Origin of the sequence: Variovorax sp. LjRoot175 (assembly GCF_964253805.1) — a bacterium.
Taxonomy (GTDB): domain Bacteria; phylum Pseudomonadota; class Gammaproteobacteria; order Burkholderiales; family Burkholderiaceae_C; genus Variovorax.
The window spans coordinates 1,147,301-1,355,000 of record NZ_CAXURY020000001.1 but is presented as its reverse complement, the minus strand read 5'-3'; the positions used below and the strand labels follow the sequence as shown (position 1 = coordinate 1,355,000).

203 protein-coding genes, 5 tRNA genes and 2 pseudogenes (2 of these 210 cut by a window edge) are annotated in these 207,700 nt (G+C 67.5%); 96 read left to right on the top strand and 114 right to left on the bottom strand.

Going from position 1 to position 207,700, the window contains the following annotated elements:
• The 3 genes in view from ACSQ89_RS06815 to yaaA are tightly spaced (at most 43 nt apart) and all read right to left on the bottom strand, a layout consistent with a single transcriptional unit that may run on beyond the window.
• Positions 1-517: the 5' portion of an alpha/beta fold hydrolase gene (locus ACSQ89_RS06815; protein ID WP_093108905.1), read on the bottom strand. The gene continues 377 nt to the left of window position 1, outside the view; only the first 517 of its 894 coding nucleotides appear in the window; the start codon lies at positions 515-517; its stop codon lies off the left edge, out of view.
• A 43-nt stretch (positions 518-560) separates the two neighbouring features.
• Entirely contained in the window at positions 561-1,406 is an 846-nt protein-coding gene (locus ACSQ89_RS06810) for a 2OG-Fe(II) oxygenase (protein ID WP_093108906.1), read from the bottom strand.
• Positions 1,403-2,188 (bottom strand): peroxide stress protein YaaA, encoded by a 786-nt coding sequence (gene yaaA / locus ACSQ89_RS06805; protein WP_093108907.1) that lies wholly within the window; start codon positions 2,186-2,188, stop codon positions 1,403-1,405. The genes ACSQ89_RS06810 and yaaA overlap by 4 nt, the downstream gene beginning before the upstream one ends.
• An 86-nt stretch (positions 2,189-2,274) precedes the next feature.
• Here yaaA and ACSQ89_RS06800 point away from each other — a divergent pair, with 86 nt between their 5' ends.
• The 3 genes from ACSQ89_RS06800 (at position 2,275) to galU (ending at position 7,197) form a co-directional block, all read left to right on the top strand.
• Entirely contained in the window at positions 2,275-3,252 is a 978-nt protein-coding gene (locus ACSQ89_RS06800) for an MBL fold metallo-hydrolase (RefSeq protein ID WP_436293830.1), read from the top strand.
• A gap of 90 nt (positions 3,253-3,342) precedes the next feature.
• A complete protein-coding gene (locus ACSQ89_RS06795) occupies positions 3,343-6,213 on the top strand; it encodes a valine--tRNA ligase (RefSeq protein ID WP_436296149.1) in 2,871 nt (956 codons plus the stop codon).
• Positions 6,214-6,306: 93 nt separating this feature from the next.
• On the top strand, positions 6,307-7,197 hold the full coding sequence (galU, locus tag ACSQ89_RS06790) for a UTP--glucose-1-phosphate uridylyltransferase GalU (protein WP_093108910.1): 891 nt from the start codon (positions 6,307-6,309) through the stop codon (positions 7,195-7,197).
• Here galU and ACSQ89_RS06785 read toward each other — a convergent pair.
• Genes ACSQ89_RS06785 through cysM form a run of 4 tightly spaced genes read right to left on the bottom strand, consistent with a single transcriptional unit; the run spans position 7,178 to position 10,025 of the window.
• Complete coding sequence (locus ACSQ89_RS06785) at positions 7,178-8,293, bottom strand: SGNH/GDSL hydrolase family protein (RefSeq protein WP_436293832.1); 1,116 nt, start codon at positions 8,291-8,293, stop codon at positions 7,178-7,180. The genes galU and ACSQ89_RS06785 overlap by 20 nt on opposite strands.
• A gap of 10 nt (positions 8,294-8,303) precedes the next feature.
• A complete protein-coding gene (locus ACSQ89_RS06780) occupies positions 8,304-8,531 on the bottom strand; it encodes a sulfurtransferase TusA family protein (RefSeq protein ID WP_093108912.1) in 228 nt (75 codons plus the stop codon).
• 41 nt (positions 8,532-8,572) lie between these two features.
• Positions 8,573-9,115 (bottom strand): NUDIX hydrolase, encoded by a 543-nt coding sequence (locus ACSQ89_RS06775; RefSeq protein WP_093108913.1) that lies wholly within the window; start codon positions 9,113-9,115, stop codon positions 8,573-8,575.
• A 7-nt stretch (positions 9,116-9,122) separates the two neighbouring features.
• Positions 9,123-10,025, bottom strand: a complete 903-nt coding sequence (gene cysM / locus ACSQ89_RS06770; protein WP_093108914.1) for a cysteine synthase CysM — start codon at positions 10,023-10,025, stop codon at positions 9,123-9,125.
• A 41-nt stretch (positions 10,026-10,066) separates the two neighbouring features.
• Between cysM and ACSQ89_RS06765 the strand changes: the two genes are divergently transcribed.
• Positions 10,067-10,151: transfer RNA gene (locus ACSQ89_RS06765), tRNA-Leu, on the top strand.
• Between the two features lie 12 nt (positions 10,152-10,163).
• Positions 10,164-10,499 carry a hypothetical protein gene (locus tag ACSQ89_RS06760; RefSeq protein ID WP_139191719.1) on the top strand — a complete coding sequence of 112 codons (336 nt, stop codon included), beginning with the start codon at positions 10,164-10,166 and terminating at the stop codon, positions 10,497-10,499.
• 173 nt (positions 10,500-10,672) lie between these two features.
• Here ACSQ89_RS06760 and ACSQ89_RS06755 read toward each other — a convergent pair whose 3' ends face one another.
• The 6 genes from ACSQ89_RS06755 to ACSQ89_RS06730 form a co-directional block, all read right to left on the bottom strand.
• On the bottom strand, positions 10,673-11,038 hold the full coding sequence (locus tag ACSQ89_RS06755) for a hypothetical protein (protein WP_436293833.1): 366 nt from the start codon (positions 11,036-11,038) through the stop codon (positions 10,673-10,675).
• Positions 11,039-11,160: 122 nt separating this feature from the next.
• Entirely contained in the window at positions 11,161-11,631 is a 471-nt protein-coding gene (locus ACSQ89_RS06750) for a group II truncated hemoglobin (RefSeq protein ID WP_093108916.1), read from the bottom strand.
• Positions 11,632-11,650: 19 nt separating this feature from the next.
• On the bottom strand, positions 11,651-12,016 hold the full coding sequence (locus ACSQ89_RS06745; RefSeq protein WP_436293834.1) for a response regulator transcription factor: 366 nt from the start codon (positions 12,014-12,016) through the stop codon (positions 11,651-11,653).
• Between the two features lie 14 nt (positions 12,017-12,030).
• A complete protein-coding gene (locus ACSQ89_RS06740; RefSeq protein WP_436293835.1) occupies positions 12,031-12,915 on the bottom strand; it encodes a S1C family serine protease in 885 nt (294 codons plus the stop codon).
• Between the two features lie 74 nt (positions 12,916-12,989).
• A complete protein-coding gene (locus ACSQ89_RS06735) occupies positions 12,990-14,243 on the bottom strand; it encodes a cation:proton antiporter (RefSeq protein WP_093108918.1) in 1,254 nt (417 codons plus the stop codon).
• 19 nt (positions 14,244-14,262) lie between these two features.
• A complete protein-coding gene (locus ACSQ89_RS06730) occupies positions 14,263-15,186 on the bottom strand; it encodes an SDR family oxidoreductase (protein ID WP_436293836.1) in 924 nt (307 codons plus the stop codon).
• A gap of 39 nt (positions 15,187-15,225) precedes the next feature.
• On the opposite strand from ACSQ89_RS06730, the gene ACSQ89_RS06725 reads away from it, so the two are divergent.
• Positions 15,226-16,290, top strand: coding sequence for a CDP-6-deoxy-delta-3,4-glucoseen reductase (locus ACSQ89_RS06725; protein ID WP_093108920.1), 1,065 nt, complete (start codon positions 15,226-15,228; stop codon positions 16,288-16,290).
• 11 nt (positions 16,291-16,301) lie between these two features.
• Here ACSQ89_RS06725 and ACSQ89_RS06720 read toward each other — a convergent pair whose 3' ends face one another.
• The 7 genes from ACSQ89_RS06720 to ACSQ89_RS06690 form a co-directional block, all read right to left on the bottom strand.
• Positions 16,302-17,873 (bottom strand): gamma-glutamyltransferase family protein, encoded by a 1,572-nt coding sequence (locus tag ACSQ89_RS06720; protein WP_436296616.1) that lies wholly within the window; start codon positions 17,871-17,873, stop codon positions 16,302-16,304.
• Between the two features lie 61 nt (positions 17,874-17,934).
• Complete coding sequence (locus tag ACSQ89_RS06715; protein ID WP_436293837.1) at positions 17,935-18,906, bottom strand: ABC transporter ATP-binding protein; 972 nt, start codon at positions 18,904-18,906, stop codon at positions 17,935-17,937.
• Between the two features lie 14 nt (positions 18,907-18,920).
• Positions 18,921-19,862 carry an ABC transporter ATP-binding protein gene (locus ACSQ89_RS06710; RefSeq protein WP_436293838.1) on the bottom strand — a complete coding sequence of 314 codons (942 nt, stop codon included), beginning with the start codon at positions 19,860-19,862 and terminating at the stop codon, positions 18,921-18,923.
• 26 nt (positions 19,863-19,888) lie between these two features.
• Positions 19,889-20,791: an ABC transporter permease gene (locus ACSQ89_RS06705; RefSeq protein WP_436293839.1), complete on the bottom strand. Its 903-nt coding sequence runs from the start codon at positions 20,789-20,791 to the stop codon at positions 19,889-19,891.
• Complete coding sequence (locus tag ACSQ89_RS06700) at positions 20,781-21,773, bottom strand: ABC transporter permease (RefSeq protein WP_436293840.1); 993 nt, start codon at positions 21,771-21,773, stop codon at positions 20,781-20,783. Before ACSQ89_RS06700 ends, ACSQ89_RS06705 begins: the two co-directional genes overlap by 11 nt.
• Before the next feature lie 7 nt (positions 21,774-21,780).
• Positions 21,781-23,406, bottom strand: coding sequence for an ABC transporter substrate-binding protein (locus ACSQ89_RS06695; RefSeq protein WP_436293841.1), 1,626 nt, complete (start codon positions 23,404-23,406; stop codon positions 21,781-21,783).
• 55 nt (positions 23,407-23,461) lie between these two features.
• Complete coding sequence (locus tag ACSQ89_RS06690) at positions 23,462-24,136, bottom strand: GntR family transcriptional regulator (RefSeq protein WP_093109078.1); 675 nt, start codon at positions 24,134-24,136, stop codon at positions 23,462-23,464.
• A gap of 189 nt (positions 24,137-24,325) precedes the next feature.
• On the opposite strand from ACSQ89_RS06690, the gene ACSQ89_RS06685 reads away from it, so the two are divergent.
• Complete coding sequence (locus ACSQ89_RS06685) at positions 24,326-25,300, top strand: Bug family tripartite tricarboxylate transporter substrate binding protein (protein WP_436293939.1); 975 nt, start codon at positions 24,326-24,328, stop codon at positions 25,298-25,300.
• A gap of 2 nt (positions 25,301-25,302) precedes the next feature.
• Here ACSQ89_RS06685 and ACSQ89_RS06680 read toward each other — a convergent pair whose 3' ends face one another.
• The 8 genes from ACSQ89_RS06680 to ACSQ89_RS06645 all read right to left on the bottom strand — a co-directional run bounded on the left by ACSQ89_RS06680 (position 25,303) and on the right by ACSQ89_RS06645 (position 34,343).
• Positions 25,303-26,019 carry an ABC transporter ATP-binding protein gene (locus ACSQ89_RS06680; RefSeq protein WP_093108925.1) on the bottom strand — a complete coding sequence of 239 codons (717 nt, stop codon included), beginning with the start codon at positions 26,017-26,019 and terminating at the stop codon, positions 25,303-25,305.
• Position 26,020: 1 nt separating this feature from the next.
• Positions 26,021-26,791 carry an ABC transporter ATP-binding protein gene (locus tag ACSQ89_RS06675; RefSeq protein WP_093108926.1) on the bottom strand — a complete coding sequence of 257 codons (771 nt, stop codon included), beginning with the start codon at positions 26,789-26,791 and terminating at the stop codon, positions 26,021-26,023.
• 17 nt (positions 26,792-26,808) lie between these two features.
• Entirely contained in the window at positions 26,809-27,996 is a 1,188-nt protein-coding gene (locus ACSQ89_RS06670) for a branched-chain amino acid ABC transporter permease (protein WP_436293842.1), read from the bottom strand.
• A 13-nt stretch (positions 27,997-28,009) separates the two neighbouring features.
• Positions 28,010-28,939, bottom strand: a complete 930-nt coding sequence (locus tag ACSQ89_RS06665; protein WP_093108928.1) for a branched-chain amino acid ABC transporter permease — start codon at positions 28,937-28,939, stop codon at positions 28,010-28,012.
• A gap of 246 nt (positions 28,940-29,185) precedes the next feature.
• Positions 29,186-30,478, bottom strand: coding sequence for a replication-associated recombination protein A (locus ACSQ89_RS06660; RefSeq protein WP_436293843.1), 1,293 nt, complete (start codon positions 30,476-30,478; stop codon positions 29,186-29,188).
• Between the two features lie 19 nt (positions 30,479-30,497).
• The gene (lolA, locus tag ACSQ89_RS06655) at positions 30,498-31,130 is read right to left on the bottom strand and encodes an outer membrane lipoprotein chaperone LolA (protein WP_436293844.1); all 633 of its coding nucleotides are present in this window, start codon (positions 31,128-31,130) and stop codon (positions 30,498-30,500) included.
• 20 nt (positions 31,131-31,150) lie between these two features.
• Positions 31,151-33,538 (bottom strand): DNA translocase FtsK, encoded by a 2,388-nt coding sequence (locus ACSQ89_RS06650; protein ID WP_436293845.1) that lies wholly within the window; start codon positions 33,536-33,538, stop codon positions 31,151-31,153.
• Positions 33,539-33,668: 130 nt separating this feature from the next.
• Positions 33,669-34,343: a Crp/Fnr family transcriptional regulator gene (locus ACSQ89_RS06645; protein WP_093108931.1), complete on the bottom strand. Its 675-nt coding sequence runs from the start codon at positions 34,341-34,343 to the stop codon at positions 33,669-33,671.
• A 164-nt stretch (positions 34,344-34,507) separates the two neighbouring features.
• Here ACSQ89_RS06645 and trxB point away from each other — a divergent pair, with 164 nt between their 5' ends.
• From trxB to rpmG, 3 genes are all read left to right on the top strand, one after another.
• Positions 34,508-35,470 carry a thioredoxin-disulfide reductase gene (gene trxB / locus ACSQ89_RS06640; protein ID WP_436293846.1) on the top strand — a complete coding sequence of 321 codons (963 nt, stop codon included), beginning with the start codon at positions 34,508-34,510 and terminating at the stop codon, positions 35,468-35,470.
• A 180-nt stretch (positions 35,471-35,650) separates the two neighbouring features.
• Positions 35,651-35,884 carry a 50S ribosomal protein L28 gene (rpmB, locus tag ACSQ89_RS06635; RefSeq protein WP_007830293.1) on the top strand — a complete coding sequence of 78 codons (234 nt, stop codon included), beginning with the start codon at positions 35,651-35,653 and terminating at the stop codon, positions 35,882-35,884.
• Between the two features lie 11 nt (positions 35,885-35,895).
• Positions 35,896-36,069 carry a 50S ribosomal protein L33 gene (gene rpmG, locus ACSQ89_RS06630; RefSeq protein WP_007830291.1) on the top strand — a complete coding sequence of 58 codons (174 nt, stop codon included), beginning with the start codon at positions 35,896-35,898 and terminating at the stop codon, positions 36,067-36,069.
• A gap of 107 nt (positions 36,070-36,176) precedes the next feature.
• Here rpmG and ACSQ89_RS06625 read toward each other — a convergent pair whose 3' ends face one another.
• The 3 genes from ACSQ89_RS06625 to ACSQ89_RS06615 all read right to left on the bottom strand — a co-directional run bounded on the left by ACSQ89_RS06625 (position 36,177) and on the right by ACSQ89_RS06615 (position 40,662).
• Positions 36,177-37,391 (bottom strand): DesA family fatty acid desaturase, encoded by a 1,215-nt coding sequence (locus tag ACSQ89_RS06625; RefSeq protein ID WP_093108933.1) that lies wholly within the window; start codon positions 37,389-37,391, stop codon positions 36,177-36,179.
• Between the two features lie 131 nt (positions 37,392-37,522).
• Positions 37,523-38,794 carry an RsmB/NOP family class I SAM-dependent RNA methyltransferase gene (locus ACSQ89_RS06620; protein WP_436293847.1) on the bottom strand — a complete coding sequence of 424 codons (1,272 nt, stop codon included), beginning with the start codon at positions 38,792-38,794 and terminating at the stop codon, positions 37,523-37,525.
• 11 nt (positions 38,795-38,805) lie between these two features.
• Entirely contained in the window at positions 38,806-40,662 is a 1,857-nt protein-coding gene (locus tag ACSQ89_RS06615; RefSeq protein WP_436293848.1) for a M48 family metalloprotease, read from the bottom strand.
• Positions 40,663-40,697: 35 nt separating this feature from the next.
• Between ACSQ89_RS06615 and ACSQ89_RS06610 the strand changes: the two genes are divergently transcribed.
• Positions 40,698-40,934, top strand: a complete 237-nt coding sequence (locus ACSQ89_RS06610; protein ID WP_436293849.1) for a DUF1653 domain-containing protein — start codon at positions 40,698-40,700, stop codon at positions 40,932-40,934.
• Positions 40,935-40,953: 19 nt separating this feature from the next.
• On the opposite strand, the gene ACSQ89_RS06605 is transcribed toward ACSQ89_RS06610, so the two are convergent.
• Together ACSQ89_RS06605 and purN are read right to left on the bottom strand one after the other, a co-directional pair.
• Positions 40,954-41,292, bottom strand: coding sequence for an I78 family peptidase inhibitor (locus tag ACSQ89_RS06605; protein WP_170855666.1), 339 nt, complete (start codon positions 41,290-41,292; stop codon positions 40,954-40,956).
• Positions 41,293-41,326: 34 nt separating this feature from the next.
• Positions 41,327-41,911: a phosphoribosylglycinamide formyltransferase gene (gene purN, locus ACSQ89_RS06600; RefSeq protein WP_436293850.1), complete on the bottom strand. Its 585-nt coding sequence runs from the start codon at positions 41,909-41,911 to the stop codon at positions 41,327-41,329.
• Positions 41,912-42,054: 143 nt separating this feature from the next.
• Between purN and ACSQ89_RS06595 the strand changes: the two genes are divergently transcribed.
• The 3 genes from ACSQ89_RS06595 (at position 42,055) to ACSQ89_RS06585 (ending at position 45,840) form a co-directional block, all read left to right on the top strand.
• Positions 42,055-43,236, top strand: coding sequence for an acyl-CoA dehydrogenase family protein (locus tag ACSQ89_RS06595; RefSeq protein ID WP_093108938.1), 1,182 nt, complete (start codon positions 42,055-42,057; stop codon positions 43,234-43,236).
• 24 nt (positions 43,237-43,260) lie between these two features.
• On the top strand, positions 43,261-44,376 hold the full coding sequence (locus ACSQ89_RS06590) for an acyl-CoA dehydrogenase family protein (RefSeq protein WP_436293851.1): 1,116 nt from the start codon (positions 43,261-43,263) through the stop codon (positions 44,374-44,376).
• A gap of 84 nt (positions 44,377-44,460) precedes the next feature.
• On the top strand, positions 44,461-45,840 hold the full coding sequence (locus ACSQ89_RS06585) for an alpha/beta fold hydrolase (RefSeq protein ID WP_436293852.1): 1,380 nt from the start codon (positions 44,461-44,463) through the stop codon (positions 45,838-45,840).
• A gap of 21 nt (positions 45,841-45,861) precedes the next feature.
• On the opposite strand, the gene ACSQ89_RS06580 is transcribed toward ACSQ89_RS06585, so the two are convergent.
• Positions 45,862-46,419, bottom strand: coding sequence for an HNH endonuclease (locus tag ACSQ89_RS06580; RefSeq protein WP_093108941.1), 558 nt, complete (start codon positions 46,417-46,419; stop codon positions 45,862-45,864).
• A gap of 165 nt (positions 46,420-46,584) precedes the next feature.
• Between ACSQ89_RS06580 and ACSQ89_RS06575 the strand changes: the two genes are divergently transcribed.
• The 10 genes from ACSQ89_RS06575 (at position 46,585) to ACSQ89_RS06530 (ending at position 58,390) form a co-directional block, all read left to right on the top strand.
• Positions 46,585-47,622: a bifunctional riboflavin kinase/FAD synthetase gene (locus tag ACSQ89_RS06575; protein ID WP_436293853.1), complete on the top strand. Its 1,038-nt coding sequence runs from the start codon at positions 46,585-46,587 to the stop codon at positions 47,620-47,622.
• A 115-nt stretch (positions 47,623-47,737) separates the two neighbouring features.
• The gene (gene ileS / locus ACSQ89_RS06570; protein WP_436293854.1) at positions 47,738-50,575 is read left to right on the top strand and encodes an isoleucine--tRNA ligase; all 2,838 of its coding nucleotides are present in this window, start codon (positions 47,738-47,740) and stop codon (positions 50,573-50,575) included.
• On the top strand, positions 50,575-51,075 hold the full coding sequence (gene lspA / locus ACSQ89_RS06565; RefSeq protein WP_170855667.1) for a signal peptidase II: 501 nt from the start codon (positions 50,575-50,577) through the stop codon (positions 51,073-51,075). The genes ileS and lspA overlap by 1 nt, the downstream gene beginning before the upstream one ends.
• 106 nt (positions 51,076-51,181) lie before the next feature.
• Positions 51,182-52,177, top strand: a complete 996-nt coding sequence (locus ACSQ89_RS06560; RefSeq protein ID WP_436293855.1) for a LacI family DNA-binding transcriptional regulator — start codon at positions 51,182-51,184, stop codon at positions 52,175-52,177.
• A 32-nt stretch (positions 52,178-52,209) separates the two neighbouring features.
• Positions 52,210-53,220: an ABC transporter substrate-binding protein gene (locus ACSQ89_RS06555; RefSeq protein ID WP_436293856.1), complete on the top strand. Its 1,011-nt coding sequence runs from the start codon at positions 52,210-52,212 to the stop codon at positions 53,218-53,220.
• Positions 53,217-54,023, top strand: a complete 807-nt coding sequence (locus ACSQ89_RS06550; protein WP_093109081.1) for an ABC transporter permease — start codon at positions 53,217-53,219, stop codon at positions 54,021-54,023. The genes ACSQ89_RS06555 and ACSQ89_RS06550 overlap by 4 nt, the downstream gene beginning before the upstream one ends.
• Positions 54,024-54,030: 7 nt before the next feature.
• Entirely contained in the window at positions 54,031-54,828 is a 798-nt protein-coding gene (locus ACSQ89_RS06545; protein ID WP_093108947.1) for an ABC transporter permease, read from the top strand.
• A complete protein-coding gene (locus tag ACSQ89_RS06540) occupies positions 54,818-55,876 on the top strand; it encodes an ABC transporter ATP-binding protein (protein ID WP_436293857.1) in 1,059 nt (352 codons plus the stop codon). The genes ACSQ89_RS06545 and ACSQ89_RS06540 overlap by 11 nt, the downstream gene beginning before the upstream one ends.
• Entirely contained in the window at positions 55,873-56,694 is an 822-nt protein-coding gene (locus tag ACSQ89_RS06535) for a phosphodiesterase (RefSeq protein WP_436293858.1), read from the top strand. Before ACSQ89_RS06540 ends, ACSQ89_RS06535 begins: the two co-directional genes overlap by 4 nt.
• Positions 56,695-56,731: 37 nt before the next feature.
• The gene (locus tag ACSQ89_RS06530; RefSeq protein WP_436293859.1) at positions 56,732-58,390 is read left to right on the top strand and encodes a Na/Pi cotransporter family protein; all 1,659 of its coding nucleotides are present in this window, start codon (positions 56,732-56,734) and stop codon (positions 58,388-58,390) included.
• Positions 58,391-58,393: 3 nt separating this feature from the next.
• Here the strand turns inward: ACSQ89_RS06530 and ACSQ89_RS06525 are convergent, their stop codons facing one another.
• The gene (locus ACSQ89_RS06525) at positions 58,394-59,377 is read right to left on the bottom strand and encodes a quinone oxidoreductase family protein (RefSeq protein ID WP_093108951.1); all 984 of its coding nucleotides are present in this window, start codon (positions 59,375-59,377) and stop codon (positions 58,394-58,396) included.
• 96 nt (positions 59,378-59,473) lie between these two features.
• Between ACSQ89_RS06525 and lplT the strand changes: the two genes are divergently transcribed.
• Entirely contained in the window at positions 59,474-60,733 is a 1,260-nt protein-coding gene (gene lplT, locus ACSQ89_RS06520; protein ID WP_436293860.1) for a lysophospholipid transporter LplT, read from the top strand.
• Between the two features lies 1 nt (position 60,734).
• On the opposite strand, the gene ACSQ89_RS06515 is transcribed toward lplT, so the two are convergent.
• On the bottom strand, positions 60,735-61,976 hold the full coding sequence (locus ACSQ89_RS06515) for a glycosyltransferase family 4 protein (protein ID WP_436296148.1): 1,242 nt from the start codon (positions 61,974-61,976) through the stop codon (positions 60,735-60,737).
• Positions 61,977-62,102: 126 nt separating this feature from the next.
• Here ACSQ89_RS06515 and ACSQ89_RS06510 point away from each other — a divergent pair, with 126 nt between their 5' ends.
• Positions 62,103-62,696: a hypothetical protein gene (locus ACSQ89_RS06510; RefSeq protein WP_436293862.1), complete on the top strand. Its 594-nt coding sequence runs from the start codon at positions 62,103-62,105 to the stop codon at positions 62,694-62,696.
• Positions 62,697-62,719: 23 nt separating this feature from the next.
• On the opposite strand, the gene ACSQ89_RS06505 is transcribed toward ACSQ89_RS06510, so the two are convergent.
• Positions 62,720-64,378: an aminotransferase class III-fold pyridoxal phosphate-dependent enzyme gene (locus ACSQ89_RS06505; protein ID WP_436293863.1), complete on the bottom strand. Its 1,659-nt coding sequence runs from the start codon at positions 64,376-64,378 to the stop codon at positions 62,720-62,722.
• A 53-nt stretch (positions 64,379-64,431) separates the two neighbouring features.
• Here ACSQ89_RS06505 and asd point away from each other — a divergent pair, with 53 nt between their 5' ends.
• Positions 64,432-65,298 (top strand): archaetidylserine decarboxylase, encoded by an 867-nt coding sequence (gene asd / locus ACSQ89_RS06500; protein WP_436293864.1) that lies wholly within the window; start codon positions 64,432-64,434, stop codon positions 65,296-65,298.
• Here the strand turns inward: asd and ACSQ89_RS06495 are convergent.
• Positions 65,290-66,234, bottom strand: coding sequence for a LysR family transcriptional regulator (locus ACSQ89_RS06495; RefSeq protein ID WP_436293865.1), 945 nt, complete (start codon positions 66,232-66,234; stop codon positions 65,290-65,292). The two genes, asd and ACSQ89_RS06495, sit on opposite strands and share 9 nt — an antisense overlap.
• A 56-nt stretch (positions 66,235-66,290) precedes the next feature.
• Between ACSQ89_RS06495 and ACSQ89_RS06490 the strand changes: the two genes are divergently transcribed.
• Genes ACSQ89_RS06490 through ACSQ89_RS06480 form a run of 3 tightly spaced genes read left to right on the top strand, consistent with a single transcriptional unit; the run spans position 66,291 to position 70,211 of the window.
• Complete coding sequence (locus ACSQ89_RS06490; protein ID WP_436293866.1) at positions 66,291-67,703, top strand: amidase; 1,413 nt, start codon at positions 66,291-66,293, stop codon at positions 67,701-67,703.
• A gap of 59 nt (positions 67,704-67,762) precedes the next feature.
• Positions 67,763-68,746, top strand: a complete 984-nt coding sequence (locus tag ACSQ89_RS06485; RefSeq protein ID WP_436296147.1) for a tripartite tricarboxylate transporter substrate-binding protein — start codon at positions 67,763-67,765, stop codon at positions 68,744-68,746.
• A 1-nt stretch (position 68,747) separates the two neighbouring features.
• Entirely contained in the window at positions 68,748-70,211 is a 1,464-nt protein-coding gene (locus ACSQ89_RS06480) for a DHA2 family efflux MFS transporter permease subunit (RefSeq protein ID WP_436293868.1), read from the top strand.
• Positions 70,212-70,233: 22 nt separating this feature from the next.
• On the opposite strand, the gene ACSQ89_RS06475 is transcribed toward ACSQ89_RS06480, so the two are convergent.
• The 11 genes from ACSQ89_RS06475 to ACSQ89_RS06425 form a co-directional block, all read right to left on the bottom strand.
• On the bottom strand, positions 70,234-71,025 hold the full coding sequence (locus ACSQ89_RS06475; RefSeq protein WP_093108957.1) for an SDR family oxidoreductase: 792 nt from the start codon (positions 71,023-71,025) through the stop codon (positions 70,234-70,236).
• A 19-nt stretch (positions 71,026-71,044) separates the two neighbouring features.
• A complete protein-coding gene (locus tag ACSQ89_RS06470; protein WP_093108958.1) occupies positions 71,045-71,968 on the bottom strand; it encodes a DMT family transporter in 924 nt (307 codons plus the stop codon).
• A 5-nt stretch (positions 71,969-71,973) separates the two neighbouring features.
• Positions 71,974-73,587: a gamma-glutamyltransferase family protein gene (locus ACSQ89_RS06465; protein WP_436293869.1), complete on the bottom strand. Its 1,614-nt coding sequence runs from the start codon at positions 73,585-73,587 to the stop codon at positions 71,974-71,976.
• A gap of 3 nt (positions 73,588-73,590) precedes the next feature.
• Positions 73,591-74,562 (bottom strand): Bug family tripartite tricarboxylate transporter substrate binding protein, encoded by a 972-nt coding sequence (locus tag ACSQ89_RS06460; RefSeq protein WP_436293870.1) that lies wholly within the window; start codon positions 74,560-74,562, stop codon positions 73,591-73,593.
• Between the two features lie 85 nt (positions 74,563-74,647).
• The gene (locus tag ACSQ89_RS06455; RefSeq protein WP_093108961.1) at positions 74,648-76,162 is read right to left on the bottom strand and encodes a tripartite tricarboxylate transporter permease; all 1,515 of its coding nucleotides are present in this window, start codon (positions 76,160-76,162) and stop codon (positions 74,648-74,650) included.
• A gap of 13 nt (positions 76,163-76,175) precedes the next feature.
• Complete coding sequence (locus tag ACSQ89_RS06450; RefSeq protein WP_436293871.1) at positions 76,176-76,664, bottom strand: tripartite tricarboxylate transporter TctB family protein; 489 nt, start codon at positions 76,662-76,664, stop codon at positions 76,176-76,178.
• 118 nt (positions 76,665-76,782) lie between these two features.
• The gene (locus tag ACSQ89_RS06445) at positions 76,783-78,570 is read right to left on the bottom strand and encodes a GspE/PulE family protein (RefSeq protein WP_093108963.1); all 1,788 of its coding nucleotides are present in this window, start codon (positions 78,568-78,570) and stop codon (positions 76,783-76,785) included.
• A gap of 2 nt (positions 78,571-78,572) precedes the next feature.
• Positions 78,573-79,334 carry a spermidine synthase gene (locus ACSQ89_RS06440; RefSeq protein ID WP_093108964.1) on the bottom strand — a complete coding sequence of 254 codons (762 nt, stop codon included), beginning with the start codon at positions 79,332-79,334 and terminating at the stop codon, positions 78,573-78,575.
• Positions 79,334-79,855: a DNA-deoxyinosine glycosylase gene (locus tag ACSQ89_RS06435; protein ID WP_436293872.1), complete on the bottom strand. Its 522-nt coding sequence runs from the start codon at positions 79,853-79,855 to the stop codon at positions 79,334-79,336. The genes ACSQ89_RS06440 and ACSQ89_RS06435 overlap by 1 nt, the downstream gene beginning before the upstream one ends.
• Positions 79,856-79,919: 64 nt before the next feature.
• A complete protein-coding gene (locus ACSQ89_RS06430; protein WP_093108966.1) occupies positions 79,920-80,294 on the bottom strand; it encodes a hypothetical protein in 375 nt (124 codons plus the stop codon).
• 124 nt (positions 80,295-80,418) lie between these two features.
• Positions 80,419-81,279 carry a TatD family hydrolase gene (locus tag ACSQ89_RS06425; protein ID WP_436293873.1) on the bottom strand — a complete coding sequence of 287 codons (861 nt, stop codon included), beginning with the start codon at positions 81,277-81,279 and terminating at the stop codon, positions 80,419-80,421.
• Positions 81,280-81,368: 89 nt separating this feature from the next.
• On the opposite strand from ACSQ89_RS06425, the gene ACSQ89_RS06420 reads away from it, so the two are divergent.
• From ACSQ89_RS06420 to ACSQ89_RS06400, 5 genes are read left to right on the top strand one after another with little or no spacing between them, the layout of a single operon-like run.
• Positions 81,369-82,349, top strand: a complete 981-nt coding sequence (locus tag ACSQ89_RS06420; protein ID WP_093108968.1) for a S1C family serine protease — start codon at positions 81,369-81,371, stop codon at positions 82,347-82,349.
• Positions 82,350-82,383: 34 nt separating this feature from the next.
• Positions 82,384-83,400, top strand: a complete 1,017-nt coding sequence (locus ACSQ89_RS06415; protein WP_093108969.1) for an AAA family ATPase — start codon at positions 82,384-82,386, stop codon at positions 83,398-83,400.
• Positions 83,381-84,376, top strand: coding sequence for a DUF58 domain-containing protein (locus ACSQ89_RS06410; RefSeq protein WP_093108970.1), 996 nt, complete (start codon positions 83,381-83,383; stop codon positions 84,374-84,376). The genes ACSQ89_RS06415 and ACSQ89_RS06410 overlap by 20 nt, the downstream gene beginning before the upstream one ends.
• The gene (locus tag ACSQ89_RS06405) at positions 84,373-85,416 is read left to right on the top strand and encodes a VWA domain-containing protein (protein ID WP_436293874.1); all 1,044 of its coding nucleotides are present in this window, start codon (positions 84,373-84,375) and stop codon (positions 85,414-85,416) included. Before ACSQ89_RS06410 ends, ACSQ89_RS06405 begins: the two co-directional genes overlap by 4 nt.
• Before the next feature lie 12 nt (positions 85,417-85,428).
• On the top strand, positions 85,429-86,187 hold the full coding sequence (locus ACSQ89_RS06400; RefSeq protein WP_436293875.1) for an SDR family NAD(P)-dependent oxidoreductase: 759 nt from the start codon (positions 85,429-85,431) through the stop codon (positions 86,185-86,187).
• Positions 86,188-86,214: 27 nt separating this feature from the next.
• On the opposite strand, the gene ACSQ89_RS06395 is transcribed toward ACSQ89_RS06400, so the two are convergent.
• Entirely contained in the window at positions 86,215-87,183 is a 969-nt protein-coding gene (locus tag ACSQ89_RS06395; RefSeq protein WP_436293876.1) for a LysR family transcriptional regulator, read from the bottom strand.
• Between the two features lie 201 nt (positions 87,184-87,384).
• Here ACSQ89_RS06395 and ACSQ89_RS06390 point away from each other — a divergent pair, with 201 nt between their 5' ends.
• The 3 genes from ACSQ89_RS06390 to ACSQ89_RS06380 all read left to right on the top strand — a co-directional run bounded on the left by ACSQ89_RS06390 (position 87,385) and on the right by ACSQ89_RS06380 (position 89,864).
• The gene (locus ACSQ89_RS06390) at positions 87,385-88,215 is read left to right on the top strand and encodes an alpha/beta fold hydrolase (RefSeq protein WP_436293877.1); all 831 of its coding nucleotides are present in this window, start codon (positions 87,385-87,387) and stop codon (positions 88,213-88,215) included.
• Between the two features lie 35 nt (positions 88,216-88,250).
• Positions 88,251-88,610: a hypothetical protein gene (locus tag ACSQ89_RS06385; RefSeq protein WP_436293878.1), complete on the top strand. Its 360-nt coding sequence runs from the start codon at positions 88,251-88,253 to the stop codon at positions 88,608-88,610.
• A 201-nt stretch (positions 88,611-88,811) separates the two neighbouring features.
• On the top strand, positions 88,812-89,864 hold the full coding sequence (locus tag ACSQ89_RS06380) for an ABC transporter substrate-binding protein (RefSeq protein ID WP_244503940.1): 1,053 nt from the start codon (positions 88,812-88,814) through the stop codon (positions 89,862-89,864).
• Positions 89,865-89,889: 25 nt separating this feature from the next.
• Here the strand turns inward: ACSQ89_RS06380 and ACSQ89_RS06375 are convergent, their stop codons facing one another.
• From ACSQ89_RS06375 to ACSQ89_RS06340, 8 genes are all read right to left on the bottom strand, one after another.
• Positions 89,890-91,359 carry an N-acyl-D-amino-acid deacylase family protein gene (locus ACSQ89_RS06375; RefSeq protein WP_436293879.1) on the bottom strand — a complete coding sequence of 490 codons (1,470 nt, stop codon included), beginning with the start codon at positions 91,357-91,359 and terminating at the stop codon, positions 89,890-89,892.
• Positions 91,352-92,251 (bottom strand): MurR/RpiR family transcriptional regulator, encoded by a 900-nt coding sequence (locus ACSQ89_RS06370; protein ID WP_093109083.1) that lies wholly within the window; start codon positions 92,249-92,251, stop codon positions 91,352-91,354. Before ACSQ89_RS06370 ends, ACSQ89_RS06375 begins: the two co-directional genes overlap by 8 nt.
• 11 nt (positions 92,252-92,262) lie before the next feature.
• Positions 92,263-93,561, bottom strand: a complete 1,299-nt coding sequence (locus ACSQ89_RS06365) for an amino acid deaminase (RefSeq protein ID WP_436293880.1) — start codon at positions 93,559-93,561, stop codon at positions 92,263-92,265.
• Entirely contained in the window at positions 93,558-94,529 is a 972-nt protein-coding gene (locus tag ACSQ89_RS06360; protein WP_436293940.1) for an ABC transporter ATP-binding protein, read from the bottom strand. The genes ACSQ89_RS06365 and ACSQ89_RS06360 overlap by 4 nt, the downstream gene beginning before the upstream one ends.
• 127 nt (positions 94,530-94,656) lie before the next feature.
• Positions 94,657-95,691 (bottom strand): ABC transporter ATP-binding protein, encoded by a 1,035-nt coding sequence (locus ACSQ89_RS06355; RefSeq protein ID WP_436293881.1) that lies wholly within the window; start codon positions 95,689-95,691, stop codon positions 94,657-94,659.
• A complete protein-coding gene (locus ACSQ89_RS06350) occupies positions 95,691-96,530 on the bottom strand; it encodes an ABC transporter permease (RefSeq protein ID WP_093108980.1) in 840 nt (279 codons plus the stop codon). Before ACSQ89_RS06350 ends, ACSQ89_RS06355 begins: the two co-directional genes overlap by 1 nt.
• Positions 96,531-96,533: 3 nt before the next feature.
• On the bottom strand, positions 96,534-97,475 hold the full coding sequence (locus ACSQ89_RS06345; RefSeq protein WP_093108981.1) for an ABC transporter permease: 942 nt from the start codon (positions 97,473-97,475) through the stop codon (positions 96,534-96,536).
• Positions 97,476-97,563: 88 nt separating this feature from the next.
• The gene (locus ACSQ89_RS06340) at positions 97,564-99,108 is read right to left on the bottom strand and encodes an ABC transporter substrate-binding protein (RefSeq protein WP_436293882.1); all 1,545 of its coding nucleotides are present in this window, start codon (positions 99,106-99,108) and stop codon (positions 97,564-97,566) included.
• 154 nt (positions 99,109-99,262) lie between these two features.
• Between ACSQ89_RS06340 and ACSQ89_RS06335 the strand changes: the two genes are divergently transcribed.
• On the top strand, positions 99,263-99,649 hold the full coding sequence (locus ACSQ89_RS06335; RefSeq protein WP_436293883.1) for a RidA family protein: 387 nt from the start codon (positions 99,263-99,265) through the stop codon (positions 99,647-99,649).
• A gap of 16 nt (positions 99,650-99,665) precedes the next feature.
• Here ACSQ89_RS06335 and ACSQ89_RS06330 read toward each other — a convergent pair whose 3' ends face one another.
• The 3 genes from ACSQ89_RS06330 to ACSQ89_RS06320 all read right to left on the bottom strand — a co-directional run bounded on the left by ACSQ89_RS06330 (position 99,666) and on the right by ACSQ89_RS06320 (position 102,337).
• On the bottom strand, positions 99,666-100,256 hold the full coding sequence (locus ACSQ89_RS06330) for an ATP-dependent Clp protease proteolytic subunit (RefSeq protein ID WP_436293884.1): 591 nt from the start codon (positions 100,254-100,256) through the stop codon (positions 99,666-99,668).
• Between the two features lie 70 nt (positions 100,257-100,326).
• Positions 100,327-101,088 carry a lipoprotein-releasing ABC transporter ATP-binding protein LolD gene (lolD, locus tag ACSQ89_RS06325; RefSeq protein ID WP_436293885.1) on the bottom strand — a complete coding sequence of 254 codons (762 nt, stop codon included), beginning with the start codon at positions 101,086-101,088 and terminating at the stop codon, positions 100,327-100,329.
• Entirely contained in the window at positions 101,081-102,337 is a 1,257-nt protein-coding gene (locus tag ACSQ89_RS06320) for a lipoprotein-releasing ABC transporter permease subunit (protein WP_093108986.1), read from the bottom strand. The genes lolD and ACSQ89_RS06320 overlap by 8 nt, the downstream gene beginning before the upstream one ends.
• A 122-nt stretch (positions 102,338-102,459) precedes the next feature.
• Between ACSQ89_RS06320 and ACSQ89_RS06315 the strand changes: the two genes are divergently transcribed.
• The 4 genes from ACSQ89_RS06315 to ACSQ89_RS06300 are packed head-to-tail and all read left to right on the top strand — an operon-like array spanning position 102,460 to position 106,632.
• Complete coding sequence (locus ACSQ89_RS06315) at positions 102,460-103,422, top strand: hypothetical protein (protein ID WP_436293886.1); 963 nt, start codon at positions 102,460-102,462, stop codon at positions 103,420-103,422.
• Complete coding sequence (gene recJ, locus ACSQ89_RS06310) at positions 103,422-105,131, top strand: single-stranded-DNA-specific exonuclease RecJ (RefSeq protein WP_436296146.1); 1,710 nt, start codon at positions 103,422-103,424, stop codon at positions 105,129-105,131. Before ACSQ89_RS06315 ends, recJ begins: the two co-directional genes overlap by 1 nt.
• Before the next feature lie 2 nt (positions 105,132-105,133).
• Positions 105,134-106,015 carry an NUDIX hydrolase gene (locus ACSQ89_RS06305; RefSeq protein WP_436293887.1) on the top strand — a complete coding sequence of 294 codons (882 nt, stop codon included), beginning with the start codon at positions 105,134-105,136 and terminating at the stop codon, positions 106,013-106,015.
• An 11-nt stretch (positions 106,016-106,026) separates the two neighbouring features.
• A complete protein-coding gene (locus ACSQ89_RS06300) occupies positions 106,027-106,632 on the top strand; it encodes a hypothetical protein (protein ID WP_436293888.1) in 606 nt (201 codons plus the stop codon).
• Here ACSQ89_RS06300 and ACSQ89_RS06295 read toward each other — a convergent pair.
• From ACSQ89_RS06295 to ACSQ89_RS06280, 4 genes are all read right to left on the bottom strand, one after another.
• A complete protein-coding gene (locus tag ACSQ89_RS06295) occupies positions 106,608-107,639 on the bottom strand; it encodes a GSU2403 family nucleotidyltransferase fold protein (protein ID WP_436293889.1) in 1,032 nt (343 codons plus the stop codon). The genes ACSQ89_RS06300 and ACSQ89_RS06295 overlap by 25 nt on opposite strands.
• Before the next feature lie 134 nt (positions 107,640-107,773).
• The gene (locus ACSQ89_RS06290; RefSeq protein ID WP_436293890.1) at positions 107,774-108,442 is read right to left on the bottom strand and encodes a hypothetical protein; all 669 of its coding nucleotides are present in this window, start codon (positions 108,440-108,442) and stop codon (positions 107,774-107,776) included.
• Between the two features lie 40 nt (positions 108,443-108,482).
• The gene (locus ACSQ89_RS06285) at positions 108,483-109,496 is read right to left on the bottom strand and encodes a response regulator (protein WP_436293891.1); all 1,014 of its coding nucleotides are present in this window, start codon (positions 109,494-109,496) and stop codon (positions 108,483-108,485) included.
• A complete protein-coding gene (locus ACSQ89_RS06280) occupies positions 109,493-113,026 on the bottom strand; it encodes a hybrid sensor histidine kinase/response regulator (protein WP_244503942.1) in 3,534 nt (1,177 codons plus the stop codon). Before ACSQ89_RS06280 ends, ACSQ89_RS06285 begins: the two co-directional genes overlap by 4 nt.
• A 54-nt stretch (positions 113,027-113,080) precedes the next feature.
• Here ACSQ89_RS06280 and ACSQ89_RS06275 point away from each other — a divergent pair, with 54 nt between their 5' ends.
• From ACSQ89_RS06275 to ureC, 4 genes are all read left to right on the top strand, one after another.
• Complete coding sequence (locus ACSQ89_RS06275) at positions 113,081-113,383, top strand: urease subunit gamma (RefSeq protein ID WP_093108993.1); 303 nt, start codon at positions 113,081-113,083, stop codon at positions 113,381-113,383.
• 19 nt (positions 113,384-113,402) lie between these two features.
• Complete coding sequence (locus tag ACSQ89_RS06270; RefSeq protein WP_436293892.1) at positions 113,403-113,999, top strand: HupE/UreJ family protein; 597 nt, start codon at positions 113,403-113,405, stop codon at positions 113,997-113,999.
• An 88-nt stretch (positions 114,000-114,087) separates the two neighbouring features.
• The gene (locus ACSQ89_RS06265) at positions 114,088-114,393 is read left to right on the top strand and encodes an urease subunit beta (protein WP_093108995.1); all 306 of its coding nucleotides are present in this window, start codon (positions 114,088-114,090) and stop codon (positions 114,391-114,393) included.
• 2 nt (positions 114,394-114,395) lie between these two features.
• Positions 114,396-116,114, top strand: a complete 1,719-nt coding sequence (gene ureC / locus ACSQ89_RS06260; RefSeq protein WP_436293893.1) for an urease subunit alpha — start codon at positions 114,396-114,398, stop codon at positions 116,112-116,114.
• A gap of 6 nt (positions 116,115-116,120) precedes the next feature.
• Here ureC and ACSQ89_RS06255 read toward each other — a convergent pair whose 3' ends face one another.
• Positions 116,121-116,513: a type II toxin-antitoxin system death-on-curing family toxin gene (locus ACSQ89_RS06255; RefSeq protein WP_436293894.1), complete on the bottom strand. Its 393-nt coding sequence runs from the start codon at positions 116,511-116,513 to the stop codon at positions 116,121-116,123.
• Positions 116,510-116,734, bottom strand: a complete 225-nt coding sequence (locus ACSQ89_RS06250) for an AbrB/MazE/SpoVT family DNA-binding domain-containing protein (RefSeq protein WP_093108998.1) — start codon at positions 116,732-116,734, stop codon at positions 116,510-116,512. The genes ACSQ89_RS06255 and ACSQ89_RS06250 overlap by 4 nt, the downstream gene beginning before the upstream one ends.
• Before the next feature lie 75 nt (positions 116,735-116,809).
• Here ACSQ89_RS06250 and ureE point away from each other — a divergent pair, with 75 nt between their 5' ends.
• The 5 genes from ureE (at position 116,810) to ACSQ89_RS06225 (ending at position 119,883) form a co-directional block, all read left to right on the top strand.
• A complete protein-coding gene (ureE, locus tag ACSQ89_RS06245) occupies positions 116,810-117,382 on the top strand; it encodes an urease accessory protein UreE (RefSeq protein WP_436293895.1) in 573 nt (190 codons plus the stop codon).
• The gene (locus tag ACSQ89_RS06240) at positions 117,382-118,071 is read left to right on the top strand and encodes an urease accessory protein UreF (RefSeq protein ID WP_093109000.1); all 690 of its coding nucleotides are present in this window, start codon (positions 117,382-117,384) and stop codon (positions 118,069-118,071) included. The genes ureE and ACSQ89_RS06240 overlap by 1 nt, the downstream gene beginning before the upstream one ends.
• Positions 118,072-118,077: 6 nt before the next feature.
• The gene (gene ureG / locus ACSQ89_RS06235) at positions 118,078-118,728 is read left to right on the top strand and encodes an urease accessory protein UreG (protein ID WP_093109001.1); all 651 of its coding nucleotides are present in this window, start codon (positions 118,078-118,080) and stop codon (positions 118,726-118,728) included.
• A 151-nt stretch (positions 118,729-118,879) separates the two neighbouring features.
• A complete protein-coding gene (locus ACSQ89_RS06230) occupies positions 118,880-119,149 on the top strand; it encodes a hypothetical protein (protein ID WP_093109002.1) in 270 nt (89 codons plus the stop codon).
• A gap of 41 nt (positions 119,150-119,190) precedes the next feature.
• Entirely contained in the window at positions 119,191-119,883 is a 693-nt protein-coding gene (locus ACSQ89_RS06225) for an aspartate/glutamate racemase family protein (protein ID WP_436293896.1), read from the top strand.
• A gap of 1 nt (position 119,884) precedes the next feature.
• Here the strand turns inward: ACSQ89_RS06225 and ACSQ89_RS06220 are convergent, their stop codons facing one another.
• From ACSQ89_RS06220 to ACSQ89_RS06210, 3 genes are read right to left on the bottom strand one after another with little or no spacing between them, the layout of a single operon-like run.
• Positions 119,885-121,855: an acetyl-CoA carboxylase biotin carboxylase subunit gene (locus ACSQ89_RS06220; RefSeq protein ID WP_436296145.1), complete on the bottom strand. Its 1,971-nt coding sequence runs from the start codon at positions 121,853-121,855 to the stop codon at positions 119,885-119,887.
• A gap of 3 nt (positions 121,856-121,858) precedes the next feature.
• Positions 121,859-123,478, bottom strand: coding sequence for an acyl-CoA carboxylase subunit beta (locus ACSQ89_RS06215; protein WP_436293898.1), 1,620 nt, complete (start codon positions 123,476-123,478; stop codon positions 121,859-121,861).
• 18 nt (positions 123,479-123,496) lie between these two features.
• Positions 123,497-124,672 carry an acyl-CoA dehydrogenase family protein gene (locus tag ACSQ89_RS06210; RefSeq protein ID WP_436293899.1) on the bottom strand — a complete coding sequence of 392 codons (1,176 nt, stop codon included), beginning with the start codon at positions 124,670-124,672 and terminating at the stop codon, positions 123,497-123,499.
• Positions 124,673-124,802: 130 nt separating this feature from the next.
• Between ACSQ89_RS06210 and ACSQ89_RS06205 the strand changes: the two genes are divergently transcribed.
• The 3 genes from ACSQ89_RS06205 to ACSQ89_RS06195 are packed head-to-tail and all read left to right on the top strand — an operon-like array spanning position 124,803 to position 128,246.
• Positions 124,803-126,593 carry an acyclic terpene utilization AtuA family protein gene (locus ACSQ89_RS06205; protein WP_436293900.1) on the top strand — a complete coding sequence of 597 codons (1,791 nt, stop codon included), beginning with the start codon at positions 124,803-124,805 and terminating at the stop codon, positions 126,591-126,593.
• Positions 126,594-127,433: a GNAT family N-acetyltransferase gene (locus ACSQ89_RS06200; RefSeq protein WP_436293901.1), complete on the top strand. Its 840-nt coding sequence runs from the start codon at positions 126,594-126,596 to the stop codon at positions 127,431-127,433.
• A 33-nt stretch (positions 127,434-127,466) separates the two neighbouring features.
• The gene (locus ACSQ89_RS06195) at positions 127,467-128,246 is read left to right on the top strand and encodes a plasmid replication/partition related protein (protein WP_093109008.1); all 780 of its coding nucleotides are present in this window, start codon (positions 127,467-127,469) and stop codon (positions 128,244-128,246) included.
• A gap of 65 nt (positions 128,247-128,311) precedes the next feature.
• Here ACSQ89_RS06195 and ACSQ89_RS06190 read toward each other — a convergent pair whose 3' ends face one another.
• Positions 128,312-130,141 carry a pectate lyase gene (locus ACSQ89_RS06190; RefSeq protein ID WP_436296144.1) on the bottom strand — a complete coding sequence of 610 codons (1,830 nt, stop codon included), beginning with the start codon at positions 130,139-130,141 and terminating at the stop codon, positions 128,312-128,314.
• A gap of 545 nt (positions 130,142-130,686) precedes the next feature.
• Here ACSQ89_RS06190 and ACSQ89_RS06185 point away from each other — a divergent pair.
• A pseudogene (locus ACSQ89_RS06185) lies at positions 130,687-131,597 on the top strand (tannase/feruloyl esterase family alpha/beta hydrolase); the annotation flags it as partial.
• Between the two features lie 22 nt (positions 131,598-131,619).
• Here ACSQ89_RS06185 and ACSQ89_RS06180 read toward each other — a convergent pair.
• The 7 genes from ACSQ89_RS06180 to ACSQ89_RS06150 form a co-directional block, all read right to left on the bottom strand.
• Positions 131,620-131,704: transfer RNA gene (locus ACSQ89_RS06180), tRNA-Ser, on the bottom strand.
• Positions 131,705-131,743: 39 nt separating this feature from the next.
• A complete protein-coding gene (locus ACSQ89_RS06175; protein ID WP_170855670.1) occupies positions 131,744-132,304 on the bottom strand; it encodes a TetR/AcrR family transcriptional regulator in 561 nt (186 codons plus the stop codon).
• A 112-nt stretch (positions 132,305-132,416) separates the two neighbouring features.
• A complete protein-coding gene (gene hemW / locus ACSQ89_RS06170) occupies positions 132,417-133,595 on the bottom strand; it encodes a radical SAM family heme chaperone HemW (RefSeq protein WP_436293941.1) in 1,179 nt (392 codons plus the stop codon).
• Between the two features lie 77 nt (positions 133,596-133,672).
• Positions 133,673-134,272, bottom strand: a complete 600-nt coding sequence (gene rdgB / locus ACSQ89_RS06165; RefSeq protein ID WP_436293903.1) for an RdgB/HAM1 family non-canonical purine NTP pyrophosphatase — start codon at positions 134,270-134,272, stop codon at positions 133,673-133,675.
• Positions 134,269-135,000, bottom strand: coding sequence for a ribonuclease PH (gene rph / locus ACSQ89_RS06160; RefSeq protein ID WP_093109012.1), 732 nt, complete (start codon positions 134,998-135,000; stop codon positions 134,269-134,271). Before rph ends, rdgB begins: the two co-directional genes overlap by 4 nt.
• Positions 135,001-135,027: 27 nt before the next feature.
• Positions 135,028-135,933, bottom strand: coding sequence for a PP2C family protein-serine/threonine phosphatase (locus ACSQ89_RS06155; protein ID WP_093109013.1), 906 nt, complete (start codon positions 135,931-135,933; stop codon positions 135,028-135,030).
• Positions 135,930-136,937: a serine/threonine protein kinase gene (locus ACSQ89_RS06150; RefSeq protein WP_093109014.1), complete on the bottom strand. Its 1,008-nt coding sequence runs from the start codon at positions 136,935-136,937 to the stop codon at positions 135,930-135,932. The genes ACSQ89_RS06155 and ACSQ89_RS06150 overlap by 4 nt, the downstream gene beginning before the upstream one ends.
• 91 nt (positions 136,938-137,028) lie before the next feature.
• Here ACSQ89_RS06150 and ACSQ89_RS06145 point away from each other — a divergent pair, with 91 nt between their 5' ends.
• The 4 genes from ACSQ89_RS06145 (at position 137,029) to ACSQ89_RS06130 (ending at position 141,164) form a co-directional block, all read left to right on the top strand.
• A complete protein-coding gene (locus ACSQ89_RS06145; RefSeq protein WP_093109015.1) occupies positions 137,029-137,946 on the top strand; it encodes a YicC/YloC family endoribonuclease in 918 nt (305 codons plus the stop codon).
• A 15-nt stretch (positions 137,947-137,961) separates the two neighbouring features.
• The gene (gene gmk, locus ACSQ89_RS06140) at positions 137,962-138,582 is read left to right on the top strand and encodes a guanylate kinase (protein WP_436293904.1); all 621 of its coding nucleotides are present in this window, start codon (positions 137,962-137,964) and stop codon (positions 138,580-138,582) included.
• 30 nt (positions 138,583-138,612) lie between these two features.
• Entirely contained in the window at positions 138,613-138,816 is a 204-nt protein-coding gene (rpoZ, locus tag ACSQ89_RS06135) for a DNA-directed RNA polymerase subunit omega (protein ID WP_093109017.1), read from the top strand.
• A gap of 92 nt (positions 138,817-138,908) precedes the next feature.
• Positions 138,909-141,164, top strand: coding sequence for a RelA/SpoT family protein (locus ACSQ89_RS06130; RefSeq protein ID WP_436293905.1), 2,256 nt, complete (start codon positions 138,909-138,911; stop codon positions 141,162-141,164).
• On the opposite strand, the gene greB is transcribed toward ACSQ89_RS06130, so the two are convergent.
• Both greB and ACSQ89_RS06120 read right to left on the bottom strand, forming a co-directional pair.
• Complete coding sequence (gene greB / locus ACSQ89_RS06125) at positions 141,161-141,730, bottom strand: transcription elongation factor GreB (RefSeq protein WP_093109019.1); 570 nt, start codon at positions 141,728-141,730, stop codon at positions 141,161-141,163. The genes ACSQ89_RS06130 and greB overlap by 4 nt on opposite strands.
• Positions 141,731-141,786: 56 nt before the next feature.
• A tRNA-Arg gene (locus tag ACSQ89_RS06120) sits at positions 141,787-141,863 on the bottom strand.
• Positions 141,864-142,116: 253 nt separating this feature from the next.
• On the opposite strand from ACSQ89_RS06120, the gene ACSQ89_RS06115 reads away from it, so the two are divergent.
• The gene (locus ACSQ89_RS06115) at positions 142,117-142,395 is read left to right on the top strand and encodes a hypothetical protein (RefSeq protein WP_093109020.1); all 279 of its coding nucleotides are present in this window, start codon (positions 142,117-142,119) and stop codon (positions 142,393-142,395) included.
• 36 nt (positions 142,396-142,431) lie between these two features.
• Here ACSQ89_RS06115 and ACSQ89_RS06110 read toward each other — a convergent pair.
• Positions 142,432-142,508, bottom strand: a tRNA-Ile gene (locus ACSQ89_RS06110).
• 34 nt (positions 142,509-142,542) lie between these two features.
• A complete protein-coding gene (gene hrcA, locus ACSQ89_RS06105) occupies positions 142,543-143,547 on the bottom strand; it encodes a heat-inducible transcriptional repressor HrcA (RefSeq protein WP_093109021.1) in 1,005 nt (334 codons plus the stop codon).
• Positions 143,548-143,575: 28 nt separating this feature from the next.
• On the opposite strand from hrcA, the gene ACSQ89_RS06100 reads away from it, so the two are divergent.
• Genes ACSQ89_RS06100 through rapZ form a run of 3 tightly spaced genes read left to right on the top strand, consistent with a single transcriptional unit; the run spans position 143,576 to position 147,028 of the window.
• Positions 143,576-144,472: an NAD kinase gene (locus ACSQ89_RS06100; protein WP_093109022.1), complete on the top strand. Its 897-nt coding sequence runs from the start codon at positions 143,576-143,578 to the stop codon at positions 144,470-144,472.
• Between the two features lies 1 nt (position 144,473).
• Entirely contained in the window at positions 144,474-146,156 is a 1,683-nt protein-coding gene (gene recN / locus ACSQ89_RS06095; protein WP_436293906.1) for a DNA repair protein RecN, read from the top strand.
• Positions 146,153-147,028, top strand: coding sequence for an RNase adapter RapZ (rapZ, locus tag ACSQ89_RS06090; protein WP_093109024.1), 876 nt, complete (start codon positions 146,153-146,155; stop codon positions 147,026-147,028). Before recN ends, rapZ begins: the two co-directional genes overlap by 4 nt.
• Before the next feature lie 13 nt (positions 147,029-147,041).
• On the opposite strand, the gene mutY is transcribed toward rapZ, so the two are convergent.
• The 3 genes from mutY to mutM all read right to left on the bottom strand — a co-directional run bounded on the left by mutY (position 147,042) and on the right by mutM (position 150,947).
• On the bottom strand, positions 147,042-148,073 hold the full coding sequence (gene mutY / locus ACSQ89_RS06085) for an A/G-specific adenine glycosylase (protein WP_436293942.1): 1,032 nt from the start codon (positions 148,071-148,073) through the stop codon (positions 147,042-147,044).
• A gap of 25 nt (positions 148,074-148,098) precedes the next feature.
• Entirely contained in the window at positions 148,099-150,060 is a 1,962-nt protein-coding gene (locus ACSQ89_RS06080) for a dynamin family protein (RefSeq protein ID WP_093109026.1), read from the bottom strand.
• Between the two features lie 71 nt (positions 150,061-150,131).
• Positions 150,132-150,947 (bottom strand): bifunctional DNA-formamidopyrimidine glycosylase/DNA-(apurinic or apyrimidinic site) lyase, encoded by an 816-nt coding sequence (gene mutM, locus ACSQ89_RS06075; protein ID WP_093109027.1) that lies wholly within the window; start codon positions 150,945-150,947, stop codon positions 150,132-150,134.
• An 81-nt stretch (positions 150,948-151,028) separates the two neighbouring features.
• On the opposite strand from mutM, the gene ACSQ89_RS06070 reads away from it, so the two are divergent.
• The 8 genes from ACSQ89_RS06070 (at position 151,029) to ACSQ89_RS06035 (ending at position 157,157) form a co-directional block, all read left to right on the top strand.
• Positions 151,029-152,852, top strand: coding sequence for a tetratricopeptide repeat protein (locus tag ACSQ89_RS06070; RefSeq protein WP_436293907.1), 1,824 nt, complete (start codon positions 151,029-151,031; stop codon positions 152,850-152,852).
• A complete protein-coding gene (locus tag ACSQ89_RS06065; protein ID WP_436293908.1) occupies positions 152,849-153,340 on the top strand; it encodes a lipoprotein insertase outer membrane protein LolB in 492 nt (163 codons plus the stop codon). The genes ACSQ89_RS06070 and ACSQ89_RS06065 overlap by 4 nt, the downstream gene beginning before the upstream one ends.
• Positions 153,337-154,197, top strand: a complete 861-nt coding sequence (ispE, locus tag ACSQ89_RS06060) for a 4-(cytidine 5'-diphospho)-2-C-methyl-D-erythritol kinase (RefSeq protein ID WP_436296143.1) — start codon at positions 153,337-153,339, stop codon at positions 154,195-154,197. The genes ACSQ89_RS06065 and ispE overlap by 4 nt, the downstream gene beginning before the upstream one ends.
• Positions 154,198-154,265: 68 nt before the next feature.
• A tRNA-Gln gene (locus ACSQ89_RS06055) sits at positions 154,266-154,342 on the top strand.
• Positions 154,343-154,420: 78 nt separating this feature from the next.
• Positions 154,421-155,395: a ribose-phosphate pyrophosphokinase gene (locus ACSQ89_RS06050; RefSeq protein ID WP_093109088.1), complete on the top strand. Its 975-nt coding sequence runs from the start codon at positions 154,421-154,423 to the stop codon at positions 155,393-155,395.
• A gap of 96 nt (positions 155,396-155,491) precedes the next feature.
• Positions 155,492-156,154 (top strand): 50S ribosomal protein L25/general stress protein Ctc, encoded by a 663-nt coding sequence (locus ACSQ89_RS06045; protein ID WP_093109031.1) that lies wholly within the window; start codon positions 155,492-155,494, stop codon positions 156,152-156,154.
• A 78-nt stretch (positions 156,155-156,232) separates the two neighbouring features.
• The gene (pth, locus tag ACSQ89_RS06040) at positions 156,233-156,865 is read left to right on the top strand and encodes an aminoacyl-tRNA hydrolase (RefSeq protein ID WP_436293910.1); all 633 of its coding nucleotides are present in this window, start codon (positions 156,233-156,235) and stop codon (positions 156,863-156,865) included.
• Between the two features lie 31 nt (positions 156,866-156,896).
• Positions 156,897-157,157, top strand: coding sequence for a hypothetical protein (locus tag ACSQ89_RS06035; RefSeq protein WP_093109033.1), 261 nt, complete (start codon positions 156,897-156,899; stop codon positions 157,155-157,157).
• Positions 157,158-157,345: 188 nt separating this feature from the next.
• On the opposite strand, the gene ACSQ89_RS06030 is transcribed toward ACSQ89_RS06035, so the two are convergent.
• A complete protein-coding gene (locus ACSQ89_RS06030) occupies positions 157,346-157,606 on the bottom strand; it encodes a YfhL family 4Fe-4S dicluster ferredoxin (protein ID WP_093109034.1) in 261 nt (86 codons plus the stop codon).
• Positions 157,607-157,749: 143 nt separating this feature from the next.
• Here ACSQ89_RS06030 and ACSQ89_RS06025 point away from each other — a divergent pair, with 143 nt between their 5' ends.
• From ACSQ89_RS06025 to ACSQ89_RS06000, 6 genes are all read left to right on the top strand, one after another.
• Positions 157,750-158,700: an ABC transporter permease gene (locus ACSQ89_RS06025; protein ID WP_436293911.1), complete on the top strand. Its 951-nt coding sequence runs from the start codon at positions 157,750-157,752 to the stop codon at positions 158,698-158,700.
• Positions 158,697-159,578 (top strand): ABC transporter permease, encoded by an 882-nt coding sequence (locus ACSQ89_RS06020; protein WP_436293912.1) that lies wholly within the window; start codon positions 158,697-158,699, stop codon positions 159,576-159,578. Before ACSQ89_RS06025 ends, ACSQ89_RS06020 begins: the two co-directional genes overlap by 4 nt.
• Positions 159,579-159,588: 10 nt before the next feature.
• Positions 159,589-160,575 (top strand): ABC transporter ATP-binding protein, encoded by a 987-nt coding sequence (locus ACSQ89_RS06015; RefSeq protein ID WP_436293913.1) that lies wholly within the window; start codon positions 159,589-159,591, stop codon positions 160,573-160,575.
• Entirely contained in the window at positions 160,572-161,375 is an 804-nt protein-coding gene (locus ACSQ89_RS06010; protein ID WP_436293914.1) for an ATP-binding cassette domain-containing protein, read from the top strand. The genes ACSQ89_RS06015 and ACSQ89_RS06010 overlap by 4 nt, the downstream gene beginning before the upstream one ends.
• 84 nt (positions 161,376-161,459) lie before the next feature.
• Positions 161,460-162,950, top strand: coding sequence for an ABC transporter substrate-binding protein (locus ACSQ89_RS06005; protein ID WP_093109039.1), 1,491 nt, complete (start codon positions 161,460-161,462; stop codon positions 162,948-162,950).
• Positions 162,951-163,005: 55 nt separating this feature from the next.
• The gene (locus tag ACSQ89_RS06000; RefSeq protein WP_436293915.1) at positions 163,006-164,412 is read left to right on the top strand and encodes an amidase; all 1,407 of its coding nucleotides are present in this window, start codon (positions 163,006-163,008) and stop codon (positions 164,410-164,412) included.
• 23 nt (positions 164,413-164,435) lie between these two features.
• On the opposite strand, the gene ACSQ89_RS05995 is transcribed toward ACSQ89_RS06000, so the two are convergent.
• On the bottom strand, positions 164,436-165,302 hold the full coding sequence (locus ACSQ89_RS05995) for a LysR family transcriptional regulator (protein WP_436296142.1): 867 nt from the start codon (positions 165,300-165,302) through the stop codon (positions 164,436-164,438).
• 108 nt (positions 165,303-165,410) lie between these two features.
• Here ACSQ89_RS05995 and ACSQ89_RS05990 point away from each other — a divergent pair, with 108 nt between their 5' ends.
• Both ACSQ89_RS05990 and ACSQ89_RS05985 read left to right on the top strand, forming a co-directional pair.
• Positions 165,411-165,809: a tautomerase family protein gene (locus ACSQ89_RS05990; protein ID WP_436293917.1), complete on the top strand. Its 399-nt coding sequence runs from the start codon at positions 165,411-165,413 to the stop codon at positions 165,807-165,809.
• 103 nt (positions 165,810-165,912) lie between these two features.
• Positions 165,913-167,271, top strand: coding sequence for a tetratricopeptide repeat protein (locus ACSQ89_RS05985; protein WP_436293918.1), 1,359 nt, complete (start codon positions 165,913-165,915; stop codon positions 167,269-167,271).
• A gap of 27 nt (positions 167,272-167,298) precedes the next feature.
• Here ACSQ89_RS05985 and ACSQ89_RS05980 read toward each other — a convergent pair whose 3' ends face one another.
• Complete coding sequence (locus tag ACSQ89_RS05980; protein ID WP_093109043.1) at positions 167,299-167,664, bottom strand: SPW repeat protein; 366 nt, start codon at positions 167,662-167,664, stop codon at positions 167,299-167,301.
• 112 nt (positions 167,665-167,776) lie between these two features.
• On the opposite strand from ACSQ89_RS05980, the gene ACSQ89_RS05975 reads away from it, so the two are divergent.
• The gene (locus ACSQ89_RS05975) at positions 167,777-170,827 is read left to right on the top strand and encodes a transglycosylase domain-containing protein (protein WP_436293919.1); all 3,051 of its coding nucleotides are present in this window, start codon (positions 167,777-167,779) and stop codon (positions 170,825-170,827) included.
• Here ACSQ89_RS05975 and ACSQ89_RS05970 read toward each other — a convergent pair.
• Positions 170,822-171,493 carry a histidine phosphatase family protein gene (locus tag ACSQ89_RS05970; protein ID WP_436293920.1) on the bottom strand — a complete coding sequence of 224 codons (672 nt, stop codon included), beginning with the start codon at positions 171,491-171,493 and terminating at the stop codon, positions 170,822-170,824. The genes ACSQ89_RS05975 and ACSQ89_RS05970 overlap by 6 nt on opposite strands.
• 71 nt (positions 171,494-171,564) lie before the next feature.
• On the opposite strand from ACSQ89_RS05970, the gene ACSQ89_RS05965 reads away from it, so the two are divergent.
• Complete coding sequence (locus ACSQ89_RS05965) at positions 171,565-172,278, top strand: alpha/beta fold hydrolase (RefSeq protein WP_436293921.1); 714 nt, start codon at positions 171,565-171,567, stop codon at positions 172,276-172,278.
• Here the strand turns inward: ACSQ89_RS05965 and pcp are convergent.
• The 8 genes from pcp to ACSQ89_RS05925 are packed head-to-tail and all read right to left on the bottom strand — an operon-like array spanning position 172,275 to position 179,539.
• On the bottom strand, positions 172,275-172,916 hold the full coding sequence (gene pcp / locus ACSQ89_RS05960; RefSeq protein ID WP_436293943.1) for a pyroglutamyl-peptidase I: 642 nt from the start codon (positions 172,914-172,916) through the stop codon (positions 172,275-172,277). The two genes, ACSQ89_RS05965 and pcp, sit on opposite strands and share 4 nt — an antisense overlap.
• Before the next feature lie 20 nt (positions 172,917-172,936).
• Positions 172,937-173,677 (bottom strand): 5-oxoprolinase subunit PxpA, encoded by a 741-nt coding sequence (pxpA, locus tag ACSQ89_RS05955; protein ID WP_093109092.1) that lies wholly within the window; start codon positions 173,675-173,677, stop codon positions 172,937-172,939.
• A gap of 24 nt (positions 173,678-173,701) precedes the next feature.
• On the bottom strand, positions 173,702-174,769 hold the full coding sequence (locus ACSQ89_RS05950) for a biotin-dependent carboxyltransferase family protein (RefSeq protein WP_436293922.1): 1,068 nt from the start codon (positions 174,767-174,769) through the stop codon (positions 173,702-173,704).
• Complete coding sequence (pxpB, locus tag ACSQ89_RS05945; RefSeq protein WP_093109047.1) at positions 174,769-175,422, bottom strand: 5-oxoprolinase subunit PxpB; 654 nt, start codon at positions 175,420-175,422, stop codon at positions 174,769-174,771. Before pxpB ends, ACSQ89_RS05950 begins: the two co-directional genes overlap by 1 nt.
• Positions 175,419-175,922 carry a pantetheine-phosphate adenylyltransferase gene (gene coaD, locus ACSQ89_RS05940; protein ID WP_093109048.1) on the bottom strand — a complete coding sequence of 168 codons (504 nt, stop codon included), beginning with the start codon at positions 175,920-175,922 and terminating at the stop codon, positions 175,419-175,421. The genes pxpB and coaD overlap by 4 nt, the downstream gene beginning before the upstream one ends.
• Before the next feature lie 44 nt (positions 175,923-175,966).
• Complete coding sequence (locus ACSQ89_RS05935; RefSeq protein ID WP_436293923.1) at positions 175,967-176,608, bottom strand: RsmD family RNA methyltransferase; 642 nt, start codon at positions 176,606-176,608, stop codon at positions 175,967-175,969.
• A 40-nt stretch (positions 176,609-176,648) separates the two neighbouring features.
• Complete coding sequence (locus ACSQ89_RS05930) at positions 176,649-178,085, bottom strand: M16 family metallopeptidase (RefSeq protein WP_436293924.1); 1,437 nt, start codon at positions 178,083-178,085, stop codon at positions 176,649-176,651.
• A gap of 14 nt (positions 178,086-178,099) precedes the next feature.
• Positions 178,100-179,539 (bottom strand): M16 family metallopeptidase, encoded by a 1,440-nt coding sequence (locus tag ACSQ89_RS05925; RefSeq protein ID WP_093109050.1) that lies wholly within the window; start codon positions 179,537-179,539, stop codon positions 178,100-178,102.
• Between the two features lie 30 nt (positions 179,540-179,569).
• Here ACSQ89_RS05925 and ftsY point away from each other — a divergent pair, with 30 nt between their 5' ends.
• From ftsY to rpoH, 3 genes are all read left to right on the top strand, one after another.
• Positions 179,570-180,688: a signal recognition particle-docking protein FtsY gene (gene ftsY / locus ACSQ89_RS05920; protein ID WP_093109051.1), complete on the top strand. Its 1,119-nt coding sequence runs from the start codon at positions 179,570-179,572 to the stop codon at positions 180,686-180,688.
• Between the two features lie 61 nt (positions 180,689-180,749).
• Positions 180,750-181,211 carry a DUF962 domain-containing protein gene (locus tag ACSQ89_RS05915; RefSeq protein ID WP_093109052.1) on the top strand — a complete coding sequence of 154 codons (462 nt, stop codon included), beginning with the start codon at positions 180,750-180,752 and terminating at the stop codon, positions 181,209-181,211.
• Positions 181,212-181,379: 168 nt separating this feature from the next.
• Complete coding sequence (rpoH, locus tag ACSQ89_RS05910) at positions 181,380-182,321, top strand: RNA polymerase sigma factor RpoH (protein ID WP_093109053.1); 942 nt, start codon at positions 181,380-181,382, stop codon at positions 182,319-182,321.
• 66 nt (positions 182,322-182,387) lie between these two features.
• On the opposite strand, the gene ACSQ89_RS05905 is transcribed toward rpoH, so the two are convergent.
• From ACSQ89_RS05905 to ACSQ89_RS05885, 5 genes are read right to left on the bottom strand one after another with little or no spacing between them, the layout of a single operon-like run.
• Positions 182,388-182,993, bottom strand: coding sequence for an SCO family protein (locus ACSQ89_RS05905; protein WP_093109094.1), 606 nt, complete (start codon positions 182,991-182,993; stop codon positions 182,388-182,390).
• Positions 182,994-183,001: 8 nt separating this feature from the next.
• Positions 183,002-183,907 carry a heme o synthase gene (gene cyoE, locus ACSQ89_RS05900; RefSeq protein WP_436293925.1) on the bottom strand — a complete coding sequence of 302 codons (906 nt, stop codon included), beginning with the start codon at positions 183,905-183,907 and terminating at the stop codon, positions 183,002-183,004.
• A complete protein-coding gene (locus tag ACSQ89_RS05895; protein WP_436293945.1) occupies positions 183,904-185,094 on the bottom strand; it encodes a COX15/CtaA family protein in 1,191 nt (396 codons plus the stop codon). The genes cyoE and ACSQ89_RS05895 overlap by 4 nt, the downstream gene beginning before the upstream one ends.
• A 6-nt stretch (positions 185,095-185,100) precedes the next feature.
• Positions 185,101-185,826: an SCO family protein gene (locus ACSQ89_RS05890; RefSeq protein ID WP_436293926.1), complete on the bottom strand. Its 726-nt coding sequence runs from the start codon at positions 185,824-185,826 to the stop codon at positions 185,101-185,103.
• On the bottom strand, positions 185,768-186,490 hold the full coding sequence (locus tag ACSQ89_RS05885) for an SURF1 family protein (protein WP_436293927.1): 723 nt from the start codon (positions 186,488-186,490) through the stop codon (positions 185,768-185,770). The genes ACSQ89_RS05890 and ACSQ89_RS05885 overlap by 59 nt, the downstream gene beginning before the upstream one ends.
• A 99-nt stretch (positions 186,491-186,589) precedes the next feature.
• Between ACSQ89_RS05885 and ACSQ89_RS05880 the strand changes: the two genes are divergently transcribed.
• Complete coding sequence (locus tag ACSQ89_RS05880) at positions 186,590-186,820, top strand: twin transmembrane helix small protein (protein ID WP_093109057.1); 231 nt, start codon at positions 186,590-186,592, stop codon at positions 186,818-186,820.
• A gap of 71 nt (positions 186,821-186,891) precedes the next feature.
• On the opposite strand, the gene ACSQ89_RS05875 is transcribed toward ACSQ89_RS05880, so the two are convergent.
• The 8 genes from ACSQ89_RS05875 to ACSQ89_RS05840 form a co-directional block, all read right to left on the bottom strand.
• Positions 186,892-187,773: a cytochrome c oxidase subunit 3 gene (locus ACSQ89_RS05875; RefSeq protein WP_093109058.1), complete on the bottom strand. Its 882-nt coding sequence runs from the start codon at positions 187,771-187,773 to the stop codon at positions 186,892-186,894.
• A 55-nt stretch (positions 187,774-187,828) separates the two neighbouring features.
• On the bottom strand, positions 187,829-188,038 hold the full coding sequence (locus ACSQ89_RS05870; protein ID WP_436293928.1) for a DUF2970 domain-containing protein: 210 nt from the start codon (positions 188,036-188,038) through the stop codon (positions 187,829-187,831).
• Positions 188,035-188,661: a cytochrome c oxidase assembly protein gene (locus tag ACSQ89_RS05865; protein WP_093109060.1), complete on the bottom strand. Its 627-nt coding sequence runs from the start codon at positions 188,659-188,661 to the stop codon at positions 188,035-188,037. Before ACSQ89_RS05865 ends, ACSQ89_RS05870 begins: the two co-directional genes overlap by 4 nt.
• Before the next feature lie 2 nt (positions 188,662-188,663).
• Positions 188,664-188,774, bottom strand: coding sequence for a cytochrome oxidase small assembly protein (locus ACSQ89_RS05860; protein ID WP_212733682.1), 111 nt, complete (start codon positions 188,772-188,774; stop codon positions 188,664-188,666).
• 13 nt (positions 188,775-188,787) lie between these two features.
• On the bottom strand, positions 188,788-190,419 hold the full coding sequence (gene ctaD / locus ACSQ89_RS05855; RefSeq protein WP_436293929.1) for a cytochrome c oxidase subunit I: 1,632 nt from the start codon (positions 190,417-190,419) through the stop codon (positions 188,788-188,790).
• A 49-nt stretch (positions 190,420-190,468) separates the two neighbouring features.
• Positions 190,469-191,647: a cytochrome c oxidase subunit II gene (gene coxB, locus ACSQ89_RS05850; protein ID WP_436293930.1), complete on the bottom strand. Its 1,179-nt coding sequence runs from the start codon at positions 191,645-191,647 to the stop codon at positions 190,469-190,471.
• Between the two features lie 63 nt (positions 191,648-191,710).
• The gene (locus tag ACSQ89_RS05845) at positions 191,711-192,187 is read right to left on the bottom strand and encodes a DUF2244 domain-containing protein (protein WP_436293931.1); all 477 of its coding nucleotides are present in this window, start codon (positions 192,185-192,187) and stop codon (positions 191,711-191,713) included.
• Positions 192,188-192,310: 123 nt separating this feature from the next.
• Positions 192,311-193,225 carry a biotin synthase gene (locus ACSQ89_RS05840; protein ID WP_436293932.1) on the bottom strand — a complete coding sequence of 305 codons (915 nt, stop codon included), beginning with the start codon at positions 193,223-193,225 and terminating at the stop codon, positions 192,311-192,313.
• 22 nt (positions 193,226-193,247) lie between these two features.
• Between ACSQ89_RS05840 and ACSQ89_RS05835 the strand changes: the two are divergent.
• Both ACSQ89_RS05835 and trmL read left to right on the top strand, forming a co-directional pair.
• Positions 193,248-193,969, top strand: a pseudogene (locus ACSQ89_RS05835) (ComF family protein).
• Positions 193,970-194,063: 94 nt separating this feature from the next.
• Positions 194,064-194,525, top strand: a complete 462-nt coding sequence (trmL, locus tag ACSQ89_RS05830) for a tRNA (uridine(34)/cytosine(34)/5-carboxymethylaminomethyluridine(34)-2'-O)-methyltransferase TrmL (RefSeq protein ID WP_093109064.1) — start codon at positions 194,064-194,066, stop codon at positions 194,523-194,525.
• A gap of 20 nt (positions 194,526-194,545) precedes the next feature.
• Here trmL and ACSQ89_RS05825 read toward each other — a convergent pair whose 3' ends face one another.
• From ACSQ89_RS05825 to ACSQ89_RS05815, 3 genes are all read right to left on the bottom strand, one after another.
• Positions 194,546-195,442, bottom strand: coding sequence for a LysR family transcriptional regulator (locus tag ACSQ89_RS05825; protein WP_436296141.1), 897 nt, complete (start codon positions 195,440-195,442; stop codon positions 194,546-194,548).
• A gap of 58 nt (positions 195,443-195,500) precedes the next feature.
• Complete coding sequence (locus ACSQ89_RS05820) at positions 195,501-195,959, bottom strand: MaoC family dehydratase (protein ID WP_170855672.1); 459 nt, start codon at positions 195,957-195,959, stop codon at positions 195,501-195,503.
• 159 nt (positions 195,960-196,118) lie between these two features.
• Positions 196,119-196,739, bottom strand: coding sequence for a ParA family protein (locus ACSQ89_RS05815; protein WP_093109067.1), 621 nt, complete (start codon positions 196,737-196,739; stop codon positions 196,119-196,121).
• Between the two features lie 70 nt (positions 196,740-196,809).
• On the opposite strand from ACSQ89_RS05815, the gene ACSQ89_RS05810 reads away from it, so the two are divergent.
• Both ACSQ89_RS05810 and kefC read left to right on the top strand, forming a co-directional pair.
• On the top strand, positions 196,810-197,451 hold the full coding sequence (locus ACSQ89_RS05810; protein ID WP_093109068.1) for an NAD(P)H-dependent oxidoreductase: 642 nt from the start codon (positions 196,810-196,812) through the stop codon (positions 197,449-197,451).
• A 2-nt stretch (positions 197,452-197,453) separates the two neighbouring features.
• Positions 197,454-199,304 carry a glutathione-regulated potassium-efflux system protein KefC gene (gene kefC, locus ACSQ89_RS05805; protein ID WP_436293934.1) on the top strand — a complete coding sequence of 617 codons (1,851 nt, stop codon included), beginning with the start codon at positions 197,454-197,456 and terminating at the stop codon, positions 199,302-199,304.
• A gap of 6 nt (positions 199,305-199,310) precedes the next feature.
• On the opposite strand, the gene ACSQ89_RS05800 is transcribed toward kefC, so the two are convergent.
• Positions 199,311-200,177, bottom strand: a complete 867-nt coding sequence (locus tag ACSQ89_RS05800; RefSeq protein ID WP_436293935.1) for an amidohydrolase family protein — start codon at positions 200,175-200,177, stop codon at positions 199,311-199,313.
• Between the two features lie 103 nt (positions 200,178-200,280).
• Here ACSQ89_RS05800 and ACSQ89_RS05795 point away from each other — a divergent pair, with 103 nt between their 5' ends.
• The 6 genes in view from ACSQ89_RS05795 to ACSQ89_RS05770 are tightly spaced (at most 26 nt apart) and all read left to right on the top strand, a layout consistent with a single transcriptional unit that may run on beyond the window.
• Positions 200,281-201,057, top strand: a complete 777-nt coding sequence (locus tag ACSQ89_RS05795; protein ID WP_436293936.1) for a crotonase/enoyl-CoA hydratase family protein — start codon at positions 200,281-200,283, stop codon at positions 201,055-201,057.
• Positions 201,054-202,919: a feruloyl-CoA synthase gene (locus ACSQ89_RS05790; RefSeq protein WP_436296140.1), complete on the top strand. Its 1,866-nt coding sequence runs from the start codon at positions 201,054-201,056 to the stop codon at positions 202,917-202,919. The genes ACSQ89_RS05795 and ACSQ89_RS05790 overlap by 4 nt, the downstream gene beginning before the upstream one ends.
• Positions 202,916-203,680, top strand: coding sequence for an SDR family NAD(P)-dependent oxidoreductase (locus ACSQ89_RS05785; RefSeq protein WP_093109073.1), 765 nt, complete (start codon positions 202,916-202,918; stop codon positions 203,678-203,680). Before ACSQ89_RS05790 ends, ACSQ89_RS05785 begins: the two co-directional genes overlap by 4 nt.
• A gap of 26 nt (positions 203,681-203,706) precedes the next feature.
• Positions 203,707-204,699 (top strand): Bug family tripartite tricarboxylate transporter substrate binding protein, encoded by a 993-nt coding sequence (locus ACSQ89_RS05780; RefSeq protein WP_436296139.1) that lies wholly within the window; start codon positions 203,707-203,709, stop codon positions 204,697-204,699.
• A gap of 2 nt (positions 204,700-204,701) precedes the next feature.
• Positions 204,702-206,402 carry a tannase/feruloyl esterase family alpha/beta hydrolase gene (locus ACSQ89_RS05775; RefSeq protein WP_436295700.1) on the top strand — a complete coding sequence of 567 codons (1,701 nt, stop codon included), beginning with the start codon at positions 204,702-204,704 and terminating at the stop codon, positions 206,400-206,402.
• Positions 206,402-207,700, top strand: the 5' portion of a protein-coding gene (locus ACSQ89_RS05770; protein ID WP_436295701.1) for an acyl-CoA dehydrogenase family protein. The gene runs 423 nt beyond the window's last position; 1,299 of the gene's 1,722 nt are visible here — the first part of the coding sequence; the start codon lies at positions 206,402-206,404; the stop codon falls past the right edge of the window. The genes ACSQ89_RS05775 and ACSQ89_RS05770 overlap by 1 nt, the downstream gene beginning before the upstream one ends.

Below are 207,700 nucleotides of genomic sequence, written 5' to 3'. Positions count from 1 at the left end.
CCAGTGCGGCCTCGGTTCGGCTGGCCGGACGCCGCATGAGTGCAGCCGCCACATCGGGCCGCGGACCCGGCAGATTGCGTGCGCCGCTCGAACTCATGATGCTGACCAGGCTGGTCATGCGCTGCGGCGCGGAGGCCGCCAGCCGCTGGGCAATCATCCCGCCCATCGACGCCCCCACCACGTGGGCGCGGCGGATGCCCAGCGCATCGAGCACGCCCAGCCCATCGTTCGCCATGTCCTGCAAGGTGTAGGCAGAGTGCACCGGCAGGCCGATGCGCTGCCGCACGCTCTGCCAGACCAGGTTGCCGGTGCCTGCCTCATCGAAGGTCTGGCTCAGGCCGATGTCTCGGTTGTCGTAGCGCACGACCCGGAAGCCGGCATCGGCCAGCGCCTGCACGAAGGCGTCCGGCCAGGCGATGAGCTGCATGCCCAAGCCCATGATCAGAAGAATCACCGGGCGTCCAGCGCCGCCGCTGTCTTCGACCTCGATCTGGATGCCGTTGGCTGTCAGTTTCATAACGTCGTCGACAACCCGCAGGAGCGCCGCGGGCTCTGGTGAGCTAGATGAATTCGCGCTCTCGCAACCATTTGGTCGCGACCCACTTCTCGCCCGCGAGCACCGGGGCCCCGCCATGCAGCGTACGCGTCGCAGGATCGGGGCGCTCGTAGCTGAAGAAGACGCCGGTGCCGCGCTTGGGCGCGACTTCGAGCCCGACGTCCGGAAAGGTGGTGGCGCCGCCCAGTTCAGGCTCCTGCAGGTACATCACGAGCGTCGCGACGCGCTGGCCACCACGCCGCAGGATGGTCGGCGTGCCGGGCTCCGCGGGATCGAAGTAGTCGTAGTGCGGCCGGTATTGCGCGCCGGGGCTGTAGCGCAGGATCTGCAAGCCCTCGCCGAACTCGAGCGGCCAGTTGAGCAACTTCGCGATGCGCTGCTCGAGCCGAGCGACGAAAACGTTCTCGCCGCGCTCGAAGAACATGCCGTCGCTGGTGCGATCGACGTTGAGCGCCTCGCCGCCGGTCTGGGTCTCGACGGTGAGGGAACGCGCGAGCCGCAGCCGCGCGGCCGCGATGAGGCCCTCGCATTCCTCGTCGGAGACCAGGTCACCGAACACCACCACGCGCGGATGGAGCATGGTCTGGAGCACCTGGACACGGCGATCGCCGGTGTCGATATACAGCGGCGAGGTCGACAGGTCCGGCCCCGGCATCGCGGTGCGCGGCGGCGCGACGGCCGCCGCGCCTGCAGCCTGCGCCTCGACCTCGGCCAGCGCGGCGTCCGCCACCTCGCTATGCCAGCCGGCATCGCGCATTGAAGCCCGCAGGCTGGGTACCGAATGCCCCGCGGCGAGCTGCGCGACGACCCACTCGCGCAGCTCGGGACTGATCGCCTGCCCAAGACTCATGCCGCTTTCCTCCTGAATACGAAGCGCTCGGGCAGCGATACCCCGGCGTCGAAGGCATAGCCCTCGAGATCGAACTTCTCCAGCACCTTGGGCGTGGCCGCCCTGTGCAGCACGGCCCAGCGCGCCATCAGGCCGCGGGCGCGCTTGGCGAAGAAGCTGATGACCTTGTACTTGCCGTTCTTCCACTCCTCGAACACGCACTCGATCACCCGAGCCCTCAGCACCTTCTGGTCGACCGACCTGAAGTACTCCTGCGAAGCCAGGTTGATCACGACCGGCGTGCGGTCCGCCTGGAGGCGCTCGTTCAAGTAGCCGGCGATGCGCGAGTTCCAGAAAGCATAGAGGTCCTTGCCATGGCCATTGGCCAGTTGCGTGCCCATCTCGAGCCGGTAGGGCTGCAGCCGATCCAGAGGCCGGAGCACGCCGTAGAGGCCGCTCAGGATGCACACATGATCCTGCGCCCAGGCGAGCTGCTCTGTGCTGAGGGTCTTGGCGTCGAGCCCGCCATAGACATCGCCGTCGAAAGCCAGCGCGGCCTGCTTCGCGTTCTTCTCCGTCCCCTTGGAAGCCCAGGCCGCATAGCGAGCCACGTTGAGCGCAGACAGCTTGTCCGACAGGTGCATGAGTTCGGCGATCTGCTGCGGCGACTTCTGCCGCAGGAGCTTGATCAGCTCGGCGGCCGGGCCGCGCGGCCCTTCGAAACGAGGCTGAGTGGCGGGCAGCGCATCGGGTACCGGGGTGTCGTAGTCGAGCGACTTGGCAGGCGAGATCAAAAACAGCATCTCCGAATTATCTTCGGGCCCGGACGGACTGCTCTCGAAGCGGTAGAGTCCGCCCTGCTTCCAACCCCACTCCCAGGAGATCTGCGATGAAGGCTGCCTCCCTTCTGCGAACCAGCGCTTTCGTTCTTGTCGCCGCCTGCGCGGCCACCGCACTGTGGACACCCACCGCGACGTATGCGGCGGCACCCCTTGCCAAGGAAACCGCGCCGGCCTTCTACCGGCTGATGGTCGGCGACTTCGAGGTCACGGCCCTGTCCGACGGAACGGTGGCGTTGCCGGTGGACCAGCTGCTGACGCGCACTACGCCCGAGCAGGTGAAGAAGACGCTGGCCAGGTCTTATCTCCAGAGCCCGCTCGAAACCTCGGTGAACGGCTATCTGATCAACACCGGCGAGAAGCTGGTGCTGATCGACACCGGCGCCGGCGGCCTGTTCGGTCCGACGCTGGGCCGCCTCGCGGCCAGCCTCAAGGCGGCGGGCTACCAGCCCGAGCAGGTGGACGAGATCTACATCACCCACCTGCATCCGGACCACGTGGGCGGCCTGGCAGCAGGCGACAAGCCAGCCTTTCCCAATGCCACGGTGCGAGCCGACCAGCGCGACGCCGATTTCTGGCTCAGCCAGGCGAACATGGACAAGGCGCCGGCCGACTCGAAGGGCTTCTTCCAGGGCGCGGTGGCTTCGCTCAATCCCTACATCGCAGCCGGCAAGTTCAAGCCCTTCGACGGCGACACCGATCTGGTGCCCGGCATCAAGGCCAAGGCGGCACGTGGACACACGCCGGGCCACAGCATCTTCGTCGCCGAAAGCAAGGGCCAGAAGATGGTGTTCTGGGGCGACCTGATGCACGTGGCCGCCGTCCAGTTCGAGAATCCATCCATCACCATCCAGTTCGACACCGACTCCCGGCCGGCGGCCGTGCAGCGCAGAAGGGCCTATACAGAAGCTGCCATGCAGGGTTACCTGGTGGGAGGCGCGCACATCTCCTTCCCCGGCGTCGGCCGGCTGCGCTCGCAGGGCAGCGGCTACGTCTGGCTGCCGGTGAACTACGTGCCCACGCGTTGAACACGGCGCGCGCCGCAGTCGAATAAAATCCTTCGCTCATCCACCCCCACCAGCGGCATCCTGCGGGATGCCGCTCGTCTTTGCACCGCCATGAGCGACACCTTGTCCCAACCCGGCCTCGAGAGCCTTTCCAAATCCTTCGAACCTGCCGCCCTCGAGGCGCACTGGGGTCCCGAGTGGGAGCGGCGCGGCTACGCGGTCGCGGGCTTTCGCGGCACCGGGCAACCAAAGGACGACGTGCCCTCCTTTGCGATCCAGCTGCCGCCGCCGAACGTGACCGGCACGCTGCACATGGGCCATGCGTTCAACCAGACGATCATGGACAGCCTCGCGCGCTACCACCGCATGAAGGGCGACAACACGCTGTGGGTGCCAGGCACCGACCACGCGGGCATCGCGACCCAGATCGTGGTCGAGCGCCAGCTGCAGGAACAGAAGATCAGCCGCCACGACCTGGGCCGCAAGAACTTCGTCGCCCGCGTGTGGGAGTGGAAAGAGCAGTCGGGCAACACCATCACCAACCAGATGCGCCGCATGGGCGACACGGTCGATTGGAGCCGCGAGTACTTCACGATGGACGAGAAGCTCTCGAAGGTCGTCACGCAAACCTTCGTGCAGCTCTATGAAGAAGGCCTGGTCTATCGCGGCAAGCGGCTGGTGAACTGGGACCCTGTGCTCAAGACCGCGGTGAGCGACCTCGAGGTCGAGAGCGAAGAGGAAGACGGCTTCCTCTGGCATATCGCCTATCCGCTCGAAGACGGCTCGGGCTCACTCACCGTGGCGACCACGCGGCCCGAGACCATGCTCGGCGACGTCGCCGTGATGGTCCATCCCGAGGACGAACGCTACAAGCAACTGATCGGCCGGCGCGTCAAGCTGCCGCTGGTGGACCGCCTGATCCCGGTGATCGCCGACGACTACGTCGACAAGGAATTCGGCACCGGCGTGGTCAAGGTCACGCCCGCGCACGACCACAACGACTACGCCGTGGGCCAGCGCCACGGCCTGCCGACCATCGGCGTGCTGACGCTGGACGCCACGATCAACGACAACGCGCCCGAAAAGTACTGCGGGCTCGATCGCTTCGTGGCGCGCAAGGCGGTGGTGGCCGACCTCGAGGCGCTCGGCCTCCTGATCGAAACCAAGAAGCACAAGCTCATGGTGCCGCGTTGCGCACGCACGGGTGCCGTGGTCGAGCCGATGCTGACCGACCAGTGGTTTGTCGCGATGACCAAGCCCGACGCCGGCGGTCAGTCGATCGCGCAGAAAGCCATCGACGCGGTGCGCTCGGGCGAAGTGAGCTTCGTGCCCGAGAACTGGGTCAACACCTACAACCATTGGATGGAGAATATCCAGGACTGGACCATCTCGCGCCAGCTCTGGTGGGGACACCAGATCCCGGCCTGGTACGACGAAGAGGGCCGGGTCTACGTGGCCCACGACGAGGCCGAGGCGCAAGCCAAGGCGCCGGGCAAGAAGCTCGTGCGCGACGAAGACGTGCTCGACACCTGGTATTCGTCGGCCCTGGTGCCCTTCTCCTCGCTCGGCTGGCCCGAAAAAACGCAGGACTACGACCTCTACCTGCCTTCGAGCGTGCTGGTCACGGGCTACGACATCATCTTCTTCTGGGTCGCCCGGATGATCATGATGACCAAGCACTTCACCGGCCGGGTGCCTTTCAAGCACGTCTACATCCACGGCCTGGTGCGTGACTCGCACGGCCACAAGATGAGCAAGTCCGAGGGCAACGTGCTCGACCCGGTCGACCTGATCGACGGCATCGCGCTGCCCGAACTGCTGGACAAGCGCACGCAGGGCCTGCGCCGGCCCGAGACCGCACCCGCTGTGCGCAAGAACACGCAAAAGGAATTCCCGGACGGCATCCCGGCCTTCGGCGCCGATGCGCTGCGCTTCACCTTCGCGTCGCTCGCCTCGTTGGGCCGCAACATCAATTTCGACCCCAAGCGCTGCGAGGGCTACCGCAACTTCTGCAACAAGCTCTGGAACGCGACGCGCTTCGTGCTGATGAATTGCGAAGGCCAGGACTGCGGCCTGCGCGAGCACACCAAGGAAGAATGCGCCGTCGGCGGCCCGGCCCACGGCTACCTCCGATTCAGCCAGGCCGACCGCTGGATCAGCTCGCAGCTGCAGCGTGTCGAGGCCGAGGTGGCCAAGGGCTTCGAAGACTATCGGCTCGACAACGTCGCCAACGCGATCTACCAGTTCGCATGGGACGAGTTCTGCGACTGGTACCTCGAGATCGCCAAGGTGCAGATCCAGCAGGGCGACGATGCGCAGAAGCGCGCCACGCGCCGCACGCTGATCCGCACGCTCGAAACGCTGCTGCGCCTGGCGCACCCGGTCATTCCCTTCATCACCGAGGAGCTCTGGCAGAAGGTGGCCCCAGTGGCCGGCCGCGGAGGCGAATCGGTCATGATCGCGGCCTATCCGAAGAGCCAGCCCGAGAAGATCGACGAAGCGGCCGAGGCCCACGTCGCGCGGCTCAAGTCGCTGGTCGATGCATGCCGCACGCTGCGCGGCGAGATGAACGTGTCGCCCGCCACCCGGCTGCCGCTCTACGCCGTGGCCGACGATGCGACAAGCAGCGCCTTCCTGCGCGATACCGCACCGGTGCTGCAGGCGCTGGCCAAGCTCAAGGAAGTGAAGGTCTTCGACGACGCGGCCGACTGGGCAGCGGCCGCCGAAGCGGCGCCGGTGGCGGTGGTCGGCGGCGTACGCATCTGCCTGCACATGGAAATCGACAAGGCCGCGGAGAAGGCGCGCATCGGCAAGGAGATCGCGCGCATCGAAGGCGAGATCGCCAAGGTCAACGCGAAGCTCAGCAACGAAGCCTTCGTCGCCAAGGCGCCGCCCGCGGTGATCGAGCAGGAGCGCAAGCGGCTCGCGGACTTCAGCGCCACGCTCGAACGGCTGCGCGACCAGCTTGTGCGCCTCGGCTGACAGACGCTCGACATCGGAGAGCTTTAGTATTCGGGTTCGGCGCCGAGGCGCCGCCCTCCTCCGATCCATCTTCCCCGATCAGACGCAAAGCCCATGTCCACTTCACCAGCGCGCATTCGCAAGGCCGTGTTTCCCGTCGCAGGCTTCGGCACCCGTTTTCTGCCAGCCACCAAGGCGCAGCCCAAGGAAATGCTGCCGGTGGTGGACAAGCCGCTGATCCAGTACGCGGTGGAAGAAGCCTACGCCGCCGGCATTCGCGACATGATCTTCGTCACCGGGCGCAACAAGCGCGCGATCGAGGATCACTACGACACCGCCTACGAGCTCGAAAGCCAACTCGAGGCCAGCAACAAGCTCGCGCTGCTCAAGATTGCACGTTCGGTGATGCCGGACGACATGACATGCTCCTATGTGCGCCAGCCCCGCATGCTGGGTCTGGGGCACGCCGTGCTGTGCGCCGAACACCTGGTCGGCGACGAACCCTTCGCAGTGCTGCTGGCCGATGACCTGATGGTCGGCCCCGAGAACGGCGAGCCCGTGCTGGCGCAGATGACGCGCGCCTTCGGCAGGCTCGGCGGCTCGTTGCTGGCGGTGCAGGAAGTGCCGCTCGAACACGTCAAGCGCTACGGTATCGTGGCCGGCGACACGGTCGAGGAAGGCTTGGTCAAGGTCAACCGCATGGTCGAGAAACCGCAGCCGGAGGACGCGCCCTCGCGCCTCGGCGTGGCGGGCCGCTACATCCTGACGCCGGGCGTGTTCGAGGAGATCCGCAACCAGCCCAAGGGCGCCGGCGGCGAGATCCAACTGACCGACGGCATCGCCGCGCTCATGAAGAAGGAATCGGTCTACGCCTATGCCTACCAGGGTGTGCGCTACGACTGCGGCAGCAAGGAAGGCTTCCTGCAGGCCACCGTCGAGCTCGCGCTCGCGCACCCGGAAGTCGGCGGCGAATTCCGCGCCTACCTCAAGAGCCTGGAGCTCTAGGCGGATTCGTCAGCGCCAGCGGCTCGAGGAAGCTGGCCAGCTCCTCGTCGGCTATCGGCGTCAGCGGCAGACCGAAAACGTCCTGCAGGCGCGCCACGAGGGCTTGCGCCCACAAGGCGTTCCACACCAGCCCCGAATGGCGATCTGCCAGCAGGGCGTTGCGGGGATCATCGCCAATCGTGTTCGTCACGTGCAGCGTCGAACCGATCGCCACCGTCTTGTAGTCCGGCTTGCCATCGGCGCTGCGTGATCCCCAGTGGGCCTGGAACCACGCGAGATCGTCGAAATAAGCCAGGCGCGGGTCGCTGTCGGCCAGCCGGCGGATGGCGGCATTGAAGCCGTCGAGCGCAGTCCCGATGTTCGTGGTTTCGGCTGCCGACTGCCATCGATCGAAGTTGGCGGGATCGTCCGCTTCGTTGCCGATGCCCACCAGCAGGATGCGCGTCGAAGGGTGCGAAGCATGGATCAACGCGACCGCCGCGCCGATCTCGTCGGCGCAATAGGCCGTGGCGGCACGCAGTTCAGGCGCGGACGGGTCGCGCGCCTGGAGATCCAGCAGGCCGCCCCAGTTGTTGAGGCCGATGCGGATCACCACCACGCCGCGCATCCAGCGCTCGGGCTCCTCGTCCATCAGTGCGACGAGGCGTGGCGCCTGGCGAAACCGGCCGCCCATGAGGTTCTTGCAGGCCGCCCCGGAGTTCGCGAAGTTGTAGAAATAGTCCTCCTTCTTCGGCGCCCGGCCGCCGCGCAGGCCCAGCCACTCGCGCGCCTGGGCCACGACGCCGGGCCGGCCCCAGAGAACCCACGGCCCGAGGTCCAGCTGCTGCCCGCGCAGGCGCGCGAGCACCTCGGTCCACTGGAAGGTGCGCGAACGCCATGCGCCGCCGCGCTCGGTCGTATCAGCGGGAAACCAGGCATGGTCCTGGTAGGAGTGGCTGTTCGAATCGCCCAGCACCGCGAGCGGGATCGCCTCGGAAGACAGGGGACGATGCGGGGGATCGGGCGGCATGCCGTCGCTCCAGAGGGTCAACGTGAGCAGCGCGGCCGCGACGAGCAGCGCAAGCGCCAGGACGGCAATGCGGGCGCTGCGCTTCACGGCGGCACCGTCAGCGGCGGCGCAGCACGTGGATGAAATCGGTGCCGACGGTCTGCTGCTCGACCAGGTCGTTGCCGGTCTGGCGCGCAAAAGCCTGGAAATCGCGCACCGAGCCCGGATCCGTGGACACCACCTTCAGCAACTGGCCGCTCTGCATCTCGTTGAGCGATTTCTTGGCCTTCAGGATGGGCAGCGGACAGTTGAGTCCGCGGGTGTCGATTTCTTTGTGGATGTCCATCGCCTTGTCCTGTCCTTGAAGCTGCGTCGATTCTAGGCAGCTCATTCGGCCACGGGGGTTGCCGGCCGCGGCCAGTCCATGAACTGGGGTTCGTGTCCGCGCGTGCGCAGCCAGTCGGCCAGCGCGTAGCCGGTGCCGGCCGGCCAGCACTTGAGGGTGCCGAGTTCGTAGAGCCGGTAATCGACCAGTTCCGGCGACAGGCGCACCTCGCCATCGGCCACCGCGTGGTAGGCAATGATCACCTGATTCATGCGCTGGAAGTCGTACACGCCGACCAGGTTCAGCGCGCTGGCGTCGAGGTTCGTCTCTTCCTTGATCTCGCGCGCGATGCCCTCCTGCGGCGTCTCGCCGGCCTCCATGAAGCCTGTGATCAGCGCATACATCTTGTGCGGCCACGCGGCATTGCGCGCCAGCAGCACCTGGCCGCGGTACTCGATGATCGCGGCCAGCACCGGCGTCGGGTTGTTCCAGTGGGTCCAGCCGCAGGACGGGCAGCGCAGGCGCGACTTCGGCCCGCCGTCCTCGGCCAGTTCGATGTGCGCCAGCGGCGTGGCGCAGGCCGGGCAGAACTTGTGCTCGGACATGGCGCGTTCAGGCGGGAAACACGCCGGTGGAGAGGTAGCGGTCGCCGCGGTCGCAGACCACGAAGACGATGGTCGCGTTCTCGACCGTCCTGGCGATCTCCAGCGCCACCCACAGCGCCCCGGCGGACGAAATGCCCGCGAAGATGCCCTCCTCGCGCGCGAGCCGGCGGCACATCTCCTCGGCATTGTCCTGGCTCACGTGGACCAGCTGGTCGACGCGGCTGGGCTCGTAGATCTTGGGCAGGTACTCCTCCGGCCACTTGCGGATGCCCGGGATGCGCGAGCCTTCCTCGGGCTGCGCGCCGATGATGCGTACTTCGCGGTTCTTCTCCTTCAGGAAGTGCGAGACGCCGGTGATGGTGCCGGTAGTCCCCATCGCACTCACGAAGTGCGTGATGCGTCCGCCCGTGTCGGCCCAGACCTCGGGGCCCGTGGTCTCGTAGTGGATGCGCGGGTTGTCGGGGTTGGCGAACTGGTCGAGCACGCGGCCCTTGCCCTGCGCCACCATCTGCTCAGCCAGGTCGCGCGCGTATTCCATGCCGCCGCTCTTCGGCGTCAGAACGAGTTCGGCGCCGAAGGCCTTCATGGTCTGCGCGCGTTCGACCGACAGGTCCTCCGGCATGATCAGCACCATGCGGTAGCCCTTGATGGCCGCCGCCATCGCGAGCGCGATGCCGGTGTTGCCCGAGGTCGCCTCGATCAGCGTGTCGCCGGGCTTGATCTCGCCGCGCTCCTCGGCCCGCTTGATCATCGAAAGCGCCGGCCGGTCCTTGACCGAGCCGGCCGGGTTGTTGCCTTCGAGCTTGGCCAGGATCACGTTGCCGCGCTTCGCGTTGGCGGCCGCGTCGATGCGCTGCAGCGCGACCAGCGGCGTCTTGCCGATCGCGTCTTCAATCGTCGGATATTGCATGGAAGGCACTGTGCCATAATTTTGAGCTGCCTTCCTTCCGTGCCCGGGTGGTGAAATTGGTAGACGCAGGGGACTCAAAATCCCCCACCGAAAGGTGTGCCGGTTCGATTCCGGCCCCGGGCACCATGGCTTCTCGCCATGCATCTCATTCGTGGACCCGGCAGAGACATTCGCGCACGCGTGTCAGCCGCAGCCGACGCCCGCAGACCGGATGAATCCGGACAAGACATCCGCACCGGGGCCGACGAGGCGGTCAGCCGCGGGCTGCTGGCTTCCAGGGCCGTGAACGCCTATACCTTCAAGCATTGGAGGCGCGCCATGGACAAGATCATTCTGGATTCGGCAGGAGTGGGTTGGGGCTACGAATGCCTCGGGCTGAATGGCTCGAGGATCTTCACCAACAGCCAGGCCGAAGCCCACTTCTGGCATTCGCTCGGTTATGTGGTGCTTCACTATTCGCATTGGGCGACGTGAGCCATCGCATCGGGAATGCATAAAGAGAAAGCCATGCTCATCGTCATGACAAGAATCCCTTCCGTGCAGGATCCTCGCATCGTGATTGCGTGCATCCGCGCATGCGTCTGGGCCGGCGTCGAGGGCCGGCCGTTCTGCATGCTGCGGTGAATCGGCGCTTGCCTCTTCCGACTTCAATCGTCCCGATCGTCCCAATCCCGACGGTGGTGATGACGGTACCCGTGGCGGTAGCCGGGGCCGTAGTACACCGGCGCGGGCGGCCCGTAATACACGGGTGCGGGACGGTAGTACGCAGGCGGGGGCGGACGGTAATACACAGGCGGCGCGGGCTGGTAATAGACCGGTGCGGGGCGCGAATAGACGGGGGCGGGTTCGTAGTAAACCGGACCAGGTTCGGCCACGCCGATGGCCAAGCCTGGTGCATTGACACCCACTGACCAGCTCACACCCGCATTGGCCGAAGCTGCGGCGAAGAGCGCCGCGGCTGCCACGGCACCGGCCGCGGCGTACTTGAAGAAGACAGAACGGTTGAGGTTCACAAGGACTCCTGAGGACGGGCGAATACCGCCCATGTCCACCAACCAACGCGCCAACCGCAGCGGAAGTGGACTGTCCCGACGGTGAAGATCGTTGCCAAACGTCACAGCAGGGATTGCGGCGCTCAGCCCGTGTACGGGCCTTTGACTTCGCCCCAGCCCCATTTCGGCATCGGCGCATGCGCATCGACCGTGGCGCCCGGTTGCGAATTGATGACGGCCAGGCGCGAGCCCCATTCCAGGTAGCCGACCAGCGCGGATCGGAATTCGGGGTCGTCGGGCATGCCCAGTTCGTCGGCCGTTTCCAGCAGCAGGCTCACCCAGCGGCGCCGCTGGGCCTGCGTGAGATGGCGGCCCAAGTGCTGCCGGATCATGTGCGGATGGCCTCCGTGCCGTTCGGAATACGAGGTCGGCCCGCCGAGCACCTCCGCCAGGAAGGCCGCGACATGCGAAGGATGGTCCGCCCCCATGTGCGCGAACACAGGTCCGAGCAGTTCGTCGCCACGCACCTGCTCGTAGAAGCGCGTCGTCAGGCGGTTCAGGGCATCGATGCCGCCGAGCCATTCGTAGAGGCTTGGAATTCCTTGATCCGGCATGTCCGTGTTCCGAAAAAATTCAAAGATGAATGACGCCGAGCCGGGCCGCCTGCGTGACGGCGTCGGTGCGGCCCGTGGCATCGAGCTTGTCGATCAGCGAACCGACATGGAATTTTGCCGTGTGCACCGAGATGCCCAGACGCCGCGCGATGGCCTTGTTGGAGGCGCCTTCAGCCACCAGGGCCAGCACCTCGAGTTCGCGCGGGGTCAACACCGAATCCACTGCCTCGTCGTGCTCCACCGCCTCGGAAGGATGGACCAGTACGACATCGGCGGCCTCTCCGCGCTCGGCCAGGCGCAGGTCCGGCGCGGCTGCCAGGGCGGCAGCGAGCCGTTGCGCCAACTCGGCGTCGTCGATCTCGATCGCGACCACGATCGGTTTCATCGCGCGGCTTTCGTTCAATCGGCTGGCCTTTCGCCCACGGTGAGTTGGACTTCGACCGGCTCGCCCGCGCGCTGGAGCGACAGCGTGAGGACCGAGCCTACGCTCGCTGGACCGAGTGCGCGCAGCAGCAGTTGCACGCTGCGGATAGGCTCGCCGTTCACGGCCACGATGATGTCGCCCTGATGGATGCCGGCCGCCGCACCGGGCCCCTGCTCCGCCACGCCCATGACCATCGCGCCGACGCTGGCGTGACTCACCTTCACCGGCTGCAGGCTCAGGCCAAGATAGCCGCGCGGCATGCGGCCATGGGCCGCGAGCTGCGCAGCCACGCGCTCGATGGTCGGCGCTGGAATGACCAGCACGCGCCGCCGCGGGCCGAACACCGACATGCCGATGACGCCGCCCTTCGCATTGAGCACCACGCCGCCTTCGGCGCTGGGCCGCAAGCGCAGGTCGAGCTCGATCCTGGCGTCGATCTCGCCGCCACGCAGGCTGCGCCAGCCCGGGCCGGCCAGCGAGACGATGCCACTCGCGCAAAGCGGCACGCCTTCACGCGAACCGATTGCGAGCACGAACTCGCCGGCGCGCGTCGTTGAATTGTCGAGCATCAACTGCGGAGCTTCCGCACCTTCGAAGCGAAGCAGCGCGATGTCGGTGGTGGGGTCGCGGCCGGCCACCTTGGCGGCGACGGTCGTGCCGCCGGGCAGCGTGATCTCAACCTCCTCGTCTTCGGGCAGCGCTTCTTCCGAGGAGACGATGCATCCGGGTCGCCAGACGAAACCGCTGGCGCGCGTGCGCCGCGTGTGCACGGCGACCACGCTGCGCGCTGCGTCGGCGACCATGTCGGCCATCGCCGCAGACAGTTGTTCGAGGGGCGGCAAGGAAACAGTGTTCGACATGAAGATCTCCGAAGACGCTTGCATTGTCGAAATCCCTGCACCGCGCGCCTACTGCCCGGTTGGGCAGGCAGCGGCTAGATCGTTGCTTCGACAGCCGAGGCGCGCCGCTCCCGCGTCACCCAATTGAACAGCGGGGTCGCCATCAGCGTGGTGATGATCGCCATCAGCACCAGGATCGAGAACAGCCCCGGCAGGATCACGCCGGCATGCAGCCCGATGTTGATGATGATGAGTTCCATCAGCCCGCGCGCGTTCATCAGCGAACCGATCGCGAGCGCATCGCGCTGGCTTTCGCCCGACATGCGCGCCGCGGCCCAGCAGGCGATGCCCTTGCCGCAGAACGATGCGGCGAGGATCGCGATCGCGCCGAGCATGATGCCGGGCTCGAACAGCACCGCCAGCCGCGTGTTGAGCCCCGAGTAGGTGAAGAACATCGGCAACAGGAAGATCACGACGAAGGGCTGCAATTGCGCGCGCAGCTTTTCGGTGAGCGCGCCGCGCGGCAGCACCGCGCCCAGCAGGAAGCCGCCGAAAACCGCGTGGATGCCGATGGCGTCCATCGCGAAGGCGCTCAGGCAGAAGAGCACCAGCACGATGGCCAGCAGCGACGAACTCAGCGGCGCATCGGGCCGCACATGCGCAGCCAGGCGCTTGAGCAGGCGCGAGCCGATGAACACCATGAAGAGCGCATAGGCCACGCCGCCGCCGATCGCCGCATAGGCGCCGCCCCAGGAACCGCCGAAGCTCGCCAGCACCACGGCCAGGATGCACCAGGCCGCCGCATCGTCGACCGCGCCGGCGGTAAGTGCGAGCGTACCCAGCGAGGTGCCGGCCAGGCCGCGCTCGTGGATGATGCGCGCCAGCATCGGAAAGGCCGTGATCGCGATCGCGGCGCCGAGGAACAGCGAGGCCTCGAGCGGCTTGGCGCGCGCCGAGAACAACCCGGGGATGTCGTGCAGCCACGGCACCAGCGCAAAAGCCAGCACGAAGGGCACGAGGATGCCGGCCGCCGACACCGAGGCGGCGCTCCTGAAGCGGCTCTTGAAGTGATCGGCGCGGAACTCGGTACCGACCAGGAACATGTACATGCCCACGCCCAGCTGGCCGCCCACGTAGAGCATGCTCAGTGTTTCCTTGGGAAACAGCGCGCGCTGCGCCTCGGGGAAGAAGAGCCCGAACAGCGAGGGGCCGAGCATCACGCCCGCGATCATCTCGCCCACCACCTGCGGCTGGCCGATCTTCTGAGCCAGGCGGCCCACGAGCTGGCAGACTGTGATGATGACGGCGACCTGCAGGAAGAAGTAGACGGAGAGCTGGGTGGTCGGCATGGAATCCCTCGGAAACGGGTCAGGAGGCGAGCCCCGTGGCCACGGTCGGATGACGAAGCCGCACGCGCAACTCGCGCTTCAGCCGCGTATTGTCCATCCGCCGAGACTCGCCCATGAAACTGAGCAGCGACGACGGCAATTGCGCCTGGGCCTCGTCGCGCGCGATGCGCGGCGGGCGCGGCATGCCGTACAGGTCGGCGGCCAGGTCGATGTAGTCGCCCATCTTGATCTCGCTGTCGTCGCTCACGTGGAACACACGCTGCGGCCCGCCGCGCCACAGTGCCGCCACGCAGGCACGCGCCAGGTCGTCGGCATGGATGTGATTGGTGTAGACGTCGTCCTCTGCACGCAGCACCGGCGTGCCTTTTTGCAGCCGCTCGCGCGGCGTGCCGCCTTCGCGATCGGGCGCATAGATGCCGGGTATGCGCAGGATGCGCACGGCGACACCCGCGCGGCCGAGCCAGCGCACGCTGCGCTCGGCATCGACGCGGCGATGCGCACGCGGCGTGTCGGGCTTCACGGTTTGCGTCTCGCCGATGCGTGCGCCGCCGCAGTCGCCGTAGACGCCGCTGGTCGAGCCGTAGACCAGTGCGGCCGGCAGCGAGCGCAGCCGCAACGCTTGCACGAGCGCGGTGGTGCGCGCGTCGCGCCACCATTGCGCCCCCTCCACGCGCGCCGGCGGCGCGAGATGCAGCACGCGCGTGGCCAGGCCCGAGAGCCGGCGCAGCGTTGCGGGTGCATCGAGATCGGCCACGATTGGTCTGATGCCGGCCTCGCGCAACAGCGCCACGCGCCCGGGCGAAGAGGTCAGCGCGATCAGCTGCACGCGGCCGCGCAACGCGCGTGCCGCCCTGAGCCCGACATCGCCGCATCCGATCACGAGCACACGCTCGCGCCGGAAGCGCGAGGGCGCGGCGCCAAGAGGGCTGTTGATTGAGGGCAAAATCCAGTTCCTTTTTTGAATCAGAGTCGAAGAATACCCATGACCAGCGCAGCGCCGAACGAGGCGGGTTTTCACATCACGGTGGAGCCGAGTGGACGTCATTTCACCGCGCATGCCGATGAAACCATCCTTGCGGCCGGCATTCGCCAGGGCATCGGGCTGCCCTACGGCTGCAAGGACGGCGCCTGCGGCTCGTGCAAGTGCAGGAAGCTCTCGGGCAAGGTCAGCGTGGGCCCGCACCAGAGCAAGGCGCTCAGCGCCGAGGAAGAGTTGGCCGGCTTCGTGCTGACCTGCTGCGCGCATGCGCAGAGCGACGTGGTGCTCGAATCGCGCCAGGTCACCGATGCCAATGCCTTCCCGATCCGCAAGATGCCGGCGCGCGTGCTCGCGCTTTCGAAGAAATCGCATGACGTGGTGATGCTGCGCCTGCAACTGCCGGCCGGCGAGCCCCTGCAGTTCCACGCCGGGCAGTACATCGAATTCATCCTGCGCGACGGCACGCGGCGCAGCTACTCGATGGCCAATGCGCCGCACACCCTGGGCGAGCCGGGCACTGGCATCGAGCTGCATATCCGGCATCTGCCGGGCGGCAAGTTCACCGACCATGTGTTCGGTGCGATGAAGGAAAAAGAAATTCTTCGCATCGAGGGGCCGTACGGCAGCTTCTTCCTGCGCGAAGACTCGGACAAGCCGATGGTGCTGCTCGCCTCGGGGACCGGCTTCGCCCCGATCAAGGCACTGCTCGAGCACATGAAGTTCAAGGCCATCGACCGGCCCGCGACGCTGTACTGGGGCGGGCGGCGGCCGGAAGACCTTTACATGGACGACTGGGTGCGCTCGCATCTGGAGCAGATGCCGAACCTGCGTTACGTGCCGGTGATCTCGAATGCGGTGCCGGAAGACAACTGGCGCGGGCGGACCGGTTTTGTGCACCGGGCGGTGATGGAGGATTTCGCCGATCTTTCGGGGTACCAGGTGTACGCCTGCGGAGCGCCGATCGTGGTCGACTCGGCCAAGCGGGACTATGTGGCCGAGCGCGGCTTGCCCGAGGACGAGTTCTTTGCGGATGCGTTCACGACGGAGGCGGACAAGGCGGTGCCTTGAGTGCGCCTGCTCTACCAGCCTGACGCGGCACCGTCGCTGCGCGGATCGGTGCCGCCTTCGTAGCTGCCGTCGGCATGCAGCACGACAGCGCCCGCATGTCCCATGATTTCGTCATAGGCCGGCACGATGTCCACCTCGTGCCCCAGAGCGCGCAGGACCTCCACCGTGGCCGGCGGAAAGCGCGATTCCAGCTTGAGCGAATCGCTGGCCTGTCCCCACGTGCGGCCCAGGAGCCAGCGCGGCGCGTCGATGGCCTGCTGCGGGTTCATGCCGAAGTGCACGATGCGGCTGAAGACCGCACTTTGCGACTGCGGCTGGCCATCGCCGCCCATGTTGCCGTAAACGATGGTGCGGCCGTCATCGAGCTTCGCCAGCGCCGGGTTGAGCGTATGGAAGGGTTTGCGCCCCGGCATCAGCGGGTTGAGCGCCTGCGGCTCCAGCGAGAAGCTGCAGCCGCGGTTCTGCCAGTTCACGCCCGATTCCGAGAGCACCACGCCACTGCCGAACTCATGGTAGATGCTCTGGATGAAGCTCACCGCCACGCCCGCACGATCGACCACCCCCATCCAGACCGTATCGCCCGGGCCCTGTCCGCCGTCCCACGAAGCGACATGGTCGAGGGAGATTCGCGCTGCCATGGCGTCGAGCGCATCCGGCCGAAGCCATTGCCGCGGATCGTCCCGCATCCAGGCAGGATCGGTGATGCGCTTGTCGCGGATGGCAAAGGCCTGCTTGGTCGCTTCCACGCAGGCGTGCACATAGGAGGCGCAGAGCGGATCCATGCGCCCCGCGTCGAAGATGCGATCGAGCTGCCCCAGGATCAGCAGCGACACGAGCCCCTGCGTGGGCGGCGGCATGTTGTAGAGGGTGCCGGACGAATGCGCCATGGTCAGCGGCGTCTTCCAGACAGCGTGGTGACGCTCCAGGTCGCCCAGTGCCACCGGGCTTCCTATGGCGGCCAGGTCGCGCGCCATGATTCGCGCGAGGTCGCCGCGATAGAAATCCGACAGGCCGGCACGCGCGAGCTGCTCCAGCGCGGCGGCAAGCCGCGGTTGCACGAAGCGCGTACCCGCAAGTGGCGCTGCGCCGCCGGGCAGAAAGGTTTCTGCAAAACCGGGGATGCCGCGCAGTTCGTCCTGCCGGCTCTCGGTGCAGAGAGACTGGCTGCGCGTGACGGGGATGCCGTCGCGCGCGTGGAAGATGGCGTCGGCCAGCAGCCGCGCGAGCGGCATGCGGCCTCCCAGGACCTCGCGCGACCAGGCATGCGCCGCCTCCCAGCCGGAAACGGTACCAGCCACCGTATTGGCCGCCATGCCGCCTCGAAACGGAATGCTCGCGAATCCCTGCACTCGGTAAGCCTCCGGCGTTGCCGCGCCGGCCGCCGCACCGCAGGCCTCCAGCCCGAGCGGCACCTCGCCAGGACGGGCGATCAGCCAGAAGCCGTCGCCGCCGATGCTGTTCATGTGCGGATAGACCACCACGATCGTGGCTGCCGCGGCGATCATCGCCTCGACCGCATTGCCGCCTTCGCGCAGCACGGCCACCGCGCTTTGAGCGGCCAGCGCGTTGGGTGCAGTCACCATGCCACGCATGCCGCGCGCCGGATTCGGGATGTGCGTCAACTTCTTTCTCCTTTGCCCTCGTTCATGCGGCGAGCGGATGCAGGCAGGCCACGTGGCGCCGGCCGTCCAGCAGCGTCTGCGCCGGATCGATGCGCGAACAGTCGTCGCGAACATGCAGGCAGCGCGTGCGGAAGCGGCAGCCCGAAGGCAGATCGGCAGCGCTCGGAATCTCGCCCTGCAAGCTGGCGGCCAGCGGGGCGCCGAAGCGCGGAAAGGCCTGCATCAGCGCTTGCGTGTAGGGGTGCCGGGGCGACTGCAGGATCTCGCGCGTCGGTCCCATTTCGACGATGCGGCCGAGATACATCACCGCCACCTTTTCGCACAGATAGGAGGCCACGCCGAGGTCATGCGTGACGAAGAGCAGGGCAAGCCCGTTCTCGCGCTGCAGATCCCGCAGCAGATTGAGCAACTGCGCCTGGACCGAGACATCGAGGCCCGCCACCGATTCGTCCGCAACGATCACCCTCGGCTCGCCGGCCAGTGCGCGAGCCACTGCCACGCGCCGCACCTGGCCTCCGGAAAGCTCCGAGGGGTAGCGAAGGCGTGTCGCGCGCGGCAGGCCGACCTGGTCGAGCAGTTCGTCGACGCGCCCCGGGATCTCGCGCTCGTCGCGCAAGCGGTGCAGGCGCACAGGCTCGGCCAGCAGCGCCGCCACGGTCGCACGCGGGTTCAGCGAACCGCGCGCGTCCTGATAGATGTAGGCCACGTCGCGCGCAAAGCGCCGCCGCTGCGACGCGTCGAGGGCCGACAGCTCCGTCGCACCGGCCAGCACGCGGCCGTTGGTGGCTGCCTCCAGGCCGAGCATGACGCGAACGAGGGTCGATTTTCCCGAACCACTCTCGCCCACCAGGGCTACCGATTCGCCGGGACGCAGGATCAGGCGGATGCCGTCGAGCGCCTTGAGCTGCCGGTGGCCGCCGTCGATGGGAAAGGACTTCTCGACATCGAGCAGCGAGAAGAGCGGCAAGTCCTGGGTCTTGGAAGCTTGTTGCATGCGTCTGTGTTCCCTCAGGCGTGCCAGCATGCGATGGAGGACGCTCCGCGCTCGACGCGCGGAGGTCGCCCAACACCGCACTCGGTCGTGGCGAGCTTGCAGCGCGGTGCGAAGCGGCATCCGCCCGGCATGGCCGACAGCGGAGGAACCACGCCCGGGATCGGCTCCAGCCGCTGGGCGCCGAACTCGATGGCGCTGGCGCGCAGGCCGCGCGTGTAGGGATGCTGCGGGTGATTCAGCACCTCGGCAGCCGGCCCCTCTTCCACGATCTGTCCGGCATACATGACGGCCACGCGATCGGCCACCTGGGCGGCGAGCGCCAGGTCGTGCAGCACGAAGATCGCCGAGGCGCCGAGCGCGCGCACGCGCTCGAGGATGAGCACCATGATCTGGGCCTGGATGGTCACGTCCAGCGCGCTGGTGGGCTCGTCGGCAATCAGCAGTTCAGGCTCGCAGGCCAGCGCAATGGCGATCATCACGCGCTGCTGCATTCCTCCCGAGAGCTCGTGCGGGAAAGCCGCGAGCCGCGCCTGCGGATCGGCGATGCCCACGCTCTCCAGCAACTCGATGGCGCGCGCTCGGCAAGCAGCGCGCGAGAGGCGGCGGTGCCGGCGCAGCGGCTCCGAGAGATGGGCCAGCACGGTGAAGCAGGGGTTGAGCGCAGCCGACGCGTCCTGAAAGATCAGGCCGATGCGCCTGCCGCGCAGCGCGCGCAGTTCGCCCTCGGGCGCGCTCGCCACATCGATGTCGCCCACCATCAGGCGGCCTTCGAGGCCGACCTCGGGCGGCCGCAGCAGTCCCAGTGCAGCAAAGGCCAGCGTCGACTTGCCGGCGCCGGATTCGCCGATCAGCGCCAGCGTCTGGCCGGCCGGCAGTTGGATCGTCACGTCGTCGAGCACCGCCACGCCGCGGCGACGCAGCGTGAAGTGCTCGACCGAGAGCAGGTTCGCGGTCATGGGGCCTTGTTCTTGCAGCGTGCGCATCAGTGCTGACCGCGCGTGCCGGGATCGAGCGCGTCGCGCACGCCCTCTGCCAGCAGATTCAGTCCCACCAGCAGGATGGCCAGCGCGATGCCGGGCATGCCCGACATCCACGGCGCCATGCTGATGAAGCCGCGCCCCTCGGCGATCATCAGGCCCCAGTCGGGCGTCGGCGGCACCACGCCCAGCCCGAGAAAGGACAGACCGGATCCAAGCAGGATCGCGATGGACACGCGCATGCCCGCCTGGATCAGGATCGGCGACACGATGTTGGGCAGGACATGGCGCAGCACGACCTCTCTTTCCGGCACGCCCATCAATCGCGCGGCTTCCACATAGGGGCGCGATTTCACCTGCAGCACGTCGGCACGCACCATGCGCGCGAACGGTCCGACGAAGGACAGCGCGAGCGCGTAGATCACATTGACCATCCCCAAGCCGAGAACCGCCATGAAGGCCATGGCCATGATGAGTTCCGGGAAGGCGAGCAGGCCATCCACCAGCCGCATGATGGCCCACTCGGAGCGCCCACCGCGCAGGCCCGCAAGCACACCCAGCGGCACGCCGACCAGCAGCCCGAGCACGACCGAGGCGAATCCGATCCACAGCGCCGAGCGCGCTCCGTAGAACACGCGCGACAGGATGTCCTGGCCGAACGAGTCGGTCCCCATCCAATGCGCCGCGGAAGGACCTTGCATGGCATCCATGACGTTCTGCTCCGTCGGGGCATAGGGCGCCAGCAGGGGTGCGAATACCGCCACGAGCACGAAGGCCAGGACGATCGCCCCGCCGGCCATCGCCTTGCGCTGCGCGCGCACGAGCCGCCATGTGCGCAGAACCCCGCCGGCGGGCAGCTCGGCAGAAGATGGGGCGGCCAGGCCGACGGATGCGGGATCAGCGGCCATGTCTGCGCAGCCTCGGGTCGAGAATCGAATAGGTCCGGTCGACGATGAGATTGACCAGGATGAAGAGCAGCGCGGTGATCATGATCCCGGCCTGCACCACGATGTATTCGCGCGTCTGCACGGCATTGGTGATCATCATTCCCAGTCCGGGCAGCGTGAACACCACCTCGGTCATCACGGCGCCGCGCAGCATGCCGCCGAGCTGCAGGCCGATCACGGTGACCAGCGGCATCAGCACGTTGCGCATGCCGTGCACCCAGATCACCCGCCACTCCGGTTCGCCGCGCGCACGCGCCGCAGCCATGTAGGGCTGTTCCAGCACTTCGAGCAGACTCGAACGCGTGACGGCCGCGATCAGCCCGACATACCACGCGCCCAAGGTCAGCGATGGCAGCGCCAGGTGCCAGAGGCCCTGGCCGAAGTCCTCCCATGGCGCGACAAAGCCCATGGTCGGGAACCAGCCGAGCGACACGCCGAAGATCCAGATCAGCACGACGCCGAGGTAGAAGCTCGGGAACGCGTTGCCTCCGATGGCCACGGCGCTCGCCGCGAGATCGATCCAGCTGTTGCGGCGCACCGCGGCCAGGACGCCGAGCGGAATGCCCACGGCCAGCGCGATCAGCAGAGAGAAGCCTGCCAGCGTCAGCGTCACGGGCAGCGCCTGCAGCACCGCCTGTTCGAAGATGTCCTGCCGGCTCACGTAGGAAACGCCCCAGTCGCCCTGAACGAAGCGGCCGAGCCACTGCAGGTACTGCACGACGAGCGGCTGATCCAGCCCCAGGTCGCGGTAGAGCTTGTCGTAGGACTCGCGCGAGAAGTCCGAGCCCAGCATCACGGTGACCGGATCTCCGGGCGAGAACTTCAGGAACAGGAAGCTCACGATGGAGACGACCCACAGCACCAGTGCTGTCTGCGCGGTGCTGCCCAGCGCGCGGCCGACAGCGGCCGCGCCGGAGGGCCGCGCTTGCATTGCGGCGGCCATTGCCGCCTCAGGCCAGCGAGACCGTGTGCAGATTGAGCAGGTCGGCCGGGATGTACTCGAAGCCCTGCACCTTCTTGCTCATGATCTTGAACACCTTCATGTGCGCCAGCACCGCCAGCGGCGCATCGGCCATCAGCACGTCCTCGGCTTCGATGTAGAGCTTGCGGCGGGCTGCCGTGTCCGTGATCTCGGAGGCCGCGGCGGCCGCCTTGTCGAAGGCGGGATTGCTGTAGCCGACGAAGTTCCAGGGCTTGCCGGTCGACCATTCGGGCGTGATGGTTTCGTCCGGATCCAGGTCGGCAATCCAGGCTTCGTCATACATGTCGAAGTCGCCGGCGTTGCGCCGCTGCGCCCAGACGGCCCGGTCGACCAGTTCGATCTTGGGCTTGATGCCGATCTGCGCCAGCATCGGCGTCACCAGCTGCGCGTTGCGGGTTCCCATGCCGCCCGAGCCGGTGAAGCCTTCGGTGACGATGAACACCGGGTTGACCTCCCCTTGGTTCCTGGCCCTGGCGCGGAAGGCCTTGGCCTTTGCCAGATCAAAGTACTGGCCACGCCCGCTCTTGCCGATGTTCGGGTCGTAGAAGCCCGTCATCGGCGGCGAAATGCAGGTGGCGGCCGGGATGGCTTCGCCGAAGTAGCTCTGCTGCACGATCACCTTGCGGTCGATCGCAAAGGCCACCGCCTGGCGCAGCGCGATGTCGTCGAAGGGCGCGCGCTTGTTGTTCATGCCGATGAAGGCGTAGTTGCCTTCCACCTGTCCGTAGACCGAGAGGTTGGGGTTCTTGCGCAGTTGCGGAATGAACTGGAATGGACACACCGACAGCCCATCCACCTGGCCCGACATCATCGCGGCAACGCCGGCGCTGGGCTCCTTGATCAGGCGAAGCACCACCTTGTCGAGATGCGGCAGGCCCGCTTCGAAGTACTCCGGATTGCGCACCAGTTCGATCGTGTCGTTCTCCTTCCAGCTGGCGAACTTGAATGGCCCGGTGCCCACGGGATTGCGGCCGAAGGCCTTGCCGTGCTGCTCCACCGCCCGCTTGCTGACGATGGTGCCGGCGCGTCCGGTGCTGCCGGTCAGCGCCACCGGCAAGAACGCGAAGGGCTTCGTGAAGCGCAGGCGCAGCGTCAGGGGGTCGATCACGTCGATGCCGGCGAGCTGGGCAAACTTCCATGCGTGGGGCGACTTCACCTCCGGATCGGCCACGCGCTCCAGGCTCCACTTGACGGCCGCCGCATCGCAGACGTCGCCGTTGTGGAACTTGACGCCGGCACGCAGCTTGAAGACGTGGGTCTTCTCGTCGACCATGTCCCACTTCTGCGCCAGGTCGGGCGCGAAGCTGACGTTCTTGCCGTCGTAGGCCACCTTGAGGATGCCGTTGTAGACGTTGTTGATCACCTTGATCGATCCGCCCGACATCGTGAAGTGCGGGTCGAGCGTGTCGATGGCATCCAGCCAGGCCAGCGTGATCGTGCCGCCCTTCTTCGGTGCGGCCTGGGCCGCTCCCATGCCCGCGGCAGAAGCGGCAAGCAATCCCACGCCGGCACCGGCGGACTTCAGAAGGTTGCGGCGGCTGAAGCCGGCGGCGAGGGTGGCGGCGAGCGCGGCCTTGTGATCGATTTCAGACATGTTCATGCTCCGGAGGAAAGTAGATTGAAAAGGGACGGACTCAGGTCTCCGGTCGTTATGTGTCGCGTGCCTGCGGCACGAACTTCATGAGGTCCGGCACGGTGGCCAGCACGTGTTCGCGCATCGTCGTTTCGCAGACCTGCGGGTCACCGCTGTGCAGCGCATCGATCAGGTCCTGATGGTCGGCTCGCGCACTCAGCGGGCGATCCACCTGCAATGCCCACAGCCGCATGTGCGGCTCGACCAGCGAATGGAGACCGGCGATCTGCCGTATCAGCCGTGGCAGTCCGCTCCTGGCGCACAGCGTTTCGTGGAATGCCCGATGTGCGCTCGTCCAATCGGGCTGGACGCCGCTTTGGTCGTCGATGCGGTCCAGCATGTTTTCCAGTTCGCGGATGGTCGTCGCAGTGATGTTCGGCAAGGCGATGCGCATCGCCAGCCCTTCCAGCACGGCCCGCATCTCGAAGATCTCCTTCATGTCGGCGATGTCCAGCTTGTTGACCGTCACGCCGCGGTTGGGCCGGATCGTCACCAGCCCTTCCGTCGCCAGCCGCCGGAAAGCCTCGCGCACCGGCATGCGGCTGGTGCCGATCTCCGCCGCGATGGCCTCGGGCGCCAGGCGGTCGCCGGCGCGATAGCGGCCCATGCGAATGGCGGCGTGAATGTGCCGGTACGCCTCTTCCTCGGCCGTCACCGCCTGCAAGCCGGTGTAGATGGCGGAGGGTTCCATGAGGAGGCCGCTCATGGCCCGGCGTGCACGCACCCCGGATGCGCGCATGGCAAACTGGATAAGTGGATACAGTGATTCATTGATCCGGTCCTACGCAATTTGCGGACCAACGTCGATGGGGCTTTCGGACCGGCCCTCGCGCCCACTTTGGGGCGAACGATGAAGCGCCCCATGAAACAATCCAGCCCCATGAACAAGCGCCACATCCTGTGCCTGCTGGCCGCCACGACGCTGGCCGCCGGAGCACCCATCGCCAACGCCCAGAGCGGCAAGACGATCCGCCTCGTCGTCCCCTACGCCGCCGGCGGCCCGATCGACGTCACGGCCCGCGTGCTGGCCGAAAGAGTCAAGGACTCTCTGGGCACCGTCATCATCGACAACAAGCCCGGCGCCGGCGGCAACATCGGCGCCGACGCGGTGGCCAAGGCTGCGCCCGATGGCCTCACGATCGGCATCGCCGCGACCGCGACCCACGCGGTCAATCCGTGGCTCTACAGCAAGATGCCCTTCAACGCGGCCGCCGACTTCGCGCCGATCACGCAGATGGTTCGCGTGCCCAACGTGCTGGTGATGAATGCCGAGACCGCGCAGCGCCTGAAGATCAATACGCTGGCCGACCTGATCGCCTATGCCAAGGCCAACCCGGCCAAGCTCAACTACGGCAGCGGCGGCAACGGCAGCGCGGGCCACCTGGCGAGTGAGATGTTCAAGAAGGAGGCCGGCATCTTCGCCGTGCACATCCCCTACAACGGCGGCAACCCGGCGCAGCTCGCGCTGTTGTCGGGACAGGTCGATTTCAACTTCGACAACCTCGCGACCGCGGCGCCGAATATCCGATCAGGCAAGCTCAAGGCGATCGCGGTGACGACGGCCGAGCGCAGCAGCGCGCTGCCCGAGGTGCCGACGGTGGCCGCCACGCTCAAGGGCTTCGCCATCGACACCTGGTGGGGCCTGGTGGCGCCGGCCGGCACGCCGGCCGACGTGGTCACCAAGCTCAATCAGGCCTTCGTCGCTGCGCTCAACACGCCGGAGACGAAGACCCGCTTCGCGTCGCTGCTGGCCGAGCCGGTCGCCAACACGCCGGAGCAGTTCGGCGCCTTCATGAAGAGCGAGCTCGCGAAATACGAGAAGGTGGTGAAAGCCACCGGCGCCAAGGTCGACTAGCGCTATTCGCCGAGGTAAGCAGCGCGCACCTTCGGGTCGCTCAGCATCACCTTGGCATCCCCGCTCATCGTGATGAGGCCCGACTCCATGACATAGCCGCGATCGGCCAGCCCGAGCGCGCGGCTCGCGTTCTGCTCGACCAGGAGCACGGTGACACCCTGGTCGTAGACCTGCTTCACCACCTCGAAGATCTTGTCGACCATGATCGGCGACAGGCCCATCGACGGCTCGTCGAGCAGGAGCACCTTGGGACGCGCCATCAGCGCGCGGCCCATCGCGAGCATCTGCTGCTCGCCGCCGGACATGGTGCCGGCCAGCTGCATCGCGCGCTCCTTCAGCCGCGGGAAGGTCGCGAAGACGCGGTCCATGTCCTTCGCGATCTCGGCCTTGTCCTTGCGGATGTAGGCGCCGATCTGCAGGTTCTCGGTGATGGTCATGCGCGTGAACACGCCGCGCCCCTCGGGCACCATGACCAGCCCCTCGCCCACCAGGTCCCAGGCGCCGCGGCCCTTGATGCTCTTGCCGAGGAATTCGATGTCGCCGCCGCCATACGGCAGCGTCCCGGTGATGGCCTTCATGGTGGTGGTCTTGCCGGCGCCGTTGGAGCCGATCAGCGAGACCAGCTCGCCTTCGCGCACCTCGAAGTCGATGCCCTTCACGGCCTGGATGCCGCCGTACGCGACCTTCAGGCCGCTCACTTTCAGAAGTGTCTGTGCCATTTCAGTGTCCTCCCGTGCCGAGGTAGGCCTCGATCACTTTTTCGTTGCGCTGCACGTCCGCAGGCGTGCCCTCGGCGATCTGCTTGCCATAGTCGAGCACCGTCACACGGTCGCACAAGCCCATCACAAGCTTGACGTCGTGCTCGATCAGGAGGATGGTGCGGTCGTCCTTGCGGATGCGGTCGATCAGTTCGCGCAGCAGCACTTTCTCGGTGGCATTCATGCCGGCAGCGGGCTCGTCGAGCGCGATCAGCTGCGGGTCGGTCGCCAGCGCGCGGGCGATCTCGAGCCGGCGCTGGTCGCCGTAGCTCAACGTGCGCGCCTTGTAGTCGGCGAACTTGCCGATGCCCACGTAGTCGAGCAGCTGGTGAGCGCGCTCGGCGATCGCCGCTTCCTCGGCCTTGAAGCCGCCTGTTCGGAAGATGGCACCCATCACGCCCGAATGGGTGCGGATGTGGCGGCCCACCATCACGTTCTCGAGCGCGGTCATTTCCGCGAAGAGCCGGATGTTCTGGAAGGTACGCGCGATGCCGGCCTTGGCAACCTCGTGCACCGCCGTCGGCCGATAAGGCTTGCCGGCCAGTTCGAAAGTCCCGCTGTCGGGCGAGTACAGGCCCGTGATGACGTTGAAGAAGGTGGTCTTGCCGGCGCCGTTGGGGCCGATCAGTCCATAGACCTGGCCGCGCATGATCTTGATGCCGACATCGGACAGGGCCTGCAGGCCGCCGAAACGCTTGGAGATGCCCTGAACATTGAGGACGGTGTCAGTCATTGTTGTGCTCCCCTCGCTCACGGATTGATCGACATGGGACGCGAGGCGGCACCGGGGACCTCATCGGCCGGGGTGTCGATGCCCGGTGCGGCAGCCGGCATGCCGGATGCGGGTGCGGGCGTCGCGCCCTTGCGCGTCAGCGACTTCCCGTGCTCCGGCGAGGGCCACAGACCGCGCGGGCGCACCAGCATGATGATGATCATCGCCAGCGCGATGAACAGCTGGCGCAGGATCGAGGCGTCGAGACGCCCGTCGGTCATGGCCTGCAGCGGCCCGGCCACGTAGCGCAGCACTTCGGGCAGCGCGGCCAAGAGCACCGCGCCGAGGATCACGCCCGGCAGGTGGCCGATGCCGCCCAGCACCACCATCGCGACGATCATCACCGACTCGTTCAAGGCGAAGGACTCGGGGGACACGAAGCCCTGGAAGGCCGCGAACATCGAGCCCGATACGCCGCCGAAGCTCGCGCCCATGCCGAAGGCCAGCAGCTTCATGTTGCGGGTGTTGATGCCCATGGCCTTGGCAGCGATCTCGTCCTCGCGGATGGCCATCCAGGCCCGGCCGATGCGCGAGATCTGCAGCCGATGCGAAATGATGATCGTGAAGATCACGAGCGCCAGGAACAGGTAGTAATACAGCGTGACCGACGCGATCGAGTAGTCGCCGATCTTGAGCGGCCGGCCCAGGTTGAGGCCCCAGAAGTGGACCGGGTCGATCGCGGTGATGCCCTTCGGACCGTTCGTGATGTTGATCGGATGATCCAGGTTGTTGAGGAACACGCGGATGATTTCGCCGAAGCCGAGCGTCACGATCGCCAGGTAGTCGCCGCGCAGCTTCAGCGTGGGCGCGCCGAGCAGCACGCCGAAGAAGGCGGCCAGCCCGAGCGCCAGGGGTATCACGAGCAGCAGCGAACTGTGCAGCCCGTTGGGGAACATGGCCTTGATCGCCGGGAAGGTGTCGGTCAGGTGCGGCGATCCCAGGAGCGCGAACATGTAGGCACCGATCGCGAAGAACGCGACGTAGCCCAGGTCGAGCAGGCCGGCGTAGCCGACCACGATGTTGAGGCCGAGGGCCAGCAGCACGTAGAGCAATGCGATGTCGGCGATGCGCACCCACGCGTTGCCCTGGCTTTGCAGCAGCAGCGGCAGCACCAGCAGGGCGACGGCCGCGATCAGGAAGTAGACGATGTTCTTGCCGTTTTTCATGGCTGTCCCTCCTTCAGGCCCGGTCCGCCACCCGCTCGCCGAGCAGGCCCGAGGGCCGCAAGGTGAGCATGATGATCAGCACGATGAACGCAAAGATGTCGCTGTAGTGGCTGCCGAGCACGTCGCCGGTGAGCGCACCGATGTAGCCCGAGCCGATGGCTTCGATGAGCCCCAGCAGGATGCCGCCGACCACCGCGCCCGCGAGGTTGCCGATGCCGCCGAACACCGCCGCCGTGAAGGCCTTGAGGCCGGGAATGAAGCCCATCGCATGCTGCGCGATGCCGTAGTTGGAGGCGTACATCACGCCGGCCACCGCGGCGAGCACCGCGCCGATGATGAAGGTGGCCGAGATCACCATGTCGGGCCGGATGCCCATCAGCGCCGCAACCCGCGGGTTCTCGGCCGTGGCACGCATCGCGCGGCCGAGCTTGGTGTAGTTGACCAGCCACATCAGCACCACCAGGCAGAAGGCGGTGACGCTCAGGATCATGACCTGCGTGGGCGAGATCACGGCGCCGCCTACATGGATCGGCGTGGTGGACAGCAGGTTGGGATAAGCCTTGTTGGTCGGCTTCCAGATGATCATCGCCAGCGTCTGCAGCAGGATCGACATCCCGATGGCGGTGATCAGCGGTGCGAGCTTCGGGCTGTTGCGCAGCGGCCGGTAAGCCACTTTCTCGATGACGAAGTTGAGCGTGGCGGCGACCACGCAGGCAATGATCAACGCAATGATGAGGATGATCCATCCCGGCGTGCCGGGCATCGATTCCTGCATGAGTCCGATGATGGTCCAACTGGTCAGCGCGCCGACCATCAGCACTTCACCGTGCGCGAAATTGATGAGGTTGATGATGCCGTACACCATGGTGTAGCCCAAGGCTATCAAGGCGTACATGCTGCCGAGTACCAGACCGTTGATGATCTGTTGCAGCAAGATGTCCATAAGGAGGTTCCCTTTTTCTAATGGTGACGCCCTTGGGGGGCGCCCGACTGACCAGGCACGCCGGTTGGGCACCCTGGTTTCCCTTAGCAAAAAACCCGCCAGCATGTGTCGACGGCGGGTTTGTGGCCGGGATTGTAGTCATGCCGGATCGCCATTTCGGTGCGTACCCGACGGGGGTTTTCCCGCTGGCGCGGACCGAATGAGCTTCGGCGGCGCAAGGGAGTACCGGCGCGAAGGCGCCGCGTATCAACCGGCGGCCTCGTCGTTTCGCCTTCGCAGTTCGCGCAGTTTCTCCGCGATGCGGATCTCGAGCCCGCGCTCGACGGGTCGGTAGAAAGGCGGCGGATCGAGGCCATCGGGCAGATAGCGCTCGCCGGCCGCGAAGCCTCCCTCCTCGTCGTGCGCGTAGCGATAGCCCTTGCCGTAGTCGAGTTCTTTCATGAGCCGCGTCGGCGCATTGCGCAGGTGCATCGGCACCGGGCGCGTGCCGTCGGTCTTGATGAGGGCCCGGACCTCGTTGTAGGCCTGGTAGACCGCATTCGACTTCGGTGCGATCGCGAGGTAAACCACGCATTCGGCCAGCGCCAGCTCGCCCTCGGGCGAGCCGAGCCGCTCATAGACCTCGGCCGCATCGAGCGCCAGCCGCAATGCGCGCGGGTCGGCCAGGCCGATGTCTTCGCTGGCCATGCGTACCAGCCGGCGCGCCATGTAGCGCGGATCGGCGCCGCCGTCGAGCATGCGCACGAACCAGTAGAGCGAGGCATCGGGGTCGCTGCCGCGCACCGACTTGTGCAGCGCGGAGATGGTGTCGTAGAACTGCTCGCCGCCCTTGTCGTAGCGGCGCATGCGCTCGCCCAGCACGCGCAACAGCCATTCGTCGGTGATGTCGTCGAGCTTCTCGGCGCCGGCCGCGACCGAGAGCGTTTCGAGGGTGTTGAGCAGGCGCCTCGCATCGCCGTCGGCATAGGCGACGAGCCGGTCGATGGCCTTCGCTTCGATGGCGGGTACGGCCTGGATATCCTGCGCCCGGGTCACGATCTGACGCAGATCGTCTTCGCCCAGGGGCTGCAGCACGTACACGGCAGCCCGCGACAAGAGCGCAGAGTTCACCTCGAAGGACGGGTTCTCGGTGGTCGCGCCGATGAAGGTGAAAAGGCCCGACTCCACATGCGGCAGGAAGGCATCCTGCTGGCTCTTGTTGAAGCGGTGGACTTCGTCGACGAAGACGATGGTGCGGCGCTGCTCGAGCCCGTCACGCACCAGCGTCGCGCGTTCGACCGCATCGCGGATGTCCTTCACGCCGCCGAGCACGGCGCTGATGCTGAGAAACTGCGCATCGAAGGCATCGGCCATAAGCCGCGCAATGGTCGTCTTGCCGGTGCCCGGCGGCCCCCAGAGGATGCAGGAGTGCGGCTGGCCCGACTCGAAGGCGATGCGCAGCGGCATGCCGGGGCCGAGCAGATGCTGCTGGCCGATGACCTCGCCCAGGGTCTTGGGTCGCAGGCGTTCGGCCAGGGGCTGGTGGGTGGAGGTGGCCATGGAAGCCCGCCGCCCGGCGCTATTGCCTGATCACGTCGGCGCCGGCCGGGGTCTTGAACTGGAAGGTGGCTGCGGGCAACGCAGGATTCACCTCGACCTTGTTGAACTTCAACACAGAGCGCTGGCCGAAGCTGTCGAGGATCTCGAGCGCTGCCAGCGCATCGCCCTGAAAGCCCACCTGGACGTTCTGCAATTGCCCCTCCTTGTTCTTGGGGCTGGCCTTGACCCATTGCAGTCCGTCGCGCTCGGGGGCCGCCTCGAGCGCGAAATCGGCTTGCAGCGCGCGCAGATCGGGCGCGGCGGCAATCAGCGCGGCCGGCGTCGAGCCGAGCGCCTGCGACTGCTTGCGCTGCGTGACCTGGTTCAGATCGGCGTCGTAGAGCCAGAGCGTCTCGCCATCGGCCACGATGCTTTGCGCGAAGGGCTTCTTGTAGTCGAACTTGAACTTCCCGGGACGCTGGAATTCGAAGGTGCCGCTCGACACCTTGGCGCGCACGGCCTGGCCGTCCTTGGCTGGCGCGGTCACGGTCTGCGTGAATTCGGCGCGGCCCGACTTGACGTTCTTCACGAAGGCTTCGAGGCTTTCCATACCGCCGGCCCAGACGCCGGCTGCGGCGACGGCCAACCCGAATCCAACGAGCAACTTCTTCATCGACATCCCTGATCCCATCATCATTCGGTGCGTGCGGGCACCAGAATTTCGCGCTGGCCGCTGCCGCTCATGGCGCTCACCAGCCCGGCGTTTTCCATGTCCTCGACCAGCCGCGCGGCGCGGTTGTAGCCGATCTTCAGGTGGCGCTGCACCAGCGAAATGCTGGCCTTGCGGTTCTTGAGCACGACTTCGACCGCCTGGTCGTACATCGGGTCCTTCTCGCCGTCGCCACTGCCGCCACCTTCACCCAGTAGATCGCCTTCGCCGTCGACGGTTCCGCCCTCGAGCACCCCTTCGATGTAGTCCGGCTCCCCTTGTGACTTGAGGTAAGCGACGACACGATGCACTTCCTCGTCGCTCACGAAGGCGCCGTGCACACGCACCGGCAGGCCGGTGCCGCTCGGCATGTAGAGCATGTCGCCCATGCCGAGCAGCGCCTCGGCGCCCATCTGGTCGAGGATGGTGCGCGAGTCGATCTTGCTCGACACCTGGAACGCGATGCGCGTCGGGATGTTGGCCTTGATGAGCCCGGTGATCACGTCGACGCTGGGCCGCTGCGTGGCAAGGATCAGGTGGATGCCGGCGGCGCGCGCCTTCTGCGCCAGGCGGGCGATCAGCTCTTCGATCTTCTTGCCGACCACCATCATCAGGTCGGCCAGTTCGTCGATCACGACCACGATGTGCGGCTCGCGCGCGAGCGGTTCGGGGCTGTCGGGCGTGAGGCTGAAGGGGTTGTAGATGAACTCCTCGCGCGCTTTGGCTTCGTCGATCTTGGTGTTGTAGCCCGCCAGGTTGCGCACGCCCAGCTTGCTCATGAGCTTGTAGCGGCGCTCCATCTCGGCCACGCACCAGTTGAGGCCGTGAGCCGCTTGCCGCATGTCGGTGACCACGGGCGCCAGCAGGTGCGGGATGCCTTCGTAGACCGACATTTCGAGCATCTTCGGGTCGATCATGAGCAGGCGCACGTCGCGCGCCTCGGCCTTGTAGAGCAGGCTCAGGATCATCGCGTTGATGCCGACCGACTTGCCCGAGCCGGTGGTGCCGGCCACCAGCACGTGCGGCATCTTCGCGAGATCGGCCACCACCGGGTTGCCGACGATGTCCTTGCCGAGGCCCATGGTGAGCATCGACTTGCCTTCGTTGTAGACCTGCGAGCCGAGGATCTCGCTGAGCTTGATCGACTGCCGCTTGGCGTTGGGCAGTTCGAGCGCCATGAAGTTCTTGCCCGGAATGGTCTCGACCACACGGATCGACACCAGCGACAGCGAGCGCGCCAGGTCCTTCGCGAGGTTGACGATCTGCGAGCCCTTGACGCCGGTGGCCGGCTCGATTTCGTAGCGCGTGATCACCGGGCCCGGCGAGGCCAGCACCACGCGCACCTCGACGCCGAAGTCCTTGAGCTTTTTCTCGATCAGGCGCGAGGTCATTTCGAGCGTGTCGGCCGAAACGGTTTCCTGGCGCCCCTGCGCCGCGTCGAGCAGATCGACCTGCGGCAGCTTGCTGTCGGGCAACTCGCGGAACAGCGGCTTCTGGCGCTCCTTGGCCACGCGATCGCTGCGCGGCACCTCGGTCATCGCGGGTTCGATCTGCACCGGCGGCGAAGGCGCGCGGCGCTTGGGGCGGGGAACGATGCGCAACTCTTCGTCAGCCGATTCGAGCTCGCCGCCCTGCTCGCTGGACGCCAGCTCTTCGCGCTCGCGCACCGCCTTCTTGCCCATCGCGATGTCTTCGGCGATCTCGCGCTTCTCCCGGCGCGACTCGAACAAGGAGTAGAGACGAGAGCCGATGCGCTCGGCAATATGGCTCCACGAGAAGCGGAACACGAGCGCCGAGCCGATGACGCCGGCGGCGATGGCGATCAGCGCCGAGCCGGTGAAGCCCATCCACTGCACGCTGAGCGGGCCGACCAGGTAGCCGAGCACACCGCCGCCGTGCCCGGGCAGGCGGAATTCCAGCCTGTAAAGGCGCGACCATTCGAGCACTGCACTGGCGCACAGCAGCAGCAACAGGCCGAACCAGAAGGCCAGGCGGCTGCGATTGAAGCGCCCCCGCGGCGCCTGATCGGCCGGCGCCGGATCGCCGCCGCGGAGCCAACCGGCCAGCGAGGACAGCCACACGCGCAAGCCGGCCGCCAGGCACCACCAGACCGAATAGCCGGCCAGAAAGTAACTGGCGTCGGCCAGCCAGGCGCCGATGCGGCCGCCCCAGTTCTTGATCTCGCCGCCGGTGCCTGAGGTGGACCAGGCGGCATCCGAGGGCGTGAAGCTCAGCATCGCGAGCAGCCAGTACAGCAGCACGACGAAGCCAGCGATCAGCGTGATCTCGTGCGCGAAGCGCATGGCACGCAAGCGCACCGGCTGCGACTCGGCCGATGAGGACGATTGAAGGGTATTGAGCGAATAGGTCATGGCAGACACGGCCACCGGCCCGCGGCAACGGGCAGACGACTTGCAGAAACTACAACGAAAACGATCGCGGCCGCGTTGTCAGGGCCGGCGATGCAGGGGTCGGCGCGCTCTGGCGCTGCCGGCCGGATGGTCAGGCGAGCGATGAGAGCCGTTCCTTGACGATCATCGAGCCGTCGGGCTGCGTCTGGACGAAGCCGCGCTCCTCGAGGTCCTTCATGACCCGGCTCACCATCTCGCGCGAAGCGCCGACCATCTTGGCCAGATCCTGGCGCGAGATCTTGTCGCGCACCTTGAGATTGCCGGCGCCGTCGTCGACCGCGAACTCGAGCAGCGAGCGGGCCACGCGGCCATAGACGTCCATCAGCGCCAACGATTCGATCTTGCGATCCGCGTGGCGCAGCCGCGCAACGAGGCCCCGCATGATGTTGTAGGACATCGATGAGTTCTCGGGCAGGCAACGCGCAAAGGCTTCGCGCCCGAGCATCAGCACGTCGGTCTGGACCTCGGTGCGCACGGTGGCGGAGTGCGGCTCGTCGTCGATCATGCTCATCTCGCCGATGTAGTCGCCGGGATGCAGCGTCGCGAGGATGACTTCGCGGCCGCGGCTGTCCGTGCTCATGACCCGGGCCCGGCCGGTCAGGATGATGTAGAGCGCGTCCGACTTCTTCCCTTGTTCGACAACTGCCTCGGCGCGCTTGAAGCGCTTCTTGATGATCGCATCGGCGATGCTCGCAGACTGTGTTGGCGTCAACGCAGCGAACAGTGGCACGCGGCGGAGCAATTCAAGATTGGACAGCATCGACATTCATCAATCCCCGGATTACCGCGCGATCGACAAGCCCATGCATTAATACAATCGCACGCATTGAAAACACCCCACGCCCGGTCTTGAACCGAACGGTGATACTCCATATCTATCACCCTGAAAATGTACACGCTGATGCAGCGTCAATCCTAGGTTTTCTACTCATGTCGTCCTCCCCACGCCACGCGAAGGTTCTTATTCTGGGCTCCGGCCCGGCCGGTTATACCGCCGCCGTCTATGCGGCCCGCGCCAACCTCCAACCCATGTTGATCACCGGCATCGCCCAGGGCGGCCAGCTCATGACGACCACCGACGTCGACAACTGGCCGGCCGATGTGAATGGCGTACAGGGCCCTGACCTCATGCAGCGCTTCCTGGAGCACGCCGAACGCTTCAAGACGGAGATCGTGTTCGATCACATCAACAAGGTCGACCTGAGCAAGCGCCCCTTCGCCCTGACCGGCGACAGCGGCACCTACACCTGCGATGCGCTCGTGATCGCCACCGGCGCTTCGGCCAAGTACCTCGGGCTCGACTCCGAACAGCACTTCATGGGCCGCGGCGTCTCGGGCTGCGCGACCTGCGACGGCTTCTTCTACCGCGACCAGGAAGTCTGCGTGGTCGGCGGCGGCAATACCGCGGTCGAAGAGGCGCTCTATCTCTCGAACATCGCCAAGAAGGTGACGCTGGTGCATCGCCGCGACAAGTTCCGCGCCGAGCCGATCCTGATCGACAAGCTCCACGAAAAGGCCGCCGAAGGGAAGATCGAGCTCAGGGTGCACAACACGCTGGACGAGGTGCTGGGCGACGACACGGGCGTGACCGGCATCCGCCTCAAGAACACCCAGACCGGCGCGACCGAGCAGATCGATCTCAAGGGCTGCTTCATCGCCATCGGCCACCACCCGAACACCGACATCTTTCAGGGCCAGGTCGAGATGAAGGACGGCTACATCCTCACCCGCTCGGGCCTTCAGGGCTTTGCGACCATGACCAGCGTTCCGGGCGTTTTCGCGGCCGGCGACGTGCAGGACCACGTCTACCGCCAGGCCATCACCAGTGCGGGCACCGGCTGCATGGCGGCGCTCGATGCCCAGCGTTTCCTGGAGCAGGACGGCACGCTTTGAACCACTCATAGAGCGGATGAGGCTATAATCCCAGGCTTTGCCGAATTCGGCCCTTGTTCTCGAGGGCCCGGAACTCACGGCAAGCCGGGGTACCGCCACCCGTTTCTGGCGAGGTCAAGCTGCAACCCACCCCGCAATCACCTTGCGCCCGGTGCCAGCTGTTCAAGAAAGAGTGTCCACATGGCACGCGTATGCGATGTAACGGGCAAAGGCCCGATGGTCGGAAACAACGTTTCCCACGCCAACAACAAAACCAAGCGCCGGTTCCTGCCGAACCTGCAATACCGCCGTTTCTGGGTCGAGACCGAAAATCGCTGGGTGCGCCTGCGTGTTTCGAGCGCCGCTTTGCGCCTGATCGACAAGAACGGCATCGACGCCGTGCTCGCAGACCTGCGTGCACGCGGCCAAGCTTAAGGAGCTGAACCATGGCAACGAGCAAAGGCGGACGCGAAAAGATCAAGCTGGAATCCACCGCGGGTACCGGCCATTTCTACACGACCAGCAAGAACAAGAAGACGATGCCCGAAAAGATGTCGATCATGAAGTTCGACCCGAAGGCGCGCAAGCACGTCGAGTACAAGGAAATCAAGCTGAAGTAATTCGGCTGGCTTCAAACAAAAAACCCGCTGCGATCCAGCGGGTTTTTTGTTGCCCAAGAAAAAGCCGGCCCGCAGGCCGGCTTTGGATCGAGGCAAAAGGTTGCCCGTCAGGCGCGCGCCGCGCGCAGGCGGGTGGAGAACTCACGCAACCCTGCGATGCCGCTGGCTTCGGCACGGTGGCACCAGGCAGCCAGATCGGCGGCCAGTTGCTCGCGCGACTGCGAGGTGTTGAGCCACAGCTGACGAAGTTCTTCGCGCATCGTCACCATCTTGTCGAGCACCGGGTGCGCAGCACGTGCCTGCACCAGGTTTGAACGGGCTGCAGCGGGCACCTTGTCGTCGTCGCGGTGCAACCAACGCTTGGCGGCCTTCAGCACCGACAGATCGGCACCCTTGGCCTTCAGCGACGCCAGCTCTGCCTTGGTGGCACGGCGCATTTCGCGCGCATAGCCGGCCATCACTTCGTAACGATTGGCGATGACAGCCTCGAGGGTCTTCTGGTCGGCCACCGGCTGGATGTCGCCCAGCTGCATCTTCGGCGGCACCTTCTTGACCTTGGCCCAGCCGAGCTTCTGCATCAAGCGGATGTAGACCCAGCCGATGTCGAACTCGTACTTCTTGACGGAGAACTTCGCCGAGGTCGGGTACGTGTGATGGTTGTTGTGCAATTCCTCGCCACCAATGATCAGGCCCCAGGGCATGATGTTGCGGCTGGCGTCGGGCGCCTCGAAGTTGCGGTAGCCCCAGTAGTGGCCGATGCCGTTGATCACGCCGGCCGCCGTGATCGGGATCCAGAGCATCTGGACCGCCCACACGGCCATCCCGAGCGTGCCGAAGAGCGCCAGGTTGAGCACCAGCATCAGGCCCACGCCCTGCCAGCTGTAGCGCGAATAGAGGTTGCGCTCGAGCCAGTCGTCCGGCGTGCCATGGCCGTAGCGCTCCATCGTTTCCTTGTTCTTCGACTCGGCGCGATAGAGCTCGGCGCCGCGCCACAGCACTTCGTCGATGCCCCGGACCTGCGGGCTGTGCGGGTCTTCTTCGGTTTCGCACTTGGCGTGGTGCTTGCGGTGGATCGCCACCCACTCCTTGGTCACCATGCCGGTGCCCAGCCAGAGCCAGAAACGGAAGAAATGCGAAGGAATCGGGCCCAGATCCATGGCCCGGTGCGTCTGCGTGCGGTGCAGGAAGATCGTGACCGCGGCGATCGTGATGTGGGTGGTGAACAGCGTGTACAGCACGACTTGCCACCACGCGAGATCCCACAAGCCGTGTCCGAGCCATTCGATGGCCGCGCTCAGAACGGCAGAGTCAGGAAGCAACATTGAGTTCGGTACTCCATGGCCGCACGAAGGTGCAGCCTTCAGGTAACCTGTGATTTTAAGGCTTCGGCCCCGAAAAGGGGGCTAAATCCTCGATCCAGCGCAAGTTATCGCTCTTCTTTGGGTCTTCTTGCCTACTTCCGGTTCCAGACCGCGGCAAAGAAACCATCGGTGGCATGACGGTGCGGCCAGAGGCGCAGATAGCGCTTGCCGCCTTCGCCGCCGGCACCGAGGCCTTCGGCGCCCGCGACCTTCAGGCCACTCAGCACTTCCACGGCGTCCTGCGGCTCGAAATCCGGGTTGGCGGCGCCAAAGGCCTCGGCGATGGCCTCGTTTTCCTCCGGCAGCACGCTGCAGGTGGCGTAGACAAGGCGGCCGCCCGATTTCACGAGCCGCGCGGCGCTCTGAAGAATCGCCGTCTGCTTCGCTGTCAATTCCTCGACCGACTTCGGCGACTGCCGCCACTTGAGGTCCGGATTGCGCCGCAGCGTGCCCAGGCCCGAGCATGGCGCATCGACCAGCACCCGGTCGATCTTGCCGGCCAGGCGCTTGATGCGCTCGTCGCGCTCGTGGGCGATGGCGGCGGGATGCACGTTCGAGAGCTTGCTGCGCGCCAGGCGCGGCTTGAGCGCATCGAGCCGGTGCGCCGAGGTGTCGAAGGCGTAGAGCCGGCCGGTGTTGCGCATCGTGGCCCCGATGGCAAGCGTCTTGCCGCCCGCGCCGGCGCAGAAGTCCACCACCATTTCGCCGCGCTTGGCATCGAGCAGCAGCGCCAGCAGCTGCGAGCCCTCGTCCTGCACCTCGACCGCGCCGCGCGCGAAAGCATCGAGCTTCGCGAGCGCGGGCTTGCCGTCGATGCGCAGGCCCCAGGGCGAGAACGGCGTCGCGACCGCCTTGATGGCGGCCAGCGCAAGCTCTTTCTGCACATCGGGCCGCTTGTCGGTGAGCGCATTGACCCGCAGGTCGAGCGGCGCGGGCTGCTGCAGGCTTTCCACCAACGGCCAGAATCCGTCGCCCAGCTGTGCCTTGAGTGGCGCCACCAGCCATTCGGGCAGGTTGTGGCGATGGCGCTCCAGCAGGTCGTCGGGTTTGACGGCGTCGCAGTTGTCGAGCCAGCGCTTTTCGACATCGCTGAGCGCGCTCTTCAGGAAATCGCGCGGACCGTGAAATCCGAGGATGGCCATGCGCCGTTCCTTCGGCCCGCTGCCGGAGGGCGACAGATGATCGAAGAGGAGCTTCTTGCGCAACACGGTGTAGACCGTCTCGGCCAGCGTGGCGCGCTCGCGCGGTCCGAACTCGCGGTGCTCACGGAAGAAGCGGGAAACGACCTGGTCGGCAGGGTGATCGAATTTCAGGACGAGGCCGACCAGATCGGCGCAGGCCTCGAGAAGGGCTTTGGGGTGCATGCCCCATTGTCTCAGCCGGCCGTGCGCGTCCAGACCGGCCCGAAGGCCTGACGCTCGATTTCCGCGAGGGTGGGCGAATGCCCGGCCCACAGCACCAGCGCGGCGCCGGGCAGGCTCAAGGTCTGCTCGAGCTGGCGGCACAGGTTCCAGCGCTCCTCGTCGGGCAGCCCCGGCAGTTCGACGAATACGACGTAGGCGCGGCGCCATGGGAATTCGCGCAAGTTTTTGCGTACCAGCCAGGCCCGCGAGATCGGGCTGCAACGGACCAGGTCGGCTCTCAACTCGCCGAGCTCGAACTCGCTCAAGTCATGGCGCGCGATCTGGCTGAAGAAGGGCGTACTGGTGATCTCCTCCCAGGCGCGCTGCTCGGCCGCCTCGGCCGCCTTGGCCCGCTCGCGCCACAGTTTGAGCGCGGGCTCGTCGTGCGGCCCGGCATCGGGATCCTCGAGCAGCGCGACGGCGGTCTTGCCGGCCCACCAGCGGCTCGCGGTGCTCGACGCGTGGAGCCGCTCCAGCACGGCAAGGCGCGCAGCGCGATCCTTGGGCGGGAGCGTCTGCGCCAGGCCGCGCAGCGCGCCCGGGTGGTCCGCCGTGATCTGCAACGCGCGTTCGTAGCGGCCGCGCACATCGGCGACTGCATTGATACGGCGCTCGCAATCGGCCCACTCGACCATCTCGTCGGCGTTGTTGCGTCCGGCGCTGCCGGCCAGCGCGGCGACGCGTTCCCGCACGCGTGCGAGGTAGGCGTGATGCTGCTTCCAGTCGCTCGCATGCGTGCGGCGCCATTCCCCATCGAAGTACGCGATCCATTTCGCCTTGTCGGCCAGCAATTCGAGCGCCGACTTCGCCGACCAGACCGGCAGCGCGGCCTTCTCATCGAGCGCTTCGAGCCGGTCGCGCAGCACCGGATGGGTGTCGTCGACATCGCTCACACGCCGCAGCGCGCTGCGCAGCGCCTCGCGCGCCAGATCGGGAGCGACGGGCGCGCAGAGCTGGGCTTCCATCGCGGAGAAGGGCCCGGCCGGCAACGGCTCCTGGGCAGCGCGCGCCCAGTGCCCGGCCCAGAAGGCATCCGCATACCAGGTGCTCTTGACGGCGATCTCGGTCAATGCCGCACCGGCCACGCCGGGCCCGAGCAGGCGGGCCGAGACACGGTCGGCTTCGTACTCGTCCTGCCGCGCCAGCGCAAAGGTCTTGGCAGCGAAGCGCGGGAAGTACCAGCGAAAAAAGGCCTGCGAGGCCAGCGCCATCACGCCCTCGTCGTTCTGCAGGCTGGCATCGAGCTTGAGCCAGGACAAGCGCGTGCGGTAGATCCAGGCGCTCAGCTTGCCGTGGTTCCCGCGCAGGTGGCCGTACTCGTGCGCCAGCACCGACAGCAGGCGCCGCTTGTCCAGCGCCATCAGGAGCGGCAATCCGACGCTCAGGTAGTTGACCGCACCCCCGAAGAGACCGAAGCGCGGCAGCTGGCGGATGCTGGCGTTGAACTCGCTGTCGAGGTAGACGTGATGGACCGGCGGGCCATCGATCTTCTGTCGGATGCGGTCGAGTGCCTCGAAAAGCGCCGGCGCATCCTCGCGCGCAAGCTGCACGCCCTCGGGCTCGTCGAAGCGCACCCACAGCGCACGCAGCGTGGCCCACAGCAGGCCCAGCGCGAAGAGCAGAAGCCAGCCGCGCGTGAAATTGAAGCGCCCCTGCCCCATCGACGCAACGACCCAGGCGATGATGCCGACCGCGAGCGCGAGGCATGCAATCACCCACAGATAGCCCAGTGCGGCGAAAGCAGCGACGCCGCGCCGGTAGCCGTTGCTGTCGTCCGCGCTGGCATGCTCGCTCAATCGGACCAGATGAACAAAATCGGCTCGATCCATCTCGACCTTTCAATCCCTTGAGGACAATGCCCAGCGTGACCGACGACGAGCTTCCGCCCCTGATCGAAACACCGCCCGGCCGCTACCGGCATTACAAGGGCGGCGAATACGAAGTGCTCGGCACCGTGCGCCACAGCGAGACGCTGGAGCCGATGACGCTGTATCGAGCGCTCTACGGCGCGCGCGGGCTGTGGGTACGCCCGGCGGCGATGTTCGGCGAGACCGTGGAGATCGACGGCTTGCCACAGTTGCGTTTCGTCAAGCTCGGCTAGAGGAAAGCCAGAACGACCTTCAGCCGCAGCGCACCGCCGTCACGCGGTTGCGCGCATCGACGACGAGGTTGAGCCGGACCGCGTTGAATTCCATCGTGACCGCCTGGTTGGGCGTGAGGATGCGCACACTCTCAGCGCCGGCGCGGACGCGGGCCGCGGCCTCGAGCTGCGCCGAGGCGGGTTGGCCGATCGCGAACTTGGCGCCGTCGGCGTTGCATTGCGCTTGCGGCGCGGGCGCCGGGGCGGCAGCCACCGGTGCGGGCGCTGGCGCCGGAGCGGGCGCAGGTGCAGGAGTGGCGCAGCCGGACAACAGCGCGGCGGCAGCCAGCGCGGACAGCAACAGGTGACGGCTTCTCACAAACGATTCTCCGAGCGGGGAAAACCAGATTGTGTCATTTTGTTTCATCAAGCCAGTCCGCAATGGCTTGCGGGTAAACCCTATGTTCCTGCGCCAGCACACGGGCTGAAAGCGTCTCGGGCGTGTCGTCCGGCAGGACCGGTACCACCGCCTGCGCGAGGATCGGCCCATGGTCGAGCTCGACCGTCACCTGGTGCACCGTCACGCCTGCCACCCGGCAGCCCGCCTCGATCGCGCGGCGGTGAGTATGCAGCCCCGGAAAGGCCGGCAGCAGCGAAGGATGGATGTTGATCAGCCGCCCTTCATAGCGGGCCACGAAGCCCGGCGTGAGGATGCGCATGAATCCCGCAAGCACCACCAGCGCCGGCGCATGCGCATCGACGGCATCGGCCAACGCCGCATCGAAGGCCTCGCGGGTGGCGAAGTCCTGGTGCGGGATCACCGCGGTCGCGATGCCTTGCGCCTGCGCCAAAGCGAGACCCGGCGCCCCCGCCTTGTTGCTGATGACCGCTGCGACGCGCGCACCGAAGCGCTGCGCCCAGCGCTCACGCGCGGCGGCACGCACGATGGCCGCCATGTTGGAGCCGCTGCCGGAGATCAGGATCACGATGTTCTTCATGGGAGGCGGGATTATCTGTGCTCGTTTCCACCGATCCCATTTGTCGCGGCGCGGACACCGCGAACTAGCACGACCGTGCTAAAACCAATCGGTCCGACGGACGCGCCGCCTCCGCGGCGCTCGATCAACACAGCGAGGCAAGCATGGATTTGAGCTTCACGCCCGAAGAACAGAAGTTCCGCGAAGAGATTCGCGCCTGGGTCAAAGACAACCTTCCCCAAGACATCTCCCACAAGGTGCACAACGCACTGGAACTCACGCGCGAAGACTTGCAGCGCTGGGCCAAGATCCTCGGCAAGAAGGGCTGGCTGGGCTACGGCTGGCCGACCGAATTCGGCGGCCCCGGCTGGAGCGCGATCCAGAAGCACCTGTTCGAGGAAGAAACCGCGCTGGCCGGCGCGCCGCGCATCGTCCCCTTCGGTCCAGTCATGGTGGCGCCGGTGATCCAGGCCTTCGGCAATGCCGAGCAGCAGAAGCGCTTCCTGCCCGGCATCGCGAGCGGCGAGGTCTGGTGGAGCCAGGGCTACAGCGAGCCCGGCTCGGGTTCCGACCTCGCTTCGGTGAAGACCAAGGCCGAACGAAAGGGTGACAAGTACATCGTCAACGGCCAGAAAACCTGGACCACGCTCGGCCAGTACGGCGAATGGATCTTCTGCCTGGTGCGTACCAGCAACGAGGGCAAGCCGCAGACCGGCATCAGCTTCCTGCTGATCGACATGAAGTCACCCGGCGTCACGGTGCGACCGATCAAGCTGCTCGACGGCAGCCATGAGGTCAACGAAGTCTGGTTCGACAACGTCGAAGTGCCGGCCGAGAACCTGATCGGCGAAGAAAACAAGGGCTGGACCTACGCCAAGCATCTGCTCTCGCACGAACGCACCAACATCGCCGATGCGAACCGCGCCAAGCGCGAGCTGGAGCGCCTGAAGCGCATTGCCAAACGCGAGGGCGTTTGGGAAGACCAGCGCTTCCGCGACGAGATCGCCAAGCTCGAGGTCGACGTGATCGCTTTGGAGATGCTGGTGCTGCGCGTGCTCTCGGCCGCCACCTCGGGCAAGAACTCGCTCGACATCGCGGGCCTGCTCAAGATCAAGGGCAGCGAGATCCAGCAGCGCTATTCCGAACTCATGATGCTGGCGGCCGGCCCCTTCGCGCTGCCGCTGATCCGCGAAGCCATGGCAGCCGGCTGGCAAGGCGACTTCCCCGGCGGCCACGCCGAAGTGGCGCCGCTCGCGACGACCTACTTCAACATGCGCAAGACCACCATCTACGGCGGCAGCAACGAGGTGCAACGCAACATCGTCGCCCAGACCGTTCTGGGCTGAACGCAGGCATCAAGGATCAAGACAATGGACTTCAATTTCAGCGATGACCAGCAACAGCTTCGCGACGCCGTCGCCAAGTGGGTCGAAAAAGGCTACGGCTTCGAGCGCCGCCGCGGCATCGAGGCCGCCGGCGGCTTCTCGCGCGAAGCCTGGGACGAGCTGGCCGAACTGGGCCTGTGCGGTCTCTACATTCCCGAAGACGAGGGCGGCCTCGGCATGGGGCCGGTCGAGGGCATGGTCGTGATGGAGGAGCTGGGGCGCGGCATCGTGCTGGAGCCGCTCGCCCAGTCCTTCATCGCCGGTGCCGTGCTCGCAGCGCATGCCGACGAGGACACCAAGGACAGCTGGCTGCCGCGCATCGCAGGCGGACAGGCCCTGGTCGTGCTCGCACACCAGGAACGCAAGGCGCGCTATCGACTCGACGTCTGCGAGGCCAGCGCGGTCAAGGACGGCGATGGCTATCGCCTGAACGGCAGCAAGAGCGTGGTGCCGGCCGGCGACGAGGCCGATGCCTTCATCGTCCCCGCGCAGTTGGACGGCAGGATCGCGCTCTTTCTCGTCCCGCGTTCCGAAGACGGCGTGGCCGCACGCGGCTACGGCACGCAGGACGGCAGCCGCGCCGCCGAAGTCGCGTTCGACAAGGCCGCCGCTACCCTCATCACGAAGGATGGCCTGCCCGCACTCGAACACGCGGTCGACATCGGCATCGCCGCGGCCTGCGCCGAAGCCGTTGGCGTAATGGACAAGACGCTCGCCCTCACGGTCGAGTACATGAACACGCGCAAGCAATTCGGCGTGGCGATCGCGAGCTTCCAGGCCCTGCGCCACCGCGTGGCCGACATGAAGATGCAGCTCGAACTCGCGCGCTCCATGAGCTACTACGCAACCCTGAAACTCAACGCACCGGCCGCCGAGCGCCGCCAGGGCGCCGCGCGCGCCAAGTACCAGCTGGGCGTGTCGATGCGCTTCATCAGCCAGCAGTCGGTGCAACTGCACGGCGGCATCGGCGTGACCGACGAGTACATCGGGAGCCACTACTTCAGGAAGCTGACGCAGCTGGAGATGAGCTTCGGCGATACGCTGCACCACCTGGGCGAGGTATCGTCGCGCATGCAGGACACAGCCGGCGTCTTCGCCTGACACACGGAACTGCTATCTTTTCCCGATAGCACCGCGCCCGCCAGCCCTGCGCTCGCGGGCGCTTTTTTGTATTGGAGCCTGCCCATGCACACTCGCCGTCATCTGATCGCCCTCTGCCTCGCCACGACCATGCTCGCCGCCTGCAACACCGCGCCTCTTTCCAGCGAGCGGCCGCCGATCGTGTTCATGCACGGCAACGGCGACTCCGCCGCACTGTGGCAGACGACGCTGTGGCGCTTCGAATCGAACGGCTGGCCGCGCGAACGGCTCTTCACGGTCGACCAGCCCTTTCCGCTGGCGCGCGACGACGATGCGGTGGCGCAGCCGGGGCGCAGTTCGACCGCCGAGTCGATGGCCTTCCTGAAAGCGGAGGTCGAGCGCGTGCTGAAGACCACGGGCGCCAGCAAGGTCGTCCTGATCGGCAACTCGCGCGGCGGCAACACGATCCGCAACTACGTGCAGAACGGCGGTGGCGACCAGGTCGTGAGCCACGTGGTACTGGGCGGCAACCCGGCGCACGGCATCTGGGCCGTCAAGGGGCTGCGCGAGGGCAACGAGTTCTCCGGCCTGAGCCCCTTCATGCAGCGGCTCAACGCACCGAAGAACGGGGCCGGCGACGAGGTCACGCCGGGCGTGAAGTGGCTGACCGTGCGCTCCGACAACAACGACAAGTACGCACAGCCCGACGGCGTGTGGATCGGCGCCAAGGGCACGCCCACGAACATCGGCTTCGACGGTCCGGCGCTCAAAGGCGCGACCAACGTGGCGCTTCCGCGCGTCGACCATCGCGAAACTTCGTTCTCGCCGGCCGCCTTCGATGCGGGCTGGCGCTTCCTGACCGGCGAGGCCCCGCGCACGCTGCAACCGGTGGCCGAATCGACGATCACGCTGTCGGGCAAGGTCACGGGCCTGGGGCTCGATCCGCTCCATCCCGCGAGCGGCACCTTCGTCAACAACCTGCCGCTCGCCGGCGCCCGGCTCGCGGTCTTCGCGGTCGATACCGCGACCGGCGCACGCCGCGGCGCAGCCGCGTGGGAACAGACCATCGCGCAGGACGGCCGCTGGGGCCCCTTCAACGCGCAACCGGCCACGGCCTACGAATTCGTGCTGAGCGCACCGGGCTATGCCACCACGCACATCTATCGCAGTCCCTTCCCGCGTTCGAGCACCGTGGTGCAGTTGCGGCCCGAGCGCATCGCCGAAGCCGATCGCGACGCCAAGACGCTGGTCGTCTTCACGCGGCCGCGCGGCTATTTCGATGCCCAGCGCGACGCCATGCGCTTCGACGGCCAGGCCACGCTGCCTGGTGTGCCGCCGCAGGGCGCGGGCGTGTCGAGCTCGAAGCTCAAGCTTTCAAGTGATGCGCTGCGCAGCGTCGTGGCCGAGTTCAATGGCGAACGCGTGGCCGGCCAGAGCTGGCCGGCGGCACAGGGCGATGTCAGCGTGCTCGAGCTGACCTACTAGCGGATCGAGATCGGCCCGGCGCTAGCCGTGCAGCCGCGAGCTGTGCGGCAAGTGCGCCATCAGGAACTCCATCTGGTCGGCCAGGATGCGGCGGTTGCGCAGGATGAAGTCTTCCCACAGGCTGGGCACGTAAGGCGCGTAGAGCAGCGGCATGTTGGCCTGCTCGGGCGTGCGGCTGCTCTTGCGGTGGTTGCAGGGCTTGCAGGCCGTGACCACGTTCATCCAGGTGTCGATGCCGTTCTGCGCGAACGGGATGATGTGCTCGCGCGTGAGTTCTTCCTCGTGGAAGTGGCCGCCGCAATAGGCGCAGACGTTGCGGTCGCGTGCGAACAGCTTGCTGTTGGTGAGGCCGGGGCGCTGCGTGAAGGGGTTGATGCGCGGCACGCCCTTGGTGCCGATGATGCTGTTGACCGCGATCTGCGACTGCTCGCCCGTGATCGCGTTGTGGCCCCCGCGGAACAGCGCGACCTGCGCGCCGACTTCCCAGCGCACTTCGTCCGCCGCGTAGTGGATCACCGCCTGTTCGAGCGAAATCCACGATTGGGGCAGCCCTTGGGCCGACAACTTCAAGACCTTCACCACACGCCTCCTCGACAAAAGAAGAACCACGGAAAGACCAGGCCATCACGCCTGCCGGAGGGCTTGCGGATGACGCACTGCGTCACAATATACCGGCTTTGTGACAAAAAGCCCCGAATGGGCCCATTCGGCGGGCGCAAAGCGCTATCAAAAAGATATCAACCGATGCAGGTTTTCCGGGGTTTCAGGCATCCGGGTGTGGCTCCGGCCTGCGCCCTGACCATTGGCAATTTCGACGGCGTGCACCGTGGCCACCAGGCCATGCTGGGGCTGCTCAACACCGAGGCGCGCCTGCGCGGGCTGCCCAGCTGCGTGCTGACCTTCGAGCCGCATCCGCGCGACTACTTCGCCGCCGTCAACAAGCGACCCGAACTGGCGCCGGCGCGCATCGGCACGCTGCGCGACAAGCTCAGCGAGCTGGCGGCCAGCGGCGTGGCACAGACCATCGTGCTGCCTTTCGATGCCCGCCTCGCCTCGCAGACCCCCGACGAATTCATCCAGCACGTGCTGATCGAGGGCTTGGGCGCGCGCTACGTGCTGGTCGGCGACGACTTCCGTTTCGGCGCCAAGCGCGCCGGCGACTACGCGATGCTCGACCAAGCCGGCGACCGGCATGGCTTCGACGTGGCGCGGATGATGAGCTACGAAGTGCACGGCCTGCGCGTCTCGAGCTCCGCCGTGCGCGAGGCGCTGGCCGAAGGCCGGATGGGTGACGTGCAGGCCCTGCTCGGCCGGCCCTATGCGATCTCCGGCCATGTGGTGCACGGCCGCAAGCTCGGCCGCGCTCTGGGCGCCTCGGAGCCCGGCCGCGACGACGGCTTCCGCACCCTCAACCTGCGCTTCAAGCACTGGAAGCCGGCCGCCAGCGGCATCTTCGCGGTGCTGGTGCACGGTCTCGGCAATGCACCACTGCATGGCGTCGCCAACCTCGGCGTGCGTCCCTCGCTCGACGCCAATGATGTCAACGCCGGCCGGGTGCTCTTGGAGACCCATTGCCTCGATTGGCCGGCCCACCTCGGCGCGGAAGGGGCCTACGGTAAAATCGTGCGCGTGGAACTGCTGCACAAACTGCACGACGAATTGCGCTACACCAGCCTCGAGGCCCTCACGGCGGGCATCGCGAAGGATGGCCGCGACGCACGTGCGTTCTTTGCTTCCACCCACGCCGAAACCCATCGCCAGACCACGCGCGACCGAATTTAGCCCTGCACGCACCGTGCTGCCGCCCTTCGACAAGCTCAGGGCGAACGGCTTTTTATTCGCGCCGACGCCTAACCGTTCGGGCTGAGCCTGTCGAAGCCCTGTTTCGAACTCCATCATGTCTGACGTTGCACCCTCCATCGACTACCGCGCCACGCTGAACTTGCCCGACACCCCCTTCCCGATGCGCGGCGACCTGCCCAAGCGCGAACCGGGCTGGGTGAAAGAGTGGAACGACGAAGGCCGCTACCACCGCCTGCGCGACGCGCGCCACGGCGCGCCCAAGTTCATCCTGCACGACGGCCCGCCGTACGCCAACGGCCAGATCCACATGGGCCACGCCGTCAACAAGATCCTGAAGGACATGATCACCAAGGCGCGCCAGCTCGAGGGCTACGACGCGCTCTACGTGCCCGGCTGGGACTGCCACGGCCTGCCGATCGAGAACGCGATCGAAAAGAAGTACGGCCGCAACCTGAGCCGCGACGAGATGCAGGCCAAGAGCCGCGCCTACGCGACCGAGCAGATCGCGCAGCAGATGGGCGACTTCCAGCGCCTGGGCGTGCTGGGCGAATGGGACCATCCCTACAAGACCATGGACTTCCCCAACGAGGCCGGCGAGCTGCGCGCCTTCAAGCGCGTGATCGAGCGCGGCTTCGTCTACCGCGGGCTCAAGCCGGTCTATTGGTGCTTCGACTGCGGCTCTTCGCTGGCCGAGTTCGAGATCGAATACGCCGACAAGAAGAGTCAGACGCTCGACGTCGCCTTCAAGGCGCACGAGCCGGCCAGGCTCGCGGCCGCCTTCGGCCTGCCGGCGCTCGCCAAGGACGCTTTCGTCGTCATCTGGACCACCACCGCCTGGACCATCCCCGCCAACCAGGCCCTCAACCTGAACCCCGAGCTCGACTACGCGCTGGTCGATACCGAGCGCGGCCTGCTGGTGCTGGCCGCTTCGCTGGTCGAGATGTGCATGAACCGCTATGCGCTCGACGGCAAGGTGCTGGCCACCGCCAAGGGCGAGAAGCTCGGCGGCCTCGAGTTCGAGCATCCGCTCTACGACGTCGATGCCGGCTACCGCCGCCTGTCGCCGGTCTACCTGGCCGACTACGCGACGGCCGACGACGGCACCGGCATCGTCCACTCCTCGCCGGCCTACGGCGTGGACGACTTCAACTCCTGCATCGCGCACGGCGTCGCCTACGACGACATCCTGAACCCGGTGCAGGGCAACGGCAGCTACGCGCCCGACTTCCCGCTCTTCGGCGGCCAGAACATCTGGAAGGCCGTGCCGCACATCATCCAGACGCTGCGCGATGCCAACCGCCTGCTCACGACCGAGACCATCACCCACAGCTACCCGCACTGCTGGCGCCACAAGACGCCAGTGATCTACCGCGCGGCGGCCCAGTGGTTCGTCCGCATGGACGAAGGCGAAGGCGTGTTCACCAAGGACAAGGCGCCCAAGACCCTGCGCCAGATGGCACTGGATGCGATCGAAGAGACCAGCTTTTACCCGGAGAATGGCAAGGCCCGCCTGCACGACATGATCGCCAACCGGCCCGACTGGTGCATCAGCCGCCAGCGCAGCTGGGGCGTGCCGATCCCCTTCTTCCTGCACAAGGACTCGGGCGAGCTGCATCCGCGCACGATGGAGATCCTCGACCAGGCGGCCGACATCGTCGAGAAAGGCGGCATCGAGGCCTGGAGCCGCGTGACGGTCGAAGAGATCCTTGGCGCCGCCGACGCGCCCCACTACACCAAGAGCACCGACATCCTCGAGGTCTGGTTCGACTCGGGTTCGACCTTCTTCCACGTGCTGCGCGGCACGCACCCGAACGTCCACCACCAGACCGGCCCGGAAGCCGACCTCTACCTCGAAGGCCACGACCAGCACCGCGGCTGGTTCCACTCGTCGCTCTTGATCGCCTGCGCACTCGAAGGCCGCGCGCCCTACAAGGGCCTGCTGACGCACGGCTTCACCATCGACAGCCAGGGCCGCAAGATGAGCAAGTCGCTCGGCAACGGCCTCGACCCGCAGGAAGTCAACAAGAAGCTCGGCGCCGAGATCATCCGGCTCTGGGTCGCGGCCAGCGACTATTCGGGCGACATCGCGGGCGACGACAAGATCCTTGCGCGCGTGGTCGACGCCTACCGGCGCATCCGCAACACGCTGCGCTTCCTGCTCGCCAACACCAGCGACTTCGACATCGCGAAGGACGCGGTGCCGCGGGGCGAGCTGCTCGAGATCGACCGCTATGCCTTGAGCCGCGCCGCGCAGTTCCAGGCCGAGGTGCTCGCGCACTACAAGGTCTACGAGTTCCACCCGGTGGTGGCCAAGCTGCAGGTGTATTGCTCGGAAGACCTCGGCGCCTTCTACCTCGACATCCTGAAGGACCGCCTCTACACCACCGCGCCCGGCTCGCACGCGCGGCGCAGCGCGCAGACGGCGCTGTGGCACATCACGCAGGCGATGCTGCGCTGGATGGCGCCCTTCCTGAGCTTCACTGCCGAAGAGGCGTGGAAGTTCGTCGGCAACGGCGAGTCGATCTTCACCCAGGTCTTCAGCGACCTGGGCACGCCCGACGAGGCGCTGCTCGCCAGGTGGAGCCGCATCCGCGAGATCCGCGACAGCGTCAACAAGGAAATCGAAACCGTGCGCGCGGCCGGCCAGGTCGGCTCCTCGCTGCAGGCCAACGTGAAGCTCGTCGCGCCGGCCGAGGACCACGCGCTGCTGGCCTCGCTCGGCGACGACCTCAAGTTCGTCTTCATCACCTCCGCCGTCGAGCTGGCGGCCGGCGACAACCTGTCGGCGCAGGTGACGGCGAGTTCGGCCACCAAATGCGAACGCTGCTGGCACTGGCGCGATGACGTCGGGCACGACCCAGCGCATCCGGCCATCTGCGGCCGCTGCACCAGCAACCTCTACGGTGCCGGCGAAGCCAGGAGCATCGCCTGATGGCCACCCGCTCCCTCGCCGCGCCGCGCACCGGCATCTGGCCCTGGCTCGGCTTGGCCCTGGTGATCCTGATCCTCGACCAGTTCACCAAGACGCTGATCCTCGGCTACTACAAGCTCGGCGATGCCACCTACATCACGAGCTTCTTCAACATCGTGCGCGCCCACAACACCGGCGCCGCCTTCTCCTTCCTCGCGGATGCGGCAGGCTGGCAGCGCTGGTTCTTCACGGCCGTCGGCGTGGCTGCGGCCATCTTCATCGTCTGGATGCTCAAGTCGCATGCCGGGCAGAAACTGTTCTCCTTCGCCATGGCCGCGATCCTCGGCGGTGCGATCGGCAACGTGATCGACCGCCTGATGCACGGCTACGTGGTCGACTTCCTCGACTTCCATCTCGCGGGCCGGCATTTCCCGGCCTTCAACGTGGCGGACAGCGCGATCACCATCGGGGCGATCTGTTTGATCCTCGACGAACTGCGGCGCGTCCGGCGCGGGCGCTGAACCACCTTTCCTGAGTCGCCAAGGGTTTGCCCTTGGCCACCCGTTGTCATGACGGGGTCACACTGCGGCGCTGAAATGTAATCGATTACATAACAGCAACGCCGCCATGAGCATCCAGTCCGTCGCCGAGAAAGCCGGGGTCTCCGTGGCCACGGTCTCGCGCGTCTTCAACTTCCCGGACAAGGTGACGCCGGCCACGCGCGAGCACGTCGAACGCGTCGCCGGCGAGCTCGGCTATCTGCCCAATTCGAGCGCCCGCACACTGCGCACCCAGCGCAGCCGGGTGCTCGGCGTGGTGCTGCCCACGCTGCTGAATCCGGTCTTCGCCGAATGCCTGCAGGGCATCGCCCGAGCCGCCGCCGCGGGCGGCTACGCGATCATTCCGGTCACCACCGGCTACCAGCTCGACGAGGAACAGCGCGCGGTCAATCTGCTCCTGGCCGGCAATGTCGACGGCCTGATCCTGGTGGTCTCCAACCCGGCCACCTCGGCGGCGCTCGAGCGGCTGCGCGGCGCCGGCCTTCCCTATGTGCTGGTCTACAACCGGCACCCCGAGCACCCCTGCATCTCGGTGGACAGCGAGCGCGCGGTGGCGGGCGCCGTCGCGCGCCTGGTCGAGCTCGGGCACCGCCGCATCGCCATGGTCAGCGGCACGCTGGCCGCATCGGACCGCGCACAACAACGCTGGCGCGGCTTTCTCCAGGGCATGGCGACTGCCGGGCTCGAGCCGCCGGCACTGGTCGAAGTGCCGTTCATCGAAACCGCCGTCGACGAACTGACGCGCTTTCTCGAAGCCGCGCCGCGGCCCACCGCCCTCGTCTGCTCCAACGACCTGCTGGCCATCCGCAGCATCCGCGCGGCCCATCTGAGCGGGCTGCAGGTGCCGCGCGACCTGAGCGTGATCGGCTTCGACGGCATCGCGCTCGGCGAGGACCTGACGCCGGCGCTCAGCACCGTGACCCAGCCGAACGGCGACATCGGCCGCCACAGCGTCGAGCTGCTCGTGCAGGCGCTGGCCGGCGGCACGGTCCCGAACGCCGGCGCGAGCCTCGTGCTGCCCCATGCGTTTCGCGCCGGTGAATCCTGCGCACCAGTCCCCTGACCCACCCGTCCCTCCTCAATCAAGGAACTCCCATGTCACTGCCTCTCCATCGCATCGCCCGCGCCGCGCTGCTGGCCCTCGGCCTCGCCGCCGGCTCGGCCATGGCGCAGACCGCCATTTGCTACAACTGCCCGACCGAATGGGCCGACTGGGGCACGCAGCTGCGCGCCATCAAGGCCAAGACCGGCATCACCGTGCCGCCGGACAACAAGAATTCCGGCCAGTCGCTCGCGCAGCTGGTGGCCGAGAAGGCCAGCCCGGTCGCCGACGTCACCTACCTAGGCGTCACCTTCGCGATCCAGGCGCAGAAGGACGGCGTGGTCCAGGCCTACAAGCCCGCCGCATGGCAAGACATTCCCGACGGCCTCAAGGACCCGGCGGGTCAGTGGTTCACCATCCACTCGGGCACGCTCGGCTTCATGGTCAACGTCGACGCGCTGCGCGGCAAGCCGGTGCCCAAGTCCTGGGCCGACCTGCTCAAGCCCGAGTACAAGGGCCTGATCGGCTACCTCGATCCGGCCTCGGCCTTCGTCGGCTATGTGGGCGCGGTCGCGATCAACGAGGCGCGCGGCGGCTCGCTCGACAACTTCGCGCCGGCGATGGACTACTTCAAGGCGCTGCAGAAGAACGAGCCCATCGTGCCCAAGCAGACCTCCTATGCGCGCGTGCTGTCCGGCGAGATCGCGATCCTGCTCGACTACGACTTCAATGCCTACCGCGCCAAGTACAAGGACAAGGCCAACGTCGCCTTCGTCATCCCGAGCGAAGGCACGGTGGTGGTGCCCTACGTGATGAGCCTGGTCGCCAACGCGCCGCATGCCGCCGAAGGCAAGAAGGTGCTGGACTTCGTGCTCTCCGACGAAGGCCAGGCGCTCTGGGCCAAGGCCTACCTGCGGCCGGTGCGCGCCGGTGCGATGCCCAAGGAGGTCGAGGCGCAGTTCCTGCCGGCCGCCGAGTACGCACGCGCCAAGTCCGTCGACTACGGCCGCATGGCGCAGGCCCAGCGCGCGTTCTCCGACCGCTATCTGAAGGAAGTGCGCTGAACATTCATCAGCGTTGGCTGCTGCCGGCCTGCCTGGCGCCGGCGGCCGTGTTCTTCCTCGCCTTCTGGCTGCTGCCGGTGGCGCGCCTGCTCGCGTTGCCGGCGGCCAAAGGCTGGGAGACCTACTTCGCCGTGCTGACCGACGGCCGCTACCTGGCGAGCATGCTCAACACGGTCGCACTGTCGCTGGCGGTGACGGTGGCGACGCTGGTGCTCGGCAGCGCGGTCGGCATCTACCTGGCGCGCCGCGCCTTTCCGGGCCGGCGCCTGCTGCTGTCGCTGCTGACGCTGCCCTTGTCCTTTCCGGGCGTGATCATCGGTTTCTTCGTGATTCTGCTCGGCGGCCGCCAAGGGCTGGTCGCCGACCTGGGCGCGGCCTTCGGCCTGGAGCGCATCACCTTCGCCTACGGCCTGCTCGGTCTCTTCCTCGCCTATCTCTACTTCTCGCTGCCGCGCGCCATCGCCACCTACGCGGCGGCCGCCGAGGCCATGAACCTGCAGCTGGAAGAAGCCGCGCGCTCGCTCGGCGCCTCGCGGCTGCGCGTGGTGCGCGACGTCTGGCTGCCGGAACTCGCGCCGACCACGGTGGCCTGCGGCGCGATCCTGTTCGCCACCTCGATGGGCGCCTTCGGCACCGCGTTCACGCTCGCGAGCAAGTTCGAGGTGATCCCGATCACGATCTACAACGAGTTCACCAACTACGCCAACTTCGCGCTCGCGGCCTCGCTGTCGATCGCGCTGGGCCTGGTGACCTGGGCCGTTCTCTTCGTGGCCCGGCATTTCGGCGCGGACCCCACACGCTAGGCAGGCGATGCGCACCACCACAACACCCGCTCCGTTCCTGCTGACCGTCACCGTGCTCGTGAGCCTCTTCATGATCGCGCCGATGCTGCTGTCGATCATGGCCGGCCTGGTCAACAACTACAGCGCCGGCATCAAGAGCGGGCTGACCCTGCGCTGGCTCGGCGAAGTCTGGGAGGTCTACGGCAACACCGTCGGCTGGTCGATCGCGCTCGCCCTGGGCTGCGTGATCGGCACGCTGCTGCTGGGCGTGCCCTGCGCTTACGCGCTGGCGCGCAGCCGCACGCGCGCCGCCCGCGCCTTCGAGGAACTGATCACGCTGCCGGTGGCGGTGCCCGGCCTCGCCACGGCACTGGCGCTGATCCTGGCCTACGGCCAGCTCACCGCCTTCCGCCAGAGCTTCGCCTTCATCCTGGTGGGCCACATCGTGTTCACGCTGCCCTTCATGGTGCGCACCGTGTCCTCGGCCTTCCAGCGCGACGAACTGCTTGCGCTGGAAGAAGCCGCGCGCTCGCTGGGCGCGAACTTCAGGCAGCGCTTTCTCGGCGTGCTGGTGCCCGCGGTGTTCCCGGCCATCGTGGCCGGCAGCCTGATGGTGTTCACCCTGTCGGTCGGCGAGTTCAACCTCACCTGGATGCTGCACACGCCGCTGACTCGCACCCTGCCCGTCGGCCTGGCCGACAGCTATGCATCGATGCGACTGGAAATCGGCTCGGCCTACACGCTGGTCTTCTTCATCGTCATCCTGCCGGTCCTGTGGGGCCTCCAATACTTGGCCCATCAAGTGCAAAGACGCTATGGAACTTGAGCGCATCCCCGTCGATATTTCCAACTGCGCGAAGACCTATGCCGACGGCACGCGCGGCCTGCTGCCGACCACGCTGCATGTCGAGCCCGGCGAGGTGCTGGCGCTGCTCGGCCCCTCGGGCTGCGGCAAGACCACGCTGCTGCGCCTGATCGCCGGCCTCGAGTCGCCCGACGAAGGCAGCCGCATCGTTTTCGGCGAGCAGGACGTGACCGACCGGCCGGTGGAGCAGCGCGGCGTCGGCATGGTGTTCCAGAGCTACGCGCTCTTCCCCCAGATGACGGTGGAAGCCAACATCGGCTATGGCCTGCGCATCCGCGGCGTGGCGCCGGCCGAAGAGCGGCGCCTCGTCGGCGAGCTGGTCGATCTCACGCGGCTCGGTGGCCTGGAGAAGAAGCGGCCCGCCGAGCTCTCCGGCGGCCAGCGCCAGCGCGTGGCGCTGGCCCGCGCGGTGGCTGTGCGCCCGCGCGTGCTGCTGCTCGACGAGCCGCTGGCGGCGCTCGATGCCAAGCTCAAGGAATCGTTGCGCGACGAACTGGCCGAGCTGCTGCGCAGGCTGCACATCACCGCCATCCATGTCACGCACGACCAGCAGGAAGCGATGGCGATCGCCGACCGGCTGGCCGTGATGAGCGCCGGCCGCATCGTGCAGATCGGCCGCGGCGAGGAGCTCTACCGCGCGCCGCAGCATCCCTTCGTGGCCGAGTTCCTGGGCCGCGTGAACCGGCTGGAGCGCGCGCCCGACGCGGTCGCCGAGGGTGTGCTGCGTCTGGGCGGCGCGGCCTTTGCTTGCCCGAGCGCATGGACGACGCACACGACGCTGCTCATCCGGCCCGAAGACCTGGAGGTCGGCGTGCCCCAAAGCGGCTGGGGTGCAGCCCGGGTCGAGCAACGCACCTTTCTCGGCGACCGCGTACAACTCAAGTTGCGCGCGGAGGGACAGCCGCTGCTCGTCGCCAATGTCGGCCGCGACATCGCTTTCCGCCCGGGCGACAGCGTCGGCATCCGAATCGATCCCGCCCGCCTCATGACCTCCCAGGAGCTCGCATGACCACCTTTCTCGTTCAACTGAGCGACCTGCACATCCGCGAACCGGGCCGCCTCGCCTACGGCCGGCTCGACACTGCCCCCTATCTGCAGCGCGCGGTGCAATCCATCCTGCGCTTGAAGCAGCAGCCCGACGCGGTGGTGATCACCGGCGACCTGAGCGACTTCGGCCGCGCGGCCGAATACGCCCATCTCGAAGAATTGCTGGCGCCGCTTTCGATGCCGGTCTACCTGATGCCCGGCAACCACGACGACCGCGAACAGTTGCGCCGCAGCTTTCCCGGCCACGCCTACTTGGGCACCGAGGGCTTTGTCCAGTTCGCGGTGAAGATCGGCGACCTGCGCCTGCTCGCGCTCGACACCTGCGTGCCGGGCCAGAGCCATGGCACCCTTTGCGAACAGCGGCTGGCCTGGCTCGAAACGCAGCTCGATCTCTACCGCGGCGAGCCCGTGGTGGTCGCGATGCACCATCCACCCTTCGAGACGCTGATCGGCCATATGGACGAGATCGGCCTGCTGGAGGGCGCCGAAGCGCTCGAAGCCCTGATCGCGAGGCATCCCAAGGTCGAACGCGTCATCTGCGGCCACCTGCACCGCGCCATCGACGTGCGCTTCGGCGGCAGCATCGCCTCCACGGCGCCGTCCCCGGCGCACCAGGTCGCGCTCGACCTGGCGCCGGATGCGTCTTCGGCCTGGATGCTGGAGCCGCCCGGCTTTCGAGTCCATGCCTGGGCCGGCGAGCGTCTGGTGACCCATCTCGTGCCGAGCGGCACCTTCGAAGGCCCGTATCCCTTTCACGACAACGGCGCGCTGATCGACTGAGGCGGGCCGGAGGTGCGGCGTATAGTCCTCCGCTTCCATGAAGCATCTGTTGAATCTGCTGGCAGCGGTCGCGCTGCTGGTATGGGGTACCCATCTCGTTCGCACCGGCGTGCTGCGCGTCTTCGGCGCCAATCTGCGCAAGATCCTGGTGCACAGCATGCGCAACCGCTTCACGGCGGCGCTCTCGGGCATCGGCGTGACGGCGCTGGTGCAGTCGAGCACCGCCACCTCGCTGATGACTTCCTCCTTCGTCGGGCAGGGCCTGGTCACGCTGCCGGCCGCGCTCGCGGTGATGCGCGGCGCCGATGTCGGCACGGCGCTGATGTCGGTGCTGTTCTCGGCCGATCTTTCGTGGCTGTCGCCGCTTTTCATCTTCGTCGGCGTGGTGCTCTTCATCACGCGCGCATCGACCGCAGCGGGCCGCATCGGGCGGGTGCTGATCGGCCTCGGCCTCATGCTGCTGGCCCTGCAGCTGGTGGTGGAGGCCACCGGGCCGCTGTTCTCTTCGCCGCCGGTGCTGGCGCTGCTGGCCTCGCTCAGCAGCGACGTGCTGCTCGAGATCACGATCGGCGCTGCGCTCGCGATCGCCGCCTATTCCAGCCTGGCGGTGGTGCTGCTGGTCGCGGCCATGGCCAGCTCGAACGTGGTGCCGCTCGATGTCGCGCTCGGCCTGGTGCTCGGCGCCAACCTCGGCAGCGGCTTGCTCGCGGTGCTGACCACCGCGAAGTCGGCGATCCCGGTGCGGCAGGTCACGGTCGGCAACCTGGTCTTCAAGCTGCTGGGCGTGGCGATCGCGACGCCCTTCGTGGGCCTGTACCTGCGCGAGGTCAGGCCCTACATCAGCGATGCGACGCAGCTGGTGGTGCTCTTCCACCTGGCTTTCAATGTGGTCTTCAGCATCGGCTTCATCGGGCTCACGGCCGGGGTCGCGAAGCTGGTGACGCGGCTGCTTCCCGCGTTGGCGGAACCCGCGGCCATGCAGCGGCCGCACCACCTCGACCCCTCGGCGCTGTCCACGCCCTCGCTCGCGATATCCAATGCCGCACGCGAGGCGCTGCACCAGGCCGACATCGTCGAGACCATGCTGATCGGCATGCTCAAGGTGATTCGCGACAACGACCTGCGCCTGGCCGCCGAGTTGCGCAAGCTCGACGACACCGTCGACCAGCTGTACTCGGCCATCAAGTACTACATGACCAAGATCTCGCGCGAGGCGCTGGGCGAAGAGGAGAGCCGGCGCTGGACCGACATCATCAGCTTCACCATCAACATGGAGCAGATCGGCGACATCATCGAGCGCGTGATCATCGACATCGAGGACAAGAAGATCAAGAAGCAGCGCAACTTCTCGGACGCCGGCATGCGCGAGATCGTGGAACTGCACGAACGGCTGGTCGCGAACCTGCGGCTCAGCATGAGCGTGTTCCTGAACGGCAGCGTGCGCGACGCCCAGAAGCTGCTCGAAGAGAAGGCGCGCTTCCGCGATCTGGAGCGCGCCTACGCCACCACGCACCTCGGCCGCCTCTCGGAGCAGACCGCGTCGAGCATCGAGACCAGCTCGCTGCACATCGACCTGATCAGCGACCTGAAGCGCATCAACTCCCACATCTGCTCGATCGCCTACCCGATCCTCGATTCGGCTGGCGCGCTGGCGCCGAGCCGGCTGCGCGAATCGCGCCTCAGCGCATTGGAATAAGGCTCAGAGCGTCAGGATCGTGCAGCCCGTGGTCTTGCGCGCCTCGAGATCACGATGCGCCTGCTGCACGTCGGCCAACGCATAGCGCTGATCGATCGGAATCTTCACCGCACCACTGACCACCGCCGCGAACAGGTCGTCGGCCATCGCCTGCGTGCTCTCGCGCGTCGCGATGTGCGTGAACAGCGTCGGCCGCGTCAGGTAGAGCGAGCCCTTGGACGCGAGCGTGCCGATGTTGACCGGCGGCACCGGCCCCGAGCCGTTGCCGAAGATGGCGAGCAGGCCGAAGGGGCGCAGGCAGTTGAGCGAGCCCTCGAAGGTGTCCTTGCCGACCGAGTCGTAGACCACCTTCACGCCCTTGCCGCCGGTGATCTGCTTGACGCGCTCGGCGAAGTTCTCGGTGCTGTAGTTGATCGCGTGCGCGGCGCCGTTCGCCAGCGCCAGCTGGCACTTGGCATCGGTGCCGGCGGTGCCGATGAGCTGCAGGCCGAGCGCCTTGGCCCACTGGCAGGCGATCAGGCCCACGCCGCCCGCAGCCGCATGGAACACGATGAAGTCGCCCGGCTGCAACCCCTCGACCGGCAGCGTCTTCTTGAGCAGGTACTGCGCCGTCAGGCCCTTGAGCATCATCGCGGCGCCGGTCTCGAAGGAGATCGCATCTGGCAGCTTGCACACGCACTTGGCCGGCATCACGCGCAGCTCGCTGTAGGCGCCGGGCGGCTGGCTCGCGTAGGCGGCGCGGTCGCCGGGCTTCAGGTGCGTGACGCCCTCGCCCGCCGCCTCGACCACGCCCGCGGCTTCCATGCCGAGCTGCAGCGGCATCGCGAAGGGGTAGAGGCCGCTGCGCTGGTAGGTGTCGATGAAGTTGAGGCCCACGGCATGGTGGCGGATACGGATCTCTCCCGGGCCGGGCTCACCGACCTCGACGTCGACGATCTTCAGTTCCTCGGGACCGCCGGGGCGGTCGATGCGGACGGCTTTGCTCATATGTTTCCTGAATCGGCTGTGGCGAAAGTGACATATGTTAGACAGCTTGGGGCCGGTTCACACCGGCGTCACACGGCCTCGTGACCATCGGCGTCGATGTCGCCTAGATTCCACCTGCTGATCGCCGCGCAAGCGGTTTCGGCGCTGGCGGACAACGCCGTACTGATCGTGACGATCGCGCTCTTGGAAGCGCGCGGCCTGCCCGGCTGGTGGTCGCCGCTGCTCAAGTTCGCCTTCACCCTGTCATATGTCTTTCTCGCGCCGCTGATCGGGCCGCTGGCCGATGCGATGCCGAAGGCCCGGCTCATGAGCCTGATGAATGCGGTCAAGATGATCGGCGTCGCGATGTTGTTCGCCGGCTTGCACCCTTTCGCGGCCTTCGCGGTGATCGGCTTCGGCGCGGCGGCGTACGCGCCGGCCAAGTACGGCCTCGTCACCGAGATCGTCGGCCCGCGCCAGCTGGTCGCGGCCAACGGATGGATCGAGGTCTCCGTCATCTGCGCGGCGCTGCTGGGAACCATGTTCGGAGGGCTGCTGGTGGCCGACCTGGTTCGTTCGTCGGGCGCCAGCCTGACGCTTCAGGCCTGGCTGGCTGCCAGCGTGCCGGGGTCTTCCGCGACGACGCTGACGCTCTCGATCGTTGCGATTTTCTTCATCTACGTGCTGTCCGGACTGCTGAACCTGGGCGTGCCGGACAGCGGCGCGCGCTACCCTGCCAGCCGCATCCACGCGGTCGCACTGGTGCGCGACTTCGAGCGCGGCAACCGCACGCTGTGGCGCGACCGCGACGGTGGCTTGTCGCTCGCGGTCACGACGATTTTCTGGGGCGCAGGTGCAACCTTGCAGTTCGTGGTGCTGCGCTGGGCCGCGGACGTCATGCAACTGAGCCTGGAGCACGCCGCCTATCTTCAGGCCGCAGTGGCGATCGGCGTCATCGCGGGCGCCACCCTCGCGGGACGGTACGTGAGCCTCGATCAGGCCAAGCGCGTGCTGCCAGCGGGCGTGGTGCTCGGCCTCCTGATGCCGGCGATCGCTTCCGCCTCGTCGCTGGCGGTCGCGGTGCCTTTGCTGGTGCTCGCCGGCACGGTGGGCGGCGTGCTGGTCGTGCCGTTGAACGCGCTATTGCAGCACCGCGGCCATGTGCTGCTGAGCGCCGGCCGGTCGATCGCTGTGCAGGGCTTCAACGAGAACTTGAGCATCCTGCTGATGCTGGCCGGCTACGCCGCGCTGCTCGCGATCGATGTTCCCATCGTGCCGCTGATGTGGGGCTTCGGCCTGATGATCGCCGCGGCGATCGCACTGCTGATGCGGATGGAGAGCAGCAGGCCGCCGCCGGTCGCCGTGCCCGAGACCTGAGCTACATCGCGCCCGCCACGGCGCGGCCCGCCGCACCGGCTGCGCGCGGCTCGGAGCCGGCAGCCAGCGTCGCGGAGAACACTGACTCGACCTGCGTGACGATGCGTTCCCAGCCCAGCTCGTTCGCGGTCTGGCGGGCGTTCAGCGCCATGCGCAGCGCGTGCTCGCGTTCGGCGGCAAGCCGCACGGCCTGGCGAATGAACTCGGGCTCGTCGCCGAGCCGCGCCAGCAAGCCGTTCTCGTCGCTTCGAATCAGCTGCCCCGCCGCGGCATAGTCGTAAGCCAGCACGGGCAGCCCGCTGGCCAAGGCCTCGAGCGTCACGTTGCCGAAGGTCTCGGTCATGCTGGGAAAGAGAAAGGCATCGGCCGACGCATAGTGCGCGGCGAGATCCTCACCGTAGCGCGTTCCCGCGAAGATCGCATCGGGGATCGCCGAAACGAGCGTGTGCCTGGCAGGCCCGTCGCCGACGACGACGAGCCGCGTCGCCGGATGCGCCCGGCGCATCGCGAAAAAGGCGGAGGCCAGCGCACCGAGGTTCTTCTCCGGCGCCAGACGCCCCACGTAGAGGACCACGACGGTGCCGGGCTCGACGCCCCATGCGCGACGCAATTCCTCGCTGCGTCGCGCCGGATCGAAAAGCGCCGTGTCGACGCCGCGCGACACCAGCACCAGCCGCTGAAAGCCGTTCGTCGCCAGCTCCACGCGCAGCCGCTCGCTCGGCACCATGGTGAAGGCGGTGCGGTTATGGAACTTGCGCAGATAGCCCATGATGGGCCGTTGCAGCCAGCCGATGCCGTAGTGCCGGCTGTAGGCGTGGAAGTTGGTCCGGAAATCGGAGCACACCGGCAACTTCAATACGGCGGCAGCCTGCAGCGCCGACCAGCCCAGCGGCCCTTCGGTGGCGATGTAGACCAGGTCGGGCCGCCGCCGGCTCCACAACGAAACCAGTGCCTTCTTCGAGGGCACGCCCATCTTCATCTCCGGATAGCGCGGAATCGGGAAGCCGCGCATCAGCACCTCGTGGAAGCGATCGGCGCGCAAAGCCATGTCCTCCACGGTCTGGCGCGGTCGCACCAGCTGGATGTCGTGGTGATGCGCATGCAGCCCCTCGACGATGCGCTGCAGGGTCAGCGCCACGCCGTTCACTTCCGGCGGATAGGTCTCGGTGACGAGCGCGATGCGCAGCGACCGTTGCGCTGCCGGCATGTCGTCGACCACAATGGGTGAGAGCGAAGAGGCCATGCGCGGCATGCTGCCGATCGATTGCAACATCGGCGTGACAGCAGCGTCACCGAGATTTCACGCACGCTCGTCACCATTCCGTCACGCGCCGCGCTTATCCGCCATCGGCGCTCCACAGGAGAAAACTTGAAAGACTTCTTCCGCGCCCTCGAGATCCAGCGTTGGGACGACCACCGCTACTACCACCACAGCCGCATCAACCAGTCGCTGCACCTGGTGAGCGCAGTCAGTTTCGTGATCGCCTACGCGCTGCTCTTCGTCGATCCGGTGGCCGCGGCGCTCATCGGCTGGCTGGTGTCGATGACCAGCCGCCAGGCCGGCCACTTCTTCTTCGAGCCCAAGGGCTACGACCACGTCAACCAGGCGACCCACGAGCACAAGGAAGAGATCAAGGTCGGCTACAACCTGCGGCGCAAGGTGGTGCTGATGGGGCTGTGGGCGGCGGCGCCGGTGCTGCTGTGGCTCGACCCCACGGTGTTCGAGCTGATGGCGCCGGGCAGCGGTTTTGAGGGCTATGTGCGGCAGCTCGGCATGGTGTGGCTGGCGCTCGGTGCCGGCGGCCTGCTGTTCCGGACCTTCCACCTCTTCTGGCTCAAGGATGTCCGCACCGGCCTGGTGTGGATGACCAAGATCCTGACCGACCCCTTCCACGACATCAAGCTCTACCATCGCGCGCCGCTGCATCTGCTGCGCGGCGAGCTGATCGAACAGAAGGCGTGAGGCGCGCGCCCGCGCCCTCGCGACTACTGCCTCTGCCAGCGATGCGCGAGCATCTCGCGCAAGATTTCGCGCTTGATCGACTTGTTGGTCAGGCCGCCATCGTCCCACCACCAGCCGTCGGCCTGCATCGCGCGCGCGGCCGCCATGAAGCGCTGCACGACCGCATCGAAGTCGGCGTCCGAGTAGTTGAGGCTGAAGATCAGCCGGCCGGTGCCGACCCAGCTCAGCGCCAGCCCCTCGGCGCGCAGGTAGTACTGCAACATCCAGTTGTAGCGCGAAGGACGGGTATAGAACACCGTCCAGATCGACGACAGGTTCGCCACCTGCACCGGCACGCCCGCCTCCTGCAGGCGCGCGTTGAGCAACTGGGCGCGCCCGTTCCAGCGCTCGTCGATTCCATCGTAGAGCGCGCGCACCTCGGGCCGTTCGAGCCGGTCCAGGAAGGCATGCATCGCGCCCATCACATAAGGATGCGAGTTGAAGGTGCCGCGCGCGAAGCAGATGTCGGCCGGACGGTCTTCGCGGAAGCGCTTCATCAGATCGCCGCGGCCGCAGACCGCGCCGACCGGCAGCCCGCCGCCGAGCGTCTTGCCGTAGGTCACCATGTCGGCGCGCACGCCGAAGTATTCCTGCGCGCCGCCGCGCGCGAGCCGGAAGCCGACGAAGACCTCGTCGAAGATCAGCACGATGCCGCGCTCGGTGCACACCTTGCGCAAGGCCTTGAGCCAGTCGACGTAAGTGGCCCGGTCGAAGCCGGCGCGCCGGCCGCTGTCCACCAGCGACGAATCGCTCGGCGCGCCGGCGTTCGGGTGCAGCGCCTGCAGCGGATTGACGAGCACGCAGGCGATGTCGCTGCGCTTGCGCAGCACGCGCAGCGCGCGATCGTCCATCTCGCGCAGCGTGTAGGTCTCGCGCGGCGGCATCGGGTTGCCGAGGCCGGGCTGCACATCGTCCCACCAGCCGTGGTAGGCGCCGCAGAAGCGAACCAGGTGGGTGCGGCGGGTGTGGTAGCGGGCCAGCCGGACCGCCTGCATCACCGCCTCGGTGCCCGACATGTGGAAGGACACCGCGTCGAGGCCGGAGATTTCGCGCAGGCGCTGCACGTTCGAACTCACGCAAGGGTGGTAGGCGCCGAGCACGGGCCCGAGCGCCTGCACGAGCGAGGCGCCTTCGGCGATGCACTCCTTGTAGAAGTCGTAGCCGAAGACGTTGACGCCGTAGGACCCGGTGAGGTCGTAGAAGACGTTGCCGTCCAGGTCTTCGATCGTGACGCCGTGCGAGGCCTGGAGGAAGGCGCCGACCTGCAGGTGCTCGCGCAGATAGGGGCTGTACTGGAAGGGCACGCGGTAGGCGCCGGTGAACTGCAGGTCCGGCAATCCGGGCCGCGCCTCGGCCGTCGCCGCGAGCGAACGTGCATAGCGCGTGCGGTACAGGGCCGCCAGCGCCGCCAGGCCGGCGCGCCGCCGTTCGATCACTTCCGCGGGTGCGCCGTCCGAGACGAAGAAGCGGTCGGCATCGTAGGCATAGCCCGGCAGCAGCCCCGCGATGCGCTTGGCCATGCGCGAGTGGCCGGTGAGCGAAGGATGCTTGGCGCGGGAGAGTTCGAGGCGGCGCAGGCCGAGCGGCAGCATGGCGGCGCCCGCAGCCAGCGCCACGGCGGACAAAAGGAATGTTTCGTTCATGGATTCGAAGTCGGACAGGACCTCCCTGTCTACAACAGCTTCTTGACGGCCCGATGAAAATCCGAAGACTCCGCGATGCCCTGCTGCAGCAGGAAGACCTGAACTTCCTGCTCACCAACCGCGTGCCACGCATCCTGTTGACGCGCTTCATGGGCTGGTTCAGCAAGCTGCGCCATCCATGGGTGCGCGACGCCTCGATCGCGGTCTGGCGCCTGTTCGCCGACCTCGACCTGAGCGACGCGAAGAAAACCCGCTTCGACAGCCTGCACGACTGCTTCATCCGCGAGCTCGAGCCGGGGTCCCGTGCCGTCGATCCCGACCCCTCGGTGCTGGCGAGCCCTTGCGACGCCATCGTCGGCGCCTGCGGTGCGGTGAACGGCATCGAGGTGTTCCAGGCCAAGGGCTTTCCGTACTCGGTCGCGGAACTGTTCGGCGATGCGCGCGCGGTCGAACCGTTTCGCGACGGCTGCTATGCGACGCTCAGGCTGACCTCGAGCATGTACCACCGCTTCCACGCGCCGCACGACAGCCGGGTCGAGCGCGTCACCTATCTGTCGGGCGACACCTGGAACGTCAACCCGATCGCGCTCAAGCGCATCGAGCGCTTGTTCTGCCGCAACGAGCGCGCACTGATCGAGGCGCGCCTGCATGCCGGCGGCCATCGCATCGCGATGGTGCCGGTGGCGGCGATCCTGGTGGCCAGCCTGCGCCTGCACTGCCTGGACGTGCTGCTGAACCTGCGCTACCGCGGGCCGAAGCGCACCGACTGCGAGGCCGACTATCGCAAGGGCGAGGAGATGGGCTGGTTCGAGCACGGCTCGACCATCATCGTCTTCGCCCCCAAGGGCTTCACGCTGGCCAAGGGCATCGAGACCGACACACCGATCCGGATGGGGCAGGCGTTGATGAAATCAGCCTAGCGCAGCACGAGCACACGCGAGGAAGGGCTCGATCAGCGGATTGTCGAGATCGCGCCGCCAGCAAACGGCAACCTCCAGGGCGTCCCGAACGTTGCGGAAGCGCCTGAACACAACACCAGGTGGTCGGCCGATTTGCGCGCAGGCCGGGAGTATTGCGCATCCCTCACCGGCCATCACCAGCGCGAGCGCCGAGTTCACTGTCTCTACCCGATGCGCGATGTGCATCGTGACATTGTTTCTGCGCAGCATGGACGCCACCACGGATTTGTCGACACCTTCCTCCAGTGCCGGCAAGCCGATCAATGGCAGGCCTGCCAGGCGCTCGATGGGGACGGTCGACATGCGCGCCAGGGCCGACCGCGCGCTGACTGCCAGCATCAGCGGTTGTGTGCCGATCCGCTCCGAGGCAATACCTTCGCGAGCGATGGATGGCATGCACAGCGCGACCGTCGCCTCGAGGTTGGTGATGGCTGATGTGCTTGTCGTTGCGCTCAACTCCATGTAGTGGACCTCGACATCGGGGAGCCGTCGTTTGAGTTCGGGAGCGAGCCTGGGAAGCACGAGATAGGACAGGGCAAACATGGTGCCGATCGTCAGGCGCCCTCGATGGCCGGAACCGACGGCGCGTGCCGCTTCGAAACCCTCGTGCGCCAGCAGCAGGGCCTCCCGGGCCCGCGACAGAAGTGCGCTTCCGGCATCGGTGATCTCCATGCCGCGCGACGCGCGCCTGAACAACGGCGTACCCAGCGCCTGCTCCAGATTTCGAATGTGGACCGAAAGCGGAGGCTGCGCCATGTTCAGACGCCGCGCCGCCTTTCCCACGCTCTTCTCTTCTGCGACAGCAACGAAATAGCGCAAGCTTCTCAGGTCCATGACCCATACTAGATTCATATGCATTTCTTGTAAAACAGTATTGGACCCGCGGGAACTGGTCATGAAAAGATTTGCGAATGCAGTCTTCAGGCAAGCCCCCCTTTCAAGAGTTGTGCGAGATGTCGGCCACCGAGGTACGCGCCCGGGTGGCGCGGCGCGAGCTGTCGCCGGTCGAGATCACCGAGGCCGTCCTCGCGCGAGCCGATGCGCTCCAGCCACGGCTCAACTGCTTCATCACCATCTGTCACGACGAAGCGCTGCGCGCGGCGAAGGCGGCAGAGGCGGCCGTGATGCGTGGCGAGGCGCTCGGCGCACTGCACGGCGTGTCCTTGACGGTGAAGGACCTGGTCAACACGCGAGGCGTCCGTACCACCTTCGGCTCTGTGCTGTACCAGGATCATGTGCCCGACCACGATGCGGAAGCAGTGGCACGCTTGCGCCGGCAGGGCGCGATCCTGATCGGCAAGACGACCACTTCCGAATTCGGCGCCAAGTGCCTGACAGACGCCCCGCTGTTCGGGCGAACCTGCAACGCGTGGGATGTCACGCGCACCAGCGGCGGATCGAGCGGGGGTGCGGCGGTGGCCATGGCAGCGGGTATTGCGCCGTTGGCCGTGGCCACCGACGGCGGCGGATCGACGCGCATTCCGGCCGCTTGCAACGGTGTCGTGGGTCTGAAGCAGAGCCAGGGTGTTGTTCCGCACAGCCAGGTTCAAGACGCCTTCGCCAACTACACCTATGTGACTCCAACCACCCGCAACGTGGCCGACACGGCACTCATGCTGCAGGCCATGGCCGGCGAACATGGATCCGATCCCTGGTCGATCGGGATGCCCGTCACCCCCTACCACGATGTGCTGCGCCACGATGGAGACCTGAAAGGTCTTCGCCTCCTGTTCTGTGCAGCGCCGAAGGGGCGTCCGATTGCCCGCGACGTCAGCAGCGCATTCGAACGGGCGCTGGGCAGCCTGCGTGACTTGGGCGCCGAGCTGGAGGAAATGTCCGGCCAGGGCTTCGATATCGAGCCGCTGTGGCGGGTGATCAACCACACCAGCTGGCGGGGCCGCTTTGCACCGCTGGCCGCGGCGCACGGCGACAAGCTCAGCCCTTCGCTCTTGCAGCAACTCGCCTTGGCGAAGGATGTCGATGGGGTCGAATACCAGCACGCGATGTTCGCCCGCACCGAGCTTTTTCGGCACGTCCAGGAATTGCTGGCGCGCAGCGATTTCCTGGTCATGCCCACGCTTTCCTGTACGGCACTGCCGATCGATCAGGACCTCTTCGGCTCCATGAACATCGACGGGAATGTTGTTCCGGAGGTGCGGGCGAACTGGTTTCCCTGGACCATGCCCTTCAACCTGACCGGGCATCCGGCCATCAGTCTGCCGTGCGGTGTCGATTCCGCTGGACTGCCGATCGGCTTGCAGATCGTGGGCCGCTTTCGTCAGGACGCGGCCTTGCTGCGCGTGGCGGCTCTCTTCGAAGCATCGCAGGCGCACGAGACGTTCACGCCCGAGTTGGCTTTTTGCTGATGTGCAGGTGCTTGCCTGCGCCTTGCCGGTCGTCTTTCCCTCCCTCCCGAAAGCCTCCAATGACCAAGCTTTTGAACTCTGTCCTGTTCAGCGCGACGCTCGCCCTGATTTCCACTGCGACGGTCGCCGAGACCAGCACCGCGCCCGCAGCGCCGATGCGGCTGATCGTGGGCTTCCCGCCAGGCGGCGCGCTGGACACGCTGGCGCGTGCCGTGGCTGAACAGATGAGGGTGTCCCTGCAGGAACCGGTGCTGGTGGAGAACCGCCCCGGAGCCTCCACGCGCATTTCGATCGAGGCGGTGAAGAATTCGCGGCCGGACGGCAGAACCATCCTGCTCGGATCGACGCCGCCGTTTGTCATCTTTCCAATGACGTACAGCCGCTTGAACTACAACGTGGACAAGGACTTCATTCCGGTGGCCCACCTCGCGTATGCATCGACGGTGGTGTCGGCCGGCGCGCAACAACCCTACCGCACCGTCAAGGAATATGTTGCGTGGGTCAAGCAGAACCCCACGCAGACTGGATTCGGCCTGACATCCCTCGGCGGCGCGCTGCATTTCAGCATCTTGATGCTGGCCAAGGCCGTCGATGCGCCCCTTGCTGCGGTCAGCTACAAAGGCGGGGCGCCCTTGGCCGCCGACATCGTCGGCGGACACGTCCCGATCGGCACGGACGCGCTCGCCAGCCAATTGGAGCTGCACCGCGCCGGCAAGCTGCGCATTCTTGCCGTGTCGGGCAAGACCCGCCTGAAATGGCTGCCTGACGTTCCCACGCTGAACGAATCGGGTATCACCGCATTCGATCACGCGAATGCTTCCTATGGGGCCTACGCGCCAGCCGGCACACCCAAGGAAGTCGTCGCGCGGCTTGAGCAGGCCATGATCGCCGCCATGAAGGTGCCGCAAGTGCGAGAACAGCTGGATCGCCTCGGACTGGAGGCCAGCGGATTGCCGGGCGCGGAACTGCAGAACACGATGCGCACGGAGCGGGCGTTCTGGCGTCCGGTGGTCGCAGCATCCGGCTTCAAGAGCGAGGACTGAGGTGTTGCAAGCAACGGTCCGCCCGCCCTCGCTGTCATCGCCCCGCAAGCTTGCAGGGTGGCCGGTGCTCCTGAGCGCATGCCTGGGCGCGGCGCTTTGTTTCGTCAATGCCAGTGCGTTGAGCGTGGCTCTGCCACTTGTGGCCGGGAGCCTGGAGGCCACGCCAGCGCAGGCGAGTTGGATCTTGTTGTCTTACATGCTGGTCAGCACGATCTGCATCTTGAGTTTCGGGCGCCTGGCAGACATCTGGGGGCGGCGTCGGCTCTACCTTGCAGGATTGGCGATCTTTGTGCTTGCCAGCGCAGGCTGCGCGTGGTCGGCCACGGCGCCGGTCTTGCTCATGTTCAGGGTATTGCAGGCGGTTGGCGCAGCGGCGGTGTTTGCCAACACCAGCGCCCTCGTGAGTGACGCGTTTGGCGGCGGCAGGCTGGGCTTGGCATTGGGGATCCTGGCGATGGTCGCGGCGCTCGCACAGGTTCTGGGACCCCTCATCGGAGGCGCAGTGGCAGCCGTATGGGGTTGGCGCGCGATATTCCTGCTCAATGTCCCACTGGGCGTTGGAGCGCTCGTATGGTCGTGGTGCGCACTGCCATTCATGTCGGCACCCAGCGTCGAACGGTTCGATGGCATCGGCGCGCTGCTGTCCTTCGCGGGACTGGGTGGCGTGGTGTATGCGCTGTCGATGGGCGGCCCTCATGGCTGGCTGAGTCCTGGGGTATGCATTGGCGCGGTGGTGGGGGCCGTTGCACTCGCGGCCTTTGTTGTGACGCAGATGACCCGGACACAGCCCCTGGTTGATCCTGGCCTCTTTGCAGATCCTTCGCGCGCGGTGGCTTATGTTTGCGTGCTCTTGCTGTCCGTGGCCCAAGCGGCACCCGTGGTGCTCGTTGCATTGTTCATGCAGGTAGCCGGCGGTTTGGATTCGCTGGGCGCGGGAATCCGCATTGCGCCGGTCGCTTTGGGAATGTTGTTGGCCGCACCCGTTGCCGGCGCGCTCACCCGTCGCATTGCCGCCGAACATCTGTGCACGGCGGGGATGTTGCTCGCCGCTTGCGGTCTTGCCGGGCTGATTTTTTTCCTGAGCCCCGATGTCGACGGAGCGAAGCTCGGTGCGAGTCTGCTTCTGTTCGGTGTCGGCATTGGAATCTTCGTCACGCCCAACAACACTGCCATCCTGCGCAGTGTGGGCACGGAGCGCCGCGGCATCGCCAACGGCGTGCGTTCCACTCTGCAAAACGCGGGGTTTGTGATCGGCACGGCCTTGACGCTGAGCATCGCGACTGCACCGTTGCCCCCACTGGCGCAGCGCGCCGCATATGGCGGCTCCCTGGGTCATTTGAGCGACGCCGATCTTGCCAGCTTTACGCAGGGATGCCATTGGGCGCTTGGAACCCTGAGCGCGTGTTGTGCGCTTGGCGTCCTGCTTTCTCTCGCGATACAGCGTAGAAACAGAGCTGTGCGCTGACGCCGACGACCGTGCCCGCGGCTCAGTAGGTCCCCGGATAGGCCCCGCCGTCGGCCAGCACGTTCTGCCCCGTCAGGTAGCCCGCCTGCGCGCTGCAGAGGAAGGCGCAGATGGCGCCGAACTCCTCCGGCGTACCGAAGCGCCGCGCCGGGATGTTCTTCTTGCGGCTTTCCATGACGGTGTCCAGGTCCTGGCCGGACTTCTTCGCCGCGCCGGCCATGGTTCCCTTGAGCCGGTCGGTGTCGAAGGAGCCCGGCAGCAGGTTGTTGATGGTCACGCCCTTCGCCGCTACGGCCGTGCGCGCGACGCCGGCGACGAAGCCGGTGAGGCCGCTGCGTGCGCCGTTGGAGAGGCCGAGGATGTCGATCGGCGCCTTCACCGAGCTCGAGGTGATGTTGACGATGCGCCCGAAACCGCGCGCGGCCATGCCGTCGACCGTGGCCTTGATCAGCTCGATCGGCGTCAGCATGTTGGCGTCGACCGCCTTGATCCAGGCCTCGCGGTCCCAGTCGCGGAAATCGCCGGGCGGGGGGCCGCCGGCGTTGGTGACCACGATGTCGAAATCCTTGTGTAGCGCGAACACCGCGGCGCGGCCTTCGGCGCTCGTGATGTCGGCCGCGACATGTTTGACGAAAGGCTTGGGCCCGCCCGCCAGCGCCTGCAGCTTCTTCGCCGCGACCTCCAGCGCCTCGGCGCCGCGCGCGACGATCACCACGTTCACACCCTCGCGCACCAGCGCTTCCGCGCAGCCGTAGCCGAGGCCCTTGCTCGCACCGCACACCAGCGCGGTCTTGCCTGCAATTCCAAAATCCATGGTCGTTTCCTTCGGGCCTTCAGCGCCCGGTTCGAGTGAAGACAAAAATGCCGGCGATCACCAGGACGGTCCCGGCCGCGATCCACGCGGTGAAGGGCTCGCCGAGGATCAGCACGCCCATCAGGATGGTCGACATGGGCCCGACCATACCCGTTTGCGCTGCCATCGCGGGGCCGATGCGCTCGATGGCCATCATCACCGCCAGCACCGGCAATGCGGTGCACAGCGTGGCATTGAGCACCGACAACCAGATCACCTCGGGCGCCACCTGCAGGGCCGCGCTGATCGGCCGCAGCAGGACGAACTGCGCGATGCACAGCACGCAGGCCACGCTGGTCGCGAGCCCCACCAGCCGCAGCGACCCGAGGCGCTTGACGAACTCGCCGCTGGCGACGAGGTAGACGGCATAGCTCACCGCGCTCAGGAACACCAGCAGCGTGCCCCAGGCTGCGGCCGCGCTCTGGCCCAGTTGCACCTCGTGGCCGAACACCAGCAGCACGCCGGCGTAGCTGACGGCCATGCCCGCCACCTGCCAGCGCGTGATGCGCCTGCGGTAGGCGATCCAGCCGAACAGCAGCACCAGCGTGGGGTTGAGGTACAGGATCAGCCGCTCCAGGCTGGCCGTGATGTAGGCCAGGCCCGCGAAGTCCAGGAAGCTCGAGAGGTAGTAGCCCGAAAAGCCGAGACCGAACACGCCCAGCCAGTCGCGCCGCGTCAGCGCCGCCTTGCCGCGCCCGGCCCACCAGGCCATGAGCGCGAACAGCGGCAGCGCGAACAGCATGCGCAGCATGATCAGCGTGACCGCATCGACGCCGTAGCGGTACGCGAGCTTGACGATGATCGCCTTGCCGCTGAACGCGATCGCGCCAGCGGTGGCGAGGGCCAGGCCGGGTCCGATGCTCCTGTGCGCGAGCTGCCCGGGCGTGGCCTGAACCGCAGACATCGATCTCAGAACCCCGCCGCCAGGCCGTCGCGGCGCGGATCGCTCGCGGCCACGTAGCCTTCGACCGCCGGATCGCCCGCGCGGCAGATGAACTGGCCGGCGCCGAAGTCCTGGTAGGAGTCGTTGATCACGTCGACCTTGTGGCCGAGCTCCGCGAGGCCGCGCACCGTCGCCGGATTCATGGCGGCCTCGACGTTGATCTCGAGCCCGCTGTTGAAGCGCCAGCGCGGCGCATCGCAGGCGGCCTGCGGGTTCTGGCCGTAGTCCAGCATGCGCACCAGTGTCTGCATGTGGCCCTGCGGCTGCATGTTGCCGCCCATCACGCCGAAGCTCATCACGGGCTGAGCGTCCTTCGTGAGGAAGGCCGGAATGATGGTGTGGAAAGGCCGCTTGCCAGGCGCCACCACGTTGGGACTCTTGGCATCGAGGCTGAAACCGTGGCCGCGGTTCTGCAGGCTGATGCCGAATTCGGGCTCCACGCAGCCGGAGCCGAAGCCCATGTAGTTGCTCTGGATGAAGCTCACCATCATTCCGCGCTCGTCGGCGGCGGTGAGGTAGATGGTGCCGCCCTTGACCGGGTTGCCCGCCTTGAAGTCCTGCGCCTTGTTCACGTCGATGAGTTTGGCACGCGAGGCGAGGTAGGTGCCATCGAGCATTTGCAAGGGCGTCACCTCCATCGACGATGGGTCCGAGACGTAGCGGTAGGTGTCCGCAAAGGCCAGCTTCATGGCCTCGATCTGCAGGTGCTGCGAAGCGACCGAATCGACCGGAATCGATGCCATGTCGAAGTGCTCGAGGATGCCGAGCGCAATCAGCGCCGCGATGCCTTGCCCATTGGGCGGGATCTCGTGCAGCGTGTGCTTGCGGTAGTTCTGCGAGATCGGCTCGACCCACTCGGGCTTCCAGTTGGCGAGATCGCGCACCTTGAGGCTGCCGCCGTTGGCGTTCGAGAATTTGCCCAACGCCTCGGCGATCTCGCCGCTGTAGAAGGCATCGCCCCTGGTCGCGGCGATGGCCTTCAGGGCGCGCGCCGCGGCTGGAAAGCGGAACAGCTCGCCGACCTCGGGCGCACGGCCCCATGGCAGGAAGGCCTGCGCGAAACCCGGCTGCGATTGCAGGATCGGCGTGGCCGCGGCCCACTTCTGCTGCACCACCGGCGGCATCAGGTAGCCGCGCTCGGCGATCTCGATGGCCGGCGCCATCAGGTCTTCGAAGGGCAGCTTGCCGAAGCGTTCGGACAACGCGACCCAGCCGCCGACCGCGCCCGGCACCGTCACCGAGTCGATGCCGCGCTGCGGTGGCGTCGCGGCATCGGCACCGTACTTGCGGCGGAAGTACTCGGGCGTCCAGGCCTGCGGCGCCGAGCCGGAGGCATTGAGCCCATGCAGCTTCTCGCCGTCCCACAGGATGCAGAAGGCATCGCTGCCCAGGCCGTTGCTGACCGGTTCGACCAGGGTCATCACCGCAGCCGTCGCGATGGCCGCGTCGGCTGCATTGCCGCCCTGCTGGAGGATGCGAAGGCCCGCTTGCGCGGCCAATGGATGCGAAGTCGAGACGACGTTGCGTGCGAAGACGGGGATGCGGATCGAGGGATAGGGATTGGCGTAGTCGAATTTCATTGCTCAGTCGCCTGTGATTTTTCGTTCGGTGATGATCTTTTTCCACTTGGCGGCGTCCTGCGCCGCCATGCTCGCGAATTGCGTGGGCGTGCCGATCGTCGGTGCGATGCCTAGCTTCGACAACTTGTCGCGCACTTCCGGATCGGCGAGCGTCTCGTTGGCCGCCTTGTTGATGCGCGCCGTCATGTCCGCCGGCAGGCCCTTGGGACCGTAGAGCCCGAACCAGGTGTTCGATTCGAAGCCCGGCAGCACCTCGGCGATGGCCGGCAACTCGGGCGCGAGCGGGCTGGGCTTCAGCGTCGTCACGCCCAGCGCGCGCAGCCGGCCGTCGCGCACATGCGGCATGCCGGTGGGCAGCGAATCGAAGAGCACGTCGATCTTGCCGCTGATCAGGTCGGGAATCGCGAGCGCGGTGCCCTTGTACGGGATGTGCGTGACGAACACCCCGGCCTGCGACTTGAACAACTCGGTGGTGAGCTGCACGATGGTGCCGTTGCCGCTCGATGCGTAGTTGAGCTTGCCGGGATTCTTCTGTGCGTACGCTATCCATTCGCGCACCGTCTTCGCCGGCGAGCTGTTGGGCACCAGCATGACGCTCGGCGCATCGCCCACGTGGGCAATCGGCGTGAAGTCGCGCACCGTGTCGTAGGGCAGCCTGGCGTTGATCGCGGGTCCGATGGCATGCGTGCTGGTGGTGGCCAGCAGCAGCGTGTAGCCGTCGGCCGGCGCCTTGGCCGCGAGATCGGATCCGATCGCGCCGCCGGCGCCCGGCTTGTTGTCGATGACCAGCGTGGTGCCGAGCTTCTCGCCCATCTTCTGCGACAGGGTGCGTGCAAAAAGATCGGTGGCGCCACCGGCAGGGAAGGGCACGATGAGACGTATGGGCTTGCTGGGATAGGCCTGCGCGAAGGCGGTCGGCATGGCTGCCGTACACAGCACGATCGCAGCCGCGCGAAGGAAGTTGATTCTTTTCATGGGCATCGATTCTGACGAGGAGGCAGAGCCTAGTTGAAAAACAAAAAGGCCGCCCTCAGGCGGCCTTTTTGTTCGGCGAGCCCAGTCAATCAGGCTCGACGAAGGCTTCTTCGCGCTTGGACTTCACCGCGGGCAGCAAGACGATCACGACCATCAGCGCGGCCGCCACGAGCAGGCCGGCCGAGATCGGGCGCGTGACGAACACGGCCCACGATCCGCGCGAGAGCAAGAGCGCGCGCCGCAGGTTCTCTTCCATCATCGGGCCGAGGATCAGCCCCAGCAGCAGCGGCGCCGGCTCGCATCCGAGCTTGATGAAGGCGTAGCCGATGACGCCGAAGATCGCGACCATCCACACGTCGAAGGTGTTGTTGTTGGTCGAGTAGACGCCGATCGCGCAGAACAGCACGATGGCCGGGAACAGCCAGCGGTACGGGATCGACAGCAGCTTGATCCAGATGCCGATCAGCGGCAGGTTCAGGATGATCAGCATCAGGTTGCCGATCCACATGGACGCGATCAGGCCCCAGAACAGCTCGGGGTTGCTGGTCATCACCTGCGGGCCGGGCTGGATGTTGTGGATGGTCATCGCGCCGACCATCAGCGCCATCACCGGATTCGGCGGGATGCCGAGTGTGAGCAGCGGGATGAAGGAGGTCTGCGCCCCGGCGTTGTTGGCCGCTTCGGGACCTGCGACGCCGCGGATGTTGCCCTTGCCGAAGGGAATCTCGCCCGGCTTGAGCTTCATCTTCTTCTCGAGCGTGTAGGCCGCGAAGGCCGACAGCAGCGCACCGCCGCCTGGCAGGATGCCGAGGCAGGAACCCAGCGTGGTGCCGCGCAGCACCGCCGGCGTCATACGCTTGAAGTCTTCCTTGGTGGGCCACAGGTGGTGCACCTCGGAGGTGAAGACCTGGCGCTCTTCCTCGGGCCGCGAGAGGTTGGAGATGATTTCGCCGTAGCCGAAGACGCCCATGGCGATCACGATGAAGCCGACGCCATCGGTCAGTTCGGGGATGTCGAAGCTGTAGCGCGCCACGCCCGAATTCACGTCGGTGCCGATCAGGCCGATCAGCAGGCCCAGCACGATCATGCAGATCGCCTTGAGCAGCGAGCCCGAGGCCAGCACCACCGCGCCGATCAGGCCCAGGATCATCAACGAGAAGTATTCGGCCGGGCCGAACTTGAAGGCCAGCTCGGTCAAGGGCGGCGCGAAGGCGGCCAGGATCAGCGTGCCCACGCAGCCGGCGAAGAAGGAGCCCAGGCCGGCGGCCGCAAGTGCCGCTCCCCCTCGGCCCTGCTTGGCCATCTGGTGCCCGTCGATCACCGTGACGACGGAGGACGATTCGCCCGGCAGGTTGACCAGGATCGCGGTGGTCGAGCCGCCGTACTGCGAGCCGTAGTAGATGCCCGCGAGCATGATCAGTGCGGCCACCGGCGGCAGCGCGTAGGTGGCCGGCAACAGCATCGCAATGGTGGCGACCGGGCCGATGCCGGGCAAGACGCCGATCAGCGTGCCCAGCAGGCAGCCGACGAAGGCGTAGATGAGGTTCTGCAGCGTGAAGGCCGCGGCGAACCCGATGGAGAGGTTGTTGATGAGTTCCATGGCGACGTTGCTCTCAGCCGGTGATGAAGGTGGGCCACACCTGGAACTGCAGCTTCAGCAGGACCACGAAGGCCAGGTAGCTGCCGACGGCCAGGATCGTGGCGAGGATCAGGCTCGACTTGAGGCTGTAGTGCTCGCCCGCGAGGCCGGCGATCAGCACCAGCGCGTAGATCGCGGCGATCAGGCCCATGGCCGGCAACCCGATGCTGGGCAGGCCGCCGAGCAGAATGCCGAACATGAGGTTGGAACCGATGATGTAGCCGAGCGGCCGCCATGCGATCTTTCCGATCGGCTCGCCGTCCACCGTCTCGATGGTGAGGGCCGTGAAGATCACGATGATCCCCAGGATGCCCAGCAGGATGCCCAGCATCAGCGGAAAGTAGCCCGGGCCCATGCGCGCGCCGCTGCCCACGCTGTAGGTCGTCGCGCCCCATGCGAAGGCGATGCCGACGATGGTGAACATCAGCCCCGCAAAGAAGTCCTTCTGACTCTTGATTTTCACGAACAGTCCCCTCGAAAAATTCGAACAGCGGATTGTGTGGTCAGGCAGTGGTCAGCTTGATGTGGATTCCACCTAGCAAGAGCCTAGGGTTATCCCGGGTCGCGAGGCCGCGCCGAAGCTACTCGAGCGGCGGGGTCGCGCTCAAGACTTCGTCGATGGTCGTCAGGCCCTCGGCCACGCGCAGCGCACCCGCCAGCCGCAGCGGCCGCATGCCGTCGACCACGGCCTGGCGGCGCAGGCCAGCGAGGTTGGGCTCCTTGTTGACCAGCGCCTTGAAGCCCTCGCCCACGGTGAGCAGTTCGTACAGACCCATGCGGCCGCGGTAGCCCGTCATGCGGCAGTCGACGCAGCCGACCGGCTTGTAGGCCCGCACCGAGCCCGTGATCTGCCAGGGCTTGACGAACTCGCCGAGCTGTTCGCGCGTGACGCTGTCGTCCGGCGCCTTGCAATGCGGGCACAGGGTGCGCACCAGGCGCTGGGCCAGCACGCCGAGCATGGTGGCGTTGACGAGGTAGTTGGGCACGCCGAGCTCCATCAGCCGCGTGATCGCGCTCGGTGCATCGTTGGTGTGCAGTGTGCTGAAGACCAGGTGGCCGGTGAGCGCGGCCTGCACCGCCATCTCGGCCGTCGCGATGTCGCGGATCTCGCCCACCATGATGATGTCCGGGTCCTGCCGCATCAGCGCGCGCAGGCCCTCGGTGAAGCCGAAGTCCAGCTGCGGCTGCACCTGCGTCTGGTTGAAGGAGGGCTCGATCATTTCGATCGGATCCTCGATCGTGCTCACGTTGACCTCCTCGGTCGCGACACGCTTGAGCGTCGAGTAGAGCGTGGTGGTCTTGCCGGAGCCGGTCGGTCCGGTCACCAGGATGATGCCGTGCGGGCGCGTCACGAGCTGCTCCCAGCGCTGCGCATCGTGCTGCGCGAAGCCGAGCGCATCGAGGTCCTTGACCGCGGTGTCGGGGTCGAAGATCCGCATCACCATCTTCTCGCCGAAGGCGGTCGGCAGCGTGGAGAGCCGCATCTCGACCTCTTCGCCGCGCATGTTGCGGGTCTTGATGCGGCCATCGAGCGGCCGCCGCTTCTCGACCACGTCCATGCGGCCGAGCAGCTTGATGCGCGACACCATCGCGTTCATCACGCCCATCGGCATCTGGTAGGCGGGGTGCAGCACGCCGTCGATGCGAAAGCGGATCACGCCCTGCTCGCGCCGCGGCTCCAGGTGGATGTCGCTGGCACGCTGGTCGAAGGCGTACTGCCAGAGCCAGTCGACCACCTGCACCACGCTCTGGTCGTTGGCATCGAGCTGCTTGTTGCTCTTGCCGAGCTCGACCAGCTGCTCGAAGCTGGCGCCGCCCGCATTGCCGCCAGCCTTCTGCGCCGCGCGCACCGACTTGGCCAGCGAGAAGAACTCCGCCGTATAGCGCTGGATGTCGACTGGGTTCGCGACCACGCGCCGCACCGCGCGGCGCGCCTGGCGCTCGACCTCGGCGATCCAGTCGGTGAGAAAAGGTTCGGCCGTCGCCACCACCACCTCGGCGGGCGTGACCTGCACCGGCAGCACCTTGTGCCGCTCCGCATAGGCCGCGCTCATGGTGTCGGCCACCTTGCCCACGTCGACCCTGAGCGGGTCGATGCGCAGATAGGCCAGGCCGGCGCGGCCGGCGAGCCACTGGCTCAGCATCTCCAGGTCGAGCGGCTTGCCGTCGCTCTCGCGCGTCATCGCGACATTCGCGAGCCGCACCAGCGGATGCTGGCGGCTCTCGGCCTGCGCGCAGCGCGCCAGCGTGCGCTTGGCCTCCACCGGCGAGATCACGCCGTCCTTGGCGAGCCATTCGATCAGATGCCGCAGATCGAGCGGCCCTTCGTGGCGGGAGGCGGCGGACTTGGGTGGAGAGACAGCGCTCATGGTCAGGTCAATGGTTTGAATACCCGCAGCCACTTCGGCGCCGGCAGGCCCCACCGAGTCTGGATGCTTTGGGCGCGATCGGCAAGCGCGGGGCGCTTCGGCTGGCTGGGCGTGCGCTGGGCCAGCACCACGGTGTTGCCTTCACGCGTGGGCTTGAAGGCCCAGAGCGCATCTTCGCCGAAGGCGGTGGCGATCTTCTCGAGGCTGCGCTCGTAGCTCGAGGAGCGGCCGAACAGGTTGACCGTCATGCAACCGTCCTCGGTCAGGAGGGCGCGGCAGTCGGCGTAGAAAGCTTCGCTGTCGAGCACCGGCGCGGCGGCCTCGTGGTCGTACAGGTCGACCTGCAACGCATCCACCGCGCCCTGCCATTGCGGCTTGCGGATCTCCGTCGCCGCGTCGGCCACCACCACCTGCAGCCTGGTGTCGTCGGCCGGCAGCTTGAACCAGCCACGGCAGGCCGCCACCACCTGCGGATTGAGCTCGACCGCCGTGGTGCGCATGCCCAGCGTCTTGCGGCAGAACTTGGTGAGGCTGGCCGCGCCCAGACCCAGCTGCATCGCATGGCGGCTGCGCACGCTCGCGGCTTCGACGAAGAGCAGCCAGGCCATCATGCGCTGCACGTACTCGAGCTCGATCTCGAAGGGCGCATCGAGCTTCATCGAGCCCTGCACCCACTCGGTGCCGAGGTGCAGGTAGCGCACATCGCCCCAGTCGGAGAAATTGACTTCCGGAAGTTCAGGCGCCGCGGCTTTCTTCGCCGCCATCAGAGCAGTCCGTGCTTCAGGAACACCTCGCGCCACGCATCGTGCTTGCGCTCGAAGGTCCACGATGCGTTCGCCGCGCTCGAAGACGGCAGCCGGTAGACCGGCACGCCGAGGCCCTGGGTGTGTCGCGCATGCTTGAAGCTTTCACCGCCGTTGTGCGCGATCGCGGCAAGCCTGAGTAGCGCAAGGCCCGCGATGTCGTTCGCCTCGCCGTTGCGGATCGCCGAATCGAGGCTGCCTTCGCGTTCGCAGGCGGCGTACACGTCCCAGAGGCCGAGGCCGCGCTCGAGCAGCCAGGCGCGGCGGGCGGGATAACTGTCTGCGCCCGCCGGGAGCGGGTGGTCGGGCCAAATCGCTTGCAAGATCTTCCAGAAGTGGTTTTGCGGGTGCGCATAGTACTGCCGCTCGGCGAGCGAGCGGCCGCCCGGGAAACTGCCGAGGACCAGTACGACGGTGCGGTCCGAGACGATCGGATCGAGGCCGGTGAGCCGCAGCGGCGGCGCAGGCGATGCTTTCTTCATGCGCGGAGTAGACACAAAAAAACCCGCCGAAGCGGGTTTTTTGGCTAGAGCCCGATTCCCAGACTCAGGGCTTCTTGGCAGCGTCATGCTCTGCCGTGCCGGGCACCTTCTCGCCGACCTTCTTGCCTGCGGTGCGCATGCCGTCGGCCGTCTTGTGGCCAGCGGTCGCCACCGCATTGCCGGTCTTCTTGGCGACCTTCTTGGTGGCGGTGCCCGCCTTCTTGACCCCGCGCTCGGTGGCGCCGACCACCTTCTTCGTCGTGCGCTTGGTGGCGTCGACGGCGTCCTTGCCAGTTTCCTTGGCCTTCTCGGTCATGGTCGGCTCCTGAGCCGCCGGTGCCGCCGGTGCGGGCTGGGTTTGCGCCGCGGCCGACAGGCCGATGGATGCCAGGGCCAGGGCCAGCACGGCGGGCAAGGTGCGAATGGACGATTTGTTCATGGGAAAGCTCCTTTGATGAGTTGGAGTGACGAACTTGCCACTGGCATGCAACGAACACTCGAAGCCCAAGGATGACACCCGGACAACGTCGTGAACGCGCTTGCGCGAAAGTCGGGCACTTGGCCTACGCGTGCTGCGGGATGCCCGCCGACGCATCGATCAGCGAGGACAGACGCGGCAGTGCCGAAACGGCATTTCGCGTGGTCGCCTGGGCCAGCGCGTCGAGCGTGATACCGCGCAGCCCGGCCACGACTTCGGCGATGCGCGGCAGCTCGCCCGGCTCGTTGCGACCCTGCGCCTCGCCCGCCGCACGCTGCGCTTCGGTACGGTAGAGCCAATGCGGCTGGATGTCGGGCGCGTCGGTTTCCATCACGATCGACGCGAGCGGCAGCGTCGCGGCAAGACGCCGCAGCTGCAATGCGCGCTCGAAGGTCACGGCGCCGCCGAAGCCCAGCTTGAGCCCGCAATCGATGCAGGCCTGCGCCTGCTGCGCGCTGCCGTTGAACGCATGCGCGATGCCCTGCCAGGTCTGGCCGGGCGCGACCTGCCGCAGGTGTTTCAAGACCTTGTCCACCGACCGGCGCACGTGAACGATCACCGGCAGCCCGTGCTTGCGCGCGAGTTGCAACTGAGTGTGAAAGAAGCGCTCCTGCTTGTCGGGGTCCAGGCCGGGCACGAAAAAATCGAGCCCGATCTCACCCACCGCCACCAGGCGCGGATCGTCGCGGCGCGCGGCAAGTTCCGCGTCGAGCAGCGCCAGGTGCTCGTCCTGCGCCTCGGTGGTGCACATCGGGTGGATGCCCAGCGCGTAGGCATCGTTCTGGGCATGCGCGAGTTCGCGCACTGTTGCGAAGTTGGCGGCCGCCACTGCCGGAATCACGCACAGGGCCACGTTCCGGGCGGCCGCGCGTGCCCGGATTGCGGCCATTTCGGTGCCGAATTCCGGTGCATCGAGGTGGCAATGGGTATCGACGAAGACGGCCATCGGCCGATGATGCCCGAACGCATGCACGGCCGGGGAAAGCGTGCTACCGTGCCTCTGTCAAGCGTCGACTTTTTGCCGGAGGTGCCCCGATGCGCAGGCCTGCTTTCTACAGCCGCTCACCCCGCGCGCCGCAGGACGCGGCCGAGCCTGGCACGCCCCAGGCGTCCGATGACTCGGAGGTGCCCGCAGCGGCGCCAGCCGCCGCTGCGCCGCGCTGGCAGCCCGGGCGGCGCAGCTTCGCGCTGCTGCTCGCGCTCTGCGTCGGCTCATCGGCCACCGGCATCGCGCTGTGGCCGCGCCAGAACATCCGCCAGTACACGCAGAAGGACATCGACGCCGCCGTGTTGCGCACGCTGCAGACTGCCACCCTGCCCTCGCCGGCCGCCAAGGCGGCCGAGATCATCCGTCCCTCGGTGGTGCGGGTGGTCGGCTACGGGCCCGAAAAGAAGACGCCGGAAGCCCAGACGCAGAAGCGCGGAAACAACGTCGCCAAGGGCAAGCCGCCCGAGGCCGACGAGCCGCCGGGCGAGGTGGAGCGCGGCGTCGGCACCGGCGTGGTGATCGTCGACAAGGGCATCATCCTCACCAACCTGCACGTGGTCGCCGGCGCCGAGAAGATCAAGGTCACTTTTGCCGACGGCCTCGAGGCGCCCGCCGTGATCACCGGCGTGCAGCCCGAGAACGACCTCGCCGTGCTGCAGGCGCAGAAGCTGCCCGACGACCTGATCCCGGCCACGATGCGCTCGACCGCCGACCTCCAGCCCGGCGACGAAGTGGTCGCGGTCGGCTTTCCCTTCGGCATCGGCCCCTCGGTCTCGGCCGGCGTGGTCTCGGGCCTCAAGCGCTCGTTCCGCTCGCCCGAGGGCAAGCAGGAGCTCGGCAACCTGATCCAGTTCGACGCCGCCGCCAACCCCGGCAATTCGGGCGGGCCGCTCATCAACATGAACGGCGAGGTGCTCGGCATCGTGACCGCGATCCTCAACCCGACCCAGCAGCGCACCTTCATTGGCATCGGTTTTGCAGTGCCGATCGAGAACGCGGCCTCGGCCGCCGGCTCTCCGCCTTTCTGATGGTCTTTCCGATTCCTCACCGAAAGCAGCAAGCATGAGCACAGAGAACGAACCGACCTCCGCCTCCGCTTCCACCGCCGAGCTGATGGAGCAGATCCTCTACCAGGTGAAGCGCGTCGTGGTCGGCCAGGACCGTTTTCTCGAGCGCGTGATGGTCGCTGTGCTGGCGGGTGGTCACCTGCTGGTCGAAGGCGTTCCCGGGCTGGCCAAGACCCTGACCGTCAAGACGCTGGCCGAAGCGGTGCGCGGCCAGTTCAAGCGCATCCAGTTCACGCCCGACCTGGTGCCGGCCGACCTGATCGGCACGCGCATCTACAACCAGAAGACCGGCGAGTTCAGCACCTCGCTGGGGCCCGTGTTCGCCAATCTGCTTCTGGCCGACGAAATCAACCGCGCCCCGGCCAAGGTGCAGAGCGCGCTGCTCGAAGTGATGCAGGAGCGCCAGGTCACCATCGCCGGCGAGTCGCACAAGGTGCCGCGCCCCTTCCTCGTGATGGCGACGCAGAACCCGATCGAGACCGAGGGCACCTACCCGCTGCCCGAGGCGCAGGTGGACCGCTTCATGATGAAGGTGCTGGTCGACTACCCGACCGACGAGGAAGAGTTCGTGATCGTCGAGCGCGTGATCGGCGCCCCGGTCGAGGCCAGCCCGGTCGCGACCACCGACCAGCTCGCGGCGCTGCAGGCCGAAGCGCGGCGCGTCTATGTCGACCCTTCGCTGATCCAGTACGCGGTCAGGCTGGTGTCGGCCACGCGCACGCCCGAGAGGCACGGCCTCAAGGACATGCGGCGCTTCATCACCTTCGGCGCCAGCCCGCGCGCCAGCATCAACCTGACCGAAGGCGCGCGCGCCCTGGCGCTGCTGCGCGGCCGTAGCTACGCGCTGCCCGAGGACATGACGGCGCTGGTGCCCGACGTGCTGCGCCACCGCGTGACGCTGTCGTACGAAGGCCTCTCCGAAGGGCTCACGCCCGACGGCCTGATCGACAAGATCATGCGGGCCGTACCCGCGCCAGCCAAGCCGCTCGAACATGAAAAGCTGGTGGCCTAGCCGGCGCGCGCGCGCCGCCAACGACGAACGACTCGCGGGCGAGGCCGCGGCGGGCTCCGCCGAACGCACGCTGCGCCGGCTCGAATGGACGGTGATCCGCCGGCTCGACGGCCTGCTGCAGGGCGACTACCGCACGCTGATGCGCGGCACCGGCCTCGACCTGGCCGACCTGCGCGAGTACCAGCACCACGACGACGTGCGCCACATCGACTGGAACGTCACCGCGCGCCTGCAGACGCCGCACGTGCGCGTGTTCACTGAAGACCGCGAGATGGCCGCCTGGTTCATCCTCGACCTGAGCCGCTCGGTTGACTTCGGCTCCGGCCGCAAGGCCAAGCGCGAGATCTCGGCCGGCTTCGTCGGCGTCATTGCACGCCTGCTCACGCGGCACGGCAACCGCGTCGGCGCGCTGGTCTACGGCAACGACGTCGAGGCGGTGATCCCGCCGCGCAGCGGCCGGCGGCACGTGCTGCATCTGCTGCATTCGATGGAACGCCGCGCGGAAAAGAAGAACGCGCCGGCCCAGAAGGGCATGACCCGGCTGGCCGATCTGCTCAAGTCGGCAGCGGTGCTGATGCCGCGCCGCTCGACCGTGTTCGTGGTGTCCGATTTCCTGAGCGAGCCCGGCTGGGAGCTCCCGCTCGCGCAGCTGGTCCGGCGTCACGAGGTGGTGGCGGTGCGCCTCTTCGACCCGCTCGAGCTCGAGCTGCCCGACCTCGGCTTGGTGCCGCTCACCGATGCCGAGACCGGCGAGCAGCTCTGGGTCGACACGCACGACGCGAGCTTCCGCAAGCGCTTCGCCCGCGTCGCCGCGGAGCGCGAAACAACCCTGCGCGAGACGCTGGCCAAGGTCGGCGTCGACGCGCTTGAACTCTCGACCAACGACGATCTGGTGGAAGCCATCGTGCGCTTTGCCGACATGCGCAAGCGCCGCGTGCGCGCCGGGTCGTCCAACCCGAAGGCGGTGGCGGCATGAACTTCCTCTGGCCTCAATTCCTCTGGCTGTTGCTGGCGGCGCCGCTCCTGGTGCTGCTGTATGCCTGGCTCATGCGCCGCAAGAAGAAGCTGGCGCTGCGCTATGCCAGCCTGTCCATCGTGCGCGAGGCGATGGGCGTGCGACAGAGCGTGCGGCGCCACATCCCGCCCTTCCTGTTCCTGCTCGCGATGGTCGCGATGCTGATCGCCGCCGCGCGGCCGATGGCGGTGGTGGTGCTGCCCTCGAACCAGCAGACCATCATCCTGGCGATGGACGTGTCCGGCAGCATGCGCGCGGCCGACGTGCTGCCCAACCGGCTGGTGGCTGCGCAGGAAGCGGCCAAGAGCTTTCTGAAGGAGCTGCCGCGGCACGTGAAGGTCGGCATCGTCGCCTTCGCGGGCAGCGCCAATGTCGCGCAGCTGCCCACCACCAACCGCGAAGACCTGGTCACGGCCATCGACTCCTTCCAGCTGCAGCGCGCGACGGCCACCGGCAATGCCATCGTCGTTTCGCTGGCCACGCTGTTCCCGGATGCGGGCATCGACATCTCGAACTTCGGTCCCCAGAGCAGCCGCCAGCGCGGCGTGCCGCTCGAGCAGGCCGGCAAGGCGCCGCAGAAGGAATTCACGCCGGTGGCGCCCGGCTCCTACACCTCGGCCGCCATCATCATGTTGACCGACGGCCAGCGCACCACCGGCGTTGACCCGCTCGACGCGGCCAAGGTCGCGGCCGAGCGCGGCGTGCGCGTCTACACGGTGGGCATCGGCACGGTCGACGGCGAGACCATCGGCTTCGAAGGCTGGTCGATGCGCGTGCGCCTCGATGAGGAAACGCTCAAGGCGATCGCCAACAAGACGCAGGCCGAGTACTACTACGCAGGCACCGCGGCAGACCTCACCAAGGTCTACAACACGCTGAGCTCCAGGCTCACGGTCGAGAAGAAGGAGACCGAAATCTCGGCGCTGTTCGCGCTCGGCGCGGCCGTGCTGGCCTTGTTGTCAGCCGGACTCTCTTTGCTGTGGTTCAACAGAATCCTGTAGCCGCCTTCACTGATGTTTGATTTGACAGGAAAGACCGCGCTCGTCACCGGCGGCAACGGCGGCATCGGACTCGGCATGGCCGAGGGATTGGCGAAGGCCGGGGCGCGCGTGATCGTTGCAGCGCGCAATCCGCAGAAATCGGCCGCCGCGGTCGAAACCCTCAAGGCCCTCGGCAGCGACAGCTTCGCGCTGTCGGCCGACGTGACCGACGAGGCCTCGGTGCAGCGGCTCTTCGACCAGGTGGCCGAGCGCTGCGGCCGGCTCGACATCCTGGTCAACAACGCCGGTACCACGGTGCGCAAGCCGGCCGACCAGCTCGCGCTGGCCGAATGGCACATGGTGATGGACACCAACCTCACCAGCGCCTTCCTGTGCTGCCGCGCGGCCCACGCCCACCTCAAGGCGGCCGGCGGCGGCAAGATCATCAACATCGGTTCGATGCTGTCGATCTTCGGCGCGCCCTATGCGCCGGTCTACGGCGCGAGCAAGGGCGGCATCGTGCAGCTGAGCCGCGCGCTGGCCGCGTCATGGGCACCGGACAATATCCAGGTCAATGCCGTGCTGCCGGGCTGGATCCGCACCGAGCTGACCGACGCCGCGCGTGCGCAGGTGCAGGGCCTCGAAGAGCGCGTCAACGCGCGCACGCCCGCCGGGCGCTGGGGCCGGCCGGAGGACCTGGCCGGCATCGCGGTCTTTCTCGCGAGCAAGGCCTCCGACTTCGTGACGGGCACGGCAATCCCCGTCGACGGCGGCTACTCGATCGCAGCCTGAGGCGGCGCGAGGCGCCCGCGCCCGCAGTCATTCCATGCGAACCGTTTCGGCCACACCGTCCGCGTAGGCAGGTTCCAGTTCCGCATCCATCCTCGCCACGGCCTGGTGCAACAGGCCGCGCAACCAGACCAGGCCCGGGTCCTGCGTGCGGTACGTGTGCCACTGCATCGTCTGCTTCATCGCCGGCATCGGCACCGGCGCCGGCAGCAGCCGCAGCGGCAGGGACTTCTGGGCCAGTCGGGCGAGCCGTGCGTGCAGCATGGCAATGCGATCGGTGCCCACGATCAGATAGGGAACCGCGGCGAAGCTGTAGCTGGTGACTTCGATGCGCCGCACCCCCGGGTAGCGTCGCTTCAGCCATCTCGCGAGTGTGGGCTCGTCCATGCCGGAGGGCTGCATCACGACGTGGCCGGCCGTCGCGTACTGATCGGCCGTCAATTTGTCGGCGTGCCCGAAGCGGCCGCCGCTCCAGACCGCGCAGACGAACTGCTCCTCGAACAGGATGTCGAAGGGATGAGGCTCGGGCGTGCGATATTCCAGCGGCAGGATGAGCAGGTCGGCCTCGCCGCTCTCCAGCTCACGATGGGGCGGCTGCAGCAGCGGCAGCAGATCGAAGCGCACGGTGCGCGACTGCTGGCTCACCAGCGTGAGCAGCTGCGGCATCAGGACTATCGAGCTGTAATCGGAGACGATCAGGCGAAAGCAGCGCTCCGCCTGGGCGGGATCGAAGCGCGGCTGGGCAAGGATCGCGGAATCCACCCGCACGAGCACGTCGCGCACGGCATCCTTCAGCGTCTCGGCCCGCGGCGTGAGCTCCATCTTGCGGCCGACCTGCACCAGCAGGTCGTCGTTGAAATAGGCCCGCAGCCGCGCCAGCGCATTGCTCGTGGCGGACTGGCTCAGGTGCAGGCGCTCCCCGGCCCGGCTGATGCTGCGCTCGGTGAGGAGCGCATCCAGGGCCACCAGCAGGTTCAAGTCGAGCTTGTTGAACCGCATGAGCTGACCTCGTCCCTTTGAAAACCCCGGTCCGCCTTGCAAGGTATCCACGCGATCGATCCACGGCATGGATGCAAACCATTTTACTGACGGCTCCTGCGTCCCTAACCTCTGTCAAACCCTCGAATGGGGGCCCCACATAAATGGAGACGGAACCCGTGAACACGCGCCCCGCCAACGCTCTGCCTGCGCCGGAATCCCGTGGCTATTGAGCTCGCATTCGAGGCCGTGGGCGACGGCCCTCCCCTGGTGATCCTGCATGGGCTGTTCGGTGCCGGACGCAACTGGGCCCGGATCGCCCGAGCGCTCGGCGACAGGCATCGGGTCTACCTGCCGGATGCGCGCAACCACGGCGCGTCGCCCCGGGGCCAGACCATGTCGTACACCGAGATGGCGCAGGACGTGATGGCGCTCATCGAGCGCGAGCAGTTGCAGCGGCCGCTGCTGATCGGCCACAGCATGGGCGGCAAGACCGCCATGACCCTGGCCCTCGAGCATCCGCAGGCGATCTCCGGCGTGGCGGTGATCGACATCGCACCCGAGCGCTACAGCGACCAGTTCTCGCCCTACATGATGGCCATGCGCGGCTTCGACGCGGCCGCCGCGACCGGCCGCAACGAGGCCCGGCAGGCGCTGGCGCAGGGCCAGGAAGGCGACACGCCGGTCCTCGACTTCCTGATGCAGAACCTGCGGCGCCACGACGAGCGCTTCGACTGGCGGCTCAACCTGCTGGCGGTGGCCATGTGCATGCAGGAGCTGTGCGGATTTCCGCAGAGGCTCCAGCACCGGCACTACGAAGGGCCGGCGCTGTTCCTCGCCGGCACCGATTCGGCCTATGTGCAAGCCGAGTCGCATGCCGGCATCGCGCGCCTGTTTCCGCGCGCGCACCTGGAACACATCGACGATGCCGGCCATTGGGTGCATGCCGACCAGCCGGGGGCGCTGCTGCGGATCTTGCGCCGCTGGCTGCATGGGCATGAAGCTGGCACGCCGCGCGCAACAGTTCCGCAGGCAGTGCTGGCGGCGCGCTGATTCGACTCCAAAGAAAGCAACCCGGTCTTCTCACCATGTTCGACACTCCGCGCGATGCCGCGCTCGATGGCCCCAGCCCGCCCCTGACGATTCAAGCAGGAGCGACACAGCGCGACCTCGCGCAGGCCTGCCTCGACAATGCGCTCGCCTTGATCGAGTCCGTTCTCAATGACCGCGAAGGCGAGAACACCCCGGCCGGCGAGCGTGCGGCCGTCCGCGTCTGCGTCACTTCGGCGCACGTCCTGCTCGGCGCGGCCCGGCAATTGATGGCCGAACCGCTCCATCTCCTGGCGCCGAAGGAGCGCGGGCAGCGGCTGAAGGCGCTGGTCGAAGAAGCAAAGACGGCCGGCCGTGCGGCCTACAGAGCAGCGCTGATGCTGACGGGACACGAGTGATTGCAGGAGTGTGACGAATGCCGCGACCGCGTGGGTAAACCCTGACTCGGCGGCACCGACGGCTCATTTCCAATAGTTATTCAACTTAACTAAATTCATTGGAAAAGGGCCTTGCTCATGCAGCGCAGAAGTTTTGTCGCCTCCACTGCCGTATTTGCCACTGGCTTGGCACACTTGTCGTCCGCGCAGGCAGAAACAGGGGTGAGCGACAGCGAGATCCTGCTCGGCAGCAGCGCCGTGCTGAGCGGCCCGCTCGGCTCGCAGATCAAGGTCGTGCACAACGGCGCCGGACTGGCCTTCGATGCGGTCAACGAACAAGGCGGCGTGGGCGGACGCAAGATCAAGCTGGTGTCGCTGGACGACGAGCTGAAGCCCGAGAAGGCGGTGGAGAACTACGGCAAGCTGCTGAACGACCATCGCGTGTTCGCGTTCTTCGGCTGCGTCGGCTCGGGCACCACGGCCGCCGCGGCCAAGCTGCTGCAGCAAAGCGGCGCACCCAGCGTGGGCGGCTACGGCGTGGGCGACACGGCGCGCGAACGCGTTGCCGGCTCCGCCTACTTCGTGCGCGCCAGCAATGCGCGCGAAGCACAGGCCCTGGTCGAGCACCTCACGACCGTCGGCGTGAACAAGATGGCGATCGCCCATCTCGACAACCCGGGCGGCGCCGAAGCGGTCAAGCTGATCGAGGCCGCCATGGCCACCCACAAGCTCACGCCGACGGCGGTGGTCTCGGTGAAGGGAGACGGCTCGACCTCCGCCGCCGCCGGCAAGACATTGGCCGACAGCCAGCCGCAGGCCGTCCTGATGTATCTGGCCGGCACGGTCGCCGGCGAGGTCATCAAGGCGACTTACGGCGCCGGCAGCAAGCCGATGTTCTATGGCATGTCGGTCGTCCCGGGCGAGGTCACGGCCAAGGTGGTGAACCTGCAGGCGGGCGGACTGGCCATCTCGCAGGTCATGCCTTATCCCTGGGGCGAGGTGGAGACCGTCACGCGCGACTACCGACGCCTGGCGGAACGCGCGCAGGTGCCGGTGGGCTACGGCAGCTTCGAGGGCTACCTGAACGGGCTGGTGATGATCGAGGGGCTCAAGCGTGCCGGCCGCGACCTGACACGTGCGCGCCTGCATGCGGCGCTGCGCGCATTCAAGATGCGGCTGGCCGGCATGGACATCGATTTCACGTCAGGCAGCAGCACCGGGTCGAAGTTCATCGAAATGGTTCGCGTCACGCCCGAGGGCCGCTTCGTGCGTTGACCCGGGCGCTCTTCTCAACCGGTTCTCAGACCGCCCGCGTCAGCATCCGCCCCGCCCGCGCCCGCACCTCGGGCTCTTCTTCGCCGCCTCGGAAGGCGCAGGCGCCGTTGACGAACACGCGCTCGATCCCCACGCTGGCGCTCTGCGGCCGGTCGTAGGTGGCGGTGTCGGCGATGGTGCGCGGATCGAACACCACCACGTCGGCCATCGCGCCCACGCGCAGCAGGCCGCGGTCGGCGATGCGCAGGTTGCGCGCGGTCATGCCGGTCATCTTGTGGACTGCCTGTTCGAGCGTGAACAGCTGGCGCTCGCGCCAGTAGCGCGCGAACACGCGCGGGAAGGCGCCCCACAGGCGCGGATGCGGATGGCGGTCGTGCGGCAGGCCGTCGCTGCCGATCATGGTGCGCGGATGGGCGATCACGCGCTCCACGTCCTCTTCCTTCATCTGGAAGTAGCAGGCGCCGCCGGGCTGCAGGCGGCGGCAGGCTTCCTTCTGGTCCACGCCCCATTCGCGCGCGACGTCGGCGAGCATGCGGCCCGTCACCTCGGGATGCGGATCGGACCAGGTCAGCAGGATGTCGATCACGCCGTCCACCAGGTCCTCGCGCAACACGGTGGAGCCGGCGACGTAGGGGTAGACGTCGAGCGCGATGTCCTGCCGCTTCGCGAGCGCGTCGACCAGCGGCAGGGTTTCGAGCGTGCGGCCCCAATTGGCGGGGCCGGCGCATTTGTGGTGCGAGATCACGAGCGGCGCGCCGGCGCTGAAGGCGGTGTCGCCGGCCTCGTGCATTGCCTCGATGATGGTTTCCATCTCGCTGCGCAGGTGCGTGGCATAGACGCCGCCGTGGCGCGCGACGATGCGCGCGAGCGCCGTCACCTCTTCGGCCGGCGCGGCGAAGGCTTGCTCGTAGAACAGGCCCGAGGAGAGGCCGTGGGCGCCGTCCAGCATGCAGGCTTCGAGCAGCTGGCCCATGCGCGCGCGCTCGTCCTCGGTGGCCGCGCGGTCGAGCGCGTCCATGGTCGCGAAGCGCAAGGTGGTGTGGCCGATCAGCGCCGCGACATTGAGCGCCGGCTGCGCCGCCTCGACCGCGGCGCGGTACTCGGCCATCGTGGCATGGCGGAAGGAATCGATGCCCAGCAACGTGAGCGGCGGCTGGGCTTGCGGCGTGCGGTAGGGCGCGAGCGAGATGCCGCAGTTGCCGGTGACCACCGTCGTGATGCCTTGCGAGATCTTCGGCAGGCACAGCGGATCGCGCAGCACGATCGCGTCGTCGTGCGTGTGGACATCGATGAAGCCGGGGGCGATCACCTTGCCGCGGCAGTCGACGGTTTCGAGATCGGCCGCCGCGATGCCTTCGGGCAGGCGCTCGCGCAGGCCTTCGCCCAGCGCTGCGATACGGTCGCCGGCCAGCAGCACGTCGCCGGGCCAGCTCGGGCCGCCGGAGCCGTCGACCACGAGGCCGCCTTCGAGCAAGAAGATCGCTTGTTCAGCCATGCTTCACTCCTCCGCCATCCCAGCTCTGCAGCGGATGCGTGCTCGCATCGATGCCGTGGCGCTGGAAGGCTTCGCGCGCGCGCTGCAGGCGCTGCACCGCGGGTTCGCCGCGGCGCTGCGCGACCAGCACGGTCAGGATCTCGATCACCGTCAGGTGCGTGAGGTAGGCGTCGATGCCCACGTGCATCACCGCGTCGTCGGGCACCGAGAGGCCCAGCAGGAAATCGGCCTTCGCCGCGAGCGCCGTGCCGGGTCGCGTGAGTGCGACCACCTTGGCGCCCTGCCCGCGCGCGATGTCGACAGCATCGAGCAGCGAGGGCATGCCGCCCACGTGCGAGATCGCGATCACCACGCCACCCGGGCGCTGGGCCGCGCCGGCCACCTGCTGCAGGTGGTAGTCGGCCCAGGCGTTGGCCGAAAGGCCGAGGCGGAACAGCCGCGCCTGCAGGTCGTTGGCCATGAACCACGAGGTGGCGCCGGCACCATAGAGATCGACGTGCGGCGCCGCCGCGATGGCGGCCACGGCGCCGTCGAGCACTTCCATGTCGAGCTGGTTGCGCACGCCCGAGACCGAGGCCGCGGCGCTACGCGCGATCTTGCCGACCACCTCGTCGGCCGCGTCCTCGATGTTCACGCGCCGGTGCAGCGGCGAGCCGCCGAGCGCCAGTTCCTGCGCCAGCGCAAGCTTGAATTCGCGCAGGCCGGCGAAGCCGAGATCGCGGCAGGTGCGCATGATGGTGGGCACCGAGCTGCGCGAGCGCTCGGCCAGCGTCTCGAAGCTTTCCTCGAGCGCGCGGTCGGGGTCTTCGAGGATCAGGTCGAGGATGGCGCGCCGCGTGGCCGAGGCGCCGTCGCGGATCTCGGCCATCTTCTGAAGCAGGGAGGATGTCATCACGGGCGCCATCAGAAGTGCATGGCCACCGCGTCGCTGATGCGGTAGTCCTCTTCGACCACCGGCATCCAGTGCCACTTGTCGAAGGTGGTGCAGGGGTGCGAGATGCCGAGGCCGACGCGCTCGCCGACCGCGGGCGCCTGCGGCTCCTCGGCATCGTCCCAGCGCAGGTAGGCATGCTGGTCGTTCAGCGCCGTGATCTTCCAGCCCGGCGGCACCGCGGCGGGCACCAGGCTGCCGCGCGCGGCGCGCGCGATCGGCACCGGCAGCGAAAGGTCGAAGGAGATGTCGCGCTTGCCGACCGCGAGGATCGCGAGCTTCGGTTCGGGGCGCGACTGCACCGTGACCCACACCTCCATCGCAGGGCGCAGGCTCTCGCCGCAGCCGCAGCCCAACCGTTCGTCCACGGCACTCAGCATGCGCTGGTAGAAGCCGTGGTCGTGCGTCACGTAGCAGCCCGAGCGCAGCAGGCCGCGCACGCGGGCCTGGAGCGCCGGCTTCAGGCGGCCGGCCACCAGGTCGAAGATCGCGGAGCCGCCGGCCGAGACCAGCACCTCGTCGGTGTCGAACAGACTGTGGAGGTCGCAATGGCGGGCCACGGCCTCGACGCGGTCCATGAGCGTGTTCGCATAGGTCGTGTCGGGCCCGCTCTCGCCGGTGGCGCCCTGCCCTTCGTAGCATTCGATGCCGGCGAGCTTGACGGCGTCGCTCTCGTGCAGGCGGGTGGCGAGCGTGACCGCTTCCTCGTGCGTGCGGCAGCCGGTGCGCGCACCCTCGACGCCGATTTCGAGCATCGCCTCAAAAGGCAGGTGCTCGGGGTGGCGCTCTGTCCAGTCCTCGATCAGCGCAAGCTGCGCCAGCGAATCGACCAGAAACACGACGCGCAGGTCTATGTGCGCGTGCAGCAGCAGCTGGATGCCGGCCAGGTCTTCGTCGTTCACCACCTGGTTGGCGATCAGCGTGCGCCGCGCGCCGGCGGCCACGCCGACGGCGAGCTGCGTCACGGTCGCGAAAGTGAGGCCCCAGGCGCCGGCGTCGAGCTGGCGCTTGAAGAGCTGCGGCGACATGGTGGTCTTGCCGTGCGGCGCGAGGTCGATGCCCCACTGGCGCACGCGCGCCTGCATCCACTGGAGGTTGTGTTCCAGCGCCTCGCGCTTGAGCACGGCCAGCGGCAGCGGCAGGTCGCCGGCCAGCACATGCCAGCCGGCCTTGCCGATCTCGCTGCGGCGCTTCGGCGGCTGGGTGCGCGGGTAGCCCTTGAAGCCGGTGTTGAGCAGCGGATCGATGAAGTCGTCGTATTCGGTGGTCATAGGGAAATCAGCTCTTTGCGGATGCAGGCGGAAAAATGGCCCGGTGCGAGTTCGTCCAGCGGCGGCACGGTCTGGGCGCAGGCCTCGATGGCATGCGGACAGCGCGTGCGGAACACGCAGCCGGACGGCGGCGCGACCGGGCTCGGGATGTCGCCCTTCAGCGCGACGTGTTCGTTGGGCAGCAGCGGATCGGGCTTCGGGCTCGCGGCCAACAGGGCTCGCGTGTAGGGATGCTGCGGGCGCTCGAAGAGTTCGCTGGTGGTCGCCACTTCCATCACCTTGCCGAGGTAAAGCACGACCACGCGGTCGCACAGGTATTCCACCACGTCCAGGTCGTGCGAGATGAATAGCATCGTCAGCGACAGGCGTTCGCGCAGATCGGCCAGCAGGTTGATCACCTGCGACTGGATCGACACGTCCAGCGCCGACAGCGGCTCGTCGGCGACGATGAACTCGGGCTCGACGGCGAGCGCGCGCGCCACGCCGATGCGCTGCCGCTGGCCGCCCGAGAACTCGTGCGGAAAGCGGCTTGCATGCTCGGGGCGCAGGCCCACGGTTTCGAGCAGTTCGGCGATGCGCTTGTCGCGTGCAGCGGCGCCCTTGTGCAGCCCGTGCGTGGCCAGCGCCTCGCCGAGGATGGCCCTGATGCGCATCTTCGGGTTGAGGCTCGCGTACGGGTCCTGGAAGATGATCTGCAGCTTGCTGCGCAGCTTTCGCAGCGGCCCGGAAGAGAGCTTGCCGATGTCGTCGCCGCGGTAGAGCACCTCGCCCTCCGTGCGCTCGACCAGGCGCAGCAGCGTGCGGCCGATGGTGCTCTTGCCGGAGCCCGATTCGCCGACCAGGCCCAGCGTTTCGCCGGCGCGGATCGCGAAGGAAACGTCGTCGACCGCGCGCACCGGGCGCTCGCCGCTGCCGAAGTATTTCTTGAGGCCTCGGACCTCGATCAGGGGGACTGCGGCAGTGGTCATGGGCACGTGGTATTGGCTCCTTCTCCCGCAGGCGGGAGAGGGCGGGGGATGAGGGCGGGGGCCTCGGGATGCACCCTCACCCCGGCCCTCTCCCGCGAACGGGAGAGGGAGCAAGGCGGCGGCGTACTCATGCGGCCCTCGCGAGTGGTTGGATCGCCGGCACGCGGATGCAGCGCGCCTGCCGATCGGGGTGGGTTTCGACGAGCGGCGGGACGGCCTGCAGGCAGGCTTCCGCCGCATGGTCGCAGCGCGGCCCGAAGGCGCAGCCCGGCGGCGGCGCCAGCGGGCTCGACACCTGGCCGCGAATCGCGAACAGCCGCTTGGGCTTGGCCCCTCCGCGCAGGTGCGCCTTGCCGGGCAGACAGGCCAGCAGGCCCTGCGTGTAGGGATGCTCGGGCGTGGCGAACAGCGGCCGCACCGGTGCGCTCTCGACCACGCGACCCGCATACATCACGACCACGTCGTCGGCATGGTGCGCCACCACGCCGAGGTTGTGGGTGATGAACAGGATGCTCATGCCGGTCTCGGCCTGCAGCCGGCGCATCAGCTCGAGGATCTGCGCCTGGATCGTGACGTCGAGCGCGGTGGTGGGCTCGTCGGCGATCAAGAGCGTCGGGTCGCAAGCCATGGCCAGCGCGATCATCACGCGCTGGCGCATGCCGCCCGAGAGCTGGTGCGGGTATTCATGCAGGCGCCGCGCCGCGGCCGGGATCTCGACCAGCTCCAGCATGCGCAGCGCATGCGCGAGCGCGGCCTTGCGGTCCAGCCCCTTGTGCAGGCGCACGCTCTCGGCGATCTGCTCGCCGATGGTGAAGACCGGGTTCAGGCTGGTCATCGGCTCCTGGAAGATCATCGCGAGCTCGTTGCCGCGCAGGCGCCGCATGTCGCGGTCCCCGAGCGTGAGCAGGTCGACCATGCGGCCGTCGCGCGTGGCGAAGGCGGTCTCGCCGCTCACCTGTGCGTTGGCGGTCTTGGGCAAGAGACGCATCAGCGTCAAGCTGGTGACCGACTTGCCCGAGCCCGACTCGCCGACCAGCGCAGTGGTCTTGCCGGGCTGGATCGAGAAGCTCACCTCGGCCACCGAACGCACGAGACCGTCTTCGGTGGGGAAGGAGGTGCCGAGATTGCGTACCGCGAGACGTGGAGTTGCGTGCATCGTCATCACGTTGCCTTCTTGAGCTTGGGGTCCAGCAGGTCGCGCACGCCGTCGCCCAGCAACTGCAGCGAGAGCGCGGTGAAGATGATCGCCAACCCCGGAAACAGCACGACCCAGAAGGCCCGGTCCGCATACTGCTGGCTGCCCGCGACCATGGTGCCCCAGGTCGGGATCTCGGGCGGCACGCCGACGCCGAGGAAGGACAGACCCGCCTCCGCCAGGATGGCGTAGGCGAAGATGAAGGACACCTGCACCAGGATCGGCGACATCAGGTTGGGCAGGATGTGGCGCCACAGGATGCGCGAGGTGCGCACGCCCAAGGCGCGCACGGCTTCGACGAAGAGCAGCTCGCGCACCACCAGCGTGGAGGCGCGCACCACGCGCGCGACGCGCGGCGTGTAGACCAGCACCAGCGCCAGCACCACGTTGCCCAGCGAAGCGCCGAGGATGGCGACCAGCGCGATCGCAAGCAGGATGTCGGGGAAGGACATCATCGCGTCGACCACGCGCATCAGCGGCGCATCGAGCCGGCGGAAGAAGCCGGCCACCAGGCCCAGGAGGGTGCCCGCGATCACCGAGCCCAGCGCCGTCAGCGCCGCGATCGCGAGCGAATAGCGCGCGCCGTGGACGATGCGCGAGTACATGTCGCGCCCCAGCTCGTCGGTACCCATCAGGTGCGCGGCGCTCGGCGGCTTGAGGCGGTCGAGCACGGCCGTGTCGTTGGGGTCGGCCGAGGCGAACCATGGCGCGCCGAGCGCGAGCACCGCGATCACCAGCAGCACCAGGGCCGAGACCATCACGATGCGGCGGTGCATCAGCTGGCGGAGCATTCGAGGCATTTGCATGATTCAGATCTTCACGCGCGGGTCGACCACGGCGTACAACAAGTCGATCGAGAAGTTGATGAGCACGTAGATCGCAGCGATCACGAGCAAGGCTCCCTGGATCACCGGATAGTCGCGCCGCAGCACCGCGTTCACCACCAGGTTGCCGACGCCGGGCAGGCCGAACACCGTCTCGGTGACGACGGCGCCGCCGATCATCAGCGCGATGGTGAGCCCCAGCACGGTGACGATCGGCACCAGCGCGTTGCGCAGCGCATGCTTGAGCACCACCGTGCTTTCCGCCAGGCCCTTGGAACGCGCGGTGCGCACATAGTCCTCGCCCAGCACGTCGAGCATCGAGGCGCGCGTGAAGCGGATGATCAACGCCGAGTTCAAGAGCCCCAGCACCGCGGCCGGCAGGATCAGCGCATGCAGGCGCTCGGCCAGCGGCGCGTCGGGCGCGCCGTAGCCCGAAACCGGGAACCAGCCGAGCGAGACCGCGAAGAGCTGGATCAGCACGATGCCGAGCCAGAAACTCGGGATGCTGGCGCCGAGCATCGCGATGCCGGTGAACACCTGGTCGACCACGCGCCCGCGGAATACCGCCGAGACGATGCCGCAGGGCAGCCCGATCAGCGCCGCGATCGCCACCGCCATCAGCGCCAGCAGCGTGGTCGGCTCCGCGCGCTCCATGAGCGCCTGCGTGACCGGCCGCTGCAGAAAGATCGACTGGCCCAGGTTGCCCTGCAGCACTTCGCGCAGCCAGTAGCCGAACTGCACCGGCAGCGGCTTGTCGAGGCCGTATTCCTTCTGCACGCGCGCGATGTCGGCGGCGGTGGCCTGGTCACCGAGCAGCACCGAGACCGGATCGCCCGAGGCGGCGCGCGTGAGGATGAAGACCAGCACCGCCACGATGGCGAGCACGACCAGCATGCCCGCGAGGCGGGACGAGAGATAGCGGACCATTCAGTTCTCCGACCGTTCGCCCTGAGCTTGTCGAAGGGCTTGCACGTGCGACGACGGCTTCGACAAGCTCAGCCCGAACGGGGTGGGGTTACTTGATGCGCGTATTCCAGAAATACGGCCAGGTGGCCGGCTGGTAGTTGTCCAGCGCCGGACTCTTGGCCGACAGCCCGTTGAACTTGCCGACGTTCACGTAAGGCACCTCGTCGTAGACCACCTGCTGCACCTTGCCCCACAGCGCGCCGCGCTTGGCGGGATCGCTCTCGACATTGAAGGCGGACAGCGCGGCCTTCTTGGCTGGCGAGTCCCACCAGCCCGGCGCGCCGTCGCCGAGCTGCGGCGGCGAGAGCATCGGCTCGGGGAACTGGCCCGAATGCGTGACGTAGACGTCCCACAGCTTCGGGTCGTTGCGGCGCTGCACCAGAGTGGCCCAGTCGACCACGTTGAGATCGACCTTGAAGCCGGCGCGCTTGAGCTGCTCGGCCATCAAGAGCGCCATGTTGTAGTGGAAGTCGTACTGGCGGCTGGTCAGCACGCGGATCGGCTCGCCCTTGTAGCCGGCCTTGGCGGCGGCCTCCTTCGCCTTGGGCGCATTGCGCTGATTGTAGAGATCGGTGCCGCCCGTGGCATAGAAGGGCGAGCCCTTGGGGAAGTGATTGCCTTCGGCGACGAAGAAGCGCGTGTCGCCGAAGCCGGCCGCGAGCATCTCGCCCTCGCCGAGCGCGACCTGGATCGCCTGGCGCAGCGGCTGGCTGGCGGCCACGCCTTCCTTGGTGTTGAAGACGAGGTAGGGAAAACCGAAGGACGGCGTCATGATCGGCAGCGTCTTGCCGCTGGCCTTCTCGAGGCGCGCCAGGGCTTCCACCGGCAGCAGGTCGGCAAAGTCGTACTGGCCGGCCAGCGCGCCTTCGACGCGCGTGTTGGCATTGGGCACCGGCACGAAGCGAAGTTCCTCGATCGCCGCCTCGCGCTTGCCGCCGTAGCCACTCGCGGGCTCCTTGCGAGCGCTGTACTTGTCGAAGCGCGTGAGCAGCACGTACTGGTCGGGCCGGCGCTCCTTGAACTTGTAGGGACCGGTGCCGACAAAATCCTTCAGCGGCTGCGCGATCGAGTCCTTGGCCATGATCGCGGCCATGCCGCTGGGCAGCGCCAGCTGGGCGAGCAGCGGCGCGTAGGGCGCCTTGAGCACCAGCTCGACGCCCAGCGGGCCCTTGGCCTTGAGGCTCTCGAGCTCCTTGCCCACCGCCTTGCCGCGCGGTGACTGCTCGATCCAGCGCTGCAGGCTCGCGACCACATCGTCGGCGTTCAGTTCGCGGCCGTTGTGCAGCATTACGCCCTTGCGCAGGGTGATGGCGTAGGCCTTGCCGTCGGCCGAGATCTTCGGCATCGATTCGGCCAGCATCGGCACCACGTTCCACTTCGCATCGAAGGTGTAGAGCGGCTCGTAGACGTGCTGCATGATCGTGCCGACCAGGTCGGCGGTGGAGGCCATCGGGTCCAGCGTCTGCGGCTCGGCCACCATGGCAAGGGTCGCGAAATTGCGCGGTCCCTGGGCCTGGGCCGGCGCCACGGCGAACAGCAAACTGACGAGGAACGCGCCGAGCAGGCTGCGCTTCGAGAGGCCGGGGGTCTGCATGTGAAACTCCTTCGTGGGTCGGATGATTTGAAAAATATTTTCTCTTCGGCCAGACTTTGAAGCATCAAACATGCCAAATCACGGGTGCAAACCCTATGTTTCAGGACTTTTACTGAAATATAATTTCAATCCACACTCAACCCAGGAGCTTTTCATGTCGCTCGAATACCTCGGTGCATCCCCCAAGGCCTCGGACAACCAGGTCCGCCCCTTCTCCCCGGCCGTGCGCGCGGGCGACTTCATCTATGTGTCGGGACAGGTGCCCGCCGATGCGAACGGCGAGATCGTGGTCGGCGGCATCGAGGCTCAGACCCGGCAGGTCATGGAGAACATCAAGTCGGTGCTTGCGCTGGCCGGCGCGACGCTCGACGACGTCTGCAAGACCACCGTGTGGCTGCAGGACGCGCGCGATTTCGGTGCCTTCAATCGCGTCTACATGGGCTATTTCGGTGCCGGCCGGCCCGCGCGCTCAACCACCGAGGCGCGCCTGATGGTCGACGCCAAGGTCGAGATCGACGTGGTGGCCTACAAGCCGAAGTAAGCCGGCAGCTGCGCGCCTAGGGGCGCAGCTCGCTCTTGCGCTGGATGATGCGCGACACCAGCCCGTAGTCGATCGCCTCCTCCGCCGACAGCCATCGGTCGCGCTCGATGTCGGCGAGCACGGCGTCCAGCGGCTTGCCGGTCTCGCGCGCGATCGCCTGGGCGATGCGCGTGCGAGCTCGCAGGATCTCGCGTGCGTGGATGGCAATGTCGCTGGCCGGCCCGCCCGCGCCGCCGCTCGGCTGGTGAATGAGGAAGCGCGTATTGGGCAGGCAGAAACGCCGCTCGCGCGGCACCGCCAGATAGAGGTGCGTGGCGGCGCTGCCGACCCAGCCGGTGCCGATCATGTTCACCGGCGCGCTGATGAAGCGCACGAGGTCGTGGATGGCATCGCCCGACTCCAGGTGCCCACCCGGCGAGCTGACCAGGATGTCGATGGGTTCCTGGCTGTCGGCGTCGAGGGCGATGAGCCGGCGCGCCACGTCGGCGGCCGACTGGTCCGTGATGGCGCCGAAGATCAGTAGCGTGCGCGATTTGAAGGCCTTCTCTTCCAGGTACGAGCTGCGCTGCTCGAGCGTGGTGGAAGGCGGGAGGTCCGGGGTTTCCATGGGGCTCCTTGCGCTGTCGAACGAAGCCCCAGTGTGGTGACCGCGCCCGGCTTTGGCAAGCGGCCGCAGCTCAGCCTGCGAGACGGCCCGCGGTGAGTCGCAGCACCCGGTCGCAGCGCTTGGCCAGACTCTCGTCGTGCGTGACCACGACGAAGGCCGTGCGGCGCTCGTGCGCGAGCTGCAGCATCAGCGCGAACACGCTGTCGGCCGTGTTGCGGTCGAGGTTGCCGGTGGGCTCGTCGGCCAGCACGCAGTCGGGCTGGGTCACGAGCGCGCGCGCAATGGCAACACGCTGTCGCTCGCCGCCCGAAAGCTCGGCCGGCCGGTGGTGGGTGCGTTCGGCCAGTCCCACGGCGGCCAGCATCAGGTTCGCGGCCCGTGCCGCGGCCTGCGGCTCGGTACGGCGGATCTTCAGCGGCATCGCGACGTTGTCGAGCGCGCTGAACTCCGGCAGCAGGTGGTGGAACTGGTAGACGAAACCCAGGTGCGCATTGCGCAGCCGGCCCTGCTCGGCCGCATCGACATGCGCGATGTTCTTGCCGTGCAATTCCACGCTGCCGGCCGTGGGCGCATCGAGCCCGCCCATCAGGTGCAGCAGCGTGCTCTTGCCCGAACCCGAGGCGCCGACGATGGCGAGCGTCTCGCCCGCGCGCACGTCGAGGTCGACGCCGTGCAGCACGGTGAGATCGATGCGGCCTTCGTGGAAGCGCTTGGTGAGGCCTCTGACTTGCAGGACGACCCCATCGGCGCCGGGCCGCCCCAAGCCGATGGCAGCCCCCTCGGGGGGCAGCGAGGACACGTCAGTGCCGAGCGTGGGGGCCCGCTTATTCATAGCGCAAGGCCTCCGCAGGGTTGACGCGGCTGGCGCGCCAGCTCGGGTAGAGCGTGGCCACGAAGGACAGCGCAAGCGAGATCAGCGCGATCGGCATGATGTCGCCGCGCTGCGGATCGCTCGGCATCTTGCTGATGAGGTAGATGTCCTGCGGCAGGAAGCGCGCGTTGAAGAGCCGCTCCAGCGCCGGCACGATGACGTCGATGTTGTAGGCGATGCCCAGGCCCAGCAGCAGCCCGCCGAGCGTGCCGATCACGCCCACCATCGCGCCCTGCACGACGAAGATGCCCATGATGCTGCGCGGGCTCGAGCCCAGCGTGCGCAGGATCGCGATGTCGGCACGCTTGTCGGTCACCGTCATCACCAAGGTCGAGACCAGGTTGAAGGCCGCGACCGCGACGATCAGCGTGAGGATGATGAACATCATGCGTTTCTCGACCTGCACGGCCGCGAACCAGGTCTTGTTCTGGCGCGTCCAGTCGCGGATCAGGAATTCGCCGGGCAGCGTGACGGCCAGCTGATCGGCCACCTCGCGCGCCTGGTGCAGGTCCTTGAGCTTGAGGCGCAGGCCGCTCGGCCCTTCGAGCCGGAACACGCGGGCCGCGTCCTGCTCGTGGATCATCGCGAGCGCCGAGTCGTATTCGTAGTGGCCCGAATCGAAGGTGCCGACCACGGTGAACTGCTTCAGGCGCGGCACCACGCCGGCCGGCGTGACCTGGCCGCCGGGCGCGATCAGCGTGACCTGGTCGCCCACGCGCACGAAGAGCGAGCGCGCCAGCTCGACGCCGAGCACGATGCCGAATTCGCCCGGCACCAGCTTCGCCAGTGCACCGTGTTGCGCGGTGGTGGAGATGTCGGTCACCTGCGGCTCCAGCGAAGGCTCGATGCCGCGCACCAGCGTGCCTTTCATGTCCTCGCCGCGCGCGATCAGCGCCTGCGCGGCGATGAAGGGCGCGACGCCGACGACGTTGGGGTTCTTGCGTGCCGCCGCGGCGATCGCATCGATGTCGGCCAGTGCCTGGCCGTCGCGCGAAAAGATCTCGATGTGCGAGATCACGCCGAGCATGCGGTCGGTCACTTCCTTCTGGAAGCCGTTCATCACGGAGAGCACGATGATCAACGCCGCCACGCCCAGCGCGATGCCGAACATCGAGACGCCAGAGATGAAGGAGATGAAGCCGTTGCGCCGCGTCGCCCGGCCCGCGCGCGTGTAGCGCCAGCCGAGCTGCAGTTCGTAGGGGAGTCGCATCAGGTATCTCGCCGGGCCGCCCCAAGAGAGACCTGCGCCCCCTTGGGGGGCAGCGATGACACGGCGTGCAGAGCGTGGGGGTCGTTCATCGCTCGGATTGTGGCATCCCGGACAATAGGCCCATGCCCGCCTTGTCTACTTCGCACCATTTGCTGATCCCCTTCGCCGGCCGCAGCTCGCCGGCCTGCCGCGAAGCACTGACGGGCCTGCGTCTGCCGAAGCTGGAATCGCTGCTCTCGCGCTTGGCGCTGGTGCACGAAGACACGCAGGACGAAAGCACGCTCTCGCCACCCCACGAACGTGCGCTGGCCGCGGCGCTCGGCATCGAAGCCGCCGATGGGCAGATCCCGTGGGCGGCGCTGGAAGCGAAACAGGCCGGGCTCTCGCCCACCAGTGACGGCGACAGCTGGGGCATCGCGACGCTGTGCCATTGGCAGGTGGGCATCGACGACGTGGTGCTGGGTGATCCAGCCGCGATCCGGATCGACGCGGCCGAATCCGACGCCCTGCTCGCGGCCGCGCGCCCCTTCTTCGCGGAAGACGGCATCGCGCTGCACGCCACGCCCACGCCGGGCCGCTGGCTTGCGCAAGGCCAGGTGTTCGACGGCCTGGCCACCGCCTCGATCGACCGCGCGATCGGCTACCCCATTTCGCAGTGGTCACCGCTCGCCGACGGTGCCCGGTCGCTGCGCCGGCTGCAGAACGAGATGCAGATGCTGCTCTACACCGAGCGCGTGAACGACGAGCGCACTGCGCGCGGCGTGCCGCCGATCAATTCCTTCTGGCTCAGCGGCACCGGCCGCCTCCCCCCTTCCTTCGGCGACGCGCGGCCCACTGTCGCCGACGCGCTGCGTGCTCCCGCGTTGCGCGACGATGCCGCCGCCTGGACCGCGGCCTGGGGCGAGGTGGACGCCGGCCCGGTGGCCGAGCTGCTGGCCGTGTACACCGAAGGCGCCGACGTGGCGATCACGCTGTGCGGCGACCGCGGCGCGCGGCGCTTCGGCGTGCAGCAGCGCGGCCTGGCGCGCTGGGCCAAGTCCTTGTTCCAGCGAGAGAGCGCACCGGCCGTGCTGGAAGCGCTGTGATGAAGATCGTCGCCCGAGACATCCCCCCGCGCAGCGCCTGGGCGCTCGAACAGGCCGGCGTGCATCCCTTGCTGGCACGGCTCTATGCCGCGCGCGGCGTGCAGGGCAAGGACGAGCTCGACGACGGCCTCGTGCGCCTGCTCGCACCCGCCACCCTGCGCGGCGCGCGCGAGGCCGCGGTGCTCCTGGCCGATGCGATCCGCGACGACAAGCGCCTGTGCATCGTGGCCGACTACGACTGCGACGGCGCCACGGCCTGCGCGGTGGCCGTGCGTGGCCTGCGCCTGCTCGGCGCGAAGCAGGTGAGCTACCTGGTGCCCGACCGCGTGATCGACGGCTACGGCCTCACGCCGCCGATCGCCGAGCGCGTGGCCGCGAGCGGCGCCGACGTGCTGATCACAGTCGACAACGGCATCGCGAGCGTCGAGGGAGTGGCCGCCGCCAAGGCGCGCGGGCTCGCGGTGCTGGTGACCGACCACCACCTGCCCGGCCCGGCGCTGCCCGCGGCCGACGTGCTGGTGAATCCCAACCAGCCCGGCTGCGAGTTCGAAAGCAAGAGCATCGCGGGCGTCGGCGTGATGTTCTATGTGCTGCTGGCCTTGCGCTCCGAGCTGCGTGCGCGCGGCGTGTTCGATGTCGCGACGCAACCCAAGCTCGATGCGCTTTTGCCGCTGGTTGCGCTCGGCACCGTGGCCGACGTGGTCAGGCTCGACGCCAACAACCGCCGCCTGGTCGCGCAAGGCCTGCGCCGCATCCGCGCTGGTTCCATGCCGGCAGGAATTGCCGCGCTCTTCAAGGCCGCCGGCCGCAATGCGCAGGCAGCCACCACCTTCGACTTCGGCTTCGCACTCGGGCCGCGCATCAACGCGGCCGGACGCCTGGCCGACATGACGCTGGGCATCGAGTGCCTGCTGACCGAGGACGCGGCGCGCGCCGACGAACTGGCGCGCATGCTCGACGGCATCAACCGCGAGCGGCGCGACATCGAGGGCGGCATGCGCGAGCAGGCGCTGATGCTGGCCGAGACGCTGTTCGACGACAGCCAGGCCCTGCCCGCCGCCATCAGCGTGTTCGGCGCGGACTTTCATGAAGGCGTGGTCGGCATCGTCGCCTCGCGGCTCAAGGACCGCTTCCACCGGCCCGCCTTCGTCTTCGCGGCCAGCGCCGCCGACGGCAAGTCGCACGAGCTCAAGGGTTCGGGTCGTTCGATCCCGGGCTTCCATCTGCGCGATGCGCTGGACCTGGTGGCCAAGCGCCATCCGGGCGTGCTGCTACGCTTCGGCGGCCATGCGATGGCGGCGGGCTGCACCGTGGCCGAGGAACATTTCGAGACCTTCGAGCGCGCGCTGGCGCAGGTGGCGATGGAATGGCTCGATGCCGCAGCGCTGACGCGGCGGCTCGACACCGACGGGCCGCTGGCGCCCGAATACCTGCGCGTCGATCTGGTCGACACCTTGCACCGCGAAGTGTGGGGACAAGGCTTTGCGCCGCCGACCTTCAGCGAAGAGGTCGAGGTCATCTCGCAGCGGCTGGTGGGCGAGAAGCATCTGGCGCTGAAACTCAAGCACCAGGGCAAGCCGGTGGACGGCATCTGGTTCGGCCACACCGAACCGCTGCCGCCGCGCGTGGTGATTGCGTTCCGGCTCGATGCCGACGAGTGGCAGGGCGTGCGGCGGGTGCGCTTCCTGGTGGAAGGCGCCGAGGGCTGAAGATGCAAGCCGCGCGACCCGATGCGCCGCCGGCGCCCATCCGGCCCGCCGCCACCGTGCTCATCTGCCGCGACAGCGCGGCCGGGCCCGAAGTCCTCATGATCCAGCGCCATGCGCTGTCGGACGTGCATGGCGGTTCCTACGTCTTTCCCGGCGGCAAGGTGGATCCGGCGGATGCCGGGCTCGACGCGCAGGCGCGCCTGGACCAGGAACCCGATCGCCTGCACGCGCTGCTGCACGACGAGGACATCGATGCCGCGACCGCCGCGGCGATCCATGTGGCGGCGGCGCGCGAAGTCTTCGAGGAATGCGGCCTGCTGTTCGCGCAGGGACTCGACGCCGAAGCCCTGCGGCAGGCGGCCGCGCTGGCCGCGGCCGGCGTCGCCTTCAACGACATGCTGGGCCGGCTCGGCCTGCGCCTGGACACGCGTGCCCTGCGGCCGTGGTCGCGCTGGATCACGCCGCTGCAGGCCTTGTCATCGCCGGGCAAGCGCTTCGACACGCGCTTCTTCATCGCCGCCGCGCCCGCCGCGCAGCATGCGCGGCACGATGCGCACGAGGCCGTGCACAGCGACTGGCTGCAGCCACGCACCGCGCTCGAAAGCTACTGGCGCGGCGACATCGTTCTGGCCGCGCCGCAGATCATGAGCCTCGCGCACCTGGGCCGCTTCAACAGCGTCGATGCGATGCTGGCCGAGGCCGGCAGCCGCCCGCCCTGCCTCGTGCGGCCGCACACCTTCGAGATCGAGGGCATGCGCGCCACCGCCTACCCCGGCGACGAACGCCATCCGGAGCGCATTCGCGTCATGCCCGGGCCGCTGCGTCTGGTGCTGCGCGGCCGGCGGCTGGAGCCACCGGACGGCTTCGACGGGTTCTGGCGCTGACAATCAGCGTCATGGAAGTTCTCACCCTGACGGCCCTGATCTTCTTCGGTGCCTACCTGATCAAGTCCCGCGAGCAGAAGCGGCGCGTCGCGCTCCTTGCCAGCCATCTCGGCAACTACCAGATCGAACACCTGATGGAGAACCTGACCGAGGGCTACCTGCGCTGCCTCGGCGAAAACGACCCCGAGCGCCGCGATCAGATCTGGAGCCTGCTGGCCACCAGCGAGCAGACGCTTGCCGGCCAGTTCACGCGCTTCGCCGCAGAGTTCTCGAAGGTCGGCGCGGCCGACGCGCGCGTGAGCAAGTTCCCGATCGCCCTGCCCTTCGCGCAGACGCTGTTTCCCGGCAGCAGCTTCGACATGCGCGAGGCGCTGGCGATCCACGCGCGGGGCATCGCCGATGCGGTAGCGAACAGCGCTCAGCGCACGCCTAAGAGCAAGGCCTTCACCCTGTCGGCCGAGCTCTTCCTCATGCAGCACACCTGCCACTGGTTCTGCAGGTCGAAGGCGGTCGCCTCGGCACGGCTGCTGGCGCGCCACAAGACCTCCTACGCGCAGGTGCTCGATGCGGTGGCGCCGGCGACGCGGCGCGCCTACGGTGCCTTGGTAGGCGGTTGACGCCGCGGCGCTCGCGGCCGACTGGCGCCGGCAAGCTCTAGCACCATGGTCAGCTGCCCCGCGATCGACGGGTGGTGCTGCGCCAGCAGACGCGTGCCTTCGGCAATGCGGCTGCGCCATCCTTTGCCGCGGCCCATGATGTCCTCGGCTGCCTCGTCGAGCGCATACGGGGAGCGCTCGAGTGCATGCGAAACAATGGCGGCGACCTGCCCCGCATCCTTCTGGATCTTGGTGCGGAACGCCTCTTCGCGCTCGGCCATGACGACCAGCTTGTGCAGCGCGTAGCGCACCGGCGACGGTATGTTCACCATCAGCGCGTGTTCCCCCGAGATCACGGCTGTCTGGGCGATCTTCTCCAGGGAGAATTCCATGAACTTCAGAGGCTGGAGATTCACCTTGAGCGGCTCGTGCCGGTAAACCGCATCGCTCCTACCGGCGGTCGTCAGCAGATCGATCCGCATTTCGCCACCCTTGGAATTCAGGTAGGTGGCGCCAGCCCCGCTCGCGATCGACTTCACCGGAAGCAAGCCCATCTGAAGCGAAGTGATCGCGTCGTGCACGTCGGACTCGGTGTTCGTCGGCAAGGCAAGCGACACATTCTTGCCCGCGTGCGCGAAGTCGATGTCGTTCGTCCTCCAGCCCCCCGTCCACCGCACGCCGAGCATGTTCCCCATCGCGATGAACGCATGTGTGCCGATCAGCACGCCGCCGGCGTTGAAAAAGCCATGCTCCGAGAGCCTGTTGATCACCTTGAAGTGCTGGGGCGTCACGTTCAGGCAGCCAAGCGAAGTGCATGCGCTGGCGAGCCTGGCCAGGCCATCGTGGCCATGCGACTTGCCTTCAGAGCGCAGCCCGATGAGCTCACGCAGGCGCTCATCGTCGGGCCCGAGATAGACCTGGTGGTTCCTGCCGGCCAGATCGCGGAACTGCCAATACCAATAGATGACGCCCTTGACCTCCTTCTTGTTGAAGGAACCGCTCAGATCTGCGATCGAGCGATCGAGCATGCGCGCCTGCGCCTGCTCGACCAGTTCGGCGAAGTTGGTCTGCGCCGAGAGCGACAGGTCCTCGAAGAGCGAGGGTTCGGAGACAGTGGCCACGGTTATACTGCGGAGTCCTTCCTGCGCAGTATAGCCACGCTTCAGCGCCCGAACTCGTGATTCAGGCCGATCGCCACGCTGCGCACGCCCTCGGGCCCGGTGCGCGCCGCGCTCACGTCGATGCTGATCAGGGGCGTCAGGCTGAAGCGCGCGCCGACGCGCGAAGTCCAGAGCCCGAAGGCACGGTTGCGCTCGGCGATCAGGGACACGGTGTCGTTCAGCGCCCATTCGCCGGCCAGTCCGCCGCGGCCGCTGCGCGCGCCGGTGCCGGGGGCCCAGTCGGCACCCAGGTTGGCGTGGACCTGCAGGCTGTCGGTCGCGCGCCAGGTCACGGGAACGACGAACTGGCCGCCGGTGCGGCCGCCGTGGCGCGGCAGCTCGAAGGTTGCGCCCATCGAGACGGCCGCGCTCCACTGCGCATCGGGCGCCTGCCCGAGAAAGGTCCACTTGAGCTGCGGGCCCACCGTGTGTAGGCGATCCCCGGCCACCGCGATGCGATCGATGTTGAGACCCAGCTCGACCGGGCCGACGCGGCAGGCGGGCCCGAGGTGCCAGAGCGTGGTCTGCTGGCTGCGGGTGCGCGTACCCCACAACTCGTACTGGCACTGGCCTCGATCGAGCGTGCCCGCATCGTCGACGTCGAAATGGCCGCCGGCCTGCGCGGAGGCTGCAGCGAACCACAGCGGGGCCATCAGATAGCGTCGAATCATGGCCGCGCATTCTAGGAGCGGCCGGCGTCAATTCATCGGCTCATATTTCGAACTGCGGCTGCAGCTCGCGAATGCGTTTCATTGCTACGCCGGCGGCCGCGGTACGGGTCTCGACGCCAAGCTTCACGTACACGCGCTCCAGATGCTTCTTGGCGGTGGCCGGGCTGCTGCCCAGGATCTCGCCGATGTCCTTGTTGGTCTTGCCCTTGACCACCCAGTACAGCACCTCGGCCTCGCGTGCAGTGAGCTTCAGGCTCAGGCTCATGGCCTCGATCACCGCGGTGCCGGAGACCTCGCGCATGATGATCAGCCAGTCGTCGCCCTCCTCGTCGTGCCCGGTCTGCTGATGCAGCCGCAGGCTGAGGCTGGCGGCGCCGTGCGCGATCGAGAGTACGGGCGGCTCGACCTGGCGCTGCTGCGCGTCGGGCAGGTGCTGGCGCAGCCATTCGAGCACCACCGGCGGCGTGGCCGGCGCGGCCGTGGCGCAATAGCGCTGCAGCAGGTCGCGCGCCAGCGCGGTCTGCCAGATCAGCCTGCCCTCGGGCATGCGCACGGTGAAGCTCGCGTAGCCGAAGGCATCGAGCGCATTGCGTGCCTGCCCGGCCTGCTGCACCGCCTGCCGCGCGGCGCGCGCGCCCTGCAGGTGCACATTCATGCGCGCCAGCACTTCCTTGGGCTTGATCGGCTTGGTGACGTAGTCGACGCCGCCGGCCTCCAGCGCCGCGACCAGGTGCTCGGTCTCGGTGAGACCGGTCATGAAGACGATCGGGATGTGGGCCGTCGCGGCATCGGCCTTGAGGCGGCGCGCGACTTCGAAGCCGTCGATGCCCGGCATCATCGCGTCGAGCAGCACGATGTCGGGGCGCGCCTGGGCCGCGCGCTGCAGGGCCTGCTCGCCGCTGGTCGCGACCAGCACCGCATAGCCCGATTCGTCGAGTGCATCGTGCAGGACCGCGAGGTTGTCGGGCACGTCGTCGACGATCAGCACCAGGTCGCCGGTGCCGGCGTGCTCGCGCAGGCTGTGCACCAGGGGTGGTGGGGGCTCGCTGCTCATGAGGTGCCCGCCGCCGAATTCAAGGCACGGCTCATGGCCTCGAACTGGAACTGCCGCGCCAGGGTGCGCTGCGCGGCCGTCCAGCCCGCGCATTCGGGCTGGGCCGCATCGATGGCGTCGAGCTGGTTCATGATGCCGCGGAAGTAGCCGAGGCCGACGGCCTCTTCGAGCGCTCGCAGGCTGGCCGCATCGGGCAGCACGGCCGCCGGCAGGGAGGGCGCCGGCGGCGGTGCCACGGCGCTGTCGGTCCAGCGCAGCGCGAGCCGGCGCTCGAGCCAGTCGAGCAGCTCGCTGTGGCGCACCGGCTTGACGAAGAAATCCTCGGGCGCGATGCCGACGTCGTTGTCCAGCCGCTTGTCGAAGGCATTGGCCGAGACGATTGCGACGGACGCCTGCGCGAGCCCGAGCGCGCGCGAGCGGCGGATGGTTTCCCAGCCGTCGATGCCGGGCATCGCGAGATCGACGAACATCGCGTCGGGATGCCAGCCGGCGGCGATCAGGTCCAGCGCATCATGGCCGCTGGCCGCCGTGCGCAGCTCGAAGCCCAGCGGCGCGAGCAGGTGCACGAGCAGTTCGCGGTCGGCCTCTTCGTTGTCGACCACCAGCAGGCGACGGCGCGGGCCTTCGTAGCCGCGCCGCAGCCGTGGCGCGGCCGCGATCTTGCGCCGCCCGCCGGCGACGGGCGCCTCGTGCACGCGCGGCAGGAACAGCCGCACCCGAAACACCGAGCCGGCGCCGGGCGCGCTCTGCACGCTCATCTCGCCGCCCATCAGGTCGATCAGCATCTTCGCGATCGTGAGGCCCAGGCCCGCGCCGGGCGCGGACGGGCCGGCGCTCGTGCCGCGCGCGAAGGGCTCGAAGATGCGGCTCAGTTCCTCGGCCGACATGCCGGGCCCGGTGTCCTCGACCTCGATGGCCGCGAACTCTCGCGCATAGCGCAGGCGCAGCGTGACCTGCCCGCTGGCGGTGAACTTGATCGCATTGCCCAGCAGGTTGATGAGGATCTGCCGCACGCGCCGCTCGTCGGCGCGCACCAGCTCGGGCAGTTCGCCGGCGGGTTCGAAGCGGAAGGCCAGGCCCTTCTCGGCCGCCTGCAGCTCGAACATGTCGGCCAGCTCGCTCATGAGCTCGGCGAACTCCATCGGCCTGGCATGCAGCGTGAGCTTGCCGGCCTCGATGTGCGCGATGTCGAGCGTGCCTTCGATCAGCGACAGCAGGTGCTCGCCGCCGCGCTTGATGACCGCCACCGCCTGCTGCCGGTGCGGCGGCACGGCCGCGTCTTCCCCCATCAGCTGCGCATAGCCCAGGATGCTGTTGAGCGGCGTGCGCAGCTCGTGGCTGATGGCGCTGATGTAGCGGCTCTTGGCCTGGTTCGCCTGGTCCGCCTGCTCGCGCGCCTGCTCGGCCGTCTGCTTGGCGGCCTGCAAGGCGCGGTCGGTCTCGCGGTGAAGCTCGATCTCGCGCACCAGCAGGTGGGTCTGGCGGTTCGATTCTTCCTGCGCCACCTTGCGGCTCTGGTGCGCGAGCACCAGCCACCAGGCGACGATGCCGGCGATCAGCAGCAGCGCCATGTAGGCCTTGAGAAAGCCCGAGCGCAGGTGCGCGGGGTTCGCCGCTTCGGCCAGCACCCCTTCGCCCAGGCCGCGCAGTTCCTGCTGGTAGAGCACGCCAAAGACCGCGGCGAGGAGCGGCACCACGATCAGCATCAGCAGCAGGAAGTGGCCGAGCCCGGTATCGAGGTAGGGCCAGACGCGACGCGGCAGCAGCCAGCGCAGCGCGCCCGACCATTGCGCCGAGAGGCTCGCCTGCGGCTTGCAGAGATCACCGCAGCGCGCGTCGAGCGTGCAGCACAGCGAGCAGATCGCGCCCTGGTAGGCGGGGCAGTGCGCCATGTCGGGGCCTTCGTACTCGCGCTCGCAGATCACGCAGCGCTGCGTGCTGAGGCGCCGGTAGCTGCCGGCCTCCGATTCGACGCGCGCCCAGCGCACCGCCGCGCGGCCGGTGGCCGGTGCGAAAGGCGCCGAGCCGCAGTCGTCGGACACCCGCGCGATGTAGTACTTGCCGCGCGTGGCCCAGGCGATCAGCGGCGCCGCGACGAAGGCGGTGCCCAGCGCGATCAGCGCCGAGAAGGCCTGCGCCATCGGCCCGAACACACCCAGGTGCGCCGTGATCGACAGGGCCGAGGCCAGCGCCATCGCGCCGACGCCGACCGGGTTGATGTCCCACAGGTGCGCGCGCTTGAACTCGATGCCCGGCGGCGAGAGGCCCAGCGGCTTGTTGACGACGAGATCCGCCACCACCGCCATCATCCAGGCGATCGCGATGTTGGCGTAGAGGCCGAGCACGTCGCCCAGCGCCTCGAACACGTTCATCTCCATCAGCATGAAGGCGATCAGCGCATTGAACACCACCCACACCACGCGGCCCGGATGACTGTGCGTGACGCGCGAGAAGAAATTGCTCCAGGCGAGCGAGCCCGCATAGGCGTTGGTGACGTTGATCTTGAGCTGCGAGATCACGACGAACAGCGCCGTCGCGGCCACCGCCCAGCCGTATTGGGGGAACACGTACTCGTAGGCGGCCAGGTACATCTGATTGGGATCGACCGCACGCTCGGGCGGCACCATGTGGCCGATGGCGAGGTAGGCGAGCAGCGCGCCGCCCAGCATCTTGAGCACGCCCAGCACCACCCAGCCCGGCCCGCCGACGAGCACGCCGGCCCACCAGCGCCCGCGGTTGGCGGCGGTGCGGACCGGCATGAAACGCAGGTAGTCGGCCTGCTCGCCCATCTGCGTGATCAGCGCGATGCCGACGGTGAGGGCGGCACCGAACAGGTGCAAATCGAATCCAATGGCGCCGGGCTTGACGCCGTTGTAGTGCACGATGCCGTCGAACGCACCAGGATCGCGCACAAGCACATAGCCGAAGGGCACCACCAGCATCACGAGCCAGATCGGCTGGGTCCACACCTGCAGCCGGCTGATGGCCGAGATGCCGTGCGTGACCAGCGGAATCACCACCAGCGCGCAGACCAGGTAGCCCCACACCACGGGGATGCCCAGCGCCAGCTCGAGCGCATAGGCCATCACCGCCGCCTCGAGCGCGAAGAAGATGAAGGTGAAGGAGGCGTAGATCAGCGAGGTCAGCGTGGAGCCGATGTAGCCGAAGCCGGCGCCGCGCGTGAGCAGGTCCATGTCGACGCCGTAGCGCGCCGCATAGACGCTGATCGGCAGGCCGGCCAGGAAGATGATGAGCCCGGTGACCAGGATCGCCCAGGCCGCATTGATGAAGCCGTACTGCACCAGCAGCGTGGCGCCGACCGCTTCGAGGATCAGGAAGGAGGCCGCGCCGCCGAAGGCCGTGCTCGCCACGCGCCATTCCGACATGCGCCGAAAGCGCTGGGGGGTGTAGCGCAGGGCATAGTCCTCGAGCGTTTCGCGCGCCACCCAGCTGTTGTAGTCGCGCCGAACCTTGACGATGCGCTGCGGCGCTTCGTCGCTCGGGAGCGGGGGAACGGCGGTAGAGTCCACGGGTTCAAAGTGCAGCTTTCATGCCACGGCACGAGTGTTGCAACATCGCCGCTCATGGAACTGACACCGCGAGAAAAAGACAAATTGTTGATCTTCACGGCCGCCCTGCTGGCCGAACGGCGCCGCGCACGCGGGCTGAAGCTCAACTACCCCGAAGCCGTGGCGCTGATCTCGGCCGCCGTGATGGAAGGTGCGCGCGACGGCAAGAGCGTGGCCGCCCTGATGAGCGAGGGCCGCAGCGTCCTGTCGCGCGCCGACGTGATGGACGGGGTGGCCGAGATGATTCCGGACATCCAGGTCGAGGCCACCTTTCCGGACGGCACCAAGCTCGTGACAGTGCACCAACCCATCGTTTGAAAAACCACCCGCCACCACCATGCGCCTTCTTCGCCAAGCCCCTCTGCTCTTGATTGCGGCGCTGCCGTTGGCCGCGGCCGCCCACACCGGCGCCGATGCCAGCCTGCACCACGGATTCATGTCCGGCTTCCTGCACCCGCTGACGGGGTTTGACCACCTGGCTGCGATGGTGGCGGTCGGCCTGTGGAGCGCGCTCACCGCGCGCCGTGCCTGGCCCGACCTGCTGTGGGCGCCGCTGGGCTTCGCGCTGATGCTGCTGGCCGGCGCGTTGCTCGGGTTGGCGGGCGTGCAACTCCCGGTCGTCGAGCCCATGATCGCTGCGTCGCTGCTGGTGCTGGGCCTGCTGGTCGTCACGCAGCGCCACCTGCCGGCGCTGGCCGCCGCCGCGCTGGTCGGCCTGTTCGCCGTGTTCCATGGCGTCGCGCATGGTCAAGAGCTGGCAGGCGAATCCGGTGCCGCGCTCACCCTGGCCGGCATGCTCGCTGCGACGGTGCTGCTGCATGCGGCCGGCATCGCGATCGGCTGGTCGCTGCGCCATGCGAACCGTTGGGTGCCGCGCGTTGCGGGCGCAGCGGTGGCGATCTTCGGCGTTGCACTGCTCGGCGGCGTTGTATGACCGCCCCCCGGCTTGCCACTTCGTGTGCTTCGCCACCCCCCGAGGGGGAGGCGCCTCCGCCTTGGGGCGGCCCGGCGGCGGAGGCATCATGATTCCCGGCGAACTCATCACCGACGAAGGCGATCACGTCCTCAATCCCGGCCGCCGCGCGATCACGCTGGTGGTGCAGAACACCGCCGACCGTCCGATCCAGGTCGGCTCGCACTACCACTTCGCCGAGACCAACGGCGCGCTGGGCTTCGACCGCGAGGCTGCGCGCGGCATGCGCCTGAACATCGCCTCGGGCACCGCGGTGCGCTTCGAGCCGGGGCAGCAGCGCACGGTCGAACTGGTGGATTTCGCCGGCGACCGTCTCGTCTACGGTTTCCGCGGACTGGTTCAAGGAAAGCTCTAAACATGGCAACGATCGGCCGGCGTGCCTACGCCGAAATCTTCGGCCCCACCGTGGGCGACCGCGTGCGCCTGGCGGACACCGATCTCGTGATCGAGGTGGAAGAGGACTACACCCTGCGCGCCGGCGGCTACGGCGAGGAGGTCAAGTTCGGCGGCGGCAAGACCATCCGCGACGGCATGGCGCAGTCGCAGCGCACGAGGGCCGAGGGCACGGTCGACACGGTGATGACCAACGCGCTGATCCTCGACCACTGGGGCATCGTCAAGGCCGACATCGGCCTTCGGGGCGGTCGCATCGTCGCGATCGGCAAGGCCGGCAACCCGGACGTGCAGCCTGGCGTGGACATCGTCATCGGCCCGGGCACCGAGGTCATCAGCTGCGAGGGCAACATCGTCACCGCCGGCGGCATCGACAGCCACATCCACTTCATCTGCCCGCAGCAGATCGAAGAGGCGCTCGCGTCCGGCGTCACCACCATGCTCGGCGGCGGCACCGGCCCCGCAACCGGCACCTTCGCGACCACCGCGACGCCGGGGCCCTGGCACATCGAGCGCATGCTGCAGGCGGCCGACGCCTTTCCGATGAACCTCGGCTTCCTCGGCAAGGGCAACGCGAGCCTGCCGGCTGCGCTGCACGAGCAGATCGATGCCGGCGTCATGGGCCTCAAGCTGCATGAAGACTGGGGCACCACGCCGGCGGCGATCAGCAACTGTCTCGACGTGGCCGACGCCACCGACACGCAGGTCGCGATCCACAGCGACACGCTGAACGAATCCGGCTTCGTCGAGAACACCATCGCGGCCGTGAAGGGCCGCGCGATCTGCGCCTTCCACACCGAAGGCGCGGGCGGCGGCCATGCGCCCGACATCCTGCGCGTGGTGGGCGAGCCGAACTTCCTGCCCTCCTCCACCAACCCCACCATGCCCTACACCGTGAACACGCTCGACGAACACGTCGACATGTTGATGGTGTGCCATCACCTCGATGCCGGCATCCCTGAAGACCTGGCCTTCGCCGAAAGCCGCATCCGCAAGGAAACGATCGCGGCCGAAGACATCCTGCACGACCTCGGCGCGATCAGCATGTTCAGCTCCGACAGCCAGGCCATGGGCCGGGTCGGCGAGGTCGTCATCCGCTGCTGGCAGACCGCCCACAAGATGAAGGGCCAGCGCGGCAAGCTGCCGGAAGACGGCGCGCGCAACGACAACTTCCGCGCCAAGCGCTACGTCGCCAAGTACACGATCAACCCCGCCATCGCGCACGGCATCGCGCACGAGGTGGGCAGCATCGAGGTCGGCAAGTGGGCCGACCTGGTGGTGTGGAAGCCGGCCTTCTTCGGCGTCAAGCCCTTCGCGATCCTGAAGGGCGGCACGATCGCGATGGCCGCGATGGGCGATCCCAACGCATCCATTCCGACACCGCAGCCGGTGCACTACCGCCCGATGTTCGGCGCCTTCGGCGGCTCGCTGGCGAAGAGCTCGCTGACCTTCGTCTCGCAGGCCGGCCTGGCCGCCGGCATCGGCGAGCGCTACGGGCTTGCCAAGACCCTGAGCGCGGTGAAGAACATCCGCGGCATCCGCAAGCAGCACATGGTGCACAACGCCTACACGCCGAAGATGGAGATCGATGCGCAGACCTATGCGGTGCGCGCCGACGGGCAGCTGCTCGTCTGCGATCCGGCGGTTTCGCTGCCGATGGCGCAGCGGTACTTTTTGTTCTGAAGCAGCTCAGCCGGTTCGCGCCTGCAAGTGCTCTCGAATCCAGGCGGCGAAGCCTAGCTCGTCGATCGCGCTGGCGGCGACGTCGAACATCACCAAGGTCGCTTCAGCTTGAGCAGCAACCAATCGCTGACCATTCAGTGCGAGAAACAAACCCACAGCAAGGAACGCAGCGCGCTTGTTGCCATCGACAAATGGATGATTCTTGGCAAGCCCGACGCCGTAGGCTGCAGCCAGATCGGCGAGATCAGGCTTGCCGCAGGCAACCAGATTGCGGGGCCGCGCCAATGCAGACTGGAACAACCCTTCATCACGCAAGCCTGGGGCACCGCCATGCTCCGCCAGGCTCTCGTCGTGCAACAGCATCAGAGACCGCTGGTCGATCCAGCGCCACTCCCTCATTTGGCGAGCTGATGGAACGTGTCCCGAAACTCACGCATGAACTCGCGCCCCAGTTTCAGTTGCTCCTCCACGTCGGGGTCGTACGGTGTCAGCGTCACACCGTTTGCAGCCTCGGTCATGAACAGCGTGTCCCCCTTCTCGACCTTCAAGCGGGCCAGCACTTCCTTGGGCAGGATCACGCCCACGGAGTTACCAATTTGCGTTAGTTTGAGCGCCGACATCGCGATTCCCTGAAGTTATAACTGTTGTTATATTATCGAGGATCAACCGCGGCATCAAGCCCTTCTACATTGCCCATGCTCACAGCCAACAAACTCATGCCCCAAGGCGGCGGCCTCGCGCCGGTGCTGCTCAAGCGCGCCGCGACCGTCGAACTCCACTGGGACGTGCGCCAGAAGAGCCGCTTCGATGCCACCGATTCGCAAGGCCGGCAGATCGGCGTGTTCCTGCCGCGCGGCACCGCGGTGCGCGGCGGCGATGTGCTGGTGGCCGAAGACGGCTCGCTGATCAAGGTGATCGCAGCCAAACAGCCGGTGCTGGTGATCACGCATTGCAGCGAGCACGGCACGCCCTTCGACCTGACGCGCGCGGCCTACCACCTGGGCAACCGGCATGTGCCGATCGAGCTCAAGCCCGACCACCTGAAGATCGAACCCGACCACGTGCTGGCCGGCATGCTGCGCTCGATGCACCTGATCGTGCGCGAAGCCGAGGAGGCTTTCGAACCCGAAGGCGGTGCGTATGGCGCGCATGGCGGCGGCCATGGGCATTCGCATGGCGCCGCGCCGGTGGGGCCGGTGCTGCATCCGGACGCCTACGCGGCGCCGCATGCGCACGATCACGGTCATTCCCACGGCCACTCGCACTGATGGACGACGCGCCGGGCGCCCTGTCCGCTGCCAGCTTACTGCAGCTGATCTGGCTGGCCTCGCCGGCGCTGCCCGTCGGCGGCTTCTCCTATTCGGAGGGGCTGGAAGCGGGCATCGAATGGGCCGGCCTCGCCACCGAAGCGGCGGCCTCCGACTGGCTGGCCGACCAGCTCCATCTGAGCCTGGCGCGCGCCGACCTCGCGGTCGTGGCGCAGGCGGTTCCCGCCTGGCGCAGCGGCGACACGGCACGCATCCGCGCGCTCAACGACTGGGTGTTCCAGACCCGCGAATCCGCCGAGTTCCTGCTGCAGACCGAGCAGATGGGCCGTTCCTTCGTCGAATGGCTCAAGCTGCACCATGCCGACGCCGCGAGCGTCTTCGACAGCCTGCCCGCAAGCTATCCCGTAGCCTTCGCCTTCGCCGCCAGCCGCACCGGAGCACCGGTGCGCGACGCCTGCCTGGCCTTCGCCTTCGGCTGGGCCGAGAACATGGTGGCGGCGGCGGTCAAGGCCGTGCCGCTGGGGCAAAGCGCCGGCCAGCGCATGCTAGGCCGGCTGGCCGCGGAAATTCCCACAGCAGTCGAGAGTGCGCTCACACTGGCGGATGATGAACGCCAGGCCTTTTCCCCCATGCTCGCCGTGCTGTCGGCGCGCCACGAAACCCAGTATTCGCGCCTCTTTAGAAGCTGAACCATCATGTCCTCCGCCCTGCACCACATCCCCCACCGCACCAAGAGACTGCCGCCGCTGCGCGTGGGCATCGGCGGGCCGGTCGGCTCCGGCAAGACCACGCTGCTCGAGATGCTCTGCAAGGCGATGCGCGACAAGTACGACCTGATCGCCATCACCAACGACATCTACACCAAGGAAGACCAGCGCCTGCTGACGGTGGCTGGCGCATTGCCGGCCGAGCGCATCATGGGCGTGGAGACCGGCGGCTGCCCGCACACCGCGATCCGCGAGGACGCCTCGATCAATCTCGAAGCCATCGATCGCATGCTGGGCGAGTTCCCCGACGCCGACGTGGTCTTCGTCGAGAGCGGCGGCGACAACCTGGCCGCCACCTTCAGCCCCGAACTCAGCGACCTCACGATCTACGTGATCGACGTCGCGGCCGGCGAGAAGATCCCGCGCAAGGGTGGCCCCGGCATCACCAAGAGCGACCTGTTCGTGATCAACAAGACCGACCTCGCGCCCTACGTGGGCGCCGACCTCGGGGTGATGGAGGCCGACACCCGACGCATGCGCAAGCAGCGGCCCTTCGTGATGACCAACCTCAAGACCCACACCGGTCTGGCCGAGGTCGTGGCCTTCATCGAAGAGCGCGGAATGCTCGTCGGCGACTGAGCGGGCGCACGCATAGACGAGAGCGCTTCAGCCCCCATTTGTCGCGGCGATTCGAGAAATGCATCACATCTTCGAGACGTCATAGAGCTTCGGGCTTATTTCTTGCAGAGCCCGGAAATCCGACACTTCCGTAACGAATACGAAAGTTCCTATGGCCTCCGAAGCAACCTTCCATCCCGCGACCAGCAGCGTCCAGTTCGCGATCTACCCCGACGGGTACGACGGCGCACGCATCATTGCCCGGATCGACGAAGAGGCGCTGCACGCCCGCTTCCATGCACCTGAGGGCGACACCGAACTGGTGCGCGCCTATGCGGAGAACGCCGACTCCATCGACGCGCTGGCGACCGCCCGCTACCGCGAGAACCCGATGGCCGCCATCTGCCTGCACAGCACGGACTTCCAGGCCAGCGGTTTCTAGCGGGAAGGCGGCCTGCGCCTTCGCCGGTGGAGAATCCGGCCATGCCCCAGCACATCGGAATCGTCGGCTGCTCCGCCGAAGGCGCGGCCCTTTGCTACAAGACCATTTGCGCCGAAGGCGCGCAGCTTCTGGGCCCGCATGCCCATCCCGAGGTCTCGATGCACACGCCCTCGCTCGCCGAGTACGTCGAGTTCCTGGACCGCGGCGACCTGCAGGGCGTGGGCGACCTGATGCTCGCCTCTGCCCGCAAGCTCGCGAAGACCGGCGCCGACTTCCTGGTCTGCCCCGACAACACCATCCACCAGGCGCTGCCGCTCATCGAAGCGCGCTCGCCGCTGCCCTGGCTGCACATCGCCGAAGTGGTTGCGGCCGAGGCCGTCGAACGCGGCTATCGCCGGCTCGGCCTGACCGGCACGCGCTGGCTGGTCGACAGCGAGGTCTATCCCGAAAAGCTGGCGGCGCGCGGGCTGGCCTGCATGCGGCCGAGCGATGCCGAACGCGACGACATCCAGCGCATCATCATGGACGAGCTGGTCTACGGCGTGTTCAAGCCCGAGGCGGTGGCCCGCTTCCAGCAGCTCATCGGGCGCATGAAGGACGAGGGCTGCGATGCCGTCATCCTCGGCTGCACCGAGATTCCGTTGATCGTCAACGACACCAATTCACCGCTGCCGCTGCTCGACTCCACGCGCCTTCTGGCGCGGGCAGCGCTGCGTCGGGCGGTGCAGGCCTAGTTCAGGGCGCCTCGATCGCCAGTTCGGCCACCACGCGGCTGGCCGCGACCTGGTCGCCGGTCTTCACATGCAATGCCGTCACCCGGCCCGACGACGGCGCCGCATGCACGTGCTCCATCTTCATGGTTTCCAGGGTCACCATGGGCTGGCCGGCCTCGACGCTGTCGCCGACAGCCACCATCACCGCGACCACGCGGCCGTTCATCGATGCGCGCAGCTTGCCGTCGCCGGCTGCGTCACCGGACTTGAGCGCGGCCGCGCGCGTGTGGTCTTCCACGCGCAATTGGCGGCCCCGGTAGTGCAGGAGCAGCAGGGGGCCGTCGCGATGGCAGACCGCGCGCTCGGCCAGGCCGTTGCAGACGAAGCGCACCGAAGTCTGCACCCGTTCGACTCGATCGATCTCGAAGACGCTTTCGTCGATGCCCACGCTGAACCGATCGGGATGCGCACGCACGACGCCGGCGCCGAGCATCCGGCCGTCGAGCGTGAGGCGCAGCGAGATCGGCAGCGTGTGCGTCAGGGGGCGCCCTTGGGACGGCCGCTCTCCGGCAACGTCGCAGAGCAGCACGGCCGCGAGCGCGGCGGCACGGTCCTGCGTGGCGCTGTCCGATGCGAGCAGCTCTTCCTGCTGCTGGTCGATGAAGGCGGTGCTCGCACCGCCGGCCGCGAACACCGGGTGCGCAAGGCAGCGCTGCAGGAAGAGCTGATTGGTCGTCACGCCCAGCGCCACCGCATCCTCGAGGCCGGCCATCAGCTTGCGCCGCGCCTCCTCGCGCGTGCGGCCGTGCGCGATGAGCTTGGCGATCATCGAGTCGTAGAAGGGCGGAATCTCGGCGCCCGAGCGCAGCGCATCTTCCACGCGCAACTGCGGCGGCATCTGCCACAGCGCCATGGTGCCGCTCTGGGGCATGAAGCCTTGCGCAACATCTTCTGCACAGAGGCGGACCTCGATCGCGTGACCGTCGAAGCGCACCTCCGCCTGCGCGAGCGGCAAGGGCTCGCCGGCCGCCACGCGCAGCTGCAGCTCCACCAGGTCGAGTCCGGTGATGGCCTCGGTGACCGGATGCTCCACCTGCAGCCGCGTGTTCATCTCCATGAAGTAGTAGTTGCCCTCGCCGTCGAGCAGGAATTCGAGCGTGCCCGCGCCCTCGTAGCCGATGGCCTTCACTGCCGCTACGGCCGTCGCACCCATGCGCTCGCGCAGCACCGCATCCACCGCCGGCGAGGGCGCCTCCTCGATGATCTTCTGGTGGCGGCGCTGCACCGAGCAGTCGCGCTCGCCGAGATGGATGGCATGGCCGTGGCGGTCGGCGAAGACCTGGATCTCGATGTGGCGCGGCGCGACGATCGCGCGCTCGAGGATGAGCTCCGGGTTGCCGAAGGCAGCTTCCGCTTCGGAGCGCGCGCTCTGCAGCAGCGCGGGAAACGCCTTCGCCGAGGGCGCCAGCCGCATGCCGCGCCCGCCGCCGCCGGCGGCGGCCTTGATCATCACCGGGAAGCCGATGCGCTCGGCTTCCGCGGCGAAGCGTGCATCGCTCTGGTCGTCGCCCTGGTAGCCCGGAATGCAGGGCACGCCGGCGGCCTGCATCAATGTCTTGGCACCGGCCTTGTGGCCCATCGCGGCGATCGCCTCGGGCGAAGGGCCGATGAACACCAGGCCGGCCTTCTTGCAGGCACGGGCGAAGGCTTCGTTCTCGGCCAGGAAGCCGTAGCCCGGATGCACCGCGTCCGCGCCCGCCAATGCGGCCGCTTCGAGAATCGCCGGGATGCACAGGTACGACTGCGACGGCAAGGGCTCGCCGATGCAGACCGCCTGGTCGGCCTCCTGCACGTGGCGCGCATCGGCATCGGCGGTGGAATACACGGCCACGGTGCGAAAGCCGAGGGCACGCGCGCTGCGGATGATGCGCAGCGCGATCTCGCCGCGGTTGGCGATGAGGATCTTGTGGAAGGGCGTGGATGGCATGGCCATGACTCAGGGACGCGCCACGGAGAACTGCATCGCCTGCGGCCGGCGCAGCTCGGCATCGCGGCAGATCGAGAGCACCTGGGCGATCACGGCGCGCGTGTCACGCGGATCGATCACGCCGTCGTCGAGCAGGCGCGCGCTGGTGGTGAACACGCTGGTCTGGCTCTCGAAGCGCTCGATGATGCGGCGCTCCAGCTCGTCGAGCTTGGCCTGGTCCACCGCGCCCTTGCGCTTCATCGCGGCCTCGGTGACCATGACCATGGTGCCGGCCGCCTGCTCGGCGCCCATCACGGCCGTCCTCGCGTTGGGCCACGAGAAGCAGAAGCGCGGATGGAAGCCGCGCCCGCACATGCCGTAGTTGCCGGCGCCGTAGGAGGCGCCGCAATAGAGCGTGATCTGCGGCACGGTGGCGTTGGTCACGGCCTGGATCATCTTGGAGCCGTGCTTGATCATGCCGGCCTCCTCATGCGCCTTGCCGACCATGTAGCCGGTCGTGTTGTTGAGGTAGAGGATCGGCGTCCGTGCCTGGCAGCAGGCCTGGATGAAGTGGGTTGCCTTGTTGGCGCCGGCGCTGTCGATGGGGCCGTTGTTGGTGACGACGCCGAGCGGCAGCCCCTCGATCTTGATGTGGCCGACCACGGTGGCGCTGCCGTAGTTCTCGCCGAAGGCCAGGAACTCGGAGTCGTCGGCGATGCGCGCGATCACCTGCCGCATGTCGACCGGGCGCTTGGGATCCATGGGCATGATGCCCAGCAGCTCCTCGGCGTCGTGGCGCGGCGGCTTGAAGCGGCGCGGCGCCTCGGCCGGCAGCTCGCGGTTCCAGTCGATGTGGGCGAGGATCTCGCGCGCGATGCGGATCGCGTCGCGGTCGTCTTCGGCCAGGTAGTCACCGAGGCCCGAGATCGAGGTGTGCATGAGGGCGCCGCCTAGCTCCTCCTCGGTCGCGATCTCGCCGGTCGCGGCCTTCAGCAGCGGCGGCCCGGCGAGAAAGGCGCGCGAGCGGCCCCGCACCATCACGATGTAGTCCGACAGGCCCGTCTGGTAGGCGCCGCCAGCGGTGGAGGAGCCGTGCGTCACCGTGATCACCGGCAGGCCGGCCGCCGACATGCGCGCGAGGTTGCGGAACAGGCTGCCGCCCTTGATGAACTCCTCGACCTTGTAGGTGAGCAGGTTGGCGCCTGCGCTCTCGACCAGCTGGACGTAAGGCAGCTTGTTCTCGAGCGCGAGCTCCTGCATGCGCAGCGCCTTGTCGAGGCCCATGGGCTGCAGCGCGCCGGCATCGATGCCTGAGTCGGAGGCATTGACCATTACGCGCACGCCCGAGACCCAGCCGATGCCGCCGATGATGCCGCCGCCCGGCACGCTCTGGTCGAGCTCGGGCTTGTCCAGGCCGAGACCGGCCAGCGATGCGATTTCGAGAAAAGGCGAGCCCGGATCGAGCAGCAGCGAAACCCGATCGCGCGGCAGCAGCTGGCCGCGTTGCTCGAAGCGCTCGCGCGATCGGGCCGAGCTCGCCGCGCTGCGCTGCTCGCAGGCGCGCACGCGTTCGAGCAGGGCCAGCATGCCCTCGCGGTTGGCCTGGAAGGATTCGCCGTCGGGATAGATGGTCGACTCGATGCTTGCCATGTTCTTTTTCCTTGCGCCTCAAAGGCCCAGCTGCCGCGCGGCCAGGTCCTTCATGACCTCTTCCGATCCGCCGCCGATCATCATCACCTTGACCTCGCGGTAGATGCGCTCGCTCTTCGTGCCGCGCATGTAGCCCATGCCGCCCAGCAGCTGCACCGCCTGGTCGGCGCAGAACTGCATGGCCTGCGTCGCCTGGACCTTGGCCAGGCAGATGCGCGCCACCAGTTGCGCCGGATCGGCGAGCTGGTGCTCGATGCGGTAGGCCAGGTCGTAGACGAGCGTGCGCGCGGCGTCGATGCGCAGGGTCATGTCCATCAGCTTGTGGCGCACCACCTGCCGCTCGGACAGCGCCGTGCCGCCGATCGTGCGCTGGCGCGCCCAGTCCACAGCCTCCTCCAGACAGACCTCGGCATAGCCGCAGGCCAGCGACGCCATCAGCAGGCGCTCGGTGTTGAAGTTGCGCATGAAGAGCTTGAAGCCGCGGTTCTCCTCGCCCACGAGGTTGGCCACCGGCACCCGGCAGTCGTCGAAGCGAAGGTGCGCGGTGTCGGAACTCCACCAGCCCATCTTCTTGAGCGGCGTGCGGGTAAGCCCCGGCGTGCCACCCTCGATCACCAGCGCCGAGATGCCGCCGGCGCCCAAGACCTTCGGGGCGGTGCGCACCGCAGTCGTGATGAAGTCGGCGCGCACGCCCGAGGTGATGAAGGTCTTCTCGCCGTTCACGATGTAGTGATCGCCGTCGCGGATCGCGGTGGTCTTCAGGTTGGCCACGTCGGAGCCGCCCGAGGGCTCGGTGACGGCCAGCGCAGCAATCTTGCGGCCCGCGAGCACCGGCGGGATGACGCGGCGTTTCAACTCTTCGCTGCCCGCGGCAAGAATCGGCGGCAGCGCGATGCCGTGCGAGTTCATCGAGGCCTGCACGCCGCCAGAACCGCAGCGCGCGAACTCCTCGGCCACCACGAGCTGGTAGAACACGTCGGCCGGCGTGCCGCCGTATTCCTCCGGATAGCCCAGCCCCAGGATGCCGAGTTCGGCCGAGCGCGCATAGAGCGAGCGCGGAAAGGTCTCGGCCTCGTCCCACGCGTTCACGTTGGGCGTGATCTCGCGCGAGATGAAGTCGCGGACGCTGGCGCGGAACTGCTCGTGATCGGGACTGAAATAGAAGGGCAGCGGCGGCGCATCGAGAAAGTCCATTGACGACTCCTTGTCGCGACCAAGGCTAGCGGCCCGGCGCGCCCAGGTCTTGCGCGTAGTGGCTGCGGCCCTGGTCCACTAGCGAGTTGACGCAAGCGCAGCGCGCGGCGGATCGCTAAGCTGCATCTCCATGACAAGCAGCAGCAAGATCGTCCGCATCGGCGGCGCCTCCGGCTTCTGGGGCGACAGCATGGTGGCCGCGCCGCAACTGGTGAAGGGAGGGCGGCTCGACTACCTGGTGTTCGACTACCTGGCCGAGACCACGATGGCCATCCTGGCGGCGGCGCGCGCCAAGCAGCCCCAGCTGGGCTGGGCCACCGACTTCGTCGACATCGCGATGAAGGCGGTGCTCGGCGAGGTGAAGCGGCAAGGGATCAAGGTGATCAGCAACGCGGGCGGCATCAATCCGCACGGCTGCGCGGCCGCGCTGCAGGCCATGGCCGAGGCCGAAGGCATCGCGCTGCGCATCGCCGTGGTCGAGGGCGACGACATCGGCGCGCAGATGCCGGCCGTGCGCAAGCGCGGCATCCAGGACATGTTCAGCGGCGAAGCCTTGCCCGAGAAGGTGCTGAGCGCCAACGCCTACCTCGGCGCGGCGCCGATCGCCGCCGCGCTGGCGGCCGGTGCCGAGGTGGTGATCACCGGACGCTGCGTCGACAGCGCCGTGACGCTGGGGCCGCTGATGCACGAATTCGGCTGGACCCACGACGACTTCGACCTGCTGGCCTCCGGCAGCCTCGCCGGCCACATCATCGAGTGCGGCTGCCAGGCGACCGGCGGCCTGCACACCGACTGGGAAGAGATCCCGGACTGGGCAAACATCGGCTACCCGATCGTCGAGTGCCATGCCGACGGCAGCTTCGTCCTGACCAAGCCCGAGGGCACCGGCGGCAAGGTGGTCCGCGCGGCGGTGGCCGAGCAACTGCTCTACGAGATCGGCGACCCCGGCGCCTATCTGCTACCGGACGTGAGCTGCGACTTCCGCGAGGTCGTGATCGAGCAGCAGGGAGAGAACCGCGTGCGCGTGAGTCCTGCCAAAGGACGCCCGCCGACGCCGAGCTACAAGGTTTCGGCGACCCAGCAGGGTGGCTACCGCTGCGCGGGCAGCCTGGTGATCGTCGGCATCGATGCCGAGAAGAAGGCCCGACGCACGGCCGAGGCGATCATCGAGCGCACCGGCCGCATCCTGCGCGAGAGCGGGCAGCCGCCCTTCACCTCCACCTACATCGAAGTGATCGGCGCCGAGTCGCTCTACGGCCCGCATGCGTGCACGCGGGCGTCGCGCGAGGTCATGATGCGGGTGGTGGCCAATCATCCGCAGAAGGCCGCGCTCGCGATGTTCGCGCGCGAGATCGCGCCGGCGGGCACCTCGTGGGCGCCCGGCACCACGGGCCCGGGCGGCGGGCGGCCTTCGGTGTCGCCTCTGATCGAGCCCTTCTCTTTTCTGCTGGAGAAAGAGGCGGTGCCGGTCGCCTTCGTGCTCGACGGCGAGCGGCATGCGGTGCCCGTTCCGGCGGGAACGGGCGACGGCGTCGCGCCCGATGTGCCAACGCCCTCTCCATGGATCGATCCCGATGAGCCGATGGAGGAAGTGCGCCTCATCCAGCTCGCCTGGGCGCGCAGCGGCGACAAGGGCAACCTCTCGAACATCGGCCTGGTCGCACGCCGCCCCGAATGGCTGCCGCTGCTGTGGGAACGCGTGACGCCCGATGCCGTGGGCGCCTATTTCGCGCACCTGGTTCACGGCAAGGTGGAACGCTTCTACCTGCCCGGCATCGCCGCGATGAACCTGCTGCTGCACGATGCGCTCGACGGCGGCGGGCCTTCATCGATGCGCATGGATCCGCTCGGCAAGGGCATGGGGCAGATGCTGCTGGACATGCGGATCAAGGTTCCGCGTTCGCTGGCCGCGGGGCTTTGAATGCAGAGCAGGCCCGACACCCGCTTCGCCCCCGCCGCCGAATTCGGCCGCAGCGAACTCACCGCGCTCTGGAATCGCGCCTACGAAAACTACTTCGTTCCGATCGCCTTCACCGAACCGCTCTTCGAGAGACATCTGCGGCGCGCGAGCGCCGACCTGGACCTTTCCAGGCTGCTCCTGATCGGCGACGCGCTCCATGGCATTTCGCTCGTGGGCCGCAAGCAGGAGCGTGCCTACTTGGCCGGCTTCGGCATCGCCGGCGCGCAGCGGGGCCGAGGGCTGGCAAGGGCGCTGCTCGAGGCACAGATCTCGGCCTTGTCGGACGCGGGGATGCGCGAAATCGTCCTCGAGGTCATCGAGCAGAACCCGGCCCGCATGCTGTACCGCAAGGCGGGCTTCGCGGAGATTCGGCCCTTGGTGGTTCTGGAGGGAACACTTGCGCAAGGCCGCGCATCTGCCGGTATGGCGCTCGACGCTGCCGCCCTCGCATCCGCGCATGCGCTGTGCAATGCGGACACACGTCCGACCTGGCGCCGCGAAATCCCCACGGTGCTGGGCGCCGTCGCGACCGAGGGGGCAGTAGCCCTCGGCGTGCAGCGGGACGCCGCCATCGTCGGCTACGCCGTCTATCTCGAAGGCAGCGAGAACAGCGCGCTGCTCGATGCCGGCGCGCTCGACGAGGCCGCGGCTTCCGATCTGCTGGACGCCCTCGCCTGCGCGCGCGTCGGCACGACATGGCGGCTGGTCGACGAGCCGCCGGACAGCGCCCTGTTTCGCGCGGCGACCGCGCGCGGGCTGGCAACCGGCATCCGTCAGGTGGAGATGCAACTCGCGCTCTGAGAGAATGCCGCCCCTATCCCTGATCCCGCATCCATGAATATCGTCGTCAACGAAGAACTAAGAACCTATATCGACCCGTTGACCCCCGAGGAACACGAAGCGCTGGAGCGAAGCATCCTGGCCGAAGGCTGTCGCGATGCACTGGTGCTGTGGGGCGATGTCCTGGTAGATGGCCACAACCGCTACGGCATCTGCCAGAAGCACGGGCTGCCGTTCCAGACAGTGCAGAACACGCGCTTCCAATCCATCGAGGACGTGCACCTGTGGATGATCGACCAGCACCTGGGCCGACGCAGCGTCTCGGACTTCCTGCGAGGCGTGCTGGCGCTCAGAAAGAAGGAGATCGTGGCCGAACGGCAGGCCCGCACGCCGGCAGCGACCGCGCCGGCAGAGGTTCAGACCTCGGCAGACTCGTCCGCGCCGTTGAACAGCCGTGAAGCCGTCGCCAAGGCCGCGCGCATCAGCAGCAGCCAGGTGGTGATGATCGAGAAGATCCGCAAGCAGGCCGCGCCCGAGCTGGTGGCGGCCGTCAAGTCCGGCACGATCTCGATCAATGCCGCGGCGGCCGTGGCGAGCTTGCCGGCCGAAGAACAGGTGGCTGCCGCAATCGCCGGCAAGGATGAACTGAAGCAGGTCGCAAAGCGTGTCCGCGAGGCCAGGCGCAAGCCGCGCGAAGAATCGGCGCCATCCGACGACTCGGCAAAGCCCGATCTCGTGCAACGGCTGGAACAGCGCGTGGCCGAACTGACGGCCGAGAACGAAGACTTGCGCAGGCAAGTGGCCGATCTGCTGCAGGCGCAGCGGACGGGCTAGCCGAAAGGCTGGTGCCCCTCTGCTGCACCAGCCTTTCTGTTACAGCGGATTCACCCGCCCCGCTCTCACACCACCGGAGCGAGGAACGCGACCAGCTTGCCCGCGTTGGCGACGAAGTCGCTGGTCGAGATGCCCAGCGGCCGCTCGCGCGGCTGGTAGGGCTCGATCCCGGGCGGGGTGAGCGGGTCGTACGGCGAGGTGTCGTAGACGTCGCCCACGTGCTTGCTGCGGTAGGCGTCGCCCGTATACGGCGTGGTGGGGCCGTTGCCGCGGAACGGGTTGGTGACGAACGCGATCGGCGAGAGCCAATAGTCCTTGTCGCCGAGCGCGTCGACCACCGCCTGTGCCTGCGCCTCGGTGACCGTCGGGCTGGTCATCGTCGCGCCCGCGAACAGGTCGGGGAAGTCGACTTCGCGCAGCGAGAAGTACTTCGGCAGGTCTCTCGGCCTGCTGACCTTCAGCGGCGACCCCGCAGTCATCTCGGCGATCGCGGCATCGCTCATCGACGCGAGCTGGTCGTAGGTTGTCTGAAGACTGCCGATGTTGACGCTGCGGCCCGCCGAGTAGTGGCTGAGCGTGGCGCGATGGTCGTGATCGAAGTAGTACGCGCCGTTCCAGATGTTCGAGCCATAGCGGTGGACGAAGCGCGGCTGGTTCGTCCCCAGTTCGATGAAGGTGGGATGCGTGCGTCCGGCGAGCTGCGGGTTGTCGGCAATCATCTCGGGCGTCAGCTTGCAGCTGTTGAGCCACGCGATCGCTTCCGGCACCCGCGCCAGGAACGTCCTGTCGCCGGTCAGCCGGAAGTAGTGGAACAGCTGCAGCACGTTGGTCTGCGTCGTGTGCGTCGCGAGCGAGCGCGGCTCGTAGGTGCGCGCGCCGGCCGGCGCCCCGGCCGAGCGGCCGTCGCGGTCCTCGGTCAGGTGCTGCAGCGCCCAGCCGGCCTGCGGCCCCGGCTGCTGCAGGCGCCGCAGGCATTGCATCGCGCGCTGCACCGGTTCGATCAAGCGGGTCTCGCCGAGTCCCACCACGCACATCAGCATGAACTTGATGTTCTCGCCGGCCACGTCGTCGTTGAACGTGATCTGGCGCGTGTAGTCGCCGTCTTCCATGCCCTGGGTCGCGCCGGGCGGCAGCTGTTGCGGGTTGGGCAGCGGCATCGCCGAGACCGAGCCCGGGAACGGCGGATAACGTTGCGGCCAGCCGCCGTCGGCGATGCCGCTGCTGAACTGCGCGCCGGTCACGAAGTCGATCGCCTTGTACAGCGGGCCGCGGAAGCGCCGATCGCGCTTCTCGAGGTACATGCGCAGCAGGAACTGCGACGCCACCGCGGTGCCCGCGTCGTCGAAGGTCGCGTTGCCGTAGTAGTGCTGGAACTCCTCGAGCCGCCAGCCGTTGGCGCCGATCGTCTCGTACCAATGCTTGAGCGAGGCCTCGCCGGCGAAGTCATGGATGTAGTTCCAGCCGCCGGCCGGATGCTGCGCCGCAATCAGCGCAAGCGCGGTGCGCTCGGCGGCCTTGTAGAAGAGCTCGTCGCCGGTCGCGTGGTAGGCGTCTAGGAAGGCGTGGCCGGCCGAAGGCGTGCCGGGCGGCTGGATCCAGCACATGGTGCGCTTGGCCTCCATCTCGCCCCAGCTGACCGACAGGTCGGGCAGGTAGGCCCAGACGTAGCCGCCTCGGTAAGACACTTCTTCGTCCATGAAGCGGACCGCTTGCCGCAGCGCCGAGCGGACGCGCTTGCGGAACTTGTCTGCGGCATCAGGTTTCTCGTCCGCGACAGCGTCGGGTTTCGAGCTCCCGGCGCTGGCAAGGGCTGGGGCCCCGCCATCGCCGCCGCCACCGCAGGCGGCCAGGGCCAGCGGGCTGAGTCCGGACATCACGAATCTTCTGCGTTTCATCGCTGCTCCTCAAAAGGTGGATTCGCCCACCTCCGGTAACACCGGGGGAATCTCATGCCCTGGTGGCCGGGGATCGGGCCGTGGACGAGACCCGGCCGGGCGGCGAGCGCACGGCACGGTTTCGACGGCATGTGCGCCGGAACGCTTGGTTGTCATGATTCTTGGCGCCACGGTGCAGCATGTCGTCGGTCATCGTATGACTTGAGCTTCCGGTCAGGACTGGTGGAAACCATGACTGGCACAGTACGCCCGCCACTGAAGTGCAATCAACGGCTGCGGATCAGGTCCGTCTGCACACCTATGACATCAGACGACATAGACGTGTGATACGCCATCGCGCGGCCGCCGTGTCGACCGAGGTCCTGCGGGGTTTCCCTATTTTTTAGTTATCTCTGAAAACTATATTGATTATTTGAAATAACTTTATAGCTACCCGGGTCCACCCCGGGCCAGGAGTCCAAGATGCTCGCCCCGTCGGCATTGAAGACGAGCCCTGTTTTCCCGGTCACATCGATGGCCCACGAACCGCCTCACCTCAGAGGGCCGTGCGGTCCGCCTTCACGCAAGCGGAGATGAACACGGTGGCCAACTCGGTGCTCGCGCGTTGCGACGCGCTGGACGGAGCGGCGGACGGGATGGTCGCGGACGTCCAGATGTGCAAACAGGCATTCGATCTGGCCACCGCCGTACCCACATGCGGCAGCGCGCGCGACGGCAGCTGCCTCACGGCCGCGCAAAAGAGCGTGCTCGACAACGTCTTCTCCGGCGCGAGGAACAGCGCGGGCACGGCGATCTACAGCAGCTTTCCCTACGATGCCGGCATCAACCGTGCCGACTGGCGCCAGTGGGAGTTCTCCTATTCGCAAAGCCTGGATACCGCGGTCGGCTTCGTTTTCAGCACCCCGCCGCTGGGACCGAGCCGCCCGTCCGGGCATCGATTTCGCGCTCGGATTCAGCATGGACATCGATGCGCCGAGCATCTTCGCGAGCACTGCGCTCTACACCGAGTCATCGATGTCCTTCATGACGCCGCCGAACCCGAGCAACCTTTCCGCGCTTCGCGACCGCGGCAGCAAGCTCATCGTCTATCACGGCACCAGCGATGCGGTGTTCTCGTCGGACGACACGACAAGTTGGTACGAGCAATTGCGCGCGGCGAACGGCGGCGATGCATCCGGCTTTGCTCGCTTCTTTCCGGTGCCCGGCATGAATCATTGCGGGCGCGGCCCAGCCACCGACCAGTTCGACATGCTGACGCCGCTCGTCGTGGGTGGAACAGGGCAAGGCGCCTACGGCGATCATTGCCGCGGCTCGCGGGGCGGGCGCCAATGTGGTCAACACCGAATTGCCTGCCGACTGGTCGGCCGATCGCACGCCGCCGCTGTGCCCGTATCCAAAAACGGCGGCCTACGTAGGCGACAGCATCGAATCGGCCTCCAGCTTCGCGTGCCGATAGCAGCCGGTGCGCACCTGGCCGGCGGAGAGTGTGAGATTCGAACTCACGGACGGTTGCCCGTCGGCAGTTTTCAAGACTGCTGGTTTAAACCACTCACCCAACTCTCCGGGACTGTCTTCGCCTTGCGCGAAGGCGTGCGGGCGATTTTAGTCGCCGGGCGGAGTCGGGGCCCACCCGCGCATCACCAGGTCCACAATGCCCGTGGCCCAGGCGCGGCGCTCTTCGGGGCCTGCGAGCGGCTTCGAGATGAAGAAACGCACGCCGCCAAAGGCCAGCGTCGAAAGCTGCACCGCCGCCAGTTCCGCAGAAGGCACGTGCAGCTTTCCGGTGCGGTGGGCCTCGGCCAGGTACTCGACCACCGGTGCGAGCACGTAGCTGTTCTCGGCATAGAGCGACTTCGCGAGTTCAGGAAAGCGCACGGCCTCCGCGATCACCAGGCGCAGCAGGGCCAGCGTCTTCGGCTCGGTGGCGCCGAGGTACATGCGTTCGACCAGGTCGAGCAGGATCTCCCTTTCGTCGGCACCGTGCCGCACGAGAGTGGCCTGCATGGTGTCGCGGGCACTGCTGACCGCACGGTGCACGACCTCCCGAAACAAGGCCTCCTTGTTCTCGAACTGGCGGTAGATGGTGATCTTGGCGACGCCCGCATCGCGCGCGATGGCCTCGATGCTGGTCGCCGCGTAGCCGTTCTCGAGAAAAGACTTCAATGCAGCAGCGAGGAAGGACTCGCGCAGGGCCGCCGCCTGCTCTGGACTGGGTCGTCCACGCGACCTGCGCTGGGTTTCATCCGGGAGCGTTCGGTTCGGCATGGTTTTCCGCTCACGCATCCGGCAGGAAGATGGCCTGCAGATCGCTCAGGAAGTCGAAGCCGCGCGCCGTCGGCCAGACGCGCGCGAGGTCACGCTCGATCAGGCCTTTGCGCTCGGCTTCCTCGAGCCCGCGCTGAATGGCGGTGATGGCCAGCCCGGTGCGTTCGCCGAACTGCGCCAGCGTGAAGCCCTCCTTGAGGCGCAGGGCGTTGAGCATGAATTCGAAGGGCAGCTCGGCAAGGCCGACCTCGTCGCTCTGCGCGACTGCCTGGCCGGCGAGCGCATTGTCCATGTAGAGACGCGGCTCCCGGAAGCGGACCTGCCGTACCACGCGGTGCGCAAAACTCAGCTTGCTGTGCGCGCCGGCGCCGATGCCGAGGTAGTCGCCGAACTGCCAGTAGTTGAGGTTGTGCGCGCAATGGTGACCCACGCGCGCATAGGCCGATATCTCGTAGCGGTTGAGACCATTCTGCGCGGTGCGCTCGGTGATGCGGTCGAGCATCGCGTAGGCGGCGTCGTCTTCCGGCACCACCGGCGGAAACTTGGCGAAGTAGGTGTTGGGCTCGATGGTCAGGTGATAGACCGACAGATGCGGCGGCGCCAGCGCCAGCGCCTGATCGAGGTCCGCGTCGAGGCCCTCCAGGGTCTGGCCCGGCAGCGCGTACATCAGGTCGAGATTGAAGGTGTCGAAGGCGAGCGCTGCCTCCTCGACCGCCGCGATGGCCTGCGCGCGGTCGTGCACGCGGCCGAGCGCCTTCAGGTGCTCGTCGTTGAAGCTCTGCACGCCGACCGACAGCCGCGTGACGCCGGCCGCTCGGTAGGCGCGGAAGCGATCGAGCTCGAAGGTGCCGGGGTTGGCCTCCAGCGTGATCTCGCAGTCGGGCGCGAGCTTGAGCCGGGCACGCAGGTCGCCGAGCAGGCGGTCGATGGCGGCCGGCGAGAACAAGCTGGGCGTGCCGCCACCGATGAAGATGGTGTGCACGCTGCGGCCCCAGATCAGGGGCAGAGCGGCGTCGAGGTCCGCGATCAGCGCATCGAGATAGCGTTGCTCCGGCAATGCGTCGCCATCGCCGCCGCGCCACTCGTGCGAGTTGAAGTCGCAATAAGGGCACTTGCGCAGGCACCAGGGCAGATGGACGTAGAGCGACAGCGGCGGCAGCGCCGACAGCTGCAGCGGCCCCGGCCGCATCAGGTGCAGCACGTCGTTGGCATGAGCCGCACCACCGGCGCGCTCCTGCGCGTTGCTGGTGATCGGGACGACGAGGCTCACAGCCAGCGCTCCCGCATCAAGGCCAGCATCGCGCGCGCTGCCTGGCCGCGATGGCTGTTGGCGTTCTTCACTTCGGTCGCCAGCTGGGCGAAGGTCTTGCCGAACTGCGGCAGCCACATGACTGGATCGAAACCGAAGCCGTTGTCGCCGATGGGCTCGCGCGTGATCTCGCCCGCGGCGCGACCCACGGCGATCAAGGGTTCGGGATCGTCGGCGCGGCGCAGCGCAACCAGCGTGCTGACGAGCGCGGCGCGGCGGTCGGCGACGCCGGCCATCTGCTCAAGCAGCGCGCGCACGTTGTTCGCGTCGCCCTTCTCGTAGCCGAACTGGGTGGCGTAGTAGGCGGTGGCCACGCCGGGCAGCCCGCCGAATGCCTCGACGCAAAGGCCCGCATCGTCCGCGATGGCCGGCAGGCCGGTCGCTGCCGAGGCGTGGCGCGCCTTGGCCAGCGCGTTCTCGACGAAGGTGAGAAAGGGTTCCTCGGCCTCGCCGACCTGGAGTTCAGACTGCCGCACCAGCTCGACGCCGAGCGGCGCAAACAAGGCCTGCAGCTCGGCGAGCTTGCCGGCGTTGTTGGAGGCCAGAACCAGCTTCATCCGTTCGACAATGCCTGCGCCTGCAGCCTAGTCAATTCGGCGATACCCTTTTCGGCCAGCACCAGCAGCGCATTCATCTCTTCGCGCGAGAAGGCCGCTCCTTCGGCCGTACCCTGCACTTCGACGAAATGGCCGGCGCCGGTCATCACCACGTTCATGTCGGTGTCGCAGGCCGAGTCTTCGATGTATTCGAGATCCAGCAAGGGCGTGCCCTGCACGATGCCGACGGAGACCGCGGCCACGTGGCCGCGAATGGGCGAGGCCGCGATCTTGCCCGCGGCCAGCAGCTTGTCGACTGCATCCTGCGCCGCCACGAAGGCGCCGGTGATCGCGGCCGTGCGCGTACCGCCGTCGGCCTGCAGCACATCGCAGTCGAGATGGATCGTGCGCTCCCCCAGCGCGGCCAGATCGAACACGGCGCGCATGGAGCGGCCGATGAGGCGCTGGATTTCCTGCGTGCGGCCGCTCTGCTTGCCGCGCGCCGCTTCTCGATCGCTGCGCGTATGCGTGGCGCGCGGCAGCATGCCGTACTCGGCCGTGACCCAGCCCTCGCCGCTGCCGCGCTTGTGCGGCGGCACCTTTTCCTCGACCGAGGCGGTGCACAACACGCGCGTCTGGCCGAACTCGATCAGCACCGAGCCCTCGGCGTGAATCGTGAAACCGCGCGTGACGCGCACGGGGCGCAACTGGTCGGCGGCACGGCCGCCGCTTCGTACGAAAACTGTCATGTGGAGCGAAAAAAGAAGGAAGAAAAATCAGGCTTTGCGCGCAGCGGAGCGTCGTATCGCCTCGTTGATTTCGGCAATCGAGCGTTCGATCGCGTCCTCGTCGAGGTCGTCGAGTTCGCTGTCGGAGGGCATGCCGGCCTGGATGGTCGAGGCGAACACGCCGTCGCTGATGCTGTCGGTCGAAACGCCGCGTGCCTGGCCCGTCGCCTCGGGCATCTCCCACTCGAGCGCGATCAGCGTCACGTTGTCGCTGTGGGTGCCGCCGTTGCGCAGTGCCATCTCGGCCAGGTCGGGCGCCGCATCGGAGACGGGCTTGCCGGAGGAGAGCGTGTGCACGATCAGGGCTTCGTCCAGCACGCCCCAGAGGCCGTCGGAGCACAGCATGATGCGGTCGCCGCGCTGGAGCTGCAGCGGCGCCGAGATGTCGAACAGCGGCGTGGTCGGGGAACCCAGGCAGGTCAGCAGCAGGTTGCGGTTGACGATCTCGGCCCCGGCGTTGGCGCGCGGCCGCTCGGCGTGGGAGTGGTCGCGCGTGCGGGTCAGCAGCTCGCCGTCGCGCACCACGTAGAGCCGCGAGTCGCCGCAATGGATCCAGGTGGCGGTGGTCCCCTGCAAAACGGCGGCAACCACCGTCGTGCGCGGGGTGTCGAGCATGCCCTTGTTGCCTGCGTAGCGCATGATCTGCTGGTGCGCGGCCATCACCGACGCAGTCAGGAATGCCTTGACGTCCTTGACGATCGGTCGCGCCTCGCGCTGGTACAGCGCCGCGATGGTCTGCAGCGCCAGCTGGGCCGCCACCTCGCCTTCGGGATGCCCGCCCATGCCGTCCGCCAGCACGAAGAGGCCCGATTCGCGCGTGTAGCAGTAGCCCATGCGGTCTTCGTTCTTGAGACGGCCACCCTTGCGGCTGACCTGGAAGACGGAGAATTTCATGCCGGACGTGTCGTCGGCGCTGCCGCCTTCGGCAACCCCTTCTTTTCGAAGGACCGCATGTTGTCGATCGACAGCCGGACCTTCTCGCTCACCGTGAGCTTGGTGTAGCGGCGCTCGCCTTCGCGGCTCAGCTCCTTCTGCAGCGCGAAGACCGACTGCGGACGCGAGAGCGGGTCGAGCGACATGCACCACTCGACCACTTCGATCAGGTTGTCGGAGTAGATGCCGCGCAGGCGCGAGAGCGACAGGCCGAGCCGGTCTTTCTCGATGCGCTGCGGGGCGTCGTTCGGGGGATAGCCCTGCATGCAGGCATAGATGCAGGCGCCGATGGCGTAGATGTCGGTCCAGGGGCCCATCGACGAATCGCGGCGGTACATCTCTGGCGCCGCGAAGCCGGGCGTGTACATCGGGCGGATAAAGTTACCTTCCTTGGAGAGCACTTCGCGCGCGGCGCCGAAATCGATCATCACCGCGCGATCGTCGTCGGTCACGAAGATGTTGGCCGGCTTGATGTCCAGGTGAAGCATCTTGTGCTGGTGCACGATGCGCAGGCCGCGCAGGATCTCGTCGAACAGCGAACGGATGGTGGACTCACGGAAGACCTTCTGTTTCTTGAGGTCCCGCGCGGTCACGATGAAATCCTGCAGGGTGGCGCCCTCCAGGTAGTTCATGACCATGTAGACGGTTTCGTTCTCGCGGAAGAAGTTGAGCACGCTGACCACCGAGGCATGCGAGATCTGCGCGAGCGAACGCCCTTCCTCGAAAAAGCTCTTCAGCCCCAGCCGGTAGAGCGACAGCTTTTCGGGAGGCACCTGGGGCGCAAGCTCGCCGGTGCCCCGGGTTGCCAGGGAGGAAGGAAGGTATTCCTTGATGGCCACCTGCTGGCCACTTTGGTCGACGGAGAGGTAGACGACGCCGAAACCACCGGCAGAAAGCCGACGCACGACGCGATAACCGCCGATGACCGTGTCAGGCAACAGGGGCGAAGGTTTGACCTTTGACATAATCCGGGAGTTTCGCCCGAAGGCGATGGTGCGGCAAGCGAACGCCGTGCCGTCGTCTCGGTGCGTACACACAATTTCACAGCGAGGCGCAATGCCAGTTTACAGCATGACCGGCTATGCCAGCGGCCAGAACGGCCCCGCGGGCAGCCACGCCGACACCGAGCCGCGGCCCCATGGCGCGGGCCGGCTCGGGGTCGAGATTCGCTCGGTCAACAGCCGTTTTCTCGACCTCACTTTCAAATTGCCCGAGGAGTTGCGCCAGCACGAGCCGGCCTTGCGCGAACTGCTGACGGGGCAGCTCAAGCGCGGCAAGGTCGAGCTGCGCGCCTCGATCGAAGGCGGCGGTACCGCGGGCATCGGCGAACCCTCGCCCAAGTTGCTGCAGCGGCTCAACGGCGTACAGGACAACATCAAGTCCTGGCTGCCGGCTGCCCGGGAACTCAGCGTGGCGGACGTACTGCGCCTGGCGGCCGGCGACACACAGGCGAAGGGTGACTTGGGGCCTGAGCTGTCCGAGGTGGCGGAGAAGACGCTCAAGGCGCTTGTTTCGGCGCGCGAGCGCGAAGGCGCCCGGCTTGCGCGGATGCTGCAGGATCACCTTGCCCAGCTGCGCAAGCTGGTCGAGCAGGCGCTGCCGCTGGTGCCCCAGCTCGTCGAGCAGCAGCGCACCCGCTTTCTCGAGCGCTGGCAGGAGGCCATGGGCCTCGCCGCCGGCGGCACGCCACCGGAAGCGGCGCAGGATCGCGCCATGACCGAAGCCACGGCCTTTGCGATCCGCATCGATGTCGCCGAGGAGCTGACGCGCCTTAACTCGCACCTCGAAGAGATCGAGCGGCTGGTCAAGAAGGGCGGCGAGATCGGCAAACGCCTCGATTTCCTGATCCAGGAACTGCATCGCGAGGCCAACACCCTGGGCTCCAAATCGGCGACGCTCGAACTCACCCGGATCGGCGTCGACATGAAGGTGCTGATCGAGCAGATGCGCGAGCAGGTCCAGAACATCGAATAAGTAGAGAACGAGCGAATGGATTACCCCGGCAACATTTTCGTGGTCGCAGCGCCGAGCGGCGCCGGCAAATCAAGCCTGGTCAAGGCCCTGATGGAGCTCGATTCCGCCGTGCAGCCATCGGTGTCGCACACCACCCGCCCCCCGCGCGGCCAGGAAAAGCATGGTCGCGAGTACTTTTTCGCTTCGCGCTCGGAGTTCGACGCGATGGTCGCCTCCGATGCCTTCGTCGAATGGGCGCACGTTCACGGCCAGCGCTACGGCACCTCGAAGAAGGCAATCGAAGAGCGGATCGCCCAAGGCGCGGACGTCATCCTCGAAATCGACTTCCAGGGCGCGCTCCAGATCCGAAAGACCTTTGCCAACGCAGTGACGATCTTCATCCTGCCGCCGAGTTGGGAAGAACTGCGGTCCCGGCTCGAACGGCGCGGAGAGGACAGCGCCGCGGTCATCGAGCTGAGGCTGCAGAACGCCGCCGAGGAGATGGCACGCGCAAACGAATTCGACTTCGTTATAATCAACGAGTTATTTGAGCGCGCACTTTTTGACCTCAAGGCGATTGTCCACGCTCAGCGGCTCCGGTATTCCGCACAGCGCCGCGCGCGTGCCGACACTTTTGCCGCGCTGAACATTCCCTGATCCCGATCACCTGTACGTCGAAAGATCCTCATGGCCCGCATCACCGTCGAAGACTGCCTGCAACACATTCCGAACCGCTTCCAGCTGGTGCTGGCAGCCACCTACCGTGCGCGCATGCTGAGCCAGGGCCACGCGCCGAAGATCGAGAGCAAGAACAAGCCCGGTGTCACTGCCCTGCGCGAGATCGCAGAGGGCAAGATCGGGATCGAGATGCTCAAGAAAGTGCCCGGCTGAGTTGACGCACGCTTGCAACAAAGAGCACCGCCTTGCGGTGCTTTTTTTATGCCTGGACGCGTCGAATCGACTGCCACGCTAAAGTGGAAGCCATGAGCGTGGTTGTCAAGTCCCAGTCCGATGCCCCCCGAGGCACGCCACGGCCGAGTCCGGCGGCGTTGAACGCGGCTGCCGCCAGCTTCGCTGCGCTGACCGACCGGCTCGACTACCTGAGCGTCGAAGACGTCGAACAGGTGCGCCGCGCCTACCGCTTCGCCGATGAGGCGCACTTGGGACAGCTGCGCAACAGCGGCGAACCCTACATCACGCATCCTATCGCGGTGGCGGCGCAATGCGCCGAATGGAAGCTCGATGCGCAGGCCCTGATGGCCGCCCTGCTGCACGATGCCATCGAGGATTGCGGCGTGACCAAGTCGGAGCTGATCGAGCGCTTCGGTGCACCGGTCGCAGAGCTCGTCGACGGCCTCACCAAGCTGGACAAGCTCCGCTTCAACACGCGCGAGGAGAACCAGGCCGAGTCCTTCCGCAAGATGCTGCTCGCCATGGCGCGCGATGTGCGGGTGATTCTCGTCAAGCTGGCGGACCGGACGCACAACATGCGCACGCTCGACGATGCGCCGCGCGAGAAATGGGCCCGGATCTCGCGTGAGACGATCGAAATCTACGCGCCCATCGCGCACCGGCTCGGGCTCAACCAGACCTACAGGGAACTGCAGGATCTGTCGTTCCGCCATCTCAGGCCCTGGCGCTATGCGATCCTCGCAAAAGCGGTCACCAAGGCCCGCGGCCGACGCCGCGACCTGATTCAGAAGGTGCAGCAGGAACTCGAAACTGCCTTCGCCGCAGCTGGCATGAGCGTGCGGATGGCCGGCCGCGAGAAGACGCTCTATTCCATCTACCGCAAGATGGAAGAAAAGCATTTGAGCTTTGCCCAGGTGACCGACATCTACGGCTTCCGCCTGATCGTGCCGACGGTGATCGCTTGCTACACCGGGCTCGGCATCCTGCACCAGATGTACAAGCCCCTGCCCGGCAAGTTCAAGGACCACATCGCGATCGCCAAGCTCAACGGCTACCAGTCGCTGCACACCACGCTGGTCGGCCCGGCCGGCGTCAACGTCGAATTCCAGCTGCGCACCGAGGCCATGCACGTGGTGGCCGAGTCCGGCGTGGCAGCTCACTGGCTCTACAAGGCGGCCGAGCCCAGCGCGGCGACCAGCGATCGTCTGGGCGCCAAGTGGCTCCAGTCGCTGCTCGACATCCAGGATGAAACGCGCGATGCGGCCGAATTCTGGGATCACGTCAAGGTCGACCTGTTTCCCGACGCGGTCTACGTGTTCACGCCCAAGAGCCAGATCCTGGCGCTGCCCCGCGGCGCGACGGTGGTCGATTTCGCCTATGCGATCCACAGCAACATCGGCGACCACACTTCAGCCGCGCGCATCAACGGCGACCAGGTTCCGCTGCGCACCGAGCTAAAGAATGGCGACGTGGTCGAGGTGATCACGGCGCCCGTGTCGACGCCAAATCCCGCGTGGCTCGGCTTCGTGCGAACCGGACGGGCCCGCTCCAAGATCCGCCACTACCTCAAGACTCTGGCGCATGCCGAATCCGAAGGCCTGGGCGAAAAACTCCTGGCCCAGGCGTTGCGCGCCGAGGGCCTCGGCAACCTGCCCGACGATGACGAGGAGCACCAGCAGATCTGGGAAAAGCTGCTGCGATTCACCGGCAACCGCACGCGTTCGGAGTTGCTGACCGACATCGGTCTCGGCAAGCGCATCGCCAGCATCGTTGCGAAGCGGCTCATGGCGCTCCTGGCAGAACGCGGCGAGAAGCCCGATGCGCTGATGCTGAGCCGCGAGCGCTTCACCGCGCACGAAGCCGTCTCGCAAGGGGCTGTCACGCTGGACGGCAGCGAGAACTCCTCGGTCCGCTTCGCGCTCTGCTGCCGCCCCATTCCGGACGACCCGATCATGGGCTACCTCGGCCATGGCGAAGGCTTGGTCGTGCACACCGAAGCGTGCGGGGTTGGCCAACGTTTGCGCCACAAGGACAGCGAACGTTTCTTTGCCGTGGAATGGGCCGACGACCCGGTCCGGACCTTCGAGACAGGCGTCGTCATCACGGTGCGCAACGACAAAGGTGTGCTCGCACGCGTCGCCGCAACGCTGGCGGACGCGGAGGCCGACATCACCCACGTGGAGATGGCCGACGAAACGCCGCAGGACTCCACCGACCTGCGTTTCGTGATCGCAGTGCGCGACCGCACGCATCTCGAGGCCGTGCTGCGGGCCGCGCGGCGTACGCCATCCGTGCTCGCGGCCGCACGGACAGTGCCGGCCCCTTAAGCTGCAGCGGGCGGCGGATAGCTCACCGCCAGTATCTCGATCTCGTGCACGCCGCCCGGTGTCGCAAGCTTGACCACATCCCCCTCCCGCGACTTCAGCAGTGCCCTGGCAATCGGAGAAATCCAGCTGACCTGCGCTTGCGCGCTTTCGGCTTCATCGATGCCCATGATGGTCACGACGCGCTCCTCGCCGGTCTCGTCGGCGTAGCGCACGGTGGCGCCGAAGAAGACCTGGTCGCGGCCATGATGGACCGAAGGGTCCGTCACCTCCGCCACCTCGAGCCGCTTGGTGAGAAAGCGGATCCGCCGGTCGATCTCGCGCAGCCGCTTCTTTCCGTAGAGGTAGTCGCCGTTCTCCGAGCGATCGCCGTTCTTGGCCGCCCAGTGCACGGCCTCCACGACCTTGGGCCGCTCGACATCCATCAGTTCGAGCAGCTCGGCACGCAGGCGCGCGTAGCCCTGCGGGGTGATGTAGTTCTTGCTCCCGGCGGGGAGAGGCGGCGCGGCGCCGGCCGTACCGTCGTCATCATCGCCTGCATCGTTTTCTTTGGTGAATGCCTTGCTCATCGCAGAAAGCTCCAATGAAAAAAGCCCGCAACTTTCGTTGCGGGCTTTCCTGATGATGGTGCGGCTGGCAGGAATTGAACCCACGACCCCTTGGTTCGTAGCCAAGTACTCTATCCAACTGAGCTACAGCCGCACAGCTTGCGATTATAGCATCCTCGCAACACCCCATCGCTGGGCAGCGAAAGAAAGAGAGCGGTAGATCGTGTTGGACTTGAGCCGTCGATCAACCGCCTGTGAGTCTACGTCGAGTCAGTTGTGCATCAAAGTCTTGGCAGAAATGTGAACTAAATCATGACATTCCAACCACATGGGCACTGCACCTACAGCGCCACTTGGCCAACTGGCGCTAAAAACGGCTTCCATTAGTTCATTGGATGGAGGTCCCGATGTTCAGCTTTTTCCAGCCCAATCGAAACGGCCACCTCAGGCGAGTCATGGCGCTTCTCGAAGAAGCCCATCTCGCGCGTATCGAGCATCAGGCTGCTGCCGAACATCACGGGGCCTTGGCCCGGATGTATTCCGAACGCGCCAAAAGACTGGAGCGCGAGCTCTACGGCTCGGCACAAATGCCGCTCGGGGACGCATCCACCAAGGGCCAGGACGAGAAAGCGGTCCTCTATGCCCTGGATCCAGGTCGCCGGATCGAGACACAGGCAAAGGCCTGAGGAGTTGGCCCCGCGACTGAGGGCGACAAGGCGTGGTGGTAGGCCGTGATGGGCTTGAACCATCGACCAACGGATTATGAGTCCGCTGCTCTAACCAGCTGAGCTAACGGCCCGCACATCAGGGATTCTAGTGGGCGCCGGGCGCCGCTATTTGCGGTGGCTCAGCGCATTGGTGACCAGCCGCGACGTGATGTCGACGATCTGGATCATGCGCTCATAGGGCATGCGCGTCGGACCGATGACGCCAAGCGTACCCACCACCTCGCCGTCGACCTCGTAGTTCGCGCTCACGATCGACAGGTCGTCGAAGGGCACCACCTGGCTTTCCCCGCCGATGAAGATGCGCACGCCGTCTGCCTTGCTCGACACGTCGAGCAGGCGCATCAGTTGGGCCTTCTGCTCGAACAGCTCGAACGCACGACGCAGGTGGCTCATGTCGCTAGAGAAATCGGTGACGGCCAGCAGATTCCGCTCGCCCGCGATCACGACTTCGTCCTGGGCTTCCGTCAGCACCTCGGAACTCACCTGGACAGCGGCCTGCATCAGCGCAGCGATCTCGCCGCGCAATTGCTCCATCTCGGACTGAAGCCGATCGCGCACCTGCTCGATCGACAGACCCGCAAAGTGCGTGTTGATGTAGTTCGATGCCTCGACCAGTTGCGACTGCGAATAGTCGACCTCGGGGAAGATCACCCGGTTCTGCACATCGCCGTCGGGCGACACGATGATCACGAGCAGGCGGCGGTCGGAAAGGCGAAGGAATTCGATCTGACGAAAAACGGATGCGCGGCGCGGCGCCATCACCACGCCGACGAACTGCGACAGGTTCGACAGCAGGTTCGCCGCGTTCGCGATCACCTTCTGCGGCTGGTCGGGCGCGAGGCTCGGCGGCGTGAACTGCTCGCGCTGGGCAGTCAGCATGGTGTCGACGAAAAGCCGATAGCCGCGCGCAGTCGGAATGCGGCCTGCTGAGGTGTGCGGACTGGCGATCAGCCCGAGCCCTTCGAGGTCGGACATCACGTTGCGGATGGTCGCAGGCGAAAGCTCCAGCCCCGAAGCCCGGGAAAGCGTGCGCGAGCCCACCGGCTGGCCCTCGGCGATATAGCGCTCGACCAGCGTCTTGAGAAGCAACTTGGCGCGATCGTCCAGCATCGACTGATTTTAATGTTGTAATTTGTACATGACATCCAGCTTTCGGCGCGTCGCCCTGATAGGTAAATACCAGGCTTCGGGCGCGCGGGCGCAGGCCGGCGCGCTGGACGAGGTCATGGAGGGCATCGGCGCCTTCCTGGAAGCGCAAGGCTGCGAGGTCTTTGTCGAACAGCCGCGCGACGGCGAGTGCGGCCAGACCCGCTACCCCGCGCTGACTGTCGAAGAGATCGGCCAGCGATGCGATCTGGGCCTGGTGGTCGGCGGCGACGGAACCATGCTCGGCATCGGGCGCCAGCTGGCGTGCTACGGCGTTCCGCTGATCGGCATCAACCGCGGCCGGCTCGGCTTCATCACCGACATTTCCCTCGACAACTACCAGGCGACCCTGATCCCGATGCTGGCCGGCGAATACGAGGAAGACCACCGCAGCCTCATGCACGCCCAGGTGATGCGCGACGGCGTGTCGGTGTTCGATGCGCTCGCCATGAACGACGTGGTGGTCAATCGCGGCGCCACCTCGGGCATGGTGGAACTGCGTGTTTCGGTCGGCCGCCATTTCGTTGCCAACCAGCGCGCCGACGGAATGATCATCGCCTCGCCCACCGGCTCCACCGCCTACGCGCTGTCGGCCGGCGGCCCGCTGCTGCATCCCGCGGTCCCGGGATGGGTGCTGGTGCCCATCGCGCCGCACACGCTCTCGAACCGCCCGATTCTGCTGCCGGATGCCGACGAGGTCCTGATCGAGCTGGTGGGCGGGCGCGACGCGAGCGCCAATTTCGACATGCAATCACTGGCTTCTCTTGCCATCGGCGACCAGGTCGTGGTGCGCCGCTCCGACTACCGCGTGCGTTTTCTGCATCCGAAAGGCTGGAGCTACTTCGACACATTGCGCAAGAAGCTGCACTGGAACGAAGGAGGTTCCTGACATGGCATTGCGCCGCATCGCCCTGCGCGACTTCGTGATCGTGCGCGCGCTCGAACTCGATCTCTCCACGGGCTTCACCGTCCTCACCGGCGAAACCGGCGCGGGCAAGTCGATTCTGATCGACGCGCTCCAGCTGGCGCTCGGCAACCGTGCCGATGCCGGCGCCGTGCGCGAAGGCGCCGAGCGCCTGGACGTGAGCGCGGAGTTCGACACCGATCCTGCCCTGGCCGCCTGGCTGGACGAAGGTGGCTTCGAAGCGGGCGATGTCCTGCTTCTGCGCCGCACCGTCGACCTCCAGGGGCGCAGCCGCGGCTGGATCAACGGCAGCCCCGCCACCGCGACCCAGCTGCGCGAGCTCGGCGACCAGTTGCTGGACATCCACGGCCAGCACGCCTGGCAGAGCCTCACCCGGCCCGAAGCCGTGCGCGGCCTGCTCGATGCATACGCCGGTGTCGGCACTGCCGCGCTCGACAGCGTCTGGCAGAACTGGCGGCAGGCGATCGCTGCGCTCGACAAGGCGCGCTCGGCGCAAGACTCGCTGCAGCGCGAGCGAGAACGACTGCAGTGGCAGGTTGGCGAGGTAATGAAGCTCGCGCCCGGCGCCGACGAGTGGGAGGAACTCTCGGCCAGCCACACCCGCATCTCCAATGCGCAGGCGCTCATCGATGCCGCCGAGGGCGCATGCAGCGCCCTGGAAGACGACGACAGCGGCGCGCTCGCCGCATTGAGCCGCGCTGTCACGCTGCTGCAGAATTGCGAGCACATCGAGCCGGAGTTCAAGGCGCTGGGCGAGGTTCTGGCATCGAGCGTGGCGCAAGCCTCAGACGCTGCGCATTCGCTGCATGGCTACCTGCGCCAGGCCGACACCGACCCCGAGCGCCTTGCCGAACTGGACGAGCGCATGGGACTCTGGATGTCGCTCGCCCGCCGCTACAAGCGCACGCCGGCCGAGCTGCCCGCCTTGCTGGCCGGGTGGCAGGCCGAGCTGCAAGCCCTGGACGCGCAGAGCGACCTCGAAGCCCTCGAGCGTGCCGAACAGACGGCACAGCAGGCCTACATGAAAGAAGCCAAGACGCTGGGCAAGGCGCGCAAGCAGGCGGCACCGCGGCTGGCGCAGGCGGTGACGCAGGCCATGCAGGGCCTCGGCATGCAGGGCGGGCGTTTCGAAGTCGCACTGGAGCCGCTCGCCGAACCGGGCCGAGCCGGGCTCGAAGACATCGCCTTTCTCGTGAGCGGCCACACCGGCAGCACGCCGCGCCCCATCGGCAAGGTGGCTTCAGGCGGTGAACTCTCGCGCATCGCCCTGGCGATCGCGGTCACGACCAGCCAGCTCGGCGCGGCACAGACGCTGATCTTCGACGAGGTCGATGCGGGCGTCGGCGGCGCCGTGGCCGAAACCGTCGGCCGCCTCATGAAGCAGCTGGGCCGCGACCGCCAGGTGCTGGCGGTCACCCACCTGCCCCAAGTCGCCGCCTGTGCGGACCACCATCTGCTGGTCGCCAAGCATCAGACCAGCGCCAAGAGCCAGGACGGCATTCGCACGGAAAGCGGTGTCTCGGTGCTCGACGAGGACACCCGGCCGCGCGAGATCGCACGCATGCTGGGCGGCGAGCGCGTTTCGCAGACCTCGCTCGCGCACGCGCGCGAGATGCTCGGCAAGAAGACGCCGGAGACCTCGTCGTGAGCCTGGAACTCGTGCTGATCACCGGCATGTCCGGCTCAGGAAAGTCCGTCGCGCTGCATGCCCTCGAAGACGCGGGCTACTACTGCGTCGACAACCTGCCGCCCGAGTTGCTTGCGCCCTTCATCGCGCTGCAGCGGCAACAGCAGACGCCGCGGGTCGCGATCGCGATGGACGTGCGCAGCGGGGTTTCGTTGCCGCTCGTTCCGCAGCAGCTCGACGGCCTGCGGCGCGACGGCATATCGCTGCGCTCGCTCTTCCTCGATTCGACCACCGATGCGCTGGTGCGCCGCTATTCGGAGACCCGGCGCCGCCATCCCTTGTCGCGCCAGGAAGGCCGGACCGATTCCCCCGAGCAGCAGCGAGCGCTGATCCAGGCCATCGAGCTCGAGCGCGAGTTGCTGGCCGATCTGCGCGACGGGGCCGACGTGATCGACACCAGCATCATCCGCCCGGCCCAATTGCAGAGCTACATCAAGGCACTGATCGCGGCGCCGGAGAGCACGCTCACGCTGGTATTCGAATCCTTTGCGTTCAAGCGCGGCGTGCCGCTCGATGCCGACTACGTGTTCGACGTGCGCATGCTTCCCAATCCGCACTACGTGCCCGCGCTGCGACCGCTGACCGGGCGCGACACGGCCGTGATCGACTGGCTGCGCGAACACGATGATGTCGCCCGCATGTATGGCGATATCGAACAGTTCCTCGATCGCTGGCTCGACGCGCTGGCCCGCGACCATCGCAGCTACGTCACAGTAGCCATCGGCTGCACCGGCGGCCAGCACCGCTCGGTCTTTCTCGTCGAGCAGCTGGCGCGCGGTTTCGGCGCACGCTGGGCGGCGCTCAAGCGGCATCGCGAACTCGACAGCGTTTAGGCCTGTTCAGGCCCTAAGCCGTCAGCAGTTTGCGCACGGGCGCGGGCAGGCCGAGCGTCGACCACCGGCCGGCCTCGAACCATGCGCCGGCGTCGCTGAGGGGCTGCGCAGCAACGCACTCGACCGACACAGGATGCAGGTGCAGATCCTTGTGCGTGAGCACGTGCACGAAAGCCGCATCGTCGCGTGCGGTCCTGCGGTCGTCGGGCGCCAGCTCGTCCAGCAGCGAGGCCCGGCTCTCGTAGACCGGCAGGCAATAAAGCCCCGCCCAGATGCCGCGCGAGGGACGCTTCTCGAGCCACACGCGGCCGTGCACATCGCGCGCCTGCAGCATCCACAGCGACTGGGCGCTGCGCCGGAGCTTGCGCGTCTTGACCGGAAAGCGCTCGGGCTCGCCCTCGCGCCGCGCCGCGCACAGCTCGTTGACCGGACAGATCATGCAAGTCGGCTTGCGCGGCAGGCAGACGGTGGCGCCCAGATCCATCAATCCCTGCGTATAGCGAGCGATGGCACGCCGCTGTGTCGCCAGCGGCAGCAGCTCGGCCGCCATGGTCCACAGAGCGCGCTCCTGCATGGCGGACGACAGATCGCCCTCGAAAGCCAGCACCCGCGCAAGCACCCGCTTCACGTTGCCGTCCAGGATGGCGACCCGCTCGCCAAAGCAGAAGGCAGCAATCGCGGCGGCTGTCGAACGGCCGATACCGGGCAGAGTCTGGAGTTCGGCGGCGGTGCGCGGAAATGCGCCGCCGAAGCGCTCGACCACCTCCTGCGCGCAGCGGTGCATGTTGCGCGCCCGGCTGTAGTAACCCAGGCCGCTCCACAAGCCGAAGACCTCGTCCTCGGTGCCGGCAGCAAGAGCCTGCACCGTCGGAAATCGTTCGAGAAAGCGCGCGAAGTAGCCCAGCACGGTCGACACCTGGGTCTGCTGGAGCATGACCTCGGAAAGCCAGACGCGATAGGGATCGTGCGTGTTCTGCCATGGCAGCTCGCTGCGCCCATGTCTGCGTTGCCAGCCGACGATGTGCGTGGCGAAGCAGGGCGCCAGCTCCTGCACCGCTGGTTCCGGATCTTTAGGCGGCACTGAGTTCGTTGCGCGCCGCAGCGGCAGTGGGCGCTTCATTGCTCGTGAGCAGGCCGGTGAATTCGCGCAGTCGCACGTGCAGTTCCGTAAGACCGCTTTCCTGGGCAGCGAGCTCGGCGAGGCGCTCATCGAGATTGCCCGCCGCGCCCTGAATGCGCTCGACCGCCTCGATGCGCTTGGTGAAATTGCGGCGGCGCTCCTTGAGCTGCGCATCGAGCTGGGCGCCGGCGCCCTTGCTCCAGCGCTCCACCTCGGTCATGGCCGCTTCGTTGACCACGCGCAGCCGGCTTGCCAGCGCGCGCACGAGCTTGTCGCAGAAATCCGGCTGCGCGAGCTTGAGCAGGTTGCCGACGCCGAGGTAGTGGATGTGGCTGCGCTCGATCTGGCTCAGTTGCTGTTCGAAGCCCAGCAGGTCGGGCTCCGCCGGCGCCTGCAGCGCAAAGCCGTGCTCGGCATTGAGCTGGCGGAACGTGGCGTGCAGCATCGACTGGATCTCGGCCGTGGTCGCCTGCACCTCGCGCAGATTGTTGCGTAACGAGTCGAAGGTTTCTCCGTACACCTTGCGCACGTTGAACTTGATGCCCGGGCGCTTGAGCGCAGAGGCCAAGCGGCCCATGTCGGCCTTGAGCGCGGTGCTGCCGAGCACCGCGTACACCTCGCGCAACAGCTTGCCCTGCACCGAGCGCAGCGCCAGGATGCGCGCGTTGCTGCCTTCGAACTCGGTTTGCTCCTGCTCGATGCGGCTTCGCATGTGGCGGATGACCGACACGTTCTTGCCGCGCAGGCCCTGCAGTTCCAGCGCCTGCTCCGAGAGATCGCGCTGGCGAACCTTGAGGATGCGCGCCGCTTCGGCCTGCAGGGCCGCGATGCCCGCGTCGACGGCGAGCCGCAGCATCTTTTCGCGCTTGCCGAGCAGGCCCTCGCCCAGCACGGCTTCGAGCGCGGGAAGCCGGCTTGCCTGCAGCAGCGGCACATCGCGGCGGATCTTGGCCTGCAGTCCTTTTTGCGCCGACACCGGCAGCACCTGCGGCAGCGGCACGCCGAGCAGTTCGGCAGCGCCCTTGCGCTGGCGCTGGATCTGCGCGTCGATCTGCGCCGGCGTGCTGAGGGTGTCCCACATGGTGTCGATCTTGTTGAGCACCACGATGCGGGTTTCGCCCGCCTCGCTTTCGGTGATCAGGTGCTCGCGCCAGATGGCGAGATCGGAGCGCGTCACGCCGGTGTCCGCGCCCAAGATGAAGACCACGGCGTGGGCCTGCGGGATCAGGCTCACGGTCAGTTCGGGCTCGGCGCCGATCGCGTTGAGTCCTGGCGTATCCAGAATCACGAGGCCCTGCTCGAGCAGCGGATGCGGCATGTTCAGCACCGCATGGCGCCAGCGCGGGATTTCGACGCGCCCCTCGGCGTCGGGCACCGGGTTGTCCTCGGGGGAATCGTCGTTCCAGAAGCCCAGCGAGCGCGCCTCGGCCTTGGGCACCCATCGGACTTCAGCCACCTTGTTCATCGTCTGCGACAACTGCTCGGCATCCTCGACGTCGATCGAGATCTCGGTCCAGTGCTCGGGCTTGTCACGCCAATGAGAGAGCGAATACGGCTCGAGCCGGGTTTCGATCGGCAACAGACGCAGGCAGGGAAGATGGGCAGCGTCGTAACCGAGTTCGGTCGGGCACATCGTCGTGCGGCCCGCGCTGGCCGGCATGATGCGGCGCCCGTAAGCGGCAAAGAAGATCGCATTGATCAGCTCGGACTTGCCGCGCGAGAACTCGGCGACGAAGGCCACCATGACCTTGCTGGTGCGCATCTGCGATTCCAGATCGCGCAACCGCTCGGCCACGCTCTGATCGAGCAGCTCGTTCTCATCCAGCCAGCGCGACAGCCATTTGAGGCGATGCGCGAAGTTGCGTCGCCAGGCGCCATGCTGGTCGAATTGCTGATTGAAAGAACGTGTCAAGGGCGATGTAAAAGTTGCTTACAAAATATAGCACCCACCGGGGCTTGGCGCCTCATCTGTCCGTAGGGCTTTCAGTGCTTTTGGCATTTTGGACAGAAATAGGTGGATCGCTGGCCTTGGCGCATCTGCCGGACAGGTGTCGCGCACACGCGGCATGGTTCCCCGGTACGTCCGTAAACGGTCGCTTCCAGCTGGAAGTATCCACTCTGGCCGTCGACATTGGAGAAGTCGCGCAAGGTGCTGCCGCCACGTTCGACGGCCCGCGCCAGAATTTCCCGCACCGCGGCATGCAAGCGCACGGCGCGCGGCCGGCTGATTCGCGAAGCAGACATCGTCGGGCGGATGCCGGCAAGAAAGAGCGCCTCGGAGGCATAGATGTTGCCGACGCCCACCACCACGTCGCCGGCCAGCAACACCTGCTTGATCGGCGCCCGGCGCCGCCGCAGCCCGGCGTAAAAGCGGTCGATATCGAATGCCTCGCCCAGGGGTTCCATTCCCAGGCCGCCCAACAGCTTGATCGCCAGCGGCGCGGCTTCGTCCTGCACATAGACCACTGCGCCGAAGCGCCTCGGGTCGTTGAGGCGCAGCGTGCCGCGGCTGGTCACCAGGTCGAAATGGTCGTGTGTACCGGGTGCAGGCAGGCCCGCATCGAAACGCAGGCTGCCCGACATGCCCAGGTGCATCAGCAAGAGGCCGGCATCCAGGTCGATCAGCAGGTACTTGCCGCGCCTGCGCACGGCGCGCACGGTGCGTCCCACCAGTTCAGCCGGCTCCACGGCCAGCGCCCAGCGCAGCGGCTTGCCCACGCGCACGGCATCGATGCGCGCGCCGGCAATGCGATCGGCGAAGCCGAGCCGCGTCACTTCGACTTCAGGTAATTCCGGCATGGACGAAGGCTGACATGAAAAGAAGCCGAGGCCGAAGCCCCCGCGTGACCATCGTTCAAAAGCCTGGATTATTATGGTTCGATGACCCCATCGCTCCGCCGATCCCGCCTTGCGGCGGCCGCGCTTCTGACTCTTGCCGCGCTCGCCGTCCAGGCGCAGCCCGGAACGCCAGTCCCTGCAGCACCGACCAGCCCGGCTCCCATCATCGAACCGGCCGCGCCTGCGGTAACGACACCGGCCGCCGCAGTCCAACGCGCCGAAAAGGCCCAGGCCTCGGCGCTCACGGCGGAGCTGTTCTACGAAGTGCTGATGGGCGAGCTGACCGCACGCACCGGCGATCCGGGCTCAGGCTACGCGCTGGTCCTCGATGCTGCGCGCAGGTCGCGCGACGGCAAGCTGTTCCAGCGGGCGGTCGAGATCGCATTGCAGGCGCGCTCCGGCGATGCCGCACTGGCAGCTGCTCGCGCCTGGAAGGAAACGCTGCCCGAGTCGCGCGAGGCACGGCGTTTCGAGCTGCAAATCCTGATCGCGCTGAACCGCATCGGCGAAACCGCCGAACCGCTGCGGGCTGAACTGGCCGCCACGCCGCAGGTGGAACGTCCGTTCCTCATGGCCGTGATCGCGCGCAACTATGCGCGAGCCACCGACAAGAAGCTCGCCGCTTCGGTGGTCGAACAGGCGTTGGCCGACGAACTCAAAAGCCCCGCGACGGGCGGTGCGGCCTGGAGCACGGTCGGCCGCCTGCGGTTGGCAGCGGGCGACACCTCGGGCGCACTCGAGGCGGCGCGAAGAGGCCAGGAAGCCGATCCTTCCTCGGACGGCCCCGCCATGCTGGCTCTGGAACTGATGGACCCCGGCCAGCCGCTGGCCGAACCGCTGGTGAAGCGCTACCTCGCGGGCCCCAAGGCACTCCCGGAACTGCGCGTCGCCTACGCACGGGTGCTGGTGGAAGGGCGCCGCTATGAGGATGCCAGCGCGGAACTCGCCGCGCTCACCGTGGCCCGTCCCGAATTGCCCGAACCCTGGCTGCTGCTCGGCAGCCTGCAGACACAGGCGCGCCAGGACGCGGCGGCCGAAAGCTCGCTCAAGCGCTACATCGGCCTGGCCGACACGCAGCGCGATGCCGAGGCGCGCAGCCGCGGCCAGACCCAGGCCTTCTTGCTGCTGGCGCAACTGGCGGAGCGCCGCAAAGACTTCACGGGTGCCGAGCACTGGCTGGGCCGCATCGACAGCACCGAAGACCTGGTAGGCGCGCAGACACGCCGCGCGGCACTGCTGGTGCGCCAGGGCAAGCTGCCCCAGGCCCGCGAGCTGGTCCGCGGCTTGCCGGAACGCACTGCGGACGAAAAGAAGCAGAAGTTTCTGGCCGAGGTCCAGCTGCTGCGCGATGCCAAGCAGTACCAGGCCGCCTACGACATGTTGACCGAGGCCAGCACCTCCTCACCTCAGGACACCGACCTGATCTATGACCGGGCCATGGTGGCCGAGAAGCTGAACCGTCTCGACGAAATGGAACGCCTGCTGCGCCGCCTGATCGAGCTCAAGCCCGACAACCAGAACGCCTACAACGCGCTCGGCTACTCGCTGGCCGATCGCAAGGTCCGGCTGGAAGAGGCGCGCACGCTGATCCGGAAGGCCGTGCAGCTGGCTCCGGAAGATCCGTTCATCGCGGACAGCCTCGGATGGGTCGAGTTCAGGCTCGGCAACATCGACGAAGCCATGCGCATCCTCGAAGCGGCCTACAAGCGCCGGCCCGACCCGGAGATCGGCGCGCATCTCGGCGAAGTTCTCTGGGCCAAGGGCCAGCGCGATCGTGCGCTTTCCATCTGGAAGGAAGCTCACCTGGTCGATGCCGACAACGAGACGCTGCAGGAAACGCTCAAGCGCCTGCGCGTGAAGCTTTGAACCGTCGCCTGGCATTGAGCGCCGGCTGCGCCGGCGTGTTGCTGCTGGCAGGCTGCGCCAGTCCGGTCGGCCCGACCAGCGCAACCGGCGCGGAAGCCTGGAGCGGCCGGCTGTCGCTGCGCATCGATAGCGAGCCGGTACAAACCTTCTCGGCCCTGTTCGAGCTGCGCGGCGCGCCACGGGCCGGCGAACTTACGCTGACCAGCCCGATCGGCAGCACCCTGGCTCAGCTTCATTGGGCACCCGGCGAAGCGCTGTTGAAGGACGGCAGCAAGACGCGGCGTTTCGACTCGCTCGACGCGCTCATCGAGGCGGCGACGGGTGCCGCCATTCCGGTGGCTGCGCTGTTCGGCTGGCTGGCCGGCCGCGAAGAGCGCGTGCCGGGCTGGCGGCCAGACCTGTCCCAGATCGGCACCGGACGATTGCAGGCCACCCGCGACGCGCCTCAGCCGCGGGCCGATCTGCGCATCGTCTTCGAACGCGCATGAAGGCGCTCTACGACCTTCCGGCGCCGGCCAAGCTCAACCTCTTTCTGCACATCACCGGCCGGCGTGCGGACGGCTACCACCTGCTGCAGTCGGTGTTCATGCTGATCGACTGGTGCGACACCCTGCATGTCGAAGCGCGCAGCGACGGCGCCATCACCCGCGAAGACCTCACCACCGCACTGCCGGCCGACGACCTGGTGCTGCGTGCCGCGAAGGCGCTCCAGGCCTTTGCGCAAACCCCGCAGGGCGCCCATATCGGGATTGCCAAGCAGGTGCCGGCCCAGGCCGGCATGGGCGGCGGCTCCTCGGATGCCGCCACCTGTCTCCTGGCGCTCAATCGCCTGTGGGACCTGAAGCTGCCGCTATCGAAACTGGAGCAGATCGGCCTCACGCTGGGCGCTGATGTGCCCTTCTTCCTGCGCGGACGGAACGCCTGGGTCGAGGGAATCGGCGAAGAGATCACCCCCATCGAGCTGCCGCCAGGCTGTTTTGCCGTTGCCAAGCCGCCCGAGGGACTGGACACCCGTCTGATTTTTGCAGCGCCGGATCTTCAGCGCGCCACACCCGCTGCTATAATCTCGGGCTTTGCTGCATACAGCGGGGCTGGAGCCACAAGTTTCAGCTTTGACTTCGGTCATAACGATCTGCAGCCGGTTGCCGAGCGGCTTTGTCCCGCGGTCACCGAGGCCATCGAATGGCTCGGTCGCCAAGGACTCCAGGCCCGGATGACCGGTTCGGGGAGTTCGGTGTTCGCAGCGATGCCGCATGAAGCGGAACTCGCCGCGGCGCCCTCGGGCTGGCAGGTTCGCAAGTGCAGCAATCTGGCCGTTCATCCCCTGGTGGGCTGGGCGGGCTAGAAGATCAGAGCGCTTTTGTGATCTGATGCGACATATATCGGTTGACGACCTTGGTCGTCGACCCGTGTAGGGGAGTCGCCAAGCTGGTTAAGGCACTGGATTTTGATTCCAGCATGCAAAGGTTCGAATCCTTTCTCCCCTGCCAAATCTTCATTGACACGTAGATTGGCGGCCCTCCAAAAGGGCCATTTCGCATTGCCGGATGCATTTTGCCGGGACGCTCATGCAGGTTCACCACCCTGATTTCATGGTTTTCACCGGCAACGCCAACCCTGGCCTTGCCGCAGAGATCGCGCAGCATCTGGGCACCTCGCTGGGCGCCGCCCGCGTCGGTCGCTTCTCCGACGGCGAAGTCACCGTCGAGATCAACCAGAACGTGCGGGCGCGCGACGTGTTCGTCGTCCAGTCGACCTGCGCGCCGACCAACGAGAACCTGATGGAGCTGCTCATCATGGTCGACGCGCTCAAGCGCGCTTCGGCCGAGCGCATCAGTGCGGTGATCCCCTACTACGGCTATGCGCGCCAGGACCGTCGCCCGCGCTCGAGCCGGGTGCCGATCTCGGCCAAGGTGGTGGCCAACCTGCTCGAAACGGTGGGCGTCGCCCGCGTGCTGACCATGGACCTGCACGCCGACCAGATCCAGGGCTTCTTCGACATTCCGGTCGACAACATCTATGCGTCGCCGGTGCTCTTGGGCGATCTGCGCCAGCAGAACTACGAAGACCTGATCGTGGTCTCGCCCGACGTCGGCGGCGTGGTTCGTGCGCGCGCCCTGGCGAAGCAGCTGAATTGCGACCTGGCGATCATCGACAAGCGCCGTCCACGCGCCAACGTGAGCGAGGTCATGCACGTGATCGGCGAGATCGACGGCCGCAACTGCGTGATCATGGACGACATGATCGACACGGCCGGCACCCTGGTGAAGGCGGCCGAGGTCCTGAAGGAACGCGGCGCCAAGAAGGTGTACGCCTATTGCACGCACCCGATCTTCTCGGGCCCCGCCATCGAGCGGATCGCCCAGGGCAGCGCGCTCGACGAAGTGGTCGTGACCAACACGATCCCGCTGTCCGGCGTCGCGACGGGCTGCACCAAGATCCGCCAGCTCTCCGTGGCGCCGCTGATCGCCGAGACGATCCAGCGCATTGCCAAGGGCGAGTCGGTGATGAGTTTGTTTTCGGACCAGGAAAATCTCTTTTAGAAGAGCCTGGTCTGAGCAAGAAGCCGGGCTCTCTTCGAGGAGCCCATGTTGAAACCGGAGTCGCACTGGTCGCGGTCGACTTCCACAGGAGTAGTTATGAAATTCGTCGCTTATGAGCGCGCAAAGCAGGGCACGGGTGCGAGCCGCCGTCTCCGCATCACGGGCAAGACGCCCGGTATCGTCTACGGTGGCGAAGGCCAGCCGCAGCTGATCGAGCTCGATCACAACGCGCTGTGGCATGCCCTCAAGAAGGAAGCCTTCCACTCGTCCATCCTCGAGATGGAACTCGCCGGCGCCACGACCAAGGTCCTGCTGCGCGACGTGCAATACCACCCGTTCCGTCCGCTCGTGCAGCACGTCGACTTCCAGCGCGTCGATGCCCGCACCCGCATGACCGTCAAGGTGCCCCTGCACTACAAGGGCGAGGAAGAGTCCACGGCCGTCAAGCTGGACCACAACCTCGTGAACCACGTGATGACCGAAATCGAAGTCAGCTGCCTGCCGGCCGACCTGCCCGAGTTCATCGAGGTCGACCTCTCCGGCCTGACGAAGAACGCCACGCTCCACGTCAACGACATCACCCTGCCCAAGGGTGTGAAGTTCGTGAGCCACGGCAAGGTCAACCCGGTGCTCGTGTCGGCCGTGCCGCCGCTGGTCGCTGAAGAAGCCGCGCCGGCCGCCGAAGGCGCCGCCCCGGCAGAAGGCGCCCCGGCCGCCGCCAAGACGGACGCCAAGGCTGCGCCTGCCAAGAAGAAGTAATTCTTCCCGCGCCCCCCAGCCAACGGCCCGCCTCGCGCGGGCCGTTTTCTTTGGGCCAGCCACGGATAATCCGGCTCCATGATCAAGTTGTTCGTCGGCCTGGGCAACCCCGGCCCGGAGTACGAAGCCACGCGGCACAACGCGGGCTTCTGGTGGATCGATGCGCTCGCGCGCGACCGCAAGCTCACGCTTTCGCCCGAGCGCGCCTACCACGGCCTGGTCGCGCGCATGCAGGTGGGCGGGCAGCCCGTATGGCTGCTCGAGCCGCAGACCTTCATGAACCTCTCGGGCAAGTCGGTTGCCGCGCTGGCCCGCTTCTTCAAGATCGAGCCGAACGAAATCCTGGTGGTGCACGACGAACTCGACGTGGTGCCCGGCCAGGCCAAGCTGAAGCTCGGGGGCAGCCATGCCGGCCACAACGGCCTGCGCGACATCCACGCGCAGCTCGGCACCGGCGACTACTGGCGTCTGCGCCTCGGCATCGGCCATCCGGGCGTGAAGTCCGAGGTGGTCGGGTGGGTGTTGAAGAAGCCCCTCAAGGAGCAACGCGAAGCGATCGACGACGCGATCGCCCGCACCCTGCATGCCTTCCCGGCTCTGGTGGCCGGCGAGATGGACAAGGCGACCCTGCTCATTCACACGAGCAAGCCGCCGCGCCCCAAACCGCCGCGGCGCGAGCCGGGCGACGGGGGTACACCCGCCGCGGGCTAGCGGAACGTGAGCCAAGGGAGAGAGACAAAAAATGAAACTGTCACCAGCACCGATCGCCGCCCTCCTGGCGGCGGCCTGCGCTCAACTGGCGCCGCTTGCAGCCCACGCAGGCACGGAGACCTGGCGCTGCGGCAACACCTACACCGACCAGCCCTGCAAGGATGGCAAGGCAATCGATCTCGACGACGCGCGCGACGCGACGCAAAAACGCGAAGCCGATGGCGCGACGCGCGAGGCCCGGGCTGCCGCCGACCGGCTGGAGCGGGAGCGTGTCCGCCAGGAGGCCGCGTAGGCACGCCGCGCAGCCACGCTGATCGACAACAAGCCGCTCAACGCGAAGCCGGATTCATCGCAAGGCCCGGGCGTCGCGCAGAAAAAGAGGAAGAGCAAGAAGCAATCCGACTACTTCAGCGCGCACGACCCGGTCGCAACGGCGAAGAAAAAGGCCGCGAAGGCCGGCAGCAAGAGCCCGGCGAAAAGCTAGGAAGCCGCCTTGGCGGCAGTCAGCCGCTGGAACTTCTGCCACAAGGTCTCGCGCGTCTCCAGATGCGCGGGATTCTTCGGGATGCAGGCCACCGGGCACACCTGCACGCACTGCGGCTCGTCGAAGTGGCCGACGCACTCGGTGCACTTGTGCGGGTCGATCTCGTAGATCTCCACGCCCATGTAGATCGCGTCGTTGGGGCACTCCGGTTCGCACACATCGCAGTTGATGCATTCGTCGGTGATCATGAGGGCCATGGCGCGAATTATCCGCCGGCCGCCGCTGGGCCGCCCCAAGGCGGCCGAAGCCCCCACGGGGGCAGTGAGGACGCGAAGCGCCGAATGTGGGGGCAAACAGTTCAAGCATGGTCGTTGCGTCGGGTTATGCTGCCCCCCGCCCTATGAGCCTGTTCCTGTTCAAGCGCTTCGTGACGCTGATCGCCACCCTGATCGGCGCTTCCGTCATCGTCTTCCTCGTGCTCGAGATCCTGCCCGGCAATGCCGCGCAGATGCTCATGGGCCCGGACGCCTCGCCCGACGCGGTGGCGGCGCTGGCCGCCAAGCTCGGGCTCGACCAGCCGGCCTGGACCCGCTACTGGCACTGGATCGGCGGCCTGCTGACCGGCGAGCTCGGCGACAGCTACGCCTACAGCTCGCCGGTGCTCGAACTGATCCTCGAGCGCCTCGCGCTGACCGTGCCGCTGGCGCTGCTCGCGATGACCCTCACCACCGTGCTGGCGCTCATCGTGGGCGTGACGGCGGCGGCGCGCCACAACAAGCTTGGCGACGTCGGCCTGATGGGCCTGACACAGGTGGGCATCGCCATCCCCAACTTCTGGTTCGCGATCCTGCTGATCCTCGTCTTCTCGGTGCAGCTGCAATGGTTCTCGGCCGGCGGCTTCGAAGGCTGGGAGGAAGGCGTGTTCGCGGGGCTCAAGGCGCTGCTCTTGCCGGCCCTCTCGCTCGCGGTGGTGCAGGCGGCGATCCTGGCGCGCATCACGCGCTCGGCCGTGCTCGAAGTGATGCGCGAAGACTTCGTGCGCACCGCGCGCGCCAAGGGCGTTTCGCAGCGGGCCGTGCTGTGGACCCATGTGCTGCGCAACGCGCTGATCCCGGTGATCACCGTGATGGGCATGCAGTTCTCAGAGCTGCTGGCCGGCACCATCGTGGTGGAGAACGTGTTCTACCTGCCGGGCCTCGGCCGGCTGATCTTTCAGGCCATCAGTAACCGCGACCTGATCGTGGTGCGCAACTGCGTGATGCTGCTGGCCTCGATGGTCGTCATCGTCAACTTCGTGGTCGACGTGCTCTACGCCGTCATCGACCCACGCATCAAGGCCAGCGACATATGAGCGCAATTCCCAGCGCCGTACCGAGTGCGGCCGCCTTCAAGGTGCCCGGCTTCTGGCGCCGCGCACTGCACCATCGCAGCTTCACCATCGGCGCCGTGCTCACGCTGCTGCTGCTGCTCGCGGCCGCCGTCTCGCTGGTCTGGACGCCGTGGTCCCCCTACGAGATGGACATCGCCAACAAACTCAAGCCGCCGAACGGCGCGCACTGGCTGGGCACCGACACCTTCGGCCGCGACGTGGCTTCGCTGCTGCTGGTGGGGGCGCGCGCGTCCATCCTGGTCGGCGTGATCGCGGTCGGCATCGGCCTGGTGGTGGGCACCGCGCTCGGCCTGCTCGCCGCGGCGCGGCGCGGCTGGGTGGAGGAAGCGATCATGCGCTTCACCGACTTCTCGATGGCCTTTCCCGCCATCCTGTCGGCCATCATGATGACGGCGGTGTTCGGCGCCGGCATCGTCAACGCGATCATCGCCATCGGCATCTACAACATCCCGACCTTCGCGCGCATCACGCGCGCATCGGCCAACGCGATCTGGTCGCGCGAGTACGTGGCGGCCGCGCGCGCCTGCGGCAAGGGCGCGTTCGCGATCACCATGCAGCACGTGCTGCCCAACATCTCGGCCGTGCTGATCGTGCAGATCACGATCCGCTTCGCGATCGCAATCCTGGCCGAGGCCGCCCTCTCCTACCTGGGCCTCGGCACGCAGCCGCCGCAGCCCTCCTGGGGCCGCATGCTCAGCGAGGCACAGACCATGATGTTCCAGGCACCGCTGCTGGCGGTCTTTCCGGGTATGGCGATCGCGTTCGCGGTGCTCGGCCTCAACCTGCTCGGTGACGGTCTGCGCGACCTGCTGGACCCGCGCCTGGCCCGTGCCCGCTAGATCCCGCACCATGCCTCTGCTCGAAGTCGACAACCTTCACGTCCAGCTGCAGACACAGCGCGGTCCCGCCGAGGCGGTGCGCGGCATCGGCTTCACGCTGGAGCGCGGCGAGACGATGGGCATCGTCGGCGAATCGGGCTGCGGCAAGTCGATCACGGTGCAGTCGCTGATGGGGCTCCTGCCGGCCAGCGCCAAGGTCACGGGCAGCATCCGCTTCGACGGCAGCGAGCTCGTCGGCCTGCCCGAGCGTGCGATGTGCGAGATCCGCGGCAACCGCATCGGCATGATCTTCCAGGAGCCGATGACGGCACTGAACCCGGTCCACACCATCGCGCGCCAGGTCGGCGAGCCGCTCAGGCTGCACCGCGGGCTGTCGAACGCCGACGCGCGCAAGGACGCGCTGGCGCTGCTCGAACGCGTCGGCATCCCCGATGCCGCATCGCGGCTCGATGCCTATCCGCACCAGTTCTCGGGCGGCCAGCGCCAGCGCATCGGCATCGCGATGGCGTTGGCCTGCGGCCCCGACCTGCTGATCGCCGACGAGCCGACGACCGCGCTCGACGTCACGATCCAGAAGCAGATCCTCGAGCTGATCCAGAGCCTGGTGGCCGAGCGCGGCATGGCGCTGATCCTGATCTCGCACGACCTGGGCGTGATCGCGCAGAACGTCTCGAAGATGCTCGTGATGTATGGCGGCAGCGTGGTCGAGAGCGGGCCGACCGCGGCCGTTTTTGCCGAACGTGCGCATCCCTACACGCAGGGCCTGTTCGCCGCGCGCCCCGCGCTCGGCGCACCGCGCGGCCTGAAGCTCGCGACCATCAAGGGCAGCGTGCCCGAGCTGGTCGACCTGCCGGCGGGCTGCCCCTTCGCGGGCCGTTGCCGCTTCACGATCGACGACTGCCATACGACGCGTCCGCCGCCCACGCAGATGCCGCACAACCACCAGGTGCGCTGCATCCGGCTTGACGACGTGATCGCCGAAGGAGTGACTGCGTGACCGCTCTGCTCGAAGTCAGCGACCTGGTCCGCCACTACACGCTGCCGCGCGAGCGCCTCTTCGGACCGCCGCCGACAGTCAAGGCGCTCAACGGCGTGAGCTTCAGCCTGCGCCCGGGACGGAGCCTGGGCATCGTCGGCGAATCGGGCTCGGGCAAATCGACCATCGCGCGTCTGGTGATGGCGCTCGACAAGCCCACTTCGGGCACCGTCAAGCTGCTCGGGCGCGACCTCCATGCGCTGCCCAAGGAAGAACTGCGCGCGGCGCGGCGCGACGTGCAGATGGTGTTCCAGGACCCCTACGGTTCGCTCGACCCGCGCCAGACCGTGGCCCGCATCGTCGCCGAGCCGCTCGAGGCGCTGGCCGAAACCAGTCGCGCCGAGCAGCGCGAGCGCGCCGGCGAATCGCTCGCCGCCGTCGGCCTGCGGGCCAGCGACCTCGGCAAATACCCGCACGAGTTCTCCGGCGGCCAGCGCCAGCGCATCGCGATCGCGCGGGCGCTGATCACGCGGCCCAAGCTGATCGTGGCCGACGAGCCGGTGAGCGCGCTCGACGTCTCGGTCCAGGCGCAGGTGCTGAACCTCATGCAGGACCTGCAGCAGCAGTTCGGCATCAGCTACCTGCTGATCAGCCACGACCTCGCGGTGGTCAACCACCTGTGCGACGAGGTCTGCGTGCTGCACCGCGGATTGGTGGTCGAGCGCGGCACGCCGCAGCGACTATTCGCGCATGCGGAACACCCCTATACCCAAGCCTTGCTCGCTGCGGTACCACGCGCTGAGCCTGCGGCCAGGCCATAAGCAAATGCTTGCCGCCGGCGAGGCCGCTCGCGCATGATGTAACGATTGCTTTCTTCTTCTCAGTTTTTTCCTGGAGCCCTGACCATGTTGAAACGCCGCACCCTTCTGACCACCGCCGCACTGGCCACCGTGCCGCTCGCGCTGCCGCAAGCGGCGCTGGCGCAGGGCCGCAAGGATTCGATCGTGCTCGGCATGGCGCTGGAACCGCCGGGCCTGGACCCGACCGCGGGCGCCGCTGCCGCGATCGCCGAGATCGTGCAATACAACGTGCTGGAAACGCTGACCAAGATCAACGCCGACGGCAGCGTCACACCGCTCTTGGCCGAGAGCTGGGAGGTGTCGCCGGATCTGCGCACCTACACTTTCAAGCTGCGCCAGGGCGTCAAGTTCCAGAACGGCGAGCCCTTCAATGCGCAGACGGTCAAGTTCTCCTTCGACCGCGCCGGCGGCGAGAAGAGCACCAACAAGGACAAGCGCACCTTCGCCAACATGACGACGCAGGCGGTCGATGCCAACACCGTGGTGATCATCAACAAGGAGATCGACCCCGACCTCCTGTTCGTGCTGGGCCAGGCCACCGCCGTCATCGTCGAGCCCAAGAGCGCGGACACCAACGCCACCAAGCCGGTCGGCACGGGCCCCTACAAGCTCGACAGCTGGAGCAAGGGCTCTTCGCTGGCGCTGAGCAAGTGGGAGGGCTTCCGTAACCCCGGCGCGGCGAAGATTCGCAAGGTCACCTTCCGCTTCATTTCCGATCCGGCCGCGCAGGCCGCATCGCTCCTGGCCGGCGACGTCGACGCCTTTCCGCGCGCGGCGACGCGCATCGTTCCGCAGTTCAAGAACAACCCGCAGTTCCAGGTGATCCTCGGCGGCTCGCGCGCCAAGACCATCCTGGCCTTCAACAACAAGAAGAAGCCGCTGGACGACGTGCGCGTGCGCCGCGCGATCTCAGCGGCCATCGACCGCAAGGCCGTCGTCGAAGGCGCCGCCGACGGCTTCGGCGTGCCGATCGGCAGCCATTACGTGCCGGGCGCCACCGGCTTCGTGGACACCACCGCCGTCAATCCCTTCAACATCGAGAAGGCCAAGGCACTGCTCGCCGAAGCCGGCGTCAAGACGCCGCTCGAACTCACGATGACGCTGCCGCCCCCGCCCTATGCGCGCCAGGGTGGCGAGGTGATCGTCGCGCAGCTGGCCAAGATCGGCATCACCGTGAAGGTGCAGAACGTCGAATGGGCGCAGTGGTTGAGCGGCACCTACGGCAACAAGGACTACGACCTGACGATCATCTCGCACGTGGAGCCTTTCGATCTCGGCAACTACGCCAAGTCGGACTACTACTGGGGCTACCAGTCGAAGGAATTCAACGCGCTGTTCGACAAGATCAAGACCACGCCCAATCCGGCCGAGCGCGTCAAGCTGCTCGGCGACGCGCAGAAGCTGCTCGCCGCCGACGCGGCCAACGGCTTCCTGTTCCAGCCCCAGTTCCCGACCATCGCGAAGAAGGGCGTGAAAGGACTCTGGAAGGACATGCCGATCTTCGCCAACGATCTGTCGGCGCTGTCGTGGTCGTGAGGCGCCGGGCCGCCCCCAAGGCGAACGCCGCAGCGCGCAGCGCGGAGGCTGCCGAGTGAGCACCCGCCTGTACGACCTGTCCGCACAGGAACTCGCCACCGCCTACCGCGACGCCAGCCTCTCGCCGGTCGAAGTCACGCAAGCCGTGCTCGATCACATCGCGCGCTGGGAGCCCCATCTGCAGGCCACCTGGCTGCTGCGCCCCGAAGCCGCGCTCGAACAGGCGCGCGCTTCGGAAGAGCGCTGGCGGCGCGGCGAGCCGCTCGGCCCGCTCGACGGCGTACCGACGACGATCAAGGAGAACATCGCGACGCGCGGCGATCCGATGCCGGCCGGCACGGCTGCCGTCGAACTGCGTCCCGCCGCGGCCGATGCGCCGCCGGCCGCTCGCCTCAAGGAAGCCGGCGTGGTGATCGTGAGCAAGACCACCATGCCCGACTATGGGATGCTGTCCTCCGGCCTCTCGAGCTTCCACACGCTGGCACGCAACCCCTGGGACCTGCGCAAGACCCCGGGCGGATCGAGCGCCGGCGCAGGTGCCGCAGCGGCCGCAGGCTACGGCCCGCTGCACATCGGCACCGACATCGGCGGCTCGCTCAGGCTGCCGGCCGGCTGGTGCGGCATCTTCACGCTCAAGCCCAGCCTGGGCCGGATCCCGATCGATCCGCCCTACATGGGCCGTGCGGCCGGCCCGATGACGCGCAGCGTTGCCGATGCCGCACTGATGATGCAAGCCCTGGCCCGGCCCGACGTGCGCGACAGCATGAGCCTGCCGGCGCAGGACATCGCGTGGTCCGAGTTCGATGTCGCTGCGGATCACCTGCGCGGCCTGCGCATCGGCCTTTTGCTCGATGCCGGCTGCGGCCTCGCGGTCGAGCCCCAGATCCGCGCGGCGGTCGAGCATGCGGCGCGCCTCTTCGAGCAGGCCGGCGCCATCGTCGAGCCGATGCAGCCCTTCATGTCGCAGGCCATGCTCGACGGCATGGACCACCTGTGGCGCATGCGCTCGCTGGTGGACATGAACGCGCTCCCGCCCGCGCAGCGCACGAAGGTCCTGCCCTACATCCGCGAATGGGCCGAGAGCGCAGCGGCCTTCAGCGGCGAACACGTGTTCCGCGCCTTCAGCCAGTTCCATGCGACGCGCGTCGCGGCGGTGGCGGCCTGCGCAAGCTTCGACTACGTGATCTCGCCCACCGCGCCGAACTCCCCGGCAGCCGCCGAACTGCCCTCGCCCACCAACGACCCGCTGCGGCCGCTCGAGCACATCGGCTTCACCGTGCCTTTCAACATGTCGGAGCAGCCGGCCGCGTCGATCAATTGCGGCTACACCAGCGAAGGCTTGCCGATCGGGTTGCAGATCGCGGGGCAGCGCTTCGACGATCTCGGCGTACTCAAGATCTCGCGTGCCTTCGAACTGATCCGCGAGCCGCAGCGGCCCTGGCCGGAACCGCCCGGCGCCTGAGCTTGGCGCTGCCGGCCCGCACCTCAGACGAGGTGCGAAGCCAGCAGTTCACGCGCACGCGCGACGAAATCGGATTCGCCGCGCCGGGCCGGCAGGAAATGGAAGGCCACCCGCGGCAGCGCCGGCAGGCCATGCGGTGGCGGCAGGCGCGCCACGCCCTCGCACAGCGCCGATTCGTTGAGGCAGGCCACACCCAATCCGGCCGCCAGTGCCGACTGCAGGCCGGCCACGCCCGAAGCCACGTGGGCCACCGCATAGGGCACGCGCCGCTTCTGCAGCAGTTGCACCGTGAACTGGTGCAGCGAGCAGGTGTCGGGCAAGACCAGCAGGCGCAGCGGCTCGCCGCGTGCGATGCGCAGGCCGGCCGCGCCCATCCACGCCAGCGACTCGCGGCACAGGACCGGCGCATCCGACCTGGCCGCGGCGCCCGGCGTGCCGGTGATGCGCATCGACAGGCCGACGTCGAAGTCGCCCTTCGCATACCCGGCCTCGATCGCGCCGCTCTTGAGGATGCTCACGTGCAAACGCACCTGCGGATAGCTCTCGCCGAGGCGGCTCAACAGCCGGGTCAGATCGCCCGGCCTGAAATAGTCGGTGACCGGAAGCCGCAGTTCGCCCTGCAGCGTCTCGCCGCGCATGTCCCTGAAGGCTTCGTCGGAGAGTGCCAGAAGCCGATGTGCATGCGCCAGCAAACGGATGCCCGCTGCCGTGGGCGCCACGCCGGCCTTGCTGCGCGTCAGCAGCGACTGGCCGGCGCGCTCCTCGAGCTTGCGCATCTGCTCGCTGACGGCGGACTGCGAGAGAAAGATCTGCGGCGCCGCTGCCGTGAGGCTGCCCGCTTCGGTGACGGCGACGAAGGTTCTCAGCTGCTCGAGGTCGAAGGTCTGCATTGGCTCTATCCATTCGCAAAACAGATGACAAACATCATATCTTCCCGCTTTTCCGATGCCATCGATCTTTCCACAATGGCGGCACCAACCACCGAAAAGGAAAGAACCATGCCTCACATCGTCATTCATTTCTCCGGCCAGCCCGACGCCCAGCTCACCCGCCGCACCGTCGACACGGTGACCGAACTGACCCAGACCGTGCTCGGCAAGAAGCTGCCGGTGATCGCCGTCGCGGTGCAGTACATCGCAGATGACGCCTGGTTCGTAGGCGGCCGATCGCTGGCCGAGCTCGGCAAGTCGGCCTTCCACCTGGACATCAGCATCACGGACGAGACCAACACCAAGGCGGAGAAGGCCCGCTATTTGCGCGAGATCTACGCCGCGATGGCGGCGCTGCGCAAGAACCTGCACGAGGTGTCGTATGTGCACCTGATCGACGCGCGCGCCGCGGCCTACGGCTGCGGTGGCCTCACACAGGAGTACAGGCACCAGCAGGCCGGGGTGTGAGAAGCCCCCCGGCTTGCCACTCCGTGTGCTTCGCCACCCCCGAGGGGGAGGCGCGGCCCGCCTTGGGGCGGCCCGGCGGCGCCCGCGCGGCAAAATAGGCTTCATGCAAGACAGCCTCGGCAACCCGGTCAGCCTGACAGACGCCGCCAGCCTGCGCGCGGTCAACGACTTCGTCGAAGGCTTCATCGCCTGCGAGGCGCGCGCAGTCGACGTGCTGGCCGCCGCGCAGGACGAGAGCCCGATCGTGCAGGCCTATTGCGCAACGCTGCACCTGTTTGCCGAATCGCGGGACGCCGCCTCCAACGCGCGCCCCTTTCTCGAACGCGCGCGGGCCGGCGCAGCGCGCGCCAGCTCGCGCGAGCAGCGCTACATCGCGGCCGTCGCGGCGTGGGCGGATGGCGACATCGCGCGCGCGATCGCGCTGCACCAGGAGCAGGCGCGCGAACATCCGCGCGACCTGGCCTCGCTCAAGCTCGGCCAGTACCACTGCTTCAACACCGGCGACTGCCCCGGCATGCTGCGGCTCGCGCTGGCGGCGCTCCCCGCGGCCGCCGATGTGCCCTATCTGCACGGCATGGCTGCCTTCGGCTACGAGCAGTGCCACCTGATGCGCGAGGCCGAAGCCAGCGCGCGCCGCGCGATCGCGATGGAACGCAAGGAGCCCTGGGCGCACCATGCGCTCGGCCACGTCATGCTGACCGAGGGCCGGCTCGCCGAGGGCCTGGCCTTCATGCAGGAGGTGAGCGGCGCCTGGGTCGGGCTCAACTCCTTCATGGTCACGCACAACTGGTGGCACGTGGCGCTGTTCCTGATCGACCTGGGCAGGGACGACGAGGCACTCGCCGTCTACGACCGGGAGGTGTGGGGTGTGGTCAAGGACTATTCGCAGGACCAGATCGGCGCGGTATCGCTGCTCGCGCGCTTCGAGCTCGCGGGCATCGATGTGGGCGAACGCTGGCAGGACCTGGCCGCCTACCTCGCGCAGCGGCTCAACGACCACGTGCTGCCCTTCCTCGATCTGCAGTACCTCTACGGCCTGGCTCGCGCCGGACGGCCCGAGGCCGAGGCCTTGCTGCGCAACATCGAGGCCTACGCACCGCGTGCGCCGGCCTCGACGCGTGCCGCCTGGCAGCGCGTCTGCGTGCCCGCGGCGCATGGACTTCTTGCCCATGCGCGTGGCGACTTCGGGGCAACGATCGAATCGATGGGGCAGGCGCTCCCGCGCCTGATGGAGATCGGCGGCAGCCATGCGCAGCGCGACCTGTTCGAGCAGGTCTTCCTCGACGCGCTGATCCGCAGCGGCATCGAGGCCGCGATGGCCGGTGCCCAAGGCATCCTGCAGCAGCAGGTCAACGGGCAGCCGGAATCGCTGCGCCTGCGCCGGCAGGCCGATGCGGTCTACACCGCGCTGGGCTTGCGGGCGGCGGGCAGGTGGGCGCCGGCGGCGAAAGATCCCGCCTGAGCGCTATCCGCACGCGGGGTCACCCCGTCAGTGCGCGGTCCGGTCGTGCCACCAGCGGCTGTAGTCCTTGTCGGTCAGGAGCGTCCACAACGCCAGCACCAGGACCACGAGGCCGGTAATGACCGCCGTGAGCATGGCGTCGCCATGGGCGTTGAAGCCGAGCACCCAGGGGGACGCCATCAGCCAGAGCCCCAGTGCCGCTTCGACCCACTCTTCCCAGGCCTGGGGGAGCAGCATGGCGCCGAAGGCCGCGGCGATGAGCGCCACGCCGACGATCACTGCGTTCGGCATGGCAGCAGCCTCGCCGGTGTAGCCCAGGATCCAGGGCGAAAGAGCCAACCAGACACCCAGCGCACCGTTGACCGGGTCTTGCCAATGCTTGAGTTGCATCATGGTCTGTACCTCCAGCCGGCAATAAGGCGCCGGCATCCGTTGGAGCCGCGCTTGGCAGCCGAGTTTCCGGCCTAGGGAGCTATGCCAAATAGCGCCGAAAGGAGCATCATTCATGCTGACGAACCCACGGTACGGGCTCATTGCGAGGCAGAGCGTGGCAAGGTTCAGAACGGTCTTCTGGCTCGGCGCGGCGCTCGCCGGGGTGGCTGCGCTCGTCGCATTCGCCGTGGACGAGCTCAAGACCTCGCGGCTGCAATCGGCGCTGTGGCACGACTATGCCCGCGACGCGCGCTTCAGCGTCGATGCCGGCGCCAGCGCCGCCATCCGTTTTCCCCATAGCGGACCCTACGACGAGCGCTTAGGCTACCGCCAGCTGCCCAACTACATCGAGCGCCTGCAGGCCCAGGGCTATGTGCTGACCCGCCAGGCACGCATGTCGCCGCGGCTGATCGAGCTGCACGAACGCGGGCTTTTCGGGCCTTACCGCGAGAAGAACCAGGCCGGCCTGACGGTGAGGGACTGCCGCGCCCAGACGCTGCTGCGCACGCGCGTGCCGCAGCGCGTGTACGAACGCTTCGAGGAGGTGCCGCCGCTCCTGGTCAATGCCCTGCTCTTCGTCGAGGATCGCCATCTGCTGGATGCCCAGCCGCCGCAGCGCAACCCCGCGATCGATCCGGAGCGCTTCGCGAAAGCCGCGCTCGAACAGATGCACCGGGCGCTCGACGTCACGCGCCCGGCCTCCGGCGGCAGCACGCTGGCCACGCAGATCGAGAAGTACCGCCATTCGCCTGGGGGTCGCACGGCCTCGGTCGGCGACAAGCTGCGCCAGATGGCATCGGCCTCGCTGCGTGCCTACCAGGACGGCGACGACACGCTGGCACGGCGCCGCCAGATCGTCGTCGACTACCTCGACACCGTGCCCCTGGCGGCACGCCCGGGATTCGGCGAAGTGCATGGCCTGGGCGATGGCCTGTGGACCTGGTACGGGCGCGAGTTCGGCGAAGTCAATCGTCTGCTGGCCGACACCGGCGGAGAGACGGCGCCCTCGGACGAGGCGCTGCGCCGCCAGGCCGTGGCGTTCAAGCAGGCGCTGTCGCTGATGATCGCGCAGCGTCGTCCCTCGCAGCATCTGCTCGGCAACGGCGAGGGCCTGACAGGGCTCACCGACAGCTACCTGCGGCTGATGGGCGATGCGGGCATCATCGCGCCCGCGCTGCGCGATGCCGCGCTGGCAGTCCCGCTGCAGCAGCAGGCCGAGTTGCCGGCGGCGCCGCGCCCGGACTTCGTGCAACGCAAGGCGGTGAACGCGTTGCGCACCCATGTGTCCACGCTGCTGGATGTGCCGCGTGCCTACGACCTCGAACGCCTCGACCTCGAAGCGGAAACCAGCCTCGACAACGAGGCCCAGGCGCTTGCCATCCACGCGCTGACCAGGCTGCGCACGCCCGCCGCGGCGAAGTCGGCAGGGCTCATCGGCGATCACCGGCTGGATCCGGGCGCGAATCTCAGCCCGCTGATCTACAGCTTCACGCTGTATGAGCGCGGCGCGCACGCGAACCTGCTGCGCGTTCAGGCCGACAACATCGATCAGCCCTTCGATGTGAACCAGGGCGCCCGGCTGGATCTCGGCTCGACGGCCAAGCTGCGCACGCTGGTCAGCTACCTCGAACTGGTCGCCGAGCTGCACGAACGCTGGGTCGGGCTCGACGCGCCCGCGCTCTCCGCGCTGAAGCCCAGCGATCGCGATCCGCTCGGCACGTGGGCACGGCAGTACCTTCTGCACGCCAAGGACCGCAGCCTTGCACCGATGCTGGAGGCTGCAATGCAGCGCCGCTACTCGGCGAGCGAAGGCGAGGCCTTCTTCACCGGCGGCGGCCTGCATCGCTTCGAGAACTTCGATCGCACGCACGCCGCCGCTTCGATGACCGTGCAGGAAGCTTTCAATCATTCGGTCAACCTGGTATTCATCCGGTTGATGCGCGACATCGTGTACCACCGGATGTTCGGCGAAGCCACCGACGGCCAGCGCCTGCTGCAGGATCCGGCCGACCCGCGCCGCCGCGAGATGCTTGCGCGCTTCGCCGACAACGAGGGCTCGGCCTACCTCGCGCGCTTTCATCGCAAGTACAAGGGCAAGTCGGCGGACGAGGCCGAAGCGCTGCTGCTGCGCGGCGTGCGGCCATCGGCGCCGCGCCTCGCGAGCGTGCTGTTCACGATCGAACCCGAAGCCGGCGATGCGCAGCTCGACGAACTGCTCGCGCGCAAGCTCGGCCGCGGTGCCGGCTCGCCGCGCGCACTGCGTGCGCTGCGCAACACCTATGCCGGTTTGTCGCTCGCCGACCGCGGCTACGTGGCCCGCGTGCATCCGCTCGAGCTCTGGCTGGTCGGCTTCCTGCGGCAGCAGCCGCACGCGACGCTGGCCCAGGCGTTGGACGCCAGCGCGCGCGAGCGCCAGGAGGTCTATGCCTGGCTCTTCAAGACGCGCCACAAGAGCGCGCAGGACCGGCGCATCCGCGAGCTGCTCGAGCGCGACGCCTTCGCGCAGGTCCATCGCTCATGGCAGCGCCTGGGCTACCCCTTCGCGTCGTTGACGCCCTCGTACGCGAGCGCGATCGGCGCATCGGGCGACCGGCCCGCGGCGCTGGCGGAACTGATGGGCATCCTGGTCAACGACGGCGCACGGCGGCCGGTGCAGCGCGTTGGCGCACTGCACTTCGCACGCGACACGCCCTACGAGAGCCGGCTCGAACAGCGTGGCCCGGCCGCCCTGCAGGTGCTGCCGCCCGAGGTGGCCGCGACGGCGCGGCGGGCGCTGTTCTCGGTGGTGCGCGAAGGCACGGCACGGCGCCTGAAGGGTGCGCTCGTGGGCGCAGACGGCCGCGCGATCGAGATCGGCGGCAAGACCGGCACCGGCGACCATCGCTACGAACTCAGGGGGCGCGGCGGCCAGGTGATCGCCGAGCGCAAGATCGGCCGCTCGGCCACCTTCGTCTTCATGATCGGCGATCGCTACTACGGCACGATCCTGGCGTACGTGCGCGAGCCCCACGCCGCGCGCTACCGCTTCACGAGCGCGCTGCCGGTCCAGTTGCTGAAGTCGTTCGGGCCGCAGTTGCTGCCGGTGCTCCAGCGCAATGGGTGCGGCGACAACGGGCGCTCATGACTTCTTGAGATGGCGGCTCTGGTCGTAGGTGGGCTGCGGCGGCAGATCGGCCAGGTGTCGCGTGTCGGCCCAGTCGACGATCTCGATCTGTTCCGGCGCCGCGGCGTCGGCCATGCGGATGCGGTTGAAGCCCGCATTGGGAATCTCGCTCTGGCGCGGCCCGTTCAAGCCCAGCCCGCGCGCGGTGCGCCAGACCATGTCGAGCACGCCGCCGTGCGTCACCACCAGCACCTTCTGTCCCGCATGGGCGCCGGCGATGCGGCCCAGCGCCTCGATGATGCGCGCGTGGAACTGGCGCGCCGACTCGCCTTCTGGCATGGCATGGTCTTCGCGGAACTGGAGCCAGTCTTCCCAGGCGCGCGGATGCAGGCTCTGGATCTCGTCGGCGCGCATGCCTTCGACGATGCCGAAGTGCTGCTCGCGCAACGCGGCCGAGGTGAGGATCTCGAGTTCGAGCTGGCGCGCGGCCGGCGCCGCCGTCTGCTGCGCGCGCATCAGGTCGCTGCTGATCAGGTGCTGCACCGGCTCGCCTGCGAGCCGCAGCCCGAGCCGGCGTGCCTGCTCATGGCCAAGGTCGTTGAGGGGGACGTCGATGTGGCCTTGAAAGCGGAGTTCGCGATTCCAGTCGGTTTCGCCGTGGCGGATCAGGATGATTTCGGTGGACATGGTCTGGCCTCTATTCTCCTCGCAGCAGATGTCAGCATGTAGGCAGCCGTTTCTTCGCGGAGAATCCACCGATGTCCCGTCTTGTCCTGTTGCCCGGCCTCGCCTGCGACGAGCGCCTCTGGGAGGCGCAGCTGCCTGCCCTGCCCGCCACGCTCGACGTGCATGTGAGCGACGCTCACATGCGCCACGAGCGCATCGAAACCATGGCCGAAGCCGTGCTGCGCGAGCATGCCGGCCCGCTGATCCTCTGCGGTGCCTCGATGGGCGGCATGATCGCGCTGGAGGCCGCGCGCCAGGCGCCCGAGCGCATCGCGGGGCTCGCGCTGCTCGGCACCAATGCGCGGCCGGAAACGCCGGACATGTACAAGCTGCGCGAATCGGCGATCGAGCTCTTCGAGCGTGGTGAGGCGCGCGACGTGATCGAATTCAACGCGGGCTTCGCCTTTCACCCGACGCAGGCCGGAGACAAGGCGCTGGTGCAGCGCTATGTCGAGCTCGTGCTCGATGCCGGCGCGCAGCAGTTGATTCGCCAGAACCGCGCGCTGATGCAGCGCCCCGATGCGCGCCCGCATCTGCCCTCCTTACGCTGCCCCGTGCTCGTGGTCTGCGGCGACGGCGATCGCTTGACGCCGCCCGAATGCTCGCAGGAAATCGCGCAGACCGTGCCGCTTGCCGAACTCGTGTGGGTGGAGGAATGCGGGCACATGCTGACCATGGAAAAGCCCGCCTTCGTCAACGCCGCGCTGATTCCGTGGCTCGAGCGCCTTCTGTTGGCAAGAGCCTAGTTCAACTGCCCGCCCGTTTCGCGCACATCCTCGCGCACCGCGAGCGATGTGGCGACCGCGATGCGCAGCGCCGCGATCACGGTGTCGAGCGCCATGCTCGGTGCGCCCGGAAAACGCGCCGCCTGCTCCGGCAGATAGGGGGTGTGCATGAAGCCACCGCGCATGCCCGGCACCGGCCGCGTCGCGATGCGGTGCATGAGGCCGAAGAACAGGTGGTTGCAGACGAAGGTACCGGCCGTGTTCGACACCGCGGCCGGGATGCCTACAGCGCGCAGATCGCGCACCATGGCCTTGATCGGCAGGCTCGAGAAATAGGCGACCGGCGCGCCCGCCACCACGGGCTCGTCGATCGGCTGGCAGCCCGCGTTGTCGCAGATGCGGCCATCGTCGATGTTGATCGCGACGCGCTCGGGCGTGATCTCGCTGCGGCCACCGGCCTGGCCGATGGCGAGCACCAGTTGCGGCCGCAGTTCGTCGATGGCGGCATCGAGCTCGGTGAGCGCCGCGCCGAACACGCAGGAGATGCGGCGCGCATGCACCACGGCGCTTTCGCAGCACCAACCGTCGAGCGCGCGCACCGCCTCCCACGAAGGATTGAGAGCTTCCTTGTCGAAGGGCTCGAAGCCGGTCAGCAGCACGTTCACGGCGCGCGACGAAGTCAGACCGTGGCAGCGACAGCAATGCCCTCGGTCGCGAGGCGCTCGCGGATGCGCTTCGCAAACTCCAGCGCATGCGCGCCGTCGCCATGCAGGCAAACCGTCTGCGCATTGACGTCGACCACCGTGCCGTCGATGGCGGTCACCTTGTGATCGCGCACCAGGGAGAGCGTCTGCGCCAACGATTGCTCTTCGTCCTCGATCAGGGCGCCGGGCCGGCTGCGCGGCACCAGGCTGCCGTCGGGCATGTAGCCGCGGTCGGCGAACACTTCCTCCACCGGCTTCAGGCCGGCGCGCTCGGCGGCGCTGATCATGCCGCTGCCCGCAAGCCCGAAGAAGCGCAGGCCAGGGTCGAAGCGCCGCACCGCTTCGCAGATCGCCTCGGCCAGCACCGGGTCCTTCACCGCCTGGTTGTAGAGCGCACCATGCGGCTTGACGTGCGCCAGCGTGCCGCCTTCGGCCTTGACGATCGCCGCCAGCGCGCCGACCTGGTAGAGCACGCCGGCAACGATTTCTTCGGGCGGCAGCTGCATTTCGCTGCGGCCGAAGTTCTCGCGGTCCGGGAAGCTGGGATGCGCGCCGATGGCCACGCCGTTGGCGATGGCCCAGCGCACGCACTGGCGCATGGTCTTGGCATCGCCCGCATGCCAGCCGCAGGCGATGTTGGCCGAGCTCACGAGGCGAAGCAGCGCTTCGTCGTTGTCGCAGCCTTCGCCGAGGTCGGCGTTGAGGTCAATCTGCATGGTCATGCCTCCCGCAGAGCCGCCTCAGGGGGCAGCGAATACACGAAGTGATGAGCGTGGGGGTTCATGGGCTTCCTTGGGGGAATTTTGCGCTGTCGTGCGCCAGCCTGCAGACGCCAGGGCTTGCGCCACCTGCGCCAGGTAGCGCTGCTGATCGGCCCAGGCTTCCAGCGCCGCTGCCGCATCGACCGGCGCGAGCCGCAGCCGGCCGTTGAGCGGCGCCCGCGCGAGCTTCCAGAGGTCGGCCCGGATGACGACGCCGATGCGCGGATAGCCACCGGTGGTCTGCGCATCGCCCATCAGGATGATCGGTTGCCCCGAGGGCGGCACCTGGATCGTGCCGGGGATCACCGCCGAGGACAGCATGTCGGCGCTGCGCTTACGCTTGAGCTCGGGGCCTTCGAGCCGGTTGCCCATGCGGTTGCTCTGCGACGTGGTGCGCCAGGGCTCACGCCACAGCAGTTCGCGCGAGGCCACGGTGAACTGCTCGAACTCGGGGCCGGGCATGACGCGCAGCACCAGCGCGCCGTCGTCGTCGTGCTCCCACTCGGGCGCGCGCAAACCGAAGGCGCGGCGCGCCATCTGTGGCGCATCCAGGGCCGGCACGCCCAGGGGCAACCGGTCGTTCTTCTTCAGCGCCCGGCCCAGATGGCCGCCGAAGCCGGCCTTCAAGTCGGTGCTGCGCGAGCCGAGGACCGGCTGCACATCGATGCCGCCCGCCACCGCCAGCCAGCTGCGCAGCCCTTCCTTGGAACTCCACTGGTTGGCACCGCCCAGCTTGAGCACCTGGCCCGCCGCCACCGGAACGCTCCAGCAAGGCCACAGCGGCGCACCGTCGAGCCGGGCGCCGAAGTCATCGCCGGCCAGGGCGATGCGGGTGGACGATTCGAACCGGATTTCGCAGCCGCCCATCGTGAGCTCCAGGCCGGCCGCGCCGTCGGCATTGCCGACCAGCCGGTTGGCCAGCGTGAGGGCCAGCGCATCGAGCGCGCCGCCCGGACAGATGCCCTGCTGGCGATGGCCGTAGCGGCCCAGGTCCTGCACCGAGGCCAGCATGCCGGGGCGCAGGATCGTCAGGAAGGCGCTCGACATCACGCGTCGAGGCTTTCCACGAGGAAGTGCACGCGGTCGCCAGGGCGCAGCAGGGTCGGCTCCTCCGCGCGCGGGTCGAAGAGTTCGAGCGAGGTCCGCCCGATCAGTTGCCAGCCGCCCGGCGACACCAGCGGATAGATGCCGGTCTGCTCGCCGCCGATGCCGACCGAGCGGGCCGGCACCGCGACGCGGGGTTCGGCACGCCGCGGCGTCGCCAGCTCGGGCGGCAGCCCGCCCAGGAACGCGAAGCCCGGCAGGAAGCCGAGCAGGTACACGATGTATTCGCCGGCACTGTGGCGCCGCACGACCTCGGCCGGCGTCAGACCGGTGTGCGCAGCCACGTCGGCGAGGTCAGGGCCGGCCTCGCCGCCATAGGCGACCGGAATCTCGATCTCGCGCCCCTGGATCGAGGTCGCGGCCAGTTGCGGCCACGCGGAAAGCACCTGCATCTCGAGCTCGGCAGCATCTATCTGCTCCGGGTCGAACAGCAGGCTCAGGTTGTTCATGCCGGGCAGGACTTCGTGGACGCCGCGCCACTGCAGCGCTTCGGTGGCCAATGCCCAGATCTGTTGCTGCTGTGCCAGCGTCGCCGGTGCGGGGAGTTCGCACAGCAGTGCGGCGTCACCCAGCGCATGGAGACGGGGCGGCGTCATTCGCGGCCGAGGCTCCGCACCTTGGCCATCAGGCTGTCCTGGACGTTGGGCGAAACGAACTTGTCGACCTCGCCGCCAAGCATCGCGATCTCGCGCACGAAGGTGCTCGAGATGAACTGGTACTTGTCGCTGGGCGTCAGGAACACTGTTTCCACATCCGGCATCAGCGAACGGTTCATGCCGGCGAGCTGGAACTCATAGTCGAAGTCGGTCACCGCGCGCAGGCCGCGCACCATGGCCTTGCCGCCCCGCGCGACGACGAAATCGCGCAGGAGTCCCGAAAAGCTTTCCACGGTGACCTGGTCGCTGTACGGCTGAACCGCCGTGCGCGCCATGTCCATGCGTTCCTGCAGCGTGAACAAGGCCTTCTTGTGATGGCCGGCCGCCACCGCGACGATGACCTTGGAAAACAGCTGGGTCGCTCGACGCACCACGTCTTCATGACCGAGCGTCATGGGGTCGAAGGTGCCGGGGTATACCGCGATCACGTTGCTGGACATGGTGGCTTCCTCCTCATGCAGTTGATGCGGCCTGATCCGGCGGATTATGCAGTGCTGTCAGTCGCAAGTATCAGGAGATGCGCATGCACCGCGCCGGCCTTGAGATAGCGATAGGCCGCGAGCCCCAGCGCGACCAGTTCCTCGTCGCTCCAGCGACGAGCGGCTTCGAGATAGATCACGCCCCCTGGCTGCAGGGCACGCGCGGCGGCGCGCAGCGCGGGCTCGTACAGCGCCGCGTTCTCGAAGGGCGGATCGAGGAAGACCGCATGTGCGCTGCCGGCCGGCGCGCGTTCCAGCGCGGTGACGCCGTTGCCGCGCTCGATGCGCACCGCTTCGGCCGCCAGCTTGGTCTTCAATGTCTGCAGTTGCGCCACCAGCGTCGCGTCCTGCTCGCACAGCAGCACCGAAGCGGCGCCGCGCGATGCGGCTTCGAGGCCCAGTGCGCCGGTGCCGGCGAAGGCGTCGATGCAATGCCAGCCCGGCAGCTCGCCGCCGCCGGCGCCCGCCAGGCTCGCAAGCCAGTTGAACAGCGTCTCGCGCACGCGATCGGGCGTTGGGCGAAGGCCGGGCTTGTCGGCCACGGCAAGGCGCGTGCGCCGCCATTGGCCGCCGATGATGCGGATGGCGCGGGGCGCCTTCGCGAGCTTGGGCGATGCAGGGGGTGTGGTTCGGGCTATGGCTTTCACGCGCACAGCTTAACGTCAGCCACGCATGAGCTCTTGCCCCTCAAGGCTTGCCGCCTACCACCACCGTCACCATCCGCTCGGGCTGCAGCTTGCGCGCGAATGCGGCCTTGATGTCGGCCGCGGTGACCGCGTTCATGCGCGCGGTCCAGGTGTCGAGATAGTCGAGCGGCAGATCGTTCCACGCGATGTTGGACACGTTGCCGAGCAGCTTGCGGTTGCTGTCGAGCAGCAGCGGGAAACCGCCGATCAGGTTGTCCTTGGCAGCCTTGAGTTCGACCGCGGTCGGTCCCTCGGCAACGAACTTCGCGAGCACCTCGCGCGCGACCTTCACCGCTTCCGCGGCCTGGTCGGGGCGGGTCTGGAAGCCGATGCGGAAGGCGCCCGCGTGCAGCCCCGGCGAGAAGCTGCTGTAGACGCTGTAGGCCAGGCCGCGCTTCTCGCGCACCTCCTCGGTCAGGCGCGAAACGAAGCCGCCGCCGCCGAGGACGTAGTTGCCGAGCGTGAGCGCGAAATGGTCCGGGTCGCTGCGCGGGTAGCCGGGCTGGCCGATCCACACGTGCGCCTGCGCCGAATCGAAAGGCAGGCGTTCGTCCTTCGCCGCGGCGAGCGCGGCGACCTGCGGCACGGGCGGCAACGCGGTGCAGCCGCCGGGCTCGGTCGCCATGGGCAGGCGCGACAACAGCGTGGTTGCGATAGCCTCCGCCTGCGCGCGCGTGACCGCGCCCACGATGCTGAGCTTGGCGCGGCAAGGCAGGATGAGCTGCTCGTAGCGCTGGCGCATCGTGGCGACGTCGATCTGCGCCAACGTGGCCTCGGTCGTGTCCTGGCCATAGGGATGCGTGCCGTAGGCCGCCTGCGAGAAGGCGCGGCCGGCGATGGTCGCGGGTTTGGTGTTGGCTTCGCGGATCGACGCGTTGAGCTGTTCGCGCTCGCGCTTCCACACGTCTTCGGGAAAGGCCGGTTCGCCGATTTCGCGCGAGGCCAATCGCACCGCCTTGTCGAGCAATGCTGGCTGGGACAGCGTGCGCAGCGAGAAGCTCATGCGGTCGGAGCCTGCGCTGGCATCGAAGTTCGCGCCCAGATCGGCCCAGGCTTCGCCGAGCGCGTTCTCGTCCATCGCCGCGTCGTAGGCCCCCAAGCTCGGCACTGACGTGTCCTCGCTGCCCCCCGAGGGGGCTGTCCCGCTTTGGGGCGGCCCGGCAGCGGGACGCCCGCTCGCGCGAATACCCTTCTCGACCATGCCGGCCGTCACGCCCGCCAGGCCGGCCTGCGCGGGCGGATCGCGCCGGCTGCCGGCGTCGAAATCGATCTGCACATCGACGATCGGCAAGGCGTTGGTGGCGGCGAGATAAATCTTCGCGCCGTTGGGCAGCGCCCAATGCTCGATCGGTATGGCGGCCTGGGCGGAGGCGCCGAAGAGGACCGATGCGCCCGCCAGCACGGCGCTCAGCAGAGTCTTGTTCTTGAGAGACAGCATGAAGCGGAACCCTTTCAGCGCAGCTCGCCGGCCGGCGCTGCAAAGCCGCGCGGGCGGCGATTCGTCTCGGGCGGCAGCGGCCGCAATGCGGCGGCGGTCAGCTGCTCGTCGCCGAAGTACTTGGCAGCCACCGCCTGCACCTGCTCGGCAGTGACGGCCTGCAGCCGCGCGATGATGCGTGCGCTGGCGTCGAGCGGCAGGCCCTGAATCCAGTTGCTGCCGAGTTCGCGCGCCTGCGACATCACCGAATCGAGCTTGTAGGTTTCGCTCGCTACCCACTGGGTCTTGACGCGCGCCAGCTCGGCCGCGCCGATGCCCTCGCGCGCGATCAGCGCTACCTGCGCGCGCAGCGCGGCCTCGACCGCTTCCGCGCTCTTGCCCGCGGCCGGCACGCCGTCGAGCACGAAAAGTTGCGGGCCGCGGCCGACGAAGCCCGCGTACGCGCCGGCCGAATCGGCCACGCGGTCCGGACCCTGCGTCAGCGCGCGGTCGAGCCGCGCACCGGGGTAGCCGTCGAGCACCGCGGACAGCACCACCAGCGCATAGGAATCGCTCGCACCGTCGAACTGGTCGGTGGCCGGTATCTGCGGCACGCGGAAGGCGAGCGAGACGTAGGCCTGCTCGGCCGGCGCCTTGAACTCGATGCGGCGGATACCGCGTTGCGCGGGTTCGATGCGGGGCTTGCGCTCGGGCACCGCGCGGCTCGGAATGCGGCCGTAGTACTTCTCGGCCATGGCGCGCACTTTCTCGACGTCGACATCGCCCGCCACCACCACGGCCGCGTTGGCCGGCACGTACCAGCGCTGGAAGAAGGCGCGCGCATCGGCCGGCGTCATTGCATCGAGATCGCTCATCCAGCCGACGATGGGCCGGTGGTAGGGCGAGGCGATGAAGACGGCGGCGTTCTGCTGCTCGCCGAGCAGGGCGCGCGGCTGGTCGTCGGTGCGCAAGCGGCGCTCTTCCTTGACGACCTCGATCTCGCGCTTGAACTCGTCGTCCGGCCACTGGCTGTTCGCGAAGCGGTCGGACTCCAGCTTCATCACCTGCTCCAGCTTGTCGGCCGGGATCTGCTGGTAGTAGCCGGTGTAGTCGCGCGTGGTGAAGGCGTTCTCGCGCCCGCCGAGCGCGGCGACGCGGCGCGAGAACTCGCCGGCCTTCAGTTCTTTGGTGCCCTTGAACATCATGTGTTCGAGCACGTGCGCCACGCCCGAGGTGCCGTCGACCTCGTCGATCGAGCCGACACGCACCCAGAGCATCTGCACCGCGGTCGGCGCGCGCCGGTCGGGCTTGACGATCAGGGTCATGCCGTTGGCGAGGGTGAACTGTCGGGCTTGGGCAGGGACGGAGGCGGCCGGCAGGGTTTGCTGCGCAAGTGCAGGCAGGATCGGCAGCGCGAACAGCACCGAGGCCAGCACCGCACCAGACGCAGCGCGGCGTGGCGAGGGGTGTTTCATAGAATGGCTCGGATTGTAAAAACCCCCCAAATGTTCAGTTTCTTCAAGAAAAAACCGCCGGCCGAGAGCCCTGCCCTGGCACCTGCGGCTTCGCCGGCCCCACTGCCTGCCGAGCCGCCGCCGCCCGCCAAGTCGGTCTTTTCGCCCTCGAGCTGGTTTGGCGGCAAGCCGTCTGCCGACGAGCCGCCGCCAGCCCCTGCTGCCGCGCCCGCACCACCGCCCATCGAAACGCCCCCAGCCGAGGCCGAGCAGCGCAGCGGCTGGCTCGGCAAGCTCAAGACCGGCCTGCGCAAGACCGGCAACAGCATCACCGCGGCCTTCGTCAATGCGCAGATCGACGACGCGCTCTACGAGGAGCTCGAAGCCGCGCTGCTGATGGCCGACACCGGCGTCAAGGCCACCGAGCACCTGCTCGAGGATCTGCGCCGCCGCGTCAAGAGCAGCATGGCGACCGAGGCCTCGCAGGTCAAGCTGCTCCTGGCCGACGCCATCGCGGACCTGCTGCGCCCGCTGGAAAAATCGCTGGTGATCGGCGAGCACACGCCGACCGTGATCATGGTGGCCGGCGTCAACGGCGCGGGCAAGACCACCTCGATCGGCAAGCTCACCAAGCACCTGGCCAACGAGGGCGCTTCCGTGCTGCTGGCCGCGGCCGACACCTTTCGGGCGGCGGCGCGCGAGCAGCTGCTGGTCTGGGCCGACCGCAACACGGTCGAGATCGTGAGCCAGGAAGGCGGCGACCCGGCGGCCGTGAGCTTCGATGCGGTCAATGCCGGCAAGGCGCGCGGCAAGGATGTGGTGCTGGTCGACACCGCCGGCCGGCTGCCGACGCAGCTGCACCTGATGGACGAGCTGAAGAAGATCAAGCGCGTCGTCAACCGGGCCGACGCGAGCGCGCCGCACGAGGTGCTGCTGGTGATCGACGGCAACACCGGGCAGAACGCGCTGGCCCAGGTCAAGGCTTTCGACGAGACGCTGGGCCTGACGGGCCTCGTCATCACCAAGCTGGACGGCACGGCCAAGGGCGGCGTGCTGTGCGCCATCGCCCGGGAGCGGCCGATTCCGGTCTATTTCATCGGCGTCGGCGAGAAGCTGGAGGACCTGGAGACCTTCAAGGCGCGCGAATTTGCCCAGGCCCTGATGGGCTAGCGTCCGCGGCCCTGCTTCTGGCATCATCATTCGGGGCCGCAGAGCCCGCCAGGAGACTGCCATGCACATCGCCGACACGCCCTTGACCGGCACCGACCGCAAGGTCGACCGCCTGCTTGCCCACTACGGCGAAAGCCACCAGAACCCGACCAACGAGGCGATCCACATGGTCGCCATTCCCGCGATCATGTTCAGCATCGTCGGCCTGCTGTTCGCGCTGCACCCCTGGGTGGCCTACGCCTTCGTCGCGGCCAGCCTGGTCTACTACGCGACGCTGCGCTCGCCGGCCTTCCTGGCCACGATGCTGATCGGCACGGTGCTGCTGCTGGCCGTGGTGCATGCGATGGGAGACCTTGTGTTGCCGGTTTCCGCCGTTATCTTCGTCGTGGCGTGGATCTTCCAGTTCATCGGCCACAAGATCGAAGGCAAGAAGCCGTCCTTCTTCGAGGACATCCAGTACCTCTGGGTCGGCCCCTTGTTCGTGCTGTCGCGCCTCTTCTTGCGGCTCGGCCTGCGCTGGTAGACGGGAAACCTTTCCCGGTCACCCGGATCAGACACCGTCCCATCCAAATGAGGACGGCGTTGGAATAGGCTGTGCCTATCAACCCCATTGGAAATGGGTGGAAACCCTAAGCTTAGCACTCCCTCAAACCGAGTGCTAATATGCCCGCCAACGAAGGAGTTCCCCCCAATGACAACACTGTCCGGAGCGTCTGCCAACCAGCTTGCCGTCGCCAATCCGTGGTCGATGGTGCCTCCGCTGGGTAACCTGGACGCTTACATTTCGGCAGCCAACCGCTTGCCCTTGCTCACGCTCGAGGAAGAGCAGGGTTTCGCGCGCCGTTTGCGCGACCACAACGATCTCGAAGCTGCGGGCGCGTTGATCCTCTCGCACCTGCGCCTCGTGGTTTCGATCTCCCGCCAGTACCTGGGCTATGGGCTGCCGCACGGCGACCTGATCCAGGAAGGCAACGTCGGCCTGATGAAGGCCGTGAAGCGTTTCGACCCCGATCAGGGCGTGCGGCTGGTCAGCTACGCGATGCACTGGATCAAGGCCGAGATTCACGAGTACATCCTGAAGAACTGGCGCATGGTCAAGGTCGCGACGACCAAGGCTCAGCGCAAGCTGTTCTTCAACCTGCGCTCGATGAAGCAGAGCTTCAAGGCCGACTCGGCCGCCGGCGACGGCGACACGCACCGCGACACCTTGAGCGCGGACGAAGTCTCGCAAATGGCGACCCGCCTGAACGTGAAGCCCGAAGAAGTGCTGGAGATGGAAACGCGCCTGTCCGGCGGCGACGTGCTGCTCGATCCGAGCCCCTCGGACGACGGCGACGACGGTTTCGGCCCCATCGCCTACCTGGCCGACGCCACGCAGGAGCCCACCGCCCAGCTCGAATCGCGGCAACGCGACCGTCTGTCGACCGACGGCATCTCGACCGCGCTGCAAGCGCTGGACGAGCGCAGCCGCCGCATCGTGGAAGAGCGCTGGCTCAAGGTCAACGACGACGGCTCGGGCGGCATGACGCTGCACGACCTGGCCGCGGTGTACGGCGTGAGCGCCGAGCGCATTCGCCAGATCGAGGTGGCGGCCATGAAGAAGATGAAGAAGGCGCTGGCAGACTTCGCCTGAGGCGCTCTTCGATCCCGATCAAGCCCGGCCTTCGCCGGGCTTTTTCATTGCTTCGACAGCGTCCGGTCAGGACTTGAGCAGCGCCTTCACGTCCGACACCATCGCCGGCACGCCCGCGCCGTAGCGCGCATAGAGTCGCAGCCGGCCCTCGGTGTCGTAGACGAAGCTGGCCGCCGAGTGGTCCATGGAGTAGCTGGTCGGCGTCTTGCCTTCGACCTTCTTGTAGTAGGCCTTGAAGTCCTTCGCCAATGCCGGCAGCTGCTCGGGCGTGGGAATCAGCGCGACGAAGGCCGGATCGAAGGCGCCCATGTAGGCCTTCATCACCGCCGGCGTGTCGCGCTCCGGATCGACCGTGACGAACAGCACCTGCAGCTTGTCGCTGTCGGCGCCCAGCTGCTGCTTGACCTGTGCCATCTCGCTCATGGTCGTCGGACAGACGTCGGGGCATTGCGCATAGCCGAAGAACAGCACCACGACCTTGCCCTTGAAGTCGGCCAGGGTGCGCAGCTTGCCGTCGGCATCGGTCAGCGAGAAGCCCTTGGCGTAGTCGGCGCCCGTGATGTCCACGGCATTGAAGCTGGGCTTTTTCTCCGAGCATGCCGCGAGGTTCAACCCCACCGCCGCCGCGAGGCCGGTCCAGGCCATCAACCGAAGTGCATGCCGCTTGTTCATGAGTTCGTTCATCGCAGGTAGTGGTCGATCAGCAGCGCTGCGAACAGCACGCTCAGATGGATCAGTGAAAAACGGAAGGTCTTGCGCGCCAGCGCGTCGGAGTAGTTGCGCCACAGCGCGAAGGCGTAGCCGGTAAAGCCGATGCTCACCCCGATGGCGACCGCCAGGTACAGCCATCCGCTCATGCCGTAGATGAAAGGCATCAGGCAGGCGGCGAAGAGGATGAAGGTATAGAGCAGCACCTGCAGCCGCGTGAACTCGTTGCCGTGCGTCACCGGCAGCATCGGCAGGCCGGCCTTGCGATAGTCCTCGACGCGGTAGAGCGCCAGCGCCCAGAAGTGCGGCGGCGTCCACAGGAAGATGATGAGGAAGAGGATCAGCGCCTCGGGCCCGACCTCGCCCGTCATCGCAGCCCAACCCAGCACCGGCGGCATCGCGCCGGAAGCGCCGCCGATCACGATGTTCTGCGGCGTCAGCGGCTTGAGGATCACGGTGTAGACCACGGCATAGCCGACGAAGGTCGCGAAGGTCAGCCACATCGTGAGCGGGTTCACCGCGAACCACAGCACGGCCGAGCCGGCAGCGCACAGCGCGGCCGAGAACACCAGCGCCTGCCGGTCGCTCAGCTGGCCGCGCGCGGTGGGCCGCCAGGCCGTGCGCTTCATCTTCGCATCGATGCCCTTCTCGACCAGGCAGTTGAAGGCCGCCGCCGCGCCGGCCACCAGCCAGATGCCGATGCAGGCCAGCGCGCCGCGCTGCAATTCGGCCATGCCGGGCACGCCGGGCACTGCGAGCACCATGCCGATGAGTGCGCAGAACACGATCAGCTGCACGACGCGCGGCTTGGTCAGCGCATAGAACTGGCGCAGGACGCTGGCGGTGCTCGGGCTGTGGATCGATGCAGGCGTGGTCATGCGACCTCCATCTTGCCGCGGGGGGCGCGAGTGCCTGCCGGCACGGCTGCGCGCTCGGCCCGGCTTTCGCACAGCGCCCAGGTCAGCACCACCGCGAGCGCAGCGGCGCCACCGGTATGAAGAACGGCCGCCACCAGCGGCCATCCGAGCAGCACGTTGCCGAGGCCGGTCGCGAGCTGCAACAGCGCCAGGCCGGCCAGCCATTTCGCCTGCGCGCGCAGCGGTGCGATGCGGCGCAGCTGCCAGACCAGCACGCCGAGCGCGACGAACACCAGGTAGGCCATCAGCCGATGAACGTAGTGAATGGCAGTCAGCGCTGCGAAGTCGATCGGCGTGCCGTTGGCCGACTCGCCGAGCGAGCGCCAGATCTGGAAGCCCTGCGTGAAGTTCATGGGCGGCCACCAGCTGTTCTGGCAGATCGGGAACTGGGTGCAGGCGAGCACCGCGTAGTTGGTGCTGACCCAGCCGCCGAGCGCGATCTGCAGCACGAGCAACGCGGTCACGGCGATCAACAGCGTGCGCAGCATCGGCGGCACGGCCGTGGGCAGCCGTCCCGCCGCCGCCTGCCGGTAGCGCACGGCCTGGATGCACAGCAGCGCCAGCAGCACGACGGCGCCCAGCAGGTGGAGCGTGACGATGGCGGGATAGAGCTTCCAGGTCACAGTCAATGCACCGAAGGCGCCCTGCAGGCAGACCCAGACCAGGGTCGCGGCCGGCCACCAGGCACTGAGCGGCCGTTCGCGCGCATGCTGCGCGTCGTGCCGCTGGCGCCAGCGCGCGCGCCAGGTGGCGACGGCCAGCGCGAGGATCAGCACGCCGACGCCGGTGGCCAGGTAGCGATGGACCATTTCCACCCATGCCTTGCTGTGTGTCACCGGGCCGGTCGGCTGCGCGGCCTCGGCCATCGCGATGTCGTGGCTGGCGCCGAATGGGCTGGCATTGCCGTAGCAACCGGGCCAGTCGGGGCAGCCCAGGCCCGAATCGGTGAGCCGCGTGAAGGCACCGAACAGCGTGAGATCGAAGGTCAGGAAGAGCGTGAGCACGGTCAAGGCGTAGAGCCGCCGGGCCGGGCCGGCACCGGTGTTGCGCCGCCAGACCCAGGCGAGCGGACCGAGGGCGAGCAGCACCCCGACGCCCATGAGCCAGGCGATCGGCGTGAGGTCGTAGAGCGAGCTCGTTTCCATGATGATCGGCTAGCGGCCCGGCTCGTCCCACGACGCGGAGGCGCGCAGGAGCCGATCGAGATCGCGCTTGGCCCGGCTGGCGCCGGCCGCATCCATGCGGGCGGGAAAACGCATCATCCAATTGCCGATGGGATCGACCACATACAGATGCTCCGCCAGCGCGTGGCCGGAGGCTGGCGCCAGCCACTGCGCCAATTGAGCCGCCGGCACGCGCAGCACCGTCGCGCCATGCAAGCCGTTGTTCAGGCGCTCGGGGACGGGCGCGGCGTCGCTCACGAGCCAGACGCGGTCGAGCCGATCCTTTTCGCGGCCCAGGCTTTCCCGCAACTGGCGCTGCAGATAGAGCTGCTGCTCGCACAGCGCATCGCAGCCCGCATCCCCCACCGCGACCAGCAGCCACTGCCCCTTGAGCGTCGACAAGCGGACGGGGGCGCCATCGCGCGTGGTCGCGACCAGGTCGGGCAGGCTGCGCTGCGGATCGACGAGTTCGCCGTAGACGCGCCGGCCCTCGGGCCGGATCACGTAGTAGGTGAAGTACGAAGCGATCACCGGCGCCGCGCAGCACAGCATGACCAGGATCATCTTCCAGCGGCCGATCACGGTCCGACGCCCTTCCGCGCCATCCAGGGCCTGGCGCGGCGACGGCATCGAGTGCACGGTCAGGCCGAGCGGCTCGTCAGCTGCGGCGGAGACGGCGCGCGCGGCGGTAGGGGGCGATGAATTGAAACCAGACATAGAGGAATACCACGAGGGTCGCGAGCCCGAACCACTGGAACGCATAGCCGTAGTGCTTTTCGACACCCAGCGCGGGAGCCGGCCAGTCGCGCTGCAAGCCCTCGGAAGCCGGCCCGGCCTGCTGCAGCGAGACATCGGTCCGCAGGGGCAAACCGGTTTCGGCGCGGAACGCTTCGAGATCGAGATTCTGCCGGATGGGCGAAGACCCCGCGCCGGGCTGCGCCGGCGCCCCCGGTGCGGCCTTGCCCAGTTCAAGCAGGTGCGAGGGGGGTGGCTCGATCCTGCCGGTCACCTCGACCAGGCCGGCTGGCGTGTCGACCGGCGCGAGTTGCGCCCGGTCATTGAAATTGCGCTGCACCCAGCCGCGCTGCACCAGCACGGTCTGCTCGCTGCCCTCGACGGCAAAGGGCGTGAGCACGTAGAAGCCGGGCACGCCATGCATCTGGCGGTTGTCCAGGTAGACCGTGTGCGGCGCCAGCCAGAGCCCGCGCAGGCGCACCGGCCGGTGCAAGGCCGACGTGGCCTTGTCGAGCGCGAGGAAGGCCTGCTGATCGATCGGCGGAAGATTCTTCTGCGCATCGATTTCCGCCTGCAGCGCCTCTTTTTGCGCGGCGCGGGAGAGCTGCCAGCGACCCAGCGAAACGGTCGCGGCGAGGGTGAGCACGGCAGCCACCGTGAGCAGCCAGAAACGCCCTCTGCGCGAGTTGTGCGCAGGGGGCCGAAAGTCATCGTTCAAGTCAGGGGACGGGTCGGGCCGCCGATAATGGGGGTCATGAAATACCTTGTCGCCCTCGCCTTCGTCGGCATCCTGGCGAGCCTCGGATTCGCGCTGTTCTTCATGCTGCGGGACGGCCGCGAGGGGCGCGCCAAGAGCGGCGGCATGGTGCGCGCGCTCACCGTTCGGATCGGCCTCTCGGTGGTTTTGTTCCTCTGCCTGCTGGCGGCCTGGAAGCTCGGCTACATCCAGCCGGGGGGATTGCCGCTCGGCAAGTAGGTTGTGCTCGTTCCACAAGCACCATGAAAAAAGCGCCTTTCGGCGCTTTTTTGTTGTGCCGTCGGGGATGCTCAAAGCCAGTAGACCAGGAAGTACAAGCCGAGCCACACCACGTCGACGAAGTGCCAGTACCAGGCGGCGCCTTCGAAACCGAAGTGGCGCTCCGGCGTGAAATGGCCGCTACGCAGCCGCAGGGTGATGAACAGCAGCATCAGCATGCCGATGAACACGTGCAGGCCGTGGAAGCCGGTCAGCATGAAGAAGGTGGAACCGTAGGCACCCGAGCTGAGCTTGAGGTTCAGGTCGGTGTACAGGTGGTGGTACTCGTAACCCTGCACGCCGAGGAAAGTCGCGCCGAGCACCACGGTGAGCCACATGAAGCGCACGGCCTGGGCGCGGTGGTTCGCACGCAGCGCGTGGTGGGCGATCGTGAGCGTGACGCCCGAGCTCAGCAGCAGCGCCGTGTTGATGGTCGGCAGCCAGAAGGGGCCGACCGTCTGGAACGGCTCGACGATGTCGGCCGGCGAACCCGTTGCACCGGCGGCCACGGTGGGCCACACGGCCTTGAAGTCGGGCCACAGCAGGGCGTTGTCGAGGCTGCCGAGCGAGGGCAGCGCATGCGTGCGGGCCCACCACAGCGCAGTGAAGAAGGCACCGAAGAACATCACTTCGGAGAAGATGAACCAGCTCATGCTCCAGCGGAACGAGAGGTCGACCTTGTGACCGTACTGGCCGCCTTCACTTTCGCTGATCGACCGGCGAAACCAGACGAACAGCGTGCCGAGCCACAGCAGCATGCCCGCCGCCAGCGACCATGCGCCCCACTGATGGCCGTTGATCCACTGGGCGGCACCGAAGATGACGAAGAGCAAGCCGGTCGCGGCCAGGACCGGGTAGGCCGATGGCGGGGGCACGAAGTAGTAGGGCGTGGTGCCGTGGGCGGTTGAACTCATATCAGGTCCTGGCTTTCTTCTCTCAATTCAAATCTGTGGGGCAGGCATCTTCTTGTCAGGGCGCGACGACGAACTTCACCAGGAGGATCAGCCCGACGACGAACACCACCACCGCGACAAAGCCGACGGCAATGATGTGCAGCGGCGTGAGCTTGGTCATGTCTTCCTGGTAGTCGCTGTTCTTGCGCACGCCGAAGAAGCCCCAGGCCACTGCCTTGACGGTGCGCCAAAGGGAGCCTTTGCGGGGCGTTTCGGTCGCGGTCATGAGCGTGGCTCCGCAACCGATGCCGCCGCATTGGCCGCCACAGGGGCGGCCGGCGTCTTGCCGCCGACCTCGAAGAAGGTGTACGACAGCGTGATCGTCTTGACGTCCTTGGAGATCCTCGGGTCGATCACGAAGGCGACCGGCCACTGCTTCTTCTCGCCCGCATCGAGCGTGTACTGGTTGAAGCAGAAGCACTCGAGCTTGTTGAAGTAGGGCGCGGCCTGCTGCGGCGCGTAGCTCGGGATGGCCTGAGCGGCCATGCGGCGGTTCTGCACGTTCTGGAACTCGTACATCACCGTGTTGAGCTGACCCGGGTGCACCTGCATCGAGCTTTGCGCCGGCTTGAAATCCCAGAGGCCGCGCACGTTGGCGTCGAACTCGACCGTGATGGTGCGGCTGGTGTCGACCTGCGTGTTGTCGGGCAGCCGCACGTTCTTGCCGCCGCTGGCGCCGCCCGGCACGGCGAGTTCGGACAGCGACAGGATGTTGACGCCGGTCATCTCGCAGATCGCGCGGTACATCGGCACCAGCGCATAGCCGAACGCGAACATGCCGGCCGCCACGACGGCCAGCTTGCCGACCATGCGGACATTCTCGCGGCGGATGCGCTGGCCGATGCCCATCTTCAGTGTCCGATCCAGACCATGCGAACGATGAACCCGATGAAGAACAGCACCGCGATGGAGGCCAGCGTGAGCCCCATGCGTCGGTTGTTCCTCTTTTGTTCAGGCGTCATGACGCGATTCCTCTCAGCCGATCACCTTGGTGGCGGTGGGATCCAGCTTCGGCGGGTTCTCGAAGGTGTGGAAAGGTGCGGGCGAAGGCACTTCCCACTCGAGGCCTTCGGCGGCTTCCCAGGGCTTCTGCGACGCCTTCTCGCCCTTGCCCTGCATGGTGGGCAGCACGATGAAGAGGAAGAAGTAGACCTGTGCCAGGCCAAACGCGAAGGCACCCACGGAGACCACCGCATTGAAGTCGGCGAACTGCATCGGGTAGTCGGCATAGCGACGCGGCATGCCGGCCAGACCCAGGAAGTGCATCGGGAAGAAGGTGATGTTGAAGGAAATCAGCGACCACCAGAAGTGGACCTTGCCGCGCCACTCGTTGTACATGACGCCGGTCCACTTGGGCACCCAATAGTAGAAGCCGGAGAACATGCCGAAGAGCGAGCCGGCCACCAGCACGTAGTGGAAGTGCGCCACCACGTAGTAGGTGTCCTGCAGCTGGGTGTCGATGGGCGCGACCGCGAGGATCAGGCCCGTGAAGCCGCCCATGGTGAACACGAAGATGAAGCCCACGGCGAACAGCATCGGGGTCTCGAAGGTCATCGAGCCCTGCCACATCGTCGCGATCCAGTTGAAGATCTTCACTGCCGTCGGCACCGCGATCAGCATGGTCGCGTACATGAAGAACAGCTGGCCGGTGAGCGGCATGCCGGTCGTGAACATGTGGTGCGCCCAGACGATGAACGACAGGATCGCGATCGACGAAGTGGCGTAGACCATCGAGGCGTAGCCGAACAGGCGCTTGCGCGAGAAGGCCGGCACGACCTGGCTGATGATGCCGAAGGCCGGCAAGATCATGATGTAGACCTCGGGGTGGCCGAAGAACCAGAAGATGTGCTGGTACATCACCGGGTCGCCGCCGCCGGCGGGATTGAAGAAGCTGGTGCCGAAGTGGCGGTCGGTCAGCGTCATGGTGATGGCGCCGGCGAGCACGGGCATCACGGCAATCAGCAGGTAGGCGGTGATGAGCCAGGTCCAGCAGAACATCGGCATCTTCATCAGCGTCATGCCGGGGGCGCGCATGTTGAGGATGGTCACGATGATGTTGATCGAGCCCATGATCGAGCTGGCACCCATGATGTGCATCGCGAAGATGCCGGCGTCCATCGAGGCGCCCATCTGCAGCGTGAGCGGCGCGTAGAGCGTCCAGCCCGCGGCGGGCGCGCCGCCGGGCATGAAGAAGGAACCCACCAGCATGATGGCCGCCGGGATCAGCAGCCAGAAGCTGAAGTTGTTCATCCGCGCGAAGGCCATGTCGGAGGCGCCGATCTGCAGCGGCACCATCCAGTTCGCGAAGCCCACGAAGGCCGGCATGATCGCGCCGAACACCATGATCAGGCCGTGCATGGTGGTGAACTGGTTGAACAGCTCGGGGTTGACCACTTGCAGGCCGGGCTGGAACAGCTCGGCGCGGATCAGGAGCGCGAGCACGCCGCCCACCATCAGCATGGTGAAGGAGAACAGCAGGTACAGCGTACCGATGTCCTTGTGGTTGGTCGCGAACACCCAGCGGCGCCAGCCGGCCGGCGCGCCATGGTGATCGTCGTGGGCATGGTCGCCGTGGGCGTGACCGTGGGGGTCGAGGACTGCGCTCATCTTGATATTCCTTGCAAACTCTTCGTCGTGGCGTCGCGGTGGCAGGGGCTTACTTGCCGCGCTGCGCGAGCACTTCGGCCGGCTGCACGATCTGACCGGTCTTGTTTGACCAGCTGTTCTTGGTGAAGCTCGCCACGGCCGCGAGGTCGGTGTCGCTCAGCTGCTTCCAGGAGGGCATGGCGCCGTTGTTCTGGCCTTTGAGCAGCACCTGGACCTGCTTGCTGTGATCGGTATCCAGCACGACCGCTGCGCCGTCGAGCGGCTTGATCGGGCCGGCGCCCTTGCCGTTGGCCTGGTGGCAGGCGGCGCAGTTGGCCGCATAGACCTTCTCGCCGCGGGCCAGGATTTCCGGCAGCGTCCAGACCTTGCTCGGGTCGTCCTGCTTGGCGGCCGCCTCCTTGCGCTTGGCATCCACCCAGGCGGTGTAGTCGCCAGCCGAGACCACCTTGACGTGGATCGGCATGTAGGCGTGTTCCTTGCCGCAGAGTTCCTGGCACTGGCCGTAGTAGTCGCCCACCTTCTCGGCGCGGAACCAGGTGTCGCGAACGAAGCCCGGAATCGCATCCTGCTTGAGGCCGAGCTGCGGCACGGCGAAGGCATGGATCACGTCGTTGGCGGTGGTGATGATGCGCACCTTGGTGTTGACCGGCACGACCATCGGGTTGTCGACCTTGAACAGGTAGTCGTCCGGCACGTCGCCCTTGGCGCCGGCATCGGACAGCGCGCGGTGCGAGCTGTCGAGCGTCGAGATGAAGGCCAGGCCTTCGCCTTCGCCCTTGATGTAGTCGTAGCCCCACTTCCACTGGTAGCCGGTGGTCTTGATGGTGAGGTCGGCGTTGGTGGTGTCCTTCTGGGCCACCAGCACCTTGGTGGCCGGCAGCGCCATCAGGATCACGATGATGAAGGGCACGATGGTCCAGATGACTTCGACTACCACCGATTCGTGGAAGTTGGCGGCCTTGTGGCCGACCGACTTGCGGTGCTTCCAGATCGAATAGAACATGACCGCGAACACGGCGATGAAGATCACGGTGCACAGGATCATCATCGCGTTGTGCAGGAAATGCTGCTCCGCGGCGATCTTGGTGACACCGGTCGGCAGATTCAACTGACGCACCGACGGGCCGCCGGCCAGGTCGTTGACCGCGTGCGCCGCGCCGCTGAATGCCGCGCCGGTCGCCAGCAGCAGATTCGCCGGCCAGTGCTTGTTGCGCCAAATGCTCTTCATCGTGTTCACTTCTTCATTTCCAGTTAACCCACCGGTCCCCACGGTGCCGCGCTGCGCCGAGCCTCAGGCGCCGCGCAATGCCATGCGAATCTCGCGCGCCAGCGCCGCACGCAACTCCGGGCGCACGTAGCGCCCCACCCTGACCGAACGACCCTGACCCGAAACCTCGATCAGCGAGCGATCGCTGGCCTCCGGCTCGACCCGCACCTGGTGCGGCAAGAATTCCGTGCGCTCGTAGTGCCCGCCGTTTTCGAGCTCGACCACCAGCCGGCCGCCCTGCAGCGCGATCTTTTCGCCGTCGGTCGCATGCCGCGCATACAGCAGGAACGCGAAGCCCACGGCGGCCAGTTCGAGCCACGCGAACGGCAGCACGAGCGGCGCGCCATGCAGCCAGAAGGCGGTTCCGATGCCGAGCGACACCACGCACAGCGACGCATAAAGCCAGCCGAGCTGGCTCGGCGTGACCGAGCAGTTGCGCTTCAGGAACCAGTGGATGCTCTGGCCTGAGACAGTGGCAAAACGAAACACGGAATTCGACACGGGCGAGTTCAGCAAATCGGTGCGTCGAAACGATGTCAAACCCATGTCCGACAGGCCTCGATCACGGGACAATACCCGGGAGTTCACGCAGCGCCGGATTGTAGCGGGTCGAGCAAGCGCGGCTCAGCCGCCCGGACGGCCGCGCTGGAGCATGGAGCGCATCTCGCGCAGCGAGACCGCGCTTTCGGCCGCCAGCGCCACCCGCGGCGCGGGTTTGAAGGCATGGCCGTAGATGATCTCGAAGGTCAGCGCGATCCGGCCGGCGCCTTCCGCGGAGAGCGCGAAATCGGGCAGCGTCCGGCACAGCGTCCGATGCCAGGCCTTGCCGCGCAGCCCGGGGAAACGCGCCGGATGAAGGTTGCGCCCGAGCGTGCGCAGCTCGGCGAGCGCCGCCTCGGCGGTGGGCCAGGTGAGCATGATGCGCTCCATGTCCATCACGGGCTCGGCGAAGCCGGCGCCCACGAGCATGTCGCCCCAGTCGTGCATGTCGGTGAACTCGTGGCTGGGCGGGGGCCAGCCGAAGCGCTCGTGCAGCACGCGCAATTCGCGCAGGGTGTCTGGCCCGAAGCAGGAGAACATCAGGAAGCCGTCGGTCGCCACCAGGCGGTGCCAGCGCGCGATCAGGGCCTGCGGATCGGCCGCCATGTGCAGCGCCATGTTGGCCCACAGCAGGTCGACGCCCTCTTCGGGCGGCGGATCAAAGCTCGGCCGCGCGCCCTGCCAGCGCCGCGCGCTCCACCAGGGTGCCGCCAGCGCCTGGCCGGTGGCCGGTACGAGCGCCGCTTCCGGCTCGATCACGAAGGACTTGGCATCGCGATAGCGGCGCACGACCTGCGAGTGCACCTCCAGGCCGCCGTGCAGCGGCGCCCAGTCGGCCCAGCTGCGCGGCCTTGCCTTGATCCATTGCAGCCGGTCTTCCATGCGGCGGCCGATTTCTTCGTGCAGCCACGGCGAACCCGAGGCCGGCGCGAGCCGGCTCCAGCGTGCGGCCGCCGTGGCGTCGATGGTCGGCGGGCGCTGCGCGGGGTCGGTGTCCATGGGGCGCTCAGTATATTGAGCCATGTTCAAGCCGTGGATCGAACGTCCTTTCTCCGCATTGCTCGAGCGCCTGCCGAGCCAGTGCGCCGTGTGCCGCGCCTGGCCCTCGCGGCCGGTGTGCGACGGCTGCGTGACGCGCTTCGCTCCACCCGTTTCGCGCTGCGCCACCTGTGCGCTGCCGATGCCGGCCGGCGTTGCGCAGTGCGGCGACTGCGTCTTGCACCCGCCGCCGCCGCTCGACGCCTGCCTGATGGCTTGCGCCTATGGCTGGCCGTGGCCGGAATGCATCGCGCAGTTCAAGTTCCGCGGCGACGCAGGCTGGGCCGCCCCGTTCTCGACGCTGCTGCGCAGCGCACCCTGGGTCGAGCCGGCGATCGAGCAGGCCGACCTGGTGCTCCCGATTCCGCTGGCGCCGGCACGGCTGCGCGAGCGCGGATTCACCAGGCGCACGAGCTGGCACGCCGGCTGGCGCCGCGCAAGGTCGACGCGACCTTGCTGCTGCGCACCCGGGAGACGACCGCGCAAAGCGGCCTGACGCGGGCGGAGCGGCTGCGCAACCTGCGCGGCGCTTTCGCGCTCGAACCGCTGCGCGCAGTGGCCGTGCAGGGGCGGCGCATCGTGCTGGTGGACGACGTGATGACGAGCGGGGCTTCGCTGTTCGCGGCCTCGGAGGCGTTGCGAATGGCAGGCGCATCGCATATCACCGCCGTCGTGCTGGCACGAACGGATCCCCCCGCAGGATAGGCCCCCACGCTCGGCACTGCGTGTCCTCGCTGCCCCTGAGGAGGCCGCGGGTCGTCTTGGGGCGGCCCGGCGTCGACCTGAGCACAATCGCCCCATGTTCCACATCGTCCTGGTCGAGCCCGAAATCCCGCCCAACACCGGCAACGTGATCCGGCTCGCCGCCAATACCGGCTGCACCCTGCACCTGGTCGAGCCGCTCGGCTTCTCGATGGACGACCGGCTGCTGCGGCGCGCCGGGCTCGACTATCACGAATACGCCGAAGTCCGGCACCACGCGAGCTGGCAGATGCTGCTCGATGCCGAGCGGCCGGCGCCCGATCGCCTGTTCGCGCTCACGACGCGGGGCACGCGCGCGGTTCACGACGTCGCCTTCCGCCCCGGCGACTGGCTGGTTTTCGGATCGGAGACGCGCGGCCTGGCGCCCGAACTGCGCGAAAGCTTTGCGCCGCCGCAGCGCCTGCGCCTGCCGATGCGCGAGGGCCAGCGCAGCCTGAACCTGTCGAACGCGGTGGCGGTAACGGTCTTCGAGGCTTGGCGGCAGAACGGATTTGCCTGAGCGGTGCGGCCGGCTTCTGCTCAGGCCGGCAGACACCGGGCCGAAAGCGGCTCGCCCAGAAAGTCGAGGAAGGCCCGGGTGCGCGCCGGCATCAACTTGCGGCTGGGCAGCGCCGCGCAGATCGTGAAGCGGCCGGCGGTCCACTCGGGCAGCACCGGCACCAGCGCGCCGCTGGCCAGCTGCGACGCCACCAGCACCTTCGCCAGCGCCGCAATGCCCGCGCCTGCCATCGCGGCCTGACAGAGCAGTTCGAGGCTGGCCGATTGCAGCGCGACGGGCATGTCGACTTCGACCGGCACTGCCGATCCCTCGCGCGGCTGCAGACGAAGCCGCGCCCCCGGAAAGCGAAGGTAGGCAAGGCCTTCCAGGTCTTCCGGCCGCGCCGGCGTCCCTGCGCGCTGCAAGTAGGCGGGCGCCGCGCACAGGATCATGTCGGTGCGGGCCAGCGGCCTCACGACCAGATTCGGATCGGCACCATCCTCCAGCAGCAGCAGGCTCAGGTCGGCGGATTCGACCCGTTGTCGCGGAAAAGGGTCGACGGCGATGTCCAGCGTCAGCTTCGGATGCAGCGCACGCCACGAGGCAATGCGCGGCGCCAGCAGATGGGTGGCGAGCGCCGGCGTGGAGAGGATGTGCAGCATGCCCCACAGCTCGCGCGTGCTGCCCGCCGCGGCGGCCTCGGCGTCGTCGATGCCGCGCAGGATCGTGCGCAAGCTTTCCAGATAGCCCGCGCCCGCCTCGGTGAGGTGGATGCTGCGCGTGCTGCGCTGCATCAGGCGCGCGCCCAGATGCGCCTCGAGATCGCCGATCAGCCGGGTGACCGCCGCCGGCGAGAGCTCCAATGCCCGCGCGGCCGCCGCAAAACCACCTTCGTCGATCACGCGCTGGAAGACGCGCATGGAAAGCAATCGGTCCATGCGAACCCTACGTGCCGGCCGGGCCGGCGGATTCGCTTCGCCGAGAAAAAGCCGCCGCTCAGCGGAAGCGGCGCACCACCGATTCGGCGACGCAGGCGGGCTTGGGCGCACCTTCGAGCTCGATCGTGGTCTCCCAGACCATCTGTAGACCATCATCCGGAATCGGCTCGGCACTCAGCAGCTTCATGCGCCCGCGCAGGCGCCCGCCGACGGGCACCGGCGTCATGAAGCGCACCCGGTTGAGCCCGTAGTTCACGCCCATGCGCGACTCGACCACCTCGAAGGCCGTTTCATAGAAACGCGGCAGCATCGACAGGGTCAGGAAGCCGTGCGCGATCGGCCCGCCGAAGGGGCCGGCCTTGGCCCGCTCGACATCCACATGGATCCACTGGTGGTCGCCGGTCGCCTCCGCGAACTGGTTGACCTGCTCCTGCGTGACGGTGATCCAGTCGCTCACGGCGACTTCCTGGCCAACGCAGGCGGCAAGATCCTGAAGGGTCTGGAACGTTTTTTTCATGCGCTTCACTCTATCCGGCCGGCGCCGCAACCGCTGTAGCTGGCGTGACAACGGCGCCCCATTCGGGAAACACCGCGGAACCGGCTTTGCCGGGCCGCTGGTGTTGCCCCCGGTGAGGGGGTTGGCGGCCACACGAAGTGGGCAAGCCTGGGGGAGAGCTTATGAATCGAGCCATTGACGGATCGGCTCCCACTGCTCGAGATCGCGCTGCACGCGCCCCGGCGCGATGTCGAACAGCGTGAGCCCGCGCGCGGCCAGCTGCACGTAGTTCTGCGTGTCGCGCAGCTCGCCCAGCACCGGCACGCCGAGCCCGGCGACGAATTCGCGCAGGCGATCGGCCGCCAGCGTGCGCGCGTCGACGCGCATGCCGACGAGGCCGATCTTTGTCTTGTCGGCATGGCGGTGCGCCAGCAGCTTGTCGAGGAAGTCGCGCGTCGCGTAGATGTCGAAGATGCTCGGCTGCAGCGGCACCAGCACCTTGTCAGCCACCGCCACCACGTCCTTGAAGCGCGCACCGTGCAGACCGGCGGGCGTGTCGATCACGGCATGCGTGGTGCCGCGCGGGGGCCGTACCACGTTGCCGTCGTCCGACGCCTCCCAGGTCCTGATCTCGCGCGCCTGCGGCGTGCGCAGGCCGAGCCAGAGCCTGGACGACTGCTGGCGGTCAATGTCGCCCAGCATCACCGCATGGCCGCGGCTCGCGAAGTAGCCCGCAATATTGGTTGCGAGCGTGGATTTGCCGACCCCGCCCTTGGGATTGGCGACCAGGACCACCGGCATGACAGGCTCCTTGGATGCGAAAGACAGGCGCCATGGTAGCCGCGCGCGGAGTGCGCTATGTTCGGCGCCTATGACGACAACAACAGGCCCGGGAAGCCCCCCACCCAGCATCTATCTGCTCGCCGCCCATCCGCACTGGCGCGATTCGCGCGCCAACCTCGCCCTGCTCAAGGCGGCCCGCGAGGTGCCCGGCGTCGACGCCAACGACCTCTATGCCAGCTATCCCGACTACGCGATCGACGTCGAGGCCGAGCAGGCCCGTCTGGCCCGCGCCGACCTGCTGGTGCTGCTGCATCCGATCCAGTGGTACTCGATGCCGCCGCTGCAGAAGCTCTGGTTCGACGAGGTGCTGAGCTACGGCTGGGCCTACGGCGGCGGCGGGTCGGCGCTGGAAGGCAAGGACTGCTGGCTGGTCGCGACCACCGGCGGGCCGGAGCACAGCTACCACCCGCAGAGCTACAACCGCTACTTCTTCGACGCCTTCCTGCCGCCCTACGAGCAGACCGCCGCGCTGTGCGGCATGCGATTCCTGCCGCCGTTGCTGTTCCACGGCGCGCGCAGGGCCACCCAGGAAGAGCTGCTGGCGCACGTCGAAGTCTTCACGGAGCGACTCTCGTCCTATCCGAACTGGCCCGAGCTGGAAGACATGGAGGGATGCCCCAGCTGCGTGGTGCCTGCCACCGACAGGCCGCACGAACACGAAGAGGCCTGAGCATGGAACATGCACCGGCCTGGCTCGTCAATTCCCTGATCTATCTGGGCGCCGCGGTACTCGTGGTGCCGCTGTCGAAAGCGCTCGGCCTCGGCGCGATCATCGGCTACCTGGCGGCCGGCATCTTCATCGGCCCCTGGGGGCTGGGCCTGGTCAGCAACGTGGTGGACATCCTGCACTTCGCCGAGTTCGGCGTGGTGCTGATGCTGTTCCTGGTCGGCCTGGAACTGGAGCCCAAGCGCCTGTGGAGCCTGCGCCGGCCGATCTTCGGCTGGGGCTCGGCCCAGGTGCTGGCCTGCGCTGTCGTGCTGTTCCTGGTTGGCTGGGCGGCCGGCGCGAGCTGGCGCGTGGCGCTGGTCGCGGCGCTAGGGCTCGCGCTGTCCTCGACCGCGATCGCGCTCCAGGTGCTGGGCGAGCGCAACCTGCTGCCGACCGCGAGCGGGCAGGCCGGCTTCTCGATCCTGCTGTTCCAGGACGTGGCCGCGATCCCGATCCTCGCGCTGCTCCCCCTGCTGGCGGTCGGCTCCGACACCGGCCGGGCCATCACCGGCGCCGACCGTGCGCTCGAGGGCCTGAAGATCGTCGCGGTCGTCGGGGGCATCGTGCTCGGCGGCAGGCTCGCGGTGCGGCCGATCCTGCGCTGGATCGCGCGCAGCAACACGCCCGAGATCTTCACCGCCGCCTCGCTGCTGCTGGTGGTGGCGATCGCGGCGCTGATGCAGTTCGTCGGCCTGTCGATGGCCCTGGGCGCCTTCCTCGCCGGCGTGCTACTGGCGGAAAGCGAATACCGGCGCGAGCTCGAGACCGACATCGAACCCTTCAAGGGCCTCCTGCTCGGCCTGTTCTTCATCGCGGTCGGCATGAGCATCGACTTCGGCGTGCTGATCGCCCAGCCGGGGCTGATGGCGCTGGTGGTGGCCGGCTTCATGCTGTTCAAGTTCGTCGTGATCTACACGCTGGCCAAGCTGATGGGCGTGCCCTACCAGGAACGACCGGTGTTCACGCTGCTGCTCGCGCAGGGCGGCGAGTTCGCCTTCGTCGTGTTCCAGGCGGCCGGGCCCAACGTGCTGCCGCCGGGCGTCGCCTCCTTCCTGATCGGCGCGGTCGCGCTCTCGATGCTGATCTCGCCGCTCCTGCTGGTGGCGCTCGACAAGTGGGTGCTACCGCGCTACAGCGCGCAAGGCCCGGTTTCGATGGACGAAATCTCCGAGCAGCAGGACGCCAAGGTGCTGATCTGCGGCTTCGGCCGCTATGGCCAGATTCTCGGGCGCATGCTGAGTGCGCAAGGCCTGACGCTCACCGTGCTCGACCACGACCCCGACACCATCGAGAGCCTGCGCGAGCTCGGCTTCCGCGTCTTCTACGGCGATGCGACCCGGCTCGACCTGCTGCGCACCGCCGGCGCCGGCACCGCCCGCGTGCTGGTGGTGGCGGTCGACGACATCGAGCAGTCGCTGACCATCGTCGACCTCGCGCGCGAGCATTTCCCGAACGCGCGCATCGTGGCGCGGGCACGCAACGTCGGCCACCTGTTCCAGCTGCTCGACCGCGGCGTGGAGTCGATCGAGCGCGAGCTGTTCGAGTCTTCGCTGCGCAGCGCGCGCTCGGTGCTCGAAGGGCTGGGCTGGCCGGCGCACGAGGCGCGCGAGGCCGCGATGCGCTTTCGCCGCCGCAACATCCAGCTGATGTACGAGATCTACCCGCACTACAAGGACCGCGCCAAGCTGATCGCGGTCTCCAAGGAGGGCCGCCAGCAGTTCCAGGAGCAGCTGGCACGCGAGCGCGAGGAGCGCAAGAAGCGTTCGGGCCGCGACTGGGACCTGGCCGCTGAAGAGGAAGAACAGATCCCTTGAGACCTGCTACTGGTCGAGCTTCAGCAGCCGCACCGCGTTGCCCTTGAGGATGCCGGGCATCACTTCGGGCTTGAAGCCGGCCTCCTCGAAATCCTTCATCCAGCGATCCGGCGTGATCAGCGGATAGTCGCTGCCGAACAGGATGCGGTCCTTGAGCAGCGTGTTGGCGTACTGCACCAGCTGCTTCGGAAAGTACTTGGGGCTCCAGCCCGAGAGATCGATCCAGACGTTGGGCTTGTGCGTCGCCACGCTGAGCGCCTCGTCCTGCCAGGGGAAGCTGGGGTGGGCCATCACGATCTGCATGTCGGGGAAGTCGATCGCGACGTCGTCCAGGTGCATCGGGTTGCTGTATTCCAGGCGCAGCCCGCCACCGCAGCGCATGCCCGAGCCGATGCCGCTGTGGCCGGTGTGGAACACGGCCGGCAGGCCGTACTCGTTGATCACCTCGTAGATCGGCCAGGCCATCTTGTCGTAGGGGTGGTAGCCCTGCACCGTCGGATGGAACTTGAAGCCCTTGACGCCGTGCTCCTCGACCAGCCGCCGCGCCTCGCGCGCGCCCATCTTTCCCTTGTGCGGATCGATGCTGGCGAAGGCGATCATGATGTCGCTGTTCTTCTGCGCCGCCTCGGCGATCTCCTCGTTCGGGATGCGGCGCCGGCCCAGGTTCGACTCCGCGTCGACCATGAACATCACCAAACCGATCTTTCTTTCACGGTAGTAGTCGATGCTTTCCTGGATGGTCGGGCGCCGGCTCGACCGGAAGTACTTGTCGGCCGCGCGGTCATATTCCTCGCCGTAATTGTCGAAGGGGTTCCAGCAGCTCACTTCGGCATGCGTGTGGGTGTCGATGGCGATCAGGTTCTGATGGTCCATGGTCTTGTCTCCGATGCGGGTAAATACCAGTGCCCAAGGGCGAAGTGCAGCTTGAATTAGTTATTTTCCATAACCATAATCGATCATGCTCCGGAGCGCAACCATGACCTATCCTGCCGACCTTCAACTCGAAATCCGCGACGACATCGCGATCATCCGCCTGACACGCGCAACCAAGCGCAATGCGCTCTCCGACGCGCTGATCCTCGCGCTGCGCGACACCTTCCAGAACCTGCCTTCCACCGTGCGCGCCGCGGTGATCGACGGCGACGGCCCGCACTTCTGTGCCGGCCTCGACCTCGCCGAGCTGAAGGAGCGCGACGCCGGCCAGGGCCTGCACCATTCGCGGCTGTGGCACGCGGCGCTCGACCTCGTGCAGTACGGCCCGGTGCCGGTGATCGCGGCGCTGCACGGCGCGGTGGTCGGCGGCGGGCTCGAGCTCGCGAGCGCCTGCCACATCCGCGTGGCCGACACCACCACCTTCTATGCGCTGCCCGAAGGCTCGCGCGGCATCTTCGTCGGCGGCGGCGGCTCGGTGCGGATCCCGAAGCTGATCGGCGCCGCCCGCATGACCGACATGATGATGACCGGCCGCGTCTACAACGCCGAGGACGGCGAGCGCGCCGGCTTCGCGCAGTACCTGGTCGCCGAAGGCCGGGCCCTGGAAAAAGCGATCGAGCTGGCGACGCGCGTCGCCACCAATGCGCCGCTGACCAACTTTGCGCTGATGCACGCGCTGCCGCGCATCGCCGAGCAGCCGGCCGACCACGGCTTTTTCACCGAAGCGCTGATGGCCGGCATCGCCCAGAGCGCGCCCGAGGCCAAGGAACGCGTGCGCGACTTCCTCGAAGGCCGTGCGAACAAGGTGAGCAAGGAATGAGCGCTGTCCGATACCGCCCGCTTGCCTTCGGCGTGACGCGCGCCGTGGTGCGCGAGGGCGCGCCGGGCACCCGCTACCTGCAGGCCGAGACGCCGCTGGCGCCCTACTGCGAGCGCATGACCGACCGCCTGCTGCACTGGGCCGAGGCGGCACCGGAACGCACCTTCATCGCGCGCCGCGAACGCCTGCCCGACGGCAGCACCGGCGACTGGATCCGCGTGAGCTACGCCGAGGCACTCCGGAAGGCACGCAGCATCGCGCAAGCCCTGCTCGACCGCGGCCTCGGCCCCGAGCGCCCGGTCGCGATCCTGAGCGAGAACGGCATCGAGCACGCGCTGATGGCGCTCGGCTGCCTTCATGCCGGCGTGCCGCACTGCTCGGTGTCGCCGCCCTATTCGCTCGTGAGCAAGGACTTCGAGAAGCTGCGCCACGTGCTGGGCACGCTGACGCCCGGCCTGGTGTTCGCGGCCGACGCCGCGCGCTTCGGCAAGGCGATCGCTGCCGCGGTGCCGGCCGATGTCGAGGTCGTGCTCGTCGAGGGCACGCTGGAGGGGCGCAAGACCACCTCCTTCGAACAGCTGGCCGCGACGTCCGCGACGCCCGCCGTCGATGCCGCGCTGCGGGCCACCGGCCCCGACACCATCACCAAGTTCCTCTTCACCTCGGGCTCGACGAAGCTGCCCAAGGCCGTGATCAACACGCACCGCATGTGGTGCGCCAACCAGCAGCAGCTGCGGCAGTCGATCCCCGCGCTTGGCGAAGAGCCGCCCGTGCTCATCGACTGGCTGCCCTGGAACCACACCTTCGGCGGCAACCACAACGTCGGCATCGTGCTCGACAACGGCGGCTCGCTCTACATCGACGACGGCAAGCCCACGCCCGCCGGCATGGCCGAGACCCTGCGCAACCTGCGCGAGATCGCGCCCACCATCTACTTCAACGTGCCGACCGGCTTCGAGGCCATCGCGCAGGCGATGGAGACTGACGCGGTGCTGCGCCGCAACCTGCTGTCGCGCGTGAAGATGTTCTTCTACTCGGGCGCCGCGCTCTCGCAGCCCATCTGGGACAGCCTGCACAAGACGCAGGAGGCCGAGGTCGGCGAACGCATCGTGATGGGCACCGGCCTGGGCATGACCGAATCCGGCCCCTTCGCGCTCTATGTCACCGGCCCCGAGGTGAAGTCGGGCGACCTGGGCCTGCCGGCGCCGGGCATCGAGATCAAGCTGATCGAGGTCGACGGCAAGACCGAGGTCCGCTACCGCGGCCCCAACATCACGCCGGGCTACTGGCGTTCGCCCGCGGCCACGACCGAGGCCTTCGACGAAGAGGGCTTCTTCTGCACCGGCGACGCGGTGAAGTGGATCGACGACAACAACATCCACCGCGGCCTGCGCTTCGACGGCCGCATCGCGGAGGACTTCAAGCTCGCGACCGGCACCTTCGTGAGCGTCGGCCCGCTGCGCGCGAAACTCATCGCGGCCGGCGCGCCGTACGTGCAGGATGCGGTGCTGACCGGACTCAACCTCAAGGAGGTTGGCGCCTTGATCTTCTCGACGCCGAAGGTGCGCCAGCTCGCCGGCCTCGGCCCCGATGCGCCGATGCGCGAGGTGGTCCAGAGCGCGTCGGTGCAGGCGCATTTCCAGCGCGTCGTCGACGAGCTCGAGAAAAGCGCCACCGGCAGCGCCAACCGCATCGCGCGCCTCGCCCTGGTTTTCGAGCCGCCCTCGATCGACAAGGGCGAGGTCACCGACAAGGGTTCGATCAACCAGCGCTCCGTGCTCAAGCACCGCGCCGACACGGTGGATGCGCTGCACGCCGGCACCTTGCCCTTCACGTTGAAACCCCAAGGAGACAAAGCATGAACATCCAAGGACAAGCCGCGCTCGTTACCGGCGGCGCATCGGGCCTGGGCGAGGCCACCGCGCGCGAACTCGCGCGCCTGGGCGCAAGGGTCGCCGTGCTGGACGTCAACACCGCGCTGGCCGAAAAGGTCGCGGCCGAGATCGGCGGCATCGCCTGCGCCTGCGACATCACCAACACCGACAGCGTCAACGCCGCACTCGACAAGGCCGCGGCCGCGCACGGCCCCGCGCGCATCCTCATGAACGTGGCCGGCATCGGCAGCGCCAAGCGCATCGTCGGCAAGGACGGCAACGCGGCGCCGCTCGAAGACTTCGTGCGCGTGGTCAACGTCAACCTGATCGGCACCTACAACATCAGCCGCCTCTATGCGGCGCAATGCGCAAAGCTCGATCCGCTCGAAGGCGGCGAACGCGGCGTGATGCTCTTCACCGCCTCGGTCGCGGCCTTCGACGGCCAGGTCGGCCAGCAGGCCTACAGCGCCTCGAAGAGTGGCCTGGTGGGCATGACGCTGCCGATGGCGCGCGACCTCGCGCAGCACGGCATCCGCGTGTGCACCATCGCGCCGGGCCTGTTCGCGACGCCGCTGTTGAAGGAACTGCCCGAAGCGATCCAGCAATCGCTGGCCGCATCGATCCCCTTCCCGCCGCGCCTGGGCAAGCCCTCGGAGTTCGCCGAGCTGGCCTGCCATATCGTCGCCAACGGCCACCTCAACGGCGAAGTCATTCGCCTGGACGGCGCGCTGCGCATGGCGCCGCGCTGAATTTCGCGAAGACAAGGAGACATGCCATGAGCACCCGACGCCATCTCATCAAGACCCTGGGCGGTGCAGCCGCACTCGCTGCCCTGCACCCACTGGCCGCGCTGGCCCAGACCATCGAGCAGGTCAAGATCCTCTACGGCTTCCCGGCCGGCAGCGCCGGCGACAGCGTGGCGCGCCGCGTCGGCGAAAAGCTGGCCGGCTCTTCCTACACCCGCAACGCGGCCGTGGTCGAGAACAAGCCCGGCGCGGGCGGACGCATCGCGCTGGAGCTGCTCAAGACGGCACCGGCCGACGGCAGCGTGCTGGCGCTCACGCCCTTCTCCTGCACCTCCATCTACCCGCACATCTACAAGAAGCTGAGCTACGACCCGGTCAAGGACCTTGCGCCGGTGTCGATCGCCGCGGTGATGCACCACGGCCTGGCGGTCGGACCGCTGGTGCCGGCCAGCGTCAAGACGGTGAAGGATTTCCTGGCCTGGGCCAAGGCCAACCCCAATGACGCGAGCTACGGGTCGCCGGCGGCCGGCTCGACGCCGCACTTCATCGGCGCGCTCTTGGGCATCAACAACGGCGTCGAGCTCAAGCACGTGCCCTACCGCGGCTCCATCCCCGGCGTGACCGACGTGGTGGGCGGCCAGATCGCCTCGATGATCACGCCCAGCGGCGACTTCATCGCCAACCACAAGGCCGGCAAGCTGCGCCTGATCGCCACCTCCGGCAAGGCGCGCTCGCCGTTCTCGCCCGAGGTCCCGACCCTGGCCGAACAGGGCTTTCCGGAACTGACCACCGAAGAGTGGTTCGGCTTCTACGCGCCGGCCAAGACGCCGGCCTCGGTGATCGCCGCCGCCAACGCGTCCATCAACGCCGCGATCAAGGACAAGTCCGTCATCGACAGCCTGGCGGTGGTCGGCCTGATCGCCCAGGGCTCCACCGTCGAGGAGATGGCGCGCTCGCAAAGCGCCGAGTTCGAGCGCTGGGGTCCGCTGGTCAAGAAGGTCGGCTTCACCGCAGAGTCCTGACGATGAAAACGGCCTGCTGGACCGCGCTGGGCGCGGTCGCGGTGCTCGTCGCCTGCACCTCGGCAGGCCCCGGTGCCCACGCCCCCAGGCTCGGCGCCGCCCGCCCGGGGCCGCTGCTGTCGTGCACCGACCTCGCGGCGAAGGCCGCGCGCCCGGATACGGTCTACACGAGCGCTGTCGAAGTACCCGCCGGCGCCATCGCCGTCGGCAATACGCGCCTTGCAGCGCCGGCCCATTGCCTGGTGCAAGGCCGCATGAACGAACGCGTGAGCACAGTCGACGGCAACAGCTACGCCATCGGCTTCGAGATGCGGCTGCCGCTGGCGTGGAACGGCCGCTTCTTCTACCAGGCCAACGGCGGGCTCGACGGCGCGGTGGTACCGGCCGTGGGCGGCATCGGCGGCGGTGGGCCGGTCGGCAGCGCCTTGCAGATGGGCTTCGCCGTCATCAGTTCCGATGCCGGCCACGCGGGTTCGCTGGGGCCGCGCTTCGGCATCGATCCGCAGGCGCGCCTGGACTACGGCTACAACGCGGTCGCGCAACTCACGCCGATGGCCAAGTACCTGATCGCGCAGGCCTACGGCCGCGGCCCGGACCGTTCGTACATCGGCGGCTGCTCCAACGGCGGCCGGCATGCGATGGTGGCGGCGGCCCGGTCGCCCGGCCAGTACGACGGCATCCTGGCCGGCAACCCCGGTTTCAACCTGCCGAAGGCGGCCGTGGCGCAGCTCTACGGCGCCCAGCAATACGCCAAGGCGGCGAGCGCCTCCACGCCGGCCGGACAGCCCGATCTCCAGAGCGCCTTCACGCCCGCGGAGATGCTGCTGGTGGCCCGGCGCGTGCTGGCGCGCTGCGATGCCCTCGACGGGCTGGCGGACGGCATCGTTTCGGACGTGAAGGCCTGCCAGGCGCGCTTCCGGCTCGACGCCGACGTGCCCACCTGCACCGGCGCGCGCGACAGCAGCTGCCTCGCCCCGGCCCAGAAGAGCGCGCTCGCCAACGTCTTCGCCGGCGCCCGCAACAGCAGCGGCCGGACGATCTACAGCAGCTTCCCCTTCGACGCCGGCATCGCCGGCAGCAACTGGCGCGAGTGGAAATTCGCGAGCCCGCCGACGCGCGATGCCGGCGCGGTGGCCTTGATCTTCAGCACGCCGCCGCTGGCCGACCGGCCGGGCGGCCTGCCCTTCGCGCTGGGCTTCGACATGGACCGCGACGCGCCGCTGATCGAGGCCACCAGTGGCATCTACCGCGACTCGGCCATGGCCTTCATGGCGCCGCCGGATGCCGCGAACCTGAGCGCGCTGCGCGACCGCGGCGCCAGGATGGTCGTCTACCACGGCACCAGCGATCCGGTGTTCTCGTCGGACGACACCGCCGCCTGGTACGAGCGCCTGCAGGCCGCCAACCGGGGCGATGCCTCGTCCTTCGCGCGCTACTTTCCGGTGCCGGGCATGAACCATTGCTCTGGCGGCCCGGCCACCGACCAGTTCGACATGCTGAGCGCGCTCGTGGGCTGGGTCGAGCAGGGCCAGGCGCCGCAATCGGTGATCGCCGCCGCACGCGGCCCGGGCGCCAACGCGGTCAACGCCGAGCTGCCTGCCGACTGGTCGGCCCGCCGCACCCGGCCGCTGTGCCCCTATCCGCGTGTCGCGGCCTACACCGGCGGCGATCCCGAAAGCGCGGCCAGCTTCGCCTGCCGATGATGACCTACCAGCCCCGCCCCGATGAAGTCCGCTTCCTGCTGGAAGCCGTGCTCGGCGCGACCCCGCGCCTGCGCGCACTCGCGCCCTTTGCCGAGTTCGACGACGCATTGCAGGCGCAGGTGCTCGACGAAGCCGGCAAGTTCGTCGCCGAGGTCATCGCGCCGGTCAACCGCACGGGCGACGAAGCGGGCTGCCGTTTCGTCGATGGGGAGGTGCACACCCCGCCCGGCTTTCGCGAGGCCTACCGAAGCTTGAGCCAGGGCGGTTGGCTCGCGCTCTCGGCCGCGCCCGAAGACGGCGGCCAGGGCCTGCCCGCCGTGCTCGAAGCGATCCTGTTCGAATGGCTCAGCGCGGCCAACCACGGCCTCACGATGGCGCCCGGCCTGCTGCATGGCGCCTACGAATGCCTCAAGCACCACGGCAGCGAAGAACTGAAACAGCGCTACCTCTCGAAGATCGCGAGCGGCGAATGGCTCGCAACCATGTGCCTGACCGAGGCCCATGCCGGCAGCGATCTGGGCCAGGTGCGCACGCGCGCGGTGGCGCAGCCCGACGGCAGCCATCGCGTGGCCGGCGGCAAGATCTTCATCTCGGGCGGCGAGCACGATCTCACGGAGAACATCGTGCACCTGGTGCTGTGCCGGCTGCCGGATGCGCCGGCCGGGCCCAAGGGCTTGTCGCTGGTGCTGGTGCCCAAGGTGCTGCCCGACGGCACGCGCAACGCGGTGCACTGCGAGCGCATCGAGGAAAAGATGGGTCTGCACGGCAGTCCGACCTGCGTCATGCGCTTCGACGACGCCACCGGCTGGCCGATCGGCGAGCCGAACCGCGGGCTGGCCGCGATGTTCGTGATGATGAACGCGGCGCGGCTGCATGTGGCGCTGCAGGGCATCGGCCTGCTCGACGCGGCCTGGCAGAAGGCCGAGGCCTACGCGCACGAGCGGCGCCAGATGCGCGCACCCGGGCCGGCGCCTGCGAGCCGCGGCTCTGGGCCGGCCGACCTGATCGCCGAGCATCCGGCGATGCGCCGCATCCTCGACACGCAGCGCGCCTGGATCGATGGCGCGCGGCTCCTCGCCTACCGCACCGCGCTGCAGCTCGACATCGCCCGGCACGACGCCGATGCCAAGGCGCGGGAACGGGCGCAACGCTGGTGCGCGCTGGTCACGCCGGTGCTCAAGGCAGCCTGCACGCAGCAGGCTTTTCAGGGCGCCAGCGAATGCCTGCAGGTCTTCGGCGGCCATGGCTATGTGCGCGAGTGGGGCATCGAGCAGGTGCTGCGCGATGCGCGCGTGACC

What these genes read in the sequence shown, in the direction of transcription:
- ACSQ89_RS06690 (WP_093109078.1), bottom strand. Translation starts at nt 24,136, where the DNA reads ATGGAACCCTCCGCCATCTACACCGGCTTGCAGGCGGTGACGGCCGAG.
- trxB (WP_436293846.1), top strand. Translation starts at nt 34,508, where the DNA reads ATGTCGTCCTCCCCACGCCACGCGAAGGTTCTTATTCTGGGCTCCGGC.
- ACSQ89_RS05970 (WP_436293920.1), bottom strand. Translation starts at nt 171,493, where the DNA reads ATGTCCACCGAAATCATCCTGATCCGCCACGGCGAAACCGACTGGAAT.
- ACSQ89_RS06780 (WP_093108912.1), bottom strand. Translation starts at nt 8,531, where the DNA reads ATGGACATCCACAAAGAAATCGACACCCGCGGACTCAACTGTCCGCTG.
- ACSQ89_RS06315 (WP_436293886.1), top strand. Translation starts at nt 102,460, where the DNA reads ATGCCCGCCTTGTCTACTTCGCACCATTTGCTGATCCCCTTCGCCGGC.
- rpmG (WP_007830291.1), top strand. Translation starts at nt 35,896, where the DNA reads ATGGCAACGAGCAAAGGCGGACGCGAAAAGATCAAGCTGGAATCCACC.
- ileS (WP_436293854.1), top strand. Translation starts at nt 47,738, where the DNA reads ATGTCTGACGTTGCACCCTCCATCGACTACCGCGCCACGCTGAACTTG.
- ACSQ89_RS05860 (WP_212733682.1), bottom strand. Translation starts at nt 188,774, where the DNA reads ATGACGCCTGAACAAAAGAGGAACAACCGACGCATGGGGCTCACGCTG.
- ACSQ89_RS06230 (WP_093109002.1), top strand. Translation starts at nt 118,880, where the DNA reads ATGGCCTCCGAAGCAACCTTCCATCCCGCGACCAGCAGCGTCCAGTTC.
- ACSQ89_RS05925 (WP_093109050.1), bottom strand. Translation starts at nt 179,539, where the DNA reads ATGAAACACCCCTCGCCACGCCGCGCTGCGTCTGGTGCGGTGCTGGCC.
- ACSQ89_RS06215 (WP_436293898.1), bottom strand. Translation starts at nt 123,478, where the DNA reads ATGGCAAGCATCGAGTCGACCATCTATCCCGACGGCGAATCCTTCCAG.
- cyoE (WP_436293925.1), bottom strand. Translation starts at nt 183,907, where the DNA reads ATGACCACGCCTGCATCGATCCACAGCCCGAGCACCGCCAGCGTCCTG.
- ACSQ89_RS06415 (WP_093108969.1), top strand. Translation starts at nt 82,384, where the DNA reads ATGAGCACAGAGAACGAACCGACCTCCGCCTCCGCTTCCACCGCCGAG.
- ACSQ89_RS06015 (WP_436293913.1), top strand. Translation starts at nt 159,589, where the DNA reads ATGCCTCTGCTCGAAGTCGACAACCTTCACGTCCAGCTGCAGACACAG.
- recJ (WP_436296146.1), top strand. Translation starts at nt 103,422, where the DNA reads ATGAAGATCGTCGCCCGAGACATCCCCCCGCGCAGCGCCTGGGCGCTC.
- ACSQ89_RS06025 (WP_436293911.1), top strand. Translation starts at nt 157,750, where the DNA reads ATGAGCCTGTTCCTGTTCAAGCGCTTCGTGACGCTGATCGCCACCCTG.
- ACSQ89_RS06155 (WP_093109013.1), bottom strand. Translation starts at nt 135,933, where the DNA reads ATGAAATTCTCCGTCTTCCAGGTCAGCCGCAAGGGTGGCCGTCTCAAG.
- ACSQ89_RS06275 (WP_093108993.1), top strand. Translation starts at nt 113,081, where the DNA reads ATGGAACTGACACCGCGAGAAAAAGACAAATTGTTGATCTTCACGGCC.
- ACSQ89_RS06385 (WP_436293878.1), top strand. Translation starts at nt 88,251, where the DNA reads ATGTTCGACACTCCGCGCGATGCCGCGCTCGATGGCCCCAGCCCGCCC.
- ureE (WP_436293895.1), top strand. Translation starts at nt 116,810, where the DNA reads ATGCTCACAGCCAACAAACTCATGCCCCAAGGCGGCGGCCTCGCGCCG.
- rpoH (WP_093109053.1), top strand. Translation starts at nt 181,380, where the DNA reads ATGACAACACTGTCCGGAGCGTCTGCCAACCAGCTTGCCGTCGCCAAT.
- recN (WP_436293906.1), top strand. Translation starts at nt 144,474, where the DNA reads ATGGCATTGCGCCGCATCGCCCTGCGCGACTTCGTGATCGTGCGCGCG.
- gmk (WP_436293904.1), top strand. Translation starts at nt 137,962, where the DNA reads ATGGATTACCCCGGCAACATTTTCGTGGTCGCAGCGCCGAGCGGCGCC.
- ACSQ89_RS06070 (WP_436293907.1), top strand. Translation starts at nt 151,029, where the DNA reads ATGACCCCATCGCTCCGCCGATCCCGCCTTGCGGCGGCCGCGCTTCTG.
- ACSQ89_RS06490 (WP_436293866.1), top strand. Translation starts at nt 66,291, where the DNA reads ATGTCGGCCACCGAGGTACGCGCCCGGGTGGCGCGGCGCGAGCTGTCG.
- ACSQ89_RS05820 (WP_170855672.1), bottom strand. Translation starts at nt 195,959, where the DNA reads ATGAAAAAAACGTTCCAGACCCTTCAGGATCTTGCCGCCTGCGTTGGC.
- ACSQ89_RS05905 (WP_093109094.1), bottom strand. Translation starts at nt 182,993, where the DNA reads ATGAACAAGCGGCATGCACTTCGGTTGATGGCCTGGACCGGCCTCGCG.
- ACSQ89_RS05790 (WP_436296140.1), top strand. Translation starts at nt 201,054, where the DNA reads ATGAGCGCTGTCCGATACCGCCCGCTTGCCTTCGGCGTGACGCGCGCC.
- ACSQ89_RS06420 (WP_093108968.1), top strand. Translation starts at nt 81,369, where the DNA reads ATGCGCAGGCCTGCTTTCTACAGCCGCTCACCCCGCGCGCCGCAGGAC.
- ACSQ89_RS06495 (WP_436293865.1), bottom strand. Translation starts at nt 66,234, where the DNA reads ATGACCAGTTCCCGCGGGTCCAATACTGTTTTACAAGAAATGCATATG.
- hemW (WP_436293941.1), bottom strand. Translation starts at nt 133,595, where the DNA reads ATGCGGCCGGGGCCGCTGCAGCTGTCGGCGCTGCCGCCGCTGTCGCTC.
- ACSQ89_RS06665 (WP_093108928.1), bottom strand. Translation starts at nt 28,939, where the DNA reads ATGGACATCTTGCTGCAACAGATCATCAACGGTCTGGTACTCGGCAGC.
- ACSQ89_RS06750 (WP_093108916.1), bottom strand. Translation starts at nt 11,631, where the DNA reads ATGCCGGATCAAGGAATTCCAAGCCTCTACGAATGGCTCGGCGGCATC.
- ACSQ89_RS06485 (WP_436296147.1), top strand. Translation starts at nt 67,763, where the DNA reads ATGACCAAGCTTTTGAACTCTGTCCTGTTCAGCGCGACGCTCGCCCTG.
- ACSQ89_RS06705 (WP_436293839.1), bottom strand. Translation starts at nt 20,791, where the DNA reads ATGGCCGCTGATCCCGCATCCGTCGGCCTGGCCGCCCCATCTTCTGCC.
- ACSQ89_RS06660 (WP_436293843.1), bottom strand. Translation starts at nt 30,478, where the DNA reads ATGGCCACCTCCACCCACCAGCCCCTGGCCGAACGCCTGCGACCCAAG.
- ureC (WP_436293893.1), top strand. Translation starts at nt 114,396, where the DNA reads ATGGCAACGATCGGCCGGCGTGCCTACGCCGAAATCTTCGGCCCCACC.
- ACSQ89_RS06715 (WP_436293837.1), bottom strand. Translation starts at nt 18,906, where the DNA reads ATGCAACAAGCTTCCAAGACCCAGGACTTGCCGCTCTTCTCGCTGCTC.
- ACSQ89_RS05785 (WP_093109073.1), top strand. Translation starts at nt 202,916, where the DNA reads ATGAACATCCAAGGACAAGCCGCGCTCGTTACCGGCGGCGCATCGGGC.
- ACSQ89_RS06335 (WP_436293883.1), top strand. Translation starts at nt 99,263, where the DNA reads ATGTCGCTCGAATACCTCGGTGCATCCCCCAAGGCCTCGGACAACCAG.
- ACSQ89_RS06595 (WP_093108938.1), top strand. Translation starts at nt 42,055, where the DNA reads ATGGATTTGAGCTTCACGCCCGAAGAACAGAAGTTCCGCGAAGAGATT.
- ACSQ89_RS06365 (WP_436293880.1), bottom strand. Translation starts at nt 93,561, where the DNA reads ATGACCACCGAATACGACGACTTCATCGATCCGCTGCTCAACACCGGC.
- rph (WP_093109012.1), bottom strand. Translation starts at nt 135,000, where the DNA reads ATGACAGTTTTCGTACGAAGCGGCGGCCGTGCCGCCGACCAGTTGCGC.
- ACSQ89_RS06700 (WP_436293840.1), bottom strand. Translation starts at nt 21,773, where the DNA reads ATGGCCGCCGCAATGCAAGCGCGGCCCTCCGGCGCGGCCGCTGTCGGC.
- ACSQ89_RS06575 (WP_436293853.1), top strand. Translation starts at nt 46,585, where the DNA reads ATGCAGGTTTTCCGGGGTTTCAGGCATCCGGGTGTGGCTCCGGCCTGC.
- ACSQ89_RS06290 (WP_436293890.1), bottom strand. Translation starts at nt 108,442, where the DNA reads ATGATTCGACGCTATCTGATGGCCCCGCTGTGGTTCGCTGCAGCCTCC.
- ACSQ89_RS06115 (WP_093109020.1), top strand. Translation starts at nt 142,117, where the DNA reads ATGTTCAGCTTTTTCCAGCCCAATCGAAACGGCCACCTCAGGCGAGTC.
- ACSQ89_RS05840 (WP_436293932.1), bottom strand. Translation starts at nt 193,225, where the DNA reads ATGGACACCGACCCCGCGCAGCGCCCGCCGACCATCGACGCCACGGCG.
- ACSQ89_RS06515 (WP_436296148.1), bottom strand. Translation starts at nt 61,976, where the DNA reads ATGGCCTCTTCGCTCTCACCCATTGTGGTCGACGACATGCCGGCAGCG.
- ACSQ89_RS06320 (WP_093108986.1), bottom strand. Translation starts at nt 102,337, where the DNA reads ATGCGACTCCCCTACGAACTGCAGCTCGGCTGGCGCTACACGCGCGCG.
- ACSQ89_RS06460 (WP_436293870.1), bottom strand. Translation starts at nt 74,562, where the DNA reads ATGAAAAGAATCAACTTCCTTCGCGCGGCTGCGATCGTGCTGTGTACG.
- ACSQ89_RS06445 (WP_093108963.1), bottom strand. Translation starts at nt 78,570, where the DNA reads ATGAGCGCTGTCTCTCCACCCAAGTCCGCCGCCTCCCGCCACGAAGGG.
- ACSQ89_RS06745 (WP_436293834.1), bottom strand. Translation starts at nt 12,016, where the DNA reads ATGAAACCGATCGTGGTCGCGATCGAGATCGACGACGCCGAGTTGGCG.
- ACSQ89_RS06540 (WP_436293857.1), top strand. Translation starts at nt 54,818, where the DNA reads ATGGAACTTGAGCGCATCCCCGTCGATATTTCCAACTGCGCGAAGACC.
- ACSQ89_RS06265 (WP_093108995.1), top strand. Translation starts at nt 114,088, where the DNA reads ATGATTCCCGGCGAACTCATCACCGACGAAGGCGATCACGTCCTCAAT.
- ACSQ89_RS06425 (WP_436293873.1), bottom strand. Translation starts at nt 81,279, where the DNA reads ATGGCCGTCTTCGTCGATACCCATTGCCACCTCGATGCACCGGAATTC.
- lolA (WP_436293844.1), bottom strand. Translation starts at nt 31,130, where the DNA reads ATGAAGAAGTTGCTCGTTGGATTCGGGTTGGCCGTCGCCGCAGCCGGC.
- pxpB (WP_093109047.1), bottom strand. Translation starts at nt 175,422, where the DNA reads ATGACGCCGCCCCGTCTCCATGCGCTGGGTGACGCCGCACTGCTGTGC.
- rpoZ (WP_093109017.1), top strand. Translation starts at nt 138,613, where the DNA reads ATGGCCCGCATCACCGTCGAAGACTGCCTGCAACACATTCCGAACCGC.
- hrcA (WP_093109021.1), bottom strand. Translation starts at nt 143,547, where the DNA reads ATGCTGGACGATCGCGCCAAGTTGCTTCTCAAGACGCTGGTCGAGCGC.
- ACSQ89_RS05985 (WP_436293918.1), top strand. Translation starts at nt 165,913, where the DNA reads ATGCAAGACAGCCTCGGCAACCCGGTCAGCCTGACAGACGCCGCCAGC.
- ACSQ89_RS06560 (WP_436293855.1), top strand. Translation starts at nt 51,182, where the DNA reads ATGAGCATCCAGTCCGTCGCCGAGAAAGCCGGGGTCTCCGTGGCCACG.
- ACSQ89_RS06250 (WP_093108998.1), bottom strand. Translation starts at nt 116,734, where the DNA reads ATGTCGGCGCTCAAACTAACGCAAATTGGTAACTCCGTGGGCGTGATC.
- ACSQ89_RS05800 (WP_436293935.1), bottom strand. Translation starts at nt 200,177, where the DNA reads ATGGACCATCAGAACCTGATCGCCATCGACACCCACACGCATGCCGAA.
- ACSQ89_RS06045 (WP_093109031.1), top strand. Translation starts at nt 155,492, where the DNA reads ATGAAATTCGTCGCTTATGAGCGCGCAAAGCAGGGCACGGGTGCGAGC.
- ACSQ89_RS06300 (WP_436293888.1), top strand. Translation starts at nt 106,027, where the DNA reads ATGGAAGTTCTCACCCTGACGGCCCTGATCTTCTTCGGTGCCTACCTG.
- rdgB (WP_436293903.1), bottom strand. Translation starts at nt 134,272, where the DNA reads ATGAAGCTGGTTCTGGCCTCCAACAACGCCGGCAAGCTCGCCGAGCTG.
- ACSQ89_RS05865 (WP_093109060.1), bottom strand. Translation starts at nt 188,661, where the DNA reads ATGGGCATCGGCCAGCGCATCCGCCGCGAGAATGTCCGCATGGTCGGC.
- ACSQ89_RS06255 (WP_436293894.1), bottom strand. Translation starts at nt 116,513, where the DNA reads ATGAGGGAGTGGCGCTGGATCGACCAGCGGTCTCTGATGCTGTTGCAC.
- ACSQ89_RS06035 (WP_093109033.1), top strand. Translation starts at nt 156,897, where the DNA reads ATGAAACTGTCACCAGCACCGATCGCCGCCCTCCTGGCGGCGGCCTGC.
- ACSQ89_RS06720 (WP_436296616.1), bottom strand. Translation starts at nt 17,873, where the DNA reads ATGGTGACTGCACCCAACGCGCTGGCCGCTCAAAGCGCGGTGGCCGTG.
- ACSQ89_RS05915 (WP_093109052.1), top strand. Translation starts at nt 180,750, where the DNA reads ATGCACATCGCCGACACGCCCTTGACCGGCACCGACCGCAAGGTCGAC.
- ACSQ89_RS06645 (WP_093108931.1), bottom strand. Translation starts at nt 34,343, where the DNA reads ATGTCGATGCTGTCCAATCTTGAATTGCTCCGCCGCGTGCCACTGTTC.
- lolD (WP_436293885.1), bottom strand. Translation starts at nt 101,088, where the DNA reads ATGAATAAGCGGGCCCCCACGCTCGGCACTGACGTGTCCTCGCTGCCC.
- ACSQ89_RS06685 (WP_436293939.1), top strand. Translation starts at nt 24,326, where the DNA reads ATGAACAAGCGCCACATCCTGTGCCTGCTGGCCGCCACGACGCTGGCC.
- ACSQ89_RS06240 (WP_093109000.1), top strand. Translation starts at nt 117,382, where the DNA reads ATGGACGACGCGCCGGGCGCCCTGTCCGCTGCCAGCTTACTGCAGCTG.
- yaaA (WP_093108907.1), bottom strand. Translation starts at nt 2,188, where the DNA reads ATGCTGTTTTTGATCTCGCCTGCCAAGTCGCTCGACTACGACACCCCG.
- ACSQ89_RS06740 (WP_436293835.1), bottom strand. Translation starts at nt 12,915, where the DNA reads ATGTCGAACACTGTTTCCTTGCCGCCCCTCGAACAACTGTCTGCGGCG.
- coaD (WP_093109048.1), bottom strand. Translation starts at nt 175,922, where the DNA reads ATGTCCAGCAACGTGATCGCGGTATACCCCGGCACCTTCGACCCCATG.
- ACSQ89_RS06330 (WP_436293884.1), bottom strand. Translation starts at nt 100,256, where the DNA reads ATGGAAACCCCGGACCTCCCGCCTTCCACCACGCTCGAGCAGCGCAGC.
- ACSQ89_RS05975 (WP_436293919.1), top strand. Translation starts at nt 167,777, where the DNA reads ATGCTGACGAACCCACGGTACGGGCTCATTGCGAGGCAGAGCGTGGCA.
- purN (WP_436293850.1), bottom strand. Translation starts at nt 41,911, where the DNA reads ATGAAGAACATCGTGATCCTGATCTCCGGCAGCGGCTCCAACATGGCG.
- ispE (WP_436296143.1), top strand. Translation starts at nt 153,337, where the DNA reads ATGAAGGCGCTCTACGACCTTCCGGCGCCGGCCAAGCTCAACCTCTTT.
- ACSQ89_RS06475 (WP_093108957.1), bottom strand. Translation starts at nt 71,025, where the DNA reads ATGGATTTTGGAATTGCAGGCAAGACCGCGCTGGTGTGCGGTGCGAGC.
- ACSQ89_RS06295 (WP_436293889.1), bottom strand. Translation starts at nt 107,639, where the DNA reads ATGCTCGATCGCTCGATCGCAGATCTGAGCGGTTCCTTCAACAAGAAG.
- coxB (WP_436293930.1), bottom strand. Translation starts at nt 191,647, where the DNA reads ATGAAGAGCATTTGGCGCAACAAGCACTGGCCGGCGAATCTGCTGCTG.
- ACSQ89_RS06470 (WP_093108958.1), bottom strand. Translation starts at nt 71,968, where the DNA reads ATGTCTGCGGTTCAGGCCACGCCCGGGCAGCTCGCGCACAGGAGCATC.
- ftsY (WP_093109051.1), top strand. Translation starts at nt 179,570, where the DNA reads ATGTTCAGTTTCTTCAAGAAAAAACCGCCGGCCGAGAGCCCTGCCCTG.
- ACSQ89_RS06395 (WP_436293876.1), bottom strand. Translation starts at nt 87,183, where the DNA reads ATGCGGTTCAACAAGCTCGACTTGAACCTGCTGGTGGCCCTGGATGCG.
- ACSQ89_RS06615 (WP_436293848.1), bottom strand. Translation starts at nt 40,662, where the DNA reads ATGGATCGAGCCGATTTTGTTCATCTGGTCCGATTGAGCGAGCATGCC.
- ACSQ89_RS06625 (WP_093108933.1), bottom strand. Translation starts at nt 37,391, where the DNA reads ATGTTGCTTCCTGACTCTGCCGTTCTGAGCGCGGCCATCGAATGGCTC.
- ACSQ89_RS06555 (WP_436293856.1), top strand. Translation starts at nt 52,210, where the DNA reads ATGTCACTGCCTCTCCATCGCATCGCCCGCGCCGCGCTGCTGGCCCTC.
- ACSQ89_RS06195 (WP_093109008.1), top strand. Translation starts at nt 127,467, where the DNA reads ATGAATATCGTCGTCAACGAAGAACTAAGAACCTATATCGACCCGTTG.
- ACSQ89_RS05930 (WP_436293924.1), bottom strand. Translation starts at nt 178,085, where the DNA reads ATGCTGTCTCTCAAGAACAAGACTCTGCTGAGCGCCGTGCTGGCGGGC.
- ACSQ89_RS05995 (WP_436296142.1), bottom strand. Translation starts at nt 165,302, where the DNA reads ATGCAGACCTTCGACCTCGAGCAGCTGAGAACCTTCGTCGCCGTCACC.
- ACSQ89_RS06585 (WP_436293852.1), top strand. Translation starts at nt 44,461, where the DNA reads ATGCACACTCGCCGTCATCTGATCGCCCTCTGCCTCGCCACGACCATG.
- ACSQ89_RS06225 (WP_436293896.1), top strand. Translation starts at nt 119,191, where the DNA reads ATGCCCCAGCACATCGGAATCGTCGGCTGCTCCGCCGAAGGCGCGGCC.
- ACSQ89_RS06810 (WP_093108906.1), bottom strand. Translation starts at nt 1,406, where the DNA reads ATGAGTCTTGGGCAGGCGATCAGTCCCGAGCTGCGCGAGTGGGTCGTC.
- ACSQ89_RS06145 (WP_093109015.1), top strand. Translation starts at nt 137,029, where the DNA reads ATGCCAGTTTACAGCATGACCGGCTATGCCAGCGGCCAGAACGGCCCC.
- ACSQ89_RS06350 (WP_093108980.1), bottom strand. Translation starts at nt 96,530, where the DNA reads ATGCAAATGCCTCGAATGCTCCGCCAGCTGATGCACCGCCGCATCGTG.
- ACSQ89_RS06375 (WP_436293879.1), bottom strand. Translation starts at nt 91,359, where the DNA reads ATGGCTGAACAAGCGATCTTCTTGCTCGAAGGCGGCCTCGTGGTCGAC.
- ACSQ89_RS06650 (WP_436293845.1), bottom strand. Translation starts at nt 33,538, where the DNA reads ATGACCTATTCGCTCAATACCCTTCAATCGTCCTCATCGGCCGAGTCG.
- ACSQ89_RS06440 (WP_093108964.1), bottom strand. Translation starts at nt 79,334, where the DNA reads ATGGCGGCGAAGAAAGCCGCGGCGCCTGAACTTCCGGAAGTCAATTTC.
- ACSQ89_RS06410 (WP_093108970.1), top strand. Translation starts at nt 83,381, where the DNA reads ATGAAAAGCTGGTGGCCTAGCCGGCGCGCGCGCGCCGCCAACGACGAA.
- kefC (WP_436293934.1), top strand. Translation starts at nt 197,454, where the DNA reads ATGGAACATGCACCGGCCTGGCTCGTCAATTCCCTGATCTATCTGGGC.
- ACSQ89_RS05795 (WP_436293936.1), top strand. Translation starts at nt 200,281, where the DNA reads ATGACCTATCCTGCCGACCTTCAACTCGAAATCCGCGACGACATCGCG.
- ACSQ89_RS06710 (WP_436293838.1), bottom strand. Translation starts at nt 19,862, where the DNA reads ATGACCGCGAACCTGCTCTCGGTCGAGCACTTCACGCTGCGTCGCCGC.
- ACSQ89_RS05965 (WP_436293921.1), top strand. Translation starts at nt 171,565, where the DNA reads ATGTCCCGTCTTGTCCTGTTGCCCGGCCTCGCCTGCGACGAGCGCCTC.
- ACSQ89_RS06400 (WP_436293875.1), top strand. Translation starts at nt 85,429, where the DNA reads ATGTTTGATTTGACAGGAAAGACCGCGCTCGTCACCGGCGGCAACGGC.
- ACSQ89_RS06340 (WP_436293882.1), bottom strand. Translation starts at nt 99,108, where the DNA reads ATGCAGACCCCCGGCCTCTCGAAGCGCAGCCTGCTCGGCGCGTTCCTC.
- ACSQ89_RS06305 (WP_436293887.1), top strand. Translation starts at nt 105,134, where the DNA reads ATGCAAGCCGCGCGACCCGATGCGCCGCCGGCGCCCATCCGGCCCGCC.
- ACSQ89_RS06345 (WP_093108981.1), bottom strand. Translation starts at nt 97,475, where the DNA reads ATGGTCCGCTATCTCTCGTCCCGCCTCGCGGGCATGCTGGTCGTGCTC.
- ACSQ89_RS05810 (WP_093109068.1), top strand. Translation starts at nt 196,810, where the DNA reads ATGACGACAACAACAGGCCCGGGAAGCCCCCCACCCAGCATCTATCTG.
- ACSQ89_RS06670 (WP_436293842.1), bottom strand. Translation starts at nt 27,996, where the DNA reads ATGAAAAACGGCAAGAACATCGTCTACTTCCTGATCGCGGCCGTCGCC.
- ACSQ89_RS06270 (WP_436293892.1), top strand. Translation starts at nt 113,403, where the DNA reads ATGCGCCTTCTTCGCCAAGCCCCTCTGCTCTTGATTGCGGCGCTGCCG.
- ACSQ89_RS06545 (WP_093108947.1), top strand. Translation starts at nt 54,031, where the DNA reads ATGCGCACCACCACAACACCCGCTCCGTTCCTGCTGACCGTCACCGTG.
- ACSQ89_RS06220 (WP_436296145.1), bottom strand. Translation starts at nt 121,855, where the DNA reads ATGGCCATGCCATCCACGCCCTTCCACAAGATCCTCATCGCCAACCGC.
- ctaD (WP_436293929.1), bottom strand. Translation starts at nt 190,419, where the DNA reads ATGAGCGCAGTCCTCGACCCCCACGGTCACGCCCACGGCGACCATGCC.
- ACSQ89_RS06735 (WP_093108918.1), bottom strand. Translation starts at nt 14,243, where the DNA reads ATGCCGACCACCCAGCTCTCCGTCTACTTCTTCCTGCAGGTCGCCGTC.
- ACSQ89_RS06675 (WP_093108926.1), bottom strand. Translation starts at nt 26,791, where the DNA reads ATGACTGACACCGTCCTCAATGTTCAGGGCATCTCCAAGCGTTTCGGC.
- ACSQ89_RS06050 (WP_093109088.1), top strand. Translation starts at nt 154,421, where the DNA reads ATGCAGGTTCACCACCCTGATTTCATGGTTTTCACCGGCAACGCCAAC.
- ACSQ89_RS06285 (WP_436293891.1), bottom strand. Translation starts at nt 109,496, where the DNA reads ATGAGCAGCGAGCCCCCACCACCCCTGGTGCACAGCCTGCGCGAGCAC.
- ACSQ89_RS06405 (WP_436293874.1), top strand. Translation starts at nt 84,373, where the DNA reads ATGAACTTCCTCTGGCCTCAATTCCTCTGGCTGTTGCTGGCGGCGCCG.
- ACSQ89_RS06370 (WP_093109083.1), bottom strand. Translation starts at nt 92,251, where the DNA reads ATGACATCCTCCCTGCTTCAGAAGATGGCCGAGATCCGCGACGGCGCC.
- ACSQ89_RS06200 (WP_436293901.1), top strand. Translation starts at nt 126,594, where the DNA reads ATGCAGAGCAGGCCCGACACCCGCTTCGCCCCCGCCGCCGAATTCGGC.
- galU (WP_093108910.1), top strand. Translation starts at nt 6,307, where the DNA reads ATGTCCACTTCACCAGCGCGCATTCGCAAGGCCGTGTTTCCCGTCGCA.
- ACSQ89_RS06190 (WP_436296144.1), bottom strand. Translation starts at nt 130,141, where the DNA reads ATGAAACGCAGAAGATTCGTGATGTCCGGACTCAGCCCGCTGGCCCTG.
- ACSQ89_RS06100 (WP_093109022.1), top strand. Translation starts at nt 143,576, where the DNA reads ATGACATCCAGCTTTCGGCGCGTCGCCCTGATAGGTAAATACCAGGCT.
- ACSQ89_RS06680 (WP_093108925.1), bottom strand. Translation starts at nt 26,019, where the DNA reads ATGGCACAGACACTTCTGAAAGTGAGCGGCCTGAAGGTCGCGTACGGC.
- lplT (WP_436293860.1), top strand. Translation starts at nt 59,474, where the DNA reads ATGTCGCCTAGATTCCACCTGCTGATCGCCGCGCAAGCGGTTTCGGCG.
- ACSQ89_RS06465 (WP_436293869.1), bottom strand. Translation starts at nt 73,587, where the DNA reads ATGAAATTCGACTACGCCAATCCCTATCCCTCGATCCGCATCCCCGTC.
- ACSQ89_RS06210 (WP_436293899.1), bottom strand. Translation starts at nt 124,672, where the DNA reads ATGGACTTTCTCGATGCGCCGCCGCTGCCCTTCTATTTCAGTCCCGAT.
- rpmB (WP_007830293.1), top strand. Translation starts at nt 35,651, where the DNA reads ATGGCACGCGTATGCGATGTAACGGGCAAAGGCCCGATGGTCGGAAAC.
- ACSQ89_RS06205 (WP_436293900.1), top strand. Translation starts at nt 124,803, where the DNA reads ATGACAAGCAGCAGCAAGATCGTCCGCATCGGCGGCGCCTCCGGCTTC.
- pth (WP_436293910.1), top strand. Translation starts at nt 156,233, where the DNA reads ATGATCAAGTTGTTCGTCGGCCTGGGCAACCCCGGCCCGGAGTACGAA.
- ACSQ89_RS06435 (WP_436293872.1), bottom strand. Translation starts at nt 79,855, where the DNA reads ATGAAGAAAGCATCGCCTGCGCCGCCGCTGCGGCTCACCGGCCTCGAT.
- ACSQ89_RS05870 (WP_436293928.1), bottom strand. Translation starts at nt 188,038, where the DNA reads ATGACCGCGACCGAAACGCCCCGCAAAGGCTCCCTTTGGCGCACCGTC.
- ACSQ89_RS05990 (WP_436293917.1), top strand. Translation starts at nt 165,411, where the DNA reads ATGCCTCACATCGTCATTCATTTCTCCGGCCAGCCCGACGCCCAGCTC.
- greB (WP_093109019.1), bottom strand. Translation starts at nt 141,730, where the DNA reads ATGAGCAAGGCATTCACCAAAGAAAACGATGCAGGCGATGATGACGAC.
- trmL (WP_093109064.1), top strand. Translation starts at nt 194,064, where the DNA reads ATGTTCCACATCGTCCTGGTCGAGCCCGAAATCCCGCCCAACACCGGC.
- ACSQ89_RS06760 (WP_139191719.1), top strand. Translation starts at nt 10,164, where the DNA reads ATGCATCTCATTCGTGGACCCGGCAGAGACATTCGCGCACGCGTGTCA.
- ACSQ89_RS06535 (WP_436293858.1), top strand. Translation starts at nt 55,873, where the DNA reads ATGACCACCTTTCTCGTTCAACTGAGCGACCTGCACATCCGCGAACCG.
- ACSQ89_RS06800 (WP_436293830.1), top strand. Translation starts at nt 2,275, where the DNA reads ATGAAGGCTGCCTCCCTTCTGCGAACCAGCGCTTTCGTTCTTGTCGCC.
- ACSQ89_RS06030 (WP_093109034.1), bottom strand. Translation starts at nt 157,606, where the DNA reads ATGGCCCTCATGATCACCGACGAATGCATCAACTGCGATGTGTGCGAA.
- ACSQ89_RS05815 (WP_093109067.1), bottom strand. Translation starts at nt 196,739, where the DNA reads ATGCCGGTGGTCCTGGTCGCCAATCCCAAGGGCGGGGTCGGCAAATCC.
- ACSQ89_RS05825 (WP_436296141.1), bottom strand. Translation starts at nt 195,442, where the DNA reads ATGGACCGATTGCTTTCCATGCGCGTCTTCCAGCGCGTGATCGACGAA.
- pxpA (WP_093109092.1), bottom strand. Translation starts at nt 173,677, where the DNA reads ATGCAGATTGACCTCAACGCCGACCTCGGCGAAGGCTGCGACAACGAC.
- ACSQ89_RS06455 (WP_093108961.1), bottom strand. Translation starts at nt 76,162, where the DNA reads ATGGAACTCATCAACAACCTCTCCATCGGGTTCGCCGCGGCCTTCACG.
- ACSQ89_RS05880 (WP_093109057.1), top strand. Translation starts at nt 186,590, where the DNA reads ATGGGGGTCATGAAATACCTTGTCGCCCTCGCCTTCGTCGGCATCCTG.
- ACSQ89_RS06505 (WP_436293863.1), bottom strand. Translation starts at nt 64,378, where the DNA reads ATGAACGAAACATTCCTTTTGTCCGCCGTGGCGCTGGCTGCGGGCGCC.
- ACSQ89_RS06695 (WP_436293841.1), bottom strand. Translation starts at nt 23,406, where the DNA reads ATGTCTGAAATCGATCACAAGGCCGCGCTCGCCGCCACCCTCGCCGCC.
- ACSQ89_RS05875 (WP_093109058.1), bottom strand. Translation starts at nt 187,773, where the DNA reads ATGAGTTCAACCGCCCACGGCACCACGCCCTACTACTTCGTGCCCCCG.
- ACSQ89_RS06620 (WP_436293847.1), bottom strand. Translation starts at nt 38,794, where the DNA reads ATGCACCCCAAAGCCCTTCTCGAGGCCTGCGCCGATCTGGTCGGCCTC.
- ACSQ89_RS06725 (WP_093108920.1), top strand. Translation starts at nt 15,226, where the DNA reads ATGACCAGCGCAGCGCCGAACGAGGCGGGTTTTCACATCACGGTGGAG.
- ACSQ89_RS06005 (WP_093109039.1), top strand. Translation starts at nt 161,460, where the DNA reads ATGTTGAAACGCCGCACCCTTCTGACCACCGCCGCACTGGCCACCGTG.
- cysM (WP_093108914.1), bottom strand. Translation starts at nt 10,025, where the DNA reads ATGCAATATCCGACGATTGAAGACGCGATCGGCAAGACGCCGCTGGTC.
- ACSQ89_RS06130 (WP_436293905.1), top strand. Translation starts at nt 138,909, where the DNA reads ATGAGCGTGGTTGTCAAGTCCCAGTCCGATGCCCCCCGAGGCACGCCA.
- ACSQ89_RS06150 (WP_093109014.1), bottom strand. Translation starts at nt 136,937, where the DNA reads ATGTCAAAGGTCAAACCTTCGCCCCTGTTGCCTGACACGGTCATCGGC.
- ACSQ89_RS06530 (WP_436293859.1), top strand. Translation starts at nt 56,732, where the DNA reads ATGAAGCATCTGTTGAATCTGCTGGCAGCGGTCGCGCTGCTGGTATGG.
- lspA (WP_170855667.1), top strand. Translation starts at nt 50,575, where the DNA reads ATGGCCACCCGCTCCCTCGCCGCGCCGCGCACCGGCATCTGGCCCTGG.
- ACSQ89_RS06430 (WP_093108966.1), bottom strand. Translation starts at nt 80,294, where the DNA reads ATGAACAAATCGTCCATTCGCACCTTGCCCGCCGTGCTGGCCCTGGCC.
- ACSQ89_RS05980 (WP_093109043.1), bottom strand. Translation starts at nt 167,664, where the DNA reads ATGATGCAACTCAAGCATTGGCAAGACCCGGTCAACGGTGCGCTGGGT.
- ureG (WP_093109001.1), top strand. Translation starts at nt 118,078, where the DNA reads ATGTCCTCCGCCCTGCACCACATCCCCCACCGCACCAAGAGACTGCCG.
- ACSQ89_RS06590 (WP_436293851.1), top strand. Translation starts at nt 43,261, where the DNA reads ATGGACTTCAATTTCAGCGATGACCAGCAACAGCTTCGCGACGCCGTC.
- ACSQ89_RS05780 (WP_436296139.1), top strand. Translation starts at nt 203,707, where the DNA reads ATGAGCACCCGACGCCATCTCATCAAGACCCTGGGCGGTGCAGCCGCA.
- asd (WP_436293864.1), top strand. Translation starts at nt 64,432, where the DNA reads ATGAAAATCCGAAGACTCCGCGATGCCCTGCTGCAGCAGGAAGACCTG.
- ACSQ89_RS06775 (WP_093108913.1), bottom strand. Translation starts at nt 9,115, where the DNA reads ATGTCCGAGCACAAGTTCTGCCCGGCCTGCGCCACGCCGCTGGCGCAC.
- ACSQ89_RS06360 (WP_436293940.1), bottom strand. Translation starts at nt 94,529, where the DNA reads ATGACCACTGCCGCAGTCCCCCTGATCGAGGTCCGAGGCCTCAAGAAA.
- ACSQ89_RS06355 (WP_436293881.1), bottom strand. Translation starts at nt 95,691, where the DNA reads ATGACGATGCACGCAACTCCACGTCTCGCGGTACGCAATCTCGGCACC.
- ACSQ89_RS06795 (WP_436296149.1), top strand. Translation starts at nt 3,343, where the DNA reads ATGAGCGACACCTTGTCCCAACCCGGCCTCGAGAGCCTTTCCAAATCC.
- ACSQ89_RS06525 (WP_093108951.1), bottom strand. Translation starts at nt 59,377, where the DNA reads ATGAGCAAAGCCGTCCGCATCGACCGCCCCGGCGGTCCCGAGGAACTG.
- mutM (WP_093109027.1), bottom strand. Translation starts at nt 150,947, where the DNA reads ATGCCGGAATTACCTGAAGTCGAAGTGACGCGGCTCGGCTTCGCCGAT.
- ACSQ89_RS06020 (WP_436293912.1), top strand. Translation starts at nt 158,697, where the DNA reads ATGAGCGCAATTCCCAGCGCCGTACCGAGTGCGGCCGCCTTCAAGGTG.
- ACSQ89_RS05890 (WP_436293926.1), bottom strand. Translation starts at nt 185,826, where the DNA reads ATGTCTGGTTTCAATTCATCGCCCCCTACCGCCGCGCGCGCCGTCTCC.
- ACSQ89_RS05950 (WP_436293922.1), bottom strand. Translation starts at nt 174,769, where the DNA reads ATGTCGAGCGCCTTCCTGACGATCCTGCGCCCCGGCATGCTGGCCTCG.
- ACSQ89_RS05775 (WP_436295700.1), top strand. Translation starts at nt 204,702, where the DNA reads ATGAAAACGGCCTGCTGGACCGCGCTGGGCGCGGTCGCGGTGCTCGTC.